Origin of the sequence: Serinicoccus sp. CUA-874, from assembly GCF_001942225.1 — a bacterium.
Classification (GTDB): domain Bacteria; phylum Actinomycetota; class Actinomycetes; order Actinomycetales; family Dermatophilaceae; genus Ornithinicoccus; species Ornithinicoccus marinus.
Map to the genome: position 1 here is coordinate 1 of NZ_MKJZ01000036.1, position 225,199 is coordinate 225,199.

At 72.0% G+C, this 225,199-nt stretch carries 204 protein-coding genes, 4 tRNA genes, 27 pseudogenes and 1 riboswitch (1 of these 236 cut by a window edge); of the genes and pseudogenes, 95 read left to right on the forward strand and 140 right to left on the reverse strand.

Annotated features, from left to right (window positions below; all coding sequences use genetic code 11):
* Positions 1–95: 95 nt before the first annotated feature.
* The 3 genes and pseudogenes from BJF80_RS13470 to BJF80_RS13480 all read right to left on the reverse strand — a co-directional run bounded on the left by BJF80_RS13470 (position 96) and on the right by BJF80_RS13480 (position 2,105).
* Positions 96–1,247, reverse strand: coding sequence for a UDP-N-acetylmuramate dehydrogenase (locus tag BJF80_RS13470; protein WP_269087407.1), 1,152 nt, complete (start codon positions 1,245–1,247; stop codon positions 96–98).
* Entirely contained in the window at positions 1,244–1,660 is a 417-nt protein-coding gene (locus BJF80_RS13475) for a MaoC/PaaZ C-terminal domain-containing protein (protein ID WP_075814400.1), read from the reverse strand. The genes BJF80_RS13470 and BJF80_RS13475 overlap by 4 nt, the downstream gene beginning before the upstream one ends.
* Positions 1,657–2,105: pseudogene (locus BJF80_RS13480) on the reverse strand (FAS1-like dehydratase domain-containing protein). Before BJF80_RS13480 ends, BJF80_RS13475 begins: the two are co-directional and overlap by 4 nt.
* A gap of 1,084 nt (positions 2,106–3,189) precedes the next feature.
* Between BJF80_RS13480 and BJF80_RS13485 the strand changes: the two are divergent.
* The 4 genes from BJF80_RS13485 (at position 3,190) to BJF80_RS13500 (ending at position 6,437) form a co-directional block, all read left to right on the forward strand.
* A complete protein-coding gene (locus BJF80_RS13485) occupies positions 3,190–3,642 on the forward strand; it encodes a hypothetical protein (RefSeq protein ID WP_075814402.1) in 453 nt (150 codons plus the stop codon).
* A gap of 88 nt (positions 3,643–3,730) precedes the next feature.
* Positions 3,731–4,699, forward strand: coding sequence for a hypothetical protein (locus tag BJF80_RS13490; protein WP_143554120.1), 969 nt, complete (start codon positions 3,731–3,733; stop codon positions 4,697–4,699).
* A complete protein-coding gene (locus BJF80_RS13495; protein ID WP_158068541.1) occupies positions 4,696–5,316 on the forward strand; it encodes an ABC transporter ATP-binding protein in 621 nt (206 codons plus the stop codon). Before BJF80_RS13490 ends, BJF80_RS13495 begins: the two co-directional genes overlap by 4 nt.
* Positions 5,313–6,437, forward strand: coding sequence for a hypothetical protein (locus tag BJF80_RS13500; protein ID WP_075814408.1), 1,125 nt, complete (start codon positions 5,313–5,315; stop codon positions 6,435–6,437). The genes BJF80_RS13495 and BJF80_RS13500 overlap by 4 nt, the downstream gene beginning before the upstream one ends.
* Positions 6,438–6,500: 63 nt before the next feature.
* Here BJF80_RS13500 and rpmG read toward each other — a convergent pair whose 3' ends face one another.
* The 6 genes and pseudogenes from rpmG to BJF80_RS13530 all read right to left on the reverse strand — a co-directional run bounded on the left by rpmG (position 6,501) and on the right by BJF80_RS13530 (position 10,707).
* Positions 6,501–6,668, reverse strand: coding sequence for a 50S ribosomal protein L33 (gene rpmG, locus BJF80_RS13505; protein WP_010148718.1), 168 nt, complete (start codon positions 6,666–6,668; stop codon positions 6,501–6,503).
* A 60-nt stretch (positions 6,669–6,728) separates the two neighbouring features.
* A tRNA-Met gene (locus BJF80_RS13510) sits at positions 6,729–6,805 on the reverse strand.
* A 30-nt stretch (positions 6,806–6,835) separates the two neighbouring features.
* Positions 6,836–6,908: transfer RNA gene (locus BJF80_RS13515), tRNA-Thr, on the reverse strand.
* A 105-nt stretch (positions 6,909–7,013) separates the two neighbouring features.
* Complete coding sequence (locus tag BJF80_RS13520; RefSeq protein ID WP_083673686.1) at positions 7,014–8,006, reverse strand: MaoC/PaaZ C-terminal domain-containing protein; 993 nt, start codon at positions 8,004–8,006, stop codon at positions 7,014–7,016.
* 2 nt (positions 8,007–8,008) lie between these two features.
* Positions 8,009–9,349, reverse strand: a complete 1,341-nt coding sequence (locus tag BJF80_RS13525; protein ID WP_414899297.1) for a 3-oxoacyl-ACP reductase — start codon at positions 9,347–9,349, stop codon at positions 8,009–8,011.
* A 72-nt stretch (positions 9,350–9,421) separates the two neighbouring features.
* Positions 9,422–10,707 (reverse strand): annotated as a pseudogene (locus BJF80_RS13530) (acetyl-CoA C-acetyltransferase).
* Positions 10,708–10,793: 86 nt separating this feature from the next.
* Here BJF80_RS13530 and BJF80_RS13535 point away from each other — a divergent pair.
* Positions 10,794–11,423, forward strand: a complete 630-nt coding sequence (locus BJF80_RS13535) for a TetR/AcrR family transcriptional regulator (protein WP_143554121.1) — start codon at positions 10,794–10,796, stop codon at positions 11,421–11,423.
* Between the two features lie 37 nt (positions 11,424–11,460).
* Positions 11,461–13,497, forward strand: coding sequence for an acyl-CoA dehydrogenase family protein (locus BJF80_RS13540; protein ID WP_075814412.1), 2,037 nt, complete (start codon positions 11,461–11,463; stop codon positions 13,495–13,497).
* Positions 13,498–13,536: 39 nt separating this feature from the next.
* Here BJF80_RS13540 and BJF80_RS21265 read toward each other — a convergent pair whose 3' ends face one another.
* Positions 13,537–13,704 (reverse strand): hypothetical protein, encoded by a 168-nt coding sequence (locus BJF80_RS21265; RefSeq protein WP_321166414.1) that lies wholly within the window; start codon positions 13,702–13,704, stop codon positions 13,537–13,539.
* 459 nt (positions 13,705–14,163) lie between these two features.
* Between BJF80_RS21265 and BJF80_RS13550 the strand changes: the two genes are divergently transcribed.
* Complete coding sequence (locus tag BJF80_RS13550; protein ID WP_075814413.1) at positions 14,164–15,099, forward strand: helix-turn-helix transcriptional regulator; 936 nt, start codon at positions 14,164–14,166, stop codon at positions 15,097–15,099.
* 3 nt (positions 15,100–15,102) lie between these two features.
* Here BJF80_RS13550 and BJF80_RS13555 read toward each other — a convergent pair whose 3' ends face one another.
* The 7 genes and pseudogenes from BJF80_RS13555 to BJF80_RS20890 all read right to left on the reverse strand — a co-directional run bounded on the left by BJF80_RS13555 (position 15,103) and on the right by BJF80_RS20890 (position 21,499).
* On the reverse strand, positions 15,103–15,786 hold the full coding sequence (locus BJF80_RS13555; RefSeq protein WP_022925249.1) for a hypothetical protein: 684 nt from the start codon (positions 15,784–15,786) through the stop codon (positions 15,103–15,105).
* A complete protein-coding gene (locus tag BJF80_RS13560) occupies positions 15,783–16,688 on the reverse strand; it encodes an ABC transporter ATP-binding protein (RefSeq protein WP_075814414.1) in 906 nt (301 codons plus the stop codon). Before BJF80_RS13560 ends, BJF80_RS13555 begins: the two co-directional genes overlap by 4 nt.
* Entirely contained in the window at positions 16,688–17,068 is a 381-nt protein-coding gene (locus BJF80_RS13565) for a GntR family transcriptional regulator (RefSeq protein ID WP_075814416.1), read from the reverse strand. Before BJF80_RS13565 ends, BJF80_RS13560 begins: the two co-directional genes overlap by 1 nt.
* A gap of 187 nt (positions 17,069–17,255) precedes the next feature.
* Positions 17,256–18,095 carry a YdcF family protein gene (locus BJF80_RS13570; RefSeq protein WP_143554122.1) on the reverse strand — a complete coding sequence of 280 codons (840 nt, stop codon included), beginning with the start codon at positions 18,093–18,095 and terminating at the stop codon, positions 17,256–17,258.
* Positions 18,096–18,115: 20 nt separating this feature from the next.
* A pseudogene (gene rocD / locus BJF80_RS13575) lies at positions 18,116–19,335 on the reverse strand (ornithine--oxo-acid transaminase).
* A gap of 274 nt (positions 19,336–19,609) precedes the next feature.
* Positions 19,610–20,941, reverse strand: coding sequence for an MFS transporter (locus tag BJF80_RS13580; RefSeq protein ID WP_075814420.1), 1,332 nt, complete (start codon positions 20,939–20,941; stop codon positions 19,610–19,612).
* Positions 20,942–20,968: 27 nt separating this feature from the next.
* Positions 20,969–21,499: a TetR/AcrR family transcriptional regulator gene (locus tag BJF80_RS20890; protein WP_022925242.1), complete on the reverse strand. Its 531-nt coding sequence runs from the start codon at positions 21,497–21,499 to the stop codon at positions 20,969–20,971.
* Between the two features lie 51 nt (positions 21,500–21,550).
* Here BJF80_RS20890 and BJF80_RS13590 point away from each other — a divergent pair, with 51 nt between their 5' ends.
* Both BJF80_RS13590 and BJF80_RS13595 read left to right on the forward strand, forming a co-directional pair.
* On the forward strand, positions 21,551–23,065 hold the full coding sequence (locus tag BJF80_RS13590) for an MFS transporter (RefSeq protein WP_075814422.1): 1,515 nt from the start codon (positions 21,551–21,553) through the stop codon (positions 23,063–23,065).
* A gap of 590 nt (positions 23,066–23,655) precedes the next feature.
* Positions 23,656–24,477 carry a DUF6414 family protein gene (locus BJF80_RS13595; RefSeq protein WP_075867652.1) on the forward strand — a complete coding sequence of 274 codons (822 nt, stop codon included), beginning with the start codon at positions 23,656–23,658 and terminating at the stop codon, positions 24,475–24,477.
* Positions 24,478–24,546: 69 nt separating this feature from the next.
* Here BJF80_RS13595 and BJF80_RS13600 read toward each other — a convergent pair whose 3' ends face one another.
* From BJF80_RS13600 to BJF80_RS13615, 5 genes are all read right to left on the reverse strand, one after another.
* Positions 24,547–25,137 (reverse strand): recombinase family protein, encoded by a 591-nt coding sequence (locus BJF80_RS13600; RefSeq protein ID WP_075814426.1) that lies wholly within the window; start codon positions 25,135–25,137, stop codon positions 24,547–24,549.
* Positions 25,138–25,260: 123 nt separating this feature from the next.
* On the reverse strand, positions 25,261–25,692 hold the full coding sequence (locus BJF80_RS21805) for an AAA family ATPase (protein ID WP_269087408.1): 432 nt from the start codon (positions 25,690–25,692) through the stop codon (positions 25,261–25,263).
* Positions 25,683–26,078: an AAA family ATPase gene (locus BJF80_RS21810; protein WP_269087409.1), complete on the reverse strand. Its 396-nt coding sequence runs from the start codon at positions 26,076–26,078 to the stop codon at positions 25,683–25,685. Before BJF80_RS21810 ends, BJF80_RS21805 begins: the two co-directional genes overlap by 10 nt.
* Entirely contained in the window at positions 26,075–27,472 is a 1,398-nt protein-coding gene (locus BJF80_RS13610; protein ID WP_075814428.1) for a TnsB C-terminal domain-containing protein, read from the reverse strand. Before BJF80_RS13610 ends, BJF80_RS21810 begins: the two co-directional genes overlap by 4 nt.
* A 7-nt stretch (positions 27,473–27,479) precedes the next feature.
* On the reverse strand, positions 27,480–28,076 hold the full coding sequence (locus BJF80_RS13615) for a recombinase family protein (protein ID WP_010534181.1): 597 nt from the start codon (positions 28,074–28,076) through the stop codon (positions 27,480–27,482).
* A 200-nt stretch (positions 28,077–28,276) separates the two neighbouring features.
* Here BJF80_RS13615 and cmtR point away from each other — a divergent pair, with 200 nt between their 5' ends.
* Together cmtR and BJF80_RS13625 are read left to right on the forward strand one after the other, a co-directional pair.
* Positions 28,277–28,636, forward strand: a complete 360-nt coding sequence (gene cmtR / locus BJF80_RS13620; RefSeq protein ID WP_058889636.1) for a Cd(II)/Pb(II)-sensing metalloregulatory transcriptional regulator CmtR — start codon at positions 28,277–28,279, stop codon at positions 28,634–28,636.
* Positions 28,633–29,220, forward strand: a pseudogene (locus BJF80_RS13625) (cadmium resistance transporter); the annotation flags it as partial. The gene cmtR and the pseudogene BJF80_RS13625, both read left to right, overlap by 4 nt.
* 235 nt (positions 29,221–29,455) lie before the next feature.
* Here the strand turns inward: BJF80_RS13625 and BJF80_RS18515 are convergent.
* Positions 29,456–29,701 carry a hypothetical protein gene (locus BJF80_RS18515; protein WP_143554123.1) on the reverse strand — a complete coding sequence of 82 codons (246 nt, stop codon included), beginning with the start codon at positions 29,699–29,701 and terminating at the stop codon, positions 29,456–29,458.
* Between BJF80_RS18515 and BJF80_RS13630 the strand changes: the two genes are divergently transcribed.
* Positions 29,669–30,034: a tyrosine-type recombinase/integrase gene (locus tag BJF80_RS13630; protein ID WP_237767642.1), complete on the forward strand. Its 366-nt coding sequence runs from the start codon at positions 29,669–29,671 to the stop codon at positions 30,032–30,034. The genes BJF80_RS18515 and BJF80_RS13630 overlap by 33 nt on opposite strands.
* A 30-nt stretch (positions 30,035–30,064) precedes the next feature.
* Here the strand turns inward: BJF80_RS13630 and BJF80_RS13635 are convergent, their stop codons facing one another.
* The gene (locus BJF80_RS13635) at positions 30,065–30,562 is read right to left on the reverse strand and encodes a YajQ family cyclic di-GMP-binding protein (protein ID WP_022925240.1); all 498 of its coding nucleotides are present in this window, start codon (positions 30,560–30,562) and stop codon (positions 30,065–30,067) included.
* 96 nt (positions 30,563–30,658) lie between these two features.
* Here BJF80_RS13635 and BJF80_RS13640 point away from each other — a divergent pair.
* The 4 genes and pseudogenes from BJF80_RS13640 to folP form a co-directional block, all read left to right on the forward strand.
* Positions 30,659–30,741 (forward strand) — tRNA-Tyr (locus tag BJF80_RS13640).
* 167 nt (positions 30,742–30,908) lie between these two features.
* On the forward strand, positions 30,909–31,454 hold the full coding sequence (locus BJF80_RS13645) for an RNA polymerase sigma factor (RefSeq protein ID WP_075814432.1): 546 nt from the start codon (positions 30,909–30,911) through the stop codon (positions 31,452–31,454).
* A gap of 71 nt (positions 31,455–31,525) precedes the next feature.
* Positions 31,526–32,917, forward strand: coding sequence for a hypothetical protein (locus BJF80_RS13650; protein WP_075814434.1), 1,392 nt, complete (start codon positions 31,526–31,528; stop codon positions 32,915–32,917).
* A gap of 16 nt (positions 32,918–32,933) precedes the next feature.
* Positions 32,934–33,860 (forward strand): annotated as a pseudogene (folP, locus tag BJF80_RS13655) (dihydropteroate synthase); the annotation flags it as partial.
* A 90-nt stretch (positions 33,861–33,950) separates the two neighbouring features.
* On the opposite strand, the gene htpX reads toward folP, so the two are convergent.
* The 9 genes and pseudogenes from htpX to BJF80_RS13695 form a co-directional block, all read right to left on the reverse strand.
* Positions 33,951–34,820, reverse strand: a complete 870-nt coding sequence (gene htpX / locus BJF80_RS13660) for a zinc metalloprotease HtpX (RefSeq protein ID WP_022925237.1) — start codon at positions 34,818–34,820, stop codon at positions 33,951–33,953.
* A 169-nt stretch (positions 34,821–34,989) separates the two neighbouring features.
* Positions 34,990–36,450, reverse strand: coding sequence for a proton-conducting transporter transmembrane domain-containing protein (locus tag BJF80_RS13665; protein WP_143554124.1), 1,461 nt, complete (start codon positions 36,448–36,450; stop codon positions 34,990–34,992).
* Positions 36,451–36,601: 151 nt separating this feature from the next.
* On the reverse strand, positions 36,602–37,651 hold the full coding sequence (locus tag BJF80_RS13670) for a complex I subunit 4 family protein (protein ID WP_237767630.1): 1,050 nt from the start codon (positions 37,649–37,651) through the stop codon (positions 36,602–36,604).
* On the reverse strand, positions 37,576–38,208 hold the full coding sequence (locus tag BJF80_RS20470; protein WP_237767631.1) for a hypothetical protein: 633 nt from the start codon (positions 38,206–38,208) through the stop codon (positions 37,576–37,578). Before BJF80_RS20470 ends, BJF80_RS13670 begins: the two co-directional genes overlap by 76 nt.
* On the reverse strand, positions 38,205–40,226 hold the full coding sequence (locus BJF80_RS13675) for an NADH-quinone oxidoreductase subunit 5 family protein (RefSeq protein WP_237767632.1): 2,022 nt from the start codon (positions 40,224–40,226) through the stop codon (positions 38,205–38,207). The genes BJF80_RS20470 and BJF80_RS13675 overlap by 4 nt, the downstream gene beginning before the upstream one ends.
* Positions 40,219–40,551, reverse strand: a complete 333-nt coding sequence (nuoK, locus tag BJF80_RS13680; RefSeq protein ID WP_075814436.1) for an NADH-quinone oxidoreductase subunit NuoK — start codon at positions 40,549–40,551, stop codon at positions 40,219–40,221. Before nuoK (BJF80_RS13680) ends, BJF80_RS13675 begins: the two co-directional genes overlap by 8 nt.
* Positions 40,548–41,042, reverse strand: coding sequence for an NADH-quinone oxidoreductase subunit J family protein (locus BJF80_RS13685; RefSeq protein ID WP_321166415.1), 495 nt, complete (start codon positions 41,040–41,042; stop codon positions 40,548–40,550). The genes nuoK (BJF80_RS13680) and BJF80_RS13685 overlap by 4 nt, the downstream gene beginning before the upstream one ends.
* Positions 41,043–41,103: 61 nt before the next feature.
* Positions 41,104–41,571 carry a 4Fe-4S binding protein gene (locus tag BJF80_RS13690; RefSeq protein WP_083673689.1) on the reverse strand — a complete coding sequence of 156 codons (468 nt, stop codon included), beginning with the start codon at positions 41,569–41,571 and terminating at the stop codon, positions 41,104–41,106.
* A pseudogene (locus tag BJF80_RS13695) lies at positions 41,568–42,539 on the reverse strand (complex I subunit 1/NuoH family protein). The gene BJF80_RS13690 and the pseudogene BJF80_RS13695 overlap by 4 nt, the downstream one beginning before the upstream one ends.
* Positions 42,540–42,730: 191 nt before the next feature.
* Here BJF80_RS13695 and BJF80_RS13700 point away from each other — a divergent pair.
* The 3 genes and pseudogenes from BJF80_RS13700 to BJF80_RS13710 all read left to right on the forward strand — a co-directional run.
* Complete coding sequence (locus BJF80_RS13700; RefSeq protein ID WP_075814438.1) at positions 42,731–43,276, forward strand: toxin-antitoxin system HicB family antitoxin; 546 nt, start codon at positions 42,731–42,733, stop codon at positions 43,274–43,276.
* On the forward strand, positions 43,273–44,115 hold the full coding sequence (locus tag BJF80_RS13705; protein ID WP_075814440.1) for a DUF4097 family beta strand repeat-containing protein: 843 nt from the start codon (positions 43,273–43,275) through the stop codon (positions 44,113–44,115). The genes BJF80_RS13700 and BJF80_RS13705 overlap by 4 nt, the downstream gene beginning before the upstream one ends.
* Positions 44,116–44,133: 18 nt before the next feature.
* Positions 44,134–44,535, forward strand: a pseudogene (locus tag BJF80_RS13710) (GNAT family acetyltransferase); the annotation flags it as partial.
* A gap of 65 nt (positions 44,536–44,600) precedes the next feature.
* On the opposite strand, the gene BJF80_RS19395 reads toward BJF80_RS13710, so the two are convergent.
* The 5 genes and pseudogenes from BJF80_RS19395 to BJF80_RS13735 form a co-directional block, all read right to left on the reverse strand.
* Positions 44,601–45,275 carry an NADH-quinone oxidoreductase subunit C gene (locus BJF80_RS19395; RefSeq protein ID WP_202817231.1) on the reverse strand — a complete coding sequence of 225 codons (675 nt, stop codon included), beginning with the start codon at positions 45,273–45,275 and terminating at the stop codon, positions 44,601–44,603.
* 81 nt (positions 45,276–45,356) lie between these two features.
* Positions 45,357–45,938 (reverse strand): annotated as a pseudogene (locus BJF80_RS19400) (NADH-quinone oxidoreductase subunit B); the annotation flags it as partial.
* A 1-nt stretch (position 45,939) separates the two neighbouring features.
* Entirely contained in the window at positions 45,940–46,296 is a 357-nt protein-coding gene (locus BJF80_RS13725) for an NADH-quinone oxidoreductase subunit A (RefSeq protein ID WP_075814442.1), read from the reverse strand.
* Between the two features lie 10 nt (positions 46,297–46,306).
* On the reverse strand, positions 46,307–47,806 hold the full coding sequence (locus tag BJF80_RS13730; protein ID WP_075814444.1) for a serine hydrolase: 1,500 nt from the start codon (positions 47,804–47,806) through the stop codon (positions 46,307–46,309).
* Between the two features lie 30 nt (positions 47,807–47,836).
* Positions 47,837–48,577 carry a fructosamine kinase family protein gene (locus BJF80_RS13735; protein WP_075814446.1) on the reverse strand — a complete coding sequence of 247 codons (741 nt, stop codon included), beginning with the start codon at positions 48,575–48,577 and terminating at the stop codon, positions 47,837–47,839.
* 42 nt (positions 48,578–48,619) lie between these two features.
* Here BJF80_RS13735 and BJF80_RS13740 point away from each other — a divergent pair, with 42 nt between their 5' ends.
* The gene (locus BJF80_RS13740) at positions 48,620–49,129 is read left to right on the forward strand and encodes a low molecular weight protein-tyrosine-phosphatase (RefSeq protein WP_075814448.1); all 510 of its coding nucleotides are present in this window, start codon (positions 48,620–48,622) and stop codon (positions 49,127–49,129) included.
* A 41-nt stretch (positions 49,130–49,170) separates the two neighbouring features.
* Here the strand turns inward: BJF80_RS13740 and BJF80_RS13745 are convergent, their stop codons facing one another.
* Entirely contained in the window at positions 49,171–50,076 is a 906-nt protein-coding gene (locus tag BJF80_RS13745; protein ID WP_083673691.1) for an SDR family NAD(P)-dependent oxidoreductase, read from the reverse strand.
* A 70-nt stretch (positions 50,077–50,146) separates the two neighbouring features.
* On the opposite strand from BJF80_RS13745, the gene BJF80_RS13750 reads away from it, so the two are divergent.
* From BJF80_RS13750 to BJF80_RS13780, 8 genes and pseudogenes are all read left to right on the forward strand, one after another.
* Positions 50,147–51,094 (forward strand): lipid II:glycine glycyltransferase FemX, encoded by a 948-nt coding sequence (locus BJF80_RS13750; protein ID WP_202817226.1) that lies wholly within the window; start codon positions 50,147–50,149, stop codon positions 51,092–51,094.
* Positions 51,091–51,240 (forward strand): hypothetical protein, encoded by a 150-nt coding sequence (locus tag BJF80_RS19405; RefSeq protein WP_202817227.1) that lies wholly within the window; start codon positions 51,091–51,093, stop codon positions 51,238–51,240. The genes BJF80_RS13750 and BJF80_RS19405 overlap by 4 nt, the downstream gene beginning before the upstream one ends.
* A 36-nt stretch (positions 51,241–51,276) precedes the next feature.
* Positions 51,277–51,597 carry a TraR/DksA family transcriptional regulator gene (locus BJF80_RS13755; RefSeq protein WP_075814450.1) on the forward strand — a complete coding sequence of 107 codons (321 nt, stop codon included), beginning with the start codon at positions 51,277–51,279 and terminating at the stop codon, positions 51,595–51,597.
* A gap of 169 nt (positions 51,598–51,766) precedes the next feature.
* A complete protein-coding gene (locus BJF80_RS13760; RefSeq protein WP_075814452.1) occupies positions 51,767–53,662 on the forward strand; it encodes a 2-oxoacid:acceptor oxidoreductase subunit alpha in 1,896 nt (631 codons plus the stop codon).
* Positions 53,659–54,863: pseudogene (locus tag BJF80_RS13765) on the forward strand (thiamine pyrophosphate-dependent enzyme). The gene BJF80_RS13760 and the pseudogene BJF80_RS13765 overlap by 4 nt, the downstream one beginning before the upstream one ends.
* 14 nt (positions 54,864–54,877) lie before the next feature.
* The gene (gene rarD / locus BJF80_RS13770) at positions 54,878–55,852 is read left to right on the forward strand and encodes an EamA family transporter RarD (RefSeq protein WP_237767633.1); all 975 of its coding nucleotides are present in this window, start codon (positions 54,878–54,880) and stop codon (positions 55,850–55,852) included.
* 124 nt (positions 55,853–55,976) lie between these two features.
* A complete protein-coding gene (locus tag BJF80_RS18520; protein ID WP_158068542.1) occupies positions 55,977–56,606 on the forward strand; it encodes a TetR/AcrR family transcriptional regulator in 630 nt (209 codons plus the stop codon).
* A 20-nt stretch (positions 56,607–56,626) separates the two neighbouring features.
* Positions 56,627–59,452, forward strand: coding sequence for an MMPL family transporter (locus BJF80_RS13780; RefSeq protein ID WP_075814458.1), 2,826 nt, complete (start codon positions 56,627–56,629; stop codon positions 59,450–59,452).
* Here the strand turns inward: BJF80_RS13780 and BJF80_RS13785 are convergent.
* Positions 59,422–60,414, reverse strand: coding sequence for a hypothetical protein (locus BJF80_RS13785; protein ID WP_143554127.1), 993 nt, complete (start codon positions 60,412–60,414; stop codon positions 59,422–59,424). The two genes, BJF80_RS13780 and BJF80_RS13785, sit on opposite strands and share 31 nt — an antisense overlap.
* Positions 60,415–60,608: 194 nt before the next feature.
* Between BJF80_RS13785 and BJF80_RS13790 the strand changes: the two genes are divergently transcribed.
* Positions 60,609–62,600, forward strand: a complete 1,992-nt coding sequence (locus BJF80_RS13790; protein WP_237767634.1) for a PhoX family protein — start codon at positions 60,609–60,611, stop codon at positions 62,598–62,600.
* A 95-nt stretch (positions 62,601–62,695) separates the two neighbouring features.
* On the opposite strand, the pseudogene BJF80_RS13795 reads toward BJF80_RS13790, so the two are convergent.
* From BJF80_RS13795 to BJF80_RS13875, 18 genes and pseudogenes are all read right to left on the reverse strand, one after another.
* A pseudogene (locus tag BJF80_RS13795) lies at positions 62,696–63,693 on the reverse strand (polyprenyl synthetase family protein).
* Positions 63,690–65,237 carry an NADH-quinone oxidoreductase subunit NuoN gene (nuoN, locus tag BJF80_RS13800; RefSeq protein WP_075814462.1) on the reverse strand — a complete coding sequence of 516 codons (1,548 nt, stop codon included), beginning with the start codon at positions 65,235–65,237 and terminating at the stop codon, positions 63,690–63,692. Before nuoN ends, BJF80_RS13795 begins: the two are co-directional and overlap by 4 nt.
* Positions 65,237–66,795: pseudogene (locus BJF80_RS13805) on the reverse strand (NADH-quinone oxidoreductase subunit M). Before BJF80_RS13805 ends, nuoN begins: the two are co-directional and overlap by 1 nt.
* Positions 66,795–68,768 (reverse strand): annotated as a pseudogene (nuoL, locus tag BJF80_RS13810) (NADH-quinone oxidoreductase subunit L). The pseudogenes BJF80_RS13805 and nuoL overlap by 1 nt, the downstream one beginning before the upstream one ends.
* Positions 68,769–68,783: 15 nt before the next feature.
* Positions 68,784–69,083, reverse strand: a complete 300-nt coding sequence (gene nuoK, locus BJF80_RS13815) for an NADH-quinone oxidoreductase subunit NuoK (protein ID WP_022925204.1) — start codon at positions 69,081–69,083, stop codon at positions 68,784–68,786.
* The gene (locus BJF80_RS13820; protein WP_075814464.1) at positions 69,083–69,985 is read right to left on the reverse strand and encodes an NADH-quinone oxidoreductase subunit J; all 903 of its coding nucleotides are present in this window, start codon (positions 69,983–69,985) and stop codon (positions 69,083–69,085) included. Before BJF80_RS13820 ends, nuoK (BJF80_RS13815) begins: the two co-directional genes overlap by 1 nt.
* The gene (gene nuoI, locus BJF80_RS13825; protein WP_414899296.1) at positions 69,982–70,677 is read right to left on the reverse strand and encodes an NADH-quinone oxidoreductase subunit NuoI; all 696 of its coding nucleotides are present in this window, start codon (positions 70,675–70,677) and stop codon (positions 69,982–69,984) included. The genes BJF80_RS13820 and nuoI overlap by 4 nt, the downstream gene beginning before the upstream one ends.
* Complete coding sequence (nuoH, locus tag BJF80_RS13830) at positions 70,670–72,106, reverse strand: NADH-quinone oxidoreductase subunit NuoH (RefSeq protein WP_075814466.1); 1,437 nt, start codon at positions 72,104–72,106, stop codon at positions 70,670–70,672. The genes nuoI and nuoH overlap by 8 nt, the downstream gene beginning before the upstream one ends.
* Positions 72,103–74,636 (reverse strand): annotated as a pseudogene (locus BJF80_RS13835) (NADH-quinone oxidoreductase subunit G). Before BJF80_RS13835 ends, nuoH begins: the two are co-directional and overlap by 4 nt.
* Positions 74,633–75,946: an NADH-quinone oxidoreductase subunit NuoF gene (gene nuoF / locus BJF80_RS13840; protein WP_075814468.1), complete on the reverse strand. Its 1,314-nt coding sequence runs from the start codon at positions 75,944–75,946 to the stop codon at positions 74,633–74,635. Before nuoF ends, BJF80_RS13835 begins: the two are co-directional and overlap by 4 nt.
* Positions 75,943–76,893 carry an NADH-quinone oxidoreductase subunit NuoE gene (nuoE, locus tag BJF80_RS13845; RefSeq protein ID WP_237767635.1) on the reverse strand — a complete coding sequence of 317 codons (951 nt, stop codon included), beginning with the start codon at positions 76,891–76,893 and terminating at the stop codon, positions 75,943–75,945. Before nuoE ends, nuoF begins: the two co-directional genes overlap by 4 nt.
* On the reverse strand, positions 76,890–78,293 hold the full coding sequence (locus BJF80_RS13850; RefSeq protein WP_075814470.1) for an NADH-quinone oxidoreductase subunit D: 1,404 nt from the start codon (positions 78,291–78,293) through the stop codon (positions 76,890–76,892). Before BJF80_RS13850 ends, nuoE begins: the two co-directional genes overlap by 4 nt.
* The gene (locus BJF80_RS13855) at positions 78,293–78,973 is read right to left on the reverse strand and encodes an NADH-quinone oxidoreductase subunit C (protein ID WP_028131051.1); all 681 of its coding nucleotides are present in this window, start codon (positions 78,971–78,973) and stop codon (positions 78,293–78,295) included. Before BJF80_RS13855 ends, BJF80_RS13850 begins: the two co-directional genes overlap by 1 nt.
* Positions 78,974–79,149: 176 nt before the next feature.
* Complete coding sequence (locus BJF80_RS13860; protein ID WP_075814472.1) at positions 79,150–79,704, reverse strand: NADH-quinone oxidoreductase subunit B; 555 nt, start codon at positions 79,702–79,704, stop codon at positions 79,150–79,152.
* 34 nt (positions 79,705–79,738) lie between these two features.
* Positions 79,739–80,104 carry an NADH-quinone oxidoreductase subunit A gene (locus tag BJF80_RS13865; protein ID WP_022925194.1) on the reverse strand — a complete coding sequence of 122 codons (366 nt, stop codon included), beginning with the start codon at positions 80,102–80,104 and terminating at the stop codon, positions 79,739–79,741.
* Between the two features lie 88 nt (positions 80,105–80,192).
* Complete coding sequence (locus BJF80_RS13870; RefSeq protein WP_414899298.1) at positions 80,193–81,350, reverse strand: geranylgeranyl reductase family protein; 1,158 nt, start codon at positions 81,348–81,350, stop codon at positions 80,193–80,195.
* Positions 81,351–81,355: 5 nt separating this feature from the next.
* Positions 81,356–81,517 (reverse strand): annotated as a pseudogene (locus tag BJF80_RS21655) (FAD-dependent oxidoreductase); the annotation flags it as partial.
* A gap of 93 nt (positions 81,518–81,610) precedes the next feature.
* Positions 81,611–82,315, reverse strand: coding sequence for a demethylmenaquinone methyltransferase (locus BJF80_RS13875; RefSeq protein ID WP_075814723.1), 705 nt, complete (start codon positions 82,313–82,315; stop codon positions 81,611–81,613).
* Here BJF80_RS13875 and BJF80_RS13880 point away from each other — a divergent pair.
* Positions 82,314–83,686 (forward strand): annotated as a pseudogene (locus BJF80_RS13880) (isochorismate synthase). The gene BJF80_RS13875 and the pseudogene BJF80_RS13880 overlap by 2 nt on opposite strands.
* On the opposite strand, the gene BJF80_RS13885 reads toward BJF80_RS13880, so the two are convergent.
* The 3 genes from BJF80_RS13885 to BJF80_RS13895 are packed head-to-tail and all read right to left on the reverse strand — an operon-like array spanning position 83,673 to position 85,407.
* Entirely contained in the window at positions 83,673–84,197 is a 525-nt protein-coding gene (locus BJF80_RS13885) for a GNAT family N-acetyltransferase (protein WP_075814725.1), read from the reverse strand. The pseudogene BJF80_RS13880 and the gene BJF80_RS13885 overlap by 14 nt on opposite strands.
* Positions 84,197–84,847: an MFS transporter gene (locus BJF80_RS13890; RefSeq protein ID WP_158068543.1), complete on the reverse strand. Its 651-nt coding sequence runs from the start codon at positions 84,845–84,847 to the stop codon at positions 84,197–84,199. The genes BJF80_RS13885 and BJF80_RS13890 overlap by 1 nt, the downstream gene beginning before the upstream one ends.
* Positions 84,772–85,407 carry an MFS transporter gene (locus BJF80_RS13895; protein ID WP_075814476.1) on the reverse strand — a complete coding sequence of 212 codons (636 nt, stop codon included), beginning with the start codon at positions 85,405–85,407 and terminating at the stop codon, positions 84,772–84,774. The genes BJF80_RS13890 and BJF80_RS13895 overlap by 76 nt, the downstream gene beginning before the upstream one ends.
* Positions 85,408–85,474: 67 nt before the next feature.
* On the opposite strand from BJF80_RS13895, the gene BJF80_RS13900 reads away from it, so the two are divergent.
* Entirely contained in the window at positions 85,475–86,803 is a 1,329-nt protein-coding gene (locus BJF80_RS13900) for a GNAT family N-acetyltransferase (RefSeq protein ID WP_158068544.1), read from the forward strand.
* Positions 86,804–86,812: 9 nt separating this feature from the next.
* Here the strand turns inward: BJF80_RS13900 and BJF80_RS13905 are convergent, their stop codons facing one another.
* On the reverse strand, positions 86,813–87,442 hold the full coding sequence (locus BJF80_RS13905; protein WP_075814480.1) for a MerR family transcriptional regulator: 630 nt from the start codon (positions 87,440–87,442) through the stop codon (positions 86,813–86,815).
* 81 nt (positions 87,443–87,523) lie between these two features.
* Between BJF80_RS13905 and BJF80_RS13910 the strand changes: the two genes are divergently transcribed.
* The gene (locus BJF80_RS13910) at positions 87,524–88,027 is read left to right on the forward strand and encodes a DUF4188 domain-containing protein (protein WP_075814482.1); all 504 of its coding nucleotides are present in this window, start codon (positions 87,524–87,526) and stop codon (positions 88,025–88,027) included.
* Between the two features lie 21 nt (positions 88,028–88,048).
* On the opposite strand, the gene menD is transcribed toward BJF80_RS13910, so the two are convergent.
* Entirely contained in the window at positions 88,049–89,764 is a 1,716-nt protein-coding gene (menD, locus tag BJF80_RS13915; protein WP_075814484.1) for a 2-succinyl-5-enolpyruvyl-6-hydroxy-3-cyclohexene-1-carboxylic-acid synthase, read from the reverse strand.
* Positions 89,765–89,842: 78 nt separating this feature from the next.
* Between menD and BJF80_RS13920 the strand changes: the two genes are divergently transcribed.
* The 4 genes from BJF80_RS13920 (at position 89,843) to BJF80_RS13930 (ending at position 95,740) form a co-directional block, all read left to right on the forward strand.
* Positions 89,843–91,342, forward strand: coding sequence for a gluconokinase (locus tag BJF80_RS13920; RefSeq protein ID WP_075814486.1), 1,500 nt, complete (start codon positions 89,843–89,845; stop codon positions 91,340–91,342).
* Positions 91,335–91,922 (forward strand): hypothetical protein, encoded by a 588-nt coding sequence (locus BJF80_RS17890; protein WP_083673695.1) that lies wholly within the window; start codon positions 91,335–91,337, stop codon positions 91,920–91,922. The genes BJF80_RS13920 and BJF80_RS17890 overlap by 8 nt, the downstream gene beginning before the upstream one ends.
* Positions 91,923–91,935: 13 nt before the next feature.
* Positions 91,936–93,594: a helicase-associated domain-containing protein gene (locus BJF80_RS13925; RefSeq protein ID WP_083673696.1), complete on the forward strand. Its 1,659-nt coding sequence runs from the start codon at positions 91,936–91,938 to the stop codon at positions 93,592–93,594.
* Positions 93,595–93,817: 223 nt separating this feature from the next.
* Entirely contained in the window at positions 93,818–95,740 is a 1,923-nt protein-coding gene (locus BJF80_RS13930; RefSeq protein WP_269087411.1) for an acyltransferase family protein, read from the forward strand.
* Between the two features lie 19 nt (positions 95,741–95,759).
* On the opposite strand, the gene BJF80_RS13935 is transcribed toward BJF80_RS13930, so the two are convergent.
* From BJF80_RS13935 to BJF80_RS17895, 3 genes are all read right to left on the reverse strand, one after another.
* Positions 95,760–97,742 (reverse strand): M13 family metallopeptidase, encoded by a 1,983-nt coding sequence (locus tag BJF80_RS13935; RefSeq protein ID WP_075814488.1) that lies wholly within the window; start codon positions 97,740–97,742, stop codon positions 95,760–95,762.
* A 276-nt stretch (positions 97,743–98,018) separates the two neighbouring features.
* On the reverse strand, positions 98,019–98,297 hold the full coding sequence (locus BJF80_RS13940; protein ID WP_075814490.1) for a hypothetical protein: 279 nt from the start codon (positions 98,295–98,297) through the stop codon (positions 98,019–98,021).
* A gap of 30 nt (positions 98,298–98,327) precedes the next feature.
* Positions 98,328–98,792 (reverse strand): NUDIX domain-containing protein, encoded by a 465-nt coding sequence (locus BJF80_RS17895; protein WP_237767636.1) that lies wholly within the window; start codon positions 98,790–98,792, stop codon positions 98,328–98,330.
* 118 nt (positions 98,793–98,910) lie between these two features.
* Here BJF80_RS17895 and BJF80_RS13950 point away from each other — a divergent pair, with 118 nt between their 5' ends.
* A complete protein-coding gene (locus tag BJF80_RS13950) occupies positions 98,911–99,801 on the forward strand; it encodes an ABC transporter ATP-binding protein (RefSeq protein ID WP_075814492.1) in 891 nt (296 codons plus the stop codon).
* Positions 99,802–100,466: 665 nt separating this feature from the next.
* Positions 100,467–101,392, forward strand: a pseudogene (locus tag BJF80_RS21815) (efflux permease Rv1217c-related protein).
* Positions 101,393–101,454: 62 nt separating this feature from the next.
* On the opposite strand, the gene BJF80_RS13965 reads toward BJF80_RS21815, so the two are convergent.
* The 8 genes from BJF80_RS13965 to BJF80_RS14000 all read right to left on the reverse strand — a co-directional run bounded on the left by BJF80_RS13965 (position 101,455) and on the right by BJF80_RS14000 (position 108,867).
* On the reverse strand, positions 101,455–102,186 hold the full coding sequence (locus BJF80_RS13965; protein WP_075814498.1) for a GOLPH3/VPS74 family protein: 732 nt from the start codon (positions 102,184–102,186) through the stop codon (positions 101,455–101,457).
* Between the two features lie 39 nt (positions 102,187–102,225).
* On the reverse strand, positions 102,226–103,164 hold the full coding sequence (locus BJF80_RS13970) for a hydroxymethylglutaryl-CoA lyase (protein ID WP_075814500.1): 939 nt from the start codon (positions 103,162–103,164) through the stop codon (positions 102,226–102,228).
* Between the two features lie 77 nt (positions 103,165–103,241).
* Positions 103,242–103,703: a 6,7-dimethyl-8-ribityllumazine synthase gene (gene ribH / locus BJF80_RS13975; RefSeq protein ID WP_075814502.1), complete on the reverse strand. Its 462-nt coding sequence runs from the start codon at positions 103,701–103,703 to the stop codon at positions 103,242–103,244.
* Positions 103,700–104,941: a 3,4-dihydroxy-2-butanone-4-phosphate synthase gene (ribB, locus tag BJF80_RS13980; protein WP_075814504.1), complete on the reverse strand. Its 1,242-nt coding sequence runs from the start codon at positions 104,939–104,941 to the stop codon at positions 103,700–103,702. The genes ribH and ribB overlap by 4 nt, the downstream gene beginning before the upstream one ends.
* Positions 104,938–105,537 carry a riboflavin synthase gene (locus BJF80_RS13985; RefSeq protein ID WP_075814506.1) on the reverse strand — a complete coding sequence of 200 codons (600 nt, stop codon included), beginning with the start codon at positions 105,535–105,537 and terminating at the stop codon, positions 104,938–104,940. The genes ribB and BJF80_RS13985 overlap by 4 nt, the downstream gene beginning before the upstream one ends.
* Positions 105,537–106,787: a bifunctional diaminohydroxyphosphoribosylaminopyrimidine deaminase/5-amino-6-(5-phosphoribosylamino)uracil reductase RibD gene (ribD, locus tag BJF80_RS13990; RefSeq protein ID WP_083673699.1), complete on the reverse strand. Its 1,251-nt coding sequence runs from the start codon at positions 106,785–106,787 to the stop codon at positions 105,537–105,539. Before ribD ends, BJF80_RS13985 begins: the two co-directional genes overlap by 1 nt.
* A 118-nt stretch (positions 106,788–106,905) precedes the next feature.
* Positions 106,906–107,036: riboswitch (FMN riboswitch) on the reverse strand.
* Between the two features lie 64 nt (positions 107,037–107,100).
* A complete protein-coding gene (locus BJF80_RS13995) occupies positions 107,101–107,580 on the reverse strand; it encodes a hypothetical protein (RefSeq protein WP_143554130.1) in 480 nt (159 codons plus the stop codon).
* 3 nt (positions 107,581–107,583) lie between these two features.
* Positions 107,584–108,867, reverse strand: coding sequence for an AAA family ATPase (locus tag BJF80_RS14000; RefSeq protein WP_075814508.1), 1,284 nt, complete (start codon positions 108,865–108,867; stop codon positions 107,584–107,586).
* A 112-nt stretch (positions 108,868–108,979) separates the two neighbouring features.
* Between BJF80_RS14000 and BJF80_RS14005 the strand changes: the two genes are divergently transcribed.
* From BJF80_RS14005 to BJF80_RS20475, 5 genes are all read left to right on the forward strand, one after another.
* The gene (locus BJF80_RS14005) at positions 108,980–110,668 is read left to right on the forward strand and encodes a DNA repair helicase XPB (protein ID WP_075814510.1); all 1,689 of its coding nucleotides are present in this window, start codon (positions 108,980–108,982) and stop codon (positions 110,666–110,668) included.
* A gap of 53 nt (positions 110,669–110,721) precedes the next feature.
* Positions 110,722–111,429: a response regulator transcription factor gene (locus tag BJF80_RS14010; protein WP_075814512.1), complete on the forward strand. Its 708-nt coding sequence runs from the start codon at positions 110,722–110,724 to the stop codon at positions 111,427–111,429.
* 17 nt (positions 111,430–111,446) lie between these two features.
* Positions 111,447–112,937: a sensor histidine kinase gene (locus tag BJF80_RS14015; protein ID WP_075814514.1), complete on the forward strand. Its 1,491-nt coding sequence runs from the start codon at positions 111,447–111,449 to the stop codon at positions 112,935–112,937.
* 307 nt (positions 112,938–113,244) lie between these two features.
* Positions 113,245–114,138: a S1C family serine protease gene (locus BJF80_RS14020; RefSeq protein WP_075814516.1), complete on the forward strand. Its 894-nt coding sequence runs from the start codon at positions 113,245–113,247 to the stop codon at positions 114,136–114,138.
* On the forward strand, positions 114,132–114,356 hold the full coding sequence (locus BJF80_RS20475) for a PDZ domain-containing protein (protein WP_075814518.1): 225 nt from the start codon (positions 114,132–114,134) through the stop codon (positions 114,354–114,356). The genes BJF80_RS14020 and BJF80_RS20475 overlap by 7 nt, the downstream gene beginning before the upstream one ends.
* Positions 114,357–114,474: 118 nt before the next feature.
* Here BJF80_RS20475 and BJF80_RS14030 read toward each other — a convergent pair.
* Positions 114,475–116,177, reverse strand: a pseudogene (locus BJF80_RS14030) (ABC-F family ATP-binding cassette domain-containing protein).
* Positions 116,178–116,321: 144 nt separating this feature from the next.
* Between BJF80_RS14030 and BJF80_RS14035 the strand changes: the two are divergent.
* The 3 genes from BJF80_RS14035 to BJF80_RS14045 all read left to right on the forward strand — a co-directional run bounded on the left by BJF80_RS14035 (position 116,322) and on the right by BJF80_RS14045 (position 120,170).
* Positions 116,322–117,611: an NAD-dependent epimerase/dehydratase family protein gene (locus BJF80_RS14035; protein ID WP_075814520.1), complete on the forward strand. Its 1,290-nt coding sequence runs from the start codon at positions 116,322–116,324 to the stop codon at positions 117,609–117,611.
* A gap of 20 nt (positions 117,612–117,631) precedes the next feature.
* Positions 117,632–118,819 (forward strand): glycosyltransferase family 4 protein, encoded by a 1,188-nt coding sequence (locus BJF80_RS14040; RefSeq protein WP_075814522.1) that lies wholly within the window; start codon positions 117,632–117,634, stop codon positions 118,817–118,819.
* Between the two features lie 73 nt (positions 118,820–118,892).
* Complete coding sequence (locus BJF80_RS14045) at positions 118,893–120,170, forward strand: NRAMP family divalent metal transporter (protein ID WP_075814733.1); 1,278 nt, start codon at positions 118,893–118,895, stop codon at positions 120,168–120,170.
* Positions 120,171–120,294: 124 nt separating this feature from the next.
* Here BJF80_RS14045 and BJF80_RS14050 read toward each other — a convergent pair.
* Positions 120,295–120,599, reverse strand: a pseudogene (locus BJF80_RS14050) (MTH1187 family thiamine-binding protein).
* Positions 120,600–120,745: 146 nt separating this feature from the next.
* On the opposite strand from BJF80_RS14050, the gene BJF80_RS14055 reads away from it, so the two are divergent.
* Positions 120,746–122,797 carry a HelD family protein gene (locus BJF80_RS14055; RefSeq protein WP_075814524.1) on the forward strand — a complete coding sequence of 684 codons (2,052 nt, stop codon included), beginning with the start codon at positions 120,746–120,748 and terminating at the stop codon, positions 122,795–122,797.
* Between the two features lie 38 nt (positions 122,798–122,835).
* On the opposite strand, the gene BJF80_RS14060 is transcribed toward BJF80_RS14055, so the two are convergent.
* Genes BJF80_RS14060 through BJF80_RS14070 form a run of 3 tightly spaced genes read right to left on the reverse strand, consistent with a single transcriptional unit; the run spans position 122,836 to position 125,371 of the window.
* Positions 122,836–123,822: a glycosyltransferase family 2 protein gene (locus tag BJF80_RS14060; protein ID WP_075814526.1), complete on the reverse strand. Its 987-nt coding sequence runs from the start codon at positions 123,820–123,822 to the stop codon at positions 122,836–122,838.
* Positions 123,819–124,679, reverse strand: a complete 861-nt coding sequence (locus BJF80_RS14065; RefSeq protein ID WP_075814528.1) for a glycosyltransferase-like membrane protein — start codon at positions 124,677–124,679, stop codon at positions 123,819–123,821. The genes BJF80_RS14060 and BJF80_RS14065 overlap by 4 nt, the downstream gene beginning before the upstream one ends.
* The gene (locus BJF80_RS14070) at positions 124,631–125,371 is read right to left on the reverse strand and encodes a hypothetical protein (protein WP_143554132.1); all 741 of its coding nucleotides are present in this window, start codon (positions 125,369–125,371) and stop codon (positions 124,631–124,633) included. Before BJF80_RS14070 ends, BJF80_RS14065 begins: the two co-directional genes overlap by 49 nt.
* Positions 125,372–125,467: 96 nt before the next feature.
* Here BJF80_RS14070 and BJF80_RS21275 point away from each other — a divergent pair, with 96 nt between their 5' ends.
* A complete protein-coding gene (locus BJF80_RS21275; protein WP_075816559.1) occupies positions 125,468–126,145 on the forward strand; it encodes a hypothetical protein in 678 nt (225 codons plus the stop codon).
* Between the two features lie 242 nt (positions 126,146–126,387).
* Here the strand turns inward: BJF80_RS21275 and BJF80_RS21660 are convergent.
* A pseudogene (locus BJF80_RS21660) lies at positions 126,388–127,146 on the reverse strand (phosphotransferase family protein); the annotation flags it as partial.
* Between the two features lie 204 nt (positions 127,147–127,350).
* On the opposite strand from BJF80_RS21660, the gene BJF80_RS21665 reads away from it, so the two are divergent.
* On the forward strand, positions 127,351–128,022 hold the full coding sequence (locus tag BJF80_RS21665; RefSeq protein ID WP_075814534.1) for an HD domain-containing protein: 672 nt from the start codon (positions 127,351–127,353) through the stop codon (positions 128,020–128,022).
* Between the two features lie 552 nt (positions 128,023–128,574).
* Here BJF80_RS21665 and BJF80_RS21280 read toward each other — a convergent pair.
* A complete protein-coding gene (locus BJF80_RS21280) occupies positions 128,575–129,237 on the reverse strand; it encodes an NUDIX domain-containing protein (protein ID WP_321166420.1) in 663 nt (220 codons plus the stop codon).
* Positions 129,183–129,353 (reverse strand): annotated as a pseudogene (locus tag BJF80_RS17910) (DUF4031 domain-containing protein); the annotation flags it as partial. The gene BJF80_RS21280 and the pseudogene BJF80_RS17910, both read right to left, overlap by 55 nt.
* A 106-nt stretch (positions 129,354–129,459) precedes the next feature.
* Here BJF80_RS17910 and BJF80_RS14090 point away from each other — a divergent pair.
* On the forward strand, positions 129,460–129,756 hold the full coding sequence (locus BJF80_RS14090; RefSeq protein ID WP_022925154.1) for a WXG100 family type VII secretion target: 297 nt from the start codon (positions 129,460–129,462) through the stop codon (positions 129,754–129,756).
* Positions 129,757–129,976: 220 nt separating this feature from the next.
* Here BJF80_RS14090 and groL read toward each other — a convergent pair.
* Together groL and BJF80_RS14100 are read right to left on the reverse strand one after the other, a co-directional pair.
* Positions 129,977–131,601: pseudogene (gene groL / locus BJF80_RS14095) on the reverse strand (chaperonin GroEL).
* Between the two features lie 140 nt (positions 131,602–131,741).
* On the reverse strand, positions 131,742–132,698 hold the full coding sequence (locus BJF80_RS14100) for an MBL fold metallo-hydrolase (RefSeq protein WP_158068547.1): 957 nt from the start codon (positions 132,696–132,698) through the stop codon (positions 131,742–131,744).
* Between the two features lie 142 nt (positions 132,699–132,840).
* Between BJF80_RS14100 and BJF80_RS14105 the strand changes: the two genes are divergently transcribed.
* The gene (locus BJF80_RS14105) at positions 132,841–133,284 is read left to right on the forward strand and encodes a universal stress protein (RefSeq protein WP_075814540.1); all 444 of its coding nucleotides are present in this window, start codon (positions 132,841–132,843) and stop codon (positions 133,282–133,284) included.
* Positions 133,281–134,957, forward strand: a complete 1,677-nt coding sequence (locus BJF80_RS14110) for a sodium:solute symporter family transporter (RefSeq protein ID WP_083673702.1) — start codon at positions 133,281–133,283, stop codon at positions 134,955–134,957. The genes BJF80_RS14105 and BJF80_RS14110 overlap by 4 nt, the downstream gene beginning before the upstream one ends.
* On the opposite strand, the gene BJF80_RS14115 is transcribed toward BJF80_RS14110, so the two are convergent.
* A complete protein-coding gene (locus BJF80_RS14115) occupies positions 134,954–136,621 on the reverse strand; it encodes a formate--tetrahydrofolate ligase (RefSeq protein ID WP_075814542.1) in 1,668 nt (555 codons plus the stop codon). The two genes, BJF80_RS14110 and BJF80_RS14115, sit on opposite strands and share 4 nt — an antisense overlap.
* A gap of 90 nt (positions 136,622–136,711) precedes the next feature.
* On the reverse strand, positions 136,712–137,002 hold the full coding sequence (locus BJF80_RS14120) for a DUF3263 domain-containing protein (RefSeq protein ID WP_075814544.1): 291 nt from the start codon (positions 137,000–137,002) through the stop codon (positions 136,712–136,714).
* A 308-nt stretch (positions 137,003–137,310) separates the two neighbouring features.
* Between BJF80_RS14120 and BJF80_RS14125 the strand changes: the two genes are divergently transcribed.
* The 8 genes from BJF80_RS14125 to BJF80_RS14160 all read left to right on the forward strand — a co-directional run bounded on the left by BJF80_RS14125 (position 137,311) and on the right by BJF80_RS14160 (position 144,308).
* The gene (locus BJF80_RS14125; RefSeq protein ID WP_075814737.1) at positions 137,311–137,988 is read left to right on the forward strand and encodes a uracil-DNA glycosylase; all 678 of its coding nucleotides are present in this window, start codon (positions 137,311–137,313) and stop codon (positions 137,986–137,988) included.
* Positions 137,985–138,872 (forward strand): SGNH/GDSL hydrolase family protein, encoded by an 888-nt coding sequence (locus BJF80_RS14130; RefSeq protein WP_321166416.1) that lies wholly within the window; start codon positions 137,985–137,987, stop codon positions 138,870–138,872. The genes BJF80_RS14125 and BJF80_RS14130 overlap by 4 nt, the downstream gene beginning before the upstream one ends.
* Positions 138,873–138,925: 53 nt before the next feature.
* Complete coding sequence (locus BJF80_RS14135) at positions 138,926–139,321, forward strand: TOBE domain-containing protein (protein ID WP_075814546.1); 396 nt, start codon at positions 138,926–138,928, stop codon at positions 139,319–139,321.
* A complete protein-coding gene (gene modA / locus BJF80_RS14140; RefSeq protein WP_202817228.1) occupies positions 139,318–140,166 on the forward strand; it encodes a molybdate ABC transporter substrate-binding protein in 849 nt (282 codons plus the stop codon). Before BJF80_RS14135 ends, modA begins: the two co-directional genes overlap by 4 nt.
* A gap of 29 nt (positions 140,167–140,195) precedes the next feature.
* Entirely contained in the window at positions 140,196–140,990 is a 795-nt protein-coding gene (locus tag BJF80_RS14145; RefSeq protein WP_202817229.1) for an ABC transporter permease, read from the forward strand.
* 13 nt (positions 140,991–141,003) lie between these two features.
* A complete protein-coding gene (locus BJF80_RS14150; RefSeq protein ID WP_237767638.1) occupies positions 141,004–142,182 on the forward strand; it encodes an ABC transporter ATP-binding protein in 1,179 nt (392 codons plus the stop codon).
* A gap of 82 nt (positions 142,183–142,264) precedes the next feature.
* On the forward strand, positions 142,265–143,455 hold the full coding sequence (locus BJF80_RS14155) for an acyl-CoA dehydrogenase family protein (protein WP_075814550.1): 1,191 nt from the start codon (positions 142,265–142,267) through the stop codon (positions 143,453–143,455).
* Positions 143,456–143,519: 64 nt separating this feature from the next.
* On the forward strand, positions 143,520–144,308 hold the full coding sequence (locus BJF80_RS14160; protein WP_075814552.1) for an SDR family NAD(P)-dependent oxidoreductase: 789 nt from the start codon (positions 143,520–143,522) through the stop codon (positions 144,306–144,308).
* Between the two features lie 27 nt (positions 144,309–144,335).
* Here the strand turns inward: BJF80_RS14160 and BJF80_RS14165 are convergent, their stop codons facing one another.
* The 8 genes from BJF80_RS14165 to BJF80_RS14200 all read right to left on the reverse strand — a co-directional run bounded on the left by BJF80_RS14165 (position 144,336) and on the right by BJF80_RS14200 (position 148,172).
* Positions 144,336–144,755: a DoxX family protein gene (locus tag BJF80_RS14165; RefSeq protein WP_075814554.1), complete on the reverse strand. Its 420-nt coding sequence runs from the start codon at positions 144,753–144,755 to the stop codon at positions 144,336–144,338.
* Positions 144,756–145,029: 274 nt separating this feature from the next.
* On the reverse strand, positions 145,030–145,452 hold the full coding sequence (locus BJF80_RS14170; RefSeq protein WP_075814556.1) for a hypothetical protein: 423 nt from the start codon (positions 145,450–145,452) through the stop codon (positions 145,030–145,032).
* Positions 145,453–145,477: 25 nt separating this feature from the next.
* On the reverse strand, positions 145,478–145,693 hold the full coding sequence (locus BJF80_RS14175) for a hypervirulence associated TUDOR domain-containing protein (RefSeq protein WP_075814743.1): 216 nt from the start codon (positions 145,691–145,693) through the stop codon (positions 145,478–145,480).
* A gap of 45 nt (positions 145,694–145,738) precedes the next feature.
* Positions 145,739–146,131 carry a PH domain-containing protein gene (locus BJF80_RS14180; protein WP_075814558.1) on the reverse strand — a complete coding sequence of 131 codons (393 nt, stop codon included), beginning with the start codon at positions 146,129–146,131 and terminating at the stop codon, positions 145,739–145,741.
* Complete coding sequence (locus BJF80_RS14185) at positions 146,128–147,039, reverse strand: alpha/beta hydrolase (protein ID WP_075814560.1); 912 nt, start codon at positions 147,037–147,039, stop codon at positions 146,128–146,130. The genes BJF80_RS14180 and BJF80_RS14185 overlap by 4 nt, the downstream gene beginning before the upstream one ends.
* 32 nt (positions 147,040–147,071) lie before the next feature.
* Positions 147,072–147,407: a hypothetical protein gene (locus tag BJF80_RS14190; RefSeq protein WP_075814562.1), complete on the reverse strand. Its 336-nt coding sequence runs from the start codon at positions 147,405–147,407 to the stop codon at positions 147,072–147,074.
* 4 nt (positions 147,408–147,411) lie between these two features.
* Positions 147,412–147,774 carry a VOC family protein gene (locus BJF80_RS14195; protein WP_075814745.1) on the reverse strand — a complete coding sequence of 121 codons (363 nt, stop codon included), beginning with the start codon at positions 147,772–147,774 and terminating at the stop codon, positions 147,412–147,414.
* A gap of 173 nt (positions 147,775–147,947) precedes the next feature.
* A complete protein-coding gene (locus tag BJF80_RS14200; RefSeq protein ID WP_075814566.1) occupies positions 147,948–148,172 on the reverse strand; it encodes a hypothetical protein in 225 nt (74 codons plus the stop codon).
* A gap of 148 nt (positions 148,173–148,320) precedes the next feature.
* On the opposite strand from BJF80_RS14200, the gene BJF80_RS14205 reads away from it, so the two are divergent.
* From BJF80_RS14205 to BJF80_RS14215, 3 genes and pseudogenes are all read left to right on the forward strand, one after another.
* Positions 148,321–148,674, forward strand: coding sequence for a hypothetical protein (locus BJF80_RS14205; RefSeq protein WP_075814568.1), 354 nt, complete (start codon positions 148,321–148,323; stop codon positions 148,672–148,674).
* Positions 148,675–149,160: 486 nt separating this feature from the next.
* Positions 149,161–149,943, forward strand: a pseudogene (locus BJF80_RS14210) (transposase); the annotation flags it as partial.
* A 138-nt stretch (positions 149,944–150,081) separates the two neighbouring features.
* Entirely contained in the window at positions 150,082–150,657 is a 576-nt protein-coding gene (locus tag BJF80_RS14215) for a hypothetical protein (protein WP_075814570.1), read from the forward strand.
* Positions 150,658–150,844: 187 nt separating this feature from the next.
* Here the strand turns inward: BJF80_RS14215 and BJF80_RS14220 are convergent, their stop codons facing one another.
* Positions 150,845–151,375, reverse strand: a complete 531-nt coding sequence (locus tag BJF80_RS14220; RefSeq protein WP_075814572.1) for a hypothetical protein — start codon at positions 151,373–151,375, stop codon at positions 150,845–150,847.
* A gap of 237 nt (positions 151,376–151,612) precedes the next feature.
* Between BJF80_RS14220 and BJF80_RS21670 the strand changes: the two are divergent.
* A pseudogene (locus BJF80_RS21670) lies at positions 151,613–151,798 on the forward strand (phosphatase PAP2 family protein); the annotation flags it as partial.
* Between the two features lie 46 nt (positions 151,799–151,844).
* Here BJF80_RS21670 and BJF80_RS14230 read toward each other — a convergent pair.
* The 5 genes and pseudogenes from BJF80_RS14230 to BJF80_RS19125 form a co-directional block, all read right to left on the reverse strand.
* Positions 151,845–152,726, reverse strand: coding sequence for a manganese catalase (locus BJF80_RS14230; protein ID WP_022925126.1), 882 nt, complete (start codon positions 152,724–152,726; stop codon positions 151,845–151,847).
* Positions 152,727–152,932: 206 nt separating this feature from the next.
* The gene (locus BJF80_RS20485; protein ID WP_237767645.1) at positions 152,933–153,310 is read right to left on the reverse strand and encodes a carbohydrate ABC transporter permease; all 378 of its coding nucleotides are present in this window, start codon (positions 153,308–153,310) and stop codon (positions 152,933–152,935) included.
* A gap of 224 nt (positions 153,311–153,534) precedes the next feature.
* The gene (locus BJF80_RS20490; RefSeq protein ID WP_052327838.1) at positions 153,535–154,119 is read right to left on the reverse strand and encodes an ABC transporter substrate-binding protein; all 585 of its coding nucleotides are present in this window, start codon (positions 154,117–154,119) and stop codon (positions 153,535–153,537) included.
* Positions 154,120–154,483: 364 nt separating this feature from the next.
* Positions 154,484–155,596 (reverse strand): annotated as a pseudogene (locus BJF80_RS17920) (pyridoxal phosphate-dependent decarboxylase family protein); the annotation flags it as partial.
* A 5-nt stretch (positions 155,597–155,601) separates the two neighbouring features.
* Positions 155,602–155,796: a hypothetical protein gene (locus BJF80_RS19125; protein ID WP_075814578.1), complete on the reverse strand. Its 195-nt coding sequence runs from the start codon at positions 155,794–155,796 to the stop codon at positions 155,602–155,604.
* 562 nt (positions 155,797–156,358) lie between these two features.
* On the opposite strand from BJF80_RS19125, the gene BJF80_RS14260 reads away from it, so the two are divergent.
* Both BJF80_RS14260 and BJF80_RS14265 read left to right on the forward strand, forming a co-directional pair.
* A complete protein-coding gene (locus tag BJF80_RS14260; protein WP_075814580.1) occupies positions 156,359–157,810 on the forward strand; it encodes a DUF2252 domain-containing protein in 1,452 nt (483 codons plus the stop codon).
* A gap of 25 nt (positions 157,811–157,835) precedes the next feature.
* Positions 157,836–159,299: a protein adenylyltransferase SelO gene (locus BJF80_RS14265; protein ID WP_075814582.1), complete on the forward strand. Its 1,464-nt coding sequence runs from the start codon at positions 157,836–157,838 to the stop codon at positions 159,297–159,299.
* Positions 159,300–159,354: 55 nt separating this feature from the next.
* Here BJF80_RS14265 and BJF80_RS14270 read toward each other — a convergent pair whose 3' ends face one another.
* Both BJF80_RS14270 and BJF80_RS14275 read right to left on the reverse strand, forming a co-directional pair.
* On the reverse strand, positions 159,355–159,798 hold the full coding sequence (locus BJF80_RS14270; RefSeq protein WP_237767639.1) for a VOC family protein: 444 nt from the start codon (positions 159,796–159,798) through the stop codon (positions 159,355–159,357).
* 82 nt (positions 159,799–159,880) lie between these two features.
* Positions 159,881–160,657, reverse strand: a complete 777-nt coding sequence (locus BJF80_RS14275) for an SDR family oxidoreductase (protein ID WP_075814586.1) — start codon at positions 160,655–160,657, stop codon at positions 159,881–159,883.
* 386 nt (positions 160,658–161,043) lie between these two features.
* Here BJF80_RS14275 and BJF80_RS14285 point away from each other — a divergent pair, with 386 nt between their 5' ends.
* Entirely contained in the window at positions 161,044–161,520 is a 477-nt protein-coding gene (locus BJF80_RS14285; protein ID WP_075814590.1) for a MarR family winged helix-turn-helix transcriptional regulator, read from the forward strand.
* A 143-nt stretch (positions 161,521–161,663) separates the two neighbouring features.
* Here the strand turns inward: BJF80_RS14285 and BJF80_RS21820 are convergent.
* The 3 genes and pseudogenes from BJF80_RS21820 to BJF80_RS14295 all read right to left on the reverse strand — a co-directional run.
* Positions 161,664–161,828: pseudogene (locus tag BJF80_RS21820) on the reverse strand (IS256 family transposase); the annotation flags it as partial.
* Between the two features lie 71 nt (positions 161,829–161,899).
* Positions 161,900–162,520 carry a response regulator transcription factor gene (locus BJF80_RS14290; RefSeq protein ID WP_075814592.1) on the reverse strand — a complete coding sequence of 207 codons (621 nt, stop codon included), beginning with the start codon at positions 162,518–162,520 and terminating at the stop codon, positions 161,900–161,902.
* Complete coding sequence (locus BJF80_RS14295; protein WP_075814594.1) at positions 162,517–163,713, reverse strand: sensor histidine kinase; 1,197 nt, start codon at positions 163,711–163,713, stop codon at positions 162,517–162,519. Before BJF80_RS14295 ends, BJF80_RS14290 begins: the two co-directional genes overlap by 4 nt.
* 150 nt (positions 163,714–163,863) lie before the next feature.
* Here BJF80_RS14295 and BJF80_RS14300 point away from each other — a divergent pair, with 150 nt between their 5' ends.
* Complete coding sequence (locus BJF80_RS14300) at positions 163,864–164,955, forward strand: ABC transporter permease (protein WP_075814747.1); 1,092 nt, start codon at positions 163,864–163,866, stop codon at positions 164,953–164,955.
* Complete coding sequence (locus BJF80_RS14305) at positions 164,952–165,668, forward strand: ABC transporter ATP-binding protein (protein ID WP_075814596.1); 717 nt, start codon at positions 164,952–164,954, stop codon at positions 165,666–165,668. The genes BJF80_RS14300 and BJF80_RS14305 overlap by 4 nt, the downstream gene beginning before the upstream one ends.
* Before the next feature lie 316 nt (positions 165,669–165,984).
* Here BJF80_RS14305 and BJF80_RS14310 read toward each other — a convergent pair whose 3' ends face one another.
* From BJF80_RS14310 to BJF80_RS14325, 4 genes are all read right to left on the reverse strand, one after another.
* The gene (locus BJF80_RS14310; protein WP_075814598.1) at positions 165,985–166,836 is read right to left on the reverse strand and encodes a DUF2382 domain-containing protein; all 852 of its coding nucleotides are present in this window, start codon (positions 166,834–166,836) and stop codon (positions 165,985–165,987) included.
* 157 nt (positions 166,837–166,993) lie between these two features.
* The gene (locus BJF80_RS14315; protein ID WP_143554133.1) at positions 166,994–167,497 is read right to left on the reverse strand and encodes a hypothetical protein; all 504 of its coding nucleotides are present in this window, start codon (positions 167,495–167,497) and stop codon (positions 166,994–166,996) included.
* A 255-nt stretch (positions 167,498–167,752) separates the two neighbouring features.
* Positions 167,753–168,475: a TetR/AcrR family transcriptional regulator gene (locus tag BJF80_RS14320; RefSeq protein ID WP_066641220.1), complete on the reverse strand. Its 723-nt coding sequence runs from the start codon at positions 168,473–168,475 to the stop codon at positions 167,753–167,755.
* A gap of 66 nt (positions 168,476–168,541) precedes the next feature.
* A complete protein-coding gene (locus tag BJF80_RS14325; protein ID WP_022925111.1) occupies positions 168,542–168,814 on the reverse strand; it encodes a DUF4235 domain-containing protein in 273 nt (90 codons plus the stop codon).
* Between the two features lie 164 nt (positions 168,815–168,978).
* Between BJF80_RS14325 and BJF80_RS14330 the strand changes: the two genes are divergently transcribed.
* The 5 genes from BJF80_RS14330 to BJF80_RS14350 all read left to right on the forward strand — a co-directional run bounded on the left by BJF80_RS14330 (position 168,979) and on the right by BJF80_RS14350 (position 171,727).
* Positions 168,979–169,269, forward strand: a complete 291-nt coding sequence (locus BJF80_RS14330; protein WP_075814602.1) for a hypothetical protein — start codon at positions 168,979–168,981, stop codon at positions 169,267–169,269.
* On the forward strand, positions 169,262–169,672 hold the full coding sequence (locus BJF80_RS14335; RefSeq protein WP_143456682.1) for a phage holin family protein: 411 nt from the start codon (positions 169,262–169,264) through the stop codon (positions 169,670–169,672). Before BJF80_RS14330 ends, BJF80_RS14335 begins: the two co-directional genes overlap by 8 nt.
* Positions 169,669–169,998 carry a DUF3618 domain-containing protein gene (locus BJF80_RS14340; protein WP_075814606.1) on the forward strand — a complete coding sequence of 110 codons (330 nt, stop codon included), beginning with the start codon at positions 169,669–169,671 and terminating at the stop codon, positions 169,996–169,998. Before BJF80_RS14335 ends, BJF80_RS14340 begins: the two co-directional genes overlap by 4 nt.
* The gene (locus BJF80_RS14345; RefSeq protein ID WP_075814609.1) at positions 169,995–171,074 is read left to right on the forward strand and encodes a YihY/virulence factor BrkB family protein; all 1,080 of its coding nucleotides are present in this window, start codon (positions 169,995–169,997) and stop codon (positions 171,072–171,074) included. The genes BJF80_RS14340 and BJF80_RS14345 overlap by 4 nt, the downstream gene beginning before the upstream one ends.
* Positions 171,075–171,211: 137 nt before the next feature.
* The gene (locus tag BJF80_RS14350; protein ID WP_075814611.1) at positions 171,212–171,727 is read left to right on the forward strand and encodes a ZIP family metal transporter; all 516 of its coding nucleotides are present in this window, start codon (positions 171,212–171,214) and stop codon (positions 171,725–171,727) included.
* A gap of 458 nt (positions 171,728–172,185) precedes the next feature.
* Here BJF80_RS14350 and BJF80_RS20495 read toward each other — a convergent pair.
* Positions 172,186–174,500 (reverse strand): annotated as a pseudogene (locus tag BJF80_RS20495) (IS256 family transposase).
* Between the two features lie 167 nt (positions 174,501–174,667).
* Between BJF80_RS20495 and BJF80_RS18545 the strand changes: the two are divergent.
* Entirely contained in the window at positions 174,668–176,326 is a 1,659-nt protein-coding gene (locus BJF80_RS18545; protein WP_143554135.1) for a hypothetical protein, read from the forward strand.
* A gap of 263 nt (positions 176,327–176,589) precedes the next feature.
* On the opposite strand, the gene BJF80_RS18550 is transcribed toward BJF80_RS18545, so the two are convergent.
* Complete coding sequence (locus BJF80_RS18550; protein ID WP_143554136.1) at positions 176,590–177,057, reverse strand: hypothetical protein; 468 nt, start codon at positions 177,055–177,057, stop codon at positions 176,590–176,592.
* Between the two features lie 597 nt (positions 177,058–177,654).
* On the opposite strand from BJF80_RS18550, the gene BJF80_RS18555 reads away from it, so the two are divergent.
* Positions 177,655–178,236: a hypothetical protein gene (locus BJF80_RS18555; protein WP_143554137.1), complete on the forward strand. Its 582-nt coding sequence runs from the start codon at positions 177,655–177,657 to the stop codon at positions 178,234–178,236.
* 578 nt (positions 178,237–178,814) lie between these two features.
* Here the strand turns inward: BJF80_RS18555 and BJF80_RS14365 are convergent.
* The 5 genes from BJF80_RS14365 to BJF80_RS14385 all read right to left on the reverse strand — a co-directional run bounded on the left by BJF80_RS14365 (position 178,815) and on the right by BJF80_RS14385 (position 183,116).
* Positions 178,815–179,939, reverse strand: coding sequence for a tyrosine-type recombinase/integrase (locus BJF80_RS14365; RefSeq protein WP_075814749.1), 1,125 nt, complete (start codon positions 179,937–179,939; stop codon positions 178,815–178,817).
* A 140-nt stretch (positions 179,940–180,079) separates the two neighbouring features.
* Positions 180,080–180,152, reverse strand: a tRNA-Thr gene (locus BJF80_RS14370).
* 43 nt (positions 180,153–180,195) lie between these two features.
* Positions 180,196–181,152 (reverse strand): transglycosylase family protein, encoded by a 957-nt coding sequence (locus BJF80_RS21285; protein WP_075814615.1) that lies wholly within the window; start codon positions 181,150–181,152, stop codon positions 180,196–180,198.
* Between the two features lie 153 nt (positions 181,153–181,305).
* Positions 181,306–182,292 carry a hypothetical protein gene (locus BJF80_RS14380; protein WP_075814618.1) on the reverse strand — a complete coding sequence of 329 codons (987 nt, stop codon included), beginning with the start codon at positions 182,290–182,292 and terminating at the stop codon, positions 181,306–181,308.
* Positions 182,289–183,116 carry a serine/threonine-protein kinase gene (locus tag BJF80_RS14385; RefSeq protein ID WP_075814620.1) on the reverse strand — a complete coding sequence of 276 codons (828 nt, stop codon included), beginning with the start codon at positions 183,114–183,116 and terminating at the stop codon, positions 182,289–182,291. The genes BJF80_RS14380 and BJF80_RS14385 overlap by 4 nt, the downstream gene beginning before the upstream one ends.
* 324 nt (positions 183,117–183,440) lie before the next feature.
* Between BJF80_RS14385 and BJF80_RS14390 the strand changes: the two genes are divergently transcribed.
* Together BJF80_RS14390 and otsB are read left to right on the forward strand one after the other, a co-directional pair.
* Positions 183,441–184,910, forward strand: coding sequence for an alpha,alpha-trehalose-phosphate synthase (UDP-forming) (locus BJF80_RS14390; protein WP_075814622.1), 1,470 nt, complete (start codon positions 183,441–183,443; stop codon positions 184,908–184,910).
* Positions 184,907–185,692, forward strand: coding sequence for a trehalose-phosphatase (gene otsB, locus BJF80_RS14395; RefSeq protein ID WP_075814625.1), 786 nt, complete (start codon positions 184,907–184,909; stop codon positions 185,690–185,692). Before BJF80_RS14390 ends, otsB begins: the two co-directional genes overlap by 4 nt.
* A 91-nt stretch (positions 185,693–185,783) precedes the next feature.
* Here the strand turns inward: otsB and BJF80_RS14400 are convergent, their stop codons facing one another.
* The 5 genes from BJF80_RS14400 to BJF80_RS14420 form a co-directional block, all read right to left on the reverse strand.
* Complete coding sequence (locus tag BJF80_RS14400; protein ID WP_075814751.1) at positions 185,784–186,827, reverse strand: LacI family DNA-binding transcriptional regulator; 1,044 nt, start codon at positions 186,825–186,827, stop codon at positions 185,784–185,786.
* Between the two features lie 5 nt (positions 186,828–186,832).
* On the reverse strand, positions 186,833–188,752 hold the full coding sequence (locus BJF80_RS14405) for a glycoside hydrolase family 13 protein (RefSeq protein WP_075814627.1): 1,920 nt from the start codon (positions 188,750–188,752) through the stop codon (positions 186,833–186,835).
* Positions 188,749–189,723, reverse strand: coding sequence for a sugar ABC transporter permease (locus tag BJF80_RS14410; protein ID WP_083673703.1), 975 nt, complete (start codon positions 189,721–189,723; stop codon positions 188,749–188,751). The genes BJF80_RS14405 and BJF80_RS14410 overlap by 4 nt, the downstream gene beginning before the upstream one ends.
* Position 189,724: 1 nt before the next feature.
* On the reverse strand, positions 189,725–191,359 hold the full coding sequence (locus tag BJF80_RS14415) for an ABC transporter permease subunit (RefSeq protein ID WP_083673704.1): 1,635 nt from the start codon (positions 191,357–191,359) through the stop codon (positions 189,725–189,727).
* A 223-nt stretch (positions 191,360–191,582) separates the two neighbouring features.
* The gene (locus BJF80_RS14420; protein ID WP_237767640.1) at positions 191,583–193,007 is read right to left on the reverse strand and encodes a sugar ABC transporter substrate-binding protein; all 1,425 of its coding nucleotides are present in this window, start codon (positions 193,005–193,007) and stop codon (positions 191,583–191,585) included.
* A gap of 222 nt (positions 193,008–193,229) precedes the next feature.
* Between BJF80_RS14420 and BJF80_RS14425 the strand changes: the two genes are divergently transcribed.
* Both BJF80_RS14425 and BJF80_RS14430 read left to right on the forward strand, forming a co-directional pair.
* Positions 193,230–194,312: an ABC transporter ATP-binding protein gene (locus BJF80_RS14425; RefSeq protein WP_075814635.1), complete on the forward strand. Its 1,083-nt coding sequence runs from the start codon at positions 193,230–193,232 to the stop codon at positions 194,310–194,312.
* Positions 194,313–194,755: 443 nt separating this feature from the next.
* Positions 194,756–196,003: a DUF4032 domain-containing protein gene (locus tag BJF80_RS14430; protein WP_075814637.1), complete on the forward strand. Its 1,248-nt coding sequence runs from the start codon at positions 194,756–194,758 to the stop codon at positions 196,001–196,003.
* Between the two features lie 181 nt (positions 196,004–196,184).
* Here the strand turns inward: BJF80_RS14430 and rlmB are convergent, their stop codons facing one another.
* Together rlmB and cysS are read right to left on the reverse strand one after the other, a co-directional pair.
* Positions 196,185–197,153 (reverse strand): 23S rRNA (guanosine(2251)-2'-O)-methyltransferase RlmB, encoded by a 969-nt coding sequence (gene rlmB / locus BJF80_RS14435; RefSeq protein ID WP_075814639.1) that lies wholly within the window; start codon positions 197,151–197,153, stop codon positions 196,185–196,187.
* Positions 197,154–197,164: 11 nt separating this feature from the next.
* On the reverse strand, positions 197,165–198,625 hold the full coding sequence (gene cysS / locus BJF80_RS14440) for a cysteine--tRNA ligase (RefSeq protein ID WP_075814642.1): 1,461 nt from the start codon (positions 198,623–198,625) through the stop codon (positions 197,165–197,167).
* A 280-nt stretch (positions 198,626–198,905) separates the two neighbouring features.
* Here cysS and BJF80_RS14445 point away from each other — a divergent pair, with 280 nt between their 5' ends.
* A complete protein-coding gene (locus tag BJF80_RS14445) occupies positions 198,906–199,736 on the forward strand; it encodes an alpha/beta fold hydrolase (RefSeq protein ID WP_075814645.1) in 831 nt (276 codons plus the stop codon).
* Between the two features lie 9 nt (positions 199,737–199,745).
* A complete protein-coding gene (locus BJF80_RS14450; protein ID WP_075814647.1) occupies positions 199,746–202,037 on the forward strand; it encodes a glycoside hydrolase family 31 protein in 2,292 nt (763 codons plus the stop codon).
* A 58-nt stretch (positions 202,038–202,095) separates the two neighbouring features.
* On the opposite strand, the gene BJF80_RS14455 is transcribed toward BJF80_RS14450, so the two are convergent.
* The 5 genes from BJF80_RS14455 to BJF80_RS14475 all read right to left on the reverse strand — a co-directional run bounded on the left by BJF80_RS14455 (position 202,096) and on the right by BJF80_RS14475 (position 205,513).
* The gene (locus BJF80_RS14455; RefSeq protein ID WP_143554138.1) at positions 202,096–202,518 is read right to left on the reverse strand and encodes a hypothetical protein; all 423 of its coding nucleotides are present in this window, start codon (positions 202,516–202,518) and stop codon (positions 202,096–202,098) included.
* Between the two features lie 20 nt (positions 202,519–202,538).
* On the reverse strand, positions 202,539–203,303 hold the full coding sequence (locus tag BJF80_RS14460) for a YidC/Oxa1 family membrane protein insertase (protein ID WP_022925975.1): 765 nt from the start codon (positions 203,301–203,303) through the stop codon (positions 202,539–202,541).
* 115 nt (positions 203,304–203,418) lie between these two features.
* Positions 203,419–203,694 carry a hypothetical protein gene (locus BJF80_RS14465; protein ID WP_022925974.1) on the reverse strand — a complete coding sequence of 92 codons (276 nt, stop codon included), beginning with the start codon at positions 203,692–203,694 and terminating at the stop codon, positions 203,419–203,421.
* Positions 203,695–203,735: 41 nt separating this feature from the next.
* Entirely contained in the window at positions 203,736–204,365 is a 630-nt protein-coding gene (locus tag BJF80_RS14470) for an MBL fold metallo-hydrolase (protein WP_075814653.1), read from the reverse strand.
* Positions 204,362–205,513 (reverse strand): S-(hydroxymethyl)mycothiol dehydrogenase, encoded by a 1,152-nt coding sequence (locus tag BJF80_RS14475; protein WP_075814655.1) that lies wholly within the window; start codon positions 205,511–205,513, stop codon positions 204,362–204,364. The genes BJF80_RS14470 and BJF80_RS14475 overlap by 4 nt, the downstream gene beginning before the upstream one ends.
* Positions 205,514–205,855: 342 nt before the next feature.
* On the opposite strand from BJF80_RS14475, the gene BJF80_RS14480 reads away from it, so the two are divergent.
* The 5 genes from BJF80_RS14480 to BJF80_RS14495 all read left to right on the forward strand — a co-directional run bounded on the left by BJF80_RS14480 (position 205,856) and on the right by BJF80_RS14495 (position 208,412).
* Complete coding sequence (locus tag BJF80_RS14480; RefSeq protein WP_075814657.1) at positions 205,856–206,587, forward strand: hypothetical protein; 732 nt, start codon at positions 205,856–205,858, stop codon at positions 206,585–206,587.
* On the forward strand, positions 206,581–206,820 hold the full coding sequence (locus tag BJF80_RS18560; protein ID WP_075814660.1) for a hypothetical protein: 240 nt from the start codon (positions 206,581–206,583) through the stop codon (positions 206,818–206,820). The genes BJF80_RS14480 and BJF80_RS18560 overlap by 7 nt, the downstream gene beginning before the upstream one ends.
* Before the next feature lie 279 nt (positions 206,821–207,099).
* Entirely contained in the window at positions 207,100–207,774 is a 675-nt protein-coding gene (locus tag BJF80_RS14490; protein WP_083673706.1) for a class E sortase, read from the forward strand.
* 1 nt (position 207,775) lies between these two features.
* On the forward strand, positions 207,776–207,934 hold the full coding sequence (locus BJF80_RS19130; RefSeq protein ID WP_187344379.1) for a hypothetical protein: 159 nt from the start codon (positions 207,776–207,778) through the stop codon (positions 207,932–207,934).
* Position 207,935: 1 nt separating this feature from the next.
* Positions 207,936–208,412: a P-loop nucleotide/nucleoside kinase family protein gene (locus BJF80_RS14495; protein WP_083673707.1), complete on the forward strand. Its 477-nt coding sequence runs from the start codon at positions 207,936–207,938 to the stop codon at positions 208,410–208,412.
* 198 nt (positions 208,413–208,610) lie between these two features.
* Here the strand turns inward: BJF80_RS14495 and ispF are convergent, their stop codons facing one another.
* The 3 genes from ispF to BJF80_RS14510 are packed head-to-tail and all read right to left on the reverse strand — an operon-like array spanning position 208,611 to position 210,797.
* The gene (ispF, locus tag BJF80_RS14500; RefSeq protein WP_028131197.1) at positions 208,611–209,093 is read right to left on the reverse strand and encodes a 2-C-methyl-D-erythritol 2,4-cyclodiphosphate synthase; all 483 of its coding nucleotides are present in this window, start codon (positions 209,091–209,093) and stop codon (positions 208,611–208,613) included.
* Positions 209,090–210,301 carry a 2-C-methyl-D-erythritol 4-phosphate cytidylyltransferase gene (gene ispD / locus BJF80_RS20510; protein ID WP_269087412.1) on the reverse strand — a complete coding sequence of 404 codons (1,212 nt, stop codon included), beginning with the start codon at positions 210,299–210,301 and terminating at the stop codon, positions 209,090–209,092. The genes ispF and ispD overlap by 4 nt, the downstream gene beginning before the upstream one ends.
* A gap of 13 nt (positions 210,302–210,314) precedes the next feature.
* Positions 210,315–210,797 (reverse strand): CarD family transcriptional regulator, encoded by a 483-nt coding sequence (locus BJF80_RS14510; RefSeq protein WP_022925970.1) that lies wholly within the window; start codon positions 210,795–210,797, stop codon positions 210,315–210,317.
* Positions 210,798–211,050: 253 nt separating this feature from the next.
* Here BJF80_RS14510 and BJF80_RS14515 point away from each other — a divergent pair, with 253 nt between their 5' ends.
* A complete protein-coding gene (locus BJF80_RS14515) occupies positions 211,051–211,599 on the forward strand; it encodes a hypothetical protein (RefSeq protein ID WP_075814664.1) in 549 nt (182 codons plus the stop codon).
* Between the two features lie 36 nt (positions 211,600–211,635).
* Here BJF80_RS14515 and phoU read toward each other — a convergent pair whose 3' ends face one another.
* Positions 211,636–212,334 carry a phosphate signaling complex protein PhoU gene (phoU, locus tag BJF80_RS14520; RefSeq protein ID WP_075814666.1) on the reverse strand — a complete coding sequence of 233 codons (699 nt, stop codon included), beginning with the start codon at positions 212,332–212,334 and terminating at the stop codon, positions 211,636–211,638.
* A gap of 204 nt (positions 212,335–212,538) precedes the next feature.
* Here phoU and BJF80_RS14525 point away from each other — a divergent pair, with 204 nt between their 5' ends.
* Together BJF80_RS14525 and BJF80_RS14530 are read left to right on the forward strand one after the other, a co-directional pair.
* Positions 212,539–213,792, forward strand: a complete 1,254-nt coding sequence (locus BJF80_RS14525) for a sensor histidine kinase (protein WP_075814668.1) — start codon at positions 212,539–212,541, stop codon at positions 213,790–213,792.
* A complete protein-coding gene (locus BJF80_RS14530) occupies positions 213,789–214,472 on the forward strand; it encodes a response regulator (RefSeq protein WP_022925966.1) in 684 nt (227 codons plus the stop codon). Before BJF80_RS14525 ends, BJF80_RS14530 begins: the two co-directional genes overlap by 4 nt.
* A 13-nt stretch (positions 214,473–214,485) precedes the next feature.
* Here the strand turns inward: BJF80_RS14530 and BJF80_RS14535 are convergent.
* The 3 genes and pseudogenes from BJF80_RS14535 to mshA form a co-directional block, all read right to left on the reverse strand.
* Positions 214,486–215,240, reverse strand: a pseudogene (locus tag BJF80_RS14535) (phosphoglyceromutase).
* A 10-nt stretch (positions 215,241–215,250) separates the two neighbouring features.
* Positions 215,251–215,796, reverse strand: coding sequence for a type III secretion system chaperone family protein (locus BJF80_RS14540; RefSeq protein WP_075814670.1), 546 nt, complete (start codon positions 215,794–215,796; stop codon positions 215,251–215,253).
* Positions 215,789–217,081: a D-inositol-3-phosphate glycosyltransferase gene (mshA, locus tag BJF80_RS14545; protein WP_321166418.1), complete on the reverse strand. Its 1,293-nt coding sequence runs from the start codon at positions 217,079–217,081 to the stop codon at positions 215,789–215,791. The genes BJF80_RS14540 and mshA overlap by 8 nt, the downstream gene beginning before the upstream one ends.
* A 40-nt stretch (positions 217,082–217,121) precedes the next feature.
* On the opposite strand from mshA, the gene BJF80_RS14550 reads away from it, so the two are divergent.
* A complete protein-coding gene (locus BJF80_RS14550; protein ID WP_075814672.1) occupies positions 217,122–217,952 on the forward strand; it encodes a class I SAM-dependent methyltransferase in 831 nt (276 codons plus the stop codon).
* Between the two features lie 68 nt (positions 217,953–218,020).
* On the opposite strand, the gene BJF80_RS14555 is transcribed toward BJF80_RS14550, so the two are convergent.
* The 4 genes from BJF80_RS14555 to ygfZ all read right to left on the reverse strand — a co-directional run bounded on the left by BJF80_RS14555 (position 218,021) and on the right by ygfZ (position 220,940).
* Positions 218,021–218,350, reverse strand: a complete 330-nt coding sequence (locus tag BJF80_RS14555; RefSeq protein ID WP_075814674.1) for a DUF2516 family protein — start codon at positions 218,348–218,350, stop codon at positions 218,021–218,023.
* Between the two features lie 90 nt (positions 218,351–218,440).
* The gene (gene dtd / locus BJF80_RS14560) at positions 218,441–218,866 is read right to left on the reverse strand and encodes a D-aminoacyl-tRNA deacylase (protein WP_075814676.1); all 426 of its coding nucleotides are present in this window, start codon (positions 218,864–218,866) and stop codon (positions 218,441–218,443) included.
* Position 218,867: 1 nt separating this feature from the next.
* On the reverse strand, positions 218,868–219,881 hold the full coding sequence (locus BJF80_RS14565; RefSeq protein ID WP_075814677.1) for an asparaginase: 1,014 nt from the start codon (positions 219,879–219,881) through the stop codon (positions 218,868–218,870).
* Between the two features lie 18 nt (positions 219,882–219,899).
* A complete protein-coding gene (gene ygfZ / locus BJF80_RS14570; RefSeq protein ID WP_075814759.1) occupies positions 219,900–220,940 on the reverse strand; it encodes a CAF17-like 4Fe-4S cluster assembly/insertion protein YgfZ in 1,041 nt (346 codons plus the stop codon).
* Between the two features lie 86 nt (positions 220,941–221,026).
* Here ygfZ and BJF80_RS19410 point away from each other — a divergent pair, with 86 nt between their 5' ends.
* Together BJF80_RS19410 and BJF80_RS14580 are read left to right on the forward strand one after the other, a co-directional pair.
* Positions 221,027–222,220: an LCP family protein gene (locus tag BJF80_RS19410; protein WP_075814679.1), complete on the forward strand. Its 1,194-nt coding sequence runs from the start codon at positions 221,027–221,029 to the stop codon at positions 222,218–222,220.
* Between the two features lie 45 nt (positions 222,221–222,265).
* Entirely contained in the window at positions 222,266–222,760 is a 495-nt protein-coding gene (locus BJF80_RS14580) for a heme-binding beta-barrel domain-containing protein (RefSeq protein WP_022925957.1), read from the forward strand.
* Between the two features lie 16 nt (positions 222,761–222,776).
* On the opposite strand, the gene BJF80_RS14585 is transcribed toward BJF80_RS14580, so the two are convergent.
* Complete coding sequence (locus tag BJF80_RS14585) at positions 222,777–223,580, reverse strand: hypothetical protein (protein WP_075814682.1); 804 nt, start codon at positions 223,578–223,580, stop codon at positions 222,777–222,779.
* Between the two features lie 63 nt (positions 223,581–223,643).
* On the opposite strand from BJF80_RS14585, the gene BJF80_RS14590 reads away from it, so the two are divergent.
* Both BJF80_RS14590 and mshD read left to right on the forward strand, forming a co-directional pair.
* Positions 223,644–224,396 (forward strand): winged helix-turn-helix transcriptional regulator, encoded by a 753-nt coding sequence (locus tag BJF80_RS14590; protein WP_075814684.1) that lies wholly within the window; start codon positions 223,644–223,646, stop codon positions 224,394–224,396.
* A gap of 5 nt (positions 224,397–224,401) precedes the next feature.
* Positions 224,402–225,199, forward strand: the 5' portion of a protein-coding gene (gene mshD / locus BJF80_RS14595; protein WP_075814687.1) for a mycothiol synthase. The gene runs 168 nt beyond the window's last position; 798 of the gene's 966 nt are visible here — the first part of the coding sequence; the start codon lies at positions 224,402–224,404; its stop codon lies off the right edge, out of view.

A 225,199-nucleotide genomic window follows, 5' to 3' on the forward strand; every position in this document is an offset into this window, starting at 1 on the left:
GTGCTGACCCCACCGCCGCAAGACGGCCCTGGTGGCGCTCCGCCAGCCCCTTCACGCCAAACCCGCCCCGCGATCGCGCCTTGTTCAGCGCCCTCCTAGAGGCTGAGGCCGACCAGCACCGGCTCGTTGACCAGGCGCAACCCGAAGGCCCGCTCGACCCCGTCCCTGACCTCGCGCGCGAGCTCGACGACGTCCTGCGCCCGGGCGGAGCCGCGGTTGGTGAGTGCGAGGGTGTGCTTGGTCGACAGCCCCGCGGGCCGGCCGTCGCGCGTGGCGTAGCCCTTGGTGAAGCCCGCGTGCTCGATGAGCCAGGCGGCGGAGGTCTTGACCAGCTCCTCGGTGTCGGTGGGGTACATCGGCGGGACCGCCGCATCGGCGTCCTCACCGGCTCCCGCCGCCGCCCGGGCACGGACCTCCTCGAGCTGCTCGCGCGGCAGGATCGGGTTGGTGAAGAACGAGCCGCAGGACCAGGTGTCGTGGTCCGGTGCGTCCAGGACCATCCCCCGGCGCCCCCGCTGCTCCAGCACCGCGGCCCGGGCGTCTGCCAACGGGACCCGCTCCCCCAGCTCGACGCCGAGACCGTCGGCGAGCGCGGCATACCTGATCGGCTGGGAGAGCTCGGTCGGGCGCAGCGAGAAGGTGACGTCGAGGACGACGTGCCGTGGGGTGACCGCCCCCGGTGTCGCCTCCGGGCCGACCATGGACTCCTTGAGCACCGAGTGCCGGTAGGCGAAGCCGAGGTCGGCGGAGAAGAGCGTCCGCACCCGGCCCTGGTCGCGGTCCCAGACCCGGACGCTGGCGATGGTCTGGGCGACCTCCTGGCCGTAGGCGCCGACGTTCTGCACGGGCGTGGCGCCGGTGGCGCCGGGGATGCCGGAGAGCGCCTCGATCCCCGACCAGCCCTGCTCGCAGGCGTGGGCCACGACCTCGTCCCAGTTCTCCCCCGCCGCGACGGTGGCGCTCACCCCGCCGCAGGCGGAGTCGTGCGGCACCGCGACGCCGCGCGTCCGGACCAGCACGACGGTGCCCGGGAAGCCCTCGTCGGCCACGACGAGATTGGACCCGCCACCCACGACGAGCAGCGGCTCACCTGCCTCGTCGGCCTCGCGGACGGCGTCGATGAGCTCGGCCTCGGTGGTGGCTGTGACAAGGCGGCGCGCGGCCCCGCCGACCCGCATCGTCGTGAGCTCGGCGAGCGGTGTCGTCCCGACGTCGGCGGCAGCGGTATGCCCCCCGGCTCCGCTCACGCGTCGGCCCCGGCGCCAGCGCCGTCGAGGCGGACGACCGCCTGGCAGCGGCCGAGCACCTTCTCCCCGTCGCAGGTCGCGGTGAGCTCGAGGGTCTGCGTGCCGGCCTCGGTGTCGGTCTTCCTCACCACGCCCTCCACGAGGACCTCGACGGATCTGCCCTCGGGGACGACGACCATGCCGGTGAAGCGGGTCTGGCAGGACAGGATCCGGCCGGGATCGCCACCGACGTGGTCGGTGACCGCCTCCAGCGCGGCGCCCATGGTCCACATGCCGTGCGCGATGACGTCGGGCAGCCCGACCGAGCGCGCGACGTCGGGGTCCTGGTGGATGGGGTTCTGGTCACCGGAGGCCTCGGCATACGCGACCAGCCGGTCCCGGTCGACGGTGACGGTGCGGCTCAGCTCGCTCATGAGGACTCTCCCCGCACGACGATCGTCGAGGTCACGGTGGTGACGGGCGCGCCGTCGGCGTCGGTCAGCTCGACCCGGGTGCTCACCATGCCATGGCGCCCGCCTCGCGGATGGTGTCGACGTGCAGGGTGCCGGTGAGGGTGTCGCCGGCCACGATCGGCCGGTGGTGGGTGAAGCCCTCCTGCCCGTGGACCACCCGGGAGAAGTCGATCCCGGCGTCCGGGTCCTGGACCAGCTGGGCCTCGCACTGCTGCGCCAGGCGCACGGCGAAGGTGGGCGGCGCGACGACGTCGGCATACCCCAGCCGCTGCGCGGCATCGGCGTCGCGGTGCGCGGGACCGGTCGCACCGACCGCGTCGGCGAAGGCGGTGACCTGCGCGGCGGTCACCTCGAAGGGGCCGGCCGGCGGGTACTCCCGCCCGGCGAAGTCTGCGTTGACGGACATACCTCCAGCCTAGCGATGCCCTGCCCCTGCGGGACCGAGCGGGAAGGGCGGGCATGACGAAGGCTCCACCCCGCAGGCTGATGGCCCGCGCATGTCGAGCGCGGCTGCGTCGGGAACCGCGTAGTTCACGATCGCCAGCATTCCAGCGATCAGGGCGCGCACCATCACGCCGCCCGCGCGGAGCGGAAGCTGCGCCCGGACGACACTCGAGTCATCGGGCACGGGCGTGGCCACACCGCCGCCGGGAGGCAACTTCTCGTCAGGTCGCAGCGGGAGCGCAGGAACTCCCGACGTCTGGCGTCGACCCCGCTTGACACCCTCGATCATCCATGATCGCCTAAGAATACCTAGGAGGTTTCTTCATGAAACGCCACTTTGCGCTCTTCCTCATCGTAGGACTGGCAGCGGGGGGTACTAGCCACCGCGATTCCCGCTCAGGCATGTGAAGCAAAATCACGACACACGACGGCCGACGACTACGCATGGGCCGTTCCCGTCGGACTGTGCTCGCCGGTCTTCGTCAGACATCACTATGATCCCGCGTGGAGCAGCCACAATTTCTGTACCAAATGGGTGGTTGGCGATGGGGGAGAGCCTGGATACACTCGCCCATCGCCCGAACTGCGCTTTCACGAGGTGACGTTCTGATGGCATCATCCTCGACAGGTAGACGGTCTGGCCGACGGTGGTTCGGCCTCGCTGACATCGCAGGATTGTTTGCGACGACGGCAGTGATGGTAAATCCCGCCAGCGCCTCCGATGAGTGCAGCATGTGGTCACGCCAGGTAGGAGATTCGGCGGAGGTGCATGACCTGGGTGACAACTGCGACTACGTCTCTGTTCGCCGTGCGTACGACCCTTACTGGTCACATGTCAACTACTGGACACCCTGGTTTGGCGGATCTGACAACTACTACAGAACGGTTCCCCATGCAGTTCTCTACGATGTAAGGGCGAGGGGATGGTAAGGACTCGAATGCGTGAAGGTGTTCCTGCCGCCATGCTGACCATAGGTGTCGTCCTCACCGGATGCCAAACGCCACCTGAAGACAGGTACGAACCACCTCCTGCATGGGATCAAGTTGTGGAGTCAGCCTTGGAGAGGGCATCAGAGCAAGGCGCATCCGACGCACAGTTGCGCGACTTGAGAGCGGCGCAGGATCAGGGGGAACTGACTTTTCCAGAGCTGGAAGAGGCAGTGGGCCGGAGCCTGTCGTGTATGCGTTCGGCGGACATCCCCGTCATCGATGCGACCGTCGACGAGTCCGAGGGATATCCCAGACTCGACTATGCCTACGGCGCCTCGTCAGAAGGAAGATCCGCCGAGCAGACTGATGCTCTCGCGCAGGAGTGCCTCAGGACACACTCGCTGTATGTGGAGGCCATCTATACCTCTTCGCCGCAGGTACGCGAGGCGCGCGATGTCCAGCTCGACCAGGTTCGTGAAGAGCTGGTGTCATGCCTGGAGGAAGCAGGCCTCGACGTGATGGCCGACGCGAGCCCTGGGTCCTACGACGTCAGGCGACAGATCTGTTGATAGACGACGGGACTGATTGTCTGGTCGCGGCCGGACTCGGCCCATGAAGTTGCCCCGGCCCCTATGGAGTGTCATCACACTCTTGGGCGTGATCGGCACCGGGCTCGGGATCTGGGCTCTGGTCGTGGTGACTGCCTCGAGCCCGCTGGAATCGGACACTGCTCCAGCACCTGTCGTGGTACACGTGCAGCGAGACGATGTCTCCCCAACCGTCAGCCAGACGCTCGAGGTGGTGTCGCGACCGGGTCCTGAACTGATCCTGCGAGGTGGAGGGACCATCACCTCCTGGTCCGTCGAGCTCGGCGCCAGTCTGGAGTCGGGAGAAACGCTGCTGACTCTTGACGACACTCCAGTTGTGCTGATGGCCGCGTCGGCACCACTGCACCGCGACCTCGGGCCTGGCGATACCGGACCAGACGTCGCTCGGCTCGTGCAATTCCTGGCTCGGGGGGGCGCCGACGTCGAGGGAGACACGATGACAGAGGAGGTCGTCGCGGCTGTGGAGGAGTGGAATACCGCGCACGGGCGTCAGGGGCAGACTTTCGGTGTCGCCTCGGTGGTGTGGATTCCCCACGAACCTGCGACGTCCCTCGTCGAACGGGTCGTAGCCGTAGGTGCCATCACGACACCCGGACAGACTGTCGCCCGCACCCCCGATGTCGTCGAACGCATCGACGCCCGTCCACGAACAGCGCTGGCGGAGGGCCCTCTCACGCTCCGGGCTGCAGGTGAGGAGGCGGCTCTCGACCGGGAAGCATGGGCCGTGACAGACCCTGAAGAGGCACAACGCGTCGCGCAGGCCCTGCCCCGGACCGAAGGCGTCGGCGAGATCCGTGCACGCGACCCACAACCTGCGTTGGTGGTCCCATCGGCCTCGGTGGTGACGGACGCGACCGGCGCGACCTGTGTCGTCGCGATGCCTGGACAGAGAATCGTGCGCGTGGACGCGGTGGACAGCGACGCCGGCGGAACACGGCTTCCCGCGGACACCGACCTCGATGCAGTGCTGGTCAACGCACGCCGGCTCATGCCAGGGCTGTCATGCACCTCTCGTTGACGGGGGTCACGAAGTCGTTCACCGGGCATCGCGTACTCCGGGGGATCGACCTCGAGATGGAGGCGGGCGAGACCGTCGCTGTGGTGGGACCCTCAGGATCCGGCAAGTCGACGGTCGTGCAAGTAGCCGGTGGCCTTCTTTCACCGGATGAAGGCTCGGCGACAGTCCGCACAGACGATGGCAGGCAGGACGGACCGCGTCACCACGTCGCCTTTGTGCTCCAGACCGTCAGCCTCCTCACGTTCCGATCCGCACAGGACAACGTGGCTCTCGGCGGCCTCCAGCAAGGCCTGGCCTGGAAGGAGGCACGTGCACGCGCCCGGATGGCTCTGAACGCGTTGAACCTGTCGGATCGCCTGCACGCCAGAGCCGCCACCTTGTCCGGCGGCGAAGCGCAACGCGTGGCCGTCGCCCGAGCGACCATCAGTGGGGCCTCCTTCATCCTTGCCGACGAACCCACCGGCCAGCTCGACGCGGACACCACTCGAGAAGTGATGGAAGCCATGCAAACCGTCCGCGACACAGCCGGCCTGCTGGTGGTCACGCACGACCTGCAGGTCGCGGCGTCCTGCGACCGAACGCTCGTCCTCGACGACGGAAGGCTCAGGCCGGCATGAGGACGAGCACGTCGAACCGTGGGTGGCGCTGGCAGGAGGTCCTGCTCGAAGGGGTGCGCATATCGTCCTCAGCGAACCGCCACGGGCTGGTCACCTGCATCGCCAGCGCGGCCTGCCTCGTCCTGGCCGCCCTAGCAGAGGCTCTGCCGACCCACTCGATCACCCAGCAGGAACAACGATGGATCAGCAGCGGCGGCCACATCTTGATCGTCTCCACCTCGGACGACGGAGTCATCGACGGCGCGGCCTGCGACGGCCTTGCCACCCTGTCTGGCGTCGAAGGGGCCTTCGGAGCAAGGCGCGCTGCGGTCCCGCTCGTCGAGGCCTCGCGGCCAGGAAGCGTCTTCGCCGCAACACTGACCACCCCCGGCGTCGTCGACTTCTTCACGGCAGCGCCAGCTGTGGCGATCCGCCCCACCCCTACCGAAGGTACGAGTGAGACCGGCACCACGGGTGGGGCGATCGTGCTCACAGAGGCGCGGCCTGAGACAGACCCTGCGACGACCGCTTTGCTTCCTTATCTTGACTCGCCATTGGCTCCGGTCCACGCAGCCGATCTCTCCGTCCTCGGGGACGAGCGCGCGACGGATGTGCTGCTGGTGTCCGCCGATCTCGGAGGTGTCGACCGGTGCTTCGTCCGTTCGTCGCCAGCGAGTCAGGACACCGTAGCGTCCGTGCTGCCGTTGCTCCTTGGCGGTACAGAAGGCGTCGTGGTGAGCCCGAGATTGGCTAACGGAGCACTCGACCTGACGCCAGAACAGCGCCAGGAGCAACGGCATCCTTTCCTCGTCGCTGCGCTCCTCGGCGCAGCCCTGGGACTCCTCGTGGGTCTGCGCTGGTGGATGAGCCGGCGCGAGGACGCGCTGCTGATCACGCTGGGCGCGAGGGCGCCCGAGATCAGGGTGCTGCGGGTCGTGGAGTTCCTCACAGGGATGGCAGGTGGTTCCATCCTGGCGATGCAGGTATGCCTGCTGATGGCGCTGATCGTCGGGCCCCTGCAGCCGGCGGTTCTCGCCTACGGAGCGCGGGGAGCGCTCGTGGCGTTCGCCGTATCGCTGGTGGTCGCCGGCCTCGCGACCCTGCGACCGATGCGGAGCGTGACCCTTGACCTGCGTGAGTAGGGAGGTATGACGAAGGCCGCCACCCCGCAGGGGTGACGGCCCGGTCGTGGCTGGCGCGGTGCGTCAGCGGGTCTCGCGGTGCGCGGTGTGCTTGCCGCAGCGCGGGCAGAACTTCGCCATGTCGAGCCGGTCGGGGTTGTTCCGACGGTTCTTCTTGGTGATGTAGTTGCGCTCCTTGCACTCCGTGCACGCCATGGTGATCTTGGGGCGGACGTCGGTGGACTTGGCCACGGTGCAACCTGCTCTCGGAAGTGGATCTCTAGCTTGTGCGGTGCGTACCGGCGAGGTACGTGGTAGCGGAGGCGGGGCTCGATCCCGCGACCTCACGATTATGAGTCGTGCGCTCTAACCAGCTGAGCTACTCCGCCTCGCGGCGACCGGCCGAGCCGGCTCACCAGAGCCCCCAAACGGAATCGAACCGTTGACCTTTTCCTTACCATGGAAACGCTCTACCGACTGAGCTATAGGGGCGGGCTGTGGGTCCTGCCGGGGCGCGGGCCCCGCAGGCAGCGAGATGCAACTTTACACGAGGGCGCCGGGCGGGACCAAAACGGCGGACCCGGCGCCCGACGCTGCTCAGGGCAGCGCTGTGACCTGCATCGACAGGTGCTCCTTGGAGCCGTCGCGACTCGTCACGCAGAGCTCTCCGCCGCGCCGCGACATCGCCCCGCGGAGCACGACCGTGGACGGCAGGAGCACCGGCTTGAGGAACTGCGCGGACACGGTGTATGCCTGCGGCAGCCGGTCCTGCACCGCGGCCAGCGCGCGGGCGTGGGTCCACATCCCGTGGGCGATGGCGCGCGGGAAGCCGAGCGCCTTCGCCGAGAGCGCGGAGAGGTGGATGGGGTTCACGTCGCCAGCGACCCGGGCGTAGGAGCGCCCGAGGTCGGCGGGCAGCCGCCAGACCCCGAGCTGGGGCCCTGGGCCGGTCACGCCCGTCCCCTCCTCGACCTGCGGCGCCCCACCCGGCTGCCCGGTGTCGCCGGCGGCCGCGTCGGGCTCCCGGTCCGCCGGGACGGCACCCTGCGGACGGGCGCCGCGCACGAGGTAGGTGCTGCGACCGGACCACACGACGTCCTCGCCGACCCGTGCCTCTCCGACGAGGTCCACCGTGCTGCCCTTGCGGTGCGGCGCGAGGGCCTCGGCCCAGGAGGAGAGGGTCAGGGTCTCCCCGACCCGGACCGGTCGGTGCAGCGTCATCTCGTTGGCGACGTGGACCATCCCCATCATGGGGAAGGGGAAGTCCCGCGAGGCCATGAGCCGGACCTGCAGCGGGAAGGTCAGGACGTGCACCCAGGTCGTGGCGAGGGTGTCGGCCAGGACCCCGCCGGTGACGGCGCAGAAACCCGCCAGACGCTCGACGTCCTGCTCCACCCCGGGAAGCACCACCCGGCGGGCGGGCAACGACCCGGAGGCTCCGGGACGACCGAGCCCCGTGGCGACCCCCCGGACGAGCGTCCCGGCGACCTGCGGCGGCGCGTCGAGCAGGTCCACGTCGAGGTCGGGGGTGGAGGGGAGCGCGTCCGGTCCGGCGGCGCCGCGTCCCGACTGCAGGTCCGGTCGGGTCATGGTCAGGCCCCGATCTGGCTCTGGCCGCAGACCCGCAGGACCTGGCCGGTGACCGCCGAGCTGGCCGGGTCGGCGAACCAGCCGATGGCCTCGGCCACGTCGACCGGCTTGCCACCCTGCTGCAGGCTGTTGATGCGGCGGGCGACCTCCCGGGTCGCCAGCGGCATCTTGCCGGTCATCTCGGTCTCGATGAATCCCGGCGCCACGGCGTTGACGGTGATGCCCCGCCCGGCCAAGCGGGGGTCGGCGCCCATGGCGCGGACCAGGCCGATGACGCCCGCCTTGGACGCGGCGTAGTTGGCCTGGCCACGGTTGCCCGCGATGCCGGAGGTCGAGGCGACACCGATGATGCGGCCACCCTCGTCCAGCCCGCCGGGCAGGTCCGGGTCCAGCAGGGTCTGGTTCATCCTGATCTGCGCGGCGAGGTTGACCTCGAGCACGCTGCCCCAGCGGTCCTCGTCGGTGTTGGCGAGCAGCTTGTCGCGAGTGATCCCGGCGTTGTGCACGATCGCGTGGATGCGGGCCGCGTCGCCGAAGCGCTGCGCGACGTGCGCGGCGATCCGGCTGCCCGCGTCGGCGGCCGTGATGTCCAGCTGCAGGGCGGTGCCCCCGATGGCGTTGGCCACCTCGGCCAGCCCCTGCCCGCCGGCGGGCACGTCCACCGCGACGACGAGGGCGCCGTCGCGGGCGAGGGTCCGGGCGATACCGGCCCCGATCCCGCGACCGGCGCCGGTGACCACGACGACGCGACCCTCGAGCGGTCGCTCCTGCACCTGCTCGGCCTCGGAGGCCCCGTGGCCGATGCGCAGCACCTGGCCGGAGACGTAGGCCGACCGGCCCTCCAGGAGGAAGGACAGGGTGGAGGCGACCTCGGCCGCCGTGGTGGGCTCACCGGTGAGCAGGTCGACCCGCACGAGGTTGGCGGTGGCGCCGGCCCGCAGCTCCTTGCCGACGCTGCGCACGATGCCCTCCAGCGCCTGCTGGGTCGCGACCGCGGTGGGCGCGCCGGCGGTCTCCGGGTCCACCCCGAGGACGACGACGCGGCCCGAGGACTCCAGGCCCTTCATGGCCGGTCGCAGCAGCCCGCGCACGGTCTCCAGGTCGGCGATCGAGGTCGCGGAGGTCGCGTCGACCACCAGGGCACCGATCTTGGCGGGGTATGCCTCGGGCACCTCACGGGTGCGGCCCTCGTCGGTCGTCTCGGTGACCCGGGTCTGCGGGGTGTCGAGGAGCGCCTCGCGGGTGGGCACGCCGAGCAGCTCCAGGGTCTGGACGGCGATCCGCCCACCGCCGGCGGAGCCCACGGCGACCGGGCCCGAGGGCAGCTCACGGCCGCGGCGCAGCCGGGTGCCTGCGGCACACCCAGCTGCTTGGCCAGCGGGTTGGTGGTCAGCATCTGCATCAGGTCAGCCATGTCAGCACCCTTCCAGGATCGCGACGACGCCCTGACCGCCGGCCGCGCAGATCGAGATGAGGCCCCGCGAGCCCGGGCCGAGCTCGTGCAGCATCTTGGCCAGCGAGGCCACGATGCGCCCACCGGTCGCGGCGAAGGGGTGGCCGGCGGCGAGCGAGGAGCCGTTGACGTTGAGCCTGCTCCGGTCGACCGTGCCCAGCGGCGCGTCGAGGCCGAGGCGTCCCCGGCAGAACTCCTCGGACTCCCAGGCGGCCATGGTGGACAGCACCGTGGAGGCGAAGGCCTCGTGGATCTCGAAGCGGTCGATGTCGGCGAGGGTGAGCCCCTGACGCGCGAGGAGCCGCGGCACGCATACGCCGGGGCCATGAGCAGCCCCTCCTCACCGCCGACGTAGTCCACCGCGGCGACCTCGGCGTCGACGAAGCGGGCGAGCGCGGGGAGCCGGTGCTGCTGGGCCCAGTCCGGGCTGCCGAGCAGGACGAGCGCGGCCCCGTCGGACAGCGGCGTCGAGTTGCCCGCGGTCATCGTCGCGCCCTCGCCCTTGCCGAAGACCGGGGAGAGCCCGGCCAGCTTCTCGACCGAGGTGTCCGGGCGCAGCCCCTCGTCGCGGGAGAGGCGCAGGAAGCCGGTGGCGAGGTCGTCGAAGAAGCCCTCGTCCCAGGCGCGCGCGAGGTTGTGGTGGCTGGCGGCCGCCAGCTCGTCCTGCGCCTCACGGGTGATGCCCCACTCCTTGGCGGTGAGCGCCTGGTGCTCCCCCATCGAGAGCCCGGTGCGCGGCTCGGCGTTGCGCGGGGTCTCGGGCGCCAGGTCACCGGGCCGGATCGCGGCCAGCGCCTTGGCCCGGGCCATCGGGGTGCGGGCACGGCTGGCCCCGAGCAGCGCCTTGCGCAGCCCCTCACCGACGGCGATGGGCGCGTCGCTGGCGGAGTCGACGCCGCCGGCCACGCCGGAGTCGACCTGGCCGAGCCGGATCTTGTTGGCGACCTGGATGACGGCCTCGAGGCCGGTGCCGCAGGCCTGCTGCAGGTCGTAGGCCGGGGTGTCCGCGCCGAGCGCCGACCCCAGCACGGCCTCCCGGGTCAGGTTGAAGTCGCGGGCGTGCTTGAGCACGGCACCCGCGGCGACCTCGCCGACCCGCTCGCCGGCCAGGCCGAAGCGCGCCACCAGGCCGTCCAGCGTGGAGGTGAGCATCGCCTGGTTGGAGGCGTGGGCGTACGCGCCGCCGGACTTGCCGAACGGGATCCGGTTGCCGCCGAGGATGACGGCGTCGGTGAGCTGGTCTGGCATGGGGAAGGTCTCCTGATGAGCGGTGGTCCCGAACTATCCGATACCGACTGTAGCCGATACGAGCCGTACGCGGTACTGTGGAGGACATGAGGACCGACATCGAGCCCCGGAGCGCCCCCGTCCCGGTCGCGCGGGACGGGCGGGACGCCCGCTGGGAGGCGCACCGGACCGAGCGTCGTCACCAGCTCGTCGAGGCGGCGCTCAAGGCCATCCGTCAGCACGGTGCCGGCGTGGGCATGGACGAGATCGCGGCCCAGGCCGGCACGAGCAAGACGGTGCTCTACCGCCACCTCGGCGACAAGGCCGGTCTCTACAGCGCCGTCGTCGCCGCCGTCGACGAGACCGTGCTCGGCGACCTGGCGGCGGCCTCCCGACAGGGCGGTGACGTCCTGGCCAGGATCCAGGCGATGGTCCACTCCTACCTCTCCCTGGTGGAGCGCGACCCGGAGATCTACCGCTTCGTCATGACCCGCCCCCTGGAGACGACCGAGGGCGACCCGGACGACCCCGTGCACCGCATCACCGACCGCGTCAGCGATCAGCTGGCCGGGGCGATCCGCACCCACCTCACCCAGCACGGCCGCGGCGCCGAGGCGACCTGCTGGCCCCGGCCTGGGGGCACGGCATCGTCGGCCTGGTCCGCGCGGCGGCAGACCACGTCCTCACGAGCACATCGACCACCCGGCTCAGCGTCGACGACGCCACCCACGCCGTGATCGAGCTGATCCGGCCCGCACTCGCAGGAGAGAACCGATGACCACCTCCACGCAGCAGACCCACACCCCCGAGCCCCGCACCGACGTGTCGATGCCGGGCGCCGCCGCACCCGAGGCCAGCGCGCCCCGCTCGAGCGAGCGGCTCACCGACCTCGGGGAGGCGCTGCGGACCGCCTCCGGCGGCAGCTACGGGCCGGTCCGCGACCTCGCGCGGGCGAGCGTCCCCGCCGAGGTGATGGTCCGCGACCAGGGCCTCACGATGGACCAGGCACGGGACTGGACCAACGGCGCCATGGCCAGCCTGGTGCAGTACGGCATGGCCGGCAGCGGCTTCCCGACGGCCGTCGGCGGGCTGGACGACGTCGGCCGCTCCTGCATCGACTTCGAGATGACCGCGCACGGCGACCTGTCGCTCACGGTCAAGTCCGGCGTCCACTTCGGCCTCTACGGCGGAGCCGTCACCGCGCTCGGCAACGAGTGGCACCACGAGACCTTCCTGCGGCCTAACCTCGCACTCGAGCAGATCGGGTGCTACGCCATGACCGAGTTCGGCCACGGGTCGGACGTCGCGTCGCTGGAGACCACGCATACCTATGACCCGGAGACCGACGAGATCGTCGTCCACTCCCCCACGCCGTCGGCGACCAAGACCTACATCGGTGCCGCGGCGCGGGACGCCCATGTCGCCGCGGTCTACGGCCAGCTGCACGTCGGCGGGGAGTCGCACGGCGTGCATGTGGTCGTCGTCCCGATCCGTGACGCCGACGGCACCACGCTGCCCGGCGTCACCCTCGGCGACAACGGCGCCAAGGGCGGGCTGGCCGGTGTCGACAACGGGACCATCACCTTCGACCAGGTGCGGGTGCCGCGCACCCACCTGCTGAACCGCTACGGCGGCATCGACGACGAGGGTCGCTACGTCTCCGACATCGACAGCGACAGCAAGCGCTTCTTCACCATGCTCGGGACGCTCGTGCGCGGCCGCATCTGCGTCGCCGCGGGTGCGGCGACGGCGTCCCGCAAGGCGCTCTCGATCGCCACGAGGTACGCCCTGCGCCGGCGCCAGTTCACCGCCCCGGGCCACGACGGCGAGGTCGTGCTGCTGGACTACCTCGCCCACCAGCGCAAGCTGATCCCGGCGATCGCGACGGCCTACGCGCACATGTTCGCCGTCAACGAGGTCGCCGAGCGGCTGCAGGAGCTGCACGAGATGCCGGAGAAGGACCAGGTCGCCCAGCGTGAGCTGGAGACCCGTGCCGCCGGCCTCAAGGCGGTCATCACCCGCTTCGGCAACGACACGATCCAGAACTGCCGCGAGGCCTGCGGAGGCGCGGGCTACCTCGCGGAGAACGGCCTGACCGTGCTGCGCGGAGACGCCGACGTCTTCGCGACCTTCGAGGGCGACAACACCGTCCTGCTGCAGCTGGTCGCCAAGGGCCTGCTCTCCGGCTACAAGGAGATGTGGGGCGACCTGGACATGCGCGGCATGGTGCAGTTCGCCGCCCGCGCCTTCGGCGGGCAGTTCGTCGAGGCCACCGCCGCCCGGCCGCTCGTGGAGCGGCTGCGCACAGCCGCGGCCCGCAAGGGCGAGGACGAGACGCTGCTCGACCGCGGCTGGCAGCTGGCGATGTTCGCCGACCGCGAGCGCCACGTGCTGGAGACGCTGGCCACCCGGCTGCGACGGCACGCGGACGACAAGGACTCCTTCGAGGCCTTCAACTCCGCGCAGGACCACGTCCTGCTCGCCGCCCGCACGCACATGGACCGCGTCGTGCTGGAGGCCTTCGTGGCCGGGATCGAGGCGTGCGAGGATGAGCAGGTGCGGGAGGTCCTGGAGCGGCTGTGCACCCTGCACGCCCTGAGCTCCATCGACGCCGACTCCGGCTGGTTCCAGGCCCACAACCGCATGTCCGCGGGGCGGGCGAAGGCCGTCGTCGCACAGATCAACGAGCTCTGCGCCGAGCTGCGGCCGCACGCCCTGGAGCTCGTGGAGGGCCTCGGGATCCCCGAGGCGTGGCTCAACTCGCAGATGCTCGAGGACGAGACCGCCGCCCGCTGGACCCCGGGCGCCTGACCGGCACCACGGGCGGGAGCGGCACGAGGCCCGGGTGGCTCACCGGGCGCCGTGGCCCCAGAGGTCGCGCAGCAGGGCCACCTCGGCCAGGTGGTGGATGGCCTCGCGGTTGATGTGCAGGACGAGGGTGAGCATCGGCGCCTGCGCCCACGGCCCCTCCGCCGGGCCGACGGGCCGTCGCAGTCCCTCGTCGTCGAGCCCGCGCACCCCGGCCGACCAGGCGGCATACGCCTCGTCGAGCTGATCGAGGCGCCCGCGGCGGTCCCGGCGTAGTCCCAGGTGAGGATGTCTGCCTCGGGTCCGCCGAAGTGGCTGTGGGCGCGCAGCCCCAGCACCCCGACGATGACGTGCCCGAGCCGCCAGGCGATCGAGGTGACCGGCGCGGGGTCGGGCTCGGGGTGGGCCCAGTCCAGCTGCCACTCCCCGCCCCCGGCGCGCGCCGTCACCGAGGGCGGCGGCTGGTCCGAGCGGCGGCGCGCGTTCCAGGTCCCCGGGACCGGCTCCCAGAGGTATTCCTCGTCGCTCAGCCCGTCCAGCCGTGGCCGGGCGTGGTGCGTCCAGTGGAAGTCGAGCTGCTCGGCGAGGTCCGTCGTGAGGGAGTCCATGCTGCGATGACACCACAGCACGAGGACACATCCTGTCCGCGGCGCGTGACAGGGTGTCGCCATGACCGACCCCACGACCCGGGTGCTGCGGCTCCTGGGGCTCTTCCAGACCCGGGCCCTGTGGAGCGCGCAGGAGCTGGCGGACCGGCTCGGGGTGACCACCCGGAGCATCCGCCGCGACGTGGAGCGGCTGCGCGAGCTCGGCTACCCCGTGCGGGCCAGCAGCGGGGTCGGAGGTGGTTACCAGCTCGGGTCCGGGGGCTCGCTGCCGCCGCTGCTCCTGGACGAGGACGAGGCGGTCGCGGTGGCGGTCTGCCTGCGCCTGGCCGCCGGCGGCACGGTCGCGGGGGTGAGCGAGGCGGCGGTCAGCACCCTGGCCAAGCTGGACCAGGTCCTGCCCGCCGGGGCCCGGGAGCAGGTCGCCGCGATCCACGAGAGCACGGTGGCGGTGGGCAGCGGACGAGCCGTGGTCGATCCGGAGGTGCTCATGGCCCTCTCCCGCGCCTGCCGGGACCGGCTGCGGACCACCCTGCGCTACGTCGCCCGCGACGGTGCGTCGTCGACCCGCCGCGTCGAGCCCGCCTCGCTGGTCGTGGTGAGCCACCGGTGGTACCTCCTGGCCTTCGACCTGGACCGGGACGACTGGCGCAGTTTCCGGCTGGACCGGGTGCAGGAGGTCGCCGTGGGCACGATGCGCAGCCGGCCGCGCCCGGTGCCGGACCCCGCGACCTACATCACCCGGTCGGTGACCCGTGCGCCCTACCGCTGGGTGGCGCGCGCGAGGGTCCAGATGCCCGCTCCGGAGCTGGCGGAGCGCGTCTCGCCGCTGGCGGGTGAGGTGAGCGAGCTGGGCGAGGGCTGGACGGAGCTGGTGACCGGTGCCGAGTCGCTGGACTACCTCGCCGCCGAGCTGGTGGCCCTGGGGGTCGCCGTCGAGGTCCTGGAGCCGCCGGAGCTCGTGGCGCACCTGAGGACGGTGCGCGACCGGCTCCGGTGAGGCTCAGGGCAGGGCGCGGCGGAGCGCGGCGTAGGACACGAGCGCGAGCAGCGCCAGCACCGGCAGGCTCCAGAGCGTCAGGCCCAGGACGCCCGTGCCGGCCACCCAGGAGAAGACCTCGCCCCAGGCCTCCAGGCGGGTGATGAGCCACAGCCCCACGAGGAGGAGCAGCGCGACGGCGATCATCCCGGCCGTGAGCACGAGCGCGCCGAAGCGCTTGTAGATCGTGGCGCAGAAGAAGCCGACCTGGAAGAAGGCGAAGGACAGCACGAGGTAGATGAAGCCGGCCGCGGCCCAGCCCTGCGCCCAGACACCCGGCACCTTGAAGAAGACGCTGCCGGTGCCGAAGCCGCCCGTGGCGTCCTCGATCAGACCGCCGACGACATAGATGGCGCCCAGGGCGGCCGAGGCGAGCAGCGCGGTGAGCATCGTCCCGACGTAGAACTCCCGGCGGGTCACGCTGAGTGCCTGGGAGAACGGGAAGGTCAGCGTGAGCGACTGCACCCCGACGACCAGGAAGTACCACATCGGGGCCTGCGCGCCGCCCCCGACGATGCCGTCGACCGGCAGCATGGCGAAGATCGCCATGGTGATGACCAGGGCGCCACCGAGGACGAGCAGCGGGACCCAGAGGAAGGTCTGCTTGTTGACCAGCTGCAGCCGGACGACGGACAGGGTGCGGTTCATGGCACGAGCTCCTTGTGCTGCGGGACGGACCCTGCGGCCCGTCGGGTGAGACGGACGACGAGCTGCTGGAGCGACACCGGCGCGACCTCGAGATCGGCGGCGGCGAGCCGCTGACGGTCCTGCTCGGACAGGCCGCCCAGCACGGTGGCCGAGGAGACCCGGCCCAGGCTCTCGGTATGGATCACCTCACGCCCGGCGACGAAGCCCCCGACCGCGGCGGAGTCACCGACCACGACCGCCGCCCGGCCGCGCAGCGCGTCGGTGTCCTCGTCCAGCAGGATCTGCCCCTGCTCGATGACGAGCACCCGCTCCAGCAGCGGGGCGACCTCGTCGATGAGGTGGCTCGAGAGCACGATGGTGCGCGGGTGGTCCGCGTAATCCTGCAGCAGCCGGTCGTAGAACAGCTGCCGGGCGACGGCGTCGAGCCCGAGGTAGGGCTCGTCGAAGAAGGTGATCTCGGCCCGGGAGGCCAACCCGATGATCACCCCGACGGCCGAGAGCTGGCCGCGGGAGAGCTTCTTGATGCGCCGGTCCACGGGGAGGGCGAACTCCTCGACGAGCTGACCCGCGAGCTCGTCGTCCCAGCGCGGGAAGAACAGCCGGGCCATCGCCAGGGCGTGTCGCCCGGTCGCGTCGTCCGGGTATTTCTGGCTCTCCCGGACGAAGCACATCCGGGACAGCACCCGCGAGTTCTCGAAGGGGGTCTCGCCGAAGACCCGGGCCTGGCCCGAGGTGGCGAAGTTCTGCGCCGTGAGGATCGACATCAGCGTCGTCTTCCCCGCGCCGTTGCGCCCGAGCAGGCCGTAGATGGAGTCCTGCTCGATCGAGAACGACACGTCGTCCAGCGCGGTCGTCTCGCGGTATCTCTTCGTGAGGCTCTGCACCTCGATGACCGAACTCATCAGCTCGGCTCCTTCCTGGTGGTCCCTGCGGTCCGCTCGGCGATGAGGGCGGCCACGTCGTCCGGCCCGAGGCCGAGCCGGCGTGCCTCGGCGAGCAGCGGGTCGACATACGCGGCGGCGAAGTCGTTGGTCCTGCGGGCCAGCAGCGCGGCCCGGGCACCGGTGGCGACGAACATCCCGACGCCGCGACGCTTGTAGAGCACGCCGTCGTCGACGAGCTGGTTGATGCCCTTGGCGGCGGTGGCCGGGTTGATCCGGTGGAAGGCCGCCAGCTCGTTGATGGACGGCGCGCGCTCCTCCTCGGCCAGGCTGCCGTCGACGATCGAGCCCTCGATGCTCTCCGCGATCTGCACGAAGATCGGTCGACCTTCTTCGATCACCGCCGCTCCTTGGTTAGTTACTAGACTAGTAGACCATGGTACTGGGGTACGCGCAAGAGGCGGAGGAGCGCGCAGCAGGGCGCGGGGGCACGCTGGTGCAGGAGGTGGTGTCGCAGGGGTGGCTCCGACGACGCGCGTGTCGCACGGCTCCGCACGAGGAGATGCACCACGAGATGCACCAGCGTGGTCAGCGGGCGAGGAACCCCGTCAGCAGCGCGCCCCCGACGATCAGCAGTCCCGCCACGAGGTGCGGTCGACGCGCCTCCTTGAGCACGATGAGCAGCTCGCGCAGGTAGGCGCCCGCCGGGAAGTCCATCGGGACCCGCACCCCGACGACCTGCACCGGCAGCCGGTGCCGGGCGATGAGCAGGCTGGTGCGGGCGGCGTGGTAGGCGCTGGTCACGACCGCGTAGGGCGGCGGGCAGCCCTGGTCCTGCAACAGCCGGGTGGAGAGCAGGAGGTTCTCCTCGGTGGTGGTGGCCCGGTCCTCGAGGAGGAGCGGTGCAGCCGGATCCTGGCTGCGCACCCAGCGCGCCATCGCCTCCGACTCCGCAGGTCGGTCACCCTTGGCGCGCCCTCCGGTCAGGACGAGCGGCGATGTCCCTGCGCCGAGTCCCCCGGGGGTGGTGAGCCGGCCGAGCGCGGTCAACCCGCCGCGCAGGCGCGCGGCGAGCTCCTGACCCACCTCCCCCTCCGGCACCGGCGCACCGAGCACGATCACGGCCCGACGGTCGGAATCGACAGGGCAACGGCACAGCCACCAGCGCCGGCTAAGCAGCGCGAGCATGACCAGGCCCGGCCACGCCGCGAGGAGGAGCAGGCCCGCGCCCAGGCCGACGAGGACGGGGGCGGAGGCATACCCGAGCAGGAGCAGGCCGCCGATGGGGACGACCAGCGTGGCGAGTCCACCGACCAGAGCACCCCGGGTGTCGGCGTCACGGCGCCCGCGGGCGAGCCGTTGCACGGCATACCAGAGCAGCAGGCCCGGCAGGACGAACCCGAGTGGCGCCAGCATCAAGCCCGTCACGAGGACGGGCGCAGGGACGTTCAGCCGCGGGCCTCGGCGAGCACGGCGGCGAGCGCGTCGGTGATCTGCCGCAGCTCGTCCTCGGTGATCGTCAGCGGCGGGGCGAGCCGGATCGTCGAGCCGTGGGTGTCCTTGGCGAGGACGCCCTTGCGAGCCAGCGCCTTGCACGCCTCCTTGCCGGTCATGAGGCCCGGGTCGATGTCGATGCCCGCCCAGAGACCGCGCACGCGGACCGCCTCGGCGCCCTGTCCGACGAGGTTGCCCAGCTCCTCGGCGAAGACCGACTCCAGCTGCGTGGCGTGCGCCTGGTGCTCGCCGGTCGCGAGCAGGTCGACGACGGCCTTGCCGACCGCGGCCGCCAGCGGGTTGCCGCCGAAGGTCGACCCGTGGGTGCCCGGGGTGATGACCTTCATGACCTCGCGTCGGCGGCCACGGCCGAGACGGGCACGATGCCCCCGCCGAGCGCCTTGCCGAGGGTGTACATGTCGGCCTCGACGCCCTCATACTCGCAGGCGAGGGAGGTGCCGGTGCGGCCGAGCCCGGACTGGATCTCGTCCGCGATCATGAGGACGTTCTTGCTGGTGCACAGTTCGCGCAGGCCCGGCAGGAAGCCCTCCTTGGGGATCATGACGCCCTGCTCGCCCTGGATCGGCTCGACGAGCACGGCCGCGGTGCTGTCGGTGATCGCGGCCTCGATCGCGGCGAGGTCGCCGTAGGGCACGGCGACGAAGCCCGGCGTGTAGGGCCCGTAGTGGTCGTGCGCCTCCGGGTCGTCGGAGAAGGAGATGATCGTCGTCGTGCGGCCGTGGAAGTTGCCGTCCATGACGATGATCTCGGCCTGACCGTCCGGCACCCCCTTGACCTGGTAGGCCCACTTGCGGGCGATCTTGAGCGCGGTCTCGACCGCCTCGGCGCCGGTGTTCATCGGCAGGATCATGTCCTTGCCGACGAGCCGCGCCAGCGCCTCGCAGAAGGGACCGAGCTGGTCGTTGTGGAAGGCGCGCGAGGTCAGCGTCGAGCGGTCGAGCTGGTCCTTGGCCGCCTGCACCAGGCCGGGGTGGCGGTGCCCGAAGTTGAGCGCGGAGTAGCCGGAGAGGGCGTCGATGTAGGTGTTGCCCTCGACATCGGTGACGTGGATGCCCTCGGCGTGCTCGACGACCACCGGCAGCGGGCTGTAGTTGTGCGCGGCGACCTGGTCCTCGAGGTCGATGTAGGCCTGGTTGGTGGACAGCTCAGTCATGCGGTCATCCTAGGGGTCGCGTGGGGAGGGTCGGTGCGTCGCGGCGCATGACCACACCACGCTGTGTAGCCATGCGCTGGTCAGCATACCTATGCACTTGCGGTCCCCCCGACAACCCTGTCCCCGCCCCAACCCGCGCGCCGGCCAGAACGCTGGGACCAGGAGGCTTGGTTCGAGAAGCTGCCGCCGGACGACGCAGTCATCCGGGCAGCCCAGAGGCAGTTCGCCGACGTCCTCTGGGACAGGGATGAGGGTTCCCACTGATCTGTCCAGGTCACCCTGTTTCCAGGGCATCGCCGGCCTGCTCCGGCAGCAGGAGGTATGCCGCGAGCGCACCCACGACGAAGGCGGCACCGAAGAGGGTGAACAGGGCCGCGTTGCCCCAGGTGCCGAGGATGACCGGGACGAGCAGCGGCGCGGCGATCGAGGCGATGCGCCCGAAGCCTGCCGCGGCGCCCGCACCCGAGGCGCGCACGCTGGTCGGGTAGATCTCCGGGGTGACGGCATACAGCGCGCCCCAGGCACCCAGGTTGAAGAAGCTCATGGCGCACCCGGCGGCGATGATCTGCCACACCTCGCCGGACAGGCCGAAGAAGACGGCCGACACCGCCGAGCCGAGCAGGAAGGTCGCCAGCGTCGCACGCCTGCCCCAGACCTCCACGAGGACCGCGGCAAGGGCATACCCCGGCAGCTGGGCGAGGGTGATGACCAGGGTGTAGCCGAAGGAGCGCACCAGGTCGAAACCCTGGGCGTAGAGCAGCGTCGGAAGCCAGATGAAGGCGCCGTAGTAGGAGAAGTTGACGCAGAACCACACCGCCCAGATGCCGATGGTGCGCACCCGGTATGCCGACGACCAGAGCGCGCCGGGCGTCCTGGGCGGCGCCTCGGGCAGCGGCCGGCTCTCCTCGTGCGGCACCCCCGCGGACTCCTCAAAAAAGCGGACGACCTGCTCAGCCTCGGCCTCGCGGCCACGGCGCTCGAGGAAGAGCGGCGACTCCGGCATCCCCCACCGGATGACGACGGCATACAGGGCCGGGACGAGACCGAGCGCGAAGGCCCAGCGCCAGCCGTCGTCGCTGAGCGGCACGACGAAGTAGCCGATGAGCGCTGCCAGGAGCCAGCCGACGGCCCAGAAGGACTCGAGGATGACGACCATCCGGCCGCGGATCCGCGTGGGCGAGAGCTCGCTGACCAGGGTCGAGGCGACCGGCAGCTCCGCACCGAGACCGATGCCGACGAGGAAGCGGAGCACCAGCAGCGCCGCCAGTCCGCTGACCAGCGCCGAGGCGCCGGTCGCCAGGCCGTAGACGAGCAGGGTGAGCGCGAAGACGGTGCGCCGGCCGTAGCGGTCGGCGAGCATGCCACCGAAGGTCGCCCCGAGCGCCATGCCGACGAAGCCGATCGAGAGCAGCCAGGACTGCTCGGTGCGGGTGAGGTCCCACTGGGTGGCGATCGCCAGGCCGACGAAGGAGATGAGCCCCACGTCCATGGCGTCGAGCGCCCAGCCGGTCCCCGAGCCGAACAGGACCCGGGTGTGCTGCCGGGTGTAGGGAAGGCGGCCCATCCGCTCGGGGCGGGTGGGCAGATGGTCGGTCACGGTCGCCATGGGCGTCGATGATAGAGGCGCAGTACCCTACCGCGGCAGGGAGGCGAGCAGGGCGAGGATGCGGTCGACGGAGTCGGCCGGGAGGGCGTCGCTGCCGCCGAGCGCGGTCCGCACGTAGATCCCGTCGCTCACCCGCAGCACGAGCAGGGCCAGGTCCGGGTCGCCCAGCGTCTCGGTCAGTGCTGCGAGGAAGTGGTCGTCGAGCCGCAGCAGCGCCTCGCGCGCGACCTCGTGCTCGTCGAGCTGGCCGAGCTTGAGCAGCGCCAGATAGGTGCGGTCGAAGGGCTGGTTCGCCGCCACGGACTCCCGCAGGAAGACCTCCAACGCGTCCGGCAGGGCGGACAACCGCTCCTCCTCGGCGGCGCCGAAGACCTCCAGCCGCTCCGCCAACCCCTGGACGAGGGCGTCCTTGGACCCGAAGTGGTAGAGCAGTCCGCCCTTGGACACCCCGGCCTCCTGCGCCGTGGCGGCCAGGGTCCCGGCCCGTTCCCCGTGCTCGATGACGAGATTCTCGAAGGCGTCGAGCACCCGTGCGCGCGTCCGTTCACCCTTCGACATGGCGCCCATCCTAACGTTGCCAACTAAACCGTCCAGACGGTATAGTTTGGTATGACCACACTGGACCTCACTCCCCCCGACACGGCACCCCGCGCCACCCGCCGCGACTGGGCAGGCCTGGCCGTGCTCATGCTCCCGGTGCTCCTCATCTCCATCGACACCACGGTGCTCAGCTTCGCGCTGCCCCAGATCACCCAGGCCCTGTCCCCCTCGGCCGCGCAGCAGCTCTGGCTCATCGACGCCTACCCCCTGGTGCTGGCGACCCTGCTCGTGACGATGGGCACGGTCGGTGACCGCATCGGCCGCCGCCGCATCCTGCTCATCGGGGCCACCGGCTTCGCGGTCGTCTCGGCGCTCGCGGCCTTCGCGCCGACCGCCGAGCTGCTCATCGCCGCCCGGGTGGGTCTGGGCGTCTTCGGCGCCACCCTGATGCCGGCGACGCTGTCGCTGCTGCGCACGATGTTCCTCGACCGGACCCAGCGCCGGCTCGCCATCGCGATCTGGGCGACCGCCTTCTCCGTCGGCTCGGCCCTCGGCCCGGTGGTCGGTGGCATCCTGCTCGAGCACTTCCACTGGGGCTCGGTCTTCCTGGTCGCCGTGCCGGTGCTGCTCCCCCTGCTCCTGCTCGGACCCTTCCTCGTCCGGGAGTCCCGCGACCCGGCGCCGGGACGCATCGACCTCGGGGGGATCGCCCTGTCGATGGTGGCCCTGGGTGGCCTGGCCTGGTCGCTGAAGCACGTCGCGGTCGAGGGGCCCGACGTCCTGGCCCTGGCCGCCCTCGTCGCGGCCGCCGCGGCGGGCACCGGCTTCGTGCGCCGGATGCGCCGCTCCGCCGACCCCATGCTCGACGTGCGCCTCTTCGCCGTCCCGGCCTTCTCCGGGGCCCTGGCGGTCAACCTGCTCAGCATCGTCGCGCTGACCGGCTTCCTCTTCTTCGTCACCCAGCACCTGCAGCTCGTCGAGGGTATGCCTGCGCTCGACGCCGCGCTGGTGCTCGTCCCGGGCGTCGTGGCCATGGTGGCCTCGGGGCTGCTCGTGGTCCGTGTGGTCCGGCACGTGCGCCCGGCGCTCGCCGTGGTGGGCGGGCTGGGCTTCTCCGTCGCCGCCTACGCCCTGCTGAGCCTGGGCGGCACGGCGACGGTCCCGCTCATCGCGCTCGCCTTCGCGCTGCTCGGCCTGGGCATCGGTGCCGCCGAGACGATCTCCAACGACCAGATCCTCACCGCGGTCCCCCCGGCCAAGGCGGGCGCCGCCTCGGCCGTCAGCGAGACGGCCTACGAGTTCGGCGCCGTGCTCGGCACGACCCTGCTCGGCGGGCTGCTCACCTCGGTCTACCGCTCCTCGCTGACCCTGCCTGCCGGCACCGACCCGGAGGCGGCGGTCGCGGCCCGCGAGACGCTCGGCGGGGCCGCCGCCGCGGCCGAGCGTACCGGCGACCCGGCCCTGCTCGAGGCGGCGCGGTCCGCCTTCGACGCCGGCGTCGGGGTCACGAGCACCGCGGGCGCGGTCCTGGTCGCGCTCGCCGCGCTCATCGCGTGGGTGACGCTGCGCGACGCCGAGCGCTGACCGCCGCAGCGCCTCCGACCGTGCGCCGCCTGCCCATGTCGCGACGGAACACCGTCGGACCTCAGCGGTAGTTGGTGAACTTCTGGCTGGGGTACGACAGTAGTTGGCTCCGTTAGGGAGGTGTCTCTGACCAGCGCAAACACCGCTGGTCATGTTTGCTAGTGTTGGTCTAGTTCGACTCTCTTGCGGACTCTGTGCGGACTGCCACCGGCGCTCTCGGCCCCTGGCCTGTCGAGGTAGACCCACGCGCTCCCCTCAGGCAGCAGCACCTCTTCCGCACTCGAACCGAGTCACGCCCGCCTCCTCGCCCCGGGCTGCCCGCAGCGCGGCTACGAAGTCCCCCGGCGAGAGAGCGCGCCCCTGCTCGGGACTGAGGGCCTGCACCTCGGCAAGGGTCCAGGTGCGCTCGGTCATGCGTTAAGGGTCGCACGGGCATGGGACAGGGCGAGGAAGCCGGACCAAGGACGAGTTACCGAGAGGGTTGGGAGGCACTTCGTGCTACCCCTACTGACCGCGCGTCTGGCAGGATGAGGACTTCCGTTCACTCCGCCACCATGCGCTGGCGTGAAGCCGACAGGGGCAATACTTCTATGACCTTCTTCAGAACACCTGTTTACCTCGATACAGAGGTGCTAGTTCCGCTCGCGAACTACCACGATATCGACGTCACGACTGATGTTGCGATTACTGTGCGCGATCTCGGCACGCGCTCGAAGGGCGGCGCAGCCGGGCTTAGCCTTCCGGTACCAGGCGGTCCTAAGTTCGAGTTGCACAGCGACTCAGGTAGCGAGTCGGAGGTAACCCAGGCTCGGACCGTCAAGGCCCACCCCACTAATGCGTTGAACCGGTTGGTCAATGCCCTCCAGGGCGCTGGCGATCTCAAGGAGGGCCTGAGCGGTGAGGTGTTCAAGCGGCAACTGGTCGAGGTCGAGCGTGACTGGACGATCTCGCCCGCCACAGACATCGGTGGCCTGTTGTCCCGAATGATCGGTTTGATCGCGTCGAACCCCGCTCTGATGCAGGGTGACGACGTGCCGGACGAGGTCACCGCATCCCTTCTCACGCAGGAGAGTAGCCACGGTCAGGTTGTTCTTGAGTCTGAGGACGGCGACGACGATGCCCCCCGGGCCATCGTGCTGTTGGACGGCGGCAACATCTTGGCCGGGCACAGCCTCCAAGACCTGGAGGGCGACCGCGCCGTCTTCGGTCAGGTGGACGCCTTCGTGGACTCTGGAAACACGTTCTCTCTTGAGAAGTTCTTTCTATCCGGATTCAGCCGCGCCATGCGTAGATCAATCGACGTGACTGAGATGCTCGGCAGCCTCTCGGGCCTGATGGGACGAAAGGTAGATGCTTCGGTTATCGAGGTTCCCGGCCCACTGGTCGTGGTGCGCGCGATTGCTGTCTACTAAGAACGGGGTCGTCAGTCAACGGTCCACCTCCCCAGCGAGGTCGTGCGAGCACGACCTGCCCCACTCGCCTCAGGTAGCGACCCCGGCGTATGCCCCCCTGGCCCCCAGCGCGTCATAGAGCACCGTCCGGGAGCACCCGGCCTCCCTGGCCACTCGCGCCACGGGCACCCCTGCCTCGACCCTCTCCCGAGCCTGCTCGATCTGCTCGGGGCTGAGGCGGCGCCTGCGGCCACGGTAGACGCCGCGCTCCTTTGCGGCCTTGATCCCCTCGGCTTGCCTCTCCCGGATGAGTTCGCGCTCGAACTCCGCGAACGCGCCGAGCATGTTGAGCAGGAAACGGCTCATGCTGTCCGTGCTCTCCCGGCTGTAGGTCTGCCCCTCCTTGACGAAGGTCACGGCGGCACCCTTGGTGGTGATCTCGTCCACGATGGCCCGCAGGTCGGTCAATGAGCGGGCCAACCGGTCCATGCTGGCGACCCTGAGCGTGTCCCCGTCGCGCAGGTAGGCGATGCACTCGGCCAGCGCCTCCCGGCCCTCACGTGCGCCACCGCTGACCTTCTCCTCGAAGGTCCGGTCACACTGCCCTACGGTCTCTCGCTGCCGGTCGAGGTTCTGCTCGACACTCGATACCCGCAGGTAGGCCACAACCTGTCCGCTCATCTCTGAACCTTCCTACGATTCTGTCCGCTTCTGCTCAGCCCGACCCCAGCCGGACACCCTCCACCCTTCCTCTGTGACTTCGTCTGCTGAATGGCGGGGTTCTTCGGTCGCTTCGTGGCGGGGTCAGGTGACACCGATGACCAGGGTGCTCTGTGCGGCTTCGATGACGTCGTTGGTGATGGTGTCGAGTTCGTTGATCTTCAGGACCCGCTGGATCTGGGGGAAGAGGCGTTCGAGGAGCCGGAAGTTGCCGCGGGTGATCCGTGCGATGGCTGCGATGGCTTGGGCGTCGGTGAAGTCGTCGGGGTCGAGGGTCTTGCCGAGGGATCGCCAGTGTCGCTCGAGGACGAACAGCAGTTCGTCTTGTCCCAGGGGCCGGTAGTGGTGGGCGAAGCCGACTCGGCTGTAGAACTGGGGGTAGTGGCTGAACTGCTTCTCCAGGCCGGGCATGCCGATCAGGATCAGGGCGATGTCGTCGCGGTCGTAGCGATCGCGCAGCAGTTCCAGAGCGGCGGGACGCAGTCGTTCGGCCTCGTCGACGATGATCAGCTCCACGTAGTTCCTGCCGTGTCGCCATCCCCAGGCTCGGGAGTGGCCGTGCCGGGAGGTACGAGGTGCTGCTCGATGCACATGTTGGTGCGGGTGATGGCTTGGGTCAGCTCGTCCTTCAGGGTCCGCGGGGTGGTCAGCACGCTGGGGGTGTAGAGCACGGTGCGGCTCCGGTTCAAGGCGGCGTAGATCTTGGCGTCGTTGTCGGAGCGCGGCCCCCAGTAGGTCAGCAGGTCATGAGCCTTCTCGTAGTGTGCGTAGCGGCGCGCGGAGAGTGTCTTTCCTACGCCGGCTGATCCGAAGCACAAACCGATGGTGTGCCCGCGGCGCACGGCGTCGGCGAACTCGGTGAAGCGGCGGTGCTCCTTGGTGACGATGAAGCGCTGGCTCACCTGAGGTCCTCCTTGTAGATCTTCAACGCCGACCTCGGCGCCGGAGCCGGTGCTTCGGTGATCCGTGGCGTCTCGGTAGGTGCGGCCACGAGGGCGATGCGTTCGTTGATGCCGGCTCGCAGCGCCCGGCGGCGGGCGTTGCGCGCGGCCTGGATCTCCTTGAGGCTGACCTTCTGGTCGTGGTGCTCTTGGTCGACGGCCTTGCAGACGAATTCGTCGTGATCGAAGACGCGGATCTCGGTGATGTCGCGGGGGTCGTAGCGGATCACGACCGAGCGTCCGACGTAGCCGGCCAGAGTTGGCGAGACGTAGCGCAGGCCCTGGAAGCGGATGCCATCGCGGCGCACGACGCGGGTCTTGGCGACGGTCAACAGCAGTCTGTCGAGGTCTTCCAGGCTCTCGGGCATTCGGGGCAGCCAGCCATCGGCGATCCACGCGCTGCGCGGGGAGGTTCCGAGCTCGCTGTGCGTGCGGTCGTTGTAGGTGGCCACGAACGCCTCCAGGGCGCTGTCGAGGGCGGCCAGGGACAGTTTCGGTGTCGGCCAGGGGTGCCCTTCGGTGATGTGTCCGGGCAGGGTGGCGAGTAGCTCGGTGTTGATGGTGCCGAAGAACCGCTCGATCTTGCCCCGTCCCTGGGGTCGGGCGACGGTGGAGTGGATCAGTCGGATGTGGAGGTCGACGGCGGTGTGGGCGAGCTGGTCACTGGTGAAGTCGCTGCCGTGGTCGACGTAGAGCACGTCGGGCAGGCCGCACATCGGCCAGGCCGGGTCGGTCTTGTGCCAGATCGCTTGGCGCAGCGCCAGGGCGGTGTTCATCGCCGACGGTGCGCCCAGGAAGACTGTGTAGCCGCAGACCGCCCGGGAGCAGTCGTCGAGGATCGTTGTCAGCCATGGCCGTGCGGGCTTGCCGTCGGTGCCCACCACCAGGATGTCGAGCATGGTGTGATCGGATTGCCACATCGCGTTGGGCAGCTCTGCTTGCCGGCGTAGCACCAGCTCGTGCTTGTCGCGGTAGGACGCTGCGCCCTCCAGGGCGAGGGTGACCATGCCGGGATCCAGGGTCCGCACGATGTCCCACACCACCGAGTAGGAGGGGGCCGGCCACCTCCGGGCGGCGCAGATGCCCGTGACTTTGCGATGGATCGTGGCGATGGCCGGCCGCGGCTTGCTCAGTGCCAGGCCCTCGATCAGGTCGACGAGGTCGGGCGGAAGGCGGCGGGAGCCGGCGTCCGCCCGTGAGGCTGTCTCCAGTCCGGCGTAGCCGTCGGCGCGGTAGCGGGCGTGCCAGCGCTCCAGGGTCCGCAGCCCTACATCGGTCTCGCGAGCTAAGCGCGCAAGGGGCACCTGGTCCTCGACGTGGAGCCTGAGGATTCGCCACCGCGCTCGAGCGTCCACGACGCACCTACTGCAAGGCGTTCTCGCGCCCGCGCTCGGCGCGCTGAAGGGCGCGGTAGACCGTGGAGCGGCCCACGCTGAACAGCTCGGCCAGCTCGCCCACGGTGTGCTCGTCGGCAGCATGTAGCTGGACGAGGTGAGCTTCTTGCCGGGGGGTGAGTTTCGGTGACTTCCCGCGCAGCCGGCCCTTGGCCTTGGCGACCTTCATCCCCTCGCGGGTGCGGGCACGGATGAGGTCGGCTTCGAACTCGGCGACCATCGCCAGCACGTTGAACAACAGTTTCCCCATCGGGTCGGTCGGGTCGTACACCGATCCGGCGATGCTCAGCTTCACTTCCCGCGCCGCGAGGTCGTCGGCGATCTGGTGGGCATCACGGACTGAACGCGCCAGCCGATCGAGCTTGGTGACCACGAACGTATCGCCGTCCCGACAGGCAGCCAGCGCCTGCCGCAGGCCCTCACGGTCGGCGTTGCGGCCCGTGAGCCCGTGATCGACGTAGATGCGCTTGGGATCGACGCCGAACGCCGCGAGTCCGTCACGCTGCGCGGTCAGGTCCTGCTCGTCGGTGGAGACTCGGGCATAGCCGACCTTCAAGGGGGACATGCTCCCCAGTGTGTCATATAGCCTCCCTTCACCGGACAGTTCACCGGACGGGTCTTACGGGACAGCCCGCCAGGCGTGCCGTCGTTCCTCTCGATAAGTAGCGGTGGTGTCCGGTGAGGGTTCCCCTAACGGGGGCGTGAGATCAGGAACACCTAACCGAGGGCAACGAATGGTTCAGTCCGCGCTGTATAGTTCAGCGAATGCTGACTATTGCTTCTCGTCTCGACGTGATGAACCGTCTGGGCCGCGCACTGGCCGATCCGACCAGATCCCGGATCATCCTGACTCTGCTCGACCAGCCCGCCTACCCGGCGGAACTGGCCCGAGATCTGGACCTGACACGTTCCAACGTGTCCAACCACCTCGCATGCCTGCGCGATTGCGGGATCGTGGTCGCCGAGCACGAGGGCCGTCGGACACGGTATGAGATCGCCGATTCACACCTGGCGCAGGCCCTGACCGCGCTGGTCGGTGCCACCCTCGCGGTGGACGAAGACGCCCCGTGCATCGATCCCGCTTGCTCGGTTCCCGGATGCGACGCAGCAGGGGAGGGCGCATGATCCTCACCGCGGTCTTGCAGGCGATGGGCCTGTTCGTAGCAACCAACATCGACGACATCATCGTGCTTTCCCTCTTCTTCGCTCGAGGGGCGGGGCAGCGGGGCGCCACCGCCCGCATTCTGGCCGGTCAGTACCTCGGATTCGCCGGCATCCTCGGTGCCGCTGTCCTGGTGACCATCGGCGCCGGGGCCTTCCTGCCGTCGGCAGCCATCCCGTACTTCGGACTCATCCCTCTGGGCCTCGGCCTCTGGGCCGCGTGGCAAGCCTGGCGCGGAGACGATGACGACGATGACGACGCCAAGATTGCCGGCAAGAAGGTCAGCGCGTGGACCGTCGCAGGCGTCACCTTCGCCAATGGCGGCGATAACATCGGCGTCTACACCCCCGTCTTCTTGAGCGTGGAACCCATCGCGGTGGTCGCCTACTGCATCGTCTTCCTCGCACTCGTCGCAGTCTTGGTGGTACTGGCCAAATTCGTCGCCACTCGCCCACCGATCGCCGAGATCCTCGAACGCTGGGAACACATCCTCTTCCCTGTCGTCCTCATCGGCCTCGGCATCGTGATCCTCGTCAGCGGCGGAGCTTCGGCCTCTGACGAAGCCGCAGCGGGCGCAAGCGGTCCCGATCGGACACGTCCGTCCCAGTACGGATCGCGACACTTGCACGCAACCATCTCCGCGAGAACGCAACGGCAGTGCCGCCACGGAGCACTAGAAGAACCCGCCACCTAGCGGACGAAGTCACACCCTTCCTCCACCCTCTGGTCCGATTGCGTTTGGACTACCCCAGACGGACGGTCATATCGAGGGGCATCATTTCTCAACCGACCTTGAGCCCCAGAATGTCGTCCAGCCCCTCCGCGGTCGCGCCCGCCGTCTGCTTGATCCCATCGCCGATGCGCTCGGTGCTCGCGAGCACTACCCCGACTGCGGCTTCAGCCCGCTCCTGTAGGGCGTTGCGGGCGATCGAGATCGTCCCCCCAAGTACGGGAGCGAGCGCACTATTGCCGTCCCTGGGGCGCTGACCGATCTGCTGTCGTGGCACGTCCGTGAGGTCGGCGTTCACGGCGAGGAACGATGGCTCTTCGCCTCCGGCTCGGATCGCTTGAACCGCAACAGTGCAGGCAGCCTCTGGCGATCCACGCGGGCGGCTGCGGGTCTCCCCGGGGAGTACACCCTCCATGACCTCAGGCACTTCTATGCGAGTGCCCTCATCGCGGCGGGGTGCGATGTGGTCACCGTCCAGCGCGCCTTGGGTCACCAGTCCGCGACCATCACGCTCGGTGTATACAGCCACCTCTGGCCGACCGCCGAGGACCGCACCCGCTCCGCAGCAGCGGACCTTATGACGGAGGTCCTTGGCGATTCTGCGGACTCTGTGCGGACCGGCACCCCGTAAGAGGGCTCTGAGCAGCGCAAACGCTGAGCGTCAGCGGTAGTTGGTGAACTGCAGCGCCACGTCGAGGTCCTTCTCCTTGAGCAGCCGCTGCACCGCCTGGAGCTCGTCGCGCGACTTCGAGGTGACCCGCAGCTCGTCCCCCTGGATCTGGGACTTGACGCCCTTGGGTCCCTCGTCGCGGATGATCTTGCCGATCTTCTTGGCGTTCTCCGAGGAGATGCCGCTCTTGAGGCCCGCCTCGAGCCGGAACTCCTTGCCCGAGGCGTAGGGCTCCCCGTCGTGGGTGTAGTCGAGGTGCTTGAGCGAGACGCCACGCTTGACCAGCTTGGTCTGCAGCACGTCGAGCACCGCCTTGCACCGCTCCTCGCTGTTGGCGGCCATCGAGATGGTCTCGCCGGACAGCTCGACCCGGGCCCCCACGTTGCGGAAGTCGTAGCGGTTGCCGATCTCCTTGGCGGCCTGGTTGACGGCGTTGGCGACCTCCTGGTGATCGACCTTGCTGACGATGTCGAAGGACGAGTCGGCCATGGGCATACCTCCTGTGTCGTGGCCGGTGGCGGCCCGCTCGCGGGTTCGGACCACCGGGGGTGTGACTGTTAGCATGTCACCCGCGCTTCGCGCACTGGCAGGTTGTCCGAGCGGCCAATGGAAGCGGACTGTAAATCCGTCGGCGTATGCCTACGCAGGTTCGAATCCTGCACCTGCCACCCTGAGGACGGGCACCGGGAGACCGGTGCCCGTCCTTCGTCGTCCCGCCCCCTTCGGTATGCCCGTCGCCGCCCGCGGCGGAGCGGCGCCTGCAACACGGGCCCGACCCCCGACATAGTGCAGGTGGACGGGCCGACGGGGCTGGCCGCAGCAGCCAGGAGGAGCAATGCCGCTACGCCTCGCCGGGGACGACCCCGGCACGGACCGCGCCGGGGACACCCGGGACGCCGCCTGGTTCGACTCGTTCTTCGCCCGGCACGCCACCCAGGTGCACCGCTACTACACCCGTCGCGCGAACCACGACGACGTGGAGGACCTCACCGCCGAGGTCTTCGCCACCGCCTGGCGGCGCCGGGAGAAGATCCCGTCGGACTACGAGCTGCCGTGGCTCTACCGCACGGCCTCCTACGTCCTGGCCAACCACCGCCGCAAGCCCACCCTCACCCTCCTGGCGGACTACTCCGGTCAGGAAGAGGGAGAGCTGCACGTCCGCAGCGTCGACCCGGCCGAGCTGGTCATGGCCGACGAGGACGTCCGGCAGGCGATGTCCCGGCTCAGCACCCGGGACCGCTCGATCCTCATGCTCCACGCCTGGGAAGGGCTCGACGGCGAGGGTCTGGCCCGCGCGCTCGGGCTCACCCGCGGCGGCGGCGCCGCCGCGCTCTCCCGGGCCCGCGCCCGGCTGCGCGAGGCCTGGGAGCACGACCACTAGACAGCACGCCGGACCGCACGGTCCGGCAGACCGGCACCACCTGCGCACCACCGCACCGAAGGAGACCGATCATGGTCGAGCACCACGACGACGAGGCACTGCACCGGCTGCGCGCCAGCGACCCGGCCACCGGGTCGCACCCGGACCTCTCCCGGCTGCGCGCGCTGGTCGAGCACAAGGCGCCCGCGAGCGGGAGCACCGGCGCCGACTCCGCCGCCCGCGTCGACGACCTGCTCCGCGACCCGGTCATCCGGGCACCGTGGGTGGCGGCCGCATGCATCGGGGCGCTGGCGATCGGTGGCGCCGGGTATGCCGTCGGCGCGCAGCGCGGCCCCGGCACCCTGCTCGTCGCGGGCCAGGACTCGCTCCTGGGCGCCGCCGGGGCCGGCATGGACGCCGGGCTGAGCGCGGAGGTGGCCGGGTCGTCCTACGCGAGCAGCGGCTCGGTCGACGCCGACCCGGAGCCCTACGACCCCGGCCCCGTCCGCCTCGTGGCGGCCCCCGGCCTGTCGCAGGAAGCCACCACCGCGCCCATCTCGGTGCTGCGCAGCGACGAGGACCCCGAGGCCTTCGTCTCGGCCTGGGCCGAGACGTTGGGCATCGACGGGGTGCCGATGAAGGTGGACGCCGAGTTCCTCCCGGAGGGCGACGTCGGGCTGGCCGAGGCCGACAGCGGGCGGATGCTCATGGCCTCCACCGAGGGCGGCGGGTTGCACGTGTCCTACACCGACATGTTCGCCTCCCCCGACTGCGGGGAGAGCTTCGCCTACGCCGTGGGGGAGGAGCGCGAGATGCTCGCCGACTACTGGGAGGCGACCTTCGGGGAGGGCACCCCGCTGCCGACCGCCGACGACTGCCGCGAGACGACCGGCGAGCGCCCCACGGACGAGCAGGCCGAGGGCGCGGCGCGCGACTTCCTCGCACAGGCGCAGATCCCCACGGACGCCTTCACCTTCGTGGTGAGCGAGTACGACCAGAGCACCCCCTTCGCCCACGTCGAGGCGGCACCTCCCGGCGGCGCCTACGGGCCGAAGCACATCAGCCTCACCGTGGGTCCGGAGGGCGTCATCGCCGCCTACGCGGGGCTGGGCGAGATGGTCCCGATCGGGGACTACCCGGTGATCTCCCCCACGGAGGCCGTGGAGCGCTACGGCGAGAAGGAGTTCTCGCAGGAGTACGGCGTGCAGCTCCCCGAGGACCTCGAGGACACCCGGCCGTCCGGGACGGGGACCACCTTCGTCGCACCCGACCTGCCCGATGCCCCGGAGGTCGAGGACGGCATGTCGCTCCCGCTGCTCCTCAAGGACAAGGAGGTCACCGGCGCCGAGCTCGTGCGGGGCACGATCTACACCCACTCGGGCAACATGGAGGTCCCGGTGTGGGAGCTGTCGACAGGCGACGGCATGACCTACCCGGTGATGGCCGTTGCCGACGAGTCGATCGACTGGATCGCCTGGGAGTGACCGAGCCGGTGGGACGATGGCGGGCGTGACCTCCGCCATCGTCCCCCCCCTGCTCCCCCGCCCGCCGGCCCTGGTGCTGCGCGGGCACATCTTCGACAGCGGCCGCCCGGCCGTGATGGCCATCGTCAACCGCACCGCCGACAGCTTCTGGGCCGGCAACCGGCACAGCGCTCTCGACGACGCCCTGGCCGCGCTGCACGCCGCCGTCGAGCACGGTGCCGACATCATCGACGTGGGCGGGGTCCGCGCCGGTCAGGAGGGCGAGGAGGTCGGCGCCGCCGAGGAGCTGGACCGGGTCATGCCGTTCCTCGAGGCGGCGCGGCAGGCATACCCGGACCTGGTGCTGTCGCTGGACACCTGGCGCAGCGAGGTGGCCGAGGCCGCGGCCGGGCTCGTCGACCTGGTCAACGACACCTGGGCCGGGCACGACCCCGAGCTGGTGCACAGCGCGGCGCGGGCGGGCGCCGGCGTCGTCGTCTCGCACACCGGCGGGTTGCCGCCGCGCACCGACCCGGTCGACGTGCGGTATGCCGACTCCCGGGGTGACGACGAGCTGGCCGTGGTCCGTGACGTCCTGGCGGTGCTCGCGCGGGGCGCGCAGGGCGCGGTGCAGGCGGGGGTGCCGCCCGAGCGGGTGCTGGTGGACCCGACGCTGGACTTCGGCAAGACGACCCGGCACTCGCTCACGACGCTGCGGCACACCGCCGACGTCGCGGCCCTGGGCTATCCGGTGCTGCAGGCGCTGTCGCGCAAGGACTTCGTCGGCGAGACCCTCGACCTGGAGGCCGACGACCGGCTGGAGGGGACGCTCGCGGCGACCGCCGTCGCCGCCTGGCTGGGCACCACGGTCTTCCGCGCCCACGACGTGCGAGCCACCCGGCGGGCGGTCGACATGGTGGCGAGCATCCGCGGCGACCGTCCCCCGGCCCGGGCCGTCAGGGGCGAGCCCGGCCGGCACCGAGCACCGGCGGGCGCGGGCATACCTGACCGGTGCGCGGCTCCGGCGCCTGAGCACGCCCGGCGAGGGGTCGGGTCAGAGACGCTCGATGCCCGGCTGACCGGACTGGGCCATCTGCTCCAGGCGGGCGATCCGCTGACCCATCGGCGGGTGCGTGGCGAACATCTTCGTGACGTCGCGGGCCCGGAACGGATTGGCGATCATCATGTGGCTGGCGTTGACGACCTGCCGCTCGGGCGCGAGCGGCGCCTGCTGCGTCCCGGCCTCGAGCTTGCGCAGCGCGGAGGCGAGCGCGAGCGGGTCACCGGTGAGCTGGGCGCCGTCCTCGTCGGCGTCGTACTCCCGGGTGCGGCTGATGGCGAGCTGCACGACGGTCGCGGCGAAGGGTGCGAGCAGCGCCATCGCGAGCATGGCCAGCGGGTTGCCACCGTTGTCGCGGCTGCCGCCGAAGAAGAAGGCGAGCTGCGCCACCGAGGTGATGACACCGGCGATGCCGGCCGCGACCGAGCTGGTGAGGATGTCGCGGTTGTAGACGTGCATGAGCTCGTGGCCGAGGACACCGCGCAGCTCGCGCTCGTCGAGCAGGTGCAGGATGCCCTCGGTGCAGCAGACCGCGGAGTTCTGCGGGTTGCGCCCGGTCGCGAAGGCGTTGGGCGCGGCGGTCGGGCTGACGTAGAGCCGGGGCATGGGCTTGCCCGCCTGCTGGGACAGCTCCTCGACGATGCGGTACATCTGCGGCTGCTGCTCCCGGGTGACCGGCTGGGCCCGCATGGCGCGGATCGCCAGCTTGTCCGAGTTCCAGTAGCTGTAGAACGTCGTCGCGAGACCGAACAGGGCGAAGATCCAGATCCAGCTACCGCCGAGGAGCGCACCCATCCCCAGGAAGATCGCCCAGATGGCGCCGAAGAGGAAGGTCGTCTTCAGCCCGTTGTAGTGCTTGTGCATGTCAGGTCAACGACGGGGCGTCGTGCCGGTGTTCCCGAGGTATGCCTGTCGGTGCCTGCGTGCCGAGCGCGGGTGACCGGGACGCACCCAGTGGCTCACTTCGGTCGGCATACCAGGCCTGATCGGGCTCACCACTGGGCCACTCGGTGCACCGGGCAGGCCCCGGAGGTCAGATGACGCCGATCGGGGCGATGCTGCCGACCACGAGGGCGGCGGTGAGCAGACCGACGAGCACCCACAGCCGGACCGGGACATCGGGGCCGGGCGCCCCGCCCGTCTGCTGCGCCGCAGGCTCGTCCCCGCTCTGCTGCGCCTCCGGCTCGTCCCCGGTCTCGTCGCCCGGCGCGCTCCCCCGGCTCGCCCGCGCGCGGACAGGCCGGCGGGCCGACCGGCCCCCCTGGGCGGCGAGCACGACCAGCCAGCGCAGGTAGACCGCGATGCCGAGGGCGATGTTGACCGCCGCGACGACCGCCAGCCACCACGTCTCGTCGCCCAGGACCGGGCGCAGCGCCACCACCTTGGCGACGAGACCCGCGATCGCCGGTGGCAGGCCGGCCAGCGCCAGCAGGGCCAGCCCGAGCGGCACCGCGAGCAGCGGCCGGTCCCGGAGGAGACCGCGGTGCAGCTCGAGCGACGTGGACCCCGCTGCGGGCGACGCGCCCTGCGTCCCGTCGGAGGCGCTGTCCCGGACCAGTCCGGCGACGGCTGCCACGACCACGAAGGCCAGCAGCGTGGCCGTGATGTAGACCACGAGGTAGGACCCGGCGGCGCTGGCGGCCCGCGCCGACAGCGAGGCCAGCGGCAGCAGCACCCAGCCGGCCTGCGCCACGGTGGACCACGCGAGCAGCCGCACCGCGTCCTGCTGCACCAGCGCCACGAGATTGCCCACCGTCATCGACGCCGCCGCCAGCAGCGCGATCGCGACCAGGGTGGTCCCCTCTACCGCACCGAGCGCACGAACCACGACCACGAGACCGCCGAGGGCAGCCACCTTCGACACCGTGGCCAGGTAGGCCGTCACCGGCAGCGGCGCCGCGGCATACGTGATCGGCGTCCACGCGTGGAAGGGCACGGCGGACACCTTGAACGCCAGGCCTGCCACGAGCAGCACCGCGGCCAGCACGAGCAGCTCGGGGTGCGGCGCCGAGGGTATGCCGGTGAAGCGGGTGCTGCCGGTCGCCGCGGCCCAGAAGGCCGCACCCAGCGCGAGCAGCCCGAACGAGACCAGCGAGGTCGTCAGCAGCGCGACCGCGCCGTCCACGGCCCGCGCGCGACGGGGCGCCGCCCAGGTGGTGCGCGCGAGCGCCACGAGCACGACCGTGGGCAGCGTGGCCAGCTCGAGGGAGACCAGCAGCGAGCCGAGGTCGCCCGCTGCGGGCACCGCGACCACCCCGGCGGTCGCTGCCAGCAGCAGCGCGAGCACCACGGGCGCACGACCCGTCGGCTCCGGCCCGCCGTCGCGGCCCGGCGCCGACCAGTCGGGCCAGGCCAGCACCAGGACGACCAGTGCCCCCAGCAGCGCCGCCAGCTGGAGCGCAGAGACGAGGTCATCGGCGGCGTAGGCGCACCAGCCGTCCGGCAGGCACAGCGCTCCGCGGCGGTCCCCGGGAGGGAGCAGGAGGCCGGGCACCGCCGCAGCCGCACCGGCCAGCAGGCCGCGCCGCCGAGGTAGAGGTGCGGTGTCCGCCGTCCCGGGAGCGCCACGTCCAGCACGAGCACCAGCACCGCGGCCACCACGGGCGCGAGCACCGGCAGCAGCGCCAGCAGGTCGAGCTGCAACGTCATCGCGCGAGCACCCCCTCGACGAAGGGCGCCGTCACCGACAGCAGCACCGTCGGCAGCAGGCCGAGCAGCAGCACCAGCACGCCCAGCAGGCGCAGGGCGGTCCGCTCGGTCCGGACGGCGTCGGGGATGCGCGGCTCGACCCGGTCGCCGAACCACACCTCGCGCAGCACCCGGACGGTGTAGGCGACGGCCAGCGCACCACCGACCGCGCCGACCACCGCGAAGGCCCGGAACCAGCCCTCCGGCCGGTCCGGCGCCGGCGACCACGCCGCCAGCAGACCGCCGATCTCACCCCAGAAGACCGCCAGCCCGGGCAGCCCGCTGGAGGCCGCCATACCGACCATCAGCGCCAGCCCGAGGTGCGGGGTGACCTCGCGCAGCGCCGCGTGCCGCAGGGTCAGGTCCGCGCTGCCCCACCGGTGCTTGAGCCCGCCGACGACGACGAAGAGCAGCGCCGAGACCAGGCCGTGCGCGACGTTGCCGAAGAGCGCCGCCTGCAGCCCGGCCTGCGTCCCGGAGGCGATCCCGAGGACGACGAAGCCCAGGTGCGCCACCGAGGACCAGGCGATGAGCCGTTTGAGGTCGCGCTCGACGAGACAGATGAGCGAGGCCCAGACGATGCCGGCGACCGCGAGCCCACCCAGCAGCGGCGACCAGGCGGCGAAGCCCTCGGGTACCACCGGCACGACCAGCCGCACCATGCCGTAGGTGCCGAGCTTGAGCAGGACCGCCGCGAGGAGCACCGAGCCGGCGGTGGGGGCCGTGGCGTGCACCCACGGCAGCCAGGTGTGCAGCGGGAAGACGGGGACCTTGAGCGCGAGCCCCACGAGCAGAGTCGCGGCGATCGCGAGCTGCGAGCCGCGACCCAGGGTGGCGCCCCCCTGCGCCGCCCACACCTGCAGGTCGGTGGTGCCCAGCGCCGTGGCGAGCGCGAGGATGCCGAGCAGCACCAGCGAGGAGCCGACGACGGTCACCAGCAGGAAGCGCAGCGCGGCGCCGTCCCGGTCGCTCCCGGGGTCGCCGTGCCGGGCCACCAGCAACCACATGGGCACGAGCACCAGCTCGAAGCGACGAAGAAGAGCAGGGCGTCCCCGGCGAGGAACGCCAGCAGCGCCCCCAGGAGCACCAGCAGCAGGCAGGCGTGGTAGCTCGCCAGGCCCGGCACGTCGACCCCGCGCACCACCGGGATGGGCGAGGTGGGGTCGCTGTCCTCGAGGTCGACCGCGACAGTGCGGGCCTCCCGGGCCGGGTGCAGGTGGAGCGCCGTGGCCACGACGCCCACCACCGCCGTCAGCAGCAGCAGCGGCACGGACAGCCCGTCCGGGCGGAGGGTGAACCACACGCCGAGGCTCGGGATCCAGCTCACCTCGACGACGGGGCGGTCCAGCGCGACCCCGGCCACGCCGAGGGCGCTGACCAGCGCCGCCGCCACCGAGCTGCGGTGCACCGCGCGATGCCCGGGCTGCTCGGGCCAGCGGCCCACCACGAGCAGCATCACGGCGGCGAGCAGGAGCGGGGCGAGCGCGAGGGCATACCACCAGGCGCCCAGGTCGGGCACCAGGGCGAGGACGTCGTCCCGCACCCGGCTCAGCGTCCCGGTCACGCCGTCACCACCCCGATCGCCGCCAGCAGCAGCATCCCGGCCAGCACCAGCGCCAGGCCCGGCGTCGCCCGCCGCGGGCTGGTGAGGTCACCGACCCGGCCGAGCGGTCGCGCGCCGGCCCCCAGACCCCGGACCCAGGCGTCGAGGACCTGGTCGTCGAACCACGCGACGCCCCGCGCCAGGGCGAGCACCGGCATGGCGACGAGCACGCGGTAGGCGGCGTCGGCGTGCAGGCCGCGCTCGGCGGCGAGGCTGGCCGCGCCCGGTATGCGTGCTGCCGCGTCGCGGGTGCGCACGCCCCCCGCCGCGAGCCGGACGAGCAGCGCGCTCACCAGCATGAGCAGCAGCGTCGCCGCGGTGAGCTGCAGGTCGAGCGCGACCTGCGGCCCCCAGACCGGCAGCAGCGCGACCAGCCCGCCGAGCAGGGTCATGATCATGAGGAAGGAAGTGCCCATGCGGGCGGAGGAGCTGATCGCCGCCTCGGCCCGCTCCACCCCCTCGGCCTCCTGCAGCACCTGCGGCTCGTCGAAGAAGTCGTCGATCCGCTGCACCGGGCCGGGGTGGTAGGTCTGCGCCAGGCCCTGCACCGCCGTCGGTCGGCTCAGCACCAGCCAGGCGCGCATGCAGTAGGCCGCCGTGAGCGGCGCGCTCGCCCCGACCGAGGCCAGGACCAGCACGGAGACCAGACCTCCGGCCGCACCCGGGCTCGTGCCGGCCTCCGCGGTGCCGAGAATGAGCTCCTTGGAGAAGAAGCCGACGAAAGGCGGCACCCCGGCGAGGGCGAGCAGGCCCCAGCCGAACCGGTGCCGCAGGACCCGGTAGCGCCGGGCACCGGAGGCGACCAGGGCCATGGCGGTGCCGCCGACGAGGACGCCCAGCCAGCCGGTGGTGAGGAAGAGCAACGCCTTGAACCACGCGTGCGCGACGAGGTGCTGCAGCGCCGCGTCCGGGCCGGTGGCCGGGGTGGCGGCCGCGAGCACGGCGAGCATGAGCGCGACCTGGCTGACGGTGGACCAGGCCAGGAGCCGCTTGAGATCGCCCTGCGCGAAGGCGAGGACGGCGGCGCCGATCATGGTCAAGCACGCCAGCACCGCGAGCAGCATGCGCGCGGGGCCGGAGAGGACGAGCAGCCCGAAGAGCTGGGTCAGCACCACGGTGCCGGCGGCCACCATCGTCGCCGCGTGGATGAGCGCGGAGGCCGGCGTCGGTCCCTCCATGGCGTCCGGCAGCCAGTCCTGGAACGGGAAGAGCGCCGACTTGCCGGCGACGCCGAGGACGAGCAGGCACAGCGCCGCCGTGAGCGTGGGCGAGGTGCCGACCTCGGCCCAGTGCTGCACCACCTCGGTCGTGCGGGTGGTCCCGGCACCGGCGGCGAGCACGACCAGGCCGAGGACGAAGCCGATGTCGGCCGTGCGGGTCACCAGCAGCGCCTTGCTCGCGGCGCGCGCCGCGGCCGAGCGCGCCGACTGGTGCCCGATGAGCAGGTAGGAGCACCAGCCCATCACCTCCCAGCCCACGAGCGTCAGCAGCAGGTCGTCGGAGTGGACGAGCAGCAGCATCGCCGCCGTGAAGAGCGACACGGTCGCCGCGAACGGTCGGTAGCGGGGGTCGTACCAGAGGTACCACCGGGCATACCCCTGGACGACGAGGGCCACGGCGGCGACCGTCGCCGCGACCAGCGCCGTCGGCCACGTCACGAGGAGGCGCAGCGGCGCCTCGAGGTCACCGAGCCGCAGCGCTCCGATCGTCCCGACGTCGCGCTGCGCGCCCTCGATCCGGGTGAGCGTGTAGAGCTGCCACGTCGTCGCCACGACGGCCACGAAGGAGCCGCCGACCCCGACCCAGGCGGCGAGCCGGTTGGAGCGTCCGGTCAGACCGAGCCCGGCGAACGCGGCCAGCAGCGTCGCCAGGACCGCCCAGTGGGCCGGGGCTCCCCACAGGTCCGGCATGGGCAGGTCGGGCAGCGGCAGGTCCGGCAGCTGCAGCTCGGACCAGGGCAGGTCGGGCAGCTCAGGCACGCTCCCCCACCTCCCCGGGATCGGGGCCGTCGAGCTCCGCGTGCAGGTCGACGTGCCCGCGGGCGCGGAAGAGCGCGAGCAGGACCGCGAGCGCGACCACCACCTCGGCCGCCGCGATCGTGATGACGAAGAGGGTCAGCACCGCGGCTCCCGGGTCGCCCGCCGCGCCGGTCTGGGCGACCGTCACCAGCAGCAGGCCCGCCGCGCCGAGCAGCAGCTCGACCCCGACGAGCACGAGAACGGCGTGCCGCCGGGCGAGGATGCCGTAGGCCCCGAGGCCGGCGAGCACGGCGACGAGCAGGTAGGGCAGCGCGGGGCGGATCACGCGTCCTCCCCCTGCACGGCCTCGACCTCGGGCGGCGCGTCCGGCCGCTGGCTGGGGTCGTCCTGGCCGCCGACCGGGGCGCGGGCCACCGCCACCGCCGCGACCAGTGCCGTGAGCAGCAGGACCGAGAGCAGCTCGAACGGCCAGACGTCGGTGCCGAAGATCGTGGCGGCCACCGCCTCGTTGCCGGCACCGTCGACCGGCACGCTGCCCCACCCGAAGGCGGAGAGCAACGCCCCGCCGAGCACGACCGCCGTGCCGCCGCCGACCAGCCCCGCGGCCACCCGCTGCGGCACCGACGTCACGACCGGCACGCCGCCGGAGCGGGTGAGCATGAGGGCGAAGAGCACGAGCACGACGACGGCACCGACGTAGACCAGCAGCTGGACCAGGGCGACCAGCTCGGCCCCCAGCACGAGGTAGCACCCGGCCAGGCCGCCGAGCGTCACCACGAGCCACAGGGCGGCGTGCAGCACCTGCCGCGAGGACACCGCCAGCAGGGCGCGCCGGCGGTCACCAGCCCGACGGCGCAGAAGAGGACGTCCAGACCGCTCACGGCCCGTCCTCCGCAGCGGGCAGCGCGCTGTCGGGCACCGTGTCCATGAAGGTGCCGAGCCGCTCCTTGTCGTGCAGCAGGTTGCGGATGTCGCCTTCGGCGTAGGCGAAGTCCGGCGCCCAGAAGAGGGCGTCGAAGGGGCATACCTCGATGCAGATGCCGCAGTACATGCACAGCGAGAAGTCGATGTCGAAGCGGTCGAGCACGTTGTGCGAGCGCTCGCGACCCCCCTCGGTCTCCGCGGGCAGGGTCTCCTTGTGCGAGTCGATCGTGATGCACCAGTCCGGGCACTCGCGGGCGCACAGCATGCACGACGTGCAGTTGTCCTCGAGCAGCGCGATGACGCCGCGGCTGCGCTCGGGCAGCTGGGGCTCGGTATGCGGGTACTGCGCCGTGTGCGCGCGCCGGGTCGCGGTGCGCCCGGTCGTGGCCAGCCCCCGCAGCAGGCCCGTGACGCCCCTCATGCGAGGACCACCACGCCGACGCCGGTGATCGCCAGCTGCAGGAGCGCGAGCGGCAGCAGCACGAGCCAGGCCAGGCGCTGCAGCTGGTCCTCGCGCACCCGCGGCCAGGCGACGCGCAGCCAGAGGACGAGGACCGCGACCCCCGTCGCCTTGAGCAGCGTCCACAGCGCCGACGGCGCCGATGTCGCCCCAGGGTCCGCGCCACCCGCCGAGGAAGAGCACGGTGAACAGCAGTGCCATGACGACGATGCCGGCATACTCGGCGAGCAGGAAGAAGGCGAAGCGCAGCCCGGTGTACTCGGTCAGCGGGCCGAAGACGATCTCGGAGTCGGCGACCGGCGCGTCGAACGGGGTGCGCTGCAGCTCGGCGACGCTCGCGGCGAGGAAGACCACGGCGGCCGGCAGCTGCCAGGCGAGCCACCACCAGGACCACTCCTGGACGATCCCGGTGAGGGAGAGGGTCCCGGCGGCCATGGCCACGCTGGCCGCCGCCAGCACCAGCGGCAGCTCGTAGGACACCAGCTGCGCGCCGGCGCGCAGGCCCCCGAGCAGGGAGTACTTGTTGCCCGAGCCCCACCCGGCCATGAGCGTGCCGATGACGCCGACGCTCGTCACCGCCAGCACGAGGAGCAGGCTGGCGGGGACGTCGACGGCGACCCAGGTGGCGGCGAGCGGGATCGCGGCGAGCGCCACGAGGTAGGGGATGAGGGCCACCGCGGGCGCAGCCGGAAGACGGGACGGTCCGCGGCCGCGGGCACGACGTCCTCCTTCTGGGCGAACTTGATGCCGTCGGCCACGAGCTGGCCGATGCCGTGCGGACCGGCCTCCATCGGCCCGAGCCGTCCCTGCATGTGGCCCATGAGCTTGTGCTCGAGCTGGCCGACCGCCAGGGGCAGCACGAGGAAGGCCGCCAGCACACAGGCGGCCTTCAGCCCGGCCTCGAGGGCCCACGGGAGTTCGGCGAGCATCGCGCTCACCCTAACGACTGGCACCCACGACCTGCGGGAGCCGCACCGCAGGGCTGACCGCCCCGTACGTGCAGACCGACCGCGGGGTCTGCGCGCAGAGTGCGCGGGGTGGTTGACGCAGCACGCGCGGGCGTCCGGGCATGACGTCAGATCGGTTGATGGTGACGTCATAGTGATGTCACTATGCCGTCATGGATCTGTCGCCCTACCTCGAGGCCGTGTCCGGAGACCTGGCCCGCTCGACCGCGCTCGCCGACGAACCCACCCGCGAGGTGGTGCGGCGCCTCGTCCCCTCGATCGAGCCCGCGGTGCGGCTCGCACTGGTGCAGGCGCTCTCCGACGCCGCCGCCGCGATCACCGCCGAGCTGGACGACGCGGTCGTCACCCTCCGCATGGACGGCCGGGACCCCGCGCTGGAGGTCCGGCAGCTGCCCTCCCCCGCAGAGGCCGACGACCCGGAGCGCGGCGTCCGCGGCGCCGACAACGAAGAGGACGACGACGACAAGGGTCGTGGCACCGCGCGCCTCACCGTCCGGCTGCCCGAGACGCTGAAGCGTCGGGCCGAGGCCCGGGCCGAGCAGGCGGAGACCTCGCTCAACACCTGGGTCGTGCAGACGCTGCGCCGGGCGACCGACTCCCCCGTCCAGGCGCCGCCGCAGACCTCGACGCCGCCATCCGCAGCAGCGCCACACCCACTCCCCGCCGGGTCACCGGCTGGGCCTGAGAGGACACCATGAGCACCACGGCACAGAGCACCAGCACCTACAGCTTCACCGAGGACGACCTCGTCCACGTGGAGGTCAAGAACCACCGCGGGGACATCGCCGTCGTCTTCGACGCATCGGAGGGGTCGGCCGAGATCACCCTGAGCTGCGCCCGCCCGGTGGACTTCGGCCCCGTGACGGCGGTCGCGCAACGAGGTCGGGTGCTCGTCGACGTGCCCGCGCTCGTCGACCCGGAGGGCCCGGGCCGGGGCTTCTCGGTGTCGATCGGCTCCTTCTCCTTCGGCACCGGCCACGAGGCGGTGCACGTCGAGGTGCACCTCCCCCCGAGGACCGAGCTGAAGACCAGCACGAAGAACGGCGACATCGTCCTCCAGGGCCTCGGCGGTGCGGCCACGGTCCGCTCCGGCTCGGGAGACCTGTCGCTCGAGGAGGTCGGCATGCTGAGCGCGTCGACCGGCTCCGGCGACGTCCGCATCGGCCAGCTCCGCGCCGGCTCGGTCACCACCGGGTCCGGCGACGTCGTGCTCGACGAGGCCACCGGGCCGGAGTCCCTGGAGGTGCGCTCGGGCAGCGGCGACCTGACCCTCGCCCGGACGGCGCAGGACACCACCCTCACGACCGGCAGCGGCGACGTCGACGTCGCGCACTCCCGGGGAGAGCTGTCGGTGCGCACCGGGACCGGCGACGTCCGGGTGCGGGTGCGCCGGGGCATACCCGTGTGGCTCGACCTGTCCAGCGGGCTCGGCCAGGTCCGGCGGGACGTCGAGGGCGTCGGTGCCCCGGGCGAGGACGAGGACTTCCTGCGCGTCGGTGTGCGCACCGGCACCGGGGACATCACGGTCCAGCACTGACCCGGGCACGATGGGGGTATGCAGATCCGCCCCCTCACCCTCGACCACGCCGATGCCGCGGCCCGCCTCTGGGACCAGGGTGGTCTCACCCGACCCTGGAACGACCCGCGCGCCGACTTCAGGACCGCGGTGCAGGGACCGGCCTCCGAGGTGCTGGGGGCGCTGGAGGCCGACACCCTGCTCGGCACGGTCATGGTGGGCCACGAGGGGCACCGCGGGTGGCTCTACTACCTGGCGGTCGACGCCGATCGACGCGGCGCCGGGGTCGGGCGGGCGCTGGTCGCGGCGGCGGAGCGGTGGATCGAGGACCAGGGCATCCCCAAGGTCATGCTCATGATCCGCGCGGAGAACGACGCTGTCCGGCGCTTCTACGCCGGGCTGGGCTACGTCGACCAGGAGGTCTCCGTGCTCGGTCGCTTCCTCGACGACGACCTGCAACGGCTGCGGCAGGGGCGGGGGGCGGGTAGGTCGCTTCGGGCGGCAGCTCAGTCCGGCCGCGGCCCCCAGGACGGGTCCGGCACCCCGGGCGGGAGCAGCCGCTTGCGTGGTCGCCGCGGCCGTGCCGCCGCTGACGACGGTCCTGCCCCCTCGCCCGAGCCCTCCCCCGGCTCCTTGGCGCCGGGCCACGGCTTGGAGGCACGCGCCCCCAGCACGAAGTCCTTGCGCAGCGGGGTCCCCTCGAAGCCCTCCGGCAGCAGCAGCGGGCGCAGACCCAGGCCGGTGCCGTCGTCGAAGCCCTCGAAGCCGACCCCGAACATCTCGTGCGTCTCCCGCTCGTGCCACGCGACGCCGGCGAAGAGGTCCGTGACCGAGGCGAGGGTCCCGCCCTCGGGAAGCCGGGTGCGCAGCAGCAGCCGCCGGAGCCCGCCGCGACCCGCGCCCCGGACGTCGAGGAGGTGCGCCAGGACCTCCACCCCGGGCGCGAGCGGCGCCTCGGGGTCGGCACCGTCATCCGGCGCAGCCCCTGCCTCTCTGCCCTCGGAGCGCTCCGCGGCCTCGTCCTGCGCCACCTCGGCGTCGGTCTCGTCGACCGCGGACAGCCAGTCGAAGAAGGCATACCCCTCCTCGCGTGCGGCGCGCACCGCGTCGTACCACTCCTCCGGCGGCACGCGACGCTCCGTCACCGAGGGAGCGGCGTGCGCCGGGTCGCCGAGCGTCATGGACCCACCGTAGAGCGCGTCCTGCGGCGGTGCTCGCACCGGCGACGCGGACTCAAGCCTGCTCCGGTGGGGCGACGAGGCGCGGGTGACCTCGGCCGCGGTGACCGGACGGTCGGCATACCGCCCGCCGTGGCGCGCCCGCGCCCGTCCCGGTGTCTCCGCGGCGATCTGCTCCTGCAGCGTGACGATGCCGTGCAGCAGCGCCTCCGGGCGCGGCGGGCAGCCGGGCACGTAGACGTCCACCGGGATGAGCTGGTCGACCCCCTTGGTCACCGAGTAGCTGTCCCAGTAGGGACCGCCGGAGTTGGAGCAGGCCCCGAAGGAGATGACGTACTTCGGCTCGGGCATCTGGTCGTAGAGCCGCCGGATGACCGGCGCCATCTTGTCCGTCACGGTGCCCGAGACGACCATGAGGTCGGACTGTCGCGGCCCGGGGGCGAAAGGGATGACGCCCAGCCGGATGAAGTCGTGGCGCGCCATCGAGGCGCTGATGAACTCGATCGCGCAGCACGCGAGGCCGAAGTTGAAGACCCAGAGGGAGTACCGCCGGCCCCAGTTGAGAACGACCTGGACCGCGCGGGGCGCCTTCTCGACCGGCGCGCCGACGCGCGGCGTCGGCAGGCTGGCGGTATGCCCGGTGCCGGGCCCGGTCGGCGCGCTCACCTCACCACCACCGCAGCAGCCCGCGCCGCCACACGTGCAGCAGTGCCACGACGAGGACGCCGATGAAGATCGCCATCTCGACCAGGCTGGCGAGGCCGAGGTCGGTGCGGAGCACCAGCGCCCAGGGAAAGAGGTAGACCGCGTCGACGGCGAAGACGACGTAGAGCAGGGCATACACGAGGTAGCGGACGCTGCCCTGCTCCCAGCCGCTGCCGACGGGGTCGACGCCGGACTCGTAGGTCGTGACCTTGGCCGGGGTCGGGTCGCTCGGCGCCAGCAGCCGCCGGGCGCCGAAGGCGGTCGCGACCAGGGCCACGCCCAGGAGCGTGACCAGCACGACGACGAGGTAGTCGGACATCGCCGTCAGACTAGCCGGGACCCTGCGCCAGGTGCTGGAGGCCGGCCTCGACGATCGTGATCGCCCGGAGCTGGTCGACGGGCTCGCCGCTGGCGGTGAGGACGACGAGCACGACCCCCTCGGGCGGGAAGGCGTCGGGGTCGCCGTAGGGCTCGGAGGTCTCTAGATAGAACGAGAGCGCCAGCACGCCCGGCACGGAGCCGCCCTTGAAGGCCTGGTAGGCGACGCCCTCTGGCGGGGTGAGGCCGGGGTTGACGGCGAGGATGTCGCGCACCGGCCCGGCCTGCTCGGTCCTGGCCTGCAGCTGCAGCCGGGCGTGCAGCCCGCAGACCTCGGCGCCGGTGAGGAACCAGTCGGCCCCGCTCTCCCAGACGGGCTCGGTCACCGACCCCGGTGCGAGGTCCAGCTCCTCGGGCAGGTCGGCCAGGATCGCCTCCCGGCGCTCGGGGACCTGCGCCTCGGACCAGCGGTCCCGCACCTCGCTGTCCACCTGCCACCCGAGCTGGAAGAGCTGCCGGGTCGTGGGCACCGGCATGATGCGCGTCGGGTCGATCCCGGCGGTGAGGGCGCTCTCGCGCAGGGCGCGCTGGCCGACGGCCTCGATGAGCAGGTCGGTGGCGGTGTTGTCGCTGATCGAGATCATCAGCTCGGCGGCCTCGCGAACGGTGACCGTCGATCCGTCCTCACGGTCCTGCAGGACGCCGGAGGGCAGGCTCTTCACCTCCGGGATGATCGTCAGCTCGTCCTCCCAGGCGAGCTCCCCCTCGATGACGGCATCGGCCACCGCCGCGAGCACCAGCAGCTTGACGACCGACCCGGTGGGGTAGGCGGCGTCAGCGGGGTCGAGGCCGGCGGTGGTGTGCTTGACCTCGCAGTCGCCGTTGCCGACGTAGCCGACCACCACCTGGCTCACCCCGCCGAGTTCGGCCAGGGCGGTGTCGAGGTCGGCCCACGAGTCGATCTCGGGCGGCTCGCCGGAGGTGTCCGGCTGGAAGAGCAGGGTGCTGATCCGCCCCTCGTCGTCGAGCCCGAGGGTCATGACGAGCGGCTGCTCGGCGGCGTGCAGGGTCAGCGTCGCGGTGCGCCCGACGCCGTCGCTCTGCCCGGACGAGGTGACGGTGTAGGGGGCCGCGCCGCGCAGCCCGGCGAAGATCGCACCGAGCTGGATCACCGAGGCCTGCTCCAGGAAGGTCGGCGCGAAGCGCTGCACCGACTCCTCGGCGGCCGGCCCACGGGCACCCTCCTCCAGCAGCCCCAGGACCCACTCGGTCTGCTCCAGGAGCTCCGCGTCGGCGATGCCCTCCGCCGGGTCGACCGGCTCGGCGGCCTGCCTGGCGAGGGCGGGGTCAGGAGGGGACGTCGTGGCGGAGGCGGGCTCCGGCGGCGCAGCGGTCTGCACGACGAGCGGCGGGGTGGTCCTCGCAGCCATGTCGTCGTCGTACTCCCGGGTGCAGGATGCTGTGGGCACGAGGAGGGCGCCCGCGAGCACGGCACCGAGCGTCCGCCGCATCACGCACCTCCCTGGTCGCCTGCTCCTATCTCAGCACGCCGCCGCGCGCAGCGCCTCCGCGGCCTGCACGGCATACCCACCGCCGAAGAGGAGGACGTGCACGAGGAGCGGGACGGTCTGGAACACCGGAACCCGCTGCTCCCACCCGTCGGCCAGCGGCAGGTCCTCGGCGTAGGCCGCGAAAACTCGCCCACTGAAGCCGCCGAAGAGCTGCATCATCGCCAGGTCGACCTCCCGGTGGGCGTGGTGGGCGCAGGGGTCGATGAGCCAGCTGTGGCCGCGCCGGTCGACCAGCCGGTTGCCCGCCCACAGGTCGCCGTGCACGAGGGTGGGCGGCTCGACCGGGCCCAGGTGCGCGGCGCTGAGCCGCTCCGCGTCCGCGAGGCTGCTGGGGTCGAGCTGCCCACGCTCCACGCACTCCCGTGCCAGCGGGACCACCCGGCGCTCCAGCCAGGACTCGGCGAAGGTGTCGGACGGGGTGAGGTCCACCGGGCAGTCGCCGAGGTAGGCCCTGGGCTCGCCGTCGAGCGCGCCGTAGCGCTCACCCGTGGTCCGGTGCAGCGCGGCCAGCTCGCGCCCGAAGGCCTCCTCCGAGGCGGCGGTGCGGTGACCGCCCGCCTCGACCCGGTCGATCGTGATGCCCTCGTCGGACACCTCCCGCACGGCGGGCACCCGCGCCCCCGCGGCGGCGAGCGCCCGCAGCCCCATCGCCTCGCGGTCGAAGAACAGCGGCGGCGCCCCGGCGCGGGTCTTGGTGAAGGTCTCACTCATCACCCCACCCTCGCAGGCCAGGGCCGGTGAGAGAGTGAGGGCATGCACCTCATGACCGTCTGCCTGGGCAACATCTGCCGCTCCCCCGCCGCCGAGGCGGTCCTGACCGCCCGGCTCGAGGAGGCCGGGCTCGACGACGTCACCGTCAGCTCGGCCGGGACCGCGGACTACCACGTCGGTGAGCGCCCGCACCCGCAGTCGAGCGCCGAGGGCGAGAGCCGGGGGTATGCCTTCACCAGCCGCGGCGCGCAGTTCGACGCCGCCGACTTCGACACCGCCGACCTCGTCCTGGCGATGGACTCCTCCAACGAGGAGGACCTGCTCGCGCTCGCGCGGTCTCCCGAGGACGCGGCCAAGGTCGTGCGGCTCGGGGCCTTCGCGAGCGACGTGGAGGAGACAGGGGTCCGCGACGTCCCGGATCCGTGGGGCGAGTCCCGCGAGGCCTTCGTCGCGATGTACGACCAGGTCGAGGATGCCGTCGCCGGGCTGGTCGCCGCGATCGAGCAGGGCCGGGTCGAGGAGGTCCTCGCCGCCTATCGCGCCGCCCGCTGACGACCTCGGCCTCAGGTGTCCAGACCGACCTCGCGCCGCCCTCACGCGACGGTGCGTGCCGCGAGATCCCGATCCAGCGCGGCAGGTGACCGGGGGATCAGCGTCGGGCGGCCGCGCAGGTGCTGCCACCCGTCCGGCCCGACGTAGGACCCCGGCGGCAGCGGCTGGGTCAGCGCGAGCAGGACGGCGGCCGCGCCCTGGGTCGCGGTCATCACCAGCGGCCCGCTGGCGGCCGTGACCGCGCGGTCGAGCAGCGCGCTGCCGCTGGCGTTCTGCAGGTTGGTGACCACCCAGCCCGGGTGCGCGAGCTGCAGGTCGGTGCCGGAGGGCATACGGGAGCCGAGGTCGAGGCCCCACAGCATCGCGGTGAGCTTGGCGCGGGAGTAGGCCCGGGGCAGGGTCCACCGGGTCCGACGGAAGTGCATGTCGTCCAGGTCGATGCGGCCCGCGGTGTGCGCGTGCGAGGTGACGAGCACCACGCGGTCACGGACGACGGGGAGCAGCGACTCGACGAGCAGCATCGGCGCGAGCGCGTTGACCCCGAGCAGCAGCTCGGCGCCGTCCACGGTCTCCCGGCGCCGGGGCGAGACGACCCCGGCCACGTTGACGAGGTCCGCCGAGGACTCCCCCAGCACCTCCTGGATCGCCACCACGGCCCGGCGCACCGACCCGAGGTCGGCCAGGTCCATCTCGACCAGCCGCACCGGGTCCGGCCCGGTGGCGCGGGTCTCGCGCAGCAGCCGCCGCCGGACCACCTCGCCCTTGCCCCGGGTGCGGACCGGCAGGACCAGCCGGGCGCCCCACCGCGCCAGGTGCAGCGCCACCTCGCGGCCGATGCCGTCGCTCGCCCCGGTCACCACCACCGTGCGTCCACCCAGGTCAGGGGCCGTGAGGTGCTCCCACCCCAGCACCGTCGCAGGACCCTCGTCCACCACCGATCCGGACATGCCGGTCAGTGTGTCAGCGGCCCGGCTCGGCCTGGCCGGACGGCCTGGCTCCGACGGCTACCCTGTCGGCATGACGGTGACCCTGGAACCCGCCGACGACCGCGCCTCCTTCACGGCCGCCGTGGCCGAGATGCCGATCACCAGCCCGCTCCAGGGCTGGGGCTACGGCGAGGCGCGCAAGGAGCTCGGCCAGGAGCCGGTGCGCTACCTCGTCCGACGCGGCGGCGAGGTCGTGGGCGCGCTCCAGCTGCTGCGCAAGCGGCTCGTCCCCGGCGTCAGCACCCTGTATGCCCCGCGCGGCCCGGCCCTGACCGACCTCGACCTGCTGCCCGACGTGGCCGCGGCCGTCAAGCACGTCGCCCGCCGCACCGACCACTACCTCACCATCGAGCCGCCGCACCCGATCTTCGCCGGCCACAGCGCCACCCAGGAGGATCTCGCGCAGGAGCAGGCACGCATCCCGGCCCGGCACGGGCCCTTCCGCCGCGCGAAGACCGAGCAGCCCGAACACACGATCCTCATCGACACCACCCCCGACCCGGACACGATCTTCGCCGGGCTGCACAAGATGGCCCGGCGCAACGTCCGCACCGCGGAGCGGATGGGGGTCGAGGCCGGACGCGACGACAGCTTCGAGGACTTCTGGGAGATCTTCACCGCGACCAACGAGCGCTCCAGCCTGGGCGCCTTCCCGCGCGCCTACTACGAGGCGCTGCGGCGGGAGGCCGACCAGGACGGCGGTGAGGCATACCTCGTGCTCTCCCGGCACGAGGGGCGCGCCCTGGCCGGCGGCTTCTTCATCGCGCTCGGCGACACCACCTGCTACCTCTACGGCGGCTCGGTGCGCGACGACCGGCCCCCGCTGGAGGGCGAGAAGCGCAAGGACGCCAAGCGCCCGACGCCTTCTACTGGGTCTCGATCAAGGACGCGCACGAGCACGGCTACGCCACCCTCGACCTGTGGGGCATCCCCCGGCTGCTGGACGAGAGCAAGCACTCCTTCGGCGTCTACAAGATGAAGCTCAAGTTCGGCGCGGACCGCTACTGGTTCCCCGCCTACGACCTGCCGCTCAGCCCGCTCAGCCCCGCGCTGCGGCACGCGCTGCGGTTGCGTCGCTCCTACCTCAACTACCGCAGCTTCGGCACCACCGACGACGTGCTCTGAGCCCGTCGCCGGTCGGCCGCGTGCGATGCTGGGCCGATGCACGAGCAGACGCGGGCGCAGCTGGAGGCCAAGGAGGCCGAGCTGGTCGCCCAGATGGACCAGCTGGCCGCCCCGGTGCAGGACCAGGGCAGCATCTCCTTCGGCAAGCGGGTCGGGGACGGCACGGCGATGGCGGTCGACCGGCTCACCGCGGTCACCGCGCACGACAACCTGCAGGCGCTGCTGACCCAGGTCCGCACCGCGCTCGCGGCGCTCGACGACGGCAGCTACGGCCGGTGCATCGTCTGCGGCGAGCCCATCCCGGAGGGCCGGCTGCAGGCCCGCCCCTGGGCGACCACCTGCGTCCGGCACGGCTGAGCGCGGCGCCTCACCTCCGCATCGACCGCCCGCTGCCGGGCGAGCGACGCCTCGCTCCTGCCCACCCGGGTCCTCGTCGTCAGTCCCACGGTCCTGGTCGGCGACCCCACACCGAGCACGATAGCCGGTCATCCACCACCTTTAGGGGAGAGTAGCCTTGTCTATTGACATGTCTTCTACTCCCCTCCACCAGCTCGAGCGGGTCGTCATCCGCTTCGCCGGGGATTCCGGCGACGGGATGCAGCTCACCGGCGACCGCTTCACCTCCGACACCGCGGCCCTGGGCAACGACCTGTCGACGCTGCCGAACTTCCCCGCGGAGATCCGCGCGCCCCAGGGCACGCTGCCGGGGGTCAGCTCCTTCCAGGTGCACTTCGCCGACCACGAGATCGCCACGCCGGGCGACGCCCCGGACGTGCTGGTCGCGATGAACCCGGCCGCGCTGAAGGCCAACCTCCCGGACCTGCCGCGCGGGGCCACGGTCATCGCCAACTCCGACGAGTTCAGCAGGCGCAACCTCGCCAAGGTGGGGTATGCCGCGAGCCCCCTGGACGACGACTCCCTCACCGACGCCGGCTATCACGTGCACGCGCTGCCGCTCACCTCGATGACGGTCGAGGCGCTCGCCGACGTCGAGGGTCTCACCCGCAAGGAGAAGGAGCGGGCCAAGAACATGCTGGCCCTGGGCCTGCTCTCCTGGCTCTACTCCCGCGACACCGAGTCCACCGAGGCCTTCCTGCGCGCGAAGTTCTCCGGCGCCCCGGAGATCCTCGACGCCAACCTCACGGCGCTGCGGACCGGGCACGCCTACGGCGAGACGACGGAGGACTTCGCGGTCCGCTACCAGGTGGCGCCCGCCCCCATGACGCCCGGCACCTACCGGACCATCACCGGCAACCAGGCGCTGGCGCTCGGGCTCGTGTCGTCGGCATACCGGACCGGGCTCCCGCTGGTCCTGGGGTCCTACCCCATCACCCCGGCCTCCGACGTCCTGCACCAGCTGTCCGCGCTCAAGGCGCACGGCGTCACCACGCTGCAGGCCGAGGACGAGATCGCGGCCGTCGGCATGGCGCTCGGGGCCAGCTTCGGCGGCTCGCTGGGGGTCACGACCACCTCCGGCCCGGGCCTGGCCCTCAAGAGCGAGACGATCGGGCTCGCGGTGGCGACCGAGCTGCCGCTGCTCGTCATCGACATCCAGCGCGGCGGCCCCTCGACCGGGCTGCCGACCAAGACCGAGCAGGCCGACCTGCTCCAGGCCCTGCACGGGCGCAACGGCGAGTCGCCCGTCGCGGTCGTCGCGGCGCAGTCGCCGACCGACTGCTTCGACGCCGCGCTCGAGGCGGTCCGGATCGCCACGACCTACCGCACCCCGGTGATCCTGCTCTCCGACGGCTACCTCGGCAACGGTTCCGAGCCCTGGCAGATCCCCACCGCCGCGGACCTGCCCGACCTGACCGTCCGGCACACCACCGAGCCGAACGCCACGGACGACGCGGGCGAGCCGGTCTTCCACCCCTACCTGCGCGACCCCGAGACCCTGGCCCGGCCGTGGGCGGTCCCGGGCACGCCCGGCCTGGAGCACCGGATCGGCGGCATCGAGAAGGCCGACGGCACCGGCAACATCTCCTACGACCCGGCCAACCACGACCGGATGGTCCGGCTGCGGGCCGACAAGATCGCGAGGATCGCCGACTCCCTGCCCCCGCTGGAGGTCGACGACCCCAGCGGCGAGGCCCGGGTGCTCGTGCTCGGCTGGGGCTCGACCTACGGCCCCATCGCCGCTGCCACGCGCCTGGTCCGCGCGACCGGGGCCAAGATCGCCCGCGCCCACCTGCGCCACCTCAACCCGCTGCCCGCCGACCTCGGCGACGTCCTGCGCCGTTACGACCGGGTCGTGCTGCCGGAGATGAACCTCGGTCAGCTCGCGCTGCTGCTGCGGGGGCGCTACCTCGTCGACGTGCGCAGCCACACCGCCGTCCGGGGGCTGCCGTTCACCGCCGGTGAGCTCGCGCAGGTGATCCACGAGAACCTCATGGAGATCCAGGGACAGGAGGTGCGCGCATGAGCATCGACCTCGGTATGCCGACCGCCGGGACAGCGGGGGTGCCCACCCTCGACGCGGGCGAGCGGCAGACGAAGAAGGACTTCACCTCCGACCAGGAGGTGCGCTGGTGCCCCGGCTGCGGCGACTACGCCGTGCTCGCGGCCGTCCAGGGCTTCCTGCCCGACCTCGGGCTGCGCCGCGAGAACATCGTCTTCGTCTCCGGCATCGGCTGCTCCAGCCGGTTCCCCTACTACCTCGACACCTACGGCATGCACTCCATCCACGGACGTGCCCCCGCCATCGCGACCGGGCTCGCGACCGCGCGGGAGGACCTGTCGGTCTGGGTCGTGACCGGGGACGGTGACGCGCTGTCCATCGGCGGCAACCACCTCATCCACGCGATGCGACGCAACGTCAACCTCACGATCCTGCTGTTCAACAACAAGATCTACGGGCTGACCAAGGGGCAGTACTCCCCCACCTCCGACGTCGCGCCGTGACCAAGTCGACGCCCGCCGGGTCGGTGGACCACCCCTTCAACCCGGTCTCGCTCGCGCTCGGCTCGGAGGCGACCTTCGTGGCCCGCACGATGGACTCCGACCGGGCGCACCTCACCGAGGTGCTGCGGGCCGCAGCGGCGCACCGCGGCACCTCGCTGGTGGAGATCTACCAGAACTGCCCGATCTTCAACGACGGCGCCTTCCAGCTGCTCAAGGACCGCGACGAGGCCACCGGCCGGGTGGCGCACCTGCGCGCCGGTGAGCCGGTGCGGATCGGTGCCGAGGGCAGCGAGGAGGCGAGGGTCGTCGCGCGGGACCCGGGCGGGCACCTGCACGTGGTTCCCGAGGCCGCGGTGCCGGACGGGCATACCGTCGTCGTGCACGACCCCACCGACCCGGACCCGACGCCCGCCTTCGCCCTCTCCCGGCTCGACGACCCGAGCATGCAGACGGTGCCGATGGGCATTTTCCGGGAGGTCGACCGGCCGACCTACGACGACGGGGTGCGCGAGCAGGTGGCGTCGGCGACCGCGGGGAGCGCACGCGACGAGGGCTCGCTCGACACCCTGCTGCGCGGCCGCGACACCTGGACGGTGGACGGCACCCGCCCCGGGGAGGTCGAGCAGACGCTGGAGGGCGAGACCACCGAGGGGCCGATCCCGGCCGCCGGTGAGGCGCTCGTCGACGAGGCCGACGAGGTCTTCGAGGGCCCCCAGGAGTGACCGACGAGCAGGCTGTGCGCCAGCAGCGCGGCACGGCATACGGCTTCCTCGCCTACCTCCTCTGGGGCATCTTCCCGCTCTACTTCGCGACCCTCCGCCCGGCCGGGCCGTGGGAGATCGTCGCCCACCGCATCGTGTGGACGCTCGTGCTCTGCGGGCTCATCCTGCTCGTCCGGCGCGACCTGCGGTGGATGGTCACGCTGGCACGCACCCCGAGGCGGCTGCTCGGCGTCGCGCTGGCCGGTGGGCTGATCGCCACGAACTGGGGCATCTACACGTATGCCGTGCTCTCCGGGCACGTCACCGAGGCCGCCCTCGGCTACTTCCTGAACCCGCTCGTGACGGTCGCGCTCGGGGTGGTGATCCTGCGGGAGCGGCTGCGCCGGCTGCAGTGGATCGCCGTGGGCATCGGCGTCGTCGCCGCGGTCTACCTGACGATCGACTACGGCTCGCCGCCGTGGATCAGCCTCGCGCTGGCGTGCTCGTTCGCCCTCTACAGCCTGCTGAAGAACCGGCTCGGGGTCTCGCTGAGCGCGCTGCGCTCCCTCGTGGGCGAGACGCTGGCCATCCTCCCGGTCGCGGTGATCATCCTGCTCTGGCTCGCCCGGGAGGACGCGACCACGTGGGGCGGCCACGGCGCGGTGCACACCGGTCTGCTCATGACGACCGGGGTCGCCACCGCGGTGCCCCTGCTACTCTTCGCGGCCGCCGCGAGCCGCGTGCCGCTGTCGACCGTCGGTCTGCTGCAGTTCCTCACCCCCTTCCTGCAGCTGCTGTGCGGGGTGCTCCTGCTCGGGGAGACCGTCCCGGCGTCGCGCTGGGTGGGCTTCGCGCTGGTCTGGCTCGCCCTCGTCGTGCTGTCCACCGACATGGTGCGGCAGGTGCGGCGGGCCCGGCGCGAGCGGCACGCGAGCCGCCAGGCCGGACGAGGGCGGCCGAGCACCGAGACCGACCCCGAGCCGGACGTCACCGACCCGGCCCCGCTCTGACCGAGCGCCGCCTGTGGTTGCCTGACCCCCCACCGAGCGACGGCCGGTCGGGGGGGGGGGACGCGCGGTGGTGCACATCGTGCAAGTTTGCACGGTGTGCATGTTGCGTCGTATGCTCGTCGGCATGCCCGAGGCACCCCCCGTCGGACGGCGCGAGCTCAACAAGGCGCGGACCCGTGAGGCCATCCTCGGCTCGCTGCGCGAGCTGGTCGCCCAGCTTCCCGCCGAGGAGATCACGGTCGACCAGGTCGCCGAGCGGGCGGGCATCTCCCGGCGCACCTTCTTCAACTACTTCGGGAGCATCGCCGCGGCACTGAGCGCCGTCTTCGCCGAGCACGCCGCCGGCATGCTCTCGAGCCTGGACCCGCAGCAGATCGGTGTCGACCCGCTGGCCGCGCTTCGCCGCCTCGTGCAGGACCGCGAGATCCCGCCGGACTTCATCGGCTGGCTGTCCGACCTCAACTGCCACGAGCAGGGCACCGACGGGCAGATGCTGCTGGAGCGCACCGTCTGGGCGGACATGGCGGGGTGGCTGCGCGAGCAGCTGCACGACCTGCTGCCCGGCGCCGACCCGCTCTTCGTCGCCACCCTCTCCTCGGCGGTGATGAGCTGCTTCCAGGCGGCCGAGGAGGCCTGGGCCGACGACCCGGCCCGCCCGGCCCCCCTCACCGAGGCGGACACCACCGCCTTCCACGACCACCTGGACCGCGCCCTGGCCCTGCTGGCCTCGGGCTGGCGGTCCGACCTCGACTGAGCAACCCCGAAAGGACCCTCGTGGCCACTCTCCTGCACCGCCTGGGGCGCTGGTGCGCCCACCACCGGCTCGGCGTCATCGCGATCTGGGCCGCCGTGCTCGCCCTCACCGTGACCGGCATGGCCACGCTCGCCAAGCCGCTGTCCAACGAGTTCTCCATCCCCGGCAGCCGCTTCGAGCAGGTGCTGCAGACCTTGCAGGAGGAGATCCCCGAGGCGGCCGGCACCACCGGCACCGTGGTCTTCCGCAACGACGACGGCTTCACCGACGAGCAGCGGGAGGCGATCGCCGGGGCCGTGGAGGACTGGGAGGACCTCGACGGCGTCACCTCCACTGACCCCTTCGAGGCGCAGGCCGAGCTCGACTCGGCACCCCAGGACATCACCGACGGCGAGGCCGAGCTGGCCGACGGCCGCGCCCAGCTCGAGGACGGCCGGGAGCAGCTCGAGCAGGGGCGCGCCGACCTCGAGACCGCGCGTGAGGAGCTCGCGGCGGGCCGGGAGCAGCTCGAGGCCGGTCAGGCCGAGCTGGACGCCCAGGCCGCCACCCTGGAGGAGTCGCAGGCCGAGCTGGACGCCCAGCTGGAGCAGCTCGAGGCCGGGGTCGCCGCCGGGCAGGTCCCGCCGGCCGCCGAGGAGCAGGCCCGGGCCGAGATCGCCGCGGGCCAGCAGCAGCTCGACGCCGGCCGAGAGCAGCTGCGGGCCGCCCAGGCGGAGATCGACGCGAATGCCGAGCAGCTCGAGGCCGGCGAGGCCGAGATCGCCGAGGGCGAGACCCAGCTCGAGGAGAACGCCGCCGAGCTCGAGGACGCCGAGGCAGAGATCGCGCAGGGCGAGGAGGACCTCGCCGCAGCCCGGCGCACGGTCGAGCTGACCGACGGCTTCCGGGTGGTCAACACCGACGGCACCGTCGCCCTCACCCAGGTGTCGGTGGCCGACGCCGAGGGGTTCATCCCAGCGGAGACGACCGAGGCCATCCAGCGGATCGGCGACGACCTCGAGGGCGAGGGCCTGACCGTCGACTTCTCCAAGGAGATCACGGACGACCTGTCCAGCCTGCTCGGTCCGGGGGAGGTCGTGGGTCTGGTCGTCGCGGCGGTCGTGCTGCTCGTCATGCTCGGCAGCCTCGTCGCCGCCGGCCTGCCGATCCTCATGGCCCTGGTCGGGGTCGGCGTAGGGCTCACCAGTGCCCTAGCTCTCTCGCAGTGGGTCGACATGCAGTCCATCACCCCGGTGCTGGCCCTCATGCTCGGCCTCGCCGTCGGCATCGACTACTCCCTCTTCCTCATCAACCGGCACCGGCAGCAGGTGCGCCAGGGTATGCCGCTGCGCGACTCGATCGCGCTCGCCGTGGGCACCTCCGGCAACGCCGTGACCTTCGCCGGGCTCACGGTCATCATCGCGCTGGTGGCGCTCACCCTGACCGGCATCCCGTTCCTGGGCGTCATGGGTCTGGTCGCCGCGGCGACGGTGGCGATCGCCGTGCTCGTCGCCATCACCCTGACGCCGGCGATGCTCTCGCTCATCGGCGACAAGGTCCTCCCGCGGCGGGAGCGCGCCGACGGCCACCGGGGCAAGCACGAGGAGGACCCGGCGACCGAGCACGCCGACGACGCCTCCCGCGGCTGGGCCGCCCACGTGCAGCGCCGGCCCTGGTTGGCGGTGCTCGGCGTGCTGGCGGTCGTCGGCGCCCTGGCCTGGCCGACGCTGGACCTGCGTCTCGGCCTGCCCGACGGCAGCAGCGAGCCAGCCGGCTCCACGGCATACACCACCTATGACACCGTGCGCGAGGAGTTCGGCGCCGGTGCCAACGGGCCGGTCCTGGTCGTGGCCGAGCTGGACGAGCCGCTCGCGGAGGGCGACACCGCGCTCCTGACGGCGCAGGCAGACCTCGGCGAGGAGCTGGCCGCGGTCGAGGGTGTCGAGCAGGTGCTCCCCGCCGGGGTCAACGACGACCGCGACGTCCTGGCGTTCCGGGTCCAGCCTGAGGGCGGCCCGGCCGACGCCTCCACCGAGGCGCTCGTGGACCGGCTCGGCCCGGCGGTCGAGCAGATCGGGCAGGACCAGGGTGCGACCCTGGGGTTGACCGGGCAGACGGTCGCCAACATCGACATCTCCGAGCAGCTCGCCGACGCGCTGCCGATCTACCTCGTCGTCGTGGTCGGACTCTCGCTCGTGCTGCTGCTGCTCGTGTTCCGGTCGGTCCTGGTGCCGCTGCTGGCCACCGGCGGCTTCCTGCTGAGTGTCGGGGCGGCGTTCGGGGCGGTCGTCGGGGTCTACCAGTTCGGCTTCGCCTCAAGCTTCTTCGGGGTGAACGAGGCGGGGCCCATCTTGTCCTTCCTGCCGATCCTGCTCATCGGGATCCTCTTCGGCCTGGCGATGGACTACCAGCTCTTCCTCGTCTCGGCGATGCGCGAGGAGCGGGTCCACGGCAAGGACGCCCGCACCGCTGTGGTCACCGGCTTCAACGCCAGCGCGCGGGTCGTGACGGCCGCGGCGATCATCATGATCTCGGTCTTCGCCGGCTTCGTCTGGGCGCACCTGACGATGGTCCGGCCCATCGGGCTGGGGCTGGCCGTGGGTGTGCTCGTCGACGCCTTCCTGGTGCGGATGACGCTGACCCCGGCGGTCATGTCGCTGCTGGGCGAGCGCGCCTGGTGGCTGCCGCGCTGGCTGGACCGCATCCTGCCGGACGTCGACGTCGAGGGTGCTCAGCTCGAGCGGACCCTGGGGATGAGCCACGGGTCGGAGGACGAGGGGGCCGTCGCGGCCGGCGAGCCTGCGGACGGGTCCGCGGAGCCCGCCGGACCCTCGGCTCAGGAGAGCGAGCCCTCCCCCACGCGCTGACCCGCGGCCTGCAGCAACGTCGCGGCGCCGGCGCGCGCGGCAGCATCACCCTCGGTGATCTGCAGCGCGAGCCGGCGCCCGTCGCGCTGGTAGACGACGATGCCCGGTCCTCCGCCGGGGCCGACGATGTAGGCGGTGCGGTCCGGTAGTGCCCGGAGCCCGACCCCGCCCCACCGCATCGGGTCCAGCTGCTGCACGTCCGCCCCGGCGACCCGCTCCGCGGGCACCCGGATGACCCCCCACGGGAGCACCCGGGAGCGCACCCGCAGCCCCGTGGCGTCCACCTCGACCCGGACCGCGGACCACAGCAGCGCGAGCCCGCCGGCGCCGGCACCGGTCAGGAGGACGACGAGCAGCACCGCGAGGCTCTCCCCGGTCCACCAGACCACCACGCCCACGACGACGAAGACGACGACCAGGCCCACGCCCAGCACCTGCAGCGTGCGCGACGACACGTCCGAGCTCCAGGGCTCCACCGGTCGCGGCTCGCGGACCGGGCGGACCCGGGCCTGCTCGGGCACGAGATCCTCCAGCTCCTCCTCGCTCGGGACCTGCCGGCCGTGCAGGGCATACCCGACGAGTCCGGCGAGCCCTGCCGCGGCGAGCGCGAGCAGCGGCCACCACTCCCGCACCTGCTCCGGCCCGTCGATGCCGACGCGCCAGACCGTGACGCCCCAGAGCGCCACAGCGCCCCAGCCGACCGCCGCGACCACGGCCAGCACCCAGCGGCACCAGCTCGGGGGCACGACGCGGCGGGCGATCGCCGTGAGGGCGGCGACGACGGTGCACACCACGGTCGTCGCCAGCACGCCGGAGAGGAACCCGGCTCCCCCCACGAAGTCGTCCGGCAGCCGGCCCGACCAGTGGCTGGGCACCCGCTGCGGGGTCGGCAGCGCCGTGACCGCGACCAGCAGCACCGCCAACGGCAGCATGGCCCACAGTCCCGCCAGCATGCGTCTCACGGGTCGTCCTCCTCCGCTCTCCGGCCTCCCAGGGTATGCCCGTGGGCCCGTTCCCCGACCCGTCACCCACTCGCCGTGGACGATTCACCTCGGTGTCGCCCGGCGCAGGGGGTCCGGCGCCTACGTTCGAGGACGTCGGCGGCCCCGGTCCCGGAGCACCGCCGCGCCCACCCACCGACCACGGAGGATCGCCCGTGTCCATTCCCTCGACCACCACCCGCCGCAGCCTGCTGCCGATCCTCGCCGCCCACCCGGGGGGCCGGAGCGCGGCGACGTGCCGCTACCGCTGCGGCGACGCCTGCTCCCAGCCGGTGCCCAACACCAGCGACAACACCTACTTCGGCGACGTGGTCCAGGGCGAGGTGCGTCGTCGATCGGTCCTCGCCGGGGGGACCGCTGCGCTGGCCGGCGTGGCCTGGGCCGCCGCCCCCGACGCCGCCGCGGCCGCCTCGGAGCTGCCGGACACCGACCACCGGCTGCGGGGGTTCCCGTCCATCTCCCCCACGCCCGCCGACGTGGACGACCTCGTGGTGCCGACCGGCTTCACCTGGGCACCCGTGATCTCGTGGGGCGATCCGGTGGAGCCCGGCGCTCCCGCCTTCGACGTGGACCGGCAGTCGGTCGAGGCCCAGAAGGGTCAGGCCGGCTACAACGCCGACTACCTGACCCTGCGCCAGGACGGCGACCGCGGCTGGGCGAGGCGGCGCGGCGTGATCGTCTTCAACAACGAGTACACGAACCCCGAGATGATGTTCCCCGACTGGGACGGGTCGGTGACCGCCGAGCAGGCGGAGATCGAGATGGCCGCCCACGGGATGACCGTGGTCGAGGTGCGCCGCAAGAACGACCGCTCCCCCTGGGTCTACCAGCGGCGCGCGAGCCGCAACCGCCGCATCCACGCCTGGACGACCTTCGCGCTCGACGGCCCGGCTGCCGGGGCGGAGTGGATGCGCACCAGCACCGACCGCCGCGGGCGCCGCGTGCTGGGGACGCTCAACAACTGCGCCGGGGGCGACACCCCCTGGGGCACGGTGCTGTCCGGCGAGGAGAACTTCAACCAGTACTTCGACTCAACCGGGGCGCCGGACCCCGAGGGCAGGCTCGCCCGCTACGGCATCACCTCCGGCGGGCGTGGCTGGGAGCAGGCGGACCGGCGCTTCTCGGTCGCCGACGAACCGCACGAGGTCAACCGCTTCGGCTGGATCGTCGAGGTGGACCCGGACGACCCCGGGTCCACGCCGGTCAAGCACACGGCGCTCGGCCGGTTCAAGCACGAGGGCGCCACGATCCGGCTCGCGCACGACGGGCGCGCCGTGGCCTACATGGGCGACGACGAGCGCTTCGACTACATCTACAAGTTCGTCTCGCGGCGCCGCTACCGCGAGGGCGACAAGCGGCACAACCTGAAGCTGCTCTCCGACGGCGACCTCTACGTCGCCCGGTTCACCGGCGACGGCTTCCAGGACGGGCAGTACGACGGGCGCGGTGAGTGGCTGCCGCTCGTCGTCGACGGTGAGTCCCGGGTCGAGGGTATGACCGTGGCCGAGGTGTGCACCTGGACCCGGCTCGCCGCGGACCGGGTCGGACCGACCAAGATGGACCGTCCCGAGGACGTCCAGCCCGACCCGCACACCGGCCGGGTCTACGTCGCGCTCACCAACAACACGGCACGCACGCCCGGCCAGATCGACGAGCCGAACCCGCGGGCCAACAACAAGTTCGGTCACGTCATCGAGTGGCGGGAGCAGGGCGACGACGCCGCAGCGCTGCGCTTCCGCTGGAAGATCGTGCTCGTCGCGGGCGACCCCTCGGACCCGGGCACCTACTTCTCCGGCATGGACCGCCGGGAGGTCACCCCCATCAGCTGCCCTGACAACGTGGCCTTCGACGGCGAGCCCGGCCACCTGTGGATCTCCACCGACGGCGCCCCCGGCACGATCGGCACCTGCGACGGCCTCTTCCGCATGCCGACCCGCGGCCGGGACCGCGGCCTGGTGCAGCAGTTCCTCTCGGTGCCGACCGGCGCGGAGTGCTGCGGTCCCGTGATCGACTGGCAGGACCGCTCGGTGCTCGTCAGCGTCCAGCACCCCGGCGAGGGCGGCACCAGCGCCTACCCCTTCCTCGGCGACAGCGTGCCCCGCCCCGGCGTGGCCCACGTCTACCCGGGCCGCGGTCGTCGCGGCTGAGGCACGGGCATACCCCGGGGAGGGTAGGGCGGGAGGGCGCGGTGTCGGTCGGTGAGTGGGGTGGGCCGCTGAGGTGGCGCTGGACGTGGTGGTGCTCAGCGGGAGCGGTCGGCGACGCCGTCGACGAGGGCCTGCAGCGCCGCGACCGCGGGTGAGTCGGGCAGGCCCTCCAGCAGCTCCCGGGCCTGCGCGGCGACCCGCAGGGTGTGCTCCCGCGCCTGGGTCATCGCGGGGTGCGCGCGCAGCAGGGTCAGCGCCTCGGCGAGCTCGTCGGCGTCCTCGACCGGGCCGCGAGTGAGCTCGAGCAGCCGGGCGTCGGCGGGGTCCTCGCTGCCCCGGGCGTAGAGCACCGGCAGCGTCGCCTTGCCCTCGCGCAGGTCGGTGCCCGGGGTCTTGCCGGACACCTGCGCATCGGAGGCGACGTCGAGCAGGTCGTCGGCGAGCTGGAAGACGACGCCGACCTTCTCGCCGTAGGCCGTCAGCGTGCGGGTCGTCGCCTCGTCGCAGCCGCCGAACATCGCGCCGTAGCGAGCCGCGGTCGCGATGAGCGCCCCGGTCTTGTCCTCCAGGATCTCGAGGTATGCCTGGACCGCCTGGTCGCTGGGCAGCTCGGCGTCGGCCTGCCGGTCGTCGCGGATCTGGCCGGCGCACAGCCGCACGAAGGTGTCCGCCTGGATCCGCACCGCCTCCGCACCGAGCCCGGCCACCACCGAGGACGCGGTGCCGAAGAGCAGGTCACCCACGAGGATCGCGGTGGAGTTGCCGTAGCGGGCGTGGCGCTCTCCACCCCCCGCCGCAGCTCCGCCTCGTCCATGACGTCGTCGTGGTAGAGCGAGGCCAGGTGGGTCAGCTCGACCCCGACGGCGGCATCGACGACCCGCTCGTCCCAGCCGTCGCCGACCTCGCTGGCGAGCAGCGTGAGCAACGGGCGGAAGCCCTTGCCGCCGGCGCCCGCGAGGTGGTGGTTGGCCTCGGAGACGAAGGGGTCGTCGTGGTCGACGACCTCCTCCAGCCGCTGCGTGACCCGGGCCAGACCCGCTTCGACCCGACCGGTCAGCTCCTCGTCGGCACCCGGGATGCTCGGGGGTCTCACCGCAGGAACGCCGCGGTGCTCTGCGCCAGGTCGAGGACCGGGGAGGGCATGACGCCCAGGGCCAGGGTCATGGCGACCCCGACGAGGATCGCGACCGAGGTCATCCACGACGGACGGACCACGACCGTGTCACCGCCGGCGTCGGCGTCCCCGAGCCACATCTGCACGACGAGCACGAAGTAGATGTAGGCGGTGACCGCGCTGGCGAGGACACCGATGACGGCCAGCCACGCCCAGCCCTGGCTCACCGCCGCGGAGAAGACCGCGAACTTGCCGGTGAACCCAGAGGTGAGCGGGATGCCCGTGAAGGCCATGAGCAGGAAGGTGAAGCAGGCGGCGATCCACGGGGAGCGCCGGCCCAGGCCCGACCACTGGTCGACCAGGGTGGCCTCGGTGCCGGCGCTGCGGACCAGCGCCACGATCGCGAAGGCCGGGATCGTCATGAAGCCGTAGGTCGCGAGGTAGAACATCGTGCTGGAGACACCGGCGACGTCGAGGGCCACGACCCCGGTGAGGATGAAGCCGGCGTGGGCGATCGAGGAGTAGGCCAGGATGCGCTTGACGTCGGTCTGCACGATCGCCAACAGGGCGCCGCCGATCATCGACAGCGCCGCGACGACCGCGATGACCGGCTGCCACTCCAGCCGCGCGCCCTCGACGGCGACGTAGAGCACCCGGAGCATCGCGCCGAAGGCGGCGACCTTGGTGCACGCGGCCATGAAGCCGGTGACCGGGGTCGGGGCGCCCTGGTAGACGTCCGGCGTCCACGCGTGGAAGGGCACGGCACTGACCTTGAAGAGCAGGCCGACGGCGACCAGCAGCACGCCCGGCACGAGCAGGCCGTCCATGCCGACGCCGGTGCTGATGGCGGCGGCGATGTCGGCGAAGCGCATCGAGCCGGCGTAGCCGTAGAGCAGGACCGCCCCGAAGAGGTAGAACGCCGAGGAGAAGCTGCCGAGCAGGAAGTACTTCAGCGAGGCCTCCTGCGACAGCAGCCGCCGGCGCCGCGCGAGCCCGGTGAGGACGTAGAGCGGCAGCGAGAGGATCTCCAGGGCGACGAAGAGCAGCAGCAGGTCGTTGGCCGCGACGAAGAGCATCATGCCCCCGACCGACATGAGCGTCAGCGGGTAGACCTCGGTGGTGGTGGCCCCGACCTTGGTGGCCAGCGTCTCCTCCGCCGAGCCGGGGGTCGAGACCCCGGACTGGGTGAAGGCGTCCGGCTGCTGGCCCCCGAAGCGCTCGCTCATCGCGAGCAGACCGAGGATCGACAGCACGAGCACGAGCCCCTGCAGCGAGAGCGCCACGCCGTCCACGGCGACCGTGTCGGCGGCGGTGAGGCCCTGGTTGTCCCGACCGAGCAGCACCAGCGCGACCAGCGCCAGCACGAGCGTGGCGACCGAGAGCGGCACCTGCACGGCATACCGGGTACGCCGCGAGGCGAAGCCCTCCACGGTGACCCCGACCAGCCCGCCGACGAAGACGATGATCATCGGGAGCAGCGCCGTGTAGTTGATGTCCGGCGCGACGAACATGGAGCCACCCATCAGTGGTCACTCCCTTCGGTCGAGTGGTCGGCGGTCGTGTCGACAGCGGGGGAGACGTCGCTGATCCCGACGGTCTGCAGCGTCTGCTCGACGGCCGGCTCCAGCAGGTCCAGGACGGGCTTGGGGTAGAAGCCGAGGACCAGGAAGGCGGCGATGATCGGGGCCACGACCCACTTCTCCCGCCCGCTCATGTCGGGTATGCCCTCGACCTCGGCGCCCTCGGCCTCGGCCCGGTCGCGACCTTCTGGTACATCACCAGGATGTAGACGGCCGCGAGGATGACGCCCAGGGCGGAGATGATCCCCAGCCACGGGTGCCGGCCGAAGGTGCCGACGATGACGAGGAACTCGCTGACGAAGGAGTTCAGGCCGGGCAGCGCCAGGCCGGAGAGGCCGGAGACGAGCAGCGCACCGGCCACGAGCGGGGTGACCCGCTGCCAGCCGCCGAAGTCACGCAGGTCGCGCGAGCCGCGCCGGACGATGAGCATGCCGGCGACGAGGAACAGCCCGGCGGTGGTGAAGCCGTGGTTGACCATGTAGAGCGTCGCGCCGGTCTGGCTGACCGTCGTGAAGGCGAAGATGCCCAGCACGATGAAGCCGAAGTGGCTGATCGAGGTGTAGCTGATGAGCCGCAGCATGTCGGTCTGCCCGATGGCGAGGAAGGCGCCCACGAAGAGCGAGACCAGCGCCAGGGCGAGGATCACCGGGGTCGCCCACTGGCTGGCCTCGGGGAAGAGCGCCAGGCAGAAGCGGATCATGCCGTAGGTGCCGACCTTGTCGAGCACGCCCACGAGCAGGACCGAGGTCGCCGGCCGGGCCTGCTCGGCCGCGAGCGGCAGCCAGGTGTGCACCGGCCACATCGGCGCCTTGATCGCGAAGGCGATGAAGAAGCCGAGGAAGAGCCAGCGGCCCGCCTCCACCGACAGGTCGAGCCCGGTCAGGTTGGACAGCAGGAAGCCGTCGGTGCCGCGCGGGCCGGCCAGGTAGACCCCGATGACCGCGACCAGCATGATGAGCCCGCCCGCCAGCGAGTAGATCAGGAAGCTGGTCGCCGCCCTGGCCCGGCGGGTGCCGCCGAAGACCCCGATGAGGAAGTACACCGGGATGAGCATCGCCTCGAAGAAGACGTAGAAGAGGAAGACGTCGATCGCGGCGAAGACACCGACCATCATCGAGGTCAGCGCCAGCATGAGGGCGAAGTAGGCGTGCTGGCGGCGGCCCACCGCGGGCACGTCGTCCCAGGCGGCGACGATGCAGATCGGCACGAGCACCAGCGCGAGCAGGATCATCGACAGCGAGATGCCGTCGACGCCCAAGGCGTAGGAGACGCCGAACTGCGGGATCCAGGAGTAGACCTCGGTGAGCTGGAACTGCTCGCCGCCGCTGCCGCCGCCGCCCAAGCGGTACTGCGTGGCGGCGCCGATGCCGACCGCGAGGGTGAGCAGGGCGACGCCGAGGGCGACGGGGCGCACCAGGGCGCTGCCCTTGGGCAGCAGCGAGACCAGGAGCGCGCCGACCAGCGGCAGCACGAGGAGCGTGGTCAACCAGGGGAAGTTCATCACTGCATCACCCAGACTGCGCCGAGGATCGCGACGACGCCCAGGAGCATCGTCAGGGCATAGGAGCGGACGAAGCCGTTCTGCGCGCGGCGCAGCAGGCCGGAGGCGGCGTTGAGGCCGCCGGTCGTGCCACCGGTCACGCTGCCCTCGACGAGGGTGCTGTCGGCGTCGACGGCGGTGCGCGCCAGGGCCATCGTCGGCCCGGTGAAGAGCGCGTCGTTGACGTCGTCCTGGAAGAGGTCGCGGCGCGCCGCCACGGTGACCAGGCTGGCCCGCGGCGCGGTGCGGGGGACCTCGCGGCGGGCATACATCATCCAGGCCAGGCCGGCGCGATCACCATGAGCACGAAGGCCAGGATCTGGATCGCCAGGACCGGGATGAGCGGCTCACCGTGCTCGGCGTGACCGAAGACCGGCTCCAGCCAGGCGGTGATGATGCCGGTCGGGTAGAGCACCGCACCGAGAACCAACGAGCCCAGGGCCAGCACCATCATCGGCACCGTCATGAGCAGCGGCGACTCGTGCGGGTGGTCGTTCTCCTCCCAGCGCTTCTCCCCGAAGAAGGTCATGAAGAACAGGCGCGACATGTAGAACGCGGTGATCCCGGCGCCCAGCAGCGCGATGCCGCCGAAGACCCAGGCGCGCCAGCCCGGCTCGGCGAAGGCGGTCTCGATGATGTAGTCCTTCGAGTACCAGCCCGCGGTGAACGGGAAGCCGATGATGGCCAGCCAGCCCGCCATGAACGTGAGCCAGGTGATCTTGATGTCGGTCCGTAGCGCACCGAGCTGCGCATGTCGACCCGGTTGTTCATCGCGTGCATGACCGAGCCGGCCCCGAGGAACATGTTGGCCTTGAAGAAGCCGTGCGTCACCAGGTGGAAGATCGCGTAGAGGTAGCCGACCGGGCCGAGCCCGACCGCGAGCATCATGTAGCCGATCTGGGACTCGTCGAGGCGGCCAGCGCCTTCTTGATGTCGTCCTTGGCGCAGCCGACGATCGCGCCGTAGAGCAGCGTGACCGCACCGACGATCGCCACGACGAGCCGGGCATCCGGGGTGAGGTCGTAGATCGCCTGGCTGCGGGCGACGAGGTAGACACCGGCGGTGACCATCGTCGCCGCGTGGATCAGGGCCGAGACCGGGGTCGGGCCGGCCATCGCGTCACCCAGCCAGCTCTGCAGCGGGAACTGCGCCGACTTGCCGCAGGCCCCGAGCAGCAGCGCGAGCCCGATCAGCGTCAGCGTGAGGTCGCCCGCGCCGGAGGCGTTGCCGTGCACCGTCGCGAAGTCCAGCGCCCCGAAGGTCGCGAGCATGATCGCCATGGCCGTGATGAGCCCGACGTCACCGACGCGGTTGACGACGAAGGCCTTGTTGGCGGCCGCGGCATACTCCGGGTTCCAGTTCCAGAAGCCGATGAGCAGGTAGGACGCCAGACCCACGCCCTCCCAGCCGACGAAGAGCAGCAGGTAGGAGTCGGCGAGCACCAGGATGAGCATCGCCGCCACGAAGAGGTTGAGGTAGGCGAAGAACCGGCGCTTGTCCGGGTCGCCCTCCATGTAGCCCAGCGAGTAGACGTGGATGAGGCTGCCCACGAAGGTGATGAGCATGACGAAGGCCAGCGACAACGGGTCCAGCAGCAGCCCCGCGGTCAGCGACAGCTCGCCGACGCTCACCCAGTCCCACAGCGGCACCGACAGCGAGCGCTCCTCCGCGGGGAGCCCGGTGAGCTGGACGATGACCGCGACGCCCACGGCGAAGCTCGCCCAGGACAGCAGCGTCGCCAGGGCCGGGCCCCAGCGATCGGTCATCCGCCCGCCCAGGAGCAGCAGGGCCGCACCGATCAGCGGCAGCGCGATCATCAGCCAGCCCAGGCCGGCGATGCCGTCGGCCTGGGTGGCATGGGTCGCGCCGAGACCGCCCGGGTCGTCGGCGAGGGTCAGGCTGACCGAGGCCAGGCCCTGACTCAGGTCGTGCACAGACACGAGCGCTCCTTACAGCTTCAGCAGGTTGGCGTCGTCGACCGAGGCCGACCGGCGCGCACGGAAGATGGACATGATGATCGCCAGCCCGACGACGACCTCGGCTGCGGCGACGACCATGACGAACAGGGTGTAGACCTGCCCGTCGAGGGTGCCGTGCATGCGGGCGAAGGTGACCAACGCCAGGTTGCAGGCGTTGAGCATGAGCTCGATGCCCATGAAGACGATGATGGTGTTGCGGCGCGTCAGCACGGTGACCGAGCCGAGCGCGAAGAGCACCACGGACAGATAGATGTATGCCTCGAGCCCCATCAGTGCTCACCCCTCCCCTGCTCGTCGGTGCCCTGGCCGCTGTCGCCCAGGTCCGCCTCCGGCTCGACGTCGTGGCCGCGGTTGTCGACGGCGGCGTTGGTGCCCGAGGGCAGGTCCTGCGGCGACTGCTCGGCCGGCGGCTGACCGTCCGCGCGCCCGGTCGACCCGGCCAGACGGTACTCCGCCGGGTTGGTGACCTGGCCGCGCGCGACAAGGACCCGCGGCACCGACTCCTCGATCGGGCTGCCGTCGGGCGCGAGCGCCGGCGTGTCCGCGGCGTTGTGCCGGGCATACACCCCGGGGTTGGGCTTGCCGGCGAGCCACTGGCCCGAGCGCAGCTTGTCCTGCGACGTCTCCCGCTGCGTGCGCCGCGGCGTCAGCCGCTCCCGGTGCGCCAGCACCATCGCGCCCATGACCGCGATGACCAGCAGCGCGCCGAGCGTCTCGAAGATCAGCACCTGCCGCTCGAAGATCTCGCGGGCCAGGGCCGTGACGCTGCCCTCGGCCTGCACCGCCTCGAGCCCGACGGCCTGCGGCCAGGACACCTGCGCCAGGGCCACCGTCGCGACGACGACGAAGAGCGCGCCCAGCCCGAAGGCCCAGACCCGCTGCCCGCGCAGCGTCTCCACGGTCGAGTCGGAGGCGTCCACGCCGACGAGCATGACGACGAAGAGGAAGAGCATCATCACGGCGCCGGAGTAGACGAAGATCTGGATGATGCCGACGAACTCGGCCCGCTGCACGATGTAGATGACGCCGAGGCTGATCATCGTCATGGCCATCCCCATCGCGGCGTGCACGGCCTTGCGCGCGAAGAGCAGCCCGAGGGCGCCCATGACGGCGACGATGGCGAGCACCCAGAACAGTCCGACCTCCATGCCGTCGATCCGGTCGGGGGTCACGACCCGACCTCGACGTCGCGCCCGCTGCCCTCACGTGACTGCACGTAGTCCCGCTGCGCCTGCGTGGGGCCGGTGACCTTGCCCTGGTAGTAGTCGCGCTCCTCCATGCCCTCGACCATGGGGAACGGCGGCGCGAGCATGTCCGGGCGCAGCGGCGCGAGCAGCTGGTGCTTCTCGTAGATGAGCGGCGCCCGCTCGGAGTCGGCCAGCTCGTACTCGTTGGTCATCGTCAGGGCGCGCGTCGGGCAGGCCTCGATGCACAGCCCGCAGAAGATGCACCGCAGGTAGTTGATCTGGTAGACGCGGCCGTAGCGCTCGCCGGGGCTGAAGCGGGCCTCGTCGGTGTTGTCCGCTCCCTCGACGTAGATCGCGTCCGCCGGGCACGCCCAGGCGCACAGCTCGCAGCCGACGCACTTCTCCAGCCCGTCCGGGTGCCGGTTGAGCTGGTGCCGCCCGTGGTAGCGGGTGGCGGTCGGGCGCTTCTCCTCGGGGTACTCCTGCGTCGGGACCTTGCGGAACATCGTGGCGAAGGTCACCCCGAAGCCGGCGACGGGTGCGAAGAGCTGACCCAGGACGCCGGGCTCCTTCTTGCCGCCCGCGGGATCGACGTCGCGCCCGGGGCGGGCCGGGGTCGCGGCGTCCTCCCGGCGGGCGGGCTCGGGGGCGTGCTGAGGCTCGGTCGGGTCAGCCACGGCTCTCCTTCTCATCGGTCGGGCTCGTGCGTGCGTCGTCGGTGTCGGTCGGGGGCTCCCCCGCGGGGACGGTCACCGGGGCGGCCTGCTCGACCGCGGGCCGCGGCTCGACGAGCCGCTGACCGGGCATCGGCGGGACAGGGTAGCCGTCCGCGAACGGGTCGATCTCCTCGGGGACCTCGCGCGCCTCCTCCTTCGCCGCGGCGCGGCGCTGGGCATACCGGTCCCAGACGAGGATCCCGATGAGGACGAAGACGCCGATGCCGCCGAGGGTGAGCACGGTCACCCAGCGGCCCTCGCCGAAGTAGCCCTCCTGGGCCGACCGGATGAGCATGACCGCGACGACCCACACGAGGGACAGCGGGATGAGGATCTTCCACCCCAGCGCCATGAACTGGTCGTAGCGGACGCGCGGCAGCGACCCGCGGACCCAGACGTAGAAGAAGATGAAGGCCCACATCTTGAGGGTGAACCACAGCAGGCCCCACCAGCCCTGGTCGAGCATGCCGTCGCCGACGAGGTTGAGCGGCCACGGCGCGTGCCAGCCGCCCATGAAGAGCGTGGTCGCCAGCGCCGAGACGGTGAACATGTTGATGTACTCGCCGAGGAAGAACATGCCGAACTTCATCGAGGAGTACTCGGTGTGGAAGCCACCGCCGAGCTCGCCCTCACCCTCGGCGAGGTCGAAGGGCAGCCGGTTGGTCTCGCCGATCATCGTGATGACGTAGACGACGAAGCTGAAGAAGAGCGGCACGACGTACCACAGCGGGATGCCCAGCACGGTGGTCTGCTGCTGGGCCTCGACGATCTGGCTGGTCGACATCGACCCGGCGTAGAGGAAGACGGCGACGAGGGACAGTCCCATCGCGATCTCGTAGGAGATGACCTGCGCCGTCGAGCGCAGCCCGCCGAGCAGCGGGTAGGTCGAGCCCGAGGACCAGCCGGCGAGGACGAAGCCGTAGGCGGAGACACCGGCGACGGCGAGCACGAGGAGCACCGCGACCGGGGTGTCGGTGAGCTGCAGCGGCGTGGTGTGGCCGAACATCTCGACGTCGCCGCCCATGGGGATGATGGCGAAGGAGACGAAGGCGAGCGAGGCCACGATCAGCGGCGCCGCGTAGAACATCAGCTTGTCCGCGCCCTTGGGCGTGACGTCCTCCTTGAGGAACAGCTTGATGCCGTCGGCCACGGTCTGCAGCAGCCCGAGCGGGCCGACGCGGTTCGGGCCGGGGCGCTGCTGCATCTGGCCGATGACGCGCCGCTCGAACCAGATGACGATGACGACCGAGAGCATCACGTAGACGAAGAGCAGCGAGGCCTTCATCAGCGACAGCCACCAGGGGGTGTCGCTGAAGTCGGCGGCCGGGAGGTCCTCGGTGAGCAGCGGCACGCTCGCCGCGAGCTCGGGGTATGCCGTCAGCAGGCTCATGCCTCACCTCGCGTGGTCGTGGCGGCGGCGGGGGCAGCGGCGCCGGCCAGGCGCACGACGTCACCGGCGCCGACGCCCAGCGTCGGCCGCACCGTCGAGCCCACCTGGTTGGCCGGCACCCACACCACACCGTCGGGCATCGGGGTGATCGCGGCGGGCAGCGCGATGCCGCCCCGGTCGCTGGACACCTCGACCGGATCGCCGTCGACGACACCGAGCGAGGCCGCGGTGCCCGCTGAGATGCGGGCCACCGGGGTGTGCCGGGTGCCGGCGAGGAAGGGCTCGCCGTCCTGCAGCCGGCCCGCGTCGAGCACCTGGTGCCAGGTCGCCAGCACCGCCTCGCCGGGGCCGACGGCCGCCGGCCCGGTGGCGGGCACGTCCGGCAGGTCGGTCCGGTCGCCGGACCAGTCGCCCAGCGCCTGGATCTCCTGCCGGACCGCGGGCACGGTGCCGGTGCCCAGGGTGACGCCCATCGCGCCGGCCAGGCGGTCCAGGATGACGTGGTCCGAGCTCGCGCCGGACTCGATCGCCCGGTCGAAGGGCCGCGGGCGGCCCTCCCAGTTGAGGAACGACCCGGACTTCTCCTGGTGCGGCGCGACGGGGAGGATGACGTCGGCGAACTCGTGGACCGCGCTCTCGCGGACCTCCAGCGACACGACGAAGGCGCGCGCCAGCGCGCGTCGGGCGAGCTCGGGGTCGGGCAGGTCGTCGATCTCGACGCCCCCGACGACGAGCGCGCCCAGCTCGCCGGACGCGGCGGCCTCGAGGATCGCGGTGGCGTCCCGGCCGGGACCGGCCGGCAGCGCGGCACCGTCCAGGCCCCAGCGCGTGGCGACCTCGTGACGGGCGGTGCCGTCGGAGACCGGTCGGCCACCGGGCAGCAGGCCCGGCAGCGTTCCCATCTCCACACCGCCCCGCTCGCCGGCGCGGCGCGGCACCCAGGCCAGGCGGGCACCGGTGGCCCGCGCCAGCCGGACGGCGGCGGACAACGCGCCCGGCACCATGCCGAGGCGCTCGCCGACGAGGATGACCGCGCGCTCGCCGAGCGCGACGGAGGCGGCGTCGAAGCTGTCCTGCTCGAGCGGGGTCGTCGCGCCGTCCACCTGCTTCTGGCCGCCCTGCTCCCGACGCGTGGTCAGGGCCTGCAGCACCTCGGCCTCGGTGCCCGGTGCGGCGGGCAGCAGCGTGCCGGCCATCTTCTCCAGGCCGCGGGTGGCCCAGGGCGCCACGGCGTAGACCTGGGTGGCGTTCTTGCGCATCGCCTTGCGGAGCCGCAGGAAGACCATCGCGGCCTCCTCCTCGGCCTCCAGGCCCACGAGCAGCACCGAGCTCGCGTGCTCGAGGTCGGTGTAGCTCACGTCGCGGGTCCCGACCACGGTCGAGGCGAGGAAGTCCTCCTCCTCGGCGCTGTGCGGGCGGGCGCGGTGGTCGACGTCGTGGGTGCCGAGCGCGACCCGAGCCAGCTTGGCGTAGGCATACAGGTCCTCGACGCTGCCCCGGCCACCGGGCAGGACCCCGACGCCCCCCGCGTCGCGGGCCGTGGTGAGGCCGGCGGCCGCCGCGGCGTAGGCGTCACGCCAGGAGCTGACGGCGTAGTCGCCGTCGGCACCGCGGACGACCGGGTCGTGCAGCCGGTCCGGGAGCGTGGGGTAGGCGAACGCCCAGCGCCCCTTGTCGCAGTTCCACTCCTCGTTGACCTCGGGGTCGTTCAGCGCCATCCGGCGCAGGACGGTGCCGCGCCGGTGGTCGGTGCGGATGGCGCAGCCACCGGCGCAGTGCTCGCAGACGCTCTCGGTGGAGACGAGGTCGAAGGGGCGCGAGCGGAAGCGGTAGGCGGCGCCGGTCAGCGCGCCGACCGGGCAGATCTGGACGGTGTTGCCGGAGAAGTAGCTCTCGAACGGCTTCTCCTCGTAGATCCCGACCTGCTGCAGCGCGCCGCGCTCGATGAGCGCGATGAACGGGTCGCCGGCGATCTGGTCCGAGAAGCGGGTGCACCGGGCGCACAGCACGCAGCGCTCGCGGTCGAGCAGCACCTGGCTGGAGATGTTGACCGGCTTGGGGAAGGTGCGCTTGACGTCCTCGAAGCGGGACGTCGGGCGGCCATCGGACATCGCCTGGTTCTGCAGCGGGCACTCGCCGCCCTTGTCGCAGACGGGCAGTCCAGCGGGTGGTTGATCAGCAGCAGCTCCATCACACCGCTCTGCGCCTTGTCGGCGACCTCGGAGGTGTGCTGGGTGTTGACGACCATCCCCGGGGAGACGGCGATGGTGCAGGAGGCCTGCGGCTTGGGCATGGGCTTGAGGTTGCCCTCGCGGTCCGGGGTCGACACGTCCACGAGGCACTGCCGGCAGGCGCCCACCGGCTCCAGCAGCGGGTGGTCGCAGAAGCGCGGGACGTGGATGCCGACCTGCTCCGCCGCACGGATGACCAGGGTTCCCTCGGGGACCGAGACGGGCACGTCGTCGATCGTGACGTCGACCATCTTCACCTCGGCGTCCTGCTCGGCGCGGGCGTCGGTGTCGATACTCATGCGGGCTGGCTCTCCTTCGCGAAGAGGGTGTTGCGCTCGGCCGGGAAGAGCTCGTGCCACGGGGTGTGCATCCCCTGCTCGAACTCCTCGCGGAAGTACTTGATGCCGGACGTGACGGGGCTGGTGGCACCGTCGCCCAGCGCGCAGAAGCTGCGGCCGAGGATGTTGTCGCAGATGTCGTCGAGCTTCTCGATGTCGCCCTCGCGACCCTGGCCGGCCTCCAGCCGGGCCAGGATCTGCTTGAGCCAGAAGGTGCCCTCGCGGCACGGGGTGCACTTGCCGCACGACTCGTGGGCGTAGAAGTCGATCCACCGCGAGACCGCACGGACGACCGAGACGGACTCGTCGAAGATCTGCAGCGCGCGGGTGCCCAGCATGGACCCCTCCGCCGCCACCGACTCGAAGTCGAGCGGCACGTCGAGGTGCTCGTCGGTGAAGATCGGCGTCGAGGACCCGCCAGGGGTCCAGAACTTCAGCTTCTTGCCGCCACGCATCCCGCCGGCCATGTCGATGAGCTCGCGCAGCGTGATGCCGAGCGGCGCCTCGTACTGCCCGGGACGCTCGACGTGCCCGGAGAGGCTGAAGAGCCCGAAGCCCTGCGACTTCTCGGTGCCCATGCCGGCGAACCAGTCCGCCCCGTGCAGCACGATCGGTGGCACCGAGGCGATGGACTCGACGTTGTTGACGACGGTGGGCCGGGCGTAGAGGCCCGCGACGGCGGGGAACGGCGGCTTGAGGCGCGGCTGCCCACGTCGGCCCTCGAGGGAGTCCAGCAGCGCGGTCTCCTCGCCGCAGATGTATGCCCCGGCGCCCGCGTGCACGGTGATGTCCAGGTCGAAGCCGGTGCCGAGGATGTCCTTGCCGAGGTAGCCCGCGGCATACGCCTCCTCGACGGCCCGCATGAGCCGGCGGTAGACGTGCACGATCTCGCCGCGCACGTAGATGAAGGCGTGGTGGCAGTCGATCGCCAACGAGGTGATGATCATGCCCTCGATGAGGAAGTGCGGGGCCGCCATCATGAGCGGGGTGTCCTTGCAGGTGCCCGGCTCGGACTCGTCGGCGTTGACGACGAGGTAGCGGGGGCCGCCGTCCGGCGGGGGCAGGAAGCCCCACTTCATGCCGGTCGGGAAGCCGGCGCCGCCGCGTCCGCGCAGCCCGGACTCCTTGGCCGCGGCGACGAGGTCGGTGGGGTCCATCTTCAGCGCCGCACGCAGGCCGTCGTAGCCCTCGTGCTGCTCGTAGGTCTCCAGTGTCCACGACCGCTCGACGTCCCAGAAGGCGGACAGGATCGGGGTCAGCTGCGTGCTCACGCGTCGTCTCCCTCGTGCGTCTCGTCGACGTCCTTGACGCCCTCGGAGGTCGGGACCTCGTCGGGCTCGTTGGCGTCCGTGTTCACCGAGTCGTGCTGGCCGGCCGCGAGGCCGCCGCCCGCCTGCCCCTCGGCGGTGGGCTCGGTGTCGGTCTCCGGCTCGGGGCGGGGTGCGGTCCACCCCTTCTCCTTGGCGAGCAGGGTGCCGCGCAGCGAGGGCTCCCCCGCTCCCGGCCCCTCGTCGGCCAGGCCGTCCGGGAAGCCGGCGAGCACGCGGGACACCTGCTTGAAGGTGCAGAGCCGGGACGGACCGCGGGTCGGGGTGACCGGCTCTCCGGCGCGCAGCCGGTCGGTCAGCGCCTTGGTGCTCTCGGGGGTCTGGTCGTCGAAGAACTCCCAGTTGACCATGACCACCGGCGCGTAGTCGCAGGCGGCGTTGCACTCGACCCGCTCGAGGGTGATCGTGCCGTCCTCGGTGGTCTCGTCGTGCCCGACCCCGAGGTGCTCGCTCACCTCGTCGAAGATCTGGTCGCCGCCCATGATGGCGCACAGGGTGTTGGTGCAGACGCCGACGGTGTACTCGCCGTTGGGGTGCCGCTTGTACTGCGTGTAGAAGGTCGCGACCCCGCTGACCTCGGCGGTCGTCAGGTCGAGCAGCTCGGCGCACAGCTGAACGCCGCGGCCGGTGACGTAGCCGTCCACCGACTGCACCAGGTGCAGCATCGGCAGCAGCGCGGAGCGCTTCTGCGGGTAGCGGGCGATGATGAGCTCGCTGTCCGCCACGAGCTGGGCCCGGACGTCCTCCGGGTATGCCTCCTCCGAGGCGTGCAGCGGCGTGTGGTGGTGGAGCGGTCCGTGGTCCGCGTGGCCCGCGACGCTGTGGTGGACGCGCCGCTCGGAGGCCTCCTCGAGCTGGCTGCGCATGTCCTCCTGCTCATGAGCCGTCATCGGTCCACTCCTCCCATCACCGGGTCGATCGAGGCGACCGCGACGATCACGTCGGCGACCAGGCTGCCCTCGGACATCGCCGAGGCCGCCTGGAGGTTGTTGAAGCTCGGGTCCCGGAAGTGGACGCGGTAGGGCCGGGTGCCGCCGTCGGAGACCGCGTGCACCCCCAGCTCGCCCTTGGGCGACTCCACCGCGGCATACGCCTGCCCGGGCGGGACCCGGAAGCCCTCGGTCACCAGCTTGAAGTGGTGGATGAGCGACTCCATGGACTCGCCCATGATCCGGCGGATGTGGTCCAGGCTGTTGCCCTGCCCGTCCGCGCCGACCGACAGCTGCGCCGGCCAGGCGATCTTCTTGTCGGCCACCATGACCGGCTCGCCCTGGCTCGCGCGCAGCCGGGCGATGGCCTGCTCGGCGATCCGCAGCGACTGCCAGATCTCGTCCAGCCGGATGCAGATGCGGCTGTAGGCGTCCATGTCGCGGCGGGTGATGACGTCGAAGTCGTAGGTCTCGTAGCCGCAGTAGGGCTCGTCCTTGCGCAGGTCGTGCGGCAGGCCGGTCGAGCGCAGGATCGGTCCGGTGATGCCCAGCGCCATGCAGCTGGCGAGGGAGAGGTAGCCCACGTCGACGGTGCGGCCCTTGAGGACCGGGCTCTCCAGCAGCAGCTTCTCCAGCTCGCCGATCCCGCGCCGCAGCGCGGGCAGCTCGGCCTCGAACTGGTCCAGGTGCTCGGGCAGGACGTCCTGGGCGACGCCGCCGGGCCGGACGTAGGCGTTGTTCATGCGCAGCCCCGACACGGCCTCGAAGAAGCGCAGCAGCCGCTCCCGCTCCCGGAACCCGGTCGTCATGACCGTGGTGGCACCCAGCTCCATGCCACCGGTCGCCAGCGCGATGAGGTGGGAGCCGATGCGGTTGAGCTCCATCATGAGGACGCGGATGTCGCTGGCGCGCTGCGGGATCTGGTCGGTGATGCCGAGCAGCTTCTCGACCGACAGGCAGTAGGCGGTCTCGTTGAAGATCGGCGTGAGGTAGTCCATCCGGGTGCAGAACGTGGTCCCCTGCACCCAGGTGCGGAACTCCATGTTCTTCTCGATGCCGGTGTGGAGGTAGCCGATCCCCGCACGGGCCTCCCGCACGGTCTCGCCGTCGAGCTCCAGGATGAGCCGGAGCACGCCGTGCGTGGAGGGGTGCTGCGGCCCCATGTTGACCACGATGCGCTCCGCGCCGAGGGTCGCGACGTCCTTGGCGATGTCGTCCCAGTCGCCGCCACCGGCGGTGTAGACGGCGCCGCCGTCGACGGAGTCCGAGGTCGGTCCGCCCTCGGCATACAGGTCCGTCGGGGTGCCGCCGAGGTAGTCGGCGCCCTGGTCTGCCTTGGTCTGGTCGTGCGTGGTCGCCATCAGGTGTAGCTCCTCCGCTGGTCGGGAGCCGGGATGGTGGCCCCCTTGTACTCGACCGGGATGCCGCCGAGCGGGTAGTCCTTGCGCTGCGGGTGCCCGGGCCAGTCGTCCGGCATGAGGATGCGGGTCAGCCCCGGGTGCCCCTCGAAGACGATGCCGAACATGTCCCAGGTCTCGCGCTCGTGCCAGTCGTTGGCCGGGTAGATGCCGACGATCGACGGGATCCGCGGGTCGTCGTCCGGACAGGTGACCTCGATGCGCACCCGGCGCACGCCGTGGGTGATCGACTGGAAGTGGTATACCGCGTGCAGCTCCGCGCCGGTCTGCTCGGGCCAGTGCACCCCGGAGACCCCGGTGCAGATCTCGAAGCGCAGCCGCGGGTCGTCCCGCAGCGGGCGGACGAGCGCCTGCAGGTGGTCACGGTGCACGTGCAGCGTCAGCTCCCCGCGGTCGACGACCACGCGCTCCAGCCCGGCGGCGACAGCCTGCGGGGCGGCCGCCTGCAGGGCGTCCACGACCTCGTCGAAGTAGGAGCCGTAGGGCCGCTCCGCGGCGCCGGGGAAGAGCACAGGCGCGTCCAGCCCGCCGTAGCCCGAGGTGTCGCTGCCCATCGACCCGCCGAACATCCCCTGCTTGCGGGCCATCGTGACCGGCTCGCCGGCGCTCTGCGCCGCCGGCACCGAGCCGCCCGCGGTCTCCTGGGCGGTCCCGGTGTCGACCTTCTGGCCCTCGGTCCGCGAGGGGGCGTGCTCCTCGTCGAGGGTGGTCTCCTGCGTCGCCGGCTCGCGGTTCGGGGTCTCCGGGCCGGTCTCGACCTTGTCGCCGGCGCTGTCGTCACGCGTGGTGTCGTCCGCGCTCACGCGAGCAGCCCCTTCATCTCGGAGGTCGGCATCGCCTTCATGGCAGCCGCCTCGGCCGCGCGGGCCGCGGCCTCGCGGTCGACGGAGAACTTGAACTCACGGATCTGCTTCTGCAGCTCCAGGATGGCGTTGAGCAGCATCTCGGGCCGGGGCGGACACCCGGGGAGGTAGACGTCGACCGGCACGATGTGGTCCACGCCCTGCACGATCGCGTAGTTGTTGAACATGCCGCCCGAGCTGGCGCAGACGCCCATCGAGATGACCCACTTGGGGTTGGGCATCTGGTCGTAGACCTGGCGCACGACCGGCGCCATCTTCTGCGACACGCGCCCGGCGACGATCATCAGGTCAGCCTGGCGCGGGGTCGCCGCGAAGCGCTCCATCCCGAACCGGGCGATGTCGTAGTCGGGGGTGCCGACGGCCATCATCTCGATGGCGCAGCAGGCCAGCCCGAAGGTCGCCGGCCACACGGAGTACTGCCGCAGCTGGCCGGCCAGTCCTTCGACCGTCGTCAGCATGATCCCACCGGGGATCTTGTCCTCGAGACCCATCGTCAGCTCACCACACTCTCGGAGTTGTGCACGTTCAGTCCCATTCCAGCCCGCCCCTGCTCCACTCGTAGACGAAGGGCACCGAGACGACGACGAGGAAGAGCAGCATCGCCAGCACGGAGAACAGCCCGACCTGGTCGAAGGCCACGGCGAAGGGGTAGAGGAAGAGCACCTCGACGTCGAAGACGATGAAGAGCATCGCCGTGAGGTAGTACTTGACCGGCACGCGCCCGCCCTCGTGCGCCTGCGGCGTCGGCTGGATCCCGCACTCGTAGGCCTCGGCCTTGGCGCGGTTGTAGGTCACCCGGCCCAGCAGCCCCCCGCCGAAGACCGACCCGAAGGCGAAGAGCAGGCCGAAGAAGAGGAAGAAGATGATGGGCAGATAGGGGTGGTAGTCCATGTCTTGCCTCAGCACTCCTTTCGGGACAGGCCCAGCGCTGGGCTCACCGGGGTCGCGCGCATACTTATCCTAAGGTCAACACAGCGTCTCATGCCGCCGGAGTCATCCTGCTCAGGGCGTTGATGACGCGGTCGTCGAGCCCGCCGCCGCGCTCCTGCGGCAGGTTGGCCATGATCTTGAGCAGCAACCGCATGAGCGAGCGGCGCGGCAGGCCGTACTTCACCGCGAGCCGCATGATCTCGGGCTTGCCGATGAGCGTGGCGAAGCCGCGGCCGAGGGTGTAGTAGCCGCCGAGGGCGTCCTTCATGGCCGCGGTGTAGCTGTGGAGCACGGCCTCCCGCTCCCCCGGCGTGGCCCGCGCCAGCGCCGCGCTGATGACCTCGGCGGCGTGCCGTCCGGCCTCCATCGCCTCGGCGATCCCCTCGCCGTTGAACGGGTTGACCATGCCGCCGGCGTCACCGACGAGCAGCAGCCCCCGGTCGTAGAGCGGCTGCCGGTTGAAGCACATCGGCAGCGCGGCACCCCGGATCGGGGCCTGGCGGGTCTCCTCGGAGAAACCCCAGCCCTCCGGCATCGTCTCCACCCACCGCCGCATGACGTCGCGGTAGTCGAAGGTGCCGAAGGCCTCCGAGGTGTCGAGGATCCCGAGGCCGACGTTGGCGGTGCCGTCGCCCAGCGGGAAGATCCAGCCGTAGCCGGGCATGAGCTCGTCCCGCTCCCCGCGCGCGTCCTTCGTCCACAGCTCCAGCCAGGACTCGAGGTAGGCGTCGTCGTGCCGCGGGGTCTCGTAGTAGGCCCGCACCGCGACCCCCATCGGCCGGTCGTCGCGCTTGGGACGGTCCATCCCGAGCGAGAGCCGGCTGGAGTTGCCGTCGGCGGCCACGACGACCTGGGCCCGGAACTCACGGCGCTCCCCCGTGGCCCGCCCGTCCGGACCCATGACCTTGGCCTGCACGCCGCAGATGTGACCGCGCCCGTCGAGGACCGGCGTCTGGACGTTGATGCCCTCGAGGAGCCGCGCCCCGCGCGCCGCGGCGTGGCGGGCCAGGGTCTCGTCCAGGTCCTGCCGGGTCCGCACCAGCCGAAGGGCGGGAAGGTCGCGTTGCCGGGCCAGTCGAGCTCCAGGCGCATCCCGCCGCCGATGATCCGCAGACCCCGGGTGCGGTGCCAGCCGTCGGCCTCGTCGATGGGGACGCCGAGGTGGATCAGCTCGCGGACGGCGCGCGGGGTGAGCCCGTCGCCGCAGATCTTGTCGCGCGGGAAGGTGGACTTCTCCAGCAGCAGGACGTCGAGGCCGTGGGACGCGAGGTAGGCGGCGGTGCTCGAGCCTCCCGGCCCGGCGCCGACGACGATGACGTCGGCTGTCTCGACCTGCTCACTCACTGTTGGCGCCTCGCTTGTGACAACGTTCACGAACTCTGCGAAGTCTAGGCTCCTGCCGGCCGCCGGATCGGCGCAGGGACGCCTCAGACCAAATACGTCAGGACGACGCGGGCTAATGGGCGATCAGTCGACGGGGGCGACCGCGTGGTGCAGCGCGACGACACCGGCGCTGAGGTTGCGCCACCGCACCTGCTCCCACCCGGCCGCGCGGACCTGCTGCGCCAGCTCGCGCTGGGCGGGCCAGGCGCGGATCGACTCGGCGAGGTAGACGTAGCTCTCCGGGTTGGAGCTGACGCGGCGGGCCACGCGGGGCAGGGCCCGCATGAGGTAGTTGTTGTAGACGGTGGAGAAGACCGGCACGACCGGCCGGCTGAACTCGCAGACCACGAGCCGGCCGCCCGGGCGGACCACCCGGAGGAACTCGCGCAGGGCCGCCTCGACGTCCGCGACGTTGCGCAGCCCGAAGCTCATCGTCACCACGTCGAAGGCGCCGTCGGCGAAGGGCAGCCGCATCGCGTCGGCGGCCGTGAACGGCAGGTCGGGCCGCCGGCGGTAGCCCTCGGTGAGCATGCCCAGGGAGAAGTCCGCGGGGACCACCTGGACACCGCGGTCGGCATACGGCTCGCTGGAGGTGCCGGTGCCAGCGGCGATGTCGAGGACCCGGTCCCCCTGCGCCGCGTCGACCGCCTTGACGACCGCGTGCCGCCACAGGTGGTCCATGCCTCCGCTCAGCACGGTGTTGGTGACGTCGTAGCGCCGGGCCACGCCGTCGAACATCCGGGCCACCTCGTGCGGCTGCTTGTCGAGGTCGGCGCGCGTCGGGCTCATGCGGGCCATCCTCCCATCACGTCCTACAGTGGTCGGCTGTGGCTGTGACCCGCACCCTGCCCCGCCTGCGCGCCCGCACCCTCGCGGTCGACGCCCCGGGCGACCTCCTGACCCGGGTGCCGACGAGGTCGACCCGCGCGACGTCGTGGCCTGGCTGCGCGAGGGCGACGGCCTGGTCGGGTGGGGCCGGGTGGCCGGGGTGAGCGCCACCGGGCCGGACCGGTTCCGCGAGGCCGAGACGTGGTGGACGCAGGTGCGCGCCGCGGCCGAGGTCGAGGACGAGGTCCGGCTGCCCGGCACCGGTCTCGTGACCTTCGGCTCCTTCACCTTCTCCGCCGACTCCCGGGACGAGAGCGTCCTCACGATCCCCCGGGTCGTCATCGGGCGCCGGGACGGCCTGGCCTGGGTCACCCAGGTGGTCGCCGAGGACGAACCGTGGCCGGTCGAGCACCCCGCGGAGCTGCTGGGGCGCGTCAATGAGGACATCGAGGTGGCCGACCCGCTGGTCGAGTCCGACGGCTCCGTGGGCGCCGAGGACTGGCCGGGCGTCGTGGCGGCCGCGGTGCGCCGGATCGACCAGGGTGAGGTCGACAAGGTGGTGCTGGCCCGGGACGTGACGGTGCGGCACCGCGAGGGTCGGGTGGTGCGGGTCGCCCCGGTGCTCGAGCGGCTGGAGAAGCGGTATGCCGCCACCTGGACCTTCGCCGTCTCGGGGCTGGTGGGGGCCACCCCGGAGATGCTGGTCCGGCTGCAGGGCGGCACGGTCCGCTCGCGGGTCCTGGCCGGCACGATCCGACGGCCGAACGGCATCCCCGCTCCCGACACCGACGTGCCCGGCACCGGCGACCCCACGCACCCGGTCGACCCTCGGCTGCGGCTCGTCAGCAGCACCAAGGACCTGGACGAGCACGACTACGCCGTGCGGTCGGTGGCCGAAGCCTGGCGCCGCACTGCAGCGACCTCGTCGTGCCGGAGGCGCCCTACGTGCTGGAGCTGCCGGACGTCTACCACCTCGCCAGCGACCTCATCGGCACCATGCACAGCGAGGCCACCTCGCTGCGGCTGGCCGCGGCGCTGCACCCCTCGGCGGCGGTCTGCGGCACCCCCACCGAGGCGGCGGCGCGGGTGATCGGCGAGCTCGAGGGCATGGACCGCGGCCGGTATGCCGGCCCGGTCGGCTGGATGGACGGCTCCGGCGACGGCGACTGGGGCATCGCGCTGCGCTGCGGCGAGCTGGCCGACGACCGGCACTCGATGCGGATCTTCGCCGGCGGCGGGATCGTCGCGGCCTCCGACCCGGCCGCCGAGCTGGCCGAGACCGAGGTCAAGCTCACCGCGATGCGGCACGCCCTGGGCCTCACCGACGCCTGAGCGGCACCACCGGGGCCGGGATCCAGTAGCGGCGCTTGGGCATGCCGCCGCCGGGCGGGGTGCGCAGGTCCGCGAGGACTCCGCCGCAGCGCTCGATGGCTCGCGCGGAGCCGACGTTGTCGTCGTCGCAGGTCACCAGCACGTCCCCCACGCCGAGGCCGCGCAGCCGCTCGACCGACTGGCGCAGGATCTCGGTGGCGTGGCCGCGACGGCGGAAAGGCGGGGCGACGGCATACCCCACGTGGCCGCCGACCTCGCGCAGGAAGGGCGTGAGCTCGTGCCGGATCGACACCCGACCCACCGGTATGCCCTCGGCCTCGGCCACGAGGAAGTCCGCGCGCACCCGGCCCGGGGGCAGGTCGGACCCGTCGGCCTCGCGCCGCACCTGCGCCAGGATCTCCTCCCAGCTCCCCTGGGCGAGCAGCAGGTCGAAGCCCTCGACGGCGAGCTGCTCGTGCATGCGGCGCAGCGCGGTCTCGTCGGCCTCGGTGGGCGGGCGCAGGGTGAGCATCACCCCAGGGTGGCGGGCGCGCGCCCGGGGCGGCCAGCCGTTTTCTCCCGCATCACCGGGGACAGCACGAGGAGCAGCCCGAGGAAGCCGACGACGAGGAAGAGCGCGCGGTCCAGCCCGATGGCCTCGGCGAGCACGCCGATCGTCGGGGCGCCGAAGAGGAAGGCGCCGTAGGCGATGGTCGACACCGAGGTGATGGCCCGGTTGCCCCGCCCGGGCACCTCGCCGGCGGCGGAGATCGCGGCCGGGAAGATCGTGGCCACGCCGAGCCCCCACATCAGCCCGCCGACCAGCGCCAGCGTGAGCGAGGAGGTCAGGGTGACGAGCAGGATGGCTGCGGCCGCCAGCACCGCCCCGGTGCGCATCACGGTGGCGCGCCCGAAGCGGTCGATGGCCGCGCCGCCGGCGAGCCGCCCGATCGTCATCGTCAGGTTGAAGGCGGTGAGGGTCAGCGCACCGAAGGCGGCGGGCGCCCCGTGCACGTCCACGAGCAGCAGCGCCAGCCAGTCGTTGGCCGACCCCTCGGCCAGGGCACCGGCGAGGCAGATGAGCCCGATGAGCACCTCGGTCGCGGTCAGCCCGCGCCGTGCCGGCTCGGGGGCAGCCCCGGACGCTGCGCCGCCGTCGGGCACCGGCTCCGGATCCAGCACCTCCGGCGCCTCGGGCACGAAGCGGCTCGCCCCCAGACCCCGGCGACCGCCGCCACCGCGGCAAGCACCGGCAGCTGGCCGAGCCCGATCCCCCACCACGCCGCGAGCGCGCCCGACCCGGCGCCGAGCACCGCACCCCCGGAGAAGGCGGCGTGGAAGTAGGGCATGAGCGAGCGGTGGCGCGACTGCTCGACATGGGTGCCCTGGATGTTCATGGCGACGTCCCAGACGCCGATGTTCATGCCGGTGAGCACGAGGATGCCGAGCAGCACCGGCACCGAGGGCGCGAGCGCCACCAGCCCCCACCCCAGGCACCCGAGCAGCACGGTGACGAGCACCACCCGGCGGGACCCGAAGCGGTCCACCGCCCGGCCGGTGAAGGGCATCGCGAGCAACGAGCCCAGGCCCATCCCCATGAGCACCAGACCCAGCTGTGCCTTGTCGGCACCGAGGTGGTCGCGCACGGCGGGGACCCGGGAGAGGGCCTGGCCCATGACATACCCCGAGCTCGCGAAGACCACGAGCACCGCGAGCACCGACCCGCGCACGTCCCGCTCCACGCGGTCCTCCTCCTCAGTCCCACGAAAATCCCCTGACGGACCAGCGTAGATGGTCCAGACTGACCCCGTGCCACCCGAGACCGATGCCGCCTTCACCTTCACCGACCTGACCACCGACGACCTGGCCCGCGTGCGGGACCTGGTCGAGACGGTGTGGTTCAGCGTCACCCCCGGCAAGACGCTGGAGGACCTCGACGACGAGGTGGACCTCAGCCACGCGCGCGGCGTGGTGCGGACCGGTGGACCGTTGCCCGGCGAGGGCGACGAGGGCGGGGCCGCGCCGCTCATGGCGTTCTACAGCGCCTTCGACATGGGGCTCACCGCCCCCGGACCGGGCGACGCCCTGACCAGGGTCCCGATGGACGGTCTGACCTTCGTCAGCGTGCACCCCGACGCCCGCCGCCGCGGCGTGCTGCGGGCGATGATGACCGACCACCTGCACCGGGTCCACGAGCGCGGCGAGTGCGCGATCGCGGGGCTGCACGCGTCGGAGACCGCGATCTACGGCCGCTTCGGCTACGGCTGCGCCTCGGTCGAGGCCAAGCTGACGCTGGGGCGCGGCACCGAGCTGAGGGCGCCGGCCCCGCTCGCGGCCGAGGCGGACGGGGTGTCGACCCACGTCGTGACCGTGGACTCCGAGGCCGCGCTCGCCGTGCTGCACGAGGCGCACCTCGCCTGCGCCGGCGTCACGCTCGGCGCGGTCACCCGGCCCGAGGCCCTGGCGCAGCGATGGTTCGCCTTCCGCGACCACCCGCAGGCGCGGGGCAGCAAGGAGCCCCAGCGGCTGCTCGTCGCGCGGCGGGACGGACAGGTCAGCGGGTATGCCGTCTTCCGCCGGGAGAGCAAGTGGGAGGACGGCAAGCCGGCGGGCGAGGTCACCGTGGGCGAGCTGGGTGCCACCGACCACGCCACCCTGCTCGCGCTGGCCCGACGCCTGGTGGACCTCGACCTCACGGCGAGGACGACCTTCTGGTCCCGGCCGACCGACGACCCGGTCGCGTGGTGGACGGGCGGGCCGCGCGGCGCCGACGTGCAGCTCTTCGACGCGCTGTGGATCCGGCTGGTCGACCTGCCCCGCGCGCTGACCGAGCGCGGCTACGCCGACGGCTCGCCGCTGGACCTCGTGCTCGAGGTGACCGACGAGGTCTGCCCGTGGAACGCCGGGCGGTGGCGGCTGCGGATCGAGGCTGACGGGCGGGCCGAGGTGAGCGCGAGCGACGCCGACCCGGACGTCGAGACGCCGGTGGCGGCGCTGGGCGCGGCATACCTCGGCGGGCGGACGCTGCTCTCCCAGGCGGCCACCCTCGGGGTCACCGAGCGGACGCCGGGCGCGCTGCGCGCGCTGTCGCGCGCCCTGCGGGCCGACCGCGAGCCGGTGCCGGCGATCGGCTTCTGACCCGGCCTGCTACCGCGAGCGGTCGGTGACGACCGCCGTGTGCTGCTGCGCGAGCAGCCGCAGCGCCGAGAGCACGGCGTCGACGAGCACCGTGCCGACGACGACCTGCCGGACGGCCGCCTGCGGCTCGTCGGGGACGGAGGCGACGTCGACCCTGGCCACCCCCTCGACCGCGTCCGCATAGGCGTCCATGCGCTCCTCGTCCAGTCCGATCCCGGCGTCCTCGCAGGCCCGCCAGGCGCGCTCCAGCGGGGCGACGGCAGGGTCCTCCCCCGACACCCGCCAGCCCCGCCGCTCCAACCAGCGCCGGGCCCGCCCTGGCTCGACCTGCCCGGGGCCCTCGTCGTCGCCCAGCGCCGGACCCCCGCCGAGCAGCGCCTGCTGGGCGGCCGCGAGCACACCCAGCCGCGCGACGTCGGGACGGTCGATGACCTCGAACACCCTGCGGACGGTGGCGAGGTCCAGGCCACCGACCTCCACCAGGGCACGCACCAGCCGCACCCGGTCGACGTGCGAGTCGTCGTAGTCGGCCTGCGTCCGGGACCGGGAGACGCCCGCGTGCAGTACCCCCTCGCGCAGGTAGAACTTCAGCGTCGGCACGCTCACGCCGGTCGCCGCTGTCACCTCGGAGATCCGCACGGTGCTCCTCGCTTGCTCTGGATAGTCAAACTATCTATATTGGTGAGTGGAACTATCCAAGACTACGGCAGGGGACCACGGATGAGCACCAGCACCACCCACGCGCACGAGGACGCCCTCGTCGTCTTCAACATCGGCATGACGATCCGGGCCAAGCACCGGCCCGACCTCTGGCTCCCGGTCTTCCGGGCGATGCCGCGCATGCTGCGCGAGCTGCACGACAACCGTGCCCGGGCCGAGCGCGGGGAGGCGGACGACCTGGGCTTCCTCGGGCACGAGCTGCTCGTCGGTGGGAAGGGCCCGTGGGTGGTGCAGTACTGGCGCTCGACCGAGCAGCTCTACGCCTACGCCACCGACTCGACCCGCGAGCACCTGCCGGCTTGGCGCGCCTTCAACTCCGCGGCGCGGCGCCACCCGGGAGCGGTCGGCATCTGGCACGAGACCTTCGCCGTGCCGCGCGGCGGCGTCGAGACCGTCTACGCCGGCGGCGCGCACCTCGGGCTCGGGGCCGCGACGGGCATGGTCGCGATCGGCCGCCGCGGCCGGCACGCCCAGCAGCGGCTCGGCGGCGCGCTCAGCGCCTGACGCACCGTGCGCGCACCGGGGTCAGCGCAGCGCGTCCCGCAGCCGGCGGTGGCCGGCCCGGTCGACCGGGACCTCGACCACCTGTATGCCCCGCGCCGGCTCCGCGAGCGCCGCCCGGAGGTCGTCGAGGGAGGCGGCGCGGAGGTGGTGCACGTGGTGCGCCGCGCACAGCGCGGCCAGGTCGGTGCCGTGCGGGGTGCCGAAGACCCGCTCGGTGACAGCGGCCCGCTCCGGGGTGTCGCTGCGCCCGGGCTCGCCGTACTCCAGCGTCGAGAAGATGCCGCCGCCGTCGTCGTTGACGACGACCAGGGTGAGGTCCGGGCGCGGCTCCCCCGGCCCGACGAGCAGCCCGCCCGCGTCGTGCAGGAAGGTGAGGTCGCCCAGCAGCGCGGTCGTCCGCGCGCCGGTGGCCAGCGCGGCGCCGACGGCCGTCGACACGGTGCCGTCGATCCCGGCGAGCCCGCGGTTGGCGACCACCTGCACCGGCGGCTGCCCGCCGTCGAGCACCAGCGCGAGGTCGCGCGGCGGGTTGGACGAGCCGAGCACGAGCAGGTCACCCGCCGCGAGCGAGGCGACGACGGCGGCCGCGACGCCCGGACCGGTGAGGTCTCCCCCTGCCACCGCGTCGGACACCCAGGGCCCGAGCGCCCTCCCGGCGCCCACCCAGGCGTCCACCCACGCACGAGCACCCGGCGCGGGCTCCGGCGGCACGGCCAGCACGCCCGGGCCGTGCACCCGGCTCACGACGTGCGAGGGATCGGTCCACGTCGCCCGGGCCGACACCTGCTCCACCTCGACCCCCGGCAGCCGCCCGAGGGCGCCGAGCTCGCGGAAGAGCGTCAGCCGCCCCACGGTGAGCACCCGGTCGGGCCGCAGCTCCGCCAGCTCGCCGCGGGCGACCCGGTCGGCCACGAGCACCCCGTGCGGCACGACACCGGGCCCGGTGGGCAGCACCCCGAACGGCTCGGCCAGCACCGGCCACCCGGCGGTGGCCGCCCAGCGCAGCGCGGCGCGGGTCTGCTCGGGGTCGGGCAGGTCGCCGAGCAGCACCACGGTGCGCTCCGTGCCCGCGACCGGGTCGGCCGCCGCCGGCGGCGGTGCGGCCACCACGGTCCACGGCGACCCGTCCGGCCTGCCCGGCGGCGCCTCCCCCGTGCTCCGGAGGTCCGGGGCCAGCGGGTCGCGGAAGGCCACGTCGAGGTGCACCGGTCCACCGTGAGCGCCACCGCCCTCAGCTCCGGTCCCGTGCCCCCGGGCGGCGGCCAGCGCGCGGCACACCGTCGTCCGCCAGTGCGCCGCCGCGGTCGCGGCGATGCTCTCCGGTGCGGGCAGGTCCGCCTCCCACGACACGGCACCCGCGAAGATCCCCGGCTGGACGGTCGTCTGGTTGGCGCCGGTGCCGCGCAGCTCGGCGGGGCGGTCGGCGGAGAGCACGACGAGCGGTATGCCGCTGTGGTGCGCCTCGAGGACGGCCGGGTGGAGGTTGGCGACCGCGGTCCCCGAGGTCGTGACGACCGGGACCGGCCGCCCGCTCCCCCGGGCCAGGCCCAGCGCCAGGAAGCCGGCGCTGCGCTCGTCGACCCGCACGTGCAGCCGCAGCCGACCGGCCCGGTCGGCCTCGGCGAGCGCGTAGGCCAGCGGCGCGGACCGGGAACCGGGCGCCAGGACCGCCTCCCGCACCCCGCCGCGGACCAGCTCGTCGACGAGGACGGTGGCCAGGGCGGTCGAGGGGTGCACGCCCCGATGCTCCCACGGACCTCGCTGCGCCCTCGCCGATGCCTCGGATCGCCCCGATCCGGCCTAGAGTTGGCGCTCATGGCCTCGAACTTCGACATCGAGCGCAAGGACGCCGAGCTGCCCCTGGTCCTCGCGGTCGACGTGGGCTCCACCGCCAGCCGGGGGATGATCTATGACGCGCAGGGCCGCCCGGTGGGCAAACGGGCCAAGGTCGCGCACTCCTTCACCGTGGCCGCCGACGGCACCTCCGAGATCGATCCCGACCAGGTCGTCCAGGAGGTCCGCGGGATCATCGAGGACCTGCTGGCCGCCCTCAAGGACGAGCAGGTCGCCGGGGTCGCGCTCGACACCTTCGCCTCCTCCCTGGTCGTCGTGGACGCCGACGGGGCAGCCCTGACCCCATGCTTCACGTATGCCGACGGGCGGTGCGCGGCGCAGGTCGTCGAGCTGCGCGAGGAGCTCTCGGAGGAGAACCTGCAGCAGCGCACCGGCACCCGGGTGCACTCCAGCTATTGGCCGGCCCGGCTGCGCTGGCTGCAGGCCGAGCGCCCCGAGGTGATGAAGCAGGCGGCCACCGTCCTGTCCCTCGGCGACTACGTCATGCTCCACCTCACCGGGACCCTCGCGACCGGCACCTCCACCGCCTCCTGGACCGGTCTGGTCGACCGGCACACGGCGCAGTGGTATCCCGAGCTCGTCGAGATCAGCGGCATCGACGCCGACCAGCTCCCGCCGATCCACCACCTGGACGAGCCGGTGGCGGTCGCGCCGGAGCACGCCGAGCGGATCGCGCAGGAGTGGCCGGCCCTGGCGCAGGCGCAGTGGTATGCCCCCATCACCGACGGCCTGGCCGCCAACGTCGGCCTCGGTGCGCACGACGAGACCGCGATCGGCGCCTCGTGCGCCACCTCCGGAGCGATCCGCGTCCTGGTGCGGGAGATGCCCGAGACCCTCCCGCCGGGGCTGTGGTGCTACCGCGTGTCGCACGACCGCTCGCTCATCGGCGGCGCGCTCAACGACGTGGGTCGTGCCCTCGCCTGGGCGGACGTCACCCTGGCTGTCGACGACGTCGGCCCGGAGGCGCTCTCCGAGGCGCTGCGTGCCGAACCGCACGTGACGACGCCGCTGGTGCTGCCGTTCTTCACCGGCGAGCGGAGCACCGGCTGGGCCTCGGAGGCCCGCGCGGTCATGGTGGGCGTCACCGCGGCCTCGGCGCCCGCCGAGGTCTACCGGGGTGTCGTCGAGGGGATCGCGCTGTCCTACGCCCGCATCGCCAAGCAGCTGCGCGAGGTCGCGCCGCAGCCGGAGAAGCTCTACGCCGGCGGCGGCGTCGCCGCGGACCGGCCCGAGCTCATGCAGATCATGGCCGACGCGATGCGGACGCCGGTGACGCCGGTGAAGATGAAACGCTCGACGCTGCACGGCACCGCCCTGCTCGCGCTGGAGAGCCTGGCCCCGGACGTGCGCCGGGCCCGGCCGGAGCGCGGCGAGACCCTGGCCCCGGACTACGTCCGCCGGCCCTACTACAGCGAGCGCTTCGGCCGCTTCCAGCTCGTCTACGAGGCGCTCTTTGACTGACCGGCCCGCCCGCTCCCTCGCCGACGACCTCCGGGACCGCACCGACGACGAGCTGGCCGCCCTGCTCCAGCGCCGTCCGGACCTCGCGCGACCCGCCCCGGCCGACGTCACCGCGCTCGCCGGACGCGCCACCACCCGCACCAGCGTGCAGCGCGCGCTGGACGGGCTGGACCTCGCGCACCTGCAGGCACTGGAGGCGCTGCTCGTGGCCCACCCGGCCGAGCCGCCCGACCTCGCCACCCTCCTCGGGACCGACGAGGACACCGCCGCGCGCCTGACGTCGGACCTGCGGGAGCTGGCCCTGGCGTGGCGCTCGCCGGAAGGCCTGCGGCCGGCCCGGACCCTGGGCGAGGTCGTCGGCGTCCCGGCGGGACTCGGGCCGGTGGGCGAGCGGGTCCCTGGGCCCGACCGGCTGAGCACGGCGCTGGCGGAGCTGGACCCGCGGCAGCGCAGCCTGCTCGACGCGCTGACCTGGGGCCCGGCCCGCGGCGCGGTGGCACTTCGCCGCCCCGGACGGCACCGCCTCGCCGGTCGCGGCCGCGGCCGCCGAGCTCGTCGCCGCCGGGCTGCTGGACCGTGAGGACGAGGGCCACGTGGTGCTCCCCCGGGAGGTGGCGCTCGCCCTGCGCGGTGGGCGGCTGCACCAGCACCCGGCACCACGCCCACCGGCCGTGGAGCACGCCGCTCTCGACCCCGACGTCGTCGACGCCGCCGCCGGGGGCAGGGCCGGCGAGCTCCTCGTCCTCGTGACGGAGATCGTCGAGGAGTGGGGCACCCGCCCACCGCGGGTGCTGCGCTCCGGCGGCGTGGCCGTCCGCGACCTCTCCCGCCTCGCGGCCCACCTCGAGACCTCCCCGGAGGAGACGGCCTGGCTGCTCGAGACCGCGCACGCCGCCGGGCTGCTGGCCGTCGACGACGGCAGCCGCCGCCAGGACCAGCCTGCCCAGTGGGCGCCGACCCCGGCGGCGGACGACTGGCTGGACGACGCCGCCGGGGCCCGGTGGGCCGCTCTCGCGGGCGCCTGGTGGGCCTCCTCCGCCGCGGCGGACCTCGTCGGGACCACGGACGGCGGCCGGGTCAACGCGCTGTCGACCGCGACGTCATACCCCCTCGGGCGGCAGCGCCGCCAGGACGCGCTGCGCGCCCTCGCCACGCTGCCGGCCGGAGCCGTGGCGCAGGAGGACGCGCTGGGCGAGCTGCTGCGGTGGCGGCACCCGCTGCGGATGGCGCGGCACGCCGCCAGCACCGACACCGCTGCCAGCCTCGTCACCGTGCTGCGCGAGGCGGAGTGGGCCGGGGTCACCGGTCGGGGGGCGCTGAGCGGACCGGGCCGGGCGGTCGTGGCGGACGACGCCGCGGGTGCCGCCGACCTCATGGAGCCCCTGGTCCCGGCGGCCGTCGACCACATGCTGCTGCAGGCCGACCTCACCGCGATCGCGCCGGGACGGCTGGACGGCGCGGCGCGGGCACTCATGCGGCTGGTCAGCGACGTGGAGTCGCGCGGCGGCGCGACCGTGCACCGCTTCGGCGAGGAGAGCGTGCGCCGCGCGCTGGACCTGGGGTGGACCGCCGACCGGGTGCTCGAGGAGCTGGCCGCCGTCTCGCGCACCGGGGTGCCGCAACCGTTGGACTACCTCGTCCGGGACGTGGCGCGGCGGCACGGGGTGGCCCGGGTGGGGGCCTGCTCGGCCTACCTGCGCTGCGACGACGCCGCGCTGCTGGACCGGATCGAGCGGGACCGCGCCCTCGGCATGCTCCAGTGGCGACGGATCGCCCCGACGGTGCTCGTCTCACCGGTGCCCGCGCCCACGGTGATGGACCTGCTGCGCGAGGAGCAGTACGGCCCGGTCGCCGACGGCGGCGACGGCGGGCTGGAGCTGGCAGGTGCCCGGCAGCACCGGGCCGCCCCGGCCGCGACCCCGGCGGTGCGCACCCACGGCGTCGACGAGGTGGTGGCCCGCCAGGTCGTCGGGGTCATGCGCCGCGGCGACACCGGTCGTGCGGCGAGCCACGACGAGGAGGGCACGATCACCGACCCGGTGGTGGTCGCCGCCACGCTGCGCGAGGCCGCGGTGGACGGGCAGACGCTGTGGATCGGGTATGCCGACGACGTCGGCGGCGTCGCCACCCACCTGGTGCGGCCGCTCGCGGTCGAGGCCGGCCGGGTGCGCGCGAGCGTGGGAGACGCCGACAACGACAAGGTGCGCACCTTCTCGCTGCACCGGATCACGAAGGTGCGTCCGGCGCGGTGAGCGGCGGCGACACCGGGGGCACCGGCACGGTGACCGCCCCGACGACGGCGGCGCGCGCGGACCCCGTCGGCCGGGACGGCGGGGCGGGCAGGGGGCCACGGCCCGAGGTGGAGCACCCGGTCCTGGAGGCGCACCACCGTCCCGAGCTGCACGGCCTGCGCGGCCTCGCCATCGTGCTGGTCGTGGTCTTCCACGTCTCGGGGACGGGCGCGTCTCCGGCGGCATCGACGTCTTCCTGGCGATCTCCGGCTTCCTCTTCACCGGGATGCTGGCGCGCGAGGCGGTGCGCACCGGCGGGGCGGTCCACGTCGGGCGCTACCTCGGCCGGATCGTCCGCCGCCTCCTGCCGAGCGCGGTGCTCGTCCTGGCCGCCACGTGGGTCGCGGGCCGGCTGCTCCTGCCCGAGACGCGGTGGGAGCAGCTGGGCCGGGAGCTGCTCGCCGGCCTCACCTACCGGGAGAACTGGGAGCTCATCGACTCCCAGCTCGGCTACGGCGCGGCGGGGGCGCTGACCAGCCCGGTCCAGCACCTCTGGTCGATGTCGGTGCAGGGGCAGTTCTACCTGGTGTGGCCGCTGGTGGTGGTCGGGTGCGTGCTGGTGTCGCGGGTGCTGCGCCGGTCGGTGTGGCCGGTGCTGCTCGTGACTGTCGCCGGGGTCACGGCGGCCTCGATGGTGTGGGCGGCCCGGTTGCACCTGGCCGACCAGCAGGTGGCCTACCTGCACACCGGCGCGCGGCTCTGGGAGCCGGCGCTCGGCGGGGTGCTGGCGCTGCTCGCCCTCGAGCGGCGGCTGCCACGGGGCGTGCGCGTCGTCTGCGGCTGGGTCGGCGTCGCGCTGGTCGCCACCTCCGGGCTCGTGCTGGACGGCGCCGCGCTCTTCCCCGGCCCGGCGGCGCTGTGGCCGGTCGGCGGCTTCGCGCTGGTCATGGCTGCCGGGTCGACGGGCACCCGGTGGGGCGCCGACCGGTGGCTGTCCGGCCGGTGGCTGGCGTGGGCCGGCGACATCGCCTACCCGCTCTTCCTCTGGCACTGGCCGATCGTGGTCTTCACCCTCGTCGTCACCGGGCGGGACCGGCTGGGGCCGTTCGACGGGGCCCTGGTGATCCTCGCCTCGGTCGTCGTCGCGCACCTGACCCACACCCTCGTGGAGCGCCCCCTCACCGGCCCGCCGCTGCGGCGGCCCTGGTGGGTGGTCCTCGTCGGGGCGCTGGTCCTCGGGCTCGGCGCCGGTGCGCTCGGCGCCTGGAGCGCCACCCTGGTCCAGCAGCGCGAGGCCGCGCTCGCGCAGGCGGCGCAGGACGACCCGGCCTACCCCGGGGCCGCGGCCCTGGGCGAGCCCGGCTTCGGCAACACCGGTGCCACCCCCGTGCCGGACCTGGCCGCCGCGCCCCGGGACAACGCCGACGTCTACGACCAGGGGTGCATCCAGGACCACGCGGACACCGAGGCGGCCTCCGAGGTGCTGGTCTGCGAGGGCACGGCCCCCGGCGCCGACACCACGCTGGTGCTCACCGGCGGCTCGCACATGGTGCACTACCTGCCCGCCCTGCAGGTGGTCGCGGAGCAGCAGGGGTGGGACGTCGTCGTCATCAGCCGCTCCGGGTGCCACCTGAGCGCCAACACCGGCGACTACCCGACGGCGACGGACGCCCTCCCGACGGACAGCTGCGTGGCGTGGAACGACGCGGCGCTGGAGACCTTCGTCGAGCTCGACCCGGACGCCGTGCTCACCCTCGGCTCGACCACCCAGCCCGGCAGCGAGCAGGTCTCGCGCGGCTTCGTCGACGTCTGGGACGAGCTGGACCGGGAGGGCATCGAGGTCATCGGCTTCCGCGACACCGCGCGCCTGCCCCAGGGGGTGCCGGACTGCCTGGCCGAGCAGCCGGAGGACATCGACGGCTGCGGTATGCCACGGGCGCAGGGCTACCGCGACGCGCCGCCCTGGACCGGTCGCGACGACCTGCCCGGCAACGTCTCCTTCGTCGACCTGATCGACGGCGTGTGCACCGACGAGACCTGCCCGCCCATCGTGGGCGACGTCGTCGTCTACAGCGACCACAGCCACCTCACGGCGACCTACGTCCGCACCCTCGCGCCGATGCTGGACGCCGAGCTGCGGCGGGTGGCGCCGCAGCTCTACCGCTGAGCCGGGGGCATACCCGCTCTCAGAAGATCCGGACCCGCTCCTGCGGGTCGAGCCAGAGGCCGTCGCCCTCCTGGGTGCCGAAGGCCTCGTGGAAGGCGTCGACGTTGCGCACCGTGTTGGCGCGCAGGTCGGCCGGGGCGTGCGGGTCGACGGACAGCAGCCGGCGGGCCTCCTCCTCCCGGGCGACGGTGCGCCAGACCGAGCCCCAGCCGAGGAAGAAACGCTGGTCACCGGTCCACCCGTCGACCTCCGGGGCCTGGCCGTCGGTGGCGATGCGGTAGGCGAGGTGGGCCAGCTCGAGGCCGCACAGGTCACCGATGTTCTCGCCGACGGTGAGGCCGCCGTTGACCGTCGCGGTCTCACCCGGGATGTCGCGCGGGGAGAAGGCGCCGAACTGCTCGACGAGCCGCTGGCTGCGGGCGTCGAAGGCCTCCCGGTCGGCCTCGGTCCACCAGTCGGTGAGCGATCCGTCACCGGCATACCTGCCGCCCTGGTCGTCGAAGCCGTGCCCGATCTCGTGCGCGATGACCGCCCCGATCCCGCCGTAGTTGGCGGCGTCGTCGGCGTCGACGTCGAAGAAGGGCGGCTGCAGGATGGCCGCCGGGAAGACGATCTCGTTGAGCATCGGGTGGTAGTAGGCGTTGACCGTCTGCGGGGTCATCAGCCACTCGTCCGGATCGATCGGGCCGCCGATCTTGCCGAGCTCGCGGTCGGTCTCGAAGGCGGCGCCGCGGCGCACGTTGCCGACGAGGTCGGCGGCGTCGAGCTGGTAGGCCGAGTAGTCGCGGAAGGCGGGCGGGTGGCCGATCTTGGGCCGGAAGGCCGCGAGCTTCTCCAGGGCGCGCTCCTGGGTCTGCTCCCCCATCCACTCCAGCTCGGTGATGCGCTGCCGGAAGGCCTCGGTGACATGGGCGACCAGCTCGGTCATCCGCTCGCGGGCGGCCGGCGGGAAGTGGGCCTCGACGTAGAGCTCGCCCGCCGCCTCGCCGAGCAGCGCCTCGACCAGCCCGACGCCGCGCTTCCACCGCTCCTTGTTGGCCGGCGTGCCGGACAGGGTGCGGCCGTGGAAGTCGAAGTGCGCCTCGACGAGGTCGTCGGTGAGGTAGGGCGCGAGCGAGTCGACGAGCCGCACGACGAGCCAGGCCTGCCAGTCGGCCAGCGGCACCTCCTGGAGCGCCTCACCGACGGCGGCGAGGACGTCGGGCTGCCGGGCGACGACCGCGTCGAGCGCACCGTCGGGGGCGCCGAGTCCCTGCGCCCAGGCGTCCCAGTCCCAGCCGGGCGTCCGCCCGGCCAGCTCGGCGCGGGTGAGCCGGGTGTAGCTCTTGACCGCGTCGCGCGCCGCGACCCGGTCCCAGTGCGCGGCGGCGATCCGCTCCTCGAGGGCATACAGGCGCCCGACGGCGTCGTCGCCGAGCACGTCGTCAAGGCCCGCCTCCGCGAGGGCCGGGGCGGCCAGGTCGAGCAGGCGGGCGAGGTAGGCGCGGTAGGCGTCGCGGACCGCGGCGTGCTCGTCCGCGGTGTAATAGGCCTCGTCCGGCAGCCCGATGCCCCCCTGGTGCAGGTAGGCGATGTAGCTGTCCGGATCCCCCGCGTCCGCGGTGACCCACACGTGCGCCAGCCCGTCGACGCCCTCGCGCTGCAGCCGGGCGGACAGCCCGACGAAGGCGCCCGCGTCCGTGACCTGCGCGACCTGCCGCAACGGCTCGACCAGGGGGTCGAGCCCGACCCGAGCCACCTGCTCGGTGTCCATGAAGCTGGCGTAGAGCGCCCCCACCTTGCCGGCCGGCGTGTCCAGCGCGGGCTGCCGCTCGGCGGCGCGCTCGATGAGGTCGCGGACCGCGGACTCGGCGTTCTCCCGCAGCGTGTCGAAGGCGCCGTAGCGCGACCGGTCCTCCGGGATCGTCGCGGACGCGAGCCAGCCCCCGTTGACGTGGGCGAAGAGGTCGTCCTGCGGGCGGACGTCGGTGTTCATGGTGGTGCGGTCGATCCCAGACTTCATACACCCCACGGTATGCCGTGCCGCCGCGCGGTTCGCACCCAGCAGGCTTGCCGCGGCGTCAGGCGCGGCGGGCCCGTGCGCGCAGGTGCGTCCACAGGGTGGCGATGGCCCCGGCATACCGCGTGAGTATGCCAGCGCGGGCCGGCACCTCCGGCCGCAGCGTCCGCGCGAGGCCTCAGGCCACCGACCCGCCCGGCCTGAACGGCTCAGGCGTTCATGTGCGCGGCTGAGCCGGTCCGGCCCAGGCGTGTCTCGGGACGGAGCACGCATCCTGCGTCAGGTGCGGCGAGCCCGTGCGCGCAGGTGCGTCCACAGGGAGGCGATGGCCATGAACGTCCAGACTGACGCGGAGAGCGCGTACCAGATCAGCCCGTCGTCGAACCAGGTCCTCCCGTGCCGCACCCCGAGCAGCACCCCGGCCCAGAAGATGACCGCGAAGACCGGCGAGGACCACCTCAGCAGACGGACAACGAAGTCATCGCCGCGCGCGGCTGCCTCGCGTCGCTGGTCCTCGCGGGTCCCCGGGCGCCAGCTCCCGTCCTCGCCCATCGGCATACCCCGTGAGTATGCCAGCGCGGGCAGACCTCAAAGCAGGTCGGCGAGGGCGTCGGGCACGAGACGGGGCAGGTCGACGCCGGTCGCCGGGCGCCACACCCCGACGTCGCTGGGCGCGTCGAGCACCGGGAACGGACCGGCGCCGAGCATCGCCCGGCCGGTGAAAGTCGCGTCGTGGACCACGATGTACTCGTGCCCGGGGCGGCCGTTGAAGACGAAGATGTTCTCGATGACGCCGAGCCGCTCCCCCACCTCGAGCTCGGCGCCGAACTCCTCGCGGAACTCCCGCCGCAGCGCCTGCTCGGAGGTCTCGCCGAACTCGATCCCGCCGCCTGCGGGCCGGTGCAGGGTCTCGTCACGCGCGGGGTCGAGGTACTCGCTCACGAACAGCGCGCCCGTGCCCGGGTGGCGGATCAGGGCGAGGCTGAGCACCCTGATGTGCGTGGGCGGCAGGTAGTCGCTGGCGCTCACCCCGGCCGGGGTCTCCTCGGTCACCTGCGCAGCGTAGTCCGGGGCGGACCGACCTGCGCCCCGGTATACCGCCGCTCCCGACCGCGCAGGTGTCCCCGCGACGTCCGGCGAAGCGGCGGCCACGAGGAGTAGCGTCGGTCGCGTGGACGCCATCGAGCTCGTCGAGGTCACCAAACGGTTCGGCACGACCACGGCGCTGGACCGCCTCACCATGTCGGTCGCGCAGGGCGAGGTCCACGGCTTCCTCGGCCCCAACGGCTCGGGCAAGTCGACCACCATCCGCGTCCTGCTCGGGCTGCTGCGCGCCGACTCCGGAACCGCGCGGCTGCTCGGGGGCGACCCGTGGGCGGACGCACCCGCGCTGCACCGGCGCCTGGCCTATGTGCCCGGTGACGTCGCGCTGTGGCCCGGGCTCACCGGCGGCGAGGTCATCGACCTGCTCGGACGGCTGCGCGGCGGGCTGGACCAGGGCCGTCGCGCCGACCTGCTGGAGCGCTTCGACCTCGACCCGACCAAGAAGGGCACGACCTACTCCAAGGGCAACCGGCAGAAGGTCGCGCTCGTCGCGGCCCTCGCCTCGGACGTCGAGCTGCTCCTCCTCGACGAGCCGACGAGCGGGCTGGACCCGCTCATGGAGGCGCAGTTCCGTCTCGTCGTCGAGGCCGAGCGCGAGCGGGGCCGGACCGTGCTGCTCTCCAGCCACATCCTGTCCGAGGTCGAGCACCTCTGCGACCGGGTCTCGATCATCCGCGCGGGGCAGATCGTGGAGTCCGGCACGCTCGCCGAGCTGCGCCACCTCACGCGCACCTCCGTGGCCGCCGAGCTCGCCGTGCCGGTGCCCGCCGGGGTCGCCGACGCGCCCGGTGTCCACGACGCGCAGATCGAGGGTCACCGCCTGACGTGCCAGGTCGACGACACCGAGCTGGGCTCGGTGATGTCGCGGCTCTCCGCCCTGGGCATCCGGTCCATCACCTCCACCCCGCCGACGCTGGAGGAGCTCTTCCTGCGGCACTACGACGAGTCGGCGCCGTGACCGGCCTCGGCGAGCTGGTCCGGCTCGCGGCTCGGCGCAGCCGGTGGTTCTATCTCGCCTGGGTGCTCGCGCTCACGGTCGTCGTGCCGGCCACGGCGGCCGCCTACGAGCAGATCATCGACCCCGACAACGCCGACCTCCTCATCACCACGATGACCGCCAACCCGACCATGCGGGCGATGCTCGGCCCGCCCGTGGACCTCACCACCGCGGGCGGGTTCACCGTCTGGCGGGTCGGCACCTTCGTCGCCGCGATGACCGCGATCATGGCCGTCCTCGGCATCATCCGCTCGACGCGGGCCCAGGAGGAGGACGGGCGCACCGAGCTGCTGCGCTCCGGCGCGGTCGGGCGGCACGCCCCGCTCGTCGCCGGGATGCTCGTCACCGTGGGCGCCTGCCTGGCTCTCGGAGTGCTCGTGGCCGGGGCCATGACGGCCCTCGGCGAGCCGGTGGCCGGGTCCGTCGCCTTCGGTGCCGGTCTCGCGCTCGTCGGCGCCACCTTCGCCGGGGTCGGGGCGGTCGCCGCCCAGCTGAGCGCGTCGGCGCGCACCGCCCGCGCGATCGGGATGTGGACGATCGCGGCGGCATACACCCTGCGCGCGGTGGCCGACGGGTCGAGCGACGAGGCAGTGTCGCGGCTGGCCTGGGGCTCGCCGCTGCAGTGGATGGCGCTGGTGCGGCCGTATGCCGGTGAGCGCTGGTGGGTGCTGCTGCTGCCCGCGGCGGCCGGCCTGCTGCTGCTCGCCGGCGCCGTGGCGCTGGAGGCGCGACGGGACCACGGGTCCGGGCTGTGGGCGGCGCGGCGGGGCCGGGCGGCTGCCCCGGCGGGTCTGCGCAGCGGCGCCGCCCTGGCCTGGCGGCTGCACCGGGGCCAGGTCGTCGGCTGGAGCCTGGGGATGCTGCTCTTCGCCCTCGCCATGGGCTCGTTGTCGACGAGCTTCGCCGACATGCTGGAGCAGGTGCCGCAGCTGCGGGTCGTCTTCGAGCGCATGGGCGGCGGCGCCGAGCAGCTGGCAGAGGCGTTCTTCGTCGCGATGCTGGGCATCGTGTCGGTCGTCATGGCGGTGGTCGCGGTGCAGCTCTTCGGGCGGCTGCCCGAGCAGGAGGAGCGCGGGCACGCCGAGCTGGTGCTCTCGACCGCCCTGCCCCGGGGCCGGTTGCTCGCCAGCCACCTCGTCATCGCCGCCGCCGCGCCGGTGCTGCTGCTCGCCGCGGTCGGGGCGGTCCTTGCGCTCAACCAGGCGCGGGCCACCGGGGACGCGTCCTGGGTCGCGCAGACCGCGGGAGGTGCGCTGGCCCTGGCACCGGGCGGCCTCGTCGCGCTCGGGGTCGCGGTGCTGCTCCACGGATGGGTGCCCCGCTCGCGTGGCTCGCCTGGGTGGTCGTGGGTTGGAGCCTGTTCATGGTCTGGGTGGGCACGGCGCTCGGCCTGCCGGAGTGGCTGACGCGGCTGACCCCGTGGGCGGCGCTGCCGCAGCTGCCGGTGGAGGAGATGGACTGGGCCGCCGTGCTCGGCACGCTCGCGGCCGCGGTGGCGCTCATGGCCCTGGGCGCGGTCGGCTACCGACGGCGGGACATCGCCGGCACCTGACACCCGCGAGCGGTCCACCCCGGGCGGCGACGCCGATGGACGCGGGAGCACGGGCATACCTCTCAGAGCTCGCCGAGCACCCGCACCAGCGCGCGCACCGGCAGGCTCAGGAGCCGGCCGGCGCCGACCACCACGTCCAGGAACTCCAGCGCCTCCCCGACCCCGGAGAGGACGTCGCCCATGCCCTCGGCGACGTCCCGCCCCTCGACCCGCTCGCGGGCGTCGTCCTCCAGCGTCGTCGGGAAGTAGTGCAGGTCGGTCCGCAGCGTCTCGACGATGACGGCGGCCCGGTGGTCGAGCGTGAGGACGTCCTCGCCGGGGAAGAGGGTCGGCAGCAGGCCGAGCTCGAAGACGAGGGCGACGAGCAGCGCGGTATGCCGGTCCGGTCGCCGGTCCACCCCCAGCGCCTCGCGCAGCCGGGCGAGGACGCCCGCCTCACGGTGGGCGTCGCGCGGGAGGTGCCGGGAGCGGTTCAGCCAGCGCCGGCGGAGCGCGCCGGAGCCCCGCAGCCGCGCCAGCAGCTCCCCGACCTCACCGCGACGAGGGCGCTTCAGCTCGGCCGGGCGCTGCCCCACGACCTGCTGGGCCACCTGCTCCAGCAACCGGTCGCCACCCGTCGTCCCGCTCAGGCCGGCCACCAGCACGCCGTGGTCGTCCAGGGCCAGCCGGCGACGTGCGAGCAGCTCGACCACGAGCGACACCCGCACCGCCGCACGGACGGCCGGGCGCCGGACCAACCAGGTGCCCGTGCGGTCGTCGAGCAGCAGCAGGATGAGCTCTTCCCCCAGCAGCATCGACCCATCGTAGGCCGCCGACACCCCGCCGGGAACGGCTCAGCCGCCGGCGAGCGCCCGCACGACCCGCGAGGGAGCCGGTCGGCCGAGCTGCTCGGCCATCCAGGTGCTGGTCCGCACGAGCGCGTCGAGATCGGCGCCGTGCTCGATGCCCAGGCCGTCGAGCGCCCACACCAGGTCCTCGGTCGCGAGGTTTCCGGTGGCGGACCTGGCATACGGGCATCCGCCGAGACCACCCGTCGAGGCGTCCACCACCCGGACCCCGCGGCCGATGGCGGTCATGGTGTTGGCCAACGCCTGGCCGTAGGTGTCGTGGAAGTGCACCGCGCTCTGCTCCGGGCCGATGCCTGCGTCGTCGAGCGCGTCGAGGAGCCGGCGCACGTGGCCCGGGGTGCCGACGCCGATGGTGTCGCCGATCGAGAGCTGGTCGCAACCGAGGTCCATGAGCCGGGAGCAGACGTCGACGACCTGCTCGACCGGCACCGGTCCCTCCCAGGGGTCGCCGAAGCACATCGAGACGTAGGCCCGCACCCAGGCACCGGCGTCCAGCGCGCGCTTCACCACGGGCGCGAACATCTGGAGCGACTCCTCGACCGACCGGTTGAGGTTCTTGCGGGCGAAGGTCTCGGTCGCGCTGCCGAAGATCGCGATCGAGGTGACGCCACGCTCCAGGGCACGGTCCAGGCCGCGCTCGTTGGGCACGAGGACCGGACGCTGCCGCCCCGTGCCGATCTCACCCAGCTCGTCCAGCAGCTCCTCGGCGTCGCCGAGCTGGGGCACCCACTTCTGCGGGACGAAGCTGGTGAGCTCGACCGTGTCCAGCCCGGCGGCGAGCAGCCGCCGCACGAACTCGGCCTTGACGTGCGTCGGCACGACGGACTTCTCGTTCTGCAGGCCGTCGCGGGGACCGACCTCGTAGATCGTCACCCGGTCGGGCTGGCCGGGCAGCGGCTCGGTCATCGGCAGGGTGCGGCTCATGCCGTCAGCCTCTCAGATGCCGCCACGGCAGGGGTGAGATCCCCGGCCCGAGCAACCTCACGCGACGCCCGGTCGGTTCAGCGCAGGGCCAGGGCGGTCGCGACGGCGGCGGTCGCCGCCTCGTGGCCCTTGTCCTCGCCCGACCCCGGCAGCCCGGCACGGTCGAGCGCCTGGTCCTCGTCGTCACAGGTCAGCACGCCGAAGCCGACGGGCACGCCGGTCTCGACCGACACCTGGGTCAGCCCGGAGGTCGCCGCCTGACAGACGTAGTCGAAGTGCGGTGTGCCGCCGCGGATCACCACACCGAGGGCGACGACGGCGGCATACCCCTCCCGGGCCAGCCGGGCCGCGGCCACCGGCAGCTCGAAGCTGCCCGGCACCCGCACCTCGCGGACGTCCTCGACCCCTATCTCGGCCAGCGCCCGCCGGGCGCCGTCGAGCAGACCGTCCATGACGACCTGGTGCCACGACGCGGCGACCACGGCGACGCGCAGCCCGCTCCCGTCGACGCTGAGGGTGGGTGCTCCGGCCTTGCTCATGCTGTGCTCCTCGTCTCGTGGGTCGGGGTCGTCAGGTGCGGGGAGTGCCCGAGGCGCTCCACCTTGGTCCGCAGGTATGCCTGTGCCTCGGCCGGCGCCGGTCGTCCCGACGGCAGTGTCTGCGCCACGACGAGGCCGAGGTCGGTCAGCGCGCTCACCTTGTCGGGGTTGTGCGTGAGCAGCCGCAGCGGCCGCCCGGCCTGCCCGAGGTCCTCGAGGATCGCCGCGGCGACGGAGTAGTCGCGCGCGTCCACGGGCAGCCCCAGCGCCTCCTGCGCGGCGACGGTGTCGAGCCCGCCGTCCTGGGCGGCATACGCCCGCAGCTTGTCGACCAGCCCGACGCCGCGGCCTTCGTGCCCGCGCAGGTAGACCACCGCGCCCCCCTCGACAGCGACCCGCGCCAGCGCGTCCTGCAGCTGCGGCCCGCAGTCGCAGCGACGCGAGCCCAGGGCCTCGCCGGTGAGGCACTCGGAGTGCACGCGCACCAGCGGGCTCGGCCCCGGGTCGGGGCGTCCGAGGAGCGCGAGGTGATCGACGCCGGTCACGAGGTCGCGGTAGCCGTGGACGACCAGCTCGCCGTGCTCGGTCGGCAGCGTCGAGCTCGCGACCCGCTGCACCCGGTCGTGCCGCTGCCGGTAAGTGACCAGCTCGGCGATGGTGAGGACCGGCAGGTCGTGCTCGGCCGCGAGCGCACGCACCTGCGGACCGCGCAGCATCTCGCCCTCGTCGTCGACCAGCTCGCCGATGACGCCGACAGGCGCGAGGCCGGCGAGCCGACACAGGTCGACGGTGGCCTCGGTGTGGCCGCGCCGGGCGAGCACGCCGCCGTCGCGGGCGCGCAGCGGCACGAGGTGACCGGGTCGCCGCAGGTCGGCGTTGGTGCTGCGCTCGTCGGCCAGCACCTGCGCCGTGCGGCAGCGGTCGGCGGCGCTGATGCCCGTCGTCACGCCGGTCGTGGCGTCCACGGTGACGGTGTATGCCGTGCGCAGCTCGTCCTCGTTGGCGGCGTCGGCCACCATCGCGGGCAGCCCCAGCCGGTCGGCCCAGGCGCCGGGCATCGGCGCGCAGAGGAAGCCCGAGGTGTGCCGGACCGCCCATCCGGTCCACCCCGGGGTCAGCGTCTGCGCGGCCAGGACCACGTCACCTTCGTCCTCCCGGTCCTCGTCGTCGAGCACGAGCACCGGGCGACCGGAGCGCAGCGCGTCGAGCGCCCGGGGGACCGCCGCGACGGCGCTCATCGGGCGAGCTCCGGGTCGAGCAGCCGCTCGGCATACTTCGCGAGCACGTCGACCTCGACGTTGAGCGCCTCGCCGGCGCCGCGACGGCCGAGCGTGGTCAGCCCGAGGGTGGTCGGGATGAGCGAGACCTCGAACCAGTCCGGCCCGACCGCGGAGACGGTGAGGGAGACGCCGTCGAGCGCGACCGAACCCTTGTGCGCGACGTAGCGCGCCAACCGCGGCGGCAGCGCCAGCCGGACCACCTCCCACCGCTCCCCCGGCGTGCGCGAGACCACCGTCGTGGTGCCGTCGACGTGGCCCTGCACGACGTGGCCGCCGAGCCGGCCTCCGACCGGGAGCGAGCGCTCGAGGTTGACCGGGTCGCCCGCGGCCAGACCACCCAGGGTCGTGACGGCGAGCGTCTCGGCCATGACGTCGGCGACGAAACCGTCCTCGGTGCGCCGCGTGACCGTCAGGCAGACGCCGTTGACGGCGATCGAGGCGCCGTGGGTGGCGTCGGCGGTGACGAGCGGGCCGCGGATCACGACGACGCTCGCGTCCGCGCCGTCGGTGCGGGAGACGAGGGAGCCGAGCTCCTCGACGATGCCGGTGAACATCAGGGGACCTCCTGGTCGGACGGGGTATGCGCGTGCTCGCTCGACGCAGCGTGAACAGCAGCGGTGCCGGTGGACGCCGAGGCGGCGCTGTGGGTGGGTGCGGAGCCGTTCCGGGTCGTAGCCGGGCCGGGCACCGACCGGAGCCGCAGCTGCAGGTCCGGTCCGAGCCGGTCGACGTCGACGAGATCCAGGCGCGCGGCGTCGGCGAGGGTGCCGATGCCGAGGTCGGGGACAGCACCGGGCCCGGCACCGAGCAGGGCCGGCGCGAGGTGGACGAGCAGCTCGTCGACCAGCCCGGCCCGCCAGAACGCCCCGGCCAGCGTCGGACCGCCCTCGAGCAGCACGCTGTGCACCCCGCGACCGCGCAGCTCGGCCAGCACCTGCGCCGGGTCGTGGGTGCGCAGGTGCAGCACCGGCCCCTCTTTCGACGACACCTGGTCGTCGCGAGGTCCTTCTCCCGACGACCAGCCGTCGGCAGCCTCTTCTTCCGGCACCATCTCCCCCGCCCGCGTCTTCCCCAGCCGGCTCCCCGCAGGCAGGTCCCGGTGGCCCACGACGACCCGGAGCGGCTGGTCCGGCAGGAGCCGACCGGCGCGGTCCCGAGCGGTGAGCGAGGGGTCGTCGGCCAGCGCGGTCCCGGTGCCGACGACGACAGCGCCGACCCGCGTCCGCACCCGGTGCGCCTCCGCGCGTGACTCCGGCGAGGTGATCCAGCGGCTGGTCCCGTCGGCCGCGGCGACCCGGCCGTCGAGGGTGCTGGCCACCTTCCACGTGACGTGCGGGCGCCCCAGCGTCGCCGCCCGGGCCCAGTCGGCCACGACCTGCTCGGCCCCGGTGTGCCGGTGCTCGCGCACGACGACCCCCGCCTCCCGGAGCACCCGGGCACCGCCACCGGCGTGCGTGGGGTCGGCACCGGCATACACGACCCGCGTGATGCCGGCGGCGACCAGCGCGTCGGCGCACGGCGGCGTCCTGCCGTGGTGCGAGCAGGGCTCGAGCGTGACGACGGCGGTCGTGCCACGCGCCGAGTCACCCGCCGCGGCGAGCGCCACGGCCTCGGCGTGCGGCGTCCCGTGGCCGGCGTGGAAGCCCTCCCCCACGGTCACGCCCTCGGGGTCGAGCAGGACGCACCCGACCCGCGGGTTGCGGTCGTGGCGGGGCCCGCACCGAGCCAGCTCGACCGCGCGGTCCAGCGCGGCCTCGACCGCGGCCGTCGGCGGCGCGGGGTTCAGGGTGTGGTGGCCGGTCACCCGTCGTCCTCTCCAGGTCGGTGCCCGGGGACGTGGGGAGGCTGCGGGGACGACGGCGACGCCGCCACGGGTCGCGAGGCGTGCCCGCGACGGGTGGGCGGACGGCCAGGCCGCCGACCCACGCGCTGCCTCCCTTCCGGACTTTCACCGTCGGTCCTGGAGTTCCACCAGGTCAACCGGCCGCTGGCTGCGGTCGGGTCGCGGACTGTCACCGCCGGCTCGGAGTTTCACCGACCCCGGAGCGCGTATGTCGTTCTCCGGCCATCCTACCGCTCCGAAGTTAGCCGCGCGCCGCCAGCCGCGGTGACAGGGTCTAGGAAGGCGTTTCGAAGGAGGAAAGCTCCGCCTCAAGTGTCCAGACGCGGACGTCATCGTAGGCGGTCTCGCGTCGAAACGCGTCACGTTCGACTAAGATTGCCACATCCCCCGCACCCATCCGCCCCGCCGCAAGTAACTCAAAAAGAGTTGAGCCCGTTGAGTCGCCCTTAATCAGTTGCTCCAACAAGCATGCGTCCCAGTTGAGACCCCGCACCAACCACGGTGGACTGTTGCCGTGCGCTGCCTGGATGAGCTCCACGAAACGATTGGCGGCGGCACGACGGTCTCCCTGGCACTGCGAAATGTGGTTTCCAGTCTCAATCAGAGTGGTAACCGGGATTACAAAGTTGTCCCCGCGCCTGTAGCGCTTGTCGAACTCGGCCTTCAGCTCCCCGTGTCTTTGACTCTTACCCGGCACCTTCAAAATCTCCACAAGCACAGAGGTGTCGATGAGCCATACCGTGGACGCAGGCACGCTCTACAGCCCCAAGATGGTCGCCAGAGGGGACTCGGCGGAGCGCTGCGTGGACGCGTCTCCCGGGCGCAGCGCGTCCTCCGTGGCGCGCTCCCCGAGGGGAGCCTGACCCGCCACCTCGAAGTAGTCTGGGAACTCGACTAGCCTCGTCACTCGACTCCAACCTTCGGCGTCACGAGTCACGACAACGACAGATTCATGATCTTCACCCGCAAGGCTGTCCAAAATCGCAGGGCTGTGGGTCGTGGCGAGTGTCGCTACCCCTCGTTCAGCTGCAGCTTCCTTGAGCCTACTGATGAGAAGCGATGCCTGAGAAGGGTGCAGTCCATTCTCGATCTCTTCAACTACCAGCAAGCGGGATCCAGATGATAAGGCTATGGGATCAAGCATCGCAGCAGCTATCGATAGAAAACGTAACGTGCCGTCGCTCATCAGTCTCGCAGGTATGGCCCTGGTCTGTCCCCCAATCTTCTCTTCCAGCGTCACCATGACGTCTCCAAGGTCGCTGGTGACTGAAGAAAGGTCAGAAACTTGCGCCTCTGACAGAGAGCGTGTCATGTTCAGCAATTCATCGCGTCTGTCAGCTTCATCTGCGATGAAGCTGAGCACGGCAGACAAATTCTCTCCGTTGCGACGGAGCACGTTATCTCTCTCGGGAACGTATTCGCGCATTTGATGGGGAACAGGATCCAACAAGAAAATGCCCGACAAAGCCTCAAGCATGACGGCAGCCCGCTCGTGCACTTCGCGACCACCGATAGTCGTGGCCGGCACCCGCGTATTCACCTGGGACGTCAGTAGTTGGTCAGCTCGCATAGAGACCGGTGGATTCTTTCCGCGCTTCTTGCTGTTCCAGCGCGTCACGATGTCGGCACTGTAGTCTTGCGGCGGATCCGAGGCCAGCCACTCGGTCTCCCCACCGCGCTTAGGGGACCACAGCCGTTCCTGAACTATCTGGAGGCTGGGGATCGTTTGTATCTTCAGGTCAAGATGCAGCGGGGGCTCGCCCTCACCGGAAACTGTGCACCCCAGCTCAAATGTGTTCTCCCCAATAGGAGCACACCCCTCGGAACCACCGCGTACGGCAGTTCCATCCCGCCCACCGTCCAAGGCGTCTCGCAGACTAATGCCGGACGAAAGCGCATTCAAGACCGACAGGGCGTCCAGGATGTTGCTCTTCCCCGAGCCATTCCTTCCCACGACCAAAGTCATGTCGGTCAACGGCACTCTAGCGTCCCTGATGCTCTTGAAGGCACCGATACGCAACTCGGACAAGCGGGCTCGCATATGGTCAACCCTACCCGCTCAGGCTCCTCCTGCCTCTGACGACAGGCAGCCCTGTAACAACCCCCATCGACGCGGCGGAATGCGCGGGGGCCAGTGACCGTTGTGCCCAGCGATGAACGGCCCCCTGATCGTCCAGTCCGACAAGACCCTACTGCTCGAGGTCGACCACGACGGCGCCGAGGCGGCGCGACGCGACATCGCGCCCTTCGCCGAGCTCGAGCGCGCCCCCGAGCACGTCCACACCTACCGCGTCACCCCGCTCGGCCTGTGGAACGCCCGCGCCGCGGGCCACGACGCCGAGCAGGTGGTGCACGCCCTCATCGAGCACAGCCGCTTCCCCGTGCCGCAGTCGCTGCTGGTCGACGTGGCGGAGACGATGGCGCGGTATGGCCGGCTCACCCTCACCAAGGAGGTCGTCGGCTCCGGCGAGGGCGCCGACGAGCCGCGCCTCGTGCTGCGCGCCACAGACCGTGCGGTGCTCGCAGAAGTGTTGCGGCACAAGAAGATCAAGCCCCTCGTCGGCGACCGGATCGACGACGACACCGTGCTCGTGCACCCGTCCGAGCGCGGCCACCTCAAGCAGGAGCTGCTCAAGGTCGGCTGGCCCGCGGAGGACCTCGCGGGCTACGTCGACGGCGAGGCGCACCCGATCGAGCTGGACACGAGCGACTGGAGCCTGCGGCCCTACCAGCAGCAGGCGGTCGACGGCTTCTGGGACGGCGGCTCCGGTGTGGTCGTGCTCCCCTGCGGCGCCGGCAAGACGCTCGTGGGCGCGGGCGCGATGGCGAAGTCGGCGACGACCACCCTCATCCTCGTCACCAACACGGTGAGCGCGCGGCAGTGGCGTGAGGAGCTGCTGCGGCGGACCTCGCTGACCGAGGACGAGATCGGGGAGTACTCCGGGTCGCGCAAGGAGATCCGCCCCGTGACGATCGCGACCTACCAGGTGCTGACCCTCAAGCGGAAGGGTGTCTTCCCGCACCTGGACCTGCTGGACGCGCGCGACTGGGGGCTCATCGTCTACGACGAGGTGCACCTGCTCCCCGCGCCGATCTTCCGGATGACCGCCGACCTACAGGCGCGGCGCCGGCTCGGGCTGACCGCCACTTTGGTGCGCGAGGACGGGCGCGAGTCCGACGTCTTCTCGCTCATCGGGCCCAAGAGGTATGACGCGCCGTGGAAGGACATCGAGGCGCAGGGCTACATCGCGCCCGCCGATTGCGTCGAGGTCCGGGTCAGCATGCCGGAGGCGATGCGGATGGCGTATGCCGTCGCCGAGCCGGACGAGCGATACCGCTTCGCCGCGTGCGCGCCGGCCAAGGACGCGGTGGTCGACCGGCTCGTCGCGGCGCACCGGGGCCAGCCCACGCTGGTCATCGGGCAGTACCTCGACCAGCTCGAGCAGCTCGCCGGACGCCTCGACGCCCCGCTCATCACCGGTGAGACGACGGTCGCGCAGCGGCAGGAGCTCTTCCGCCAGTTCCGCGAGGGCGAGATCAGCCTGCTCGTCGTGAGCAAGGTCGCGAACTTCTCGATCGACCTGCCCGAGGCCAGCGTCGCGATCCAGGTCTCCGGCACCTTCGGCTCCCGCCAGGAGGAGGCGCAGCGGCTGGGTCGTGTGCTGCGCCCCAAGGGCGACGGGCGCACCGCGCACTTCTACACCCTCGTCACCCGCGACACCGTCGACGCCGAGTTCGCCGCCCACCGCCAGCGCTTCCTCGCCGAGCAGGGGTATGCCTACCGCATCGTCGACGCGGACGACCTCGGTGATCTCGACGTCGCGAGCCCCGAGACCGCCTGAGCCGCGCAGCATACTCCCAGGGAACTGTCAGCCTGTCTCGCCACAGTAGAGGCATGACCGCCAGTCAGAGCGACCCGGAGGCCACACTGCTGGTGGTCGAGGACGAGACCAACATCCGCGAGCTACTGACGACGAGCCTGCGCTTCGCCGGCTTCGCGGTGCACGCGGCCGCCGACGGGCGCAGCGCGCTGCAGCTCTCCGGCGAGCACGACTTCGACCTCGCCGTCCTCGACATCATGCTCCCGGACATGGACGGCTTCACCGTGACCCGCACCCTCCGCGAGCGCGGCCTGGACCTGCCGATCGTCTTCCTCACCGCCAAGGACTCCCTGGACGACAAGATCAAGGGCCTGACCGTGGGCGGCGACGACTACGTCACCAAGCCGTTCAGCCTGGAGGAGGTCGTGGCGCGCATCCGCGCGGTGCTGCGCCGCACCCGGGTCGCCGAGGAGGGTGACGACCACGCGCTGCGGGTCGCCGACCTCGAGCTCGACGAGGACAGCCACGAGGTGCGCCGGGCCGGCAAGGTCATCGAGGTCTCCCCCACCGAGTTCAAGCTGTTGCGCTACCTCATGCTCAACCCCGGCCGGGTGCTCTCCAAGAGCCAGATCCTGGACCACGTGTGGGACTACGACTTCCGCGGCGAGATGAACATCGTGGAGTCCTACATCTCCTACCTGCGGCGCAAGATCGACGTCGTCGGCGAGCCGCTCATCCACACCAAGCGCGGCGTGGGCTACGTGCTGCGCGAGCCGCGCTGAGGCGGCATACCCCTCCCGTGCTGCAGCACCTGCGCCGCGCCGCCTACTCCAAGCTCCACCGGCTGTCCCTGACCCGACGTCTGGTGACCGTGCTGGTCCTGCTGGTCCTGGCGGCCTACCTGCTCACCACCTCGGTCACGATCACGATGCTCCGCGGCTACCTCGTGGACCGCGTGGACGCCGACCTGGAGACCTACATCGACCCGCTCGCGGAGCGGGTGTCGGCCCAGCTGCTGGAGGACGCGACCGGCCAGCAGAGCTCCAGCGCCGAGCTGTGGCTGCCGCCGAACTCCTACTACATCCTGCTCACCCCGGGGGAGCGCTCCTCGCGCACGATCACCCTCGCCTCCCGCGGCATGGACGACACGCCGGACCTGCGCCGGGTCGACCTCGACGACGACCGGCTCGGGACACCGTTCACCGTCGGCAGCACCGAGGGGGTGGGGACCTGGCGGGTCCTGGCGGTGCCGCTCGACGAGCGGCAGGACGTCTTCACCGGCACCATCGCGGTCGCGCTGCCGCTGGACGAGGTCGACAGCACCGCCCGGCAGCTGGCCTTCCTCACCGTGGTCATCGGCCTGACCACGATGGTCGTCGTCGGGGTGCTCGGGTGGTTCGCGGTGCGCCGCGCCTTCCGCCCGCTGAGCCGGATGGAGGACACCGCGGCGGCGATCGCGGCCGGCGACCTCACCCGGCGCATCCCGCCGCCGGGCGCGCGGGACGAGGTCGGCTCGCTCTCGGAGTCGCTCAACGGGATGCTCGCGCACATCGAGCACTCGTTCGCGGTGCGCGAGGCCTCCGAGCAGCGGATGCGGGACTTCGTCGCGGACGCCTCGCACGAGCTGCGCACCCCGCTCGCGACGGTCAAGGGGTATGCCGAGCTGCACCGCTTCGGCGCCATGACCGACCCCGAGGAGGTCGCCGGGGCGATGCGCCGGATCGAGGACGAGGCCACCCGGATGACCCGCCTCGTCGAGGACCTGCTGACCCTGACGCGGTGGGACTCGCAGCCGGAGATGGCCCCCACCCGGGTCGACCTCACGGTGCTCGCGTCCGACGTCGTGCAGGACGCGCGGGTGCGGGCGCCGCAGCGCGCGGTGCGGCTGGTGTCGCTGGACGGGACCGAGCCGCACGCAGCACCAGTCGTGACCGGCGAGGACGGCGCGCTGCGGCAGGTGCTGACCAACCTGGTCGCCAACGCGCTGGCGCACACCCCGGACGGCACCCCGGTCGAGGTGGCCGTGGGGCGCACCGGCGAGCGCGTCGTGGTGGAGGTGCGCGACCACGGGCAGGGCCTGTCCGACGGCACGGCCGACCGCGTCTTCGAGCGGTTCTACCGGGCAGACAAGTCCCGGAGCCGGGCCTCCGGCGGCACCGGGCTGGGGCTGGCGATCGTCGCCGCGATCGTCGGGCGCCACCAGGGGTCGGTGCGGCACACCCCGACGCCCGGGGGTGGCGCGACCTTCCGGGTCGAGCTGCCCGCGGACCGGCGTCCAGTGAACTCATAGCCTCTACCCAGGCTCCCCTGACGTCGACGTGATGTCATCGGACCATGACGACGCCACAGCACGACCCGCAGGACCGGAGCGCCGACCACGCGTCCCGGGCTGACGCCACCGGCCCCATCCACCCGGATGCCACCGCGCCGGTCCCCCGGGCCGAGGATTTTCGGGCCGAGGAGTCGCAAGCCGAGGGCTCCCGGGCCGAGAGCCCCCGGGTCGAGGAATCCCAGGTCGAGACCTCCGCGACCCAGGCTCCCCCCACGCGCCCCCGGCCGCCCCCCGCCGGGAGCGCCGACGCATCGGCGACATCGCGGTGGCGAGCGTGCTCGCGGCGCTGCTCGCCTCCGGCGGCACCTACGCCGCCATCCAGCTCGCCGACGACGGCTCCGGGCAGGCGGCGCAGGAGAGCGCGGAGGAGACGGAGGACGAGCAGGCCTCCGGCGACGCCGAGGGCACGACCGTGTCGCTGACCGGCGAGCAGGACTGGGCCTCCGTGGCCGACGCGGTGACGCCGAGCACCGTCTCCATCGCCGTGGCCGGCTCCCAGGGCGAGGGCTCGGGGTCGGGCGTGGTCTGGGACGACGAGGGTCACGTCGTCACCAACGCCCACGTCGTGGAAGGCGCCCAGGAGGTGCAGGTCACGCTGCCCGACGGTCGCTCCTACTCCGCCGAGGTCGTCGGCAGCGACCCCTCCAGCGACCTCGCCGTGCTGCAGCTGGACTCGGTGCCGGACGAGCTCACCCCGATCGCGGTCGGCGACGACTCCGCGCTCGGCGTCGGCGACCCGGTCATGGCTGTCGGCAACCCACTCGGCCTGTCCGGCACGGTCACCACCGGCATCGTCAGCGCCCTGGACCGGCCGGTCACCACGCAGGGCTCGAGCCAGAACCCCGCCGACCCCAACTCCGCGGTCTTCACCAACGCCATCCAGACGTCGGCGGCCATCAACCCGGGGAACTCCGGCGGGGCCCTGGTCAACGCGGCCGGCGAGCTGGTCGGCATCAACTCCTCGATCGCCTCGCTGGGCTCGGCGATGGGCGGGCAGAGCGGCTCCATCGGCATCGGCTTCGCGATCCCGTCGAGCAAGGTGCAGCTCATCGCCGACCAGCTCATCGAGACCGGCACCGCGACGCACGCCTTCCTCGGGGTGGGCCTGGACGACGCCACGGCCGAGACCGACGGCGCCACCGTCTCGGGCGCGTGGTGACCCAGGTCGAGCCGGAGTCGCCGGCCGCCGAGGTCGGGCTCGAGAGCGGCGACCTCATCGTCGGCATCGACGACGAACCCATCACCAGCTCCACCGCCCTGGTCGGCCAGGTCCGCGAGCGCGGCGCCGGCGACGAGGCGACGATCGCCTACATCCGCGACGGCGAACGGGCCGAGGTCACCGTCACCCTCGTCACCCGGCCGGACGAGGAGGGCTGACAGCCCCCACGTCATCTGAGCGCCGGTATGTCACTCAGGAGCCTCCTGGAGCAGGCTGCTGAGTGACATACCGGCGCTCAGTGCGGCCGAGACCCGGGGAACGACGCCGGTATGCCCGCTACCGGGCGCGATCGACCCGGGTCTCCTCCCACACCGGGCCGTCGGTCTCCCGCACCCGCCCGTCGGCGCCGAAGACGACGAAGCGGTCGAAGGAGTCGGCGAACCACCGGTCGTGGGTGACCGCGAGCACCGTGCCCTCGAAGGCTTCCAGGCCCGCCTGCAGCGCCTCGGCCGAGTGCAGGTCGAGGTTGTCGGTCGGCTCGTCGAGCAGCAGCAGGGTCGCGCCGGACAGCTCCAGCAGCAGGATCTGCACCCGCGCCTGCTGCCCGCCGGACAGCGAGTCGAAGCGCTGCTCGCCGGCCCGGGCCAGCTCGTAGCGGTCGAGCACCCGCGCGGCCTCCTGCTGCGGCATACCGCGCCGGTGCTCGTCGCCGCGGTGCAGGATCTCCAGCAAGGTCCGCCCGCGCAGCTCCGGGTGGTCGTGCGTCTGGGCGAACCAGCCGGGCCGCACCCGGGCGCCCAGCCGCGCCACACCGGTATGCCCGACCGGCGCCGGCACGACGTCACCGACCGGCCGGTGCTCCGGCTCGGGGTCGCTGCCACCGGCGGCGAGGAGCCGCAGGAAGTGCGACTTGCCCGAGCCGTTGGAGCCGAGCACCGCGACCCGGTCGCCGTACCAGACCTCCAGGTCGAAGGGCCGCATCAGCCCGGTCAGCTCGACGTCCTCGCAGATCACCGCCCGCTTGGCGGTCCGGCCGCCGCGCAGCCGCATCCGCACCCGCTGCTCGTGGGCGACCGCCTCCGGCGGCCCCGCCTCCTCGAAGCGGCGCAGCCGGGTCTGGGCCGCCTGATACTGGCTGGCCATGTCGGCGTTGTAGGCCGCCTTGGCCTTGTAGCGCAGCATGAGCTCGCGCAGCTTGGCGTGCTCCTCGTCCCAGCGGCGCCGGGCCTCCTCCAGCCGCGCGTTGCGCTCCTCGCGGGCCTGGTGCCAGGTCGCGAAGCTGCCCGGGTGCACCCACAGCGTGCTGCCCGCCGCGCCCGGCTCCAGCGTCGCCACCCGGGTCGCGGCCTGCGCCAGCAGCTCTCGGTCGTGGCTGATCAGCAGGATGGTCTTCGGGCTGGCGCGCAGCTGCTCCTCCAGCCAGCGCTTGGCCGGCACGTCGAGGTAGTTGTCCGGCTCGTCGAGCAGCAGCACCTCGTCCGGCCCGCGCAGCAGCGCCTCCAGCGCCAGCCGCTTCTGCTCGCCGCCGGAGAGCGTGTCGGTGCCCCGCCACTCCGCCTGCTCGAACGGTATGCCCAGGGCCGCCACCGTGCACACGTCCCAGAGCGTCTCCTGCTCGTAACCGCCGACATCGGCCCAGTCGGCCAGCGCCTGGGCGTAGGCGAGCTGGGCCGGCTCGTCGTCGACGGTCATGATCGCCAGCTCGGCGGCTTCCAGCGCCCGCGCCGCGTCCCGGATCCGCGCCGGCGCCACCGACACGAGCAGGTCGCGCACCGTGGGCGGCTCGGCCCCGGCGGCGGTGTCCCGCCCCATGGTGCCGATGAACTGCGGCATCACCCCCAGCCCGCCGCTGCGCGAGACCGAGCCCTCGTGCGGGCGCAGCTCGTCGGCGACGATCCGCAGCAGCGTGGTCTTGCCGCTGCCGTTCGGTCCCACCAGGCGACCCGTGCCCCGTCGCCGAGGCGCAGGCCGATGTCGCGCAGCAGCGGCCGGCCGTCGGGGAGCGTGTAGCCCACCGCGGCGACGTCGACGTGACCCATGCACACATCGTGCCTGGTCCGGCCCGGGCGCCCCAGCCCTTTTCACCGCGCCGCCAGCCGCGGCACACGGCATACCCGGGCGGCATTGATACCTTGACCCCCACGCGCCGACCGGTGCGTGCCCGACGGCAAGGAGCTCCCCACGTGTTGATCGCTGTGCTCGGCGGCGACGGCTTCTGCGGCTGGCCCGCGGCGCTGCACCTGTCCGACCTCGGCCACGAGGTCGTCATCGTCGACAACCTCGTCCGGCGCCGGATCGACGAGGAGCTCGGGGCGCAGTCGTTGACCCCCATCGCCGGCATCGAGGAGCGGCTGGCCGCGTGGCACGAGGTGTCGGGGCAGCAGATGCGCTTCCGCGACATCGACCTGGCGCAGGACTACGACGGGCTGCGCTCCTTCCTCGAGACCGAGCGCCCGGACGTCGTCGTGCACTTCGCCGAGCAGCGCTCCGCGCCCTACTCGATGAAGTCGCCGCGGCACAAGCGCTACACCGTCGACAACAACACCGGGGCCACCCACAACCTGCTCTGCGCCCTGGTCGAGACCGGGCTGGACGCGCACCTGGTCCACCTCGGCACCATGGGCGTCTACGGCTACGGCACCGCCGGTATGGCGATCCCCGAGGGCTACCTCGACGTCCAGATCACCGGTGACGACGGCGCGCAGGTCGACCAGCAGATCCTCTACCCCACCAACCCGGGCTCGGTCTACCACATGACCAAGTGCCTGGACCAGCAGCTCTTCGCCTACTACGCCAAGAACGACGCGCTGCGGATCACCGACCTGCACCAGGGCATCATCTGGGGCACGCACACCGACCAGACGCTGCGCGACGAGCGGCTCATCAACCGCTTCGACTACGACGGCGACTACGGCACGGTGCTCAACCGCTTCCTCATGCAGGCCGCGGTCGGCTACCCGCTCACGGTGCACGGCACCGGCGGGCAGACCCGAGCCTTCATCCACCTGCGCGACATGGCGCGCTGCGTGCAGATCGCGGTCGAGAACCCGCCCGCCCGCGGCGACCGGGTCAAGATCTTCAACCAGATGACCCAGACCCACCGGGTGCGCGACCTCGCCGAGCTGGTGGCGCGGATCAGCGACGCCGAGGTCGAGCTGGTGCCCAACCCGCGGCACGAGGCGGCGGAGAACGAGCTGCACGTGCACAACGAGACGTTCCTCGACCTCGGTCTGGAGCCGACGCTGCTCGAGGAGGGCCTGCTCATGGAGGTCGAGGACGTCGCCCGGCGGTATGCCGACCGCGCCGACCTCGAGAAGATCCCGTGCACCTCGACCTGGACCTCGGCCCAGGAGGCCGGCGTCCCGGCCTCCCGCGCCGCGCTCGCCGGGGCGGGTGCCGCCGTGTCCGTCGAGGGCCGAACCGAGGGCAACCCAGGAGACCGCGCCGGGGACCGCGCGGAGCATCCCGCCTGAGGCGGGCCCAGGCATACCCCATGCGGATCGCGCTGTTCACCGAGGTCTTCCTGCCCAAGGTCGACGGCGTCGTCACCCGCGTCACCCGCACCCTGGACCAGCTGACCGAGCTGGGGCACGAGGCGCTGGTCTTCGCCCCGGGCGAGCCGCCGACCCACCACGGGCCGCACCGCGTCGTGAAGGTGCGCTCGGTGTCCTTCCAGCCGTGGTACCCCGAGATCATGGTCGGCCTCCCGACCGCCCGCATCGCCCGCGAGATGCAGGCCTTCCACCCCGACATCGTGCACGCGGTGAACCCGGTGTGGCTCGCCGCCTACGGCGTCATCTCCGCCCGCCGCCGCAACCTGCCGCTGCTCGCGAGCTTCCACACCGACGTGCCGTCCTACACCACCCGGCTCGGCAACGGGCTCTCGCTGCTGCGCGCGCCGAGCCAGGCCTGGATCACGGGGATGCACAACCTCGCCGAGGTCAACCTGTGCACCTCCGCGCAGATGGTCGCCCGGGCGCGGGAGGTCGGGATCCGCGAGGTCGACCTGTGGCCCAAGGCGGTCGACACGGTGACCTACCACCCCTCGCGGCGCACCCGCGAGATGCGCGAGCTGCTCACCGGGGGCCACCCCGAGGCGCCGCTCGTGCTCTACGTCGGGCGGCTGTCGCGGGAGAAGGACCTCGACCAGCTGCTGGAGCCGATCCGCGAGCTGGCGGCCGAGGGGGTGCGGCTGGCCTTCGTCGGCTCCGGGCCGGCGCGCGAGGAGCTGGAGCGGCTCTTCGCCGGGACGCCGACGGTCTTCACCGGCTACCTCGCCGGGCAGGAGCTGGCCGCGGCCTACGCCAGCGCCGACGCCTTCGCCTTCCCCTCCACCACCGAGACGCTCGGGCTGGTCGCGCTGGAGTCGATGGCCAGCGGCGTGCCCGTGGTCGGCGCGCGGGCCGGGGGGATCCCCTTCGTCATCGAGGACGGCGTGACCGGCTTCCTCGTCGAGCCCGGCGACACGGCGGGGTATGCCGACCGCCTCCGCCGGGTGCTGCTCGAGCCCGAGCTCAAGGGCCGGATGGGCGCGGCCGCGCGGGCCGACGCGCAGACCCACTCCTGGCGGGCCTCGACCGAGTCGCTCGTGGAGTCCTACGAGCTGGCCGTGCAGCGGCACCGGGGCCGGCGGCCGGTCGTCAAGCCGCTGCGCGCGCGGCAGCACCGCGACCTGCGCTGAGCCGGCGTCCGGGACGAGGTGGCTCCAGGTCGGGAAGGCCGCAGCGAGCCGCCGCGGTGCTAGCGTGCGGGCCATGGTGATCGACGGGGACTCCACCACGACAGCAGCGACCGGCCGCTCCACCTGGGGCAGCCGGTGGGCCGCGATGGGGCCGGGGCTGCTGGCGGCCTCGGCCGCGATCGGCGCCTCCCACCTCATCTCCTCCACCCAGGCCGGGGCGCTCTTCGGCTGGCAGCTGGTCTGGCTCATCGTGCTGGCCAACGTGCTGAAGTATCCCTTCTTCCGCTTCGGCCCGCAGTACGCCGCCGAGACCGGACGCAGCCTGGTCGAGGGGTATGCCCGGCGGGGGAAGGCATACCTCTGGGTGTTCTTCGTGCTGGCCGCCGTGTCCTCGGTCATCTCCACCGCCGGCGTCGCGCTGCTGTGCACCGTGATCCTCGCCTACCTGCTGCCCGCGTCGTGGGGCCTGGGCGTGCCCGTGCTCGCGGCGGGGCTGCTCGCGGTGACGTGGGTGCTTCTCGTCGGTGGCCACTACAAGGCCCTCGACGGCGTCACCAAGATCATCATGGTGACCCTCGCCCTGTCGACCGTCGTCGCGGTGGTCATGGCGGCGGGCCAGGGCGCGGTCCGGCAGCCCGGCTTCGAGGACCCCTCCCCCTGGACCCTCGCGACCCTCCCCTTCCTCGTCGCGGTCATCGGCTGGATGCCGGCGCCGATCGAGATCAGCGCGCTGAACTCGCTGTGGGTCAAGGCCAAGGCGCAGGGGCGGCGGCTCGCGGTGCGCGACGTGCTCTTCGACTTCAACACCGGCTACGTCGTCTCCACCGTGCTCGCGGTCTTCTTCATCGGCCTCGGCGTCTTCGTGCAGTACGGCAGCGGCCAGGAGCTGCAGATGGCCGGCGGCGCCTACATCCCGCAGCTCATGAGCATGTACGGCGCGGCGATCGGGCAGTGGGCGGTCCCGCTCATGGCGCTCATCGCCTTCGCGTGCATGTTCGGCACCGTCATCTCGGTCGTCGACGGGTATGGGCGCGCGGCCGCCGAGTCGCTGCGCCTCATCCGCGGGCAGGAGTCGATGAGCCGGCGCTCCAAGGACCTGTGGATCACCGGGATCTCGCTCATCGCGCTGGCGATCGTGGTGTGGATGAGCGCGTCGCTGGCCGACATGCTGCGCTTCGCGATGGTCAGCGCCTTCCTCACCGCGCCGGTCTTCGCGTGGCTCAACTTCTCGATCATCCGCAGCGAGCGCCAGCTGTCCGGCACCATGCGGGTGCTGTCCTACGTCGGCCTGGTCTTCCTCGTCGGCTTCACGCTGCTCTTCCTGGCCTCGCAGTTCGGCCTGCTCGCCTGACCTCGAGGATCTCGGTCGCCGACCGTCCCACCGGCTCGGAAGGGCGCGACTGCACCGGTCATGTCGTGGCATCGCGTCGGCGGGCGACATATCTGCTGCAGTCGCGCAGCGCCGGACGCGGGACTCAGCCGTCGGCGAGACGGTCGGTGACGCGCTCGACCTTCTCGGTGAGCTGACCGGTATACCCCGGGCGCAGGTCGGCCTTGAGCACCAGCGACACCCGGGGCGAGTGCTCGGCGACGGCGTCGCAGGCCGCCTTGATGACCGGCATCACCTCGTCCCACTCCCCCTCGATCGTGGTGAACATCGAGGTCAGCTCGTAGGGCAGGCCGGAGTCGCGGACGACCCGGAGGCGTCGGCGACGGCTGCGCTCACCGAGCCGGAGTCGCTGGCGGCCTGGGTCGGGGCGACGGAGAAGGCGAAGAGCATGGGGATCACGCTATCCCTGCGCTGTTGGACGAGGTGGCGCTGCCCCTGCTCACCGGTGAGGGGCTCTGGTCGAGCGGACGGCCGGCGCCGGAGGAGTATGCTCGCCCCTCCTCCCCCCTCCCGACGCCACGACGAGGTGAGCCGTCATGCCCGCTGCCCCCACCCACCCTCCTGATCCGCACGCCGACCTCGCCGCCGAGCAGGCCCACCTGGCCCGCGCCCGCGACGAGCTCACGCGCATGCGCGAGCACACACTCGGCCTGACCGCCGACGGCGGCGACGCCCTCGCCGGCGAGGCGCTGGCGCAGACACTCTGGCTGCGCGCGAAGGCGCTGCAGGACGACCCCGGCACCACGCTGTTCTTCGGCCGGCTCGACACCGCCGAGGACGCGCTCTACATCGGCCGCCGGCACGTCTCCGACGCCGAGGGCGACCCGGTCGTCGTCGACTGGCGCGCCGGGGTGTCGACACCCTTCTACCGCGCCACCCCGACCGATCCCATGGGTGTCCAGCGCCGACGCCGCTTCGGCGTCGAGGACGGCCAGATCACGGCCCTTGAGGACGAGTGGCTGGGGACCGGCGAGCCCGGGGAGAGTGGCGGCAGCGGCATCCTCGCCCGCGAGATCGAGCGACCGCGCATCGGGCCGATGCGCGACATCGTCGCCACCATCCAGCCCGAGCAGGACGAAATCGTCCGCGCCGACGTCGCCACCACGCTGTGCGTGCAAGGGGCACCGGGCACCGGCAAGACCGCCGTCGGGCTGCACCGCGCCGCCTGGCTGCTGTATGCCTACCGCGCCCGGCTGGCCCGCTCCGGCGTGCTCGTCGTCGGCCCCAACCGTGCCTTCCTGGAGCACGTCGGCGCGGTGCTGCCCTCGCTCGGGGAGATCACCGTGCGGCACACCACGGTCGAGGAGCTCGTCGCCGACGCCACCGGCGCGACGGTCCGCTCGACCGACAGCACCCAGGTCGCGCGGCTCAAGGGCGAGTCGCGCATGGCCGAGGTCCTGCGCGCCGCGCTCTGGGGGCAGGTGTCCAGCCCGACCGAGGCGCTGGTGGTGCCGCGCGGGTCCCGCCGGTGGCGGGTCCCGGCATACCAGGTGCAGGAGATGGTCGAGGAGCTGCGCACCCGCGGCGTGGGGTATGCCGCCGCCCGCGCGATGCTGCACCAGCGGCTCGCGCACGCGGTCATGGTGGCGATGGAGCGCTCCGGGGACGCGCCGGACGACCGGGTGCAGGACAGCGTCGCCCGGTGCGCGCCGGTGAAGGCCTACGTCAAGGACCTCTGGCCGCAGGTGAAGCCCGCCGCCGTGCTCGCCCGGCTGCTGTCGACCGGTGAGCACCTGGCCGACGACCAGCGCCCGATGGTGTGGGAGCGGCCCCCGCGGTCGGCGACCTCGGCCCGGTGGAGCGCGGCCGACCTCGTGCTGCTCGACGAGCTCACCGACCTGGTCGACCGCACCCCGAGCCTGGGGCACGTCGTGCTGGACGAGGCGCAGGACCTCTCGCCGATGCAGCTGCGGGCCGTGGGGAGGCGCGCCTCGACGGGCTCGCTCACCGTGCTCGGCGACCTCGCGCAGGGCACGACACCGTGGTCGACGACGTCGTGGGAGGAGTCGCTGCACCACCTGGGCAAGGAGCTCTCGGCCGGGTCGACGCACCTCGAGGAGCTGGTCCGTGGCTTCCGCGTGCCGTCGTCGGTCATCGAGTTCGCCGCCCGGCTGCTGCCGTCGATGGCCCCCGACCTCGCGCCGCCGGAGTCGGTGCGGTCCAACCCGGGACGGCTCGACGTCGTGCAGGTCGAGGACCCGGTGGAGGGCGCCGTGCGGGCCGTGCAGCAGGCGGCCGCGCACGAGGGGTCGGTGGGGGTCGTGGTGCCGGACACGTGGGTGGGCCGCGTCGGGGACGCGCTCTCGGGGGCAGGCGTCGGGCACGAGGTGATGGACGGCGAGCACGCCGACGACACGCTGCGACTGCGGGTCTTCCTCGTCCCCGCGACGGTCGCCAAGGGGCTGGAGTTCGACCAGGTGGTCGTGGTGGAGCCCGCGGCGATCGCCGCCGCCGAGCCGGATGAGCGGACCGGCCTGCGCCGGCTCTACGTCGTGCTCACCCGCGCGGTCAGCGGGCTGACGGTGGTGCATACCGACCCGTTGCCGGACGCCCTCGCCGTCTCGTCTGCGGGACCGACGTCGGCCTAGCATGACCTCCATCGGGAAGTTCGCCGATGGAGGTCGTGCTATCCCGTGGTCGGTCCGGGCGGGGGCGGCGGCTCCTGCCCGCTGAGGCTGTCGTCCGCCACGTAGTACGTCGGCCGGCCGAGCTGCATCGTGTAGGTCCGCCCGACGTACTCCCCCAGGATCCCGAGGCACAGCAGCTGCACCCCGCCGACCGCGGTGACGACCATGAAGGTCGAGGTCCAGCCGGGCACGTTGAGGCCGACGGCATACCCCACGAGCGCGTAGACGAGCAGCCCCAGCGCGACCACGGCCCCGACGAAGCCCAGCCACGTGGCGAGCCGCAGCGGCGCGATGCTCGCCCCGGTGATGGAGTCCAGCGCGAGCCGCACCATCGAGGAGAGGGGGTACTTCGAGCGCCCGGCCGCCCGCGCGTCGCGACGGTAGGTCAGCACGCCGGAGGGGAAGCCGAGCGAGGGCACGACCAGCCGCAGCACGCGATGGTGCTCCGGCAGCGCGGTGACCGCCTCGACCGTGGCGCGCGACATCAGCCGGTAGTCGCCGGCGTTGGACGGCCCGTGGTCGGCGCCCAGCCGCCGCATCGTGTCGTAGTAGCCGCTGGCCGTGACTCGCTTGAACCGCGTGTCGCTCGTGCGGTCGTCGCGCACGGCGTAGACCACGTCCAGCGACTCCGCGCGCGCCAGCCGCACCATGTCCGCAATGAGCTCGGGCGGGTCCTGCAGGTCGGCGTCGATCGTGACCACCAGCTCCCCACGGGCGCGCTCCAGCCCGGCGGAGATCGCGGCCTGGTGACCGGCGTTGGCGCGCAGCCGGACGACCCGCAGCTGGGCCCAGCTCTGCCGCTCGCGCGCCAGCAACACCGGGGTCGCGTCGCTGCTGCCGTCGTCGACCGCCACGACCTCGTAGCCCAGCCCCAGCCCGTCGAGCACCGGCCGCAGCCGCTGCACCAGCAGCGGCAGGACATCCTGCTCGTCGAACATCGGCACGACGACGCTCAGCGCGATCGGGCCGGTCTGCGGTGCGCTCATCGGGCCTCACGGGTCGCGGTCGGGTGGTCGGCCGATCCTAGCCCGGCGCGCAGCAGGACCAGCAGCACCACGGGGACCAGCGCGAGCACGTAGCGCGGCCGCGCCTCGAAGATCAGCAGGTATGCCGTCAGCCCGCCGAGCGCGAGCGCCCAGGTGGTCAGGAGCGGGTCGGCGCGGGCACGCAGGAGCACGGCCCCGGTGAGCAGGACGACCGCGACCCACAGTCCCTGCACCACCCCCGCCCGCTCGTCGTAGAGCTCGCCGGCGCCCCTGCTGGCCGCGGTCATCCCCGACAGCGACTCGGGCAGGCTGCTCGCCTGCCGGCTGTCGGCGCCCTCACCATGCGCCCAGAAGGTCCCGTCGCCCCAGACCCACAGCGCCTTGGCGCCGAAGAAGCGCAGGTTGCCGACCAGCCCGCGCCCGCCGACCTGATCCCACGCCTGGGCCCGCAGGTCGGCCGTACGGGTGGCGGGGTCCATCGCCGCCGTGGCCTCGACCTGGTCCTGGCGGTAGGCACCCCACCGGCGCACCGGCGACTCCTCGGCGGAGTCCCAGGTGCCCATCGCCAGGAAGTGCTCCGGCGGGAAGGGCGCCTCCACCTGAGCCAGCCGCTGCGCGTCCAGCCCGGTCCCCCGCGCCGAGGCCCCGTCGAGCAGCGCCACGGTGCCCCACGAGACGGCGCCGAGGAGAGCCACGGCGACGACCCGTCGCCACTGCCGCGACCACAGCACGACCAGCACGAGCGCGATCGCGAGCACGACGACATACGGCTTGAGCGCGACGCCCAGCCCGAGCGAGACCGCCCCGGTCAGCGCCCACGGCCAGCTCCACCCGGCAGCGCCGCCGCACCGCACCATCGCCAAGGCGCGACCGAGACCGCCGCGGCCGCCGGGAGGTCGGTGTAGGGCACAGCGACGTTCGGCGACAGGCCCACCAGCACCAGGACGAGCGCCTGCACCGGCAGCACGGCCCGCGGGTGACCGAGGAGCTGGGCGCCGCGGCCGAGCGACCACAGCACCACCCCGACACACAGCACGTGCGGCAGCAGCACCGCACCCAACGCGGGCAGCGAGACGACCGAGCCCGCCTCGACCGCCACCTGCTCCAGCCAGAGGAGGCGCACGTTGTGCGGGTAGCGCGCGTAGTAGGTCAGCGCCTCGGCAGGCAGCGGCTCCCCCGCGGCGAGCGTCGCGGCGCTGGAGAAGATCCGGCGGGCGTCCCAGCCGAAGGGGATGAGCGCGAGCGCCGCGTGCGCCCCGGCCAGCAGCGTGCCCGCCGCGGCACCGGCCCAGAGGGCCCCGGACCGCGCCTCCCCTCCCCCCACGCCTGCGCCGGGTCGGAGGAGCGACCGCCCGAGGAGCACGAGGACCAGCAGCGACACCCCCGCGGCCACGCGGACCACGACCGGCGGGAAGACCAGCCAGCCGTTCAGCGGTGTCACCAGCGCGACGACGGCCGCCACCAGGAGCCCCACAGCGAACGCCCGTTGGAGCAGCAGAGCCATCCCCCGGTCGGCGCCCGTGAGCCGCCCCGACCCCTGACCTGTCATGCTGACAGCGTAGGCAGCGGCGGGTCCCGCCTCGCACCACCTGGGCGGACGGCATACGGTAGGCCGCAGCAGACTTCCCGCACACGAGGAGAGCACATGCACCCCACGCACATCCCGCTCCGGGTCGCCACCGGCGCGTTCATCCTGAACTCCGGCATCGGCAAGCTCAAGGCCGGTGAGGAGGAGGCCGAGCAGATGCACGGCTGGGCCTCCAGCGTCTACCCGGTGTTCAAGGACATGAAGGCCGGCGACTTCACCAAGGCCCTGGCCTACGCCGAGATCGGGCTCGGTGCTGCGCTGCTGCTGCCGACCGTGCCGTCCGCCGTCGCCGGGGCCGGCCTGGCCGCCTTCGGCGTCGGGCTCACCGGGCTCTACCTCAAGACCCCGGGCATGACCCAGGAGGACGGCATCCGACCCACGCCGGACGGCATCGGGCTGGCCAAGGACGTGTGGCTGGTCGGCGCGGGCCTGACGCTGGCCACCCAGTCGTTCCTCTCCGGCACCAAGCACGCCGCGCAGTCGGTCGCCGACGGTGTCGGCAACGCCGCCGGTGCCGTGGCCGGAGGTGTCACCGGCGCGGCCGGTGCCGCGGCCGCCGGGGTCACCGGCGCGGCCAGCTCGGTCGGCCACGGCCTCGCCGACGCCGTCGGCGTGAGCGGCAAGGGCAAGGCCAAGGGCACGCTGAAGGGTCTGTCCAAGGGCGCCCACACCGCCCGCGAGGACCTGTCCGAGGCGCTCGCCGACCTCGCGGACTCGCTGCTCGGCAAGCGCTGAGTCAGCCCAGCCACCTCTCGAGCGTCGCGCAGCTGCGCGGCGGCCTCGAGGTATGTCGTGCGCCGTGCGGGGTCGGTGGCGGCTGCCGCCACCCGGTGCAGGTGCGGCTGGATGAAGAAGGTCTCGTGCAGCAGCCAGACCTCGCGGCGCACCAGCAGCGGCCCGAGGTCGACCGGGGCCCCGAGCCGCTCGCGCTCGCGGGCGTAGGCCTGCGCCTGGGCGCGGACGCGGCGCTCGTCCATCGGGGCGTACCACGGGTCGGCGTGCACCGGCCCGCCGGAGAACGCCAGGTCCCGCGCGGGGTCGCCCACGTGGGCCCACTCCCAGTCGATGAGCCGGGGGACACCGCCGTTTACGACGACGTTGCTCAGGCAGGCGTCGCCGTGGACCAGGGCGGGCTCGACCGAGCCGAACGCCGGGAGGCTCTGCTCGCTGCGGCGCAGCACCGCGGGCCAGAGCGGGTCCAGCACGGCCGCCGGGCCCGGCTCGTGCTCGCGCCACCAGTCGCGCGCGGCGTGCGCGGCCGCCACCGGGTCCGGGGCTGCCGGTGCGGGGAGTCCCTCGGTGCGACCGCCCACGTGCAGGCGGGCCAGGGCGCGGGCGAGGGCCGCGAGGAGCTCGTCGGTCCAGTCGGCGGGGGCGCGCACCTCACCCGGGACCGCCGTGCTCACGAGGTATGCCGTGGGGTCGCCCTCCGTCGGCAGCCGCACCGCCACGGGGCGGGCGGCGAGGTCGGCGTCCGCGGGCACCCGGGTGAGCAGGTCCAGCTCGGCGTCCAGGCCGAGCGGCAGCTCGTGCACCGGCCGGTGCGGCACGCGCACGGCCAGACCTGGCTCGACCTCCCACACCGCGCACGACTCGCCCCGCCCCAGGAGGCGCACCTGCGGGCGGCCTGGCGGCACGGCATACCCGGCGGTGGTGAACCACCCGGGGTGGGCGGCGGCCAGGTCGGCGACCCCTCGGCGTCCAGCTGGGTCGGCAGCACCGCCCGATCGTCGCACGGCACGCCGTCCCGTCCGTGTATCACCACCCCGGCGCCGGTGGGGCGTGCCGCCCGCGGACGTCGAAGGCGGCTCGGGCCCTCAACCGTGCGTCTCGTCGGACGGGCACCACGCGGGCGCATGTCGCACGATGCGCCCGCGGAGTCGCGCGCTGCCCGTCGGGGCGCACGCGGGCGTCGCCCTGGCTCGTGCCAGAGTGGCCGGGTGACGCACCCCGCCGAGGCCCTGCTCGACCGCTGGCTCGCCGACGCCGCCATGCTCGCGCCCGAGGCGGGCCGCGACCTGTGGCTGGCGGAGGGGTCGCTGCTGCTGCGCGGCTGGTCCGAGCCGCAGCGGCGCTACCACACGACCGAGCACCTCACCGAGATCCTGGCCGCCCTCGACGAGCTGCAGGAGGCCGGTGCGGTCGACGCGGACGAGGCGCTCGTGGCGCGGACCGTCGGGTGGTACCACGACCTCGCCTACGACCCCCGCGCCAGGCCCGGCAGCAACGAGCACCGCAGCGCCACCTTGGCCCGCGACCACCTGCACCGCCTCGGCGTCGACGACGGCACGGTCGACGCCGTCGAGGCCGGCGTGGTCATGACGCTGGACCACGAGGGTCCCGGCGAGGGTGGTGCCGCCACGGACGCCGTCCACGACGCCGACCTCTGGATCCTCTCGGCGCCGCCCCCGCGGTATGCCGCCTACCGCGCCCAGGTCCGCGAGGAGTACGCCCACGTGCCCGAGGACGCGTTCCGCGCCGGCCGCCTCGGGGTCATGGGGCCGCTGGCCGGGCGCGAGCGGCTCTACCGGACCGGGCACGCGCACGAGCACTGGGACGCCCGCGCCCGGGCCAACCTGCAGGCCGAGCTGGCGGAGCTGCGGCGGGCCTGAGCGCCCACGCCGCTTCGGTGGGGCTGCGGCGGGCCTGAGCGCCCACACCGCTGCGTTGGGGCTGCGGCCAGGTGGCGAGCAGGAACGTCACCTCATCTGTCCTACGTGTCACACGCGCCCCGCACTGCGGAGACGTTGCCAGACGCCGGGGATATCACCCCGGCTCGCGTGACTTTCCCCGCAGCGGGATGCCTATGGGGCGAGCGTGACCCAGGTGAGGTCGACGGCCCGGCCGGACACCACCGGTCCCGCACGCCACACGCGCCCCGCACTGCGGAGACGTGTCCCGACGCCGGGGAAATCACCCCGGCTCGCGCGACTTTCCCCGCAGCCGGGTGCCCGAGGGGTCCGTGTGACTCATGTGGCACAGCTCCCGCCGGTGGCGGTGCCTCACCCACGGACGCCGAGCCCGTCGGCGGTGCGACCCGCGGGCACCCCGAGCACGACCTGCGTAGGCCCACCCCCGAGGCCCGACCTGCGGAGCCCCACCCCCGCGGACGGCCAGCCGGCCTGCGCAGCCCCACCCCGCCCGGAGGCACGACCTGCGGAGCCCTACCCCCGGGCCCACCACCACTCGGCGAGCGGCCACCAGGCAGCCTGGCCCGCGACACCCCGCGCCTCGGCCAGACTCAGCCAGCGCGCCTCGAGCACCTCGACCCCGTCCGGCCGCAGCGGGACCGGGGAGGGCAGCGTGGCGGCATACACCTGGACGTAGTTGTCGCCCTCGTCCCAGCTGCGGGCGCCGTGCCCGGGGGGCAGGGTGATCCGCTGGTAGCCCACGGCGACCAGCCGCTCCTGCTCCAGCTCGACCGCGATCTCCTCGGCGACCTCGCGCACGGCCGCCGCCCGCGCGGAGGCATCGGTGACCTCGCGCTTGCCGCCGGGGGCGCCCCAGCCTCCCGGGTCGAGTTGCGCACGAGGGCCATGCGCTCCGGGACCCCCTGCGCCCGGGCCAGCACCACCGACGCCCCGGCGCCGAGACGCTCCAGCGGGGAGGCGACCACCTCCAGCAGGTGCGGGGTCGGCGCGGCCCCCGCCAGCCCGTCCTCGACCCGGGCCAGCGGCCGCTCCCCCTTGCGCTTGCGGAAGCGCAGCCCGCTGTCCCGCAGCCGCCGGGCCAGTTCGGTGCCGCTCACCTCGACCGCCCCGGCAGCGACGACCTCGGCATACCGCTCCTGGGGGATGTCGTAGTGGTCGCCCTCGAAGGACCGCCAAGGGATGCCCGACCGCTGCGCGAAGGCGTGCAGCTCGGCGAGCGAGATGTCGCTCGCGAGGTGCGACCAGAGCCTGCCGTGGGCCCGCCACAGCGGCGGGTCGACGAGGACGGTCATGACCGCAGACCCTACCTGTGGACAACTTCTGCGGAGCGGGTGCGACACCGCCTAGCGTCGGAGGCACGAGGTGGCCACCCGGCCACCGTCACGAGGGAGGGAACCCATGAGCAACACCTTCGCCGTCGACACGGCACGGATCGCCGCCGCCTCCGGCGACATCGAGCGCATCGCCACCAGCATCGAGGGAGAGGTCCGCGCGATGATGGCCAAGCTCAACGCGCTGCAGGACTGCTGGCGCGGGTCGGCGGCCGGCAGCTTCCACAGCGTCACCCAGGACTGGAGCGCTACCCAGGAGAAGGTCCGCACCTCGCTGCAGCAGATCTCCACGACGCTGCGCACAGCCGGCCAGGACTACGAGCTGGTCGAGCAGACCAACCGCACCCGCTTCACCCCGGCGTGACCGCTGCCGGGTGAGATGTCCGGGTCGAGCGACCTACCCCGAGTGACGGCACCGCCGCGCGCCGTGGCAGGCGTCGCGGGCGCAGGGGTCCCCAGCCCCGCCGTCGCGAGCTCCCCGGCACAGGCCGACGGGCGGCCCCTCCGCAGTGGAGGGACCGCCCGTCGGTGGTGGTTCGCCCGCGAGGAACGCGGGCGCGCCTAGCGTCTGATCACGGGATCGATCAGAAGTCCATGCCACCCATACCGCCGTCGGCGCGGCCGGCATGGCCGGGGCCTTCTCCGGCTTGTCGGCGATGACCGCCTCGGTGGTGAGGAAGAGCGCGGCGATGGAGGCGGCGTTCTGCAGCGCAGAGCGGGTCACCTTCACCGGGTCGGCGACGCCGAAGCCCAGCATGTCGCCGTACTCACCGGTCGCGGCGTTGAGGCCCTCGCCCGGAGTGAGGTTGCGGACCTTCTCCGCCACGACGCCGCCCTCGAGACCGGCGTTGATCGCGATCTGCTTGAGCGGAGCCTCGATCGCCACCTTGACGATGTTGGCACCGGTGGCCTCGTCGCCATCGACGGACAGCCCGTCGAACGCGCGGGAGGCCTGGATGAGGGCGACGCCACCACCGGCGACGATGCCCTCCTCGACGGCCGCCTTGGCGTTGCGCACGGCGTCCTCGATGCGGTGCTTGCGCTCCTTGAGCTCGACCTCGGTCGCCGCGCCCGCCTTGATGACGGCCACGCCGCCGGCCAGCTTGGCCAGCCGCTCCTGCAGCTTCTCGCGGTCGTAGTCGGAGTCGGAGTTGTCGATCTCGGTGCGGATCTGGGAGACGCGGCCGGCGATCTGGTCGGCGTCGCCGCCGCCCTCGACGATGGTGGTCTCGTCCTTGGTGACGACGACCTTGCGGGCGGTGCCCAGCATGTCGAGCTCGGCGTTCTCCAGCTTGAGGCCGACCTCCTCGGAGATGACCTGGCCGCCGGTGAGGATGGCGATGTCGGCCAGCATGGCCTTGCGCCGGTCACCGAAGCCCGGGGCCTTGACGGCCACGGACTTGAAGTTGCCGCGGATCTTGTTGACGACCAGGGTCGCCAGACCCTCGCCCTCGACGTCCTCGGCGATGATCATCAGCGGCTTGCCGGACTGCATGACCTTCTCCAGCAGCGGCAGCAGGTCCTTGACCGAGGAGATCTTGGAGTTGACGACGAGCACGTAGGCGTCCTCGAGGACGGCCTCCATGCGCTCGGTGTCGGTGACGAAGTAGGGGCTGATGTAGCCCTTGTCGAAGCGCATACCCTCGGTGAGCTCCAGCTCCAGCCCGAAGGTGTTGGACTCCTCGACGGTGATGACACCCTCGTTGCCGACCTTGTCCATGGCCTCGGCGATCATGCCGCCGATCTCGGTGTCGGCCGCGGAGATCGACGCGGACTGCGCGATCTGCTCCTTGGTCTCCACCGGCTTGGCCATCTCGAGCAGGTCGTCGTTGACGGCCTTCACGGCGACCTCGATGCCCCGCTTGAGGGCCATCGGGTTGGCGCCGGCGGCGACGTTGCGCAGGCCCTCCTTCACCATGGCCTGGGCCAGGACGGTCGCCGTCGTCGTGCCGTCACCGGCGACGTCGTCGGTCTTCTTGGCGACCTCCTTGACCAGCTCGGCGCCGATCTTCTCGTAGGGGTCCTCGAGCTCGATCTCCTTGGCGATGCTCACACCGTCGTTGGTGATGGTGGGGGCGCCCCACTTCTTCTCGAGCACGACGTTGCGGCCCTTGGGGCCGAGGGTCACCTTGACGGCGTCGGCAAGGGTGTTCATACCCTTCTCGAGCCCGCGGCGAGCCTCCTCGTCGAAAGCAATGGTCTTGGCCATCTGAGCTGCTTCCTCCACATGCGGATGGACGGGTGACCGGGTGCCGCCCGCGACGGACGAGCCGGAGGCGCGGGGATCTGGTCTCCCCGGCTCCCGACCCTCGACAGGCCGGTCGGATTATCACTCTCGTGGTGAGAGTGCTAGGTCCATGATGAGCACTCGGGGCCTCCGAGTGCAAATGACGCGGCCGGTATGCGTGTCAGTGCCGCGCCCGGGCCGGCCGGCGCCACCACCGTGGATCGCCCGGTCCCCGGGCGGGGATCAGTGCCGCAGCTCCAGCGCCCGGACAGCGGCCAGCCGGAGCGTGTCCTCGCCGAGACCGAGGCCGCGGCCCGCGTTGGCCAGCGAGTCCACGCCGGCGATCCCGGTGCCCAGCACCTCGGTGAAACGCTCGGCCATGGCGGCGAGCTGCTCGGCCTGCGCCTCGACGAAGGTGCGGTCCACGACGTGGCCGTGCCCGGGCACCCAGGTGTCCGCCGTCTCCCCGGAGCGCGCCCGAGCAGCGAGCGCAGCGTCGGCGCCCACTCCATCGGGAAGGCGTCCTCCATCGCCGGGTCGGCACCCTCCTCGACGAGGTCGCCGGCGAAGACGACCCCGGCGTCGGGCACCCCCACCGCCAGGTCGTGGTCGGTGTGCCCGCGCCCGGCATACTGCAGCTCGACGGTCCGACCACCCAGGTCGAGCGCGGTGTCGTCCTCGATGAGGTAGAAGGGAAGCACGATCTCGGTGTCCTCCACCTGCTCGGCGAGGTGCTCGCGGTCGGTCGAGCGCAGGTGGTCGACCACCTGCTGCCGCTGGTGCTCCCCGGTGCGCCGCAGCCCTTCGGCCGCGCCGGAATGGGCATAGATCTGGGAGTCGCGGAAGGCGGCGTTGCCGAAGCAGTGGTCGTAGTGCGCGTGCGTGTTGACCACGACCAGCTCGGTGTCGGTGATGCGGCGCACCGACTCCAGCAGGTCCTGGCCCTGCGCGTGGAAGCTGCGGGTGTCGACGACGAGCGAGCGCTTCTCCCCCACGACCAGGCCGCAGTTGAGCTTGAGCTCCTCGTGCCGACGGACGTGGACCCCCGGAGCCACTTCTCGCCAGGTCGCCTCACTCATGCCGCGCCAGTCTACGGGCTGCCCGGCGCGCGGCGGCCCGGAGCCGAGTTGACGCCGCGTCATTTCGGCGGGCGCGGACGGCGCCGGCTTGTCAGGCTGGGTCCCGTCAGCGCCGACACGACCTGCCCAGGGGAGGCACCACATGTTCCCGACCCGGATCCTGCTCGCGACCGACGGCTCGCCCAGCGCGGCCCTCGCCCGCGAGCGCGTGATCGACCTGGTGCGGCATACCGAGGCCGAGGTGCACGTCGTGCACGTCGCCCTCGTCTCGCCGTGGACCAACCCGACGCCGCTGAGCCCCTCGCTGCGCGAACGGGTCGCGGCCGAGGCCAGACCGGTGCTCGCCGACGCGGTCAGCCAGCTGCAGGGGGCGCACGTCGCCGTCGCCGGCAGCCACCTGCGCACCGGCCGCGCCACCGACGAGATCCTGCGCCTGCGCGACGAGATCGACGCCGACCTCGTCGTCATCGGCAGCCGCGGGCAGAACGCCTTCGTGCGCGTCCTGCTCGGCAACGACGCCGAGGGCATCGTCCGGCACGCGCCCTGCGCCGTGCTCGTCGTCCGCACCGAGGAGGAGACCCGATGACCGCCGACGTGATGCTCCCGCTCGCCGACGCCGGAGGAGGTATGCCGGACTTCACCGTCCGCGCGCTCGACCTCTCGGTCATCATCGGCTACCTCGTGCTCAGCCGGATCATCCCGCTGGTGGTCGGCTCCCGGATGCAGAAGAAGGCGCACGCCGAGGCCGAGGCGAGCGGCAAGGAGAGCGACGCCTCCGAGGACTACTTCCTCGGGGGCCGCAACTTCATCTGGCCCTTCGTCGGGCTCTCGCTGGTGGCGACCAACATGTCCGGCGCGACCTTCGTCGGGCTGGCCGGCGGGGCCTACGAGCAGGGCATCTCGATCTTCGCCTACGAGTGGATGTCGGCGATCATCCTCGTCGTCTTCATCTTCTTCATCCTGCCGTTCTACCTGCGCTCCAAGGTCTTCACGCTGCCGGAGTTCCTCGAGCAGCGCTACGACCGGCGGGCGCGGATGGCCTTCGCCGGGTTCAACCTCTTCGCCAACATGTTCATCGACATGGCCGCCGCGCTCTTCGCCGGCGCCGTCGTCGTCAAGGTGCTCTACCCCGACATCCCGATGATCGTCTCGGTCGCGGTGCTCGCCATCCTGGCCGCGATCTACACCGTCATCGGCGGGCTGGGCGCGGTCATGGTGAGCGACTCGATCCAGGCGACCGTCACCCTGCTGGGCGGCGTGATCGTCCTCATCGCGACCTTCAATGCGATCGAGTCGTGGGACTCCATGGCGCAGGTCGCGGGTGACGAGAAGATGAGCCTCATCCTGCCCGCGGACCACCCCGACCTGCCGTGGCCGGGGCTGCTCACCGGGGTGCTCATCGTCGGGCTCTACTACTGGACCACCAACCAGCTCGTCGTGCAGCGCACCCTCGGTGCGAAGTCGCTGGACCACGGCCGGTGGGGCTCGCTGCTGGCCGGCTTCATCAAGCTGGCCTTCCTCTTCCTCTTCATCTTCCCCGGGGTCATGGCGCTCTCGCTGTACCCGAACCTCGAGAGTCCCGACACGGTCTTCCCGACGCTCGTCTTCGACCTGTTGCCGGTGGGCCTGCGCGGCCTCATCCTCGCGGCCGTCATCGCGGCGATCACCTCGACCGTCGACTCGATCCTCAACTCGGCCTCGACGATCGTGACGATGGACTTCGTCAAGACGCTGCGCCCCAACACCTCGCAGCGCGGCCTGGTGCTCACCGGTCGGGTCGCCACCGTCGTCGCGCTGGTCGTGGCGATCGTCTGGGCGCCCTTCATCGCCCAGTTCGACACGCTCTACAACTACCTGCAGTCGGTGCTGTCCTTCCTCGTGCCGCCGGTCGTCGCGGTCTTCCTCGTCGGCATCGCCTCGAAGCGGATCAGCGCCACGGCGGCCTTCCTCACGCTGGTGATCATGCAGCCGCTCGGGCTGCTGATGTTCATCCTCACCCAGGTGCTGCCGGAGGAGCCCTCGATCCAGTTCCTCTACGCCGCGGGCATCAGCACGGCGGCCTCGGTGCTGCTGCTGGTCGTCATCAGTCTGCTCGGGCCCTCGCCGGACGAGTCCAAGACGGCCGAGCTCACGTGGAAGAGCGACTACTGGACCGAGGAGAGCCAGGCGCTGCAGGGCACCGCGGTCTGGGCGAACTACCGGGTGCTCTCGATCGTCCTGCTCGTCACGACGGCGGTGATCGTGGTGATCTGGGCCTAGCTCAGGCCGGTGATGGTGCCGTCCTCGGCGATGTCCATGCCGAGCGCAGCGGGGACCTTCGGCAGCCCGGGCATGCGCATGATGTCGCCGGTGAGGGCGACGACGAAGCCGGCGCCGGCGTTGACGACCAGCTCGCGGACGGTGATCGTGAAGCCGCGGGGCGCCCCGAGCAGCGTCGGGTCGTCGGAGAAGGAGTACTGCGTCTTGGCCATGCAGACCGGCAGGTCGCCGTACCCCTGCTCGGTGAGCTGGGTCAGCTGCGTCTGCGCGGCCGGGGCGAAGGAGACGCCGTCGGCGCGGTATACCTCGCGTGCCACGGTCTCGATCTTGGTCTGCAGGTCCGCGTCCGCGGCATACAGCGGCGCGTAGTCGCTGCCCCGCTCGCACAGCTGGACGACCGCGCGGGCGAGCTCCTCGCCGCCTTCACCGCCGCGGGTGAAGACCTCCGAGCGCGCCACCTCCACCCCGAGCTGGCCGCAGCGTTCGCGCACCAGGTCGAGCTCGGCGTCGCTGTCGCTCGGGAAGCGGTTGAGCGCGACGACGACGGGGACGCCGAACTTCGCGAGGTTCTCCAGGTGCTGCTCGAGGTTCGCCAGCCCGGCGCCCAGGGCCTCGACGTCCTCGGTGCCCAGGTCGGACTTCGGCGCACCGCCGTTGAGCTTGAGCGCGCGGACCGTGGCGACGATGACGGCGGCGTCGGGGCGCAGGCCGCCCGCCGGGCAGACGATGTCGAAGAACTTCTCGGCCCCCAGGTCGGCGCCGAAGCCGGCCTCGGTGACGACGTAGTCGGCGAGCTTGAGCGCGGTGCGGGTGGCGAGCACCGAGTTGTTGCCGTGCGCGATGTTGGCGAAGGGGCCGCCGTGGATGATCGCCGGGGTGTTCTCCAGGGTCTGGACGAGGTTGGGCTTGACGGCGTCCTTCATGAGCATGGCCATGGCGCCCGCCGCCTCGAGCTGCCCGGCGGTCACCGGCTCCTTGTCGTAGGTGTAGCCGACGACGATGCGCCCGAAGCGCTCCTTGAGGTCCTCCAACCCCGTGGCGAGACACAGCGCCGCCATGATCTCGCTGGCCACGGTGATCTCGAAGCCGGACTCCCGCACCACCCCGTCGCCCTTCTTGCCCATGCCGACGACGATGTTGCGCAGGGCGCGGTCGTTCATGTCGAGGACGCGGGTCCAGGTGATGCGCTTGGGGTCCAGGCCCAGCGGGTTGCCCTGGTGCAGCGAGTTGTCGAGCAGCGCGGCGAGCAGGTTGTGTGCCGAGGTGATGGCGTGGAAGTCGCCGGTGAAGTGCAGGTTGATGTCGTCCATCGGGACGACCTGGGCATACCCGCCGCCGGCGGCGCCGCCCTTCATGCCGAAGCACGGGCCCAGCGAGGGCTCGCGCAGGGTGGTGATGGCCTGGGCGCCGATCCGGTTGAGCGCCATGGACAGGCCGACGTTGGTCGTCGTCTTGCCCTCCCCCGCGGCGGTCGGGTTGATCGCCGTGACCAGGATCAGCTTGCCGTCCGGCCGGTCGGCCAGGCGATCGAGCACCTGCAGCGCGATCTTGGCCTTGTCGTGCCCGTAGGGCTCGAACTCGTCCTCGGTCAGCCCCAGCCCCGCCGCGATGTCGGCGATCCGCTCGAGCGTGGCCCCCTGCGCGATCTGAACGTCGGTCAACATCCCTGCCTGCCTCCTCGCAGCCGGTGATCGTCCGCACAAACTACAAGGCCCACCGCCCGGATGGGCAGTGGGCCTGGCGGGTGTCGCGCGTCAGCTCTCGATGCCGAGCCGGCGCATCGAGCGGGTGCGCTGGCGGCGGGACCGGTCGCGGCGCAGGCGCTTGATGAGCAGCGGCTTGTAGGCGAGCGCGGCCTCGTCGTCGATGAGCTGGTTGAGCAGCTGGTAGTAGCGCGTCGAGCTCAGGTCGAAGAGGTCCTTGATGCCCTGCTCCTTGGAGCCGGCATAGGTCCAGTGACGGTTCTCGAAGTCGAGGATCTCCTGGTCCCGCTCGGACAGGCCGGCGGGGGGTTCCACCTGCTGCACGTGCCTGGCAGCGCCCATGGGTGATGTCCTCTCGTCACAACGCTCGATCTGGCCGGATCGAGAGCCAGTCTAGGGCACACGACTTACAGCCGTGTCATTTGCCCGCGCGCGTCCCCTCCTACTCCCTGCCGCCCCTCCTCCCTGGCGCCCCCTCCTCACTCCCATCCCCTCCTCCTTCCCACCGAGCGCCGCGAATGGTTGCTGTCAGCCCCACCGAGCGCCGCGAATGGTTGGGCCGGCAACCACAAGCGACGCCCGGTGGCTCGGCGGGCGCGGGGCGACGGGTGGCGGGGGGCGGGGGGCGGGGGCGGGCATACCCTGGCGTGGTGACCCCTACCCCCCTGCGCGACCTGGTGCACCCGAGCTGGGCCGAGGCGCTCGCGCCCGTGGAGGAGACCGTGGCCGAGCTGGGCGAGTTCCTGCGAGGGGAGGTGGCGGCCGGCCGCGGTTATCTGCCCGGTGGTGACCACGTGCTGCGCGTCTTCACCCGGCCGCTCGAGGACGTGCGCGTGCTCATCGTGGGGCAGGACCCCTACCCCACGCCCGGGCACGCCGTCGGCCTCAGCTTCTCCGTGGCGCCCGACGTCTCCCCCGTGCCGCGCAGCCTGCAGAACATCTACACCGAGCTCGTCGACGACCTGGGTATACCTCGCCCCACCACCGGCGACCTCTCCCCCTGGGCCGATGCGGGGGTCATGCTGCTCAACCGGGTGCTCACCGTGCGCCCGGGCACGCCGGCCAGCCACCGCGGCAAGGGCTGGGAGAAGGTCACCGACCTGGCGATCGACGCACTGGTGCGCCGCGGGGGACCGCTCGTCGCGATCCTGTGGGGCCGAGACGCGCGCAATCTCGCCTCCCGGCTCGGCGACGTGCCCCGGGTCGAGAGCGCACACCCCTCGCCCCTGTCGGCGCGGGGCGGCTTCTTCGGGAGCCGGCCGTTCAGCCGGGCCGACGAGCTGCTGCGCCAGCAGGGCGGCGAGGCGATCGACTGGAGGCTGCCGTGAGCGACCGCGACACGACCGAGCACCCGCTGCGCCTCGTCCACGGCGACGTCGGCCCGACGGTCCACGGGCAGGCCGGCAGCGTCCGGCCCGAGCCGCGCGCCTGGGGCCGCTACGTGGCGATCGGCGACTCCTTCACCGAGGGGATGAGCGACCCCGACCCGGCCACGCCCGGCGCCTACGTCGGCTGGGCCGACCGGCTCGCGGCCTTGCTCTCGTCGCACGTCGACGACTTCTCCTACGCCAACCTCGCGGTGCGCGGCCGCAAGCTCGCCGACGTCGCCGGCCCGCAGCTCGACGCCGCCCTCGCCCTGCAGCCCGACCTGCTGAGCATCGTCGGCGGCGGCAACGACATCCTGCGCCCCAAGGCCGACATCGACGACCTCGCCGCGCAGCTCGACGCGGCCGTCGCCCGGGCGCGCGCGACCGGCGCGGACGTGCTCATGGCGACCCCCACCGACCCGTCCGGCGCCCCGATCATCGGCCGCACCCGGGGGCGGGCAGCGGCATACATCGCGCACATCTGGTCCATCGCGCAGCGGCACGGGTGCTTCGTGCTCAACCAGTGGGCGTGCGACTTCCTCAAGGACTGGCGGATGTGGGCGCAGGACCGGATCCACATGACGCCCGAGGGTCACCGCCGGATCGCGCTGACCGCCTATGTCGCGCTCGGGCACACCGCCGACGAGGCCGACTGGCGGGCGCGCTGCCACCGCAGGCGCCGGCCGGGACCGTCGAGACGCTCCGCGGGCATGCGCGGTGGGCGCGGGAGTATGCCGGGCCCTGGGTGCAGCGGCGCCTCACCGGCCGCTCCTCGGGCGACGCGATCACGGCCAAGCGGCCGGAGCTCCGACCCCTCGGGGAGTGAGCTGGCCCGCGAGGAGTGAGCAAGGACCACAGGGCCTTGTGCCGGCGCAGATGCGCGTCTAGATTGCCTTGTATGACGCAGATGCGTGTCTCGGAGGCGGCCGAGCTGCTCGGGGTGTCCCCCGACACGGTCCGGCGGGCCATCGAGGCAGGACGGTTGCCCAGCGTCAAGGATGCCGGCGGGCGGGCCGTCGTCGAGGGAGCCGACGTCGCCGCCCTCGCGCAGCAGCAGGCGCACCCGGCCGAGGTGGGCGCGGTCGGCCTCTCCTCGCCCCGAAACCAGCTGCGCGGAGTGGTGACGCGGATCGTCAGCGACCCCGTCATGTCGCAGGTCGACATCCAGGCCGGTCCGTTCCGGCTGGTCTCGCTGCTCTCGACCGAGGCGGTGCGCGAGATGGGCCTGGAGGTCGGCTCGGTCGCCATCGCCAGCGTCAAGGCGACCAACGTCAGCGTGGGGCTGCCGGCGTGAACGGGGCGGGCAACCGACGACAACGCCACCCCCGGCGCGCCGGTATACCTCGGGTCGCGGACCGCCGAGCCTCCTCCCCCCTGCGCACGCTGACACCCGCACTCACTCTCGCCGCCCTCCCGCTCGGCGCCTGCGCAGCGGGCCAGGACAGCGCGGGCCAGCCGGCCGAGGCACTGACGCTGACCGTGCTCGCGGCGGCCTCGTTGACCGACGTGCTGGAGCCGATCGCCGACGGCTTCGAGGGCGATCATCCGGGCGTCGACGTGGAGCTGAGCTTCGCCGCGAGCTCCACCGTGGTCCAGCAGGTCAACGAGGGCGCCGGGGCCGACGTCGTCGCCCTGGCCGGGGAGTCCTCGCTCGAGCCGCTGGCCGACGAGCACCGTCACGGGGACGTCACGATCTTCGCCACCAACCAGCTCGAGATCGCCGTGCCGGTGGACAACCCCGGCGCCGTGGAGAGCCTCGACGACCTCACCCAGGACGGGCTCACCGTGGTGGCCTGCGCCGAGCAGGTGCCGTGCGGGCAGGCGGCCGCCACCCTGCTCGAGAGGCAGGACATCACCGTGCAGATCGCCTCCTACGAGCCGGACGTGCGGGCCACGCTCATCAAGGTCGAGCTCGGCGAGGTCGACGCCGGGCTGGTCTACCGCACCGACGTCGCCGCCGCGGCAGACCGGGTACGAGGCGTCGCGATCCCCGAGGAGCGCAACGTCGTCAACCACTACCCCGCCGTGGCCGTCTCGGAGCAGGAGCTGGCCCGGTCCTTCGTCGACCACCTCCTCTCGGACACCTCCCAGCGGACCCTCACCGACGCGGGCTTCGGCGCGGCCCCGACCGACCCGTGACACCGGGGACGACCCGACATCCGCGCACGGTGGTCGCGGACCGCCCGGCCGGGCGTGGGTCGGGCTGGTCGCTGCGCATACCCGCCGGCATCGGGCTCGCCTTCATCCTGCTGCCGCTGGTCGCGCTGCTCCTGCGCACCGACTGGGCGGGCCTGACCACCCACCTCTCGGCGCCGGTCGTCGGTCAGTCGCTGCGCCTGTCCGCCGTGACGACGAGCGTCACGATGGTGCTGGTATGGCTGCTGGGCACACCGCTCGCCTGGCTGCTGGCCCGCTCCGACAGCCGCCTCACCGCCTGGGCCCGCGCGCTGGTCACCGTGCCCCTGGTGCTGCCGCCGGTCGTCGGTGGCGTGGCGCTGCTGCTCGCCTGGGGGCGGCGAGGGGTGCTGGGCGGCCCGCTCGAGTCGTGGTTCGGGATCAGCGTGCCGTTCACGACGGTCGCCGTGGTCATGGCCGAGCTCTTCGTGGCCCTCCCGTTCTACGTCGTCTCCGTCGAGGGCGCGATGCGCGGCCTGGACCGCCGCTACGACCAGGTCGCGGCGACGCTCGGCGCCGGTCCGGTGCGCACCTTCCTCACCGTCGCCGTCCCCATGGTGCTGCCCGGCATCGCCGCCGGCTCGGCCCTGGCGTGGGCACGTGCGCTCGGCGAGTTCGGCGCGACGATCACCTTTGCCGGCAGCTTCCCGGGGCGCACGCAGACGGCACCGCTCGGGGTGTATGCCGCGCTCGAGCAGGATCCGCAGGCGGCGCTCGCGCTGTCGGTCGTGATGCTGACGGTGAGCGTCCTGGTGCTGGGCGCACTGCGCAGCCGGTGGTTGCGGTGAGCGCCGACGCGGGGTGCGCACCGGCATACCCGCGCTGGTGCTCGACGCCCGGGTGGTGATGGACCGGGGCGACTTCGTGCTCGACGCGGAGCTGCGCGCGCCGCACGGCGTGACCGCGCTGCTTGGGCCCAACGGGTCGGGCAAGACCACCGCGCTCCTCGGGCTCGCGGGGCTGGTCGGTCTGACCGACGGGCACGTGCGCCTCGGGTCGCAGGAGTGGGCCCGCGCCGGTCGCGGCCGGGCGCCGGAGCGGCGCAGCGTCGGGCTCGTGCTCGCCGAGCCGATGCTCTTCCCGCACCTGACGCTGCTGGACAACGTGGCCTTCGGTCCCCGCTCACGAGGTATGCCGCGGGCCCAGGCCCGCGAGCGTGCCCGGGAGGAGCTGGACCGGGTCGGCCTGACGGACCTGGCGGGCCGAGGTCCGGGCCAGGTGTCCGGCGGGCAGGCCCAGCGCGCGGCCCTGGCTCGCGCGCTCGCGACCGATCCCGAGCTGCTGCTGCTCGACGAGCCCTTGTCGGCGCTCGATCCCGAGACCCGGTCGCGGACCCGCGCCGACCTGGCCCACCGGCTGCGCGACTACCCCGGGGTGACGGTGCTGACGACGCACGACCCGCTCGACGCGCTGACCCTCGCGGACCAGCTCGTCTTCCTCGAGGCCGGGCGGGTCACCCAGACCGGGACACCGGGCGAGGTGGTCGCCCGGCCGCGGACGGCATACGTCGCCTCGCTCGTCGGTCTCAACCTGCTCTCCGGGACGCTGGTGCGCGAGTGGCGTGACGCGTCCGTCGCCCGGGCGATGGAGGTGACGTACCGGGCCGGCACAGGTACAGCCACCGACACGGGTGACGGTGGCTGGGCGGTCGCGCTCACCGGGCATCAGGGCGGAGCGGCGCGGCTCGTCCTGGCCGAGCCGCCGGACGGCGCCGGCGAGGGCGACCGGGTCTGGGCGACGGTCAACCCGGAGGCCGTGGCGCTCTTCACCGACCGCCCGACGACCTCGGCCCGCAACCTGTGGCGGCTCACGGTCGAGGCGGTCAGCGTCACCGGCCAACGGGCGCGCATCCACCTCGCCGGTGAGGTGCCGCTCGTGGCCGAGGTGACGATCGGCGCCGTCGCCGCGCTGGGCATCACCACCGGGCGGGAGCTGTGGGCCGGCGTGAAGGCGACCGAGGTCCACACCTACCCCGCCTGAGCCCGCCTTCCCCCGACCCGACACCGACCGCGCGGTCGGTCGGTTAGGTGGTGACGCGACGTCCAGGGCTAGCGTGCCGGGTATGCCGCCCGCCGCCCGCGCGACACCCGTCTCCGGCCACGCGCCCGTCGCCCGCGTCCTGCCCACCGAGGAGGCCGCCGACCTGCTCGCGCTGGTCCGCGAGATCACCGACGAGGAGCTGCTGCCCCAGGTCGACGAGGCCGAGGCGGCCGCCCGCTTCCCGCGGGAGGTCTTCGCGATGCTGGGCCAGGCCGGGCTGCTCTCCCTCCCCTACGCCGAGGAGTTCGGCGGCGGCGCCCAGCCCTACGAGGTCTACCTCCAGGCGGTCGAGGAGATCGCGCGCGGCTGGATGTCGATCGCGGTCGGCGTCTCGGTGCACTCGCTCACCGCCTTCCCCATGGCCACCTTCGGCACGGCCGAGCAGCAGGAGCGGTGGCTGCACGGCATGCTCTCCGGCGGCCGGCTCGGCGCGTACTGCCTGTCCGAGCCGCAGGCCGGCTCCGACGTGGCCTCGATCCGGACCCGCGCCGTGCGCGACGGCGACCACTACGTCCTCACCGGCACCAAGTCGTGGATCAGCCACGCCGGTCACGCCGACTACTACACGGTCTTCGCGCGGACCTCCGACGACGGCAGCCGCGGCCTGTCCTGCTTCCACGTCCCCGCCGACGCCGAGGGCCTGACCTTCGCCGAGCCCGAGCGCAAGATGGGCCTGCACTGCGACACCGTGCGTGAGGTCCTCTTCGACGGCGTGCGCGTCCCCGCTTCGCACCGCATCGGTGAGGAGGGTCAGGGTATGCCGATCGCGCTCGCCGCCCTCGACGCCGGCCGCCTCGGGATCGCCGCCGCGGCCACCGGCCTGGCGCAGCGGGCGCTCGAGGTCGCGACCGACTACGCCCAGGAGCGCGAGCAGTTCGGCCGGCCCGTCGCGAGCAACCAGGGCCTCGCCTTCCTCCTGGCCGACATGGCCGCAGCCGTGGGGTCGGCGCGGGCGAGCTATCTGCACGCCGCCCGGCTCAAGGACGCCGAGCAGCCGCACAGCCAGGAGTGCTCGATCGCGAAGCTCGTCGCCACCGATGCGGCGATGAAGGTCACGACCGACGCGGTACAGGTGCTGGGCGGCTACGGCTACACCACCGACTTCCCGGTCGAACGGCTCATGCGCGAGGCCAAGGTGACCCAGATCTTCGAGGGCACCAACCAGATCCAACGAGTCGTCATCTCCCGCCACCTGCTGACCGACAGCCGCTGAGCGGCTCCCGCCCGACCGGAACCTCCGCCACACTGGACGCACCGCGCCCCCGAAAGGACCGAGCATGCAGATCACCGACAGCACCGTCGCCCTCGTCACCGGAGCCGCCAGCGGGCTCGGCGAGCAGAGCGCCCGCCGGCTGCTCGACGCCGGGGCGCGTGTCCTGCTCGTCGACCTGCCCGGTGGTCGCGGGGAGGAGCTGGCCGGTGAGCTCTCCGGGGGGCACGGCGAGGGGCGCGTCGCCTTCGCGCCCGCCGACGTGCGCGACGCCGACCAGGTGGCCGCTGCCGTCCGGGCCGCGACCGACCTCGGCGAGCTGCGGATCGTCGTCAACTGCGCCGGCGTCGCCACGCCGGGCCGCATCCTGTCGCGCCGCGGCGTCCATGACCTCGACGCCTACCGCACCGTCGTCGAGATCAACCTCGTCGGCACCTTCAACGTGCTGCGCCTCGCGGCGGCGGCGATGGTCGCCAACGAGCCCGACCTGGCCGAGCACGGCGATCGCGGCGTCATCGTCATGACCGCCAGCGTGGCGGCCTTCGACGGCCAGATCGGGCAGGCGGCCTACGCCAGCTCCAAGGCCGGCGTCGCCGGGCTCACCCTGCCCGCCGCCCGCGACCTCGCGGACAAGGGCATCCGGGTCATGACCATCGCCCCCGGCGTCTTCGAGACGCCGATGATGGCTGGCCTCGGCGACGACGTGAAGGACTCGCTCGAGGCGATGGTCCCGCACCCCTCCCGGCTCGGGAAGCCCGAGGAGTATGCCGCCCTCGTCGCCCACATCGTGGACAACCCGATGCTCAACGGCGAGGTCGTCCGCCTCGACGGCGCCCTGCGCATGCCCCCGCGCTGAGGTCGCAGCCCGGCCCGGGCATACCCGTCAGCTGTTCCGGCGCCCCTCCCTCCACGTCTTCCACGCCTCCGTCGACCACAGCGCCCAGGCGACGAGCACTGGCTGGAAGAACAGCCGGGTGAGACGCGCCTGGTCGGTGTCGAGGCCGAAGCCGTCCTTGCCCTCGACGTACTGCGCGATGTTGCCTGGGAAGATCCCGACGAAGAAGGCCCCGGTGGCCCACCCGACCGGCACCTTGCACCGCGGCAGCGCCACGAGCGCCGCCCCGAGCCCGACCTCGGCCACGCCAGAGAGCACCACGACGAGGTCGGGGTCGACGGGCACCCACGAGGGCACCTGCGCCTGGAACTCCTCGCGTGCCACCGTGAGGTGCGAGACCCCGGTGAAGATCAGCGTGCCGCCCAGGGCGAGCCGGCCGACGGTCCGCGCGATGCTCCCGATGCTCATGCACTGAGCGTATGCGGACCCACCGACAGGCGCGCCCCGGACCCCACCGCCTGACTGCGGATGTCCGGCCATGGAAAAAGATCCACAGTCACCCAGCCGGGCCGCAGCGCCACCGACCGTGGAAGTCCGCCCATGGCAGCAGAACCACGGTCACCCGGCCCGGCCGCAGCGCCACCGACCGTGAGAGTCCGCCCATGGCAGCAGAACCACGGTCACCCGCCCGGCCCGCAGCGCCACCGACCGTGAGAGTCCGCCCATGGCCAGAGATCGACGGTCACCCGGCGCCCACGTGCCAGCGCCGCAGCCGGTCCAGCTCTCCCGGCGGCACGGCGAGCAGCGTGATGAGCCGCCCGTCGCGGTGGACCGCCTGGACCCGCCAGGCCCGCTCCCCCGGCTGGTCGGTGCGCAGGTCGAGGATGTCCGCCCGGGGCAGCCGCTCCACCTCACGCCCCGCGGTCACGACCAGCGCGTCCTGCTCCAGCCGGGTGCCACTGCGCTCGCGCCGGCTCGCCCAGACGAGGAAGATGCCATACCCGAGCCACAGCAGCGCCAGCACGACCTCGACCACCCGCCAGGGCCACGCGACGGCGAGCGCGGCGACCGCACTGAGCACCACCGCCACCCCGATGGCGGCGCGCATCGTGGGCAGCCAGCGCGGCTGCATGAGCCACTCCCGCGCCGGGTCGGGGGCGTTCACGCGCCTGCAGAGGTATGCCGCCCGCTCACTCCGCGCGCTCGACCTCGCTGCGCAGCTTGAGCACCGTGGTGCCGTCGTCCTGCTCGATGACGTAGGCGGGGTCGTCCTCGCTGCCGTTACGGGTCACCGTGTTGCCCTTGGTGGTCCGGCTGACCTTGTCGTGGTGCACCTCGGTGACGGTGCCCTCGGCGTGCGAGTCGCCCCACTCCCAGCGCACCGTCGTGCCTGTCCTGATCGCCATGACCACTCCTCTCGTCGGGGCTCCCAGTGTGCCCCGGCGGTCGCCTCAGCGCCCCTTGAGCACGCGCCGCACCTGGCGCACGTCGGCGGCCGGCACGCCGGGCAGCTCGACCGCTCCCCCGGCCGCGAGCGTCGCCACGGCCCCACCCCGGCGTGGGTCCTCCTCGACGCCCTTGATCGCGGCGGCGGGCACCTCGGTGGCGCGCACCCCGTTGTGCACGACGAGCCCGTCGGTCGAGGCGGTCGTGCTGCCGCCCGAGCGCAGGTAGGCGACGACCACCACGACCAGCACCGCCAATCGCAGCACCAGCCCGAGCACGTCGTCGCCGACGGAGACCTCGCCACCGACGTAGCGCGCGATCGTGAGCCCGATGACCAGCACGAAGGCGAGCAGCAGCGCCCAGGACAGCGCCTTGGGCCGGTGCCGGGTCCACGTCATCGGGCCGCCCCCTCCGCCCCCAGGTGCCGCGCCAGGAAGGCCACCGACTCGTCCAGGATCGGCCCGATCGGCCGCCCCACGAAGCAGTGGTCCGCACCCTCGACGACCGACAGCTCCGCCTCGACCCCGGCACCGCGGAGCGCCCCGTGGATCTGGTGGGCGTCGGCGAGCGGCACGACCCGGTCGTCGGTCCCGTGCACGACGAGCGTCGGCGGCGCGGCAGCGCTGACCTGCGACACCGGCAGCAGCGCGTCGACGATCGCCGGGTCGGCGCCCTGCCCGTCCCACCCGGCGAGGAAGTCGCGGAACTGCTCGTTCGGGGCATACCAGGAGACGAGCGCCTCGGGCGTCGGCTGCGGTCCGCCGACCCCGACCGATCCGACGAGGTCCACCCCGTCCACCACCCCACCAGCGGCAACGCGGGGCGGCACGAAGGACGCCAGGCACGCGAGGTGACCGCCCGCCGACTCGCCCCACAACCCCAGGCGCGAGGCGTCGACGCCGAGAGTGTCGGCATACCGCACGAGGTAGCGCACCGCCGCGTGCACGTCGTGGACGCACGCGGGGAAGACCGCCTCGCGCAGGTGCCGGTAGTCGATGGTCGCGACCGCCATCCCCGAGGCGACGACCTTCTCGAAGAGCGACTGCTGCGGCCACCACAGCGGGAGGTAGCGCCGGTCGCCCTCGTTCCACCCGCCGCCGTGGATCCAGACCACCAGCGGCGGCCGCTCGACGCCCTCGGGGACGTGCAGGTCGAGCGTGAGGTAGCGGTAGCCGTAGAGGATCGCGTAGGTCAGCCCGGTCCAGCTGCGCGCGCCGGCGACGTGCTGGCCGGTGAGTGGCGGCAGGTGCGTCGGGGGCGCGGGGTCGCCCTCGCCCTCCTCCGGGCGCAGGTCGCGGATGTCCATGACGACAGGGTATGCGCGGGCTCGCCCGCCCCTCAGCCGAGCACCCGGCCGGCGGCCTGCTTGGCGGCGTAGACGTTGGTGACGACCCGCCCGGCGAGCCAATCGGTGAGGCGACCCGCCTCGGCGGCGAGCGCGCCGGTGGCGGGGCCGAAGGCGCGCAGGTCGGGCTCGACGTCGCCGAGCCAGCGCCCGGGCGTGGATCCCTCGACACGGGCGGCGAGCGCCAGGTCGACGGTGGAGGCGTCGGTGGCGTGCAGCGCGGCGATTCCGCGCGCGCAGGCTAGGGCGTCGGCATACCGGTGCTGCGGGTGGAGCCCGTGGCGGACGGCGATACGGCGCCGCCGCTCCTCGTCCCCGAGGTGGGTCACCGACTCACCAGCAGAGGCAGAACGGGTGGCCCGCGGGGTCGGCATACACCTGGAAGCCGTGCTCGGCGTCGGGCTTGTCAGCCACCTGGAGCAGCGTCGCTCCAGCGGCCATGGCCTCGTCGTGCGCGGGGCCGAGCGCAGGGACAACGAGGTCGAGGTGGACCTGCTGCGGCAGGCCGTCGGGCCACTGCGGCGGCTGGTGGTCCGGAGCGAGCTGGACGCAGACGGGTTCGTCGTCTCCGACGCGGACCGACCACCAGTCGTCCTCCTCGTGGTCGACGGTGCCGCCCAGCAGGGTGGCCCCGAACGTGGCCTCGGTCTCCGGGTCCGCCGCGTCGAAGACGACGACCCGCATGGTGATGTCCATGGCGCCAGTCTGCGACCGTGAGTCGTGCATGTCGAGATCCAGGCGCGGGGGTGGTGCGCCGGTCGACAGCGGGACATCGACGGCCTCGGTGAACAGGTGTGCCCTGCCAGGCCAGGCCTGGCAGGGCACACTCGAGCGGGCCCCGAGGCGTCGCCTCGGTGCCCGACGTGGCGTCAGAGGACGGTCGTCGACTCCTCGAGCTTGAGGGCGACCCCGAGCGCGAAGAAGGTCGGCGCCCACTCCCCGACGAAGAGGCCCCACCGGTCGGCCTGGGCCTTGCTGTCGTCGGCCTTGCCGCGCGAGATGAAGTGGCTCACGAAGGACAGGCCGATCGAGGCGAAGCCGGCGACGTAGCAGTGGTCCGAGCGGACCCCGTAGGACGAGAGGGTGCTGAGCATGGTGCTTCTCCTTGGGTAGGGGTCGCGGGGTTGGGAGCCTCCATCGTCACCCGGGGTGTGGCGGGGCGCAGCGTGAGACGGCTGGCACTGGTCTGCCCGTGGAGCGCTCCGCCGGGCGAGACGCAACGGGCGGTCCTACCGTGGAGCGATGAGCTATCCGCTGACCAAGGCCATGGCGCTGGGCACCGCGGGGTATGCCGTCTTCGCCGCCCTCCGCCCACGTCACCTCTCTCACGCGCTGGAAGAGAGTGGCGAAGCCGCCCGTGCGACGGACCGGCTCGCGTGGACGTATGCCGTGCGCGACCTGAGCACGTCGGCGCTGGCCTTCGTGCCCGGTATGGCGCCCGTCGCCGCCGTGCTGCGCATCAGTGGGGACGTGGGTGACGCGGCGATCCTGAGCTCCACCGGGCCGCAGTCGGCGCGCGGCAAGCTTGCGGGCGTGCCGCTGGCATGGGGTGCCCTGAATACTGCGGCGTTGCTGCTAGACCGTCGAGGTCGCTGACTCTCGTTGCACACCCGTCTCTGCCTAGGTGCTGGAGCGGCGCGGGGACATCGTCCATCAACCTGTTGACAAGACTTCCCACTGCAACGCGCTGACCTGCACAAACAGCCCAATAAGAGACGTCCGGACCGGTTCGTGCATCATGGCTGGCGCCTCATGACTCGTCTTGGCCACCGCGCATGCCGCTCTCCTGCGGGAGGGTCTCACGACACGGCGAGGCGACATGGCGGACAGCGGTCCAAGTCGGCCCCGGCGCACTCGCCTCCGCTACACGCTTAGACCGCTCGCCCTTCCCGCGCCGTCCACGTGGGCGGCCGTTGCGGCTTCGATGTCCACTCGGAGCCGGCGGTCGATGCATCCCCCACGCCGATCAGTGCCCCCAGGTGTGTACCGCCAAGTACTCACCAGAGGAGATCTCACCGATGACCCCTTCCCAGTCTGCCGTGTCCGACCTGCTGGATGCACTTCGCGCCGGTGACGGCGTGGATGGTGGCCCTGGGCGGGACGGGGATCTCGAAGTCCGAGGTGTCGCGGATCTGCGCCGGTCTGGATGAGTCCGTGGGGGCGTTCCGCACCCGTCGCCTGGATCATGCCCGCTTCCCCTACGTCTACCTCGACGCGAGGGTACCTGCACGTGCGCACCGAGCCGCGATGGTCGTGTCCAAGGCGGTGGTCATCGCGACCGGTGTCACTGAGCACGGCCGCCGGGAGATCCTGGGCCTGGGCGTCGGCGACAGTTGGGGGTACCTCCCGCTTGCGGGGGCGGACGAGGTCTTCTGGCGGGCGTTCCTGACCGGCCTGCGCAAGCGCGGCCTGGGCGGTGTGCAACTGGTCATCTCCGACCAGCACGCCGGCCTCGTCGCCGCGGTCTTCCGGACCATCTTCGCCCAACCCGACCTGGCCTCCATGGCCAAGCAGTGGGACAAGGTCCGCGACGACCTCGCGAGCCGGTACCCCAAGACCGGCCCGCTGATGGACGACGCCAAGTCCGAGGTCCTCGCCTTCGCGACCTTCCCGCGCGAGCACTGGCGCAAGATCTGGTCCAGCAACCCCCTCGAGCGGCTCAACAAGGAGATCAAGCGACGCTCCCGCGTCGTCGGAATCTTCCTGGGCGTGGCCGCCGTCATCCGCCTGATCGGGGCCGTCCTGGCCGACACCCACGACGAGTGGCAGGTCGACGAACGCCGTTACCTCTGCGAAGGATCCATGGCCAAGCTCTACCCCACCAGCGATACTGAGACCGTCGCCCTCCCAGAAGGCGACCGGTAGGCAACGAGCATCACCCCAAAGCCCACCACTCAGCGGGGCTCAGCCGCGGGCGACCTCTCCTTCAGCGGCTACGACTGGCTGCGCCGCACCTGGCCGGGTGCACCGCACTACAACGGCCAGTGGTCCGGCGACAAGGTCGTGCTCAACGGCGACGGGACGGTGACGCTGCGGCTCACCAACGCAGGTGGGTCACCGGTGGCGGCCGAGTTGCTGTCGACGCGCACCGGTTGGGGCTACGGCAGCTACTCGTTCGACTTCCGGGCCGACTTCGACGTGGTCTCCCAGTCGGTGGTGTGGGGCAACCTCTTCACCTACGACTCGACCCAGCCGTGGGACGCGAGCCACAACGAGATCGACACCGGTGAGATCTCGGCCTGGGGCGTCCCGGGCATCGCCCCGCGGCTGACGTCCGGCTACTGGCTGCCGGGACCGACCAACGTGCTCAGCCACAACGAGTCCCTACCCACGGGCCTGCGGGTCTTCCGGTCGACGATGACGTGGGGGCCGGGCTCGGTGTCCTTCGCCACGTATGCCGGTGCCACCGCCGCGACCACGCTCATCGCCTCCTCCCGCGTGGACAGCTCGGCCCTGCCGGTCCCGGCTGCCGAGCGCGTGCACGTCAACCTGTGGGTGACCTCGGCCAACGAGGACGACGAGACCGCGACCGCGCCCTTCGAGGTCACCGTCACCGGCTTCGGGTTCACCCCGGCCTGACCGCTGGCCGGCCCGTCCGGGCGCGGTGGCGCCCGGTAGGTGCTCGAAGGGCTGGGTCCGTGTGCGGTGGTGGCCCTTGAGGGGCCACGACCGCACACAGGCCAGGGACGACGACGTCCGAGGTGGGTGAAACCATCTCGACCGGGCGAACCAGGGCGGACCGGGCACGACCGGTGCCGGCCGTCGCTCAGCCTGCGGTCGGGCTGTCTGCCCCGAACGCCTCGCGGGTGAGCCGGCGGTGGGCGGCGACGACGTCGTCCAGCTGCCGGTAGGCGCGCTCCTCCAGACTCCTGAACTCCTCGGCGTCCAGACCCAGGCTTTCGGCATGGACGGTCAGCGAGCGCCACAGCCCGGACTTGCCGCTGATGCCCGACTGGACCAGCTCGAGCTCCAGGAGGGGCGTCAGCGGTGAGCGACGCCGGAGGCGGCCGTTCGTCTTGAGCCGCCCGGCCAGCTCCCCGGTCCGGGCCAGCAGCAGCTTGGCGCCGCTGCGCTCCAGGCCCAACGACCTGATGACCTCCACGAGCCGGCTGCGGTCCTCGCTCACCTCCTGCAGCAGCTGGGCGATCTCCCCGGCGACCGGCAGGTCACCGTAGTTCTGGTGCATCATCGTGAGCCGCTGCACCATCCCCGTGGCACCCGTCAGGTGATCCTCCAGGTAGATCTGCAGCAGCTCCCGCTCGGGCGGGTCCTCCGCCCGCCGTCCTGACGACGTCATGATCGCCCTCCTTGTCGCGCTGGGTCCCGCGGGCTGACGTCACGCCCACGGCCGGACCGACTCTCTCCCCGCTGTGTCCTCACCCCTCGACCCTAGGCAGCCGGCCGGGCCTGGCAACCCGAGTCGCCACCCTCCACGTGGTGGGACAGCACGGTCTCCGGCGATCGGGTCCCCGCGCTGCTCGACGCGTCGCTCGTCCTCGACTGGCTGGGCGCGGGGGTCGTCGGCGTCTACGTCATACCCCTCGGGGCGGCCACCCTCGCCGTCGTGGCGCTGCTGCTGTACCCGGCGTTCTCGGTGCGGGTCGTGGGCGTCGTCACCGTCACCCTCATGGCCCTGAACCGCACCTACCTGCACGCCCACTGGCTGTCCGACACCGTGGGCGGCGTCCTGATCGGGAGCGCCGTGGCGCTCTTGCTCGCCGCCGCCTTCTGGGGGCCGATCGCGCAGGAGCGCCACGACGGGAGCGTCACTCCTTGTGCAGCACGTCCTGGACCCGGGCGGCCCCCTTCTCGACGGGGTTGGGCGCGTCCGTGGTCCCGAACAGGCGGGCGTCGGGCCGGGTCGGCTCCGGCATCGGGGCGCTGGTCGTCGGCCCCTCGTGGTAGCTGAAGGTGCCGTTCCCGTCCGGGGTCGGCCCCTGCGCCCACGGCCCGTCGGCGGCGGCCGCCCCGTCGGAGAAGTTGAGGTACTGGTAGGACACGTCGGTGTGCTCCTTCTTCTGCGGGAAGTTGCTGGGCACCGGCAGCTGCTCCAGCCCGTCCTCCTTGAGCTGCTCGATTGCCCGCAGCCACTGGTTCTGGTGCATGGTGTCCCGCGCCAGCAGGAAGCCGAGCATGTCCCGCACGCCCTTGTCCTCGGTCATGTGGTAGAGCCGGGCGACCTGGACGCGGCCCTGCATCTCGGCGTTGGCGTTGGCGTGGAAGTCGGCCATGAGGTTGCCGCTCGCGGTGACGTATGCCGCCGACCACGGGTTGCCGTTGGAGTCCACCGGGCGGGCGCCGGCGCCCGCGACGATCGCGTGCTGCACGTCGGTGCCTCCGACGATCGCGGCCACGGCGGGGTCGTCCTGGACGGCGTCGTCGGTGACGCCCAGGGGTGCGTCCTCGAGCAGCTGGGCGATCATCGTGGCCAGCATCTCGACGTGCCCGAACTCCTCGGCACCGATCCCGAACAGCAGGTCTCGGTACTTGCCCGGGATGTGGGCGTTCCACGACTGGAAGCCGTACTGCATGGCCACGGTGATCTCGCCGTACTGGCCCCCGAGCACCTCCTGCAGCTTCCGGGCGAAGACGGCGTCCGGCTTGTCGGGTGTGGACGAGAACTGGAGCTCTTGGCGGTGAAAGAACATGGGCGTCTCCTTCGAGGGAAGCCGCCCGGCTCGGGCGCAGACGGCATCGGGATCCGAAGTGCTCTGCTTGACCTCGGGTCGGACGCGAGGGGCGCCGCTGCTCCCAACCTAGGGCGCCCCCGGGGGACGGCAACTCCAACGGCCACCACGGTTCCTAGTCACCGAGGACACGCCGGCTCTGGCCGACCGCTCGGCCGAGGCGACCCTCAGCCCTTGGAGCCGGTGGTGGCGATGCCCTCGACGAAGTGCCGCTGGCCGATGAAGAACAGGATGATCATGGGCAGCGTCGTGATGACGCTGGCGGTGACGATGATCTCCCAGTGCCACTCGCCGCCGAACCCGTACCGGTCGAGCAGCGCCTTCAGGCCTCGGGGGACGGTGAAGTTGGCCGAGTCGCGCAGATAGATGAGCGGACGCATGAGGTCGGTCCAGGCCGCCTGGAACTCGAAGAGCAGGGTCACGATGAGGGCCGGCTTGCACAGGGGCAGCGCGATCCGGGTGAACATCGTCCAGTGCCCCGCGCCGTCGACCTTGGCCGCGTCGAGGAGCTCGCGCGGCAGGCCGAGGAAGAACTGCCGCAGCACCGGAGGCGTATGCCAGCGGCTCGCCGTCTCCGCCCCGGACGGTGTCGAAGGCCATGGGTGCGTCGGGCGAGACCTCATTGAGCACGTTGACGTACCACTGCTCCATCGGCATCGCCCCGAGCTTGCCGGAGGCGAACTGGCTGCCTGAGCCGAAGAAGTCGGCGGAGTCGCGGAACGCCTTGACCTCCCCCGAAGCCACCCTGGGCGTCGTAAATGCCGACCGCCTACTCCAGCGCCTCCAGCACCACCGGGTCGTCGAGCTGGGCGGTGCGGCCGTCCTCGGACAGCAGGTCGGCCCCGCCGACCTTCGCCCACAGCCGCAGGAACTCCGGCAGCTTGCTGTCGTAGCCGATGACGTCGATGTTGCCGCCGCCGCTCTCGTGCAGCTGCTCGTTCGCCTGCGCGAGGGCCTCGCGGTCCGAGCCGTCGACGTCCTCGACGCTCAGCCCCGCCTCGTCCAGGAGCTCCTGGTTGGTCATGGTGAGCTGCACCGTGTTGAACTCCGGTATGCCATAGACCTCGCCGTCGAAGGTGACCTGGGACAGGGCGCTCTCGACGAACACCGACGTGTCGACCTCCTCGGCCTCCATGCAGTCCGTGAGCGGCATGATGGCGCCGCGGGAGGCCAGCGTGCCGACCTGGGTACGGTCGACCCTGATGAGCCCCGGCTCCTCGCCCGCAGCCACCGAGGACAGGAACCGCTGCATGTCCAGACCACCCTCGGTGAGCTGCACGTCGTCCTCGGGGACGGCCTCCTCCGCCAGGTCGTAGCGCACCTGGCCGATCTCGTCGTCGAGGCCGAAGCCCATGATGGTCAGGGCACCGGAGGCCGTCTCCTCGGCGAAGTCGGTGCCCTCCTGCGGCGCCTGCGTCTGCGCGGTGGCGCACGCCCCCCCACGTCGTTGAGCACGGTGACGCCGGGTATGGCGCGGAGGGCCTCGGCGGAGGCGGTGGCGTGGTGGCACAGCCGCTCGACCAGCTCGGCGACCCCGTCGCGACCGAGGCACCGGAGCACCGCCCACACGGGGACCGCGCGGCCACGCCGGGACAGCTCGGGCACCTTGTCCAGCGGCTGACACACCTCGTCGCGCAGCAGGTAGGCACCCTGGACCCCATGGCCGCCTGGAGCGCTGCGGGGTCGCGCACGATGCACAGGCCGCTGTCATAAGGCACGTTGAGGGTCTTATGGGCGTCGGTCGCCCACGAGTCGGCGCTCCCGTGTCCGCGCACAAGATGCCGGTATGCCGGTGACGCGGCGGCCCAGAGCCCGAAGGCGCCGTCGACGTGCACCCAGGCGTCGTGCCGGTGCGCGGTGGCGACGGTCTCCTCGAAGGGGTCGCTGGCGCCAGGGTGGATGTTGCCGGCCTGCAGGGACACCAGGACCGGTCCGGGCCCTCCGTCGGCCAGGGCCTGCTCGAGCGCGTCGGGCCGCACCCGTCCCCGGTCGTCGACGGTCACCGTCTCGGGGGCACCGAGGCCGAGGTAGTGCAGCGCGACGTCGACGGTGTCGTGCCGCTCTTCGCCGACGAGCACCCGGACACGCGGGCCGCCGGCCAGCCCCTGCCGCGCGACGTCCCACCCCGCCCGGCGGAGCACCGCGTCGCGCCCGGCCGCGAGCCCGGTGAAGTTGGCCATGGTGGCGCCGGTCGTGAAGCCGACGGCGCTCTGCGCGGGGAGGCCCAGCAGGTCTAGCAACCAGTCACTGGCGATGTCCTCGACCGCGCTGTGGGCCGGCGTGACCGGGCGCAGCCCGGCGTTCTGGTCCCAGGCGCTGACCAGCCAGTCGGCGGCCAGCGCGGCCGGGTGCGTGCCCCCGACGACGAACCCGAAGAAGCGGCCCGAGGCCGTGGCGGTCAGCCCGGCGTCGCTGGCCTCCGCGAGCAATGCGACGGCCTCCTCCGGTGGGCAGCCCCGCTGCGGCAGCTCTGGCCCGAGCGCGGCGACGACCTCCTCGATGGACGCCTGCGGGGGCACCGGCCGCTCCCCCAGCGAGCCCAGCCAGTCGAGGGCGTGCTCGTGCGCCACCTCCAGCGCCCGGGAGTAGGAGCTCATCTCCGGAGTGTGCTCCTGCCACGCTCCCACCGACAAGCAGGTGCTCAGGTGTGGGCGTGCTGGTCCAGCAGCTGTCGGATCGCCCGGGTGATGGCCGGGTCCGTGTCGTGGTGGGTCGGCCTGCTCGATGCGGCGGGTCGACTCGAAGCGGTCGGGGTGCTCCAGCCGTGCGGCGGGGTCGAGGCGCACGAGCGCGAGGACGCGGTCCACGGCATACACCTGGGTGAAGCGCATCGCGGTCAGGCGCTCCCCGCGCAGCTCGCGGTGGAGCCCGACGTAGAGGTTGGTGAGTGCCTCGTGGAGTGGACGTCGACGGTGTCGAGGACGGCCGGGCTCGGCGGCGGCGCGCCCGTCAGGAGGTCGCGACCGTCGCGGGACCAGACCAGCCGGGCGCCGACGACGGGCAGATTGGCGAGTTCGTCGGGGGTGAACAACGGCGTACTCGACGAAGAGCCCGTCCTCGAACAGCGCCTTGCGGCCGTTCGGGTCGTTGGCGAAGCTGTAGGCGACTCGGCCGCCGAAGCCGGCGAGCCAGCCCGGGTCCTGCAGGTAGCGCTCCTTGGCCGAGGCGCTGTCGACGACGACGAAGACGTCGATGTCGGAGTCCTCGTCGAAACGGTGCGTCTCTTCCCCCGCCGACCCCAGGCCCAGGACGGCCAGGACGTGGTCGTCGTGGCCCAGGTGGGCGGCCAGGTCGTCCAGCCGCAGCAGGGTGGGGTGCAGGGGTCGAGCGAGAGGTTCAGGTCGCGACATGTCGTCGTCCTTTCGGTGAAGGTCGACGGTCAGCCCGTATGGGTTGCTCCCACCGGGTCACGACAGGGTCAGCGTAGTGTCGCCCCCCGTTCAGCGCACGACCTCCCTCCGCCCCGGCCGGGTGTTGCACCAACGGCGCCGACACGCGAGGGTGAGGTCCGTGCCAGACGACCACGCCCACGCTGCGCCCGACCCGCCGGCGGCCTGCGGGCCCCGGCACGCCGTGGCGGGACACCCGCTCCCGTGACCCCCGTGGACACCGGCCACCGCGTGCTCGCCACGGCCGACAGCACGGCATACGCCTCCATCCGCAAGCGGCCCACCTCGCGGGCGGAGCGCTACGCCATGGGCAAGGCGCTGCGCAAGGAGGTCCCGCGCAAGAGCCTGGGTGACTGGACTCCTCGGGCGGGGCGGCCGGACCCGGTGGCGCTGATCCAGGAGTCGCACGAGGGGCGGCGCAGCGAGCTGGTCCCGGTGCGCGTGGGTCGGATGGTCACCAACCCCTACGGCTTCCTGCGGGGCACCGCCGTGGTCATGGCCGACGACGTCGCGCACCTGCCGGCGACCGGGATCATGCCGGTGATCGGCGGAGACGCGCACTTCGGCAACTTCGGGTTCTACGCCTCCCCCGAGGGCGAGCTGGTCATCGACCTCAACGACTTCGACGAGGCCCACCCCGGGTGCTGGGAGTGGGACCTGCGCCGCCTCGTCGCCAGCATCCACGTCGCCGGGCGCGCGAACGGGCTGTCCGAGGAGCAGTGCGAGGCCGCCGTGCGGGCCTGCGTCGCGGCATACCGCGGCGAGCTGAGGTTCCTCGCCGAGCAGCCGCTCCTCATGCGCTCCTACAACCGGCTCGACGTGAACCGCCTGCACGAGACCGCGACCGAGAAGACCTTGCGCAAGGAGATCCACCGGTCGGCCAAGCGCGCCCGCAAGCGCACGAGTGATCGCGCGCTCCCGAAGTTCACGACCGAGCAGGCCGGGCGACGGACGATCGTCGAGGACCCGCCCACCATCACCCGGGTCAGCGACCAGGAGCGGGACGCCCTGGCCGAGGCGCTCGACGGCTACCTCCTGACCCTCGCCCCGCAATGGAGCCGGGTGGTCGGCGGCTACACCCTGGTCGACATCGCGCACAAGGTGGTCGGGGTCGGCAGCGTGGGGCTGCGCGCCTACGTCGCGCTGCTGGAGGGCAGCACCCCCGACGACGTGCTGTTCCTCCAGCTCAAGCAGGCCCGACGCTCGGTCATCGCCCGCCACGTGCACGGCGACTCCGCCCTGCACGAGCACCAGGGCCAGCGGGTGGTGGAGTACCAGCAGGCGCTGCAGACGGTCAGCGACCCGCTGCTGGGGTGGGCGACCGTCGGCGACGACTACACCTACTACGTGCGACAGTTCCGCAACAGCAAGGGCACCATCCCCCTGGACGCGATCGACGCGCCGGCGCTGGCCGACTACGCCGGCATCGTCGGTCACCTCCTGGCCAAGGGCCACGCCCGCACCAGCGGGGCATCGATGATCGCGGGGTATGTCGGGGGCTCGGACAAGGTGGACGTCGCCCTGAGCCGGTTCGCCCGGCTGTATGCCGACCAGACCGAGGCCGACCACGAGCAGCTGCTGGCCGCGGTCACCCGCGGCGAGCTCCCCGTCCAGGAAGGTGCGCTGGACGGCGCGAGCTCCGCCTTCCGCCCCTGAGGGGTCTCTCGCCTACGCTCGATGGATGAGTGTCGTGCCCCGGCAGACCGTGTCCTTCGACCACCAGTTCGCCCGTGAGCTGGGGGAGCTCGCCGTGCCGTGGCAGGCCGACGACACCCCGGACCCCCGGCTCCTGGTGCTCAACGAATCGCTGGCTGCCGAGCTGGACCTCGACCCGTCCTGGCTGCGCAGTCCCGAGGGTCTGCGCCTGCTGACGGGTCACCTCGTCCCCGACGGCGCCACCCCGGTGGCACAGGCCTACGCCGGGCACCAGTTCGGCGGCTACTCCCCCCGCCTCGGCGACGGCCGCGCCCTCCTCCTCGGCGAGGTCGACGACACGGCGGGGCGGAAGGTCGACATCGCCCTCAAGGGCTCCGGTCGCACGCCCTTCGCCCGGGGCGGTGACGGCCTGGCGGCGGTCGGTCCGATGCTGCGCGAGTACGTCATCAGCGAGGCGATGCACGCCCTGGGCATCCCGACCACACGGTCGCTGGCCGTGGTGGGCACCGGACGTCCGGTGCAGCGCGAGACGCTGCTGCCCGGAGCGGTGCTCACGCGGGTGGCCTCCAGCCACCTGCGCGTCGGCACCTTCCAGTACGCCCGAGCCACCGGCGACACCGATCTCCTGCGCCGCCTCGCCGACCACGCGATCAGCCGCCACCACCCCGACGCCGCCGCGGCTCAGAGCCCCTACCTCGCGCTCTTCGAGGCGGTCGTCGCCGGCCAGGCGCAGCTCGTCGCCCGGTGGATGCTCGTCGGGTTCGTCCACGGCGTGATGAACACGGACAACATGACGATCTCCGGGGAGACCATCGACTACGGACCGTGCGCCTTCATGGAGGCCGTCGACCCGGCGGCGGTCTACAGCTCGATCGACACCGGCGGACGGTATGCCTACGGCAACCAGCCCGGCGTCGCCCAGTGGAACCTTGCTCGCCTCGCCGAGGCGCTGCTCCCCCTCCTGCACACCGAGGAGGAGCAGGCGGTCGATCTGGCGATGGGCTCCCTCGGCACGTTCTCCGCGCAGTTCGCGTCGGCCTGGTCGAGCGGCATGAGGGCCAAGCTGGGGCTGGCGGACTCGGTGAGCGCCGAGGTCGTCGAGCCCCTGGTCGCCGAGTTGCTGAGCCTGCTGCAGGACAACCATGTCGACCACACCTCCTTCTACCGCCGCCTCGGCGACGCGGTCCGCGGCGACGTCGAGCCGGCCCGCAGCCTCTTCGTGGATCTGGCGGGTTTCGACGCCTGGGCCGGGCGGTGGCTCGCCCTCGGTCCGCGCTCCGAGCTGATGGACCGGGTCAACCCCGTCTACATCCCCCGCAACCACCTGGTCGAGGAAGCTCTCGCAGCCGGCAGCGACGGCGACCTCGGGCCGATGGTCCGGCTCCTGGGCGCCGTCACCGACCCCTACCGGGAGCGCCCCGGCCTCGAGCGGTATGCCGAGCCTGCACCGGCGGACTTCGGTCGCTACCGGACGTACTGCGGGACCTGACTCACCGCATACCGGGCCTGCAGCACCAAAGGCGGCTATCGGCAGATGGAGAGCATCACTGTTCCCAGGAAGCGCCCGGACGGTATGTCCCGATGCTCCACTCGTGGCCCTCTGGGTCGAGGACCCGCGCACGTCGGGTCCCCCACTCGGTCTCCTCGGGAGCGAACACCTGGGTGCCACCCGCCTGCAGCGCTCGGGCATACCACTCGTCGACCTGGCTCGGGTCGGAGAGCCAGAGGTACAGGCCACCGCCCGTGCTGCGACCCAGGAGACGGGGGACGTCGTAGTCGTCGTCAGCACTGGCGACCATCAGCACCACGTCTCCCCAGCGCACCTCCGCGTGGAGCACCGCACCGCCGCCGCCGTCCTGACGCGCGACGACGCTGAACCCCACCTGCTCCAGCCATCTCAGCGTGGCCTGGGCGTCCGAGTAGCTGAGATACGCGTGCAGTGCTGGATCACCGTCCACGAGCCCGATCATGGCGCTGCCGCACGCCACCGTCAGTGCCTGATCAGGTCGACACAGGCCCGCTGATCATTGGAAGGACTGCGGCGCTGAGTGCTGCCGGCCCCCCCCCCGGTCACCCCTGCAGCAGCGACTGCGCCCCGTCGACCCACACCTCGGTTCCGCTGATGTGGCCGGCCGCGTCCGAGGCGAGGAAGGTCACCAGCTCGGCCACCTGCTGCGCCGCGCCCGGGGTCCCTGCGGTGAGCGGGATCTCCCCTTGCGGGAACTCGACCGGGATCTTCACGTCCTCGTTCGCCGCCCGCGTGTTGTCGTCGATCTCGGTGTCGATCGCCCCGGGGCACACCACGTTGAGGCGGATGCCGCGCGGCCCGAGCTCGACGGCCAGCATCTTGGTCATGGCGACCTGGCCTGCCTTGCTGGCGGAGTATGCCGTGGCGCCGGAGTTCGAGAAGACGCGGGTGCCGTTGATCGAGGAGACCACGACGACCGAGCCGCCACCGTCGGCCAGGTGCGGCACCGCGTGCTTGACGGTGAGGAACGTCCCGACCAGGTTGATGTCGATCGTGGACCGGAAGTCCTCGACCTCGAGGTCCTCGATGCCTGTCCAGGTGCCGTTCACCCCCGCGTTGGCGACGACGACGTCGAGCCTGCCGAAGCGCTCGATGGTCTCCGACACCATCCGCCGCGCGTCGTCCTCGACGCTGACGTCCCCGGTCACCACCAGGGTCTGAACGCCGCCGGCCTCGAGGTCGGCCGCGACCGCCTCCAGCTCCTCCCGGGTGCGACTGACCAGGGTCACGTCCGCTCCCTGCGCAGCCAGTGCCCGTGCACTCGCCTCACCGATGCCGGACCCCGCACCAGTCACCAGTGCGACCTTGCCCTTCAGCATGCTGTGCTCCTCTCCTGCCGTCGCTCGTGATGAGACGGCCCGACCCAACCTACGAGGTGGGCCAGGGATCGGCAGTGCTCCGACATCACCGAGTTCGAGCACCGAGAAGTCATGCAGTGTCGCTGAGTCCTGCCGCCCTTCGCGCTGCCCGCGCTTCCGCGACCTTCGCAGCTCGGGCCCGCTCCATGCGAATCTGAGGGTCCTGGCGAGGATCCAGGCGGGGCGGGCCGAAGAAGATCAGCAACGTGTACTTGACCCTCCAGGTGAAGCGATACCACAGCGACAGGCCGTCACGCTCGAACCTTGCACTCATGGAGTCTCCATATTATTAGTGGACGAAGAGTTCGTATGCAGTGTAACGGCGCTCGTCGGCTACGGTGTCACGCATGACGCCCGCTCAGCAGCCGACTCCCGAGCCGACGCGTCAGGATCCGCTTGAGCTAGATCAGCAGGTCTGCTTCGCCCTGGCCGTGGCCTCTCGCAACGTCATCGCGCTCTACCGGCCGTTCCTCGACCCCCTGGGCATCACGCACCCGCAGTACCTGGTCATGCTCGCGCTGTGGGAGGAAACGCCAGTGAGCCTGGGTCGACTGAGCCGACGCCTCTGCCTGGAGCCGGCCACCGTGTCACCGTTGCTCAAACGACTTCAAGCGCGAGGTCTGATCACACGCGAGCGCCGCCCCGAAGATGAGCGTGCGTTGGACATCTGCCTCACCCCCCGGGGTCGCGACATGCGAGAAGAAGCCGAACGCATACCCCCAGGGATCCTCGCCACGCTCGAGATGAGTCTCGAGGAGCTTGAAAACCTACGTGACGTGCTCCACCGCCTGATTGACGCCACCACCGGGGCTGCGGCGGACTGACACGGGCTCGCTCACCCCGGCGCTTGCACACGATTGCGGGACCCCACGCTGGTCGCCGAGGCCAAGAGGTTCACGAATCTGTTGACAAGACACCCGTGCTCAACAGGCTGACCGGGACTGCCACCAGACCGGGGGCAGCCCCTCGCGGTGATCGACTTGAGCAGCCCGTCCGGGCCGGTCAGGTCCTCACCGCGGGCCCGGGCGGCCTTGACCAGCTCCCGGACCGCGGCCTGCTCGGCCTCGCTGCGCGAGGCCATCTTCTTCACCTTCTTGGTCATCGAGCTCACGCTCGTGATCTTCTCGGTCATCGCATGACCTTCCCCGCCAGCCGTGCCGGCGTGTCAGGCCAGAAACACCATTCAGCGGACAGTCCCTGCCTTCACCGCAGTAAGCCGGAGTCGCGTGCAGAAGCGACGGCGGCGGTGCGGGAGGAGACGCCGAGCTTGGTGTAGATGTGCACGAGGTGTGATTTCACGGTCGCGTCGCTGATATGCAGTAGTGCCGCGATGTCGTTGTTCGTCGCGCCGTCTGCGACGAGTCGCAGCACTTCGGTCTCGCGGGCGCTGAGGTTGGGTTGCGGGGAACGCATCCGGGCGAGCAGTCGTCCCGCGATCGCGGGGGCGAGGGCGGTCTCGCCTGCGGCTGCGGCGCGGATTGCAGCGATGAGCTCCTCGAGTGGGGCGTCTTTGAGGAGGTAGCCGCTGGCTCCGGCTTCAACGGCGCCGAGGATGTCGCTGTCGGTGTCGTAGTTCGTGAGCACCAGCACGGCAGGCGGATGGTTGAGTGCGCGAATGCGGCGGGTCGCGTCGGCTCCGGTCTGGTCGGTGCCGAACTGCAAGTCCATGAGCACCACGTCCGGTACCAGATCGCTCGCGAGGGCGACGACATCGTCAGGGGTTGCCGCTTCCCCGATCACGTCGAGGTCGGGGTCGCCTGAGAGCATCGCCCGCAAGCCCGTGCGGACGACGGGGTGGTCATCGGCAAGCACGATCCGGATCACGATGCCGCCTCGCTTCCGGTGAGAAGCGGCAGTCGCGCGGTGACCGTGGTGCCCTGTTGAGGGGCCGAGGCAATGGTGAGGGTGCCGTCGAGTTGTTCGAGGCGCTCACGCATGGCGTGCAACCCGAAGGAGTCAGCCTCGTGCGAGTCGGCGACCGCGGAGGACACCTCAAAGCCGCGGCCGTCATCGCGGACCACCAGAGATACCGTGGCGTTGTCTCGGGTGAGTTCGGCGGTGATGCGGGTGGCATTCGCGTGGCGGATCGTGTTCGAAAGCGCGCCCTGAAAGATTCGCAGCAGCGCGATCTGGGTTCCCATCGGCAAGTCGAGTTCCTCGGCACTCACCTCGACAGGGATGGACGCGCGGTCGGACTGTTCCTGACCGAGGCGGTGCAGGGCGGGGGCGAGTCCGTCGCCGAGGCGGGTCGGGGTGAGCTCGCGGATGATCTGCCTCGTGTCCGCGAGGCTATCGGCCGCGGTCTCACGGGCGAGCCGCACGTACCCGGCACCGGGTTCGGGGGTGTCGCGCTCAGCGGCACGCAACAGCATCTGGATCGAGGACAGGCCCTGGGCGACGGTGTCATGAATTTCCCGAGCGAGCCGGGCGCGCTCCGCCAGTGCGCCCTGTTCGCGTTCGGTCTGGGCGAGTTGCTGCCGAGTGCGGATCAGCTCGGCAACGAGCCGTTCGCGCTCTTCGGCTTCACCCCGAAGCGCACGGTAGGCGAGCCCGATCAGTAGGGCGACGCCGGCGCCCACCAGTGGGCCGATCACCCCGCCGACGCTGAACCCGAGATGGAGGCCGAGGGCGAGGATCGCGAACGCGGTCGTGACCACGATCGCCGCGACCCCTCCACGTCCGGGCAGGACGTGGAGGTAGAGGAAGAACAGTGGGAAGACGAGGTACGCCCCATCGGGGCTCAGCCACGTCAGCACCGCCCACAACAGCGTGAGCGCGGCGATCCAGCCGACGGCGTCACCGCGCCGGGACACTCCTGACTCGCCTTGTGCTCGCGCCGCCCATGCACCCGCGAGATACACCGCGACGAACGCGATCCCCATGACCAGCGTCCATGTCGCAGCCGGCGAGGAGACGACGTATGCGCGCACAACCGTGAAGCCCGCGAGCCCGATCAGGAGGGTGTGCAGGCCGAACCGGAGACCGGTGAACACCGGGGCGAGGGTCGAATGCGACATGACGCTCCAAGCCTATGCGAGCGGTGTTGCCCGGCCATCAACCGAAAGTTTGACCGTGAATCCCACGGTTTGGGCGATGCCCGGCCCTGCCTGCGCGAAGGAGAGTTGGAGGGTAGCTCGGGCAGAGTGCGCGAGCGGAAAGGCATCATCGTGTTCGTCGCGTGGAGAGAGTTGCGGTTCGCCCGCGGCCGGTTTCTCCTCATCGGGGCCGTCGTCGCCCTGATCACCCTGCTCGTCGGCTTCCTCTCCGGCCTCACCGGGGGTCTGGCCGCACAGAACATCTCCTCCGTGCTGCAGTTGCCCGGGGACCGGCTCGTGCTGCAGCAGCCCGAGAGCAGCGACCCTAGCTACGCAACCTCCTCCCTCGACGAGAACACGGTCACGGCATGGGAACAGGCGGACGGGGTCGAGTCGGTGACACCCATCGGGATCGTCCAATCGCGGGCCTCGGCCAGCGGCACCGACGACCCGACCGGGGTTGCGCTCTACGGGCTGCCGCAGCATGCTTCGGGTGCCCAGTCGAACCCGCTGTTCGCCCTCGCCCCGGTTCACGACGACCAGGTCGGTGTCTCCTCCGAGGCCGCCGATGGTCTCGGCGTCGAGACTGGTGACACGATCTCGATCACCGGCACTGATTTCACCGTCAGCATCGTCGGCGATGATCTTTGGTACAGCCACACCCCGGTCATCGTCTTGACCCCGGAGGCGTGGAGCGAGGCAAGTCAGCGCGTCGGCGGCACAGGCGAAGCGACGGTGCTCGCCGTCACCGCCGACGCAGACTGGGAGGCCATAGGTGCAGCAACCGGCACGGTCGCCGAAACACCGCTGGCGAGCTTGACCGCCCTGGAAGCGTTCCGATCCGAGATCGGGTCGCTCGGGCTGATGATCGCGATGCTGTTCGGGATCTCCGCCCTCGTCGTAGGCGCGTTCTTCACGGTCTGGACGATGCAGCGTGCCAGCGACATGGCCGTGCTCAAAGCCCTCGGTGCGACCACCGGGTCGCTCGTGCGCGACTCACTCGGCCAGGCGTCCATCGTTCTGGTCGCCGGGATCGGTGTCGGCCTCGCCGCCGTGATCGGGCTCGGCACCCTCGCGGGGCAGGCGCTCCCGTTCATCATCAGCCCGATCACCACTGTCGCCCCAGCCGTCGTGATGGCGGTCCTCGGCCTCGCAGGAGCCGCGTTCGCGCTGCGCTCCGTCACCAAAGCCGACCCCCTCACCGCCCTTGGGAGCAACCGATGATCCAACTACAGAACGTCACCCTCACCTTCCCCGACGGGGAGAACCGCATCACCGCCGTTGACAACGTCACCCTCCGCGGGACCAACGGCACCGTCACCGGCATCACCGGCCCCTCCGGGTCGGGCAAGTCCAGCATCCTCGCCGTCGCCGCGACCCTTCTTCGCCCCGACTCTGGCGGAGTTCTCATCGGCAACAGCAGCGACATGACCGACGCCGCCCAGCTCTCGAAGCACGAGGCCACGCAACTGCGCCGTGAGCGCATCGGCATCGTGTTCCAGCAGTCCAACCTGCTGCCCGCGCTCACGGCGCGCGAGCAGTTGCAGGTCATGGCCAGGCTCGGCGGCGGCACCAGCCGGAACAGGCGAGCGAAGATCGACGCCCGTGCCGACGAACTCCTCGACGCCGTCGGCCTCACCGAGCACGCAGGCAAGCGCACGCACCAGCTCTCCGGCGGGGAACGGCAACGGGTCGCGATCGCCCGCGGCCTCGTCCACAAACCCGAAGTCCTCCTCGTTGATGAGCCGACCAGCGCCCTGGATCAAGAACGCGGAGCGAAGATCATGGAACTCATCTCCCGCCTCACCCGCGAACGCGACACCGCCACCCTGCTCGTCACCCACGACCTCGGGCACCGCGACACCCTGGATGATCTCGTCACGGTCGTCGATGGGCGTATCACGACCCCCACCGCTGGGGGCGCGCCTACACGCTGAACTGGACCGCTGAGCAGTGGGAAAATATGAATATCGGGAAGTTGGGGACCACTGCACGGGCCGGTGACACCCGCATGTCGACCTGTAAGCTCATGAGAAGATGTGCGGTGTCGCCACTGCAGGCTCGAGCCCCTGCCCTCGCCCCGTCGCGCGTGCAGCATACGTGCATCGGTAACTAAAATGGAGCAGCACCCTCGCACTGTACTGGGTCACGAAATCGCAGGTCAGAGATGCTCGACTGCCGGACCCATGCCCAGGAACGCACGCGTCAGCCCCACCCCCAGTTGGGATAGGGCCGACGCGGGTGGGGTGTGGGTCAGTGGTTGCGGTGCTGGTCGGGCAGGTCGGTGTCGATCTGCTCCTTGCGGACCTCGTCGCTGACCTGCTGCTCCTCGGTGACGCTGTCAGTGTCCAGACGCACCTTCTCGACGGGAACGGTCTCCTTGTCGACGACGACCTGGTCCTCGGTGAGGGTGACTTCCTGCTCGTCCTCGCCCAGGTCGGACCCGGCCAGGCGGTCCCGGTCCGCCTCGTCGAGCGGCTCGCGCTCGATGCGGACCTCCTCACGCTGGACGGGGACGGTCTTGGTGACGTGCTCGGTGACGACGTACTTGCGCAGGCGGGCCTTGCCGGTGGTGACCTTCTCGGTGCCGACGTTCAGCTGCTCCTCGGAGCGGACCATGCTGGCGTCCGAGTCGGTGTCGTAGGTGCCGCGCCCAGTGCCGTCGGCGCCTGCGGCGGTATCCGTCCTGTCGGTCATGCCCGTTCCGGTGTCGGTTCGGCTGGTGGTGCCGGTGCGGGTGTCTTCCTGGTCGCGCGCGGCTGGTGCGCCGTTGTTCGCGTTCTTCTGGCCGTCCTGACCGCCGTAGTAACGGAACAGCTCACGCTCCTCCTCCACCGAGATGTGACCGTCCTCCTCGACCCGGGGGGCGTCCTTGACCTGGTCCTTGGTGTACGGCACCCGGACCTCCTGGTCCTGCACGGTGGCACCCTGCAGGGGCACGAAGGACTCCGAGGTGCCGAAGAGCCCGGTCTTGACCGTCACCCATGCGGGCTCCCCGGTCGAGTCCTCCAGGTAGACCTGGCCGACCTTGCCGACCTTCTCCCCATCCTGGTCGACGACCACACCGCCGTTGTGCAGGGGCTGGATCTGTTCCTCGTTCCACATGCGGAAACCTCCTGTGATGGTGGCCGGCGCCCTGATGCACCGTCCGTTTACATCGTAAACGTAAGCGCCCCGACGATGACCCCGCAACCCAGACGGGCACCGTGCCACCGCTCGGCTCGAGGACCACGTGAACCACCGCATGGCGGTTAGCGGCGGCCTAGAACCCTGCCACCGCGATCGCCGGTCCCGTCGTCGGGCTCGGGTGGGTGAGGACCGGTGTTGATGTGATGAGGGACCCCAGCCCGCCCGAGACGGGATACACGGTCCCCGGTGGTACGTCGAGCTGCACGGCCTCGGCGGCGCTCCACAGGACTGGGGTTGTCTGGGTGCTGTTGGTGGCGTGCTCGGCGTAGGCCTGCAGCAGCCGGGGCCCCGGGAGGCACCGCACGTCGATGAACACGAGCACTTCAGCACCAGCGTTCATTGCCACGTCGCAGGCATGCATCACCGAGGACCGGAAGGCAGCCCTGGGAGCTCGTCGCAGGGCCCCGCCGGAGACGATGAAGGTCTCCCACCGGTCGGACCGTATCGGCAGCTTGTTGCGGTTCAGCTCTCGATCCGCGACCGCGAGGGTGACATGCACGTCGGGGGGCCACGTGCTCGCGGACAGTCCGTCGACCTGGGCCAACAGCGCCCCATGCTCGCCTCGGACCACCGTCACGACCGCGACCCGCGGACGCGCCGGCCGGACTGACGGGACGAACTCACTGCACGCGACGGCCATGAGCCCTCCTACCCCTGCCTGGCGCAGCCGAATGAACGAACTGCTTACGCTGTAAACATCGACAGGTTAGACCGCAACCTCGGCGGTGGTAAAGACCCGAGGCATCGGGGTGGGTTCAGGGGCGTACAGACGGCCGCCTGACCCGCGGGTGGCCCGATGCGCCCATCGCGGGCACCCCAGCCGGACCGGGGGCTAATGCGAGACGGTGTTCTCGATGCGGTTGAGCAGGCTCTCGAGGCCGGTCTCGAACTCGGCCTCGCTGTGGTCCTGGCTGAGGCGGTCGCGCATCCGCACCACGTGCGGCGCCTGCCCGAAGTCGACATCTTCCCTCGTGTCTTGCTCTGGGATGTCGGCGCTGCCCTCGTTCATCGGTTCGTCCACGGCGGCAACATTCTCGACCTGGGTGGAAACCTCCAAGAGCAGGTACCCGACGAGGAAGCTGGTGAAGGCCTTGTAGGTGTCCACCGCTTGGTCGTCGCTGAAGCCTCGCTCGCACAGGGTGGCCAGGAGGTGCTCGACCATGGCGATGTCGCGCAAGGGCGGTCGCAGCCAGGGCGCCGCTGGGTGCCGCGAGACCACCAGGGGGAACGCCGTGGGGTTGGCCAGGGCCATCTGGCGGATCTCGTGCGCGACGTGCTGCAGGTATTCCTGCCAGCTGGTGGTCTGCGCGGCCTCCACGCGCTCGATGAGCCCGTCCAGGAGGCTCTCCACGACCGCCTCCAGCAGATCTTCTCGCCCGGAGACATACCGGTACAGGGCCATCGCCTCAACCCCGAGGTCGCGGCCCAGGCTGCGCATGGTCATCTGGTCCACACCATGAGCCTCGATACTGGCCAGGCCAGCTTCGACGATGCGCTCGCGGCTGAGGCGTGGTGGCCGCGTGGACCCCGCCTCGTCCGGCTCCTCTGGGCTCATCGGCACACCTCCTGGGATACCACCCTGTCACACGCCCCGCGTGTCGGCTCGTCGTCCCCGTCGCGGTCAACTCGCGACCGACTCGGGCAGGCGGCCCTTGCGCTTGGCGAACGCCTGCGTGGACTTGTGGTTGATGCTGACCCGCACCAGCTGCACGATCGCCCCCGAGACCAGCGCGAAAGCCATGGCCTCACCCCAGTCCACCTCCGGGTCCTCGGGGTTGCTCGGGGAGTTGCTGCCGGTGACGAACTTCCACGTCGTCTCGATGACGTTCTTGGCCATCACCCCACCACCGATCGCCGCCGCCGTCGTCGCCAGACTCCACATCTTGTCGCCCACTGGAACTCACCACTTCCCTCAACTGGCCCGGCCCGCCGGGCACGCTTGCATGGACCTCGGACACGTCGTACGTTTACACCGTATTACCACCATCTGCGTCTGAGCAAGACGACGCGACCCACCCGGGTCTGGCACCACCCCACCTCTGCAGTCAGGAGCAGACCATGAGCAAGATCATGATGGCCGCCGCGTTCGGCGCCGGGTACGTCCTGGGCGCCAAGGCAGGCCGGGAACGGTATGAGCAGATCAGCGCCAAGGCGCAGGAGCTGTGGTCCCACCCCACGGTGCAGGAGCAGGCGGACAAGGCCAAGCAGCAGGCCGGGAAGGTGACCGAGCAGGCCAAGGGCCGGCTGAGCAACGCCCAGGACGGCGACCAGGACAGCACGGATGACCCGTGGGAGGTCGACACCGACACCGCCCTCGCGGGTGATGACCAGGAGAGCCCCCGTGGCTGAGAGGTTCACCCCCGACACCGATCATGCGTCAACGGGTGAGCTCATCGCGCGGATGAGCGAGCAGACGAGCACGCTCATCCGGGACGAGATGCGCCTGGCGCAGGCCGAGCTGAGCGCCAAGGCCAAGAACGCGGGCGTGGGCCTCGGCATGTTCGGCGCCGGTGGCCTGCTCGCCTTCTTCGGCATCGCCGCCCTGATCACGACGGCCATCCTGGCCCTGGCCCTGGTGCTGCCCCCGTGGGCCGCCGCCGGCATCGTGACACTGCTGCTGCTCGCCGCGGCGGCGGTGGTGTCGCTGGTGGGCAAGAAGCGCGTGCAGGAGGCCACCCCGGCCAAGCCCGAACGTGCCATGGACAACGTCAAGCAGGACATCGAGCAGGTCAAGGGGGCAGCCCAGTCATGAGCGCCACACCGCATGAGAACCCCGACAGCGACAACACCCAGGACGAGGCCAGCAACGACCCGGCACAGATCGAGGCCGACATCGCCCGGCACCGCGCCGAGCTCGGCGACACCGTCGACGAGCTCACCGAACGCCTGGACGTGAAGAAGCAGGCCCGGGACAAGGTCGAGTCGATCAAGACCCGCGCCAACGCCGGGCTGGGTGAGGTCAAGACCAGGTTGAACAGTGATGACCACCGGGACGTGCTCAGCGTGCTGGCCCCCGCGCTGGGTGCCCTGGCCGCAGTGGTGCTGATCATCGGGGTCGCCCGGCGGGTGCGGCGGTGAGCTCCAGGGCATCCGAACGCAGGGCCGCGCAGGCGGACGCCCCGGAGCCCGAGCGGGAGGACAAGCCGGACACGCCCGCGAAGATGACCGGGCCGGCGTGGAAGTACACCGCTGGCAAGGCGTTCCGGGAGTTCCTGGACGACGAGTGCACCGACCTCGCGGCCGCGCTGACGTACTACGCCGTCCTGGCCATCTTCCCGGCGCTCATCGCGATCTTCTCCCTGCTGGGACTGGTCGGGCAGAGCCAGCAGGTCGTCAGCGCGGTGATGCCCGTGCTGAGCAGCGTGCTGGGCGAGTCCGGGTCCTCCACCCTGAAGCCGGTGGTGCAGTCGTTGGCCACCTCCCCCGGTGCCGGGCTCGCCCTGGTCATCGGTCTGGCGACCGCGCTGTGGTCGGCCTCGGGCTACGTCACCGCGTTCAGCCGCGCGATGAACCGGGTCTATGAGATCGAGGAGGGTCGGCCGGTGTGGAAGCTGCGCCCGGTCATGCTCCTGATCACCCTGGTCATGGTGCTCATGGTGGTGCTCATCGCCCTCATGCTCATCGTGTCCGGTCCGGTGGCGACGGCGCTCGGCGAGGCGATCGGCCTGGGGTCGACCGTGGTCACCGTGTGGCAGATCGCCAAGTGGCCGGTCGTGCTGGTCCTGGTCATGCTGCTCGTGGCGCTGCTGTACTACAGCACGCCCAACGTGAAGCAGCCGAAGTTCCGGTGGCTGAGCATCGGGGCCGCGTTCGCGATCCTGGTCTGGGTCCTCATCTCGGTCGCGTTCGGCTTCTACATCGCCAACTTCTCCAGCTACGGCGCCACCTACGGTTCGTTCGCCGGGGTGATCATCTTCCTGCTCTACCTGTGGATCACCAACCTCGCGCTGCTGCTCGGGGTGGAGGTCGACGCCGAGCTCGAGCGGTCCCGTCAGCTCATCGCCGGCATCGAGGCCGAGGAAGACATACAGCTGCCCCCCCGTGACGACGCCAAGATCCGCGCGGCGCAGGAGAAGGAGCAGGAGGACGAGGACAAGGCCCGCGCCCTGCGCCACAGCGGAGGGGACACCACCGACCCCGACCAGACCCGCTGATATCCGTGCTCAGGTGAGGTAGCGCAAGGCAGGGGAGGACGTGAGTCGTGACGCAGGCAGTGACTCTCGGTCTGCTCGGGTCCAGCGCGCTCGTGCTGGGTGCCGTGGTCGGGTGACGGTTCCAGATCCCCAAGCGGGTGCTGGCCGCGATGCTGGCCTTCGCCTCCGGGGCGCTCATCACGGCGCTGGCGTTCGAGCTCTTCGAGGACGCGCACGAGCAGGGCGGCCTGTGGCGACTAGGCCTGATCGTGGGGGCGGTGGTCTTCACCTTCCTCAGCGCATGGCTGGACTGGGCCGCCGCCGCCGGAACGGGTGACGACACCGACCGCGGCAACGACAAGCTGGACAAGCAAGCTGCCACGGAAGGACAACGTGCCGCGGCACCCTCAGTGAAAGGGGCTGCCGGGATGGCGCTGCTCGCCGCGGTCACCCTCGACGGCGTACCCGAGAATGTCGCGCTGGGCGTGTCCCCGGGCGAAGGCACAGGTGGCGAAGAAGGAGGTCCCACGGTGGCCCTCGCGACCGCAGCCGGCTTCGTCCTGTCCATATCTCCTGGCGACCCTCTCACCGAACACGGGCCACGCACTCTGGACCCGAGAGCACTTGGGTGGCTGAACGCGACGGGGCTGCTGCAGATGGCGGCGAAACTGTGATGCTGACGGATGCGCAGCGCGCCCAACCGCCGCAGCTGGGCGCCGAGCGGAGCAATCACACCTGCCCCCCACCCGTCGAGCGTGAAGCATACGTGCATCAGTGACTCGGATGACCAAAGCACCCTCGACTTGTCCTGCACCACCAAACCAGAGGTGAGTGACTCTGCGCAGGCCGACTTTCCTGTTTTTCGAACAGGAGGCCAAGGTAGAGACTGCAAAGCCCGAATCGCCTGCCACATAGGCGATCTCAGAGCTGGCGAAGGGACTCGAACCCTCAACCACCTGTTTACAAGACACCCAAGCAGAACGCGCTGACCTGCACCAATGGCACGATATAGCCGAGTTCGGACCGCTTCGTGCAACATACGTGCATCAGAGATGATCCTTTGTGGCTCCTCCAGACCACTGCAAAGGCATGCAGGGGGCTGTCCGATGAACGGTGTTTCCGGCGATTCATCTCAGAGGTTCTCCGCGGCCGGCATGCGGTCGGCGAAGGTGACGGCGAAAGCGTTGAGCGCGGGCTTCCACCGCATGGTCCATCGTGCCTGGCCGGTGCCCTTGGGGTCCAGCCCGCGGGTGACCAGGTAGAGGCACTTCAGCGCGGCCTGCTCGGTCGGGAAGTGCCCGCGAACGGTCACCGCGCGCCGGTACCTGGCGTGCAGGGACTCGATGGCGTTGGTGGAGAACAGCACGCGGCGGATCTCCACGTCGTAGGCAAGAAACGGGATGAACTCCTCCCACGCCGCTCTCCACATCTTCGGGATCGCGGGATAGGGCTTGCCCCACTTCTCCTCCAGCTCCTCGAACGCCTCCACGCTGGCTCCACCGAGGGGGCGGTGTAGATGCGGCGCAGGTCCTTGGCCAGCTGGTCCCAGTACTTCCGGCTCGCGTACCGCAGCGTGGCGCGGATGAGGTGGATCACGCAGGCCTGCACGATCGCCTGCGGGCGCACCGCGTTCACGCTGTCGGGCAGTCCCTTGAGGCCGTCGCAGACGATGAAGAAGACATCCCGCACGCCACGGTTCTTCAGATCCGCCAGCACGTTCATCCAGAACTTCGCGCTCTCACCACCCCCCTGCCCGGCCCACAGGCCTAGGACGTCTCGACGCCCGTTCAGGTCCACGCCGATCGCGGCGTAAAAGGGCTGGTTGCCGACCTGGCCGTCGCGAACCTTGACGTAGATCGCGTCGATGAAGATGGCCGCGTACACCGGTTGCAGCGGCCGGGAGGACCAGGCGGCCATCTCCTCCAGCACCTTGTCCGTGATCCTCGAGACCGTGTCCTTGCTGATACTGGCGCCGTACACCTCGTGAAAGTGCGCGGAGATCTCACCGGTGGTCAAGCCCTTGGCGAACAGGCTGATCGCGACGGCATCCACGTCCGAGAGGCGGCGTTGGCGCTTCTTGACGATGACCGGTTCGAACGTGCCGGCCCGATCCCGCGGGACGGCGATCGTCACCTCCCCGGCAGCGTCGGTGAGCACCGTCTTGGGCCTCGTGCCGTTGCGGATGTTGCCGTTCCCGGCGGTGGGTACCGGTGAAGGACGCTCGACGAACGCGACGCCGAGGCGTTCGACGAGGCCGGCTTCGAGGTGGGTGTTGTAGTGCTCGGAGGCCATGACCTTGGCCTTGAACAGCATCCGCCCGTCCAGCGTGAGCCACCTCCCACCCTCCTGGGGCAGCGACTGGACCTTGTTGGAGACCACGAGGTGGGTGTGCAGGTCCGGGTCCCCGGTGCGGGAGTCGCGGTGGTCGAACGCCGCCGCCACCAAGCCGGTCACCGGCACCTGGCGGATGCCGCCCTTGCCCAGCCGCGTGAAAGCCACCTCGCGCTCGAGCATGGACAGCGTCTTATAGACCGCGTCCTCGTGCGCGGCCTCCACCTGCTTCGCGACCTCCGGAGAGGCGAGAGTCCACAGGGTCGAGACCGACTTCACCGGCGAGAACGTCAGGTCGAACCCCGCCACCGGCACCTGCGCCGGCCGCGACGCCCGCGCGACGAACCTCGTCAACTCCGCCTCGTCCACCGGTGCCCGGCCGAGCCGCTCCTCGAAAACCTCCCGGGCCACGCGGGTGCGGATCGCCGCCCGTTCCTCCGCCGGGATCGGAGCGTTCCACGGCAGATTCCGGCTGGTGTTGTGCTCGCTGAACGCACGAGCTGTGACCTGCCGCAACGTGGTGGCGTCGAACGTCGGGAACGCCCGCCCCAACCCGCTCCACCCGTTCGCTGCCGCATTAGGTTCTTCGGAGCGTGGGTGGCGGCCCTGCCCGAAGAGCAACCGCATCTGCTCCTCGGACACCACATCCCCAACGGTGAGGTCGAGGCCGGCCAGGCCGGTCCCGAGCCACCGCCCCGGTGCCTCGCCCTTCTCCTCGTAATAGGACGCCAGCCCGGCCTGCCGGCGCTCCGTCGCGTCGTGCTGGGCGACCTGGCCTGTAAGGTACGTGTGCCCGCTCCCGGCGGCCAGCTTGTGCAATGTCATCACACCTATCACAAGCCGCCCCTCCCACCCCGGGCGTTCACCTCTGCCGCCACGAACGTCACCGAGTGCACCAGGTGTGTTCCTCGGTGCTGCCTCGGGCGCACGGCTGGAACCTCGGCGGTAGATGCTGGTCGCGGATGGGCTGACTCGGGGAGATCGATGTACTACGTTGGCGTTCCAATTACTTCGGCGCCGACTGAAGCGGTCAGCGATTTGGTCCGACACGCTCACGAGGTTCGTGGAACGATATCTATCAGGCTTGGTGTCCCCGAGCATAGTATGAAGGCGCATGAAAGGTCCGTGCGTTCGCGACGCGAGACGCCGAGTTGTTACTCCAAGCGACGAACGCCTCGGCGTTGACCTTCACCTCAGATTGAATCCCGAGCAATGTCAGATCACCCCGGCGGTCGTGTCCAATATTCAGAACTGCTCATCAGCATAGGTAAGGTGACGTAAACTTGGCCGACCAAGACAGCATCCATGATGGCCCCTTCCTGTTAGTGCCCGAGGGTGAACGAGTTATCGTCTTTTTCTTTCCGCTCAAAGACGGATTTGGCTGGCCGTCAGGTGAGGCTGTCAGCCTTTTCGCCTGGCCACACCCCAGTTTGATCGAGGCAATACGGGTCCTCACAGGCGCAGATGAATCCGAGGAGCAGGACATAGGCGAAATCGTAGAAGCTTCGCTCATCTGCCATGACGTCGCGCAAGACGCAGCAATATCAAGCGGGTTCACTCCGATGATGGAAGCATTTCAGCGTGGCTTCCCTTACGCTGCGCAGCCCACAGACAAACCACCTAACCTAGACAGCACCTTGAAGGTGGTCGAGGTCGCCGTGCCCTTGATCTCGATGTTGGCCAGACAGATGGCGGAGAGCGGTCTCGAAGTTAGGGGCCGCCCACAACTGCACGAACCAGCGCCAGATCTGGTGAGCGACGCGTTCGACGTGGCCCTGAAGAGCGTTCGTCACCTGCAGCGGTGCTACGCAGCCACCACTCGTCGGGTTGTCAGATTACTGTCCCGTCAGCAGCTCCCCCCGGTTGTCAGCTACGGGGTACGCAACATGGACGCACGTAATCCCGGCGAAACGACCTCGGGACTGTTCTTCATCAACGACCGGCTCGACCGTTTTGGCCCGCCAGTCATCCTCTCCCCCGCCGAGCGCGGCGAAATGCTCGACGCGCCCTTCCGCGGCGCTCACGCCTTGCCCTACATTGACCTCTACAACCAGGCCGATGTTGCTCTGAGACTCGAGGGGAACCTTCGAGAATGCGCCGTGATGCTGGGTGCAGCATCTGAGGTGCTGCTGAACCGGCTGATGCTGACCCTACGATGGGAAGAGGGGCTGACTCCCGAGGATAGTTCTCGCGACTGGCCCGACTCTCTGATAACACGCATCAAACGAGAACTGCCGCCCCGGCTTGGCGGGAACTGGTCGCTGGACGAGGAGGGCGTAGCCCCGCAACACTGGTACCGCAGTGTCTACGCATTGCGGAACCGGGTCGCTCACGCAGGCTACGAACCAACTTTTTTAGAATGCCTGACTGGGCAGCAGACGCTGAACGATCTGATTAGTTGGATCGGTGACCGCCTGACTAGTGGCAAACGCCTTAAGTCCTTCCCTCGGACCGCGTTCCTGCACTACCCGTCCCGCCTCGGACGCCAGCTCGAGCGTCTGCCCTGGCTGGAACGGATGCAACAGGACCCAAACGAAGTGCCCTGGTCCATAACCTCCTCTAGATGGATCGATGCGCACGAACGACTGGTACGAGACAGCGAATTTGAACGCGTTCCGGACCCCTCGCGGGCCGCGCTCTCTTCTATATGGTTAACGGACCAGAAGGAGCCGACGTCCTGGATACTGACCGACATGCAAACCGGACTAGCCTGCGAGGTAGAGGTCGATCCAGATCTAGTCAAGATTCAATCCGACCGCAGCTTCACAAAAAATATTCCCGCCGGCGAACTTGCTGTGGCCGCGCACGCGCGTATACCCAGAGATGTAATACGTGTCGGCCCCTGGGTAGAGCAGTACCATATAAATCCTCTCCTTCACGTGATGGTGGATCGGTCCGATCGCCACCGCCCCTGGCCGGTCCACGCTGTGCGCAGCGAATAAAGCCACACGTCTATCCACAATTTCACGCAGCCCGCGCCGCAAGCCCCCGGCCTCTCTACCTCGGGAGAGAGGCCGGCCGGTCGTCTTCGGGCGGCCCGCCTTACACAGACGTGGCTAACCGCACAAAGAGTGCGTCCGACCGCTATCTCGATTTCGAGCATGAGGCGCCTCCGCCGAGTTCGTGAGGAGTCGCGCGATTAAGCTTCCTACTCGGCCAACGCCCCGTAGCGAGAAGTCGACAGCCTGAGTCGCTGCACAGGCCTCTAGTCCAGAGCCGTTAATAGACCGTCGCCGTTCCTACTCCACTTACGGCTGGCGTGATCCGAGAAACTGTACGAAACGACTTGACCAGGGTATCCCAAGGCGTCATGAGCGCTCGTCTGCCAGACCTCTTTTGTCAATTCTTGCCCAGGCCCCAAACTATGCCAACGGAAGGTCGGCTGGTCCGATTTACCCAAGCGAGCATCACATGTAACGACGAGGTTGAAGATGGGCAAATCGCTGCGGTTGTTTACGTGTAGACGACAAACGATGCCTTCACCAGTCTGCGGGTCGAATGCATCGTAATCCACGACGGTCCAAGCTCCTATGAGGGCAGCCTGCTGCCGCGTGTCAGCACGGCGGCGTCGTGCGAGATCGAGCACGGCGAGCAGTGCAGCCAAACCGGCGAACATTGTCGCTGCCGCAGTGCCAACAGCTGCGACACTGTCGGGGTTCCACGCCCAGTCCATGCTGGCCATTATGGGGTGCTGTGACTGACCTGCCCCAGCCCAGTCAAGCAAGCAACGACCCCAAGCGGGGTCAGAGGCGTACCAGTCACCCCTCGACAGCCTTCAACGGGACAAGCGTCGCCTCCTCAGCGCAAGGCATGGGACGCGGGCCAATCGCTGTAGCTGTTCGCCTGGATGCCCTGCTGACAGATGCCTGCAGCGACAGGGTGAGAGTCTCGCTTAGGGGCGGCCCTATCACCCGCGAGGTCATTGGCCGTTGGCGCAGCACGGGTAGGGACGAGAGCGAGACGCTGTGGCAGAGGAGGACGACAGCTCAGGCGTGTCATGACCACCTCCAGGGCACGAGCACTTCCGCGCTAACTCCGGTATTCTCCCTTCATGAACTCCCTGGTGACCGTGCGAGTAGGGCTTACGGGATTCGTCAATCATGATCCCCACACTGGAGAGTTGCCTGGAGTTCAGTACGAGTCGATGCAGGTACCTCTCGAGTGCACGCTGGGACAGATTTGGGCGGACTTTGCCGAGAAGCGTCCTCGCCCCGAGGCCTCTTGGCCCGGTTGGGCTCCCCCGTATGTGTACGTGAGTGCACAATCGTTGGTGAACGACGGTGAGCCCTCAGGCGAAGCGATAACCTGGCTACACTTCTCAGAGGCCAATATTTTGGGCGACGATGGTGGCATGAGATGGGGTGTTCCCTGGACACTCATTCGAGTCGGGGAATTGGAGCGCCTTTACCCCTTCACCTACGAGTTGCAATCCACAAGTCCAGTCGTATATCTGACATGGTCGCCGCGACCGCAGATGGGCCAGGGATGGGGACTCGACTGGTCCCAGTTTCCAGACTGGATCGAATTGTTGCAAAGCCACTGGGCCTACGCGGCTTTGACGGCGGCTGTCACAGCGAAGGATGGGATGGCTATCGCCTCCGGCGCCTACCAGCGCTTAAAAACTATGATCAACGCTGGCGCCGATGTATTGCGTAAGAAAATTGAGGAGTGGCGAGCAGACGGGGTGCACGTATCCGACATTTCTTACTTGATTACTGACGAGGGCCTTGCGGAATATGAGAAAGCGCACATTTTAGGCCTCACCGAAGCGGAAGTGGCGCAGCTCAGAGCCCTCCTTTCGCCGGCGTCAGAGGGCATACCGCCCGAATCTACGACGGCATTCACTCACTAGCTCAGCAAAAAGAGTTCGCACTGGACCCCAGAGAGACACCACCCCCCGTTTTCACATGCGGCTGCAACAAGGAATGGTGCGATACCGAGGCAATTATCGTCCCAACGGCTCCTGGCGTCAAGATCGGACTGGCCACCCATGCGGACCATTTCACTCTTTCCGAGGAGACACTAAGGATAGTCGAAGCCATCGGACGGCAATGGCGCGATGAGTGAACACATAAGCAGAGACACTCATTCAGCGAAAAGAAGACGGCCATTGCTGATATTATCCATCAATATTGCGCAAGCAGCGGGCAGCAACGTGCTCCGCCACCGTGGGAGTTTGCCAATGGTAGAAATTGAGCTCGCTCAGAATCGACTTCCGGCTTTGCCTTCTTGACCTCGAAAGGGTTCGGTCCGCCCGACTGGCAGGCGTACGGACATCGGCAGCATGTGCCTCAAGGACGAGAGGCCGCTGTGCGCACCTGATGACAACCCTTGCGCCTACCGTTTTCGGCTTACTTCACATGAGCGAGCACACATCGGCGGCAGGGTGAACTGACCCTTGTGCCACCCGTAGGCCACCGGTTGTCACGCCTAGTCATTCTTAGGCCACGCTAGGTCAGAGAGCCTCGCGGCGATCTCAGCGTCGCGGCCTTGGGCGGCGTGTTGGTAGCGCAGGGCGGCAGCCACCGTCGAATGGCCGAGTCGAGCCTGCAACTCTGCGAGCGTGGCACCGGTCATGGCGGCCATGGTCGCGCCGGTGTGCCGCATGTCGTGGATCCGAAGGTCGTCGCGTCCAGCGGCTGAGCGAGCCTCGCGCCACGCGGTGTGGAGCACCGTCGGCTGCAGATGACGCCGGTGGTCACTCCGGGAAGGGAACAGCAGCGCACCCGCTTCGGGCAGCACATGCTGCTCCAGGTGCTGTTTCAGCGCGGGGACGATGTGCGGGGGCAGGCTCACCTCACGGGTGCCCGCCGCCGACTTTGGAGTCCCGATGACCGGTTGGCCGCGAACCCAGGACACAGCCCGGGTCACTTTGACGAGGCCACGGTCCAGGTCAAGGTCGCGCCGTCGCAGCTCGAGCACCTCCCCCACCCGCAGGGCGCACCACGCGCAGAGCAGGACGAGGGCGCCGAACTGGTCAGGCATCTCCTCAACGAGCACATCCAGCTCGTCGAGCGTCGCCGGGCGGATCTGCTTCTTGGTCGGAGGGTTGGAGGCTCCGCGTACGCGGCACGGGTTGCTGGCGAGGAGCTCCTCACCGACCGCCGTGGTCAGGACGGCCCGCAGCAGGGCGTAGGCCCGGGCGTTGACCGTCGGGTGGTCCGGAGACAGTCCGGCCCACCACCGACGCACGACGGCCGGCGTGAGGTTTGAGACGAGCAGGTCGCCGAACTCCGGCTCGAGGTAGCGCCGCAGCAGGTGCTCGTATCCCTCGACGGTCCGCGGCTTGAGCGACCGGTCGGCCAGCCACTGACGGGCGTACTCGCCGAAGGTCGGCGGTGCTAACCGCTCGGCGACCTCAATACGACGCTTGGGCGCGACCCAGCCCTCTCCCTCGACCAACGCCCGCTCGTGCACGAGCCACGCCTCGGCGTCCGCCTTCGAGTCGAAGGTGTGCGGTGCGGTATGCCGCCCAAGGTCGGGTCCGGTGTAGCTCGCCTGCCACCGCTTGGACGGCAGCCGTCGCAGTGCCCCGAAGCCCCGTCTCGTCGCCATCACAGCCCCATTTCGTGCAACATACGTGCAACTAGAGTGGGAGTTTGTGGGCACACGTGTCAACGCCCGACACGAGGGGCGACGGTCGAGTTAGCCGAGTTTCTGCAGGTCAGCGGGCTAAGAACCCCGGTCGAAAGGAGAGCTGGCGAAGGGACTCGAACCCTCAACCACCTGTTTACAAGACAGGTGCGCTACCAATTGCGCCACGCCAGCGCGTCCAGCCCGGAGGCCGGACAGCGCGTCGATGCTACCCGTCTCAGCCGATGACGTTGCTGTTGAGCCACTTCTGAAGGCTGACGACCGTGCGGTGGTTCATGTAGGTCGAGCCGTCGCGGGAGACGCCGATGTAGTTCTGCAGCGCGGCCTGCGACTTCGGGCCCCAGACGCCGTCGACGCCGGTGCCGACGCGGGCCTGCACCGCGCGGATGGTCGTGCCGTCCCACCGGCCGGTCTCGGAGACGCCCACCCAGCGCTGGATCGCCCTGGTCGTCAGCGGGCCGCGGATACCGTCGGCGACGAGCGGCGCCATCTGCGAGCCGCCGCCTCCCCCACCTCCGCCGTCGTCACCGACGCGGGTCATGATGCTGGCGCTGATCCACCCCGAGCGGCCCTGCAGCTTCACCCAGCCGTTGCTCTGCACTCCCTGGAAGCGGGTGCCGTTGGCCGCACCGCCGATGACGCTGTGCCCGGTGCTCGGGCCGGAGCGGATGTTGGCGCCGGCTCCGGCGCTCACCTTCCACGTCTGCACCTCGCCGCGCGGCGGCTCCGGATCCGGCTGGGGCTCCGGCTCGGGGGCAGGACTGCCGCCACCGGGGTAGGGCTCGAGACCGTTGCTCATCGTCAGCCCGGCGCGTACCGAGCACACCGGCCAGGCGCCCGGCCCCTGCACCCGCAGCACGCGCTGCGCGACGGTGATCTGCTCCGCCTTCGTCGCCTGGTGGGCATACCCGGCGAACTCCTGCCCGCCGAAGCCCTTCCACGTCGGGTGCCAGAACTGCAGCCCGCCGTAGAACCCGTTGCCGGTGTTGATGCTCCAGTTGCCGCTCGACTCGCAGTCCGCGACGCGGTCCCACACGTTGTGGTCGTCCGCCGCAGCGCTCGGCGCGGTCAGGCCGACCGAGGCCAGCGACGCGGTGCCGGCGAGCGTGGCCTGACCGGCGCGGCGCAGGGCGACGCCGGTGCGGGCGACGCGATGACGGGCAGGGCGGGCCATGGGGTGGGTCCTTCCGGATGGGGCAGGTGTGACGCCCGGGACGAGGCTCCCGGACCACGGTAGGGCAGCGTCGGGCTCAGGGGAAGGCTTGTGTGACGAGTCTCACGTGCATAACTGCACCTCGTGAGGCTGCTGTGACGGTATGCCGTGGTCTCAGGGCAGCCCGAACGGCAGGTAGTCCAGCGGCGTCGTCCCGCCCGGCAGCGGCCACCAGGAGACGACATCGCCGTCGAGCAGCGACCAGTAGGCCAGCGCCCCGCCACCCACCAGGCACAGCGTCACCACCACCATCGTCGGCACGCCCAGCGGCACCGCACCGCGCACCACCGTGCGCGACCCCCGCCGCAGCGGCGTGCTCCCCGGCCCCCACCACCCGAGCCAACCACCGACGAGTGAGCCGACGGCGACCGCGACGGGGTGCGTCGGCCCGATCCCCGGCGCGACCGAGGTCGTCGTGAGCAGCCCGGAGACGACCAGTGCCACCACCCCGGCGATCGCCAGCGGCAGCAGCAGCGACAGCAGCGTCGACAGCGCCGCCGCCACGAGGTGCCACGGCGAGGCGAGCACGGCCATCGGCACGTCGCTGCGCCGACGCCCGGCCTCGTGCCGCCGGACGACCAGCCCGGTGAGCGCCCGGTCGACCGTCCGCGTCATCAGGCCCCACAGGGCATACAGCCCCCACGCCAGCAGCGGCGCGGCGGAGGCGACCGCCGCGAAGCCGAGCAGCATCGCGGCCAGGGTCCCGCTGCGCGAGCTGCGCCCGATCCGCGGGTCCGGCTGGCCTTGACCATGCGGGCCCCCGACCTCGGGGTATGCCCCGTCCCCCTCCGAGCGGGGCGGCACCTCGGCGCCCGGTCGCCGCTGCTCCGGCGCGGACCCCCATCCCTGCTGGCGCTGGTCCGGCGCAGGCGCCCACCCCTGCTGGCGCTCGGCGTGGCGCTGCTCCGGGCGGGCGGCGTAGCGCTGCTGCTCGGCCGAGCTCGGCCACTGCTGCGGCTCGCGAGGGCGCACCGGCGGCGGAGGCACGGCGCCGCGCTCCGGCTGCTCCCACTGCCGGGTGCTCGGCCCGGCCGGGGCGGCGCGGGTGACGTCCGGCATCCGGCGCGGCGCCTCGCGGGTGTGCTGCACCTGCGGCGTCACCTGGGTGGCGTCCGCGCCGCGGTCGCGTGGTGCGCAGGGTCCTCCTGCGACAGCCGGGGCAGCGCGCCGGTGACGTCCTGGCCGCGGGCATACAGCTCGACCGCGGCGAGCACCTCCTCGGCACTCGGCCGCCACGAGGGGCGCGGCGAGAGAGCGGTCGCCAGCAGGGGCGCGAGCTCGGGGTCGACCCCGTTCAGCTGCACCCGCCCCCGGACCACCCGGTCGAGCACCACGGTCATCGGGCCGCGGCCGAAGGGTGGCTGGCCGGAGGCGGCATACGCCAGGCACGCCGCCCAGCCCCACCAGTCGGTCGCCTCGGTGATCTCGCCGCCGTCGACGAGCTCGGGCGAGAGGTAGCCCGGTGTCCCCATGACCAGCCCGGTCGAGGTGAGCCGCACGTCGTCGGCGACCTGCGCGATGCCGAAGTCGATGACCACCGGCTCCAGCCGCTCCCCCTCGCCGACGAGCAGCACGTTGCCCGGCTTGAGGTCGCGGTGCACGATGCCGAGCCCGTGGATCGCCTGCAGCGCCCCGGCCAGGCCGCGCGCGAGCCGCAGCAGCGCCTCCCGCCCCAGCGGCCCCTGCTCCTCGATGACGACGTCCAGCGGCCGCCCGGGGACGTAGTCCGTCACGACGTAGGGCGCCGGCCCGTCCACGTCGGCGTCGATCACCGCCGCGACCTGAGGGTGCTTCACCCGCGCGAGGGTGCTGACCTCGCGCCGGAGCCGCGCCCGTGCCCCCTCGTCGTGCGCGATGTGCGAGCGCAGCACCTTGATCGCGACCTCGCGGCCGCGCTCGTCGTCCGCCCGCCAGACCACCCCCATACCGCCCTCGCCGACGCGCTCGCGCAGCGTCCACGGACCAGCGTGCGCGGCACGACGACCGGCACCGCCTCGGTGGCGTCCGCCGACGCCGGCCCGCCGCGACCGGTCGCGGGCACCGGGCGCGTCGCGTCGGGGCGCGCGTCGTCGGTGCGAGGCAGGTCGGCGGTCACGGGTTCCACGGTATGCGCTCTTCCTGGGTCTGAGGTGAGTTCCCGGTGGACGTGGTGTGGCGGGTCGCCGCACACCTCCGCCGAGCGAGCGGTGACGGTGGTGTCGCCTAGGCTGGCCCACGACGACGACCACGGGGGACCTGGAGGAGCGTGCATGAGCAGCGAGCAGACCTACGACTTCGTGATCGCCGCCAACCGGCTGCCGGTGGACCAGCACACCGCCCCGGACGGCAGCACCGAGTGGCGCACGGCCCCCGGTGGGCTGGTCACCGCCATGGACTCGGTGATGCGCGGCTGGGACGGCGACGCCGCCTGGGTGGGCTGGCCCGGCTTCCCCGGTGAGGCTCCCGAGCCCTTCGACGAGGGCAAGCTGCGGCTGCACCCGGTGCCGCTGTCGGCCCAGGAGCTCTCCGACTACTACGAGGGCTTCTCCAACGACACCCTGTGGCCGCTCTACCACGACGTCATCGTCCCGCCGACCTTCCACCGCTCGTGGTGGACCTGCTACCGGGCGGTGAACCAGCGGTTCGCCGACGCGGTCTGCGAGGTCGCCGCCGAGGGCGCGACCGTGTGGGTCCACGACTACCAGCTGCAGCTCGTCCCGGCCCTGGTCCGGGACAAGCGCCCCGACGTGAGGATCGGCTGGTTCAACCACATCCCCTTCCCCCCGGTCGAGCTCTTCGCGCAGCTCCCCTGGCGCGAGAGCATCCTGCGCGGGCTGCTCGGCGCCGACTTCCTCGGCTTCCAGCGCCCTGACGACGCCCGCAACTTCGGCCGCTCGTGCCGCACCGTGCTCGGGGCCACCACCCGGGGCGAGAAGATCGAGTGGCAGGGCACCGACGACGACCGCCTCGGCGCCGCGCCCCGCACCGTCCGCGCCGCCGCCGTGCCCATCTCCATCGACGCCGCCGGCTTCCGTGAGCTCGCCGACTCCGACGTCGTCCAGCAGCGCGCCGAGGAGATCCGCGAGTCGCTGGGCAACCCGGAGGTCGTGCTGCTGGGGGTGGACCGCCTCGACTACACCAAGGGCATCCGGCACCGCCTGCGGGCCATCGGGGAGCTCTTCGACGACGGCGCGATCAGCCCCGACCAGGTGACCTTCATCCAGGTGGCGACGCCGAGCCGGGAGCGGGTCCAGGCATACCGCACCCTGCGCGAGCAGATCGAGGGCACCGTCGGGCGCATCAACGGCGACGTCTCCCACCTCGGCGCCACCGCGATCCACTACCTGCACCAGTCTTACCCGCGCGAGGAGATGGCCGCGCTCTACCGGGTCGCCGACGTCATGCTCATCACCCCACTGCGCGACGGCATGAACCTCGTCGCGAAGGAGTACGTCACCGCCCGCCACGACGGCAAGGGCGCCCTCGTGCTCTCGGAGTTCACCGGCGCCGCGGAGGAGATGCCGCAGGCCTACCGCTGCAACCCGCACGACATCGCCGGGCTCAAGGAGACGATCCTGCGAGCCATCAACGACGAGCCGGCGGAGAAGGAGCGGCGCATGCGGGCGCTGCGCCGCCGGGTGCGCAAGCACGACGTGCAGACCTGGGCGGCGGACTTCCTCGCCGGCCTCGAGGCCGCGCCCGAGCGTCCCTCCCGCAGCGGCGCGAAGGCCCAGGCGTGAGCCGGTCGCCCGAGCTCGACCGGGCGCTCGCCGACTTCGCCGCCCACGAGCGGGTGCTCGTCGCCACCGACTTCGACGGGGTGCTGGCCCCGCTCGTGCTCGACCCGATGGACTCCCGCCCGGTCGAGGGAGGTATGCCCGCCCTTGCCGCCCTCGCCGACCTCCCCGGCACGACGGTCGCCCTCGTCAGTGGTCGGGCGCTCGACCCCTTGCGCGAGCTCTCGGGCGCGCAGGACCCGCTCGTGCTCATCGGCAGCCACGGCGCCGAGGACTCCCGGCAGCCCGGTGGCCTCGCGCTCGACGACGACCAACGGGCGTTGCTGGAGCGCCTCGACGAGGAGCTCGCCGCCTTCCGCGTGGACCATCCCGGCGCCCGGGTGGAGAGCAAGCCAGCCGCCCGCGTGGTGCACACGCGTGGGCTTCCCGAGGCCGAGGCCGAGGCCGCGCTCGCGGCGGCGCAGGAGCTGGGGGCGCGGCATACCGGGCTGGAGGTGACGCCAGGCAAGGGCGTCGTCGAGCTGGCTGCGGCGCACGTCGGTAAGGGCGTCGCCCTCGTCGCGCTGGCCACCGAGCTCGGCGCCGACGCGGTCTTCTACGCCGGCGACGACGTCACCGACGAGCACGGCTTCGCCGCCCTGGCCGACGACGCGGACACCGAGCGCGCCGGGCGCGCGCTCACGGTCCGGGTCGGCGACGGCGAGACCGCCGCCCGCTTCCGGGTCGACGACGAGCACGCCATGGTCGAGCTGCTCCAGGCCCTCCTGGCCGCCCGCCAGCGCTGACCGGCCGCCCCCCCCCCCCCCCCCCAGCCATCACCACCGAGCGCCGCGAATGGTTGCCCTCAGCCCCACCGAGCGTCACGAGTGGTTGCCCTCAGCGCGGCGCGGGCCCGGTCGACTCGCGCAGGATGAGCTCGGGGTCGAAGAGGTACTCCCGCCGGTCCACCGGCTCCCCCGCGATCTCCTCCAGCACCGCCGTCACCGCCGCCTCGGCCATCCCCATGACGTCCATCCGCACCGTCGTCAGCGGCGGGTCGACGAAGGTCATGAAGGGCACGTCGTCCCCACCCACGACCGACAGGTCCTCCGGCACCCGCTTGCCCAGCGCGGCCGCCGCCCGGAAGACGCCGAGGGCCATGACGTCCGAGCCGCAGATGATCCCGGTCGCCCCCGCCTCGATGAGCTGCCGCCCGGCCGCGGCACCGCCCTCGACGGAGAAGAGCGTCGTGCAGACCAGCTCGTCCAGGTCGACGCCCGGCACGTCCCCCATCGCCTCGCGGAAGCCCTCGACCCGCCGCTGGACCGGGACATACCGCGCCGGTCCGGTCGCGAAGCCGATCCGGGTATGCCCGAGGTCGCGCAGGTGGCGCACCGCCAGCCGCATCGAGGCCTGGTCGTCGTGGCTGATGAAGGTGGCGTCGACCCCCTCGCGGTAGCCGTTGACCAGCGCGATGGGCAGCCCCCGGTCGCGCAGCGCGGTGTAGCGCTCGATGTCGGCCTTGCTGTCGGCGTGGTAGCCGCTGACGAAGACGATCGCCGAGACGCCACGGTCGAGCAGCATCTGGACATACTCGTCCTCGTGCACGCCCCCCGGCGTCTGGGTGCACAGCACCGGCGTGAAGCCGGCCGCCGCCATCTGCGTCTCGATCGACTGGGCGAACATCGGGAACACCGGGTTGGTGAGCTCGGGGGTGATGAGCCCGACAAGCCCGGCGCTGTTGCGCCGCAGCTTGCTCGGCCGCTCATAGCCCAGCACGTCGACCGCGGTGAGCACCGCCTGCCGCGTGCTCGAGGCCACGCCCGGCTTGTCGTTGAGCACCCGGCTCACGGTCGCCTCGCTGACGCCCGCGTAGGCCGCGAGGTCGGCCAGCCGCCCCCGGCCCGTCGTGCTCTCCGCCGTCCGCTTGGACGGGATCATCGTGCTCACCAGCCACCTCGGTAGGTCTCGGGCACCGGCTCCCAGGCCGGTGCGTCGGTCGGCCAGGTCCAGACGGACACACCCGGCCCGGCGGCGGAGAGGCGCAGCGACCCCTCACCGTGCTCGAGGCCCTCGGCCACGCCGGCGCGGTGCTCGGCGGCGCCCGCACCGGGCAGCTGGGCCGCGTCGATCGTCACGGGGTCGTGCGCGGCCCGCGCGACGTGCACCAGCGCGGTCTGCTCGGGGTGCTCCCGCAGGTAGACCATGGCCTCACCCTCAGCATAGAGCCAGCGCATCCCCCCGCCCCAGAGCGCAGGGCAGTCGTGCCGCAGCGCGACGAGCGCCCGGTAGTGCTCGACCAGCTCCTCGTCCCACCGCCCGTCCGCGGTGCCGCGGGAGTCCCACGGCATGGGCCGGCGGCCGTCCTCGCCGAAGTCGCCCGGTATGCCGATCTCGTCGCCGTAGGTGATCATCGGGATCCCCGGCATGGTCAGCAGCAACCCGGCCGCGACCTTGACCTGGTCGACGTCGTCCCCGACCAGCGTCCGCACCCGGGTCGTGTCGTGCGAGCCGACCAGCGTCATCGAGTGCGACCACGACCGCCACGGCACCAGCGAGGAGAACTCCCGCATCGTCTCGGCCACGAGATCGGCCCCCAGCCGCGGCACCGGCAGCGGGCTGCCGAGGAACTTCGGCGCGAAGCCCGGCGCCCGCAGCCAGGTCCACACCGGCCGGGTGAAGCCGGAGTAGTTCATCACCCCGTGCCAGCCGTCGCCGTCGACGTCCCGGCTGTGGTCGTGGGTGTGCTCGGCGACCAGCAGCCCCTGCCCGCCGGTCGCCCGGTCCACGGCGGCCCGGGTCTCGCGGGCCACCTGGTGGGTGAGGTCGACGCCCTTGTAGCGCCCGGTCATGTTGGCGACGTCGACCCGCCAGGAGTCGAAGCCGCCGCCCTCCCCCAGCCAGCGCTCGATGACCGACCCCGGCCCCTCGGTGAGCCTCGCCCGCAGCCCGTCGGCGGAGTGGTCCAGCTTGGGCAGGCTCGCCACGCCCAGCCAGGTGACCCACCGCTCGTCGTCGCGGACGTACCACCCGCCCTGCTCGCCCTCCGGGTACTGCCGGGCGGCGGCATACCACTCGTGCCCGTCGCCGGTGTGGTTGGTCGTGATGTCGCCCATGACGCGCAACCCTCGCTCGTGCGCCTCCTCCTGCAGTCGCAGCAGCGCCGCGTCGCCGCCGAGGACCGGGTCGACCGCCTCGAAGGTGCTCGCGTCGTAGCGGTGGTTGGAGCGCGCCGGGAAGACCGGGGTGAGGTAGACGACGTCCACGCCGAGGTCGACGAGGTGGTCCAGGCGCTCGCGCACGCCGTCGAGGGTGCCGCCGAAGACCTGGACCGGGTTGGCGGCGCGCTCCAGCGACACCGGGTCCTCCCACCGCGCCGGGACCGCCCAGTCCGGAAGGTCGGTGCGCGGCCCCCCGGGGTCGCCGTCCGGCTCGACGCCGGCGTCGCGGGCGAAGCGGTCGGGGAAGATCTGGTAGACCACCGCCCGCTGCGCCCACTCCGGCGGCGCCGGGTGGGTCGTGATGCGGAAGTCGCTCGTGTCGGGCACGTCGCGCGGGTGCACCCCGGTGCCGTTGAGCCAGGCATACCCGTCGCCACCGGCTCCCTCGAGCAGGAAGCGGTAGTTCGTGACCGGGTTGTGGCAGGTGATCTCGGCCTGCCACCAGTCCTCGTGGTCGTCGGAGTGCACGACGCGGGCAGCGGTGAAGAACTGCTCGCCGTCCGGGGTGGTCCGGACGTGCACCGCCGAGACGCCGACGGCGCGCGGCACCCGCACCCGGACCGAGACCACCGATCCGGGCGCGGGAGACGCGTCGCTGACGTAGAGCGGCGACCCGTCGTGGTGGGGATCAGCCGCCTCGGTCACTTCACCGAGCCCGCCGTCATCCCGCCGATGAGCAGCCGCTGCAGGCTGAGGTAGACCAGCACCACCGGCAGCGAGGCCAGGAGAGCACCGGCCACGAACTGGCCGAAGTACTCGTTCTGATTGGCCTCGCGGGTGTTGTAGAGCCCGACCGCGAGGGTCTGGGTCTCGGCCTGGGTGAGGAAGATGCTCGCGAGGAGGAACTCACCCCACAGGCCGACGAAGGCCAGGATGCCCACGGTGGCCAGGACCGGCCGGACCAGCGGCAGGATGATGGTGAGGAAGACGCGGGCATGGCTGGCGCCGTCGATCTTGGCCGCCTCGTCCAGCTCCCGGGGGATGGTGTCGAAGTAGCCCTTGAAGAGCCAGATGTTGGAGCCCATCGCCCCACCCAGGTAGACCAGCAGCAGACCCCACAGGGTGTTGAGCCCGATCTGGGGGATGATCTCGCCGACGTTGGCGAAGGTGATGTAGAGCGCGATGAAGGCGAGCATCGCGGGGAACATCTGGACCAGCAGGATGAACAGCAGCCCGAACCGGCGACCGGTCCACCGGAGCCGGGAGAAGGCATACGCCGCGGCGGCCCCCAGCACGAGCGTGGCGAGCGTGGCGACACCGCAGATGATGAGCGAGTTGCGGTACCACGCCCAGTACGGGCGCGCGCCGTCGTTGAAGAGGTCGTTGAAGTTGTCCAGGCCAGGCCGGGTGGGCAGTAGCCCTGAGGTCGACAGCGTGCCGGCGTTGTTGAAGGCCGAGGACACGATGAAGATGATCGGGAAGAGCGCGAAGGCCAGGCAGAGGAGCGCGAGCGCGTGCCTCCACCAGACCGCCCGGAAGGACGTGCGGCGCGACTTGGTCGTCACGGTGTAGACGTCGGACGCCTTGGTGTCGAGCCGGCCGTCGCGCGCCTTGTCGCTGCCGTGCGCGTCGACCGCGCCCATGGTCGTGTTGGTGGGGTCCTGAGGAGAAGTCATGTCAGTTCACGTCCTCGAGCGCGGCGGTCTGGCGGAATCCGAAGTAGCTGACGATCGCCACCAGGAAGAAGATGATGACCGAGATGGCGGAGGCGAAGCCGAAGCTCGGCGTCGCACCGCCCAGGGCCAACCGGTAGGCGAGGCTGATGAGCAGGTCGGTGGACCCGATCGAGCTCTGGCCCCCCACGAAGGGTCCGCCCTCGGTGAGCAACCAGATGAGGGAGAAGTTGTTGAAGTTGAAGGCGAAGGACGCGATCATCAGCGGCCCGACAGCGACGAGGAGCAGCGGCATGATCACCCGCCGGATCGTGGTGAACGCCCCGGCCCCGTCGATCTGGGCGGCCTCCTTGACGTCGCTCGGGATCGCCTGGAGCGCGCCGGTGCAGACGATGAACCAGTAGGGGAAGCCCAGCCAGAGGTTGGTGATGAGCACCGAGGCCCGGGCCCACCACGCGTTGCCGGTCCAGTTGATGTCGAGCCCGAAGAGGTTGTTGATCAAGCCGAAGTCGGGGTTGAACATCGAGGCCCAGACCAGCGCCGTCACGTAGATCGGGAGCGCGTAGGGAAGGATCAGCAGCGAGCGGTAGATCCCCTTGCCCTTGAGCCGGTCGTCGTTCATGAGGATGGCGATGGCCATGCCCAGGATGAACGTCGCGAAGACGGTGAAGGCGGCGAAGAAGACATTCCACACGAAGACCTTGGTCAGGCCCTCGCGCAAGGTCGCGTTGGTGAAGGCGCTCGTGTAGTTCTCGAAGCCGACGAACTCGCGCCAGCCCTGCGGCAGCGCGGCGCCCTCGCCGCTCTCCGGGACGAAGTTGGCGTCCTCGGCGACGTAGACGGTGCCCGTCACCGTGTCGGTGATGGTGTCGGCCGCCTCGTCGTAGACCTTGGTGGGTGTCCCGATGAAGGCCTCGGACAGACCCACCTGGCGGATGCCGGCCGTCTGCTCGCCCGCGTCGTTGAAGACGGGCACCCCGAAGTCGGCGAGGTCGTCGGACCGCTCGTTGACCTCCTGCGGGGTCAGCGTCGTCCACCCCTCGGCGGAGGTGATCCGACCGGTCGGGCCGGCCTCGACCCCCTCGGCCGGCAGCTCCTCCAGGCCATCCAGGTTGCCGACGAAGTAGGCACCCTCGGCGTCGGTCAGCAAGTAGGCGAGGTCGCCGGTGGCCGCGTCGGTGCCCTCCGGGACGGCGATGTTGAGCGCGTAGCGCGAAGAGCCATCGACCTCGCGGACCGAGTTGGCCGTGATGGAGGCGATCGCCTCCTCCTTGGAGCTGATGTGCCCGTCACCGAAGTTGGTGAAGGAGATCTGCACCGTGTAGACCAGCGGCCAGATCTGCAGCAGGAGCATGAGCAGCACACCCGGGAAGAGGTACTTCGCCGGGACCGCCCGCTTCGTCGCATACACCGCCAGGACGCACAGTCCGATGAAGGCGACGAGGGAGACCATGAGCCAGTGGCCGGCCTCGATGATCTGCTGGGCCATCCAGCCCAGCACGACCAGACTCAGCAGGATCAGGCCCCACTTGACGATCTGGACCCACAGCGGGGTCCGGGAGCTGAACTCGAGGTGCTCGCCGCTCGGTTCGAGGTTGTCGATCGCGGCGTCGACCTCGCGGCTCGTGGTGTCGGACATCATCGTCTCTTTCTTGCTGCGGCTCCCGGCCTCGCGGCCGGCTCGTCAAAGGGTGCTGGTGACGGGGTATGCCGGGGGTGGCGACGTCGCGCGACGTCCCCCAGGACGGACGTGGGGGTGCCGAGGCCCCCGGTTCTCGGCATACCGCGCAGTGCTGCGGTTGGGGTGCCCCGGCCCGGCGGCAGGTGGGTCTGACCGCCGGGCCGGGACGAAGAGCGGAGGGTCAGCGGCCGATGTTGGCCACGATCTCCTCCTGCGCGGACGCCAGGCGGTCAGCCGGGGCGTCGCCGGAGACGATGTCGGCGGTGGCCTGGCCCAGGGGCTGCCACACGGCGTTCATCGCCGGGATGTTCGGCATCGGCGAGGCACCCTCGCCGGCCGCGGCCCAGGCCTCGATGTCCTCGTCCTCGGCGGACACGGTGTCCAGGGCCGACTGCAGGGCCGGGGGCCGCTGGCCCGCCTCGAAGAGCGCGAGCTGCATGTCCTCGGTGGTGACGTAGGTGTTGACGAACTCCTGCGCCAGGGTCGGGTTCTGCGCACCTGAGGCGACGTAGAACATCTGAACCCCGAGGAAGGGCACCGGCTCGCCGCCGTCCTCGAACGCCGGGATCGGGTCGATGGCGTACTCGATGTCGGCGCCCTCGACGTTGGGGATGGTCCACGGACCGGCGATCATGTACGGCGTGCGGCCCTCGGCGAACAGCGACTCCATGGTCGGGAAGTCGATGTTGACGTTGAGCGCGTTCTCCTCGGCCAGCCACGCCATCTTCTCGGCGCCCTGGATGGTCTCCTCGGAGTCGATGATGACGTTCTGGGCGTCCCAGCCGCCGTCGTCGTTGGTGCCGAAGATGCCGCCGCCGTAGGCGGACAGGTAGGGGTAGGCGTGGTAGGCGTCGCCGACCGAGGACACGACGGTGACCATCGGCTGGTCCGCGTCACCGGCGTCGACCAGCTCCTGGCCGGTGGAGACGAGCTCCTCCATGGTGGCCGGGGCGTCGGGGGCGAGCGCGGTGTTGCGGATGAGGCCGAGCGACTCGGTGGCATAGGGGACGCCGTAGATCTGGCCGTCGTACTGCGTGGCCGCGAGGGACTCCTCGGTGAACAGGCCCTGGGTGTCGGACGACATCTGGACCGGCTCGACGATGCCGTTCTGGACGAACTCGCCCAGCCAGTCGTGGGCGCCGACGACGATGTCCGGGCCCTGGTCGACGTTGGCGGCGTCCTTGAACTGCTGGCGGACGTCGGTGGCGACCTGCACCTGCGTGGTGATGCCGTACTCCTCGCCGAACTGCTCGGCCCACTCGGTCAGGATCGGGGCGCGGACATCGTCGGACCAGATGACGAGCTCGGCGTTCTCGTCGCGGACGGGGGCCTCGGTGGAGGCGGCGTCGTCGCCGGCGGCCTCCTCGTCCTCGGCCGCCGCGTCGTCGCCCGAGCTCTCCTCGGCGTTCGCGCCGGAGTCGGTGTTCTCCTCGCCCGACTCGCCGCCGCAGGCGGACAGCAGCAGCGCCGCCGCGCTGGTGATGGCTACAGCACCGGTGGTGCGCTTCATGGTTCTCCTTCGAACAGTGGTGAGGTCACCGGCCCCGCGCTGCCCGAGAGCGGCGACGGTGCCGCGGTTGCCGTCACGGAAGGTGATCTCCGACAACCGGTGACGCCAGTATGCAAGAACCCCGCTAGCAGTGCAAGAACTTGCAGGAAAGTGGTCGGTCACGATCTGCTAACGTGACGCCCGTCACCGGCAACGGCGCCTTTGACGGCATACCACCGCCACCCTCGCCGCCCGGAGATGACCTCGCGTCAACCGGCGCCGGGTCAGTCCTTTACGACGGATCGTCCGGCACGTACCTGCCGGTGAAGGAGAAGCATCATGGCAACGGTGACCTATGACAAGGCCACACGCATCTACCCGGGGGCGGACACCCCCTCCGTGGACGAGCTGGAGATCGAGATCGCCGACGGCGAGTTCCTCGTCCTCGTCGGCCCTTCCGGCTGCGGCAAGTCCACCTCCCTGCGCATGCTCGCCGGGCTGGAGGAGGTGAACGGCGGTCGCATCCTCATCGGCGACAAGGACGTCACCCACATGCCGCCCAAGGACCGCGACGTCGCGATGGTCTTCCAGAACTACGCGCTCTACCCGCACATGACGGTCGCCGACAACATGGGCTTCGCGCTCAAGATCGCCGGCAAGTCCAAGACCGAGATCCGTGAGCGGGTCGAGGAGGCCGCCAAGATCCTGGACCTGACGCAGTACCTCGAGCGCAAGCCCAAGGCGCTCTCCGGTGGTCAGCGTCAGCGCGTCGCGATGGGCCGCGCGATCGTCCGGCAGCCGCAGGTCTTCCTCATGGACGAGCCGCTGTCGAACCTCGACGCCAAGCTGCGCGTGCAGACCCGCACCCAGATCGCCTCGCTACAGCGCCGCCTCGGCGTCACCACCGTCTACGTCACCCACGACCAGGTCGAGGCCATGACGATGGGCGACCGCGTGGCGGTCCTCAAGGACGGCATCCTGCAGCAGTGCGACAGCCCGCGGCACATGTACGACCACCCGAACAACGTCTTCGTCGCCGGCTTCATCGGCTCCCCGGCCATGAACCTCATGACCGTGCCGGTCGCCGACGGCGGCATCAAGCTCGGTGACTACGTCCACCCGGTCGACCGCGAGGTGCTCTCCAAGGCCGGCAGCGAGCTGGTGCTCGGTGTCCGTCCCGAGGACGTCGACCTGTCCGACTCCGGCCGCGGTCTGCCGATCGAGATCGACGTCGTCGAGGAGCTCGGCGCGGACGCCTACGTCTACGGCGAGCTGCCCGGCGCCGACGCGACCGACAAGCCGTTCATCGCGCGCGTCGACGGTCGCACCCCGCCGAAGAAGGGCGAGATCGTGCACTTCACCCCCAAGGGCGACCACGTGCACCTCTTCAACGCCGAGTCCGGCGAGCGCATCAGCAGCTGAGCAACCCCGAGAAGCGCGCCTCGCGCCGCACGGGCGCGAGGCGCGCTGACGGCATACCGCGCACGAGGCCGCCTGTCCCACCCGGGGCAGGCGGCCTCGCCGCGTCCGCCCCTCCCCCACCGAGCGCCGCATGGTTGCCCCAGCTCCCACCGAGCGCCGCGAAGGGCGGCCGTCATCCACACCGTTCACCGCTGCGCGCACCTGTCCACAGATTCGACCCCCGGCCATTCAGCGGTGGGTGAGGCGGGAGGGCGAGTTCCGCAAGCTCCCCCTGGTCCCTCGACCCAGAGTGACACCCGGGTGAGTCCAGGAGGTCCACGCAACCATTCACGACGCTCGGTGGGCCCCAGGGCGACCACTCACGACGCTCGGTGGGCCCCAGGGCAACCATTCACGACGCTCGGTGGGGTCGGGACCGGGCCTGGCGTCGCTACGCTTCAGGTATGCCGCTCGACATCAGCGCGATCAAGCCGGACCCGGCGATGCTCGACCTGCCGTGGGAGGTGCCGCTCGAGGAGTGGCCGGAGAGCCACCTGGCCACGCTCCCCCGCGGGATCTCGCGCCACGTCGTGCGTTTCGTGCGGCTGGGCGGCAAGGTGCTGGCGGTCAAAGAGATCGCCGAGCCGCTGGCCCGGCGCGAGTTCCGCACCCTGCGCAGCCTGCGGCGGCTCGACCTGCCCAGCGTCAAGCCGCTGGCCGTCGTGGCCCGCCGCACCGACGCCGACGGCCAGCCGCTGGACGCCTGCCTCGTCACCCAGCACCTCAAGTTCTCACTGCCCTACCGCGCCGTCTTCAGCCAGCGGATGCGCCCCGACACCGCGCGCCGCACCCTCGACGCGCTGGCCGTGCTCCTCGTCCGGCTCCACCTGGCCGGCTGCTTCTGGGGCGATGTGTCGCTGTCCAACACCCTCTTCCGCCGCGACGCCGGCGACTTCGCGGCCTACCTCGTCGACGCCGAGACAGCCGAGATCCACCCCGAGCTGTCCCGCGGCCAGCGCGAGCACGACCTCTTCGTCGCACACGGCAACATCGCCGGCGAGCTCATGGACCTCGAGGCCGCGGGCTCGCTCGACGAGGGCGAGGACCCGATCGAGATCGCCAACCGGATCATGCACCGCTACGAGCTGCTCTGGGACGAGCTCACCGGCGAGGAGCGCTTCGAGCGCGGCGACCGCTGGCGGGTGGACGAGCGGATGCGCCGTCTCAACAACCTCGGCTTCGACGTCGACGAGCTGGAGATGACGACCGACTTCGACGGGGCATACATCCGCATCCAGCCCAAGGTCGTCGACGCCGGCCACCACTCCCGCCGCCTCATGCGCCTCACCGGCCTCGACGTCGAGGAGAACCAGGCCCGCCGGCTGCTCAACGACCTCGACGCCTACCGCGCCGGCACCGACCGGCAGGACGACGACGAGGAGCTCGTCGCGCACGACTGGCTCTCCCGGATCTACGAGCCGATCACCCGCTCGGTCCCCCGCGAGCTGCGCTCCAAGCTGGAGCCGGCAGAGCTCTTCCACGAGATCCTCGAGCACCGGTGGTACCTCTCCGAGCGGCGCGGCCACGACATCCCCATCGAGGACACCGTCGAGGACTACGTCGCGACCGTCCTCCCGACCAAGCCAGACGAGATCTCGGTGCTCGGCGTCGACACCGAGGAGATCCCGATCCGGGCCCGGATCTCCTCCTGACCTGCTCAGGTATGCCGGACCGAGCGCGGGACACGGGCTGCCCGGTCAACCACCGCGACGCTCGGTGGGTTCAGAAGCAACCACTCACGGCGCTCGGTGGGGGGTAGGAACAACCATTCGCGACGCTCGGTCGTGAGAGGAGAGTCAGCGGCTGGCGCGGCTGGTGCAGCGTCGCGCGTGCTCAGCCCCGGGCGCGCAGGCTGGCGATCTCGTAGAGCGTCACCGCGGTGGCGATGCCGGCGTTGAGCGACTCCGTGACCGCCGCCATGGGGATCGACACGACCTGGTCGCAGGTCTCGCGGACCAGCCGTGACAGGCCCTTGCCCTCCGATCCCACGACGACCACGAGCGGCTGGTCGGCCAGCTCGAGCCCGGGCAGCGAGACGTCGCCGTCGGCGTCGAGCCCGACGACGAAGAAGCCGGCCTTGCGGTAGGCCTCCAGCGCCCGGGTGAGGTTGGTCGCCTGGGCGACGGGGATGCGGGCCGCCGCGCCGGCGGACGTCTTCCACGCCGCGGCCGTCATCCCGGCCGAGCGCCGCGCCGGCACGAGGACCCCGTGGGCGCCGAAGGCACCGGCCGAGCGGACGATCGCCCCCAGGTTGCGCGGGTCGGTGATCCCGTCGAGCGCCACCACCAGCGGCGTGCCCGGCAGCTGCTGGGCGAGCAGGTCGTCGGGGTGGGCGTAGTCGTAGGGCGGCACCGTCAGGGCCAGCCCCTGGTGCACGGCGCCGTCGGTCATCCGGTCCAGCTCGCCGCGCGGCGACTCCATGACGGCGATGCCGGCCGCGGTCGCCAGGGCGATGCTCTCCTTGACCCGGTCGTCGGACTCCATCCGGGTGCCGACGTGCAGCGCGGTGCCGGGGACGCCGGTGCGCAGCGCCTCGAGCACGCTGTTGCGCCCCGCGACCACCTCGGTCGAGCCCTTGGCCCGGCGACCGCCCGAGCCGCCGCGACCTGCTCCGCCACCACGGGCGGCGCTGGCCTTGTCCGCCTGCGCGGTCCGTCGCGCCGCGGGGTGCCCGGTGCGGTCCTCGGCCCGCGGCGTCGGGCCCTTGCCCTTGAGCTGCTTGCGGCGCTGGCCGCCGGAGCCGACGACCATGCCCTTCTTGTTGGTGGTGCGCGCCGCGCGGCGCCGCTGGTTGCCTGCCATGTCCCTTTCCTTCAGCGCAGCGCCCAGCGGGCCCCGGCCGGTGTGTCCTCGATGACCACGCCGAGCGCGGTCAGCTGGTCGCGGATGGCGTCCGCGGTCGCGAAGTCCTTGTCCGCCCGGGCCTGGGCCCGCGCGTCGAGCCGGTCCTGGACCAGCGCCGCGAGCACCTCGCCGCCACGGCCCTGCCCACCGTCAGCAGCCCCGCCCCAGCCCGGGTCGAGCGGGTTGGCGCCGAGCACGTCGAGCATGGCCACGACCTGGAGCACGGTATGCCGCAGCCCGCCGTCCGTGATCGCGTCGCCGCCGCCCTCGAGCAGCCGGTTGCCCTCGCGCACCGAACCGAAGATCACGGCCAGCCCCTCGGAGACGTTGACGTCGTCGTCCAGGGCCGCGCGGAAAGCCCCGGGGAAGACCTCGTCGGCGGGCAGCACCGCGGCGGCGTCGACGACCTCGCCCGCCGAGAGCCCCAGCGCCCCCAGCGCCCGCTCCAGGAAGCCCTCGATCCGCTCCACCGAGGCGGCCGCCTCCGCCAGCGAGCCCTCGGCATACTCGATGACCGAGCGGTAGTGCACGGCCCCGAGGTAGAAGCGCAGCACGAGCGGCCGCACCGTCTTCGTCAGCTCGGTGACGGCCAGCGCGTTGCCGAGCGACTTGCCCATCTTGGCGCCCTTGACCGTGACCCAGGCGTTGTGCAGCCAGAAGTTCGCGAAGTCGAGGCCGGCCGCGCGGGACTGGGCCTGCTCGTTCTCGTGGTGGGGGAAGCGCAGGTCGACGCCGCCACCGTGGATGTCGAAGGCGTCGCCGAGGTACTTGCGCGCCATCGCCGAGCACTCCAGGTGCCAACCGGGGCGGCCCTCGCCGTAGGGCGTCGGCCAGCTCGCCGTCGCCGGCTCGCCCTCCTTGTGCCCCTTCCACAGCGCGAAGTCGCGGGGGTCGCGCTTGCCGCGCGGGTCCGCGTCACCGGCCGGTTCCATGTCGGCCAGCCGCTGCCGGGTCAGCGAGCCGTAGTCCGGCCAGGAGTTGACGTCGAAGTAGACGTCGCCGGATCCGTCCTGCGCGGCATAGGCGTGGCCCTTCTCGACGAGGGTGTCGATGAGCGCCACCTGCTCGGTGATGTGCCCCGTCGCCCGCGGCTCGTAGGTGGCCGGGAGGACGCCGAGAAGATCGAGCGCGTGGCTCGTCTCGCGCTCGTGGGCATACGACCAGGCCCACCACGGGCGGTCCGCCGCGTCCGCCTTGGTGAGGATCTTGTCGTCGATGTCGGTGACGTTGCGCACGAGGGTGACGTCGTAGCCGTGCCCACGCGCGAGCCACCGCCGCAGGATGTCGAAGGCGACGGCGAAGCGCACGTGCCCGATGTGCGGGCTGCCCTGCGTCGTCAGCCCGCAGATGTAGATGCCGACCCTGCCGTCCTGCAGCGGCACGAACGGCCGCAGCTCCCGGGTGGCGGTGTCGAACAGGTGCAGGCTCACAAGGGTCAAGGTTACGGGCTGGACCGGGGTATGCCCGCCTCCCGTCACCGCGCCGCCCTCCCCCCGGGGGTGAAGGCCGATCTCCTTCCCCCGCCCGATGCCCGGGTGCCGGCCTCCGGCCTAGCGTCGGGTCATGCTCATCGCCGGGGAGTTCCTGCTCGCCACCCGTGCCGACGACGGCCTGGACCGCGTCGGCCATGCCGATCTCGTCGTCGCCGGCGACGGCGGCGGAGGCTCCTGAGCCGACCGCAGGTCGCCGGGCCGGCCCTATGCTCCTGGCATGGCCTGGTCCCGGGTGCCGGTCGGGGACGTCAGCCTCGAGGTCGACGCCCTCGGCCGCGGCGAGCCGGTGCTGTGGCTGCAGACCGCGCTGCTCGCCGACGAGCTGGTTCCCTGCGCCCGCCGCGTCGCCGCGACCGGCCGGTATGCCTGCCTCGTCCAGCACCGGCGCGGCTACGCCAGGAGCGACCTGGCGACGCCTCCCGGCTCGATCGAGCGGGACGCCGAAGACGCGGTGGGGCTGCTCGACGCCCTCGGGACCGCGCGCGCCCACGTCGTGGGGCTGTCCTACGCCGGGGCGGTGGCGCTGCGGCTCGCGGCTGACCACCCCGACCGGGTGGTCACCCTCACCTTGGTCGAGCCGCCGCCGGTGCACGTCGCGGCCGGGCCCGACTTCGTCGCCGCCAACCGGGACCTGCTCGCCCGCTCGCGGCGAGAGGGGCCGGTCGCCACGGTCAAGGGCTTCCTCACGATGCTCTCCGGACCCGGGTGGGAAGAGGCCTACGAGGCGCTGCTCCCCGGCGCCCCGAGCCGGCTGCGGCGCGACGCCGCGACCTTCCTCGAGGTGGACGTGCCCGCGTTGCTGGCGTGGCGTTTCGGCGCTGACGACGCGGCGCGCATCACCGCCCCGGTGCTCTCCGTCGGCGGGGCGGAGAGCGGCCCGTGGTTCGCCCAGGTCCGCGACTGGGTCCGCGCGATCCTCCCGCACGCGGACGAGCACGTCATCCTCGGCGCGGGGCACGACCTGGCCCTCACGCACGCCGACGAGATGGCCGCTGCCGTCGCGGCCTTCCTCGACGCCCACCCGCTGGAGGTCGGCGGCGCACCGTAAGGTCGGGGCATGCCGATCGTCCACGAGAACGACCGCTGCCGCCTCACCACCCTCACCCCGCACCTGCTGCGCGTCGAGTGGTGCCCGATGGGCACCTTCACCGACGCCCCCACCCAGGTCGTCCTCGACCGCGACCTGCCCGCCGGCCGCGGGCTGGCGCCGCAGGTCGAGCCCTGGCGTGAGGGGGTCCGCGTCGTCACCGACGGCTTCGAGCTGCGCTACGACGGCGGCCCACCCTCGCCGCACGGGCTGAGCGTGCAGGTCCGCGGCGGGGTCACGTCATACCACTCCACCTGGCGCTTCGGGGAGCCGGTCGAGGACCCGCTGCCCGGCACCACGCGCACGCTCGACGGCGTCGACGGGCGGACCCCGCTCGAGCCCTCGATCCTGTCCCGCGGCGGCTACGGCGTGCTCGACGACTCCGCCTCGCTGGTCCGCACCGGGCCCGAGCTCACCGACCTCGCGCCGCGCGAGTCCGGCGCGATCGACCTCTACGTCTTCGCCCACGGCCTCGACTACCGCGCAGCGCTGCGCGACTTCCACGCGCTGACCGGGCCGGTCCCGCGGGTGCCGCGCTTCGTGCTCGGCAACTGGTGGAGCCGCTACCACCCCTACTCCGCGCAGGAGTATGCCTCGCTGCTCGACCGCTTCGCCGCCGACCGTGTCCCGTTCTCCGTCGCGGTCATCGACATGGACTGGCACCTGGTCGACATCGACCCGGCGCTCGGCAGCGGGTGGACCGGCTACACCTGGAACCGCGACCTCTTCCCCGACCCCACCGCCTTCCTCGCCGACCTGCACGAGCGCGGCCTCGTGGTCACCCTCAACGACCACCCGGCGGACGGGGTCCGGGCGCACGAGGAGGCATACCCGCGCATGGCCCGGGCGATGGGGGTCGACCCGGCCTCGGGCGACCCGGTCGAGTTCGACCCGGCCTCGCCCGACTTCTGGCGCGCCTTCTTCGAGCACGTGGCCGGCCCGCTGACCGAGCAGGGCGTCGACTTCTGGTGGATCGACTGGCAGCAGGGCACACACAGTGCGGTGCCGGGGCTGGACCCGCTGTGGATCCTCAACGAGCGACACCTCGCGCAGCAGCGCGCGGACGGCCGGCGGCCGCTGATCTTCTCGCGGTATGCCGGTCCCGGCAGCCACCGCACGCCGATCGGCTTCAGCGGCGACACGGTCATCAGCTGGGCGTCGCTGGCCTTCCAGCCGGAGTTCACCGCGAGCGCGGCCAACATCGGCTACGGCTGGTGGAGCCACGACATCGGCGGCCACTGGCACGGCGCCAAGGACGTCGAGCTCGCGGTGCGCTGGGTGCAGCTCGGGGTGTGGTCGCCGGTGAACCGGCTGCACGCGAGCGCCAGCCCGTTCCAGGGCAAGGAGCCGTGGCGCTTCGGACCCGAGGGCGAGCGGCTCATGGGCGAGGCGCTGCGGCTGCGGCACCGGCTGCTGCCCTACCTCGCGACGATGGCCGAGCGCACCGCCACAGACGGCATCTCGCTGGTGGAGCCGGTCTACCACCGCCACCCGGGCCGGGACGAGGCGTATGCCCACCGCACCAGCTTCTTCTTCGGCGCGGACCTGCTGTGCGCGCCGGTGGTGACGCCGCGGCTGGCGGGCGTCGGGCTCGCGGCGACGACCCTGTGGCTGCCGCCCGGTAACTGGTTCGATGTGCAGACGCACCGGCGCTACGCCGCCGGGGAGCACGGGCGGACGATCACGGCATACCGCGACCTGGCGCACACGCCGGTCTTCGCCCGGGCGGGGACCGTGCTCCCGCTGACCGCGGCCGACGAGGTCGGCAGCGGGGTGGCGCTGCCGCGGACGGTCGAGGTGACCGTCTTCCCCGGCGCCGACGGGGAGCACGTGCTCATCGAGGACGACGACGGCCCGGAGGAGACCCGGCGGGTCGCGCGGACGCCGCTGCGCTGGGACGACGCCGCCTCGCGGCTGGTGGTCGGGCCGGTCGAGGGCGAGGCCACGGTGCTGCCGGAGGGGCGGGCCTTCGCGGTGCGCGTGGCCGGGGCGGACCCCGAGCCGGTGCTCGTGCGGCCGGGGAGCGAGGCGGTGGCCGTCGACCTGCCCCGTCCCGGCGCGCCCGACGTGCTCGGCGAGTGCTTCGCGCTGCTCGACGCGGCCGAGGTCGGGCACCACGCCAAGGAGCGGGCCTGGGCCGTCCTGCAGCGCGGGCTGGGCGAGGGTGGCGGTGGTCCCGCCCGGGTCGCCGACGAGTTGCGCTCGACCGACCTCGACGACGCGCTCGTCGGGGCGCTGACCGAGATCGTGACCGCGAGCTAGCAGGCCGGCTCTCGGCTCTGGCCGACTATGCGCCTGTCGCCCGCGACTCGCCGCGGTGTCACCGCCACATCTGCTGCAGCTCAGGTACAGCGGCTGGCAACACGCTCTCCAGGGCGTGCTCAGTGCCATCCTCGGTGGCGACCACAACCACACTGCCGACGCCCCGGCGCACCCGGATATCAGCGACCTGGTTCCAGGGCAGGTCGAACGACCGTGAGCGCAGCAGCGGCTCGTGGTGACGCAGGCCTTGCTCGTCGGCCTCGGTGCAACGAGCGTGGAAGCTCCACAACACCAATGCCATGAGAATCACGTTGACAGGCATGACCACCAGCAGAAACACCGACCACGGTTCCCACCCGGACCGCCACCCACCGATCATGAGGAGCACGAGCGCCACCACCTGCAGGCCGACGCTGAGTCCGCCCACCAGCATGACCAGGCGTGGCACGTTGCGCCATACCCGCGTTCCCGCCTGCTCCATCGCGCCAGACTAGGGCAGCTTCAGGTCGCGCCGGCTGACGAGGGCACCGAGATCCGCCGCAGGCTCGCCCGCTCGAGCAGGCCCCAGACCGAGCTGGTGACGAGGTAGACCCCGGCCGCCAGCGGTAGCACGGCAACTGCCGCGACGGTGAAGAACGACATCAGCGGCAGCACCCGGGTCATCTGCTCCATCGAGTCCTGCACGGCCCGCTGGGTGTCGGTCAGCCGGTCGCGGGCCCCGGGGTCGAGCCGCGTGGTGAGCTCGCGGTCCTGCGCCAGGTGCCGCCGCATCTGCCGGGCTGCGACGGCCGCCACGACGAGGGTGAGGCCCATGAGCGACAGGAACACCCACAGGTGCCCGGCCCCGGCGGACGTGAGGTGCTCCGACAGCGGCACCCCGAGGAAGGTGTGACCGAGCAGCAGGTTCTCCTCGCCGGCGATCTGCGGCGCGGTGAAGAGGCGGTAGATCATCGCCAGCACCGGGATCTGGACGAGGATCGGCAGGCACCCGGGCAGCGGCGAGACACCCTCCTCGCGGTGCAGGTCCATCATGGCCTGCTGCATCGCGCGCTGGTCGTGACGGTGCCGCTCGCGCAGCTCCGCCAGGCGTGGCTGCAGCTCGCGCCGGCGGGCGGTGCCACGGGCGGTGCCCCGGTTGAGCGGGTGCAGCACGAGCCGGACCACGAGGGTCACGGCGACGACGACCAGCGCGGGCGGTAGCCACGGGTCGAGGAGGGCGAGCAGGTCGTGGACGTGGACGAGGACGGGGTCGAGGAAGGCGAACATCGCGGGCGCTCCTGGAGCTGGGGGCATACCGCCGACACGGGGGTATGCCGTGGGCTGGGTGGGTCCTCTGCCGACCCGGCCCGTCCCCGAGCGTGCGCGAGGAAGGGTGGTCGGCTCAGCCCGGACCAGGAGCGCGAGGACGTGCCCGACCCGGCCGGTCGGGGTCGCTCGAGCGCACGCCGTGCGCCCGGCACACCTCGCTGCGGTGCTGCGCCGAGACCACCCCGGCCCGCAACGGCTGCACCAGGTGCGAGGCGCCGAGCAGGCATACCCCGGCCAGCGCCAGGGTCAGCAGGAGGTGGTCCGGCGAGGAGAGGCTCGAGGCCAGCGCCACAAGGGTGAGCAGCGACAGCACGAAGCCCAGGAGGGGCAGCTGCTCGATCCGGCTCACGGTCGCCAGCCTACTCCGCCGCCGACGACGACGCCGGGCGCTCAGTGCCCCCGGTCGATCCACTCCTGCCGGTGCGGCGCCTCCGCCCCGATGGTGGTCGTGCCGCCGTGGCCGGTGTAGACCGTGGTGTCCTCGGGCAGCGTCAGCAGCCGCTCGGTGATCGACTCGACGATGACGTCGAAGTCGCTGAACGACCGGCCGGTCGCCCCCGGCCCACCCTCGAAGAGCGTGTCGCCGGAGAAGACCACGCCGAGCTCCGGGACGTGGAAGCAGCAGGCACCCGGGGCGTGGCCCGGGGTGTGCAGCACCTCGACGGTGACCCCGGCGACCTCGATCCGTTGCCCGTCGGCGAGGTCTTCGTCCCAGCGGGCGTCGGGGTGGGTGAGCTCCCAGACCGGCGCCTCGTCGGGGTGCAGGTGGAGCGGGGCGCCGACCCGCTCGCGCAGGTCGAGCGCGGCGTCCACGTGGTCGCTGTGCGCGTGGGTGAGCAGGATGGCCCGCACCTGCCGGTCGCCGACGACCGCGGCGATCGCGGCGGCGTCGTGCGGCGCGTCGATGACGACGCACTCGGTGTCGTCACCGAGCACCCACACGTTGTTGTCGACGTCCCACGAGCCGCCGTCCAGCTCGAAGGTGCCGCTGGTCGTCGCGTGGTCGATGCGCGCGCTCATGCGTGGCTCCCCCCGGTGGCGCCGACCTCGTCGCCCGCGGCGGCCTCGTCGAGGACCACGACCGAGCGCAGCACGTCACCGCGGTGCATCTTGGCGAAGGCGGACTCGACGTCGCCGATGCCGATCGTCTCGGTGACGAAGGCGTCGAGGTCGAAGCGTCCCTGGCGGTAGAGGTCGATGAGCATGGGGAAGTCACGGCTCGGCAGGCAGTCGCCGTACCAGCTCGACTTCAGCGCGCCGCCCCGCCCGAACACGTCGATGAGCGGCAGCGTGACCTCCATCTCCGGGGTGGGGACACCGACGAGCACCACGGTGCCGGCCAGGTCGCGGGCGTAGAACGCCTGCCGGTAGGTCTCCGGGCGCCCCACGGCCTCGACGACGACATCGGCGCCGTTGCCGCCGGTGAGCTCCTGGATCGCCTCGACCGCGTCCTGGTCCTTGCTGTTGACGGTATGCGTCGCGCCGAACCCTCGGGCGGTCTCGAGCTTGCGGTCGTCCACGTCGACGGCGATGACGGTCGTGGCTCCCGCGAGCGCCGCCCCCGCGATCGCCGCGTCACCCACGCCACCGCACCCGATGACGGCGACCGAGTCGCCGCGGGTCACGCCGCCGGTGTTGACCGCCGCGCCGACGCCGGCCATGACCCCGCAGCCGAGCAGGCCGGCCGCGACCGCCGATGCCTCCCGGTCGACCTTGGTGCACTGGCCGGCGTGCACCAGAGTCTTCTCCGCGAAGGCGCCGATGCCGAGGGCCGGGCTCAGCTCGGTGCCGGCCATCTCGTCGCCCTCGGCCAGCGTCATCTTCTGGCTCGCGTTGTGCGTGGCGAAGCAGTACCACGGCTTCCCCTTGGCGCACGCCCGGCACTGGCCGCAGACCGCGCGCCAGTTGAGGATGACGAAGTCCCCCGGCTCCACCTCGGTGACGCCCTCGCCGACCGCCTCGACCGTGCCGGCCGCCTCGTGGCCGAGCAGGAACGGGAACTCGTCGTTGATGCCGCCCTCACGGTAGTGCAGGTCGGTGTGGCACACGCCGCACGCCTCGACCTTCACCACCGCCTCGCCCGGCCCGGGGTCGGGCACGACGATGTCGACGACCTCCACGTCGACGCCCTTGCTGCGGACGATGACGCCCTTGACGGTCTGCGGCACGGTGACTCCTCGGGGTTGGCGAAGCTGCTGGCGCCCACCGTATGCCGCGGCGCCCGCCCGTGCACCCGCGCCCCCCGGGGCCGACCACTCCGCGCACCCGCGTCACCCCCCAGCCCCACCCACCAGCCCCAGCCACCCAGCCGCCAGCCGCCAGCCACCAGCCGGCATACCTCGCCTGCCCGCCCCATCGCACCCTTGTGCGTCCGCTCGTGCGGATCTTGGTGTCCCAGGGGTGCTTCTGGGCACGCTCGTGTCGCACGATCCTGCACGAGTGCGCGCACAAGGGTGCTCTGTCCACAGGCCCGGAGCGGGCGCCGGGCCGTTCGCGCCACCCTGGGACGTATGCCCACGGACGAGCCCGCGTTCCCCACGATCCCCGGCCAGCAGGGGCTGGCGACCCATGCCCAGCTCCTGGACGCGGGGTGGACCACCCCACAGATCCGGCACCGGCGCTCGACGACGTGGCAGACCGCCTACCCCCAGGTCATCGCCGCCCACCGGGGCCCGCTCGACCCGCCGACCATGCTCGCTGCCGCAGCCCTCTGGGCCGGTGACCGTGCGGTGCTGACAGGGCTGATGGCGCTGCGCGAATGGGGCCTGACGACACCACACCCCCGACGCGCCTACTTCCTGGCGCCGGCGTCCGCGCGTAGCCGGCGGCACGGCGACCTCGAGGTCGTGCGGACCTCCCGCCCCGTCCCCGTGGCCAGGCGCCACGGCGTGGTCGCGATCACGGGCGCGGCACGCTCCCTGGCAGAGGCCTCGGCCCGCGAGCCCGTGTCTCCCGACGACCTCGAGGCCCTGGCGATCTCGATCCTGCAGCGCAGGCTGGCCACCCCGCACGAGCTCGACCTCGAGCTGTGGCACCGTCCGCGACGCGAGGTGGAGGCCGCACGTCGTGGGCTGGACGCCTTCCGGGACGGCGCCTGGTCGCGGCCCGAGGCGGCGCTGCGACAGGTCTGGGACGGCCGGCCGGACCTGCCGCCGCTCCAGACCAACATCGGCCTGGAACAGGTGTCGTCCGGCCAGTACCTCGGGTGCCCTGACGGCTACGCCGCGGCACTGGGATGGTGATCCAGGTCCACTCCCGGCAGCACCACCAGGGCATCGACGACCGCGGCGGCGACCGCTGGGCCCAGACCGTGGAGAAGGACGGCGCGATGGTCAGCGCCGGGCTGCGGGTGCTGGGGGTGACTCCGTGGACGCTCTACCGGCGACCGAGCAGCTTCCTGAGCCGGGTGGACGCCCTGGTCCGGCTCGGCCCGCCGGAGCCGCCGCCGCAGGTCCGCGTCGTCCCACCGCGCTGACCGCCGCCCCATCCCTACCCTGGTGCGCTGACGATGAACCCATACCTACCCTTGTGCATCGGCGTGCGTCCCACGCGTGCTCCTGGGCACGCCTGAGACACCAGCGCAGGCACAGCCAGCCGCACAAGCGTGCCGAGCGGCAGACCGCCGTCGACGGCATACAGTCTCCGGTGTGACCCAGGCTTCCCGCGGACCGGCGCGCGCGGCCGGCGGTGTGCTCGGGGAGCTGATGATCACCTCCGGGGCGTTGGTGCTGCTCTTCGCGATCTGGCAGTTCTGGTGGACCGACGTCGTCGCCGACGCCACGAGCGAGGACCGCGTGGCCGCGCTGCAGGAGTCCTTCGCCTCCGGGGCGGAGTACCCCGGCCCCGCGACCGACAGCGACAGCGACACCGAGACCGGCGAGAGCGACTCCGGGGGCGGCGGCGAGGACCTCGGCGACGCCGACCCCGACGAGGCAAGCGCCGGGGTGGGCCAGCAGAGACTCCGGCCGAGGGCGAGGACCTCGCACTGGTGCATCTGCCCACCGTCGGGGAGCTGCGCCCGGTCGCGCAGGGCGTCGCGCTGCCGATCCTCAACCTCGGGGTGCTCGGCCACTACCCGAGCACCGACCTGCCCGGCGAGGTCGGCAACTTCGCCGTCGCCGGGCACCGCACGACCTACGGCGCGCCGCTGTGGTCGATCGGCGAGCTGCGCCCCGGCGACCCGGTCGTCGTCGAGACGGCCGAGGGATGGCACGTGTATGACCTGGACCGCACCGAGATCATCGCGCCCACGCAGACCGAGGTCATCGCGGACGTGCCCGGCGAGCCGGGCGCGGAGCCCACGCAGGCGTGGATGGTGATGACCGCCTGCCACCCGAAGTTCAGCGCGGCGCAGCGGATCGCGGCCTTCGCGCTGCTCGACCGCTTCGTGCCGCGGGCCGACGGCCCTCCGCCCGAGGTCGGTGGTTGAGGTGTATGCCGCTCTCTGGCGCGCCCTGCCCGGCCCGGTCTGGGTCAGGCTGCTGCTCGCGCTCCTGGCGCTGGCCGCGGTCGTCGTCGTCTGCTTCACCTGGCTCTTCCCGCAGCTCGCGCCGCTCCTGCCGCTCAACGACCCGGACGTGCGGGGCTGACGTGGCGGGCTCGACGGTGGTCCTCCTGTGCGGTCCCGCAGGCTCCGGGAAGTCGACGTATGCCCGTGCCCTGGAGCGCGCGGGCGCCGTCCGGTTGTCCTACGACCAGGAGTACTGGGAGCGCGGCTACCGCGGTCCCCACCCCGTGCCGCACGAGCTCGCCCGCGAGGTCAAGGGGGCGCTCGACCGGCGCCTCGAGGACGCGCTGCACGCCGCGATCCCCGAGATCGTCCTGGACTACTCCTTCTCGACCCGAGCCATGCGCGAGGAGTACCGCGCGACCGCCGCCCGCTTCGGCGCCGCCACCCGGCTGGTCCACGTCACCGCACCGGTCGAGGTGCTCGTCCAGCGCGTGGCGGCCAGGTCCGGCGCCCACGCCGACGACGCAGTGCTCGACGGGGCGACGGTCCGGGCCTACACCGAGGGGTTCGAGGCGCCTGGCCCGGACGAGGAGCACGAGGTGGTCCGCACCGGCTGAGCCGGGAACCGGCAGACCGGACGTCCGGGCCGCCGCGCGACTGGGAGCCGGTTCGTCCGCTGCGAGCCGGCATGTCACCTGACAGCCTGTTCGAGGGGGCTCAGATGACATCGAGGCTGGTAGATGACGAGTCGGCTGCCGGTGGACGACGCGGCTCACAGAGACCCCCCCCCGGCCGCGCGTGAGTCCGCCGGCCGGTCAGCCCGGGACGACGAGAGCCGTCGCGAGGCAGGCCACACCCTCGCCGCGGCCGGTGAGCCCGAGCCCGTCGGTGGTGGTGGCGCTCACCGACACCGGCGCGCCACCCAGCGCGGCTGACATGGCGGCGGCCGCCTCCTCCCGGCGCGGCCCGACCTTGGGCCGGTTGCCGATCACCTGCACGGCGACGTTGCCGACGGCCCAGCCGTCCTGCTGCACGAGGCCGAGCACGTGCCCGAGCATCTGCCGCCCGCTCGCACCCGCCATCTCCGGCCGGCCGGTCCCGAAGACCGAGCCCAGGTCGCCCAGCCCGGCTGCCGAGAGCAGCGCGTCGCAGGCCGCATGCGCGGCGACGTCCCCGTCGGAGTGCCCCTCGATGCCCCGCTCCCCCGGCCATTCCAGGCAGGCGAGCCACAGGGTCCGGTCGTCGGCGGCATACCCGTGCACGTCCACCCCGATCCCGGTGCGCGGCAACGTGCTCATCGGCAGGCCTCCTCGATCGCCGCCACGGCGTCCGCCACGGGCGTGACCCCGGTGTCGATCCGCAGTTCGGCCCCGGGCCACGGCTCCCACTCGCGCTCTTGCACCTGCTCCCAGGTCGGCAGCCGGTGGCCCTCGATCTCGCCCGCCCGCCCCTCGACACGGGACCGGTGCACCCCCTGGTCGGCGCAGACCAGCTCCACCCGCACGAGCCGCGACCCCGCCTCCTTCGCCAAGGTCTCCCAGGCCGCCCGCGCCCGCGGCGCCGCGTTGACCAGGTCGGCGACCACCCCCAGCCCGACGCGCAGCTGGTCGGCCGCGAGGGCGAGCGTCGCGGCATACCCCTGCGCGCCCAGCTCCTCCTCGGGCAGACCACCCCGCACGAGCGACTGCTCCACCGTGTCCACCCGTAGGTGCGCCGCGCCCGTCCGGCGGCACAGCTCGCGCGCCAGCGTCGTCTTCCCCACCCCCGGCAGCCCGGACAGCACGACGAGGCACGGCTCCCGCGACGCCTCGCCTTCGTCGTCGACCCACGCCGCGGCGACCGCCAGGTCCTCGGGCGTGGTGACCTTCATCGCGCGGGCGTGCCCGGGGACGACCACGACGTGCCCCCCGGCGGCCTCGACCATGCCCGCGTCGTCGGTATGCCGCCCCTCACCGGCAGCGTGCGCGTGCGCCCGGTCCAGGGTCTCTCGCAGGAAGCCTTGCGGCGTCTGCACGGCGCGCAGGCCGGCGCGGTCCGGGGTGCCGGTCACGAGCTCGACGTCGCCGTGGTCGCGGACCGCCTTGACCGTGTCGGTCACCGGGAGCGCGGGCACGACGGCCGCGTGCCCGGCACGGACCGCGTGCACCACGCGGTCGAAGACCTCGGGAGGGGTGAAGGCACGGGCGGCGTCGTGCACCAGCACGATGCCGACGTCGCCGGGGAGGGCGCCGAGCCCGGCCCGCACGGAGGCGACCCGGTCCTCACCGCCGGCGACCACGTCCACGGTGACGTCGCCGGTCGGGACGTCCTGCAGCGCGGACCGCACCTGCGCCACACCGTCACCGTCGGGCGGCGCGACGACGACGAGGTGCCGCAGGACGGACGTGCGCAGGGCGCCCTCGAGCGCGCGGCAGACGAGCGGACGGGAGTCCGGGCGCGAGCCGACCGGCACGAGCGCCTTTGGTCGCCCCGCCCCGAGGCGGGCGCCCTGGCCGGCAGCGACCAGGACGAGCCCGACGTCAGGAGGCGAGGACCTCGTCGAGGGTGGCCTCCGCCGTGTCCTCGTTGGTCTTCTCGGCGAGCGCGAGCTCGCTGACGAGGATCTGGCGGGCCTTCGACAGCAGCCGCTTCTCCCCCGTGGACAGACCGCGGTCCTTCTCGCGGCGCCACAGGTCGCGGACGACCTCGGCCACCTTGATCACGTCACCGGAGGCGAGCTTCTCGAGGTTGGCCTTGTAGCGGCGCGACCAGTTGGTCGGCTCCTCGGTGTGCTCGGCCCGCAGCACCGCGAAGACCTTGTCCAGGCCCTCCTTGCCGACGACGTCGCGCACGCCGACCAGGTCGCAGTTGTCAGCGGGAACCTCGATCGTCAGGTCGCCCTGGGCCACCTTGAGCTTGAGGTAGAGCTTCTCCTCGCCCTTGATGGTTCGTGTCTTCATCTCTTCAATGAGAGCGGCCCCGTGGTGGGGGTAGACAACCGTCTCTCCGACCTTGAACGTCATCGTGGTAAAGCCCCTTTCGCGGACTCCCAGGATACCACGCACCCGGGCGGCGCAAGAATCATCCAGATGATATTTCCGCTGGTCAGGGGCTTGACAACGACCAATCTCTGTGCATCTGAGGGGTTGTGGGACACCCTCCGGGGTTGCCGCGAGCCGCCTCCAGAGGGTCCCGGCACACCTCTCTCCGAGCGGTGTCGTCGCAGGTGGCACGGCGCGCGGGGACCCGATCCGGGATGGGCGCTACGCTGGACCCGTGACGACTGCACGCACCCCTCGCCCCACCCGCCGGACCGGCGCGCTCGTCGCCGCCGCGGGTCTCGCCCTGGCCGGATGCTCGGTCAACTCCCCGACGACGACCAACATCGAGTATGCCCCCGCGGACGGCGTCGAGCTCGACGGCGAGGTCGTCGACGTCCGCGACCTGCTCGTGGTCAGCCAGGGTGACGGCGCCCCCGCGGTGATCTCCGGCTCGGTCATCAACACCTCCGCGGAGCCGGTCACGGTCACGGTCACGGTCGACGGGACCGACCTCACCCCCGAGGTCACGGTGGAGCCGGAGTCCTCGGCACGGCTGGACGGCGTCGACCCGGACGGCTCGGACGGGCAGCGGCTCGTCCTGGACGCGCTGGAGTCGCCGGCCGGGCAGAACGTCGAGATCCGCATGCAGGTCGAGGGCGGCGAGGCCCTGTCTACCATCGCCCCGGTGCTCCTGCCGCAGGGGCAGTACGCCCAGTTCGCCGACGACGCCGGCGGCACCGTCGAGCCCCCGGCCGAGCACGAGGAGGGCGAGGGCGACCACTGAGGTCGACCCGGCCCCGCCGGCGCCCCCTCCGCTGGCTCAGGCCTCCCGCGGCACCCGCGCGGGGAAGCGCTCGTCGTCCCCGGGCAGCTGCTCGTCGTGCCACACCCCGGTGACGAGGTAGACCACGCGCAGCGCGATCGAGACGGCGTGGTCGGCATACCGCTCGTAGTAGCGGGAGAGCAGCGTCGCGTCCACGGTGACCTGCGTCGACTGCGACCACGACGGGTCGAGCAGCGCCTGGAAGACCTCGCGGTGCAACCGGTCCATGGTGTCGTCCGCCTTCATCAGCTCGGCGGCGCCGTCGGCGTCCTTGCTGCCGATGATCTCCCCGGCCCGCAGCACCATCGCCTCGGCGGTGGTGGCCATCTCGGCGAAGAGCGGGCGCAGCCGCTCGGGCAGGGCGTGCGCCGGGAAGCGCAGCCGCGTCAGCTTGGCCACGTGCCGGGCCAGGTCGCCGCTGCGCTCCAGGTCCGAGCTCATGCGCAGGGCGGTGACCATCTGCCGCAGGTCGGTGGCGACCGGCTGCTGCCGGGCCAGGACATCGATCGCGCGGTTGTCCAGCTCGCGCCGCAGGGCGTCGATGAGCTGGTCGTCGGAGATGACCTCCTGGGCCAGGCCCAGGTCGGTCTCCATGAGCGACCTCGTCGCCCGCTGGAGGGCCGTCGCGGACAGCCGGCTCATCTCGACCAGCTGCTCGCTGATGAGGTCGAGCTCTTCGGTGAACGCGCTGCGCATGCATGCTCCTCGTCGGTCGTCCGTCGTGCGGGGTGGAAGGGGTGCTGCTTTCATTGTCGGCGCCCGGGCAGCCGGCAGCACAGTGGGACGGTGGCAGGGGGACGTGAACGAGGTGCGACCCGCAGATGAACAGTGACCCGCCAGGACACCGTGCGGGCACCTGATGTGCACGAGGCGGTCCGCCGATGACCCTAGGCTGGTCACGTGGAACCACTGACCGCAGGCCTGCTGGGCGCCGCGCTGGGCGTCGTCGGGGTGCTGCTGCTGTGGTGGCTGCGGCGCGAGTGGCGGGCGGCCGGGGTGCCGGTCGAGCCCGCACCGGCGGTCGTGGTGCCGGAGGGCGTCAAGGAGGTCCTGTCGGTGCTGCGCTCGGGCGCCATCGTCGTGGACGGCTCGGCCCGGGTGCACGTGGCCACCGGGGCGGCGCTGGCCTTCGGCCTGGTGCGCGGGGACAACCTGGTCAACGCCCGGCTGCGCGAGCTGGTCGGCCAGGTGCTCGGCGAGCGGTCGGTGGCGGAGGCCGAGCTGGACATCGTCCGTGGCCCGCTGTCCTCGAGCCAGGTGCTGCTGGCGGTGCGGGTCGCGCCCTTCGCCGACGGGCTGGCGCTCATCCTCGTCGACGACCGCACCCAGGCCCGCCGGGTCGAGGCGGTGCGCCGCGACTTCGTCGTCAACGTCAGCCACGAGCTCAAGACCCCGGTCGGCGGCCTCGCGCTGCTCGCGGAGGCGGTGCTGGACGCCGCGGACGACCCGGAGGCGGTGCGCCGCTTCGCCGGCCGCATGACGACCGAGAGCGAGCGGCTCACCCGGTTGGTCGCCGAGATCGTCGACCTGTCCCGGCTCCAGGCCAACGACCTGCTGGCCGACATGGTCCTCGTCGACGTCGCCGCGTGCGCCGCGGAAGCGGTCGAGCAGACCCGGGTGGTCGCCGGTGACCGCACCGTCGTGGCCGCCCCCGCGGGCCGCCCGGAGGAGCTGCGGATCTACGGCGACCGCGAGCTGGTGACCACGGCGATCCGCAACCTGGTCACCAACGCGATCGCCTACTCCGAGGACAGCACCCGGGTGGGCGTCGTCACCCGCCGCACCCAGGACGTCGTCGAGGTGTCGGTCTCCGACCAGGGGCGCGGCATCTCGACCGAGGACCAGGAGCGCATCTTCGAGCGCTTCTACCGGGTGGACCCGGCCCGTTCCCGCCGCACCGGCGGCACCGGGCTCGGGCTGTCCATCGTCAAGCACATCAGCGCCGGGCACGGCGGGTCGGTGTCGGTGTGGAGCGAGGAGGGGCAGGGCTCGACCTTCACCCTCCGCTTCCCCGCCGTCGACGATCCGCGCGCCCCCGGCTCCCCCGCCCCGCACCGCCAGGGCCGACCGGCCCGGGTGCCCGACCCAGCCCACGGCGGGACCCCGCCGCCGACCGCCCTGGCCGCGACGCCCCGAGGAAAGGTGACCCGATGACCCGGATCCTGGTGGTGGAGGACGAGGAGTCCTTCTCCGACCCGCTGTCCTACCTGCTCGAGAAGGAGGGGTATGACGTCACCGTCACCGAATCCGGGACCGAGGGCCTGGCCGAGTTCGACCGCGGCGGCGCCGACCTGGTGCTGCTCGACCTCATGCTGCCCGGGATGTCCGGCGTGGACGTCTGCCGCGCGCTGCGGCAGCGCTCCAGCGTGCCGGTCATCATGCTCACCGCGAAGGACTCCGAGGTGGACAAGGTCGTCGGGCTCGAGCTCGGGGCGGACGACTACGTCACCAAGCCCTACTCCGGGCGGGAGCTGCTCGCCCGGATCAAGGCGGTCCTGCGCCGGCAGAGCGAGCCCGAGGAGCTCATGCCGTCGACGGTCGAGTCCGGGCCGGTCCGGATGGACGTCGAGCGGCATACCGTGTCCGTCCACGGGGAGTCGGTGTCGTTGCCGCTCAAGGAGTTCGAGCTGCTGGAGATGCTGCTGCGCAACGCCGGCCGCGTCCTGACCCGGGGCCAGCTCATCGACCGGATCTGGGGCAGCGACTACGTCGGCGACACCAAGACCCTCGACGTGCACGTCAAGCGGCTGCGGGCCAAGATCGAGCCGGACCCGTCGATTCCGCAGCACATCGTGACCGTGCGCGGGCTGGGCTACAAGTTCGAGACCAGCTGACCCGGGCGGCGTCCTACTTCTTGCCCTGGTTGGCGACCTCGTGGATCGCCTCGGCTGCGGCGGCCGGGTCGAGGTAGCGCCCGCCGGGGGTCACCGGGGCGAGGTCGGCGTCGAGCTCGTAGAGCAGCGGGATGCCGGTGGGGATGTTGAGCCCGGCGATGTCCTCGTCGCTGATCCCGTCGAGGTGCTTGACCAGGGCCCGCAGGCTGTTGCCGTGCGCCGCGACCAGCACGGTCTGACCTTCGCGCAGGTCCGGCACGATGTCGCTGTCCCAGTAGGGCAGCATCCGGGCCACGACGTCCTTGAGGCACTCGGTGCGGGGCAGGTCGCGCCGAGGTCGGCATACCGCGGGTCGCCCGCCTGGGAGAACTCGTCGTCGTCCTCGATGGGCGGCGGCGGGGTGTCGAAGCCGCGGCGCCAGGCCATGAACTGCTCCTCGCCGTACTTGTCGCGCGTCTGCGCCTTGTTCAGCCCCTGCAGCGCGCCGTAGTGGCGCTCGTTGAGCCGCCAGTGCCGGTGGACCGGGATCCAGTGCCGGTCGGCGACGTCCAGCGCCGTGTTGGCGGTGGTGATGGCGCGCCGCAGCAGGGAGGTGTGCAGCACGTCCGGCAGCAGCCCCTCCTCCCGCAGCAGCTCGCCGGCGCGGCGCGCCTCCTCGTGCCCGTTCGGGGTCAGGTCGACGTCGACCCAGCCGGTGAAGAGGTTCTTCTCGTTCCACTGGCTCTCGCCGTGGCGGAGCAGGATCAGGGTGTGTGCGGCCTCGCTCATGGCGCCCACCCTACCGATCGCTGGGGTCCTCGCCCGAGTCGGACAACGTGCCGGGCGGGGCGTCGGGCAGCGACTCCAGCTCGGCCCGGAAGGCCTCGAGGTTGGCGGTCGACTCGCCGCGGTCGAGGCGCCAGGCCCACTCGCGCCGGATCGAGGTCCAGAAGCCGAGCCGCAGCAGCTCGTTGAAGGGCTCGTCGCAGGCGGCGAGCACCGCGCCGAGCAGGTCGTCGAGCACGTCCTCCTCGAGGCCGGCCAGCGGCACGCGCCCGGTGAGGTAGACGTCGCCGCTGCGGTCCACGGCATACCCCACGCCGGGCAGCCGCAGCGCGCGTCGCAGCAGGTAGCGGTAGACGGCCTCGTGGTTCTCGTCCGGGTTGCGGACGACGAAGGCGCGCAGCTCCAGCGAGCGCTGGCCGACGACGAGCGAGACCACGGTGCGCAGCTTGCGCTCCCCGGGCAGCGTGACGACCGTCTCCCCGGCGCGGGTGCCCGCCTCCCAGTCCACGTCGAGCGCGTCGAGGTGGGCGCGCAGCGTCGCGAGCGCGGTCTCATCCATGGTGTCCTCCTCGGCGGGCGGTCACGGCGGCGGCGTAGGCGTCGAGCAGGGCGTCGACGGTGCGCTCCCAGGAGTATGCCTGCGCATGCTCCTGCGCGCGCCGCACCCAGTCCTCGTCCGCCCCGTCCGAGGCGTGGGCCGCGAGCACCTGCTCGAGCGCGTCCGCCCAGTCGCCGGGGTCGTGCCCGTCGACAAGCACCCCGACGTCGCCGACCGCGAGCGGGAGCCCGCCGACCCGCGCCGCCACGACGGGCGTGCCGCAGGCCAGCGCCTCGACGGCGACGAGACCGAAGGACTCGTGGTGCGAGGGCACCGCCACGACGTCGGCAGCCCGCATCCACGTCGCGAGCTCCTCCCGGGAGACGGGCGGGCCGAGGTGCAGCAGGTCGTCGACACCCTCCTCGCGCGCGACCTGGCGCAGGCTCTCGGGCCGGGCCAGGCCGGAGCCGGAGAGGCCGCCGAGGACCGCCACGACCAGCCGGTCGCGCCGCCCCGCGTCGCGCCGCACCAGCTCGCCCGCGGCGCGCACGAGCACGTCCGGGCCCTTGAGCGGCTGGATCCGCCCGACGAAGAGCAGCACCTCCGCCTCCGCCGGCAGCCCGACGGCCTGCCGGGCCGCCTGCCGGTCGCCGGGATGGAAGGTGTCCAGGTCCACCCCGGGTGGCACGACGTGCACCGCGGTCGGGGCCGCGGCATACAGCTCGACGAGGTCGCGCGCCTCGTCAGGGGTGTTGGCGACCAGCGCGTCGGCGCGGTCGACGAGCTCGGCCTCCCCGTCGATCCGCGCCTGCGGCTCGGGCAGCTCGCCGGCGGCCAGCGCGCGGTTCTTGACCCGGGCCAGGGTGTGCATGGTCTGCACGAGCGGCACGTCGAAGCGGCGCGAGGTGAGCCCGCCGGCCTGACCGCTGAGCCAGTAGTGCGCGTGAAGGACGTCGTAATGGCCCTCCGCGAGCCCGGCGACGTGCCGCGACAGGTCGTCGGCGAACTCGCAGACGTGGCCCGGCAACACCTCCTTGGGCACTCCCTCCAGCGGTCCGGCGGGGACGTGGTGGACGCTGACCGGCAGCCCCGGCTCCAGCTCGACGCTGCGCGCCTGGTCGACGTCGGTGGCCCGGGTGAAGATGTCGACCTCCACCCCGCGCCGGGCGAGCTCGGCGGCCGTCTCCACGACGTAGACGTTGAGGCCGCCGGCGTCGCCGGTCCCGGGGCGCAGCAGCGGCGAGGTGTGCAGCGAGACCATCGCGACCCGCCGCACCGGGGGGTGCCGGTCCGGATCCTCGCTCACGGGCGCCAGTCTGGCACGCCGGGCTGCCTAGGCTGGGCCCATGCCGCCGCCCGCCCGCCGCCCCGTCGGCACCGTGACGCGCGGCACGACCAACCCCAACCGGCTGCGGCGGGTGGACCGCTGGATCGGGTATGCCCTGGGCGGGCTGCTGCGCTCCGCCGCCGGGCCCCCGGTGGTCGTCGACCTCGGCTACGGCGCCTCCCCGGTCACCGTGCTCGAGCTGGCGGACCGGTTGCGCGGGGTCCGGGAGGACGTGCGCGTCGTCGGGGTGGAGATCGACCCGGCGCGGGTGGAGCGCGGCCGACCGCTGGCCGACCCGCCGTGGGTGGACTTCGCGCGCGGCGGCTTCGAGGTGCCGCTGCCGGCGGGGCTGGGCGCCGACGCACGGCCGCTGGTGGTGCGGGCCTTCAACGTGCTGCGGCAGTACGACGAGGTCGAGGTCGGACCGGCCTGGCAGCGGGTGGTCGACCGGCTGGCTCCCGGCGGGTCGCTGGTCGAGGGCACCTGCGACGAGCTGGGCCGGCTCGCGGCGTGGGTGGACGTGCGCCGAGGGGAGGACGGGGTGGCGACGCCGCGGACGCTCACGATCTCGCTGCGGCTGGCCGGCCTGGAGACGCCCTCGGTGGTCGCCGAGCGGCTGCCCAAGGCGCTCATCCACCGCAACGTGCCGGGCGAGCGGGTGCATACCGTGCTCGGCGCGCTGGACCGGGCCTGGGAGCGCGCGGCACCGTTGGCGAGCTTCGGCGCCCGGCAGCGCTTCGTCGCGACCGCGCGCTCGCTGCGCGAGGACGGCTGGCCGGTCGCGGACGGCCCAGCGCGGTGGCGCCTCGGCGAGCTCAGCCTCGACTGGGCCGCCGTCGCGCCCTCCTGATTAGCCCCTCGCACCCCGATCGAACCTACCGTGTGTCCGCCTCTACGGCGTCCGGGAGGTCTGTCCGGTCACCAGGGGCCGTAGGGCCCCATGTGGGTGTTGGAGCCGCCGCGGCCCTGGACCGACTTGACCGCGGGGCGGACGTCGGCGAGGTAGACCGCCGCGGCGACGACGGCGATGACGTTGAAGATCGACAGGGCCGACCCGATCGAGATGAAGCCGAGCAGGGTGGCGCCGCCCGTGACGAGCGACCAGAAGGTCTTGGTGCGCTTGCCCGCGGCGACGAAGGCGTCCTGGCGGGTGCGCAGGCAGTCGGCCAGCGCCCACACCATCATGGCGAAGAGGCCGAGGCTCAGGACCAGCTCGACCATGTTCTGCGCCTCGTAGATCACACCCATGCCGATCAGCGTAGCCCCCGTCCCTGGACGCGGCACCCAGGACGGGCGGGGCGCTCAGGACGGGCGGGGCGCTCAGGACGGGCGGGGCGCTCAGGTGTCGACGATCAGCGTGACCGGGCCGTCGTTCACCAGCTCGACCTCCATCATCGCGCCGAAGCGCCCGGTCGCGACCTCGATCCCCCGGCCCCGCAGCTCGGCGACCACCGCGTCGACCAGCGGCTCGGCCACCGGCCCCGGTGCCGCCTCTCCCCACGAGGGCCGCCGCCCCTTGCGGGTGCTGCCGTAGAGCGTGAACTGGCTGACCACGAGGACCGCCCCACCGCTGTCCTCGACCGACTGCTCGCCGCGCAGGATGCGTAGCTCGGCGATCTTGCGGGCAGTCGTCTCGACGTCCGACGGACCGTCGTCGTGGGTGGCCGCCACCAGCGCGAGGATCCCGGGGCGGTCGATGGCGCCCACGACCACGCCGTCGACCCGGACCGCCGCCCGGCTGACCCGCTGCAGGACGGACCGCACCTCAGCCCTGCCCCGGCAGCACCGCGCGCACCTCGCCGACCGGCTCCCCGTGGCCGCGGACGACCGCCCGGGCGTCGAGCGCGTCCATGGTCGGTCCGGCCTGCGGGCCGAGCCCGTCGACCCCCGCCCGGCGCAGGACCGCGGTCGTGACGACGACCCGCGCGCGCTCGCCCCCGTCGGTGATCTTCACCGACAGCCCGCGCCCGTCCGCCAGGCCGACGGCATACACCGACTCGGCGCCATCCTTGGCGATGAGGCCCGGGACGGCGGAGATGAGCTCGGTGACGTCGCGGCCGGTGCCCCCGAGGAACTCCGGGTGGCTGCGGATCGCCTCGGCGACCCGGCCGGCCTCGGTGCCCGGCTCGGCGGCGGCGATCCGGCCGAAGGCGCGCGCCAGCCCGGCCGAGGAGACCCCCAGCGCCGGCGCGCCGCAGCCGTCCACGGTGGCCACCTCGACCCGCTCACCGGTGAACTCCTCGATCACCTCGACCACGAGCCGCTGCAACGGGTGCCCCGGGTCGAGGTAGGTCGCGGTGTCCCACCCGGCGGCGACGCAGGCCGCGAGCATGCCCGCGTGCTTGCCCGAGCAGTTCTGCCCGAGCGAGGTCGGGGGTGCACCGTCCCGGATCCAGGCCCGCCGCTCGTCCTCGTCCAGCGGGAGGTCGGGGGTGTTGCGCAGCGCCGACTCGTCCAGCCCCACGGCGGCGAGGATGTGGCGCGCGCCGTCCAGGTGGCGCTGCTGCCCGGAGTGGCTGGCGCTGGCCAGGGCGAGCAGCTCGCCCTGCAGGTCCGCGCCGGCGCGCAGCATCGCGATCGCCTGCATCGGCTTGAGCGAGGAGCGCGGCAGGACCGGGGCGTCGACGGGGCCCATCGCGAGGTCGACGGTCCCGTCGGCGTCGGTCAGCGCGACGACACCGTGGTGCACCGACTCCACGAACCCGCCGCGGACCACCTCCGCGACGACGGGGGCGTCGGCCAGCGGCGAGTCGGAGGTCTGCTGCGTCGGTGAGGGCATAGCCCCGATCCTGCCAGGTCAGGACTGGCGCGCCCGCGGCCCGTCAGCCGGGACGATCGCCGTCTGGGCGGCGGCGGTGCCGTCGGCGAGCAGCGTCAGACCCGGGTCAAGGGTCCGCTTGACCAGCGCGAGCGCGACCGGGCCGTCCTCGGCGTGCCGGGCGACGCTGGTGAGCTGCCCGACGGGTCGCCCGCCGTCGAGCGGCGTGAGCTCCGCGCCCGCCTCGGGGATGACGTGGCCCGAGCCGTCCAGGTGCAGGAAGACGACCCGGCGCGGCGGGCGGCCGAGGTTCTTCACCCGGGCGACCGTCTCCTGGCCCCGGTAGCAGCCCTTGTGCAGATGCACCGCGGTCCGCAGCCAGTCCAGCTCGTGCGGGATCGTGCGGTGGTCGGTGTCGACGCCCGCGCGCGGGCGCCAGGCCGCGACGCGCAGGGCCTCGGCGGCCCAGGTGCCGGCCAGCGGCCGGTCGCCGACGGTCGCGGCGAGGTCCTCGCGGGGCACGATGAGCTCGCGCCAGGCCCGTCCGGTGCCGGGGTGCTCGGCGCCCTCCGGCCCGTAGCTGAAGGTGTCGCCCACCGGCCCCGGCCACGGGTCGACCCACGCGACCGGCTCCCCGTCCACCGACTCGCGCGAGACCGGCTCGCCGAGCACGGCATACGCGGCGCTGACGTCCTCGACCTCGACGCGCAGCATGAAGCGCATCGAGTCCAGCCACCCGGCCACCGCGGGCGCGGCCCCGGGCTCGGTCGTGATCCAGGTGCGCTCGCCGTCGTCCACGAGGTGCAACGCGTGCTCGACGTGCCCCTTCGGCGACAGGATGAGCGTCTCGGTCGAGCGGCGTGGCGGCAGGTCGGTCAGCTGCTGGCTCGTGAGCGAGTGCAACCAGCTGAGCCGGTCCGGGCCGGAGACCGTGACCACCCCGCGGTGCGACAGGTCGACGACGGCCAGCCCCTCGGCGAGCAGCCGCTGCTCCCGGTGCGGGTCGCCGTAGTGCGCCGCGACCCCGGCGTCCGGCCCCTCGGCCTCGACCGCTCCGGGCCGGTCCAGCAGCACGTGCATGGGTGCGTCCTTCCTCGTCCTGACCTGCACCTCCACGGTACGCGCGTCCAGGGATCCCCGAGAAACCAGCCGTAGACTCCGGTCGCATGAGGGATGACGACATCTCCGGGCCGGCGCGCCCCGGCACCCCCCGCGAGCCCCGCCGCCGACGCCCGCTGCGCGCCCTCGCCGCCGGCATCGGCGTCCTGGCGCTGCTCGGCGTCCTCGCGCTCGGCGGGTATGCCTTCTACCTCCAGCGGACGGTCGAGGGCAACATCGAGCGGGAGGACCTCAACGCCCAGGACGACGCCACGGTGACGATCTCCCCGGACCGCTTCGGGACCACGCAGCCAGACGACGACCCCGACGCCGAGGGCTCGGTCGACCTCGACGGCCCGGTGGAGACCGATGAGGAGGGCACCGCCCCGATCGTCGGCGAGGACGGCGAGGCCGTCGACGTCGGCGAGAGCGAGTTCCAGGCGCAGACCCCGGCGCGTCCCGCCGAGGCCGGCGAGGCGCAGAACTTCCTCATCATCGGCTCGGACAGCCGGGACCTGTCGGTGGAGCGGGGCCGCTCCGACGTCATAGTGCTCATGCACATCAACGACGAGCGGGACCGAGTCGACCTCGTCCACTTCCCCCGCGACCTGTTCGTCCCCATCGCCGGCACCGGCGGCTCCTCCAAGATCAACGCCGCCTACGCCTACGGCGGCGCCCCGCTGCTGGTGCAGACGCTCCAGCCGCTGGTGGACGTGCCCATCGACCACGTCGTCGTGGTCAACTTCCAGAGCTTCCAGGCGATGACCGACTCCATCGGCGGGGTCGACGTCAACGTGGCCGAGGCATCCCCGGGCTTCCCCGCGGGCGTCATGCACATGGACGGAGCGACCGGGCTGGAGTTCGTGCGGGAGCGGTATGCCCTCTCCCAGGGCGACATCTCCCGGGGCCAGCGCCAGCAGGCCTTCATCCAGGGGATCATGACCAAGGCGCTGTCCCGGGAGACGCTGACCAACCCGGCACGGCTGGCGCGCTTCGTCGACGCCGCCACGACCAACCTGACCGTCGACGCCGACCTGCAGGTGGGTGAGATGCGCGACCTGGGCTTCCAGATGCGCGGCGTGCGCGGCGGCGACATCCACTTCGAGACCGCCCCGTGGAGCGGCATCGAGAACCACCCGGTCGCCGGGTCCATCGTGGTCATGGCGCAGGACCAGATGGCCACCCTCTCCGAGCACCTGAAGAACGACACCATGGAGGACTACACCGACCCGGTGTCCCCCCGCTCCGGCTTCGGCGGCTGACCCGCGGCGGGGCGGCCTCCCGCCACCCGCCCCTACGATGGTCGGATGCCCATCGAACTCGACCCGACCATGCACCACGACAACGCACCGCTGGCCTGGCTGCTCGGCTCCTGGGCCGGCGCGGGCGTCGTCGGCTACCCGACGATGGAGTCCCGCAACTTCGGCCAGGAGGTCGAGGTGACCCACGACGGGCGGCCCTTCCTGCACTGGTCCTCGCGCACCTGGCTGCTGGACGAGCAGGGCGGCAAGGACGAGCTCTTCGCCGTCGAGTCCGGCTTCTGGCGCCCGCAGCCCGACGGCGAGGTCGAGCTGCTGCTGTCCCACCCCACCGGCGTCGTGGAGATGTACTACGGCAAGACCGACCAGGCCAAGGTCGAGGTGGCGACGGACAGCATCGTCCGCAGCCCACGCTCCCGCGACTACTCCGCCGCCCAGCGGCTCTACGGGTATGTCGGGGGCAACCTCATGTGGGTGATGGACATGGCGGCGGACGGCCACGAGATGCAGTCCTTCATGTCCGCCGAGCTCAAGCGCGTCTGAGCCCGGCGCCGCGGCCTCAGCCGGGGAAGGAGGACGGGACGAAGGCCAGCCCGACGAGGTAGGGCACGACCCCGACGACGAGTACCGACACCACCCCGGCGACGAGGCGGGGCCGGGCGTGGGCCAGCGGCGGCAGCCCGACGAGCACGCTGCGCATGGCGTGGCTGAGCGCGCCCGCGGCCACCCCGAGGACCAGCCAGGTCGTCGGGCTGGCGTGCAGCGTGAGCGCGACCGCCAGGGCCGCAGCCCCGCCGGCCAGCATCGCGAGTGCCATGGCCCAGCCGCGCAGGGGTGCCCAGAGCCCTAGCAGGTCGCTGAGCGAGGACGCCCCCGCCGCGCCGAGCGCCGCGAGCAGCAGCGCGATGCCCTCCGCCGTGTGGCTCGCCGGCACCATGAGGATCCCGCAGCCCACCAGCGCCAGCCCGAGCACCACCGAGCTGATCGACTGCACCACCCGCGGCCTGCCGTCCCGGCGGAAGAGCTGGTGCACGAAGGCCGCGATCATCGCCAGCGCGAGCGCAGCCGGTGCCCACCCCAGCCACGGCTCCTCCTCGCGGACGCCGACCGCCGTCACCAGCGCGAGTCCGCCGACGAGCAGCACCCCGACCGTGCCGCGGGGCGAGGGCAGGCCGAAGGTCCCCGACCAGCCCCAGGCGACGACGACGGTGCACGCGGCCAGACCCACGGCCAGCAGCCAGGGAGCCGCCACCGCCGCCAGCGCCAGCAGCCCGGAGACGACGAGGACGACCAGGGCCAGCGACCCCACGAGCCCCCGGGTCGGGCGGTCCGCGGGGCGCTCGCCGGGCGTCGGGTCGGGCATACCTCCATCTTGCCGCACGCACGCTGGTCCGGACCGGAGGCGCAGGCTCCCTATCCTGGGTGCGTGGCCGACCTGGTCCTGCTGACCCCCCGCCCCGCCGACGACGCGTCGGCGGCGCTCGTGCTGTCCGGGCTCTCGCTGCTCCCGCACCGCGTGTCGGTGTCGGGGATGGACGTCGGCGCGCTGGTGACCCGCGGCGACAGAGAACCGGACCTCGTGATGGTCGACGCGACGGCCGACCTGGTGCAGGCCCGCGGGGTGCTGCGGTCGCTGGCGGCGCTGGAGCTGTCGGTGCCCGTGCTCGCGGTGGTCGGGGAGGGCGCGCTCGCGGTGCTCGACGAGCAGTGGCCGCTGGACGACCTCGTCCTCACGACCGCCGGGCCGGGCGAGCTGGCGGCCCGGCTGCGGCTCGCGCTGGGGCGCGGCCCCCGGGGTGTGGGTGCTGCGGTCGCGGCCGCCGTCGAGCGGTCCTCCCCCGACGGGCCCGAGGCGATCCGGGTGGCCGACGTCGTGGTCGACGAGGCGAGCTGGACGGTGCGGGCCGGCGGCCGGGCGCTGGACCTGACCTTCAAGGAGTTCGAGCTGCTGCGCTACCTCGTGCAGCGGCCCGGACGGGTCGTCACCCGTGACACCCTGCTGCAGGAGGTCTGGGGCGGCGACTACTACGGCGGCACCCGGACCGTCGACGTGCACATCCGGCGGCTGCGGGCCAAGCTCGGGCCGGAGCGCGAGTCCCTCATCGGGACGATCCGCGGGGTGGGCTACCGGTTCACCGGGGCACGCGGTCCCGAGCGCCCCGGCTCCGTGCCAGACTGACCCCCATGCCTGGACCGCGGCCCGACATCGACGAGCTCCCCGCACTGCCCGGCCAGCTGTCCGGGGACGTCCTCGCCCTGGCCGTGCGCGCGGCCCGGCACGACGGCGTCAAGCCGCTCTCGGAGCAGACGGTGCTACAGGCGCGGCGGCTTCCCGAGCAGGTGGGCAGCCACGACACCGGGACACATCTCGTGCTGCGCGCCGAGGACGGCGGAGCGGTGGTGGGCTACGGCCACGTCGACCGCAGCGACCCGGACTCCCCCGCGGCCGAGATCGTCGTCGACCCGGACAGCCGACGCCGTGGGCTCGGCGGCGCCCTGCTCGATCACGTGCTGCGGCGCTGGCCGCAGGTCCGGCTGTGGAGCCACGGCGACCTGCAGGACGCCCGGACGCTCTACGGCTCGCGCGGGCTGCGGGTGGTGCGCGAGCTGTGGCAGATGTCCCGACCGTTGGCCGGCGAGTGGTCCGACCTGCCGGACCGGGTCGAGCTGCCGGACGGCTTCGCGGCCCGGTCCTACCGCGTCGGCGACGACGACGAGGCCTGGCTCGCGGTCAACGCCCGCGCCTTCGCCGACCACCCCGAGCAGGGCCGGATGACGCTCGCGGACCTGCGGGACCGCCAGGACGAGCCGTGGTTCGACCCCTCCGGCTTCCTCGTCGTCGACGACACCACCGAGGTCGACGCCGAGGGCACGCCGCGGCTGGCCGCCTTCCACTGGACCAAGGTGGAGACCGACCACCCGGACACCGGCGAGGTCTACGTGGTCGGGGTCGACCCGGACTACCAGGGCCGCGGGCTCGGC

What these genes read in the sequence shown, in the direction of transcription:
- BJF80_RS13910 (WP_075814482.1), top strand. Translation starts at nt 87,524, where the DNA reads ATGAGCACCAGCACCACCCACGCGCACGAGGACGCCCTCGTCGTCTTC.
- BJF80_RS14110 (WP_083673702.1), top strand. Translation starts at nt 133,281, where the DNA reads ATGACCGCCGACGTGATGCTCCCGCTCGCCGACGCCGGAGGAGGTATG.
- BJF80_RS14165 (WP_075814554.1), bottom strand. Translation starts at nt 144,755, where the DNA reads ATGAGCATCGGGAGCATCGCGCGGACCGTCGGCCGGCTCGCCCTGGGC.
- BJF80_RS14470 (WP_075814653.1), bottom strand. Translation starts at nt 204,365, where the DNA reads ATGAGCGCGCGCATCGACCACGCGACGACCAGCGGCACCTTCGAGCTG.
- BJF80_RS13730 (WP_075814444.1), bottom strand. Translation starts at nt 47,806, where the DNA reads ATGCGGCGGACGCTCGGTGCCGTGCTCGCGGGCGCCCTCCTCGTGCCC.
- BJF80_RS13645 (WP_075814432.1), top strand. Translation starts at nt 30,909, where the DNA reads ATGCCGCTACGCCTCGCCGGGGACGACCCCGGCACGGACCGCGCCGGG.
- BJF80_RS14045 (WP_075814733.1), top strand. Translation starts at nt 118,893, where the DNA reads ATGGTGATCGACGGGGACTCCACCACGACAGCAGCGACCGGCCGCTCC.
- BJF80_RS13985 (WP_075814506.1), bottom strand. Translation starts at nt 105,537, where the DNA reads ATGTTCACCGGCATCGTCGAGGAGCTCGGCTCCCTCGTCTCCCGCACC.
- BJF80_RS14365 (WP_075814749.1), bottom strand. Translation starts at nt 179,939, where the DNA reads ATGGCGACGAGACGGGGCTTCGGGGCACTGCGACGGCTGCCGTCCAAG.
- BJF80_RS13700 (WP_075814438.1), top strand. Translation starts at nt 42,731, where the DNA reads ATGGATCTGTCGCCCTACCTCGAGGCCGTGTCCGGAGACCTGGCCCGC.
- BJF80_RS14455 (WP_143554138.1), bottom strand. Translation starts at nt 202,518, where the DNA reads ATGGAGCAGGCGGGAACGCGGGTATGGCGCAACGTGCCACGCCTGGTC.
- BJF80_RS13850 (WP_075814470.1), bottom strand. Translation starts at nt 78,293, where the DNA reads ATGGCGACCACGCACGACCAGACCAAGGCAGACCAGGGCGCCGACTAC.
- BJF80_RS14010 (WP_075814512.1), top strand. Translation starts at nt 110,722, where the DNA reads ATGACCGCCAGTCAGAGCGACCCGGAGGCCACACTGCTGGTGGTCGAG.
- BJF80_RS13760 (WP_075814452.1), top strand. Translation starts at nt 51,767, where the DNA reads ATGTCTTCTACTCCCCTCCACCAGCTCGAGCGGGTCGTCATCCGCTTC.
- BJF80_RS13615 (WP_010534181.1), bottom strand. Translation starts at nt 28,076, where the DNA reads ATGTCCCCCTTGAAGGTCGGCTATGCCCGAGTCTCCACCGACGAGCAG.
- BJF80_RS18550 (WP_143554136.1), bottom strand. Translation starts at nt 177,057, where the DNA reads ATGGACTGGGCGTGGAACCCCGACAGTGTCGCAGCTGTTGGCACTGCG.
- BJF80_RS13600 (WP_075814426.1), bottom strand. Translation starts at nt 25,137, where the DNA reads ATGAGCGGACAGGTTGTGGCCTACCTGCGGGTATCGAGTGTCGAGCAG.
- BJF80_RS14530 (WP_022925966.1), top strand. Translation starts at nt 213,789, where the DNA reads ATGACCCGGATCCTGGTGGTGGAGGACGAGGAGTCCTTCTCCGACCCG.
- BJF80_RS14460 (WP_022925975.1), bottom strand. Translation starts at nt 203,303, where the DNA reads ATGTTCGCCTTCCTCGACCCCGTCCTCGTCCACGTCCACGACCTGCTC.
- BJF80_RS13750 (WP_202817226.1), top strand. Translation starts at nt 50,147, where the DNA reads ATGACGGTGACCCTGGAACCCGCCGACGACCGCGCCTCCTTCACGGCC.
- BJF80_RS14180 (WP_075814558.1), bottom strand. Translation starts at nt 146,131, where the DNA reads ATGACGTGGACCCGGCACCGGCCCAAGGCGCTGTCCTGGGCGCTGCTG.
- BJF80_RS21275 (WP_075816559.1), top strand. Translation starts at nt 125,468, where the DNA reads ATGCACCCCACGCACATCCCGCTCCGGGTCGCCACCGGCGCGTTCATC.
- BJF80_RS14400 (WP_075814751.1), bottom strand. Translation starts at nt 186,827, where the DNA reads ATGATCCCGTCCAAGCGGACGGCGGAGAGCACGACGGGCCGGGGGCGG.
- BJF80_RS14220 (WP_075814572.1), bottom strand. Translation starts at nt 151,375, where the DNA reads ATGACGTCGTCAGGACGGCGGGCGGAGGACCCGCCCGAGCGGGAGCTG.
- BJF80_RS14120 (WP_075814544.1), bottom strand. Translation starts at nt 137,002, where the DNA reads ATGGGCGCTGCCAGGCACGTGCAGCAGGTGGAACCCCCCGCCGGCCTG.
- BJF80_RS14320 (WP_066641220.1), bottom strand. Translation starts at nt 168,475, where the DNA reads ATGAGCCCAGAGGAGCCGGACGAGGCGGGGTCCACGCGGCCACCACGC.
- BJF80_RS14510 (WP_022925970.1), bottom strand. Translation starts at nt 210,797, where the DNA reads ATGACGTTCAAGGTCGGAGAGACGGTTGTCTACCCCCACCACGGGGCC.
- BJF80_RS14480 (WP_075814657.1), top strand. Translation starts at nt 205,856, where the DNA reads ATGCCCACGGACGAGCCCGCGTTCCCCACGATCCCCGGCCAGCAGGGG.
- BJF80_RS14195 (WP_075814745.1), bottom strand. Translation starts at nt 147,774, where the DNA reads ATGGACATCACCATGCGGGTCGTCGTCTTCGACGCGGCGGACCCGGAG.
- ribH (WP_075814502.1), bottom strand. Translation starts at nt 103,703, where the DNA reads ATGAGCAAGGCCGGAGCACCCACCCTCAGCGTCGACGGGAGCGGGCTG.
- BJF80_RS13550 (WP_075814413.1), top strand. Translation starts at nt 14,164, where the DNA reads ATGACCGACCCCACGACCCGGGTGCTGCGGCTCCTGGGGCTCTTCCAG.
- ribB (WP_075814504.1), bottom strand. Translation starts at nt 104,941, where the DNA reads ATGAGCGCCGTCGCGGCGGTCCCCCGGGCGCTCGACGCGCTGCGCTCC.
- BJF80_RS13970 (WP_075814500.1), bottom strand. Translation starts at nt 103,164, where the DNA reads ATGAGCCGCACCCTGCCGATGACCGAGCCGCTGCCCGGCCAGCCCGAC.
- BJF80_RS13965 (WP_075814498.1), bottom strand. Translation starts at nt 102,186, where the DNA reads ATGCTGCTGGGGGAAGAGCTCATCCTGCTGCTGCTCGACGACCGCACG.
- BJF80_RS14155 (WP_075814550.1), top strand. Translation starts at nt 142,265, where the DNA reads ATGCCGCCCGCCGCCCGCGCGACACCCGTCTCCGGCCACGCGCCCGTC.
- nuoN (WP_075814462.1), bottom strand. Translation starts at nt 65,237, where the DNA reads ATGGGTGGCTCCATGTTCGTCGCGCCGGACATCAACTACACGGCGCTG.
- BJF80_RS14065 (WP_075814528.1), bottom strand. Translation starts at nt 124,679, where the DNA reads ATGGTGCGGTGCGGCGGCGCTGCCGGGTGGAGCTGGCCGTGGGCGCTG.
- BJF80_RS14425 (WP_075814635.1), top strand. Translation starts at nt 193,230, where the DNA reads ATGGCAACGGTGACCTATGACAAGGCCACACGCATCTACCCGGGGGCG.
- BJF80_RS14445 (WP_075814645.1), top strand. Translation starts at nt 198,906, where the DNA reads ATGGCCTGGTCCCGGGTGCCGGTCGGGGACGTCAGCCTCGAGGTCGAC.
- BJF80_RS14550 (WP_075814672.1), top strand. Translation starts at nt 217,122, where the DNA reads ATGCCGCCGCCCGCCCGCCGCCCCGTCGGCACCGTGACGCGCGGCACG.
- BJF80_RS18520 (WP_158068542.1), top strand. Translation starts at nt 55,977, where the DNA reads ATGCCCGAGGCACCCCCCGTCGGACGGCGCGAGCTCAACAAGGCGCGG.
- rlmB (WP_075814639.1), bottom strand. Translation starts at nt 197,153, where the DNA reads ATGGCAGGCAACCAGCGGCGCCGCGCGGCGCGCACCACCAACAAGAAG.
- BJF80_RS19395 (WP_202817231.1), bottom strand. Translation starts at nt 45,275, where the DNA reads ATGACGCTCGGCGACCCGGCGCACGCCGCTCCCTCGGTGACGGAGCGT.
- BJF80_RS21285 (WP_075814615.1), bottom strand. Translation starts at nt 181,152, where the DNA reads ATGGCCCGCCCTGCCCGTCATCGCGTCGCCCGCACCGGCGTCGCCCTG.
- BJF80_RS14415 (WP_083673704.1), bottom strand. Translation starts at nt 191,359, where the DNA reads ATGTCCGACACCACGAGCCGCGAGGTCGACGCCGCGATCGACAACCTC.
- BJF80_RS14160 (WP_075814552.1), top strand. Translation starts at nt 143,520, where the DNA reads ATGCAGATCACCGACAGCACCGTCGCCCTCGTCACCGGAGCCGCCAGC.
- BJF80_RS13635 (WP_022925240.1), bottom strand. Translation starts at nt 30,562, where the DNA reads ATGGCCGACTCGTCCTTCGACATCGTCAGCAAGGTCGATCACCAGGAG.
- BJF80_RS13935 (WP_075814488.1), bottom strand. Translation starts at nt 97,742, where the DNA reads ATGAAGTCTGGGATCGACCGCACCACCATGAACACCGACGTCCGCCCG.
- BJF80_RS13865 (WP_022925194.1), bottom strand. Translation starts at nt 80,104, where the DNA reads ATGGACTACCACCCCTATCTGCCCATCATCTTCTTCCTCTTCTTCGGC.
- BJF80_RS14310 (WP_075814598.1), bottom strand. Translation starts at nt 166,836, where the DNA reads ATGTGGAACGAGGAACAGATCCAGCCCCTGCACAACGGCGGTGTGGTC.
- BJF80_RS20890 (WP_022925242.1), bottom strand. Translation starts at nt 21,499, where the DNA reads ATGTCGAAGGGTGAACGGACGCGCGCACGGGTGCTCGACGCCTTCGAG.
- BJF80_RS19405 (WP_202817227.1), top strand. Translation starts at nt 51,091, where the DNA reads ATGAAGCTCAAGTTCGGCGCGGACCGCTACTGGTTCCCCGCCTACGAC.
- BJF80_RS14340 (WP_075814606.1), top strand. Translation starts at nt 169,669, where the DNA reads ATGAGCGCCACACCGCATGAGAACCCCGACAGCGACAACACCCAGGAC.
- htpX (WP_022925237.1), bottom strand. Translation starts at nt 34,820, where the DNA reads ATGCACAAGCACTACAACGGGCTGAAGACGACCTTCCTCTTCGGCGCC.
- BJF80_RS13475 (WP_075814400.1), bottom strand. Translation starts at nt 1,660, where the DNA reads ATGAGCGAGCTGAGCCGCACCGTCACCGTCGACCGGGACCGGCTGGTC.
- BJF80_RS13540 (WP_075814412.1), top strand. Translation starts at nt 11,461, where the DNA reads ATGACCACCTCCACGCAGCAGACCCACACCCCCGAGCCCCGCACCGAC.
- BJF80_RS13745 (WP_083673691.1), bottom strand. Translation starts at nt 50,076, where the DNA reads ATGTCCGGATCGGTGGTGGACGAGGGTCCTGCGACGGTGCTGGGGTGG.
- BJF80_RS14205 (WP_075814568.1), top strand. Translation starts at nt 148,321, where the DNA reads ATGAGCTATCCGCTGACCAAGGCCATGGCGCTGGGCACCGCGGGGTAT.
- BJF80_RS13735 (WP_075814446.1), bottom strand. Translation starts at nt 48,577, where the DNA reads ATGAGTGAGACCTTCACCAAGACCCGCGCCGGGGCGCCGCCGCTGTTC.
- BJF80_RS20490 (WP_052327838.1), bottom strand. Translation starts at nt 154,119, where the DNA reads ATGGGCTTCGGCCTCGACGACGAGATCGGCCAGGTGCGCTACGACCTG.
- BJF80_RS13705 (WP_075814440.1), top strand. Translation starts at nt 43,273, where the DNA reads ATGAGCACCACGGCACAGAGCACCAGCACCTACAGCTTCACCGAGGAC.
- BJF80_RS14200 (WP_075814566.1), bottom strand. Translation starts at nt 148,172, where the DNA reads ATGCTCAGCACCCTCTCGTCCTACGGGGTCCGCTCGGACCACTGCTAC.
- BJF80_RS14275 (WP_075814586.1), bottom strand. Translation starts at nt 160,657, where the DNA reads ATGCTGAAGGGCAAGGTCGCACTGGTGACTGGTGCGGGGTCCGGCATC.
- BJF80_RS13580 (WP_075814420.1), bottom strand. Translation starts at nt 20,941, where the DNA reads ATGGCGACCGTGACCGACCATCTGCCCACCCGCCCCGAGCGGATGGGC.
- BJF80_RS13595 (WP_075867652.1), top strand. Translation starts at nt 23,656, where the DNA reads ATGACCTTCTTCAGAACACCTGTTTACCTCGATACAGAGGTGCTAGTT.
- BJF80_RS13940 (WP_075814490.1), bottom strand. Translation starts at nt 98,297, where the DNA reads ATGCCGATGGGCGAGGACGGGAGCTGGCGCCCGGGGACCCGCGAGGAC.
- BJF80_RS13670 (WP_237767630.1), bottom strand. Translation starts at nt 37,651, where the DNA reads ATGTGGTTGCTGGTGGCCCGGCACGGCGACCCCGGGAGCGACCGGGAC.
- BJF80_RS19410 (WP_075814679.1), top strand. Translation starts at nt 221,027, where the DNA reads ATGAGGGATGACGACATCTCCGGGCCGGCGCGCCCCGGCACCCCCCGC.
- nuoK (WP_022925204.1), bottom strand. Translation starts at nt 69,083, where the DNA reads ATGGGGCTCGAGGCATACATCTATCTGTCCGTGGTGCTCTTCGCGCTC.
- BJF80_RS14305 (WP_075814596.1), top strand. Translation starts at nt 164,952, where the DNA reads ATGATCCAACTACAGAACGTCACCCTCACCTTCCCCGACGGGGAGAAC.
- BJF80_RS14565 (WP_075814677.1), bottom strand. Translation starts at nt 219,881, where the DNA reads ATGCCCTCACCGACGCAGCAGACCTCCGACTCGCCGCTGGCCGACGCC.
- nuoH (WP_075814466.1), bottom strand. Translation starts at nt 72,106, where the DNA reads ATGAGCCTGCTGACGGCATACCCCGAGCTCGCGGCGAGCGTGCCGCTG.
- BJF80_RS13560 (WP_075814414.1), bottom strand. Translation starts at nt 16,688, where the DNA reads ATGAGTTCGGTCATCGAGGTGCAGAGCCTCACGAAGAGATACCGCGAG.
- BJF80_RS13535 (WP_143554121.1), top strand. Translation starts at nt 10,794, where the DNA reads ATGAGGACCGACATCGAGCCCCGGAGCGCCCCCGTCCCGGTCGCGCGG.
- BJF80_RS14135 (WP_075814546.1), top strand. Translation starts at nt 138,926, where the DNA reads ATGACGCAGATGCGTGTCTCGGAGGCGGCCGAGCTGCTCGGGGTGTCC.
- BJF80_RS13740 (WP_075814448.1), top strand. Translation starts at nt 48,620, where the DNA reads ATGCACCTCATGACCGTCTGCCTGGGCAACATCTGCCGCTCCCCCGCC.
- BJF80_RS13555 (WP_022925249.1), bottom strand. Translation starts at nt 15,786, where the DNA reads ATGAACCGCACCCTGTCCGTCGTCCGGCTGCAGCTGGTCAACAAGCAG.
- BJF80_RS14265 (WP_075814582.1), top strand. Translation starts at nt 157,836, where the DNA reads ATGAGTGTCGTGCCCCGGCAGACCGTGTCCTTCGACCACCAGTTCGCC.
- BJF80_RS13500 (WP_075814408.1), top strand. Translation starts at nt 5,313, where the DNA reads ATGAGGACGAGCACGTCGAACCGTGGGTGGCGCTGGCAGGAGGTCCTG.
- BJF80_RS14100 (WP_158068547.1), bottom strand. Translation starts at nt 132,698, where the DNA reads ATGAGTGAGGCGACCTGGCGAGAAGTGGCTCCGGGGGTCCACGTCCGT.
- BJF80_RS14000 (WP_075814508.1), bottom strand. Translation starts at nt 108,867, where the DNA reads ATGCGAGCCCGCTTGTCCGAGTTGCGTATCGGTGCCTTCAAGAGCATC.
- BJF80_RS14580 (WP_022925957.1), top strand. Translation starts at nt 222,266, where the DNA reads ATGCCCATCGAACTCGACCCGACCATGCACCACGACAACGCACCGCTG.
- BJF80_RS14285 (WP_075814590.1), top strand. Translation starts at nt 161,044, where the DNA reads ATGACGCCCGCTCAGCAGCCGACTCCCGAGCCGACGCGTCAGGATCCG.
- BJF80_RS14185 (WP_075814560.1), bottom strand. Translation starts at nt 147,039, where the DNA reads ATGGACATCCGCGACCTGCGCCCGGAGGAGGGCGAGGGCGACCCCGCG.
- BJF80_RS14450 (WP_075814647.1), top strand. Translation starts at nt 199,746, where the DNA reads ATGCCGATCGTCCACGAGAACGACCGCTGCCGCCTCACCACCCTCACC.
- BJF80_RS14390 (WP_075814622.1), top strand. Translation starts at nt 183,441, where the DNA reads ATGAGCAGCGAGCAGACCTACGACTTCGTGATCGCCGCCAACCGGCTG.
- BJF80_RS14175 (WP_075814743.1), bottom strand. Translation starts at nt 145,693, where the DNA reads ATGGCGATCAGGACAGGCACGACGGTGCGCTGGGAGTGGGGCGACTCG.
- BJF80_RS14585 (WP_075814682.1), bottom strand. Translation starts at nt 223,580, where the DNA reads ATGCCCGACCCGACGCCCGGCGAGCGCCCCGCGGACCGCCCGACCCGG.
- BJF80_RS18560 (WP_075814660.1), top strand. Translation starts at nt 206,581, where the DNA reads ATGGTGATCCAGGTCCACTCCCGGCAGCACCACCAGGGCATCGACGAC.
- BJF80_RS13875 (WP_075814723.1), bottom strand. Translation starts at nt 82,315, where the DNA reads ATGAGCCCGACGCGCGCCGACCTCGACAAGCAGCCGCACGAGGTGGCC.
- BJF80_RS14105 (WP_075814540.1), top strand. Translation starts at nt 132,841, where the DNA reads ATGTTCCCGACCCGGATCCTGCTCGCGACCGACGGCTCGCCCAGCGCG.
- BJF80_RS13755 (WP_075814450.1), top strand. Translation starts at nt 51,277, where the DNA reads ATGCACGAGCAGACGCGGGCGCAGCTGGAGGCCAAGGAGGCCGAGCTG.
- ygfZ (WP_075814759.1), bottom strand. Translation starts at nt 220,940, where the DNA reads ATGCACGTGCTGCTGGACCGGCCCGGAGCGGTCGAGGCCGAGGGGCCG.
- BJF80_RS13860 (WP_075814472.1), bottom strand. Translation starts at nt 79,704, where the DNA reads ATGGGTCTCGAGGACAAGATCCCCGGTGGGATCATGCTGACGACGGTC.
- BJF80_RS13590 (WP_075814422.1), top strand. Translation starts at nt 21,551, where the DNA reads ATGACCACACTGGACCTCACTCCCCCCGACACGGCACCCCGCGCCACC.
- BJF80_RS14295 (WP_075814594.1), bottom strand. Translation starts at nt 163,713, where the DNA reads ATGTCGCATTCGACCCTCGCCCCGGTGTTCACCGGTCTCCGGTTCGGC.
- nuoE (WP_237767635.1), bottom strand. Translation starts at nt 76,893, where the DNA reads ATGACGGCTCATGAGCAGGAGGACATGCGCAGCCAGCTCGAGGAGGCC.
- ispF (WP_028131197.1), bottom strand. Translation starts at nt 209,093, where the DNA reads ATGAGCACGTTGCCGCGCACCGGGATCGGGGTGGACGTGCACGGGTAT.
- BJF80_RS14540 (WP_075814670.1), bottom strand. Translation starts at nt 215,796, where the DNA reads ATGGATGAGACCGCGCTCGCGACGCTGCGCGCCCACCTCGACGCGCTC.
- BJF80_RS14040 (WP_075814522.1), top strand. Translation starts at nt 117,632, where the DNA reads ATGCGGATCGCGCTGTTCACCGAGGTCTTCCTGCCCAAGGTCGACGGC.
- BJF80_RS13650 (WP_075814434.1), top strand. Translation starts at nt 31,526, where the DNA reads ATGGTCGAGCACCACGACGACGAGGCACTGCACCGGCTGCGCGCCAGC.
- BJF80_RS14385 (WP_075814620.1), bottom strand. Translation starts at nt 183,116, where the DNA reads ATGGGGGTGGTCTGGCGGGCGGACGACGAGCGCGGCCGCGAGGTCGCG.
- BJF80_RS14070 (WP_143554132.1), bottom strand. Translation starts at nt 125,371, where the DNA reads ATGACAGGTCAGGGGTCGGGGCGGCTCACGGGCGCCGACCGGGGGATG.
- BJF80_RS13520 (WP_083673686.1), bottom strand. Translation starts at nt 8,006, where the DNA reads ATGACCCGACCGGACCTGCAGTCGGGACGCGGCGCCGCCGGACCGGAC.
- BJF80_RS14090 (WP_022925154.1), top strand. Translation starts at nt 129,460, where the DNA reads ATGAGCAACACCTTCGCCGTCGACACGGCACGGATCGCCGCCGCCTCC.
- BJF80_RS14115 (WP_075814542.1), bottom strand. Translation starts at nt 136,621, where the DNA reads ATGTTGACCGACGTTCAGATCGCGCAGGGGGCCACGCTCGAGCGGATC.
- BJF80_RS13920 (WP_075814486.1), top strand. Translation starts at nt 89,843, where the DNA reads ATGGCCTCGAACTTCGACATCGAGCGCAAGGACGCCGAGCTGCCCCTG.
- BJF80_RS13725 (WP_075814442.1), bottom strand. Translation starts at nt 46,296, where the DNA reads ATGTCCGACTACCTCGTCGTCGTGCTGGTCACGCTCCTGGGCGTGGCC.
- BJF80_RS14430 (WP_075814637.1), top strand. Translation starts at nt 194,756, where the DNA reads ATGCCGCTCGACATCAGCGCGATCAAGCCGGACCCGGCGATGCTCGAC.
- BJF80_RS13885 (WP_075814725.1), bottom strand. Translation starts at nt 84,197, where the DNA reads ATGCTCACCCTGCGCCCGCCCACCGAGGCCGACGAGACCGCGCTGCGC.
- BJF80_RS14230 (WP_022925126.1), bottom strand. Translation starts at nt 152,726, where the DNA reads ATGTTCTTTCACCGCCAAGAGCTCCAGTTCTCGTCCACACCCGACAAG.
- BJF80_RS14055 (WP_075814524.1), top strand. Translation starts at nt 120,746, where the DNA reads ATGCCCGCTGCCCCCACCCACCCTCCTGATCCGCACGCCGACCTCGCC.
- BJF80_RS14330 (WP_075814602.1), top strand. Translation starts at nt 168,979, where the DNA reads ATGAGCAAGATCATGATGGCCGCCGCGTTCGGCGCCGGGTACGTCCTG.
- BJF80_RS14060 (WP_075814526.1), bottom strand. Translation starts at nt 123,822, where the DNA reads ATGAGCGCACCGCAGACCGGCCCGATCGCGCTGAGCGTCGTCGTGCCG.
- BJF80_RS14555 (WP_075814674.1), bottom strand. Translation starts at nt 218,350, where the DNA reads ATGGGTGTGATCTACGAGGCGCAGAACATGGTCGAGCTGGTCCTGAGC.
- BJF80_RS14410 (WP_083673703.1), bottom strand. Translation starts at nt 189,723, where the DNA reads ATGACTTCTCCTCAGGACCCCACCAACACGACCATGGGCGCGGTCGAC.
- cmtR (WP_058889636.1), top strand. Translation starts at nt 28,277, where the DNA reads ATGCTGACTATTGCTTCTCGTCTCGACGTGATGAACCGTCTGGGCCGC.
- BJF80_RS14005 (WP_075814510.1), top strand. Translation starts at nt 108,980, where the DNA reads ATGAACGGCCCCCTGATCGTCCAGTCCGACAAGACCCTACTGCTCGAG.
- phoU (WP_075814666.1), bottom strand. Translation starts at nt 212,334, where the DNA reads ATGCGCAGCGCGTTCACCGAAGAGCTCGACCTCATCAGCGAGCAGCTG.
- BJF80_RS13690 (WP_083673689.1), bottom strand. Translation starts at nt 41,571, where the DNA reads ATGAGGGGCGTCACGGGCCTGCTGCGGGGGCTGGCCACGACCGGGCGC.